This is a genomic window from Nonomuraea sp. NPDC050790, from assembly GCF_044456745.1.
Taxonomy (GTDB): domain Bacteria; phylum Actinomycetota; class Actinomycetes; order Streptosporangiales; family Streptosporangiaceae; genus Nonomuraea.
Map to the genome: position 1 here is coordinate 1 of NZ_JBITGF010000007.1, position 225067 is coordinate 225067.

Below are 225067 nucleotides of genomic sequence, written 5' to 3' on the forward strand. Positions count from 1 at the left end.
CGTCACTGGGCCTCCCGACCGCTGAACGAACGTGATCAGCTCATCCAACCGGCAGGACCGTCCTACGCGCCAACCCGGTGATCGTTTCCGGTCACGGCACTAGCCAGCGGCCCAGGAAGCGCCAGCCCAAGCGGTTTTCAAGCGCCGAGACGGCGGGACGGGGGACGGCGGCGACCGGTGCGCTGGCATGGTGGCCGGCATGGGGCACGGGAAACGGCCAACCGGGCGGCGCAACGGCGAGAACCCGGTCTGCCAGCAGGAGTGGAATGGTGAACCGGGTTTAGTGTCACGTTAGACGAAGCGGCCACCGGCGCTGTCCTGGAGGTCAAGGACGCCCAGGGCACGGTGGTCGAGAGCACTTCGGCCATGGACGCCGACAACAAGGTACTGACGTTCACGCCGAGCGGGCCGCTGACGCCGGGAGCCAGGTACACCGCGCTCGCCGGCGGGGCCCGTGACGGCTCGGACAACAAGATGGACGCCCACCCGTGGTCGTTCACGGTCAGTTCGCTGGCCGCCCACTGGAAGCTCGACGAGGGAACGGGCTCCACCGCGGCCGACTCCTCGGGCAACGGCCACGCGGCCAAGCTGAACGACTCCGCCACCTGGACACCCGGCAAGGTGAACCAGGCGCTGACGAACACGCAGGCCGTGGCGCCGCAACAGCGCGGGCTGCGCGCGGGCGCGATGGCCGGCCCGCCGGTGGTCTCGGGGCTGGAGCTTCAGCCTTCGCGGGTGAACGCGGACACCACGTACTCGCCCTCGCTGACGCCGACGCTGAAGGCGACCGCGACGGTGGACACACCGGCGCCGCCTCCACAGTGTCGTTCGAGGTGGCGCGTTACTCCGACGACGTGGTGGTGTGGTCGGGTTCGGTGGCGGATGTCGCCTCCGGTACGCAGGCGTCGATCGTGGTTCCGGCGGCCAAGCTCGTTGATGGCGTCAAGTACGAGTGGCGGGTCAAGGCGACCACGCCTGGATCCACCCCCGCCTGGACGATCTATCAGTACTTCACAGCGGACGTGCCCGAGGCGGTCGTGGACCAGTTCCAGGTCAGCCCGTCTATGACGGTCGGGGGCGAGACCGTCACCTCGACCAGGACGCCGGAGCTGCGGGCGCGGATCACCGACCCGCTGGGCGGCGCGTCCACAGTGGACGTGCAGGTGGCGGACTGGGCCACCGACACCGTCCGCTGGTCCACCGCGGTGGCCGCCGTTTCCTCCGGCGGGCAGGCGGTCGTGACCGTCCCGCCGGGCATCCTGGCGGACCAGGTGAAGTACGAGTTCCGGGTCAAGGCCACGACGCCGGGCTCGAGCCCGGGGTGGACCTCCTGGCAGGTGTTCCGCGTCGATCTGCCCGACCCGGCGACCGATCCGTCGGTCATCGATTCTCAGGTCGTGCCCTCCCAGGTCGTCTCCGAGGTCACCGAGACCTCGACGCTCACCCCCGAACTACGGGCCTCGATCGGCCATCCCCAGGGCAGCGCCTCGCGGGTGGAGTTCGAGATCGAGCACGACCCGGGCGCACCGGCGGGACAGGGCACCGGCCGCATCTGGTCGGTGGCCGTCGACAACGTCGCATCGGGCAGCGTGGCGACGGCAGGCGTACCCGCCGGGACCCTCGTCAACGGCTGGCGGGTGCGCTGGCGCGTGCAGGCGGTCGCCGGGACGACCACCTCGGGCTGGTCGGCCTGGCAGGTGCTGAAGGTCAACCGGCCGGACTCGGCACCGCAGGTCCGCGAGCCGCAGGTCGTCCCCTCCAGTGCGGTCGGCGGCAGGACCGTCACTTCCACGCTCACACCGGAACTGCGCACCACCGTGACCGATCCCCGAGGCGAGCCGTTGACTGCCGAGTTCGAGGTCGAGCACGATCCCGCCGCTCCGGAAGGGCAGGGTAGCGGGTTGCTCTGGAGCCGGTCCGTCACCGGGGTGGCCGTGGGCGCCCAGGCCGCGGTCGCCGTTCCCGCCGGGACGCTGGCCGACGGCTGGCACGTACGCTGGCGGGTCCGCGCGACCTCGCCCAGCGCCGACTCGGCCTGGTCGGACTGGCAGGCCCTGCTCGTGGACGTTCCCAAGCCGGGTGTCACCGGGCTGCAGGTCACGCCATCCACCGCGGTCGGCGGCGCCGTCGTCACCGACGTCGTCACGCCGTCGCTGCACGCCACGGTGACCTACGCGCCAGGCGGGACCATGAAGGCGGAGTTCGAGCTCGAACACGATCCGGACGCGGGCCAGGGCAGCGGGCCGATCTGGTCCGGCGCCGTGGAAGGACTGGCGGCGGGCAGCGCGGCCAGTGTGAGCGTCCCGGCAGGGAAGCTGGACGACGGTTCGGCGGTGCGCTGGCGGGTCCGCTCGCAGGTCGCCGGACTGACGTCGGCGTGGTCGGGCTGGCAGAAGCTGCGCGTGGACCGGCCGGACTCCCAGCCGTCGATCAGCGAACTGCAGGTGACCCCGGCCGCTGAGGTGGCGGGCAAGCTCGTCACGAGCACCCTCACCCCGACGCTGCGCGCCACGGTAGCCGACCCGCGCGGTGACGCGCTGACGGCCGAGTTCGAGGTCTGGCACGACCCGGACGCGGGACAGGGCGACGGCCAGATCTGGACCGGGTCCGTCACCGGCCTGGACGCCGGCGCCCAGGCCGCGCTCGCCGTACCAGCGGGCAAGCTCGCGGACGAGCAGGCCGTGCGGTGGCGCGCCCGCGCCGTCTCAGCGAACGCGGCTTCCGCGTGGTCGCCCTGGAAGAAGGTGACCGTCGACCTGCCCAAGCCGTCGGTCGGTAGCCTGGCCATCGCCCCGCTCATGTCGGGCACCGGTCAGGTCACCACGCGCTCGCTGACCCCGACGCTCAGCGCCAAGGCGACCCATCCCGAGGGCGCGGCGTCCACGGTGGAGTTCGTCGTGGAACACGATCCGGGCGCGTCGTCCGGTCAGGGCAGTGGGCCGATCTGGACGGGGTCGGCCGCGGACAGTCCGTCCGGCGCCGAGGCTCGGGTGAGCGTACCCGCGAACACGCTCGTCGAAGGGTGGCAGATCCGCTGGCGGGTCCGTGCGACCAGCGGGGGCCTGTCCTCCAAATGGTCGGACTGGCAGCAGGCTGTCGCAGGGTTGATCGAGCCGGGAGAGGAGCCGCTGGCCCGGACCGAGGGGCCGGTCGTGCGTACCGACCAGAGCTTCACCGTGGCCGCCTGGCTGCGCTGGAGCGACAAGGACGGCGCCTACAGCGTCGTCGAGCAGAAGGGCGAGCACCAGGCTCCCTTCCGGCTGGGCAACGACCGGGAGCACGGGCTGGTGTTCACCTTCACCGGCTCCGACGCCGCCGACGCCGCCGTCGAGGGCGTGCGCTCCGGCGTGGAAGCGCCGGCGGACGAGTGGTTCCACCTGGCCGGTGTCTACGACGCCGCCACCAGGACCGCCACGATCCACCTCAACGGCACAGCCGTCGGTACGGCCACGCTCACCTTCCCGGCATGGAACGCCTCCCGGCCCATGACCGTGGGCACCTCCATGGTGGGCAGCATCGACGACGTCCGCGTCCATCTGAAGAACCTGACATCGGCGGAGATCGGCGCACTTCGGGCGCCGCAATCCACGCCTGCTCCTCTCGCCTCGCCGTCGGCGAAGGCGTCCACCCAGGTGGCGAACGACTTCTCGTACGGCCACATGTCCCTGGAGGATTGCGAGCGGGGCCGCGACCAGCGCGTCGGCGACGCCGACCAGTGGAACGGCGGCGAGGGCTGGGACTCCATCTCGCCCTACAACGGCTGCTGGAGCCGCCACCTCAACTTCGCGATCTACGAAAGGAGTACGAAGTACAGCAAGCACTGCAGGTGCATGGTGACGACCACCTCCGTGCAGGACTATCTCAACTTCGACATGACCGTGGTCATGCACAGCTACCTCGGCTCCGAGGACGGACTGAGCGTGATCGGCGGGGCGGGAACCAGCCTGTCACCCCGCGACATCAAGGTATGGACCAGAGTCGACAACTTCTGGACGGTGGACGACGACTTCTGGGCCATGCTGCTCGGCGTGGGCGGCACCGATCCCGACGATCTGTACCAGAGCTTCAAGCTGCAGGTGGACGTCGCCCGAGGCACCAACGACTGCGTCAAGGTGTTCTCCTCCGGAGACGACGGTGGCCTGACACGCACCGGGCCCGTCAGGAAGTGGATGGACGACGGAGACGACGTCTTCATCTTCCATTCGGCCTTCGGCACGGGAAGGGCCAGCCGGTGCTCGATCCGGCCCTGGATGGTCTACAACGACCCGGTGCACGCGGGAGACTGGGACAAGATTGCGGTCTCCGCGTGGGGTAAGCCCGAGAACGACAAGTCTGCGGGGGCACCCACAGTTCGTTGCGACAGTCTCTCCATGGGCGCGAAGACGGCCACCTATAAAGGCGGATGCGTATTCTACGGTTCGAACCGGGTCTACGAGATGTCACGCCTCGACCTCGACAACGGAGCGGTCGCCCGTCATATCGAGATGGCCTATACCCGTCCGCAGGACACCGTGCCCTTCAAGACCGACGGACCCAAGCACTTCCCCGGCAAGTGGCCGAGCGGGGAAGCGTTGTCCAGAATCACTAGCAAGGACCCACGGTACAGGGCCAACCAGGACGCGAAGGACGAGGTCTGCGACGAGTTCTTCGATGATCGGCCGCGTAAGCTCAACGGTGAGAAGGACAAGACGAAATGGGAGCAGTGCGATGAGTTCCCGTTCGCCTCGACCAAGCAGGGCGCCGCGTTCGTCCATGACAGGTACGGGGCGAAGAACTTCTCGGTGAAGAGCATCCTGGGTAGCCAGAACACGAGTGCCGGCAGGCACCTGAATATCTTCTACGCCAGATATCGGGTGCTCGCCAACGACAAGTTCTGGGTGCATCTCAAGTAGAAACGCGGGCCGCCGGCGCGGCGAAAGCCGTACCGGCGGCCTCTGTACCGATTAGCGAGGAGGAAATGTGAGAGATGAGGAGCGGCTGTGGCATCTCTCCCGGTCCTACGGCATGGGCCAGGAATTCCTGGGCCTATGGGTGGAGAACTGGGGAGTGCACGACACGGCGCGGCTCATGGGCGCGGATCTCGGGAGCGAAGTTCAGCTGAGCTGGGCGGAGCTGGGGAAGCGCGACTTCTCTGAAGACGAGGGCGTGGTGTGGGTCGGCCGGTTGAATGATCGATGGACCCAGGTGGTGCAGTACCACGGCGTTCAGGCCATCGACGCTCTCGACGAGCTGTCAACGGGCGGCCGGGCTCTCGGGCTGAGCTGGCATGTGAACGATCCCGGCACCCTCCTGTACGCGGCCGACGGCGGCTACCTGACCGAGATGAGTATCACTCGGCCCAGGGCTCGTCGCGGCGGCGACCCGCACGCGCTCGACGTCTACGCGGAAGGGCTGCGGTTCGACTGGGCGGACACGAGTTGGCGAACCCATCCCGACCTGCTGCCCGGCTGGCTCGCCTACGAAGATTGGTCGGAGACGCATGGGGAGGAGGACGAGGAGGACATACCCGCCGAGTGGGAGGATTTCACTCAGCTGTCCCTTGACGGTTACAGCCCACCCCTCGCGGAGTGCGTCACCTCCGCCTTCGTGCTCATCGGCCGCGTCACCGGCACGGAGTTCGGCCATGACTGGATGCAGGGCGTCCATTCCTGCTACCTGATCGACAACTAGGAGGACTCCGTTAGGTCTTCCCGATCAAGCTTTCCGGTAGCACGTCGGACGTGTGGACATGCGTCAGATCAGGAGTCTGCAGGTTGTAGGCGGCCATGACGTGGCCGAGTTGCTCGGCATGGGCTACCCATCGGCCCGGCAGGTCGATGGGTCCCCGGGCCTAGAAGCCACCGGCGTCCCACCGTTCAAACGCCCCGATGGGTTTGCCGCACGCTCCAGTCCGCGAGCGCCTCCATCCCCAGCATGGCTCTCCACTGCTGGAATCCGGCTTGGATGATGTGTTCGAGCTGCATCTCCTGCTGGGCGCCGTTGGGCAGGGGCATGCGGATGGCACGTCGCGGCTCGAACAGCAGCACCGGAATCGGAGCGGCGGTGCGCCCTCGTCGAGGGCGTCGGGTCCCGAAGGTGCGCCGGCGATGCTGAGCCGGGGATGCGCAGCGGCCGGAAGCTGCCCTCCCGCACCGCCTTGGGCAGCGAGAAGTTGTAGCGGCCCAAGACCAATGTCCACATTTTGTGGAACACGGTCTACACGGCGCGGGCGCTGGAGCAGATCCGTGCCGAGGGCAAGAAGACCGCCACCGCCGACATCGCCCGGTTGTCCCCGCTCGTTTTGAGTGGCTGAACTTCCTATCAACCCCAGCGCCCCGAGTTGATCTTCCCTGGCCTTCCTTATACCTCTGCCTCAGCTCGCCTTTCTGTCAGTGGAAGATCTTGCGGGCCAGGGTGTGACGGGCTTCTTGCCGGTTCAGCTGGGTGTTGACCCGGCGGCGCAGCAGTTCGTCGTTGGAGGAGCAGGCCAGGTCTCCCCAACGGGGGTTCAGGCGCGTTCCGGAGCGGGCGACGACTCGGCCAGCATCCGCCGTACCTGTTCGTGCGACATTCCCACTTGCCGGCCGATCCGGTGCAGCCCCTACCTCTCATCCCGCGCATCGGCCATCGCCTGCGTCGAGGCCGTCGCCACCACGTCCTCCAGCATCACCCGCAGCTCCGCCAGTCTGGCCAGCCTGATTGCCACACCAGCCCGACCAACACCCCGAACCCCCTAGCCAGCGGCCCAGGAACCGGCAGCCCAAGCGGTTTTCAAGCGCCGAGACGGCGGGACGGGGGACGGCGGCGACCGGCGCGCCGGCACGGTGGCCGGCATGGGGCACGGGAACCGGCCAACCGGGCGGCGTAACGGCGAGAACCCCGTCCGACTGCCGGCCGGCCTCGCACGGATGCGCGCCCACGACGGCGGGAGGTGCCCGCTGGGCTTGCCGTAACAGAAAGGGCTTGCTCGCCGAAACGGCGAGGGCCCGCCGAAACGGCGAGGGCTTGCGCGCCGTAGCGGGAAAGGCGCGCAGTGCCGCAACAGCGCACGAAACCAACGCGGAACGACGAAAGGGTCAGGGACGGCGGCGGAGGACGTCGGTGCGGCGGGGGAGGGGGGAGCGGGCGCGGGAGGTGGTGATGAGGGCGAGGAGGGAGACGGCGCTGGTGGCGGCGGCGAGGGTGATCAGCGCCCGGTCCATGGTGAACGTGCCCGTGAGGAAGTACGCCTCGCTGACCAGCATCCCCAGCCCCACACTGATCGCGAACGCCAGCGCCGCGCTCTCCATCGCGTCACCCGTGTGATCCCGCCGCCCCAGCAGCGGCCGCACCAGCCCCAGCACCGCCGCCCCCGGGCACAGCACCAGGAACACGATGGTCACCACCACCCGCACCGCCGACCCGGCGGCCAGGTGCCCGACCAGCACGGCCACCCACCCGGACAGCCCGAGCAGCACCAGCGACACCCGCGAGAACGTCATGATTTCTCCGGAAGCAGTTCGTAGACGTCCCCACCGGGGTTGTGCAGCACCCGCTTGAACCGCTTGGACGCCTCCACCTCCCGCTTGAGCCGGTCGATGGTGCCCTTGGGCAGGATGCCCGGCGTCTCGGTGGCGGGCCGCTGGGTCCGGTTGAGGACGAGGTAGCCCTTGGCGCCGGGCGGGAGCTTGGACATGAGGTTGATCAGCGACGGCGCCGGCTTGTCGACGAACTCGGCGAGCGTCGGCACGTAGGACGGCAGGTTGGGTACGGCCTCGCGCGAGGGCGGCAGTTCGTCGAGCCAGCTCTGGTCGAAGCGCTCGTACTGGTCGTAGGCGCCGGGCAGGAAGAACGTGGGCGCCACGATGAGCGAGTTGACGGGGGCGATCCGGTGGAGCTCCTTGACGAGTTCGACCTCGTCGAGGGTGAAGTAGTTGCCCTGTTCCTTGCCGTAGTTGCCGAAGAAGAAGCCGGCGACCATCAGCAGCAGCACGACGGGCAGGACGAGGAGCCGGACGAACGCGCGCTTGCTGGGCAGGAAGACGGCGGCGGCCAGGAAGGCGGTCAGCGGCAGCGTGAACAGGTAGACGCGGAAGAGGATCTCGCCGCCGTAGCTGCCGGCCGCGAAGAAGGTCAGCGGCGCCAGCCCGATCATGAGCAGCGGCAGGCCCGGACGGCGCAGCCACTGCCGGCGCAGGACGGCGCCGCCGATGGCCAGCAGCCACAGGCCCACGGACAGGGCGCGGTCGGCGTAGGCGACGATCACCTGGCCGGGCGCGACGTCGCCGAGTGCCACGAGCCCGGCGTCGAGGTTGCCCCCGGCGTCGCCGAGCGAGCCGACGATGTAGTTGATCTTGCTTTCGAGCACCTGCCAGGCGATGCCCACGGCCCATCCGCCGGCCAGCGCCGCGCTGACCAGCAGGATGCCGAAGTTGCGGTAGCGGCGCAGGACGAACAGGAACCCGAGCGTCGCCACCAGCATCAGCGGCGTGAGCTGGTGGGAGGAGGCCATCGCGGCGATCGGGATGATCAGCAGCAGCGTCCAGGTGAGCCGGGCGTAGGTCGTGGTCATGGGCGGCGGCTCCGCGGCCAGCCCGTGGGGGTCGTCCCCGGCCCTGATGGGCCCCCGTCTGAACCTGCGTACGACCACGGCCAGCACGATGAGGTAGAGCACCAGCGTGGTGGCCTGCGGCGAGAAGTAGTCCTGCCCGACCCACGAGCAGGAGAAGTACACCCAGATGCCGCCCCAGATGAGCTGCCTGTTGCGGGTCACGGTCCTGAACAGCAGCAGCAGCGGCAGCAGCGTGGCCACGTTGAAGACCAGCGGGCCCCACTTGGCGATGTCGAGCGCGTTCTCCAGCCCCGCCGCCTCGGTCATGAGCGCGAAGAAGGAGAAGAAGCCGGGCCACTGGTGGTAGGCCGACAGCGATCCGGCCGCGGGGTCGGTGGCGCCGTGCCTGATCAGGTAGTCGATGACCGAGACGTGCTTCCACGCCCACGGGTAGCGCAGCGTCGGGTAGAGCAGGCTGGGCGTGGCGTGCAGGACCGCGATGAGGATCAGCGCGTATCCGGCGTGCCACAGCTCCAGCGCGTGCCGGTCGTTGAGCAGCGCCACGAACCCGACGATCATGACCACGATCGCGATCCAGAACGTCGCGGGCAGGACCGTGAGCAGGCCCAGGTCGGTCATGTGGTCGAGGTTGACCCGGCGCAGCGACAGGCCCCACAGGATGGTGGAGACCGGCAGCGCGGTTCGGGCCACGAACCAGGTCAGGTTGCCCGCCGCCGGGATCTGGTCGGCGCGCGTGGAGTCCATGCGGCCGCTCATGTAGCCGATGACGGTGGCGACCATCGCGAGCAGCCGGGTGACCAGCGCCTGACCCGGCCGGACGTTGCCGGGGCCGGTGACGGTGATCGCCTGGAAGGTCGTGCGCGGCAGCGAGGACTTGAGCTGGGCCAGGTGCAGGCTGAGCGCCCGCCGCCCGCGGTCGCGGTGGGGGACCGCGGCCAGCGACTTGCCCTCCGCGACGCAGCGGGAGATCACGTAGCCGCGGGTGGCCCGCCGGGCGGAGATGCCCGCGCGCAGGTGGGCGGAGGGCTCGTAGCGGACCCTGCCGTTGGGGTGGCGGTCCATGAGCTGGTGGAACAGCTCGGCCTTGACGCCGCCCGGCGGCTCGGCGAGCACGTCGCCCGACTGGTGGTCGAGGTCGGCAGGGAAGCCGCCCGCCTCGGTCAGCGCGGTACGGCGGAAGGCCACCCCCGCCCCGTAGAGGTCGTCGACCGGCCCCGCCTCCTCGGGCGAGCCGGTGCAGGAGGCGCCCATGATCCACGCGAGCTCCTCGGGGAACCACCTCGGCCGCCCCGCCACCCACCGCAGCGTCAGGTTGCTCCGCACGGCCAGCACCTGCCGGTCGTCGAAGGCCCGCAGCAGGCACGTGGACCAGTCGGGCTCCGCGGCGGTCTCGTCGTCGTGGAAGGCCACCACGTCGCCGGTCGCCACGGTCAGGCCCAGGTTGCGGGCGGCGGCCACGCCGCGCTGCCCCTCGTTGTGGAGCACCACGACGTCGTCCAGCCCGCCACGGGCCAGCTCGGCCAGCTCGGGGCAGTGGTCGACGACCACGATGATCTGCTCGGGCGGCTCCAGCTGGGCGCGCAGGGAGGCGAGCGTGACGCGGAGCTGGTGCCAGGCGCTCATCTCGCCGGTGACCACGATCACCGTGAGCGTGGGCACCGCCTTTTCCTGGACCGGAGGCGGCGGCGGAGCCGTGATCTTCGGGATGGGCCGGGTGCTGGTGGCGTCGTCCTCGTCGTCGTCCTCGGCCACGGCCGGGGCGGTCAGCTTGCGCGCGTCCCAGACCAGCACGCCCGTGGGCGCGTCGTCGTCCTCCTCGGCACGCGGCCGCGGCAACCGGGCGACCTTCGTCGCCTCGTCGTCCGCGGGTGCGGCCGCGGCGTCGGCGGCGGGCCGTTTCAGCTGACGTGTCGTCTCGTCGTCGAGCGCCTCGTCGGCTTGCCTGCCCTCCACTGTTTGTACCTTTCCCGACCCAGAGCTGAACGACGGCTACCCGTGACTTTACTCGGTCCGGAATGCCTGATCGTCGTCTCGGCCGGAGTGTTCCGAACAGTTCGGAACGCTGTTCGATCTTGGCAGTCGCCCCCGGCTTGGGCGAGCTTCGGGGTGGTCCTTGAAACCCTTCCATCGGAGGTCGCCCGATGCGCATCTCACGCCCGTGTCCGTACCGAGGTGGTCAGGAGGCGCGAAGCCGGAAACAGGGGCATCGGCTTCGGCTCCGGCCCCGGCGGCAGCCGCGCGACAGGGTCCGGCGCGGGGCAGAGATCTGCTGCTGACCCGGCCGTCCCGACGTCCCCCCGCCGGCCAGGCGGGGGGATGACCCGCGTAAAGATCATTTGTTAACATGACCGCCCGAGCCGGGACTGGGCTCCGAGCGGAAGAAGCGGCGTTGGACGAGGACGGTCCCCCCGACCCTGCGCAGGCCACGACGGCCGCCGAGTACGTCGCCGCGCTGGCCCGATTACGCCGCTGGAGCGGCCTCACCTTCCGCCGCCTGGCCGAGGCGTCGGAGGGCGCGCTCCCGGTGAGCACCGTGGCGGGCGTGCTGGGCCGTACCACGCTGCCGCGGGAGGAGTTCGTGGCGGCCTTCACCGCCGCCTGCGGCCTGGACGAGGCCGAGACCGAGCGCTGGATCCGCGCCAGGCGGGCCCTGGCGACGGGCGCCCAGGAGCAGCCCGACACCGGCGAGGAGGACGAGCCCGTCACGGCGCCCCCGCCGCGCGACCGGCCGGGCCTGGCACGCCGCTGGTGGGCGGCCATCGCCATCGCCGCCGGCCTCGCGGTCGCGCTGCTGTTCGCCCCCACGCTCATCAGGGGCATGGGGGACGTCCTGGAGGGCCGTGCCTCGGCGAGCAGAACCGCCACGGCGCAGCCGACCCCCGGCGACGGCTGGTACCGGCTGACCCCCTCCCACGTCGCCGACCGCGGCATGTGCGTGAGCGAGGGCCGCGAGCGCTCGGGCAGGACCAACCGCCCGGTGGCCGTCCAGCGCGCCTGCTCGGCCAACCCGCCCGCCACCTACCTCAAGTCCCTCGGCCCCGGCGTCTACGAGATCCAGTGGCACCACCCGCAGCAGGGCGTGGGCTGCCTGAGCGTCGACGGCGCCTACCTCGAGGACGAGGCGCTCGTCGCCCCGATCGACTGCACCTCCGCCGCCCACCAGCGCTTCCTGCTGGAGCGTGCCCGCACCGGCTTCACGCTGCGCCCCGTCCACAGCGGCAAATGTCTCGGCATCCTGTACGGCGAGGCCGACATCCACCCCGGCGCCGAACTGGCCCAGCTCGCCTGCTCGGGCAAACGCGACCAGATCTTCCGCTTCGAGCCCGTGGACCGGCCCGCCTGGACGGGGTCCGGCTAAGGCGACGGGTCCGGCTAAGGCGACGGGGTCCGGCTAAGGCTGGGTGACGGCGGCGGGCAGGCTCTGCCGTACGTAGGCGGCCTTGCCCGCCTGCCCGAACTCGGCCAGCGTGCCGGGCCCGGTGAGCGTGAAGTCGCAGCCGTCGGCGTCCACCGCGTTCCACTGGACGACCGCCTTGATGTTGGGCAGGTCCTCCAGCACGCCGGGCACGTCGGCGTACCAGCGCCCGCGGGCCCGGTCGTCGCGCGGGTCGTGCTCGCTGCCGTACTCGCTCAGGATGAACGGCTTCTTGCCGAACCCGTTGCTCACGAACCAGTCGTAGGTAGGCTTGATCGTCGTCTTGAAGTCCTGCCACGGGGCGTTGCGGCAGCGGGCGAAGTTGTAGGGGTCGTAGCTGACCCAGTCGACGTAGGCGTCGCCCGGGTAGAACGGCTTCCAGCGGTGGCGGAACGGGTAGTAGCCGGTGACGCCCCACACCCAGGCCACGTTGGTGACGCCGAGCTGACGGAAGCGGTCGACGATGTGCCGGTAGGCGGCCACGTACTCGGCCGGGGTGCCGGCGTTCTTGCGCATCTCCATCTCGCCGTCGAAGCCCAGCAGGACGGGCTTGCCGTACTCCTTGATGCGCCGCGCCTGGGGGTCGATCACGCTGTGGTCGGCCTCGCCGCGGGCGATGCTGGCCCAGGGGATGTTGTCGGAGGTGTTCCAGCGCTCGGACTCCCAGCCGAGCAGCAGGAGCCGGTCGCGGCCGAGCTGGGGCTCGTCGTCGCGCAGCATCTGGCCGTTGGGCGTCTCGGACATGTCGTGGTAGGCGAACACGACGTCGAACTTCCTGCCCACCTGGCGCTCCAGCGTGCTGACCGAGCCGAACAGGCCGCCGCTGGCCGGCGGGGTGTAGATGCCCCACCAGGCGCCGCACGCGGGGCCCTGCTTGAGCGTGGCGGGCGACGAGCACGGACGGCTGCCGTCGGCGCCGGCCTCCGGGTCGGAGTACGACGTGAGGTAGACGACGGTCCCGGTGGCGAGGACGGCGAAGCCGACCACCAGACTCCACAGGACCCGGCGGCTCTTGCGGGGCACGGCGTGTCTTCCCGCCGACTCCTGAGGCATGGGGGCTCCGTACGGACGATGCGTGAATCGGCCTCCAGTGTAGGGAGGCCGCCGTCAGTCGGCTGTACTGACGGCGGGCCGTACCGGCGCGGCGAGGGTGCGCAGCACCGGCAGCGCGCGGGCCGCCTGGAGCGGGTCGACGGGCAGCACGTGGCGGGTCCACCACGTGGCCACCTCGGGGGTGGGTCCCGGCTCGGTCAGCGGGGCGCCGAAGTCCTCGTCCAGCGGCGGCGTGTACAGCGCGGTGGTGATGACGCCGCGCCGCTCCAGCGCCCTGATCGCCGCGTCACGCTCCTCGACCAGCAGCGGGACCCGGAAGAGCGGCTGGTCGGCCAGCGCGGGCACCGCCGGGGCGGCCACCGGCAGCCCGGCCAGCATCCGCACGCCCGCCACGCGCCGGGCCCGCTCGCGCTCGGCGGTGCACTGGCGGGCGGCGGCGAAGCGGCGCTGCACCGGGCCGTGGGCGTTGCGGTAGCCGCCGGAGCCGACCGACATCCAGCGGTCGAAGGCGGGCAAATCCTGATCGCCCACGGCGGCCAGGTCGCGGGCGCGGGAGTCGTCGCTGACGTAGGTGGCCTCGATGCCGAGCGCGCGGGCCAGCCGCCAGGCCGGGGTGCTCAGGCGCAGCGCGTAGACGGCGTCGCGCAGCATCGGGGCGGCGACGGTGCGCAGCTCGGCCGCGGTGGAGGGGGCGAGGAGCAGTTCGTCGCGCGTCGCCGCCACGTGCTTGGCGGCCTCGGCCTCGCGCAGCAGCAGGACGCCGCCGGAGCCCGCCCGCGCGTGCTTGGACAGGCTGAAGGCCGCCGCCGCGCCGAACGTGCCCACGTGCCGCTCGCCGAGCCTGGTCTGGTAGGCGTGGGCGCAGTCCTCGACCAGGACCACGCCTCTGGCCGCGCACTCGGCGGCCAGGCGGTCGATGCTGCCGGGCAGGCCGTACATGTGGGTGGCGACGACCGCGCCGATCCCGCTCCAGTCGACGCGCTCGACGTCGATGGTCGCGTCGTCCGGCGAGACGGGCGCCATGACCGGCCGCAGCCCGGCGGCGACGGCGGCGAACAGCACGGTCTCGCAGTTGACCGGGGACATCAGCACGCGCGTCCCGCGCGCCACGAGCGCGCGGAAGGCGAGGTAGAGCCCGAGCCTGGCGGAGGGCAGGTAGACGCCGTGCAGACCGGTCCGCTGAACCAGCGGACCGGTCAGGACATCGTCCTGTTTTCCCTGGTTCTTCGGCACTCCTGGAACGATACGCTGTATCTTCAGCGATCGCAGGTCTTGTCTCCCGAGGCGGGTCTTTCCATGGAGTCTGGCACGTGGCCCGAAGTGGGCGTCGTGGTGTGTACGCGCGGTGACCGCCCGGAGATGATCAGGGACACCCTCAAGGGCATCACGTCCCAGGACTACCCGGGTCAGGTCACCACCGTCGTGGTCTTCGACGGCGGCGACCCCGATCCCGAGCTGGCCTCAGCCGACCCGGACCGCCCGGTCCTGCTGGTCAGGAACGAGCGCTCGCGCGGCCTGCCCGCCGCGCGCAACAGCGGCATCCTCGCCCACGCCGACACCGTCGAGTGGGTCGCCTTCTGCGACGACGACGACACCTGGCTGCCGACGAAGATCACCGCGCAGATCCGCGCGGTCCAGCGCCACCCCGACGCCGTCTTCGCCACCTGCGGCTCGCTCATCGTCCACGACGACTGGACCCGTCACATCCACCTGGAGAAGGAACGGGTCCCCTTCGCCGACCTGCTCGACGGCCGCCAGCCCGCGATGCACCCCTCCGGCTTCCTCGCCCGCCGCTCCGCCCTGACCGGCGAGGCCGTCGGCCTGTTCTCCGAGACCATCCCGAGCGGCTACGGCGAGGACTACGAGATGCTCCTGCGCGCCGCCAGGTGCGCGCCCATCGTGCACGTGCCCGAGGAGCACCTCCACGTCCGCATGCACGCCCAGTCGCACTTCGCCGGCCGCTGGGACGTCATCGCCGAGGCCCTGCAGTGGCTGCTGGAGCGCTACCCGGAGATCCGCACCTCCCGCAAGGGCTACTCCCGCCTGGCCGGCCAGGTCGCCTTCACCAGGGTCGCGGTCGGCCGCCGCGCCGAGGCGCTGCGCTGGTCGCTGCGGGCCTTCACCACCGACCCGCGCGAGATCAGGTCGTACGGCGTGGCCGCCATCGCCCTGCTACGCCTGAGCCCCACCTGGGTCGTCCGGCGGATGGAGGCGCGTGGGCTGGGCGCGCCCTGAGGCGATCCGCCACAGGCCCGGCAGCACCGCCACCGCGGTGATCGTCTGGCTGGCCAGGATCGCGATGCCCACCCCGGTGATCCCGTGGACGGGCAGCAGCAACTGCGCCCCGCCGATCGCCATCACGGCCATCCCGAACTGGACGAACACGATCATCCCCGCCCGCCGCAACGCCCGCAGCGCGCCCAGGTAGAGCTCGACCACGGCACGGGGCAGCGCCGCCAGCGCGATCAGCCGCATGAGGTCGGCGGCGTGCTGCGCGTACCCCTCGCCGAACAGCAGCAGCGCCACGGGCGCCAGCAGCGTCGCGGCCAGGACCAGCGGCGTCAGGATGACGAACGTGCGCCGCAGCGCCCTGCGGCAGTTGTCGGACAGCGTGTCCTTGTCGAAGGCGCCCTCGACGGTCAGCGAGGAGGCCATCGTGTAGCTGAGCATCTCCAGCATGGCGCCCAGGGTGATGGTCAGCCCGTAGTAGGCGTTCATCTCCTTGGAGACCTGGGCCGCGACCAGCACGGGCACGCCGTAGTTGAACAGCAGCGTGAAGATCGAGCCCGCGTAGTCGCCGGCCAGGAACCGGCCGATCTGGCGGGCGGGCGGCAGCGTCTTGCCCGCGGTGAGGCGGGCGTGCTGGGGGATCAGCTTGCGGAAGACGACGGTGTTGAGGCACAGGGAGACGATGAGGCCGGGAGCGATCCAGGCCAGGAACACCGCCCAGGAGACCGAGGCGCCGGCCGACCTGGCCAGCAGCAGCGCGCACACCGCCAGCACGGCGAAGCGGGCCACCCAGAAGATCAGGTTGGCCACCGGCACCCAGGGCGCCTTGCGCAGGCCGGTCAGCACGACGTCCTGCAGCGTGCAGATGCTCCAGACGATCACCATGACCGTGAAGACCATCCCGGCGGTCCAGCCCGACAGCAGGCTGTAGGTCTCGCCCCAGCTCGTCAGCGTGAGCAGGAAGACCGCGCAGCCGGCGACGGCCAGGCCGGTGGCGGCGCCGTAGACGGTGCCGACGAAGCGGGCGGTGTGACGGCCGGCCTCGGGGACGAAGCGGGCGACCGTACCGACGAAGCCGAAGGACGTGATCGCGGCCAGGAACCTCATCGCGGCCAGGATGGCCATGCCGACGCCGACGTCCTTCTCGTCGAAGACACGCGCGGTCACGGTCCAGTAGGCCAGCCCGATGACGGCGCCCGCGCCGGCGTTGAGCATGAGGGAGTAGGCGCTGCGCAGCAGCGGGTCGTCGAGGTCGGCGGGCAGGAACCTCTTCAGGCCGCGCTCAGTCACCGGGGGACACCTGCCGCATCGCGTAGCGCGCGCGGCGGACGATCGCGTAGCCCTTGGTCAGCGTACGTTCCTTCAGGTAGATGAGCGGCACGCCGCGGCCCTCGACGGCGCGGCGGAACCTGTCCATGCTGGTGCGCCTGGCCACGGTCAGCCGCGGCACGGCCAGCACGTCGTGCCGGTCGGCGGCGATGGCGTTGCTCACCGCGCAGGCGGCGAAGTACCCGGCCCTGCGCACCTCGCGGCGCACCCGGGCGCTGGAGTAGCCGTAGGGGTAGGCCATGGTCACGACCGGCGTGCCCACCTTGTCCTCCAGCAGGCCCTTGTTCCTGCGCAGTTCCTGGCGGAGGTCGGCGTCGGACAACTGGTCGAGCTGCGGGTGGCTGTGGCTGTGGCCGCCGATCTCGACGCCGCTCGCGGCGGCCTCGCGGGCCTGGCCCCAGGTGAGCATGTCGTCCAGGGGGCGGCCCGCCGCGTCCTTGCCGGCGTCGGCCAGCCAGCCGCTGGTGACGAAGATCGTGGCGGGCATCCGGCGCCGCTCCAGGACGGGCAGCGCGTGGGAGTGGAAGTCGGCGTACCCGTCGTCGAAGGTGATCACGACCGCCTTCTCGGGCACGCTGTTGTGGTTGAGCGCCGCGACGAGGTCTGCGAAGGTCATCGGGGTGTACCCGCCGTCGGCCAGGTACGCCACCTGCTCGGCGAAGTCACCCGGGCGTACGGCCAGCGGCCTGGTCGCCTCGTTGGGCCGGTCGGTGACCGAGTGGTACATCAGGATCGGCACCCGGATCATCGCAGCCTCCACGAGCCGACGACATAACCCCACGCGGTCCAGGCCAGCCCGACCACGATCGCCCCCGCCCTGCCGAGCCCGCCCGGATCGCCGCGCAGCGCCTCGCCGAGGCCGCGCAGCGCGCCCTTGGGCAGCGCCTTGAGCGCGTGGGCGCGCTCGCTGGACAGGCCGTCCTGCGCGCCCACCTCGCGGGTGACCAGCGCCTTGGACAACCCTTCCGCGTAGCAGCGGGAACGGAAGTAGGCGAAGGTCTCGCGCTGCTTGGGCACCTTGTGCCCGATCTGGGCCCTCGGCTCGAACAACATGACCGACCCGGGCCTGCGCTGGGTCAGCCGGATGCAGAACTCGGTCTCCTCGCAGCCCAGCGGCCGGCTCTTGCGCCCCTGGACGCTGCGCCCGATGCCGCTGTGGAACCCGCCGACGCCGGTGACGGCCTCGCGCAGGAAGGCCGCGTTGCCGCCCATGACGTTGCGGACGGGCGCGCGGACCGCCGGCATGCCGCGATAGCTGCAGCCGACGGTCCAGTCGAACTCGTGCGGGAACCACCGCGGACGCCGCTGCGACGCCCACAGCGGTTCGGTGCGCCCGCCCACGCCGACCACCCCTGGTTCCTGGAAGCCCTCCTCCAAAGCCTCCAGCCAGCCAGGATCGGCCACCGCGTCGTCGTCCAGGTAGGCGACGACATCACCGCTGGCGACGTCGGCGCCGGTGTTCTTGCCGCCCGAAAGGCCCTGCTCGTGGGAGTTCTCCACGACGACGGCCTTCGGGTAGGCCCGGGTGAGCTTGAGGTGCAGACCGGGGTTGTGGTCGACGACGAGGATCAGCTCGTGTGCCCTGCGGCGCTGGTTCTCGATCGACTCCACTGCCTGCCTGATGTCCTCCCAGCGCTCCTCGGTGTAGACGCAGATGACGACGGATGTAAGCACGGATGGGCCTTTGTGGCTAAGCGACGCCCCGGTCGGCGGCGGGGGTAGCGGTCGGTTCTGGGAGCGGGAGGGCGGTCGGGCGCCGCCATTCGCGCAGGATGGTGCTGAGCACCCGGAAGCCGTCGCGGAAGGTGCGCAGGTTGCTCTGGCCGTGGATGCGGTGCCGTTCGTGGCTGGGCACCTCGTGGATCGTCAGCCCGGCCTTGGCGGCACGCACGTTCATCAGGGTCTCCACCTCGAAGCCGTCGCAGTCCAGGTCGAGCACGTCGAGATGGTGGGCCCAGAAGGCGTTGTAGCCGTAGCACAGGTCGGTGTAGCGGGTGCCGTACATGAGGTTGACCAGCGCGGTGAGGGCCTTGTTGCCGACGCTGCGGCCGAAGGTCAGGTCGTCGCTGCCGCCGCCGGTGGCGTAGCGCGAGCCCTTGACGAAGTCGGCTCCGGTCACCAGCGCGCCCACGAACGAGATGATCTCTCTCCCGTCCATGGAGCCGTCGGCGTCGATCATCACGATGATGTCGCCCGTGCAGGCGGCGAAACCGGCGGCCAGGGCGTCGCCCTTGCCCTTGCCGGTCTGCGTGACGATTCTCAGGCTCGGGCGCAGGCGTCTGGCCACCGCGACGGTGTCGTCAACGGAGTTGCCGTCGACGAGCACGACCTCGTCGATCCACTGGGGCAAGGTGGCGAAGAGATGAGGCAGGTTCTCCGCCTCGTTCATCGCCGGCACGACCACGCTGACCCTGGGCGATATCGCCAGGTGGGGTGTCACAGGGGTGAAACGCTCAAGCGGCGGCATGGACCGCAGTGAGGTGACCTGCGCCTTGCCGTTGTGCCTGATGTTCTCGGGACTCATTCGGGAACAATCCTTCCGGGACCCCGCCGCAGGCCGCGCTCGGCCGTACCCGGGTGCTGTGGGGGTGCCGAAAGCGGTAAACGATGCATTGCCGGTCCAGTGGGAGTAAGGGTGCTGGTGTGTGCTGCCGAGGGGATGGGAGTGCTTAGAGCGCTCCCGTTGGTTCTTTGAGGTCTGACTCTTGGCCGCGAGTACTACGCATACGCCCAAAGCCCTTCAAGACGCGGTCCGCCGCTCTATAGAGAGACGGCGAATCAGTGACAATTGTTCGCGCCTTGTTGATGGGAACTCTGCCGATCCAGTGCGCGGCGGCCGCCGCGGACGGCCGCGAGATGCGGCCTTCGGAGACGTGGAGCGTGCCGCTCTTCAGCCAGTGCTTGTAATCCTTGCCACCCTTGCCCATGTCGACCGTGTGCAGACCCGCGCCGGCGGCCGCCTCCGCCATGCGGAGGTGGTGGACGATGCCGGGCGAGTACTTCCCGAACTCGGAGTCGTAGGCGGGGAACCAGCCCACCAGTGTCGTGGCGGTGCGCAGTCCGAAGTGGCCGGCCACGGGGACGTCGCCGGCGTAGAGCATGGTGAGCACGCCGGCGAAGCCGGGCGAGCGCTCGGCGTGCATCTGCTCGGTCAGCTCGACGATCCACGGTTGCGCGAACCTGTCGACCCGGCCCGTCCTGCGGTACTGGTCGGACTTCCAGGCGAGCAACTGGCGCAGCTCGCCCTGGTCGGTGGAGGCCCAGGACAGGCGGAGCTCGCCGTGTTCCCTGGCGAGCTTGCGTTCCTTGTACCGCCAGGTCTTCAGGTTCTTGGCGGAGTTCTCCTTCACCTGGGCGAGCCAGGCCTCGTAGCCCGCGGTGAAGTCCATGACCGCGGCCGGGCGCACGTCGCTCTCGTACGGCGCGAACGTCGGCTGCCCCGCGACCATGTGGTCGAAGGCGAAGACGTTGAGCCCGCACGCGCGCAGCAGCGCCTTGGCCTCGACCTTGACCCCCCGCACGCCGATGAGGCCGTGGCAGGTGGTGAGGAAGCCGCCGAGCGGCTTGCCGATGCCGAAGTGATGGCGCTCGTAGGGGAAGAATCCGACGATCTCGCCGGCGTCCTCCACGACCGCCGTCCTGACGTAGTCGCGCAGACGGTCCATCGCCAGGGCGAACTCCACCGAGAGGAAGGGGTTGTCCAGGCTCATGTCGGCCGTCTGCAACTCCCGCCAGCGCGACCTCTCGCTCTCGCCCAGGTCTCCCGGGCGAACGACGGTGATGTTCACCTGGCCCCCACTTCGGTCAGCACGTTCTTCCCCCGAGGGTTGCCCTGGCTCCTCCTGATAGAGCGGCGAACACATCACGATCACGCAACAGACCGAAGGGAGCCGCAACGGGATCGGTTCTCAGCCGCGTCCCAGTGGCGTGATCGGGCATCTTGCTCGTCTCTCCTGGCTCTAAAAACGGTGATGGCACGATTGATCGCCCATTCATGGGACCAATCGTGCTGTGGGCGCGTCAATGCCGACGCCTGGCGGCACGTGCCGGTTTACCTGGTCACCAGGTTTCTCGCACGCCTGTTAGCGGGCGAAAAATGTGAGCCTTGATCCCGATACGCTCCCCCAAGCCTCCCAGGATGCCCTATCCGGGAGGGGAAGTTCGACCTTGTGCCGGATATATCCCCAAACATCACCTATGTGTCACTCTGGGGCCTCTCCGGGGGTTTCGGTGGGTTCGCCGGTCGGGGTCGGCTCCTCGGAGTCGGTCGGCTCCTGGGTCGGGGCCTGCCGGCCGCGCCAGGACAGGGCACAGGTGGCGGCGCCGCCGTTCGAGCTGAAGACGACCGTGCCCGAGCCCGCCGCGTCGGGGTCGTCGACCGTCACCCAGATCGACGCCGACGCGCCCGCCTTGATCGTCCCGCTCGCGGGCACGACGCCCAGCCCCTCGGACGGCGCGGACGTCCACGACACGCTCGCGTTGCGCGCCGACAGCCCGACCTTCGCCGCGCCGCTGATCGAGCCGGGGCAGCCCACCGCCAGCCGGGCGCCGGGCGCGGGCCTGCGGGTCCTGGTCGGCTCGCCCGCGGGCCTGGTGGCCGAGGGGCCGGGCCGGTGGGTGGGCGTCACCCGTTGCGCCGGGCTGGAGCGCGTCGGCTCCGGCTCCGGCGTGGTCGGGTCGGGGGCGGGCTCCTCGGTGAGCTCCTCGTCCACCGGCTCGTCGGTCGGCACCGACATCGGCACCCGTGACTCCGAGGGTGAGGACGTCGGCTGGGCCGCGGCGGGAGCGCCGCTCTCGCCGTTCATCAGCACCATCGCGCCCGTGGCCGCCAGCACCGCGACCCCGGCCAGCACCACCGGGGCGAGCCTGCGCGGACGGCGGCGCCGCGAGCCGCGCCCGCCACGGTGCTCGACCGGGAACCCCGTGCGGTCGAAGCTGTCGCCCCGCTCCATGATCAGCGTGCGCGTGTGGCCGAGCTCGGGGTTGACGCAGGTGTCGACCACCCGGCGGCGCAGCGAGATCGGCGGGTAGGCGACCGGGACCATGTCCAGCAGCTTGGCCGCTGCCACCTGCCGGTGGCGTCCCTCGGTGCAGACCTCGCAGCCGCCGATGTGCCCGGACAGCCGGCGGCGCAGCATCAGCGTGAGCGGACCCTCCCACGAGTCCACCATCGCCGACAGGTCGGGGCAGTGCGCGCGGCCCGTCCTGGCCAGCACCACGGCGGCCGCCGCGTTCTCCAGGTGGTCGCGCGCCCGCGCCAGCCGCGTCGCCGACTGCCGCGAGGTCAGCCCCAGCACCGAGCCGACCTCCGCGGGCGTCAGCCCGTGCCGCAACGACAGCTCCAGGACCTCCCGCTCGTTCTTGCTGAGCTCGCCCAGCACCTCGTACACCAGCGCCGCCAGCTCGGGATCCTCCGGCTCCTCCAGCACCGGCGGCGGCGGGCCGGCGGGCGTGCCGTCCTTGCGCGCCATCCTGGCCGCCGCCTGGAAGCGCGTCAGCGCGTAGAGCCAGGCACGCAGCTTGGTGGCCTCCTGCAGCCGCTCGGCGCCGCCCTGGGCGGTGACCAGCGCGTCGTGCACCGAGTCCGCCGCGCTGTCGCGGTCGCCGGTCAGCGAGCAGGCGTAGTCGTGCAGCCGCTCGGCGTAGGCGTCGTACAGCTTCGCGGGAGCGTCGGTGTCGCCACGCCGCAGCGCCTGCGCCAGCTCATGATCGTCGGCGCGGTCGACAGTAGGCCATCCAGCCACAAACCCTCCCCGCGGGTGCTCGTCCCGGGTGAAGGACGCCGCCTCTCAGGCAGGGGTTGCCACCTCATACCCGTTGGGCATGAGGTGGGAAAGCTGTGACGTGGGAGGTCAGCCGTCGCAGCGCGGCGCGCACAGGCGCCTGGCCATCCCCTGGGCGAAGAAGTCGCGCACCTGGAGGATGTTCTTGGCGATGTACGCCTCGCCGCCGGTGGCCTTGGCGAGCGCGTCCATCTCGGCCTTGCCCTTGGGCGCGTCGGGGCCGAAGGCGATCAGCAGGATGCTCACCGGCCGCTTGGGGTCGTAGGTCTTCTTCAGGTAGTTCAGGACCTCGGCGTTGCTGATGCCGCCCTCGGGGTCGTCGTTGCCCGCTCCGTCGGTCAGGATCAGCACCGTGTTGATCTTGTCGTCGGAGTATTCCTCGGTCATCTGGGCGTAGGCGGCCTTCAGGGTGTCGTTCAGGCCGGTGTTGCCCGTCGGCTTGGCCTGGATGCTGCCGAGCTGGGTGGCGAAGGCGTCCTTGCGCAGCACGCCGTTGACCGACTCGCTCAGCGGGCCGACCGAGATCAGCTCGCGCCAGTCCTGCGTGCCCTGCAGGCGCGTGGAGAACGCCCACACGCCGATCTCCGAGTCGGCCTCGAACAGGCCCAGGCCCTCGCTGGCGATCTTGGTGACGGCCTGCATGCGGGTCATACCGGTGCCCGCGACCGGGTAGGCCATCGTGCCGGAGACGTCCAGCAGGGCCAGCATCCGGGTGCCCAGGCTCAGCCTGGACCACGACTGCGCCATCGAGGCGATGGTCTTGGCGTCCGGCTGCTTCAGCGCCTGCGGGGTCTTGGGGTCGAAGCCCTTGTCCTTGGTCAGGACGTCGCCCGCCTTGCCGTCGGGGCTGCGGAAGCCGTACTCGCGCAGGGTCTTCTGGGCCGGCTGCCCGGCCAGCTCGGCTTTGAAGGCGTCGGCGGCCTTGCGGATGTCGGGGCTCTTGGTGGTGATGACGATCGGGTAGTCGAGGCTGAGCGTGCCCTCTTCCGGATAGAGCGGGACGATGAGCGAGTCCGGCTTCTTCTGGTTGTGGGCGTAGATGGCCTGCTCGGGGGCCACGCCGACCGGCACCTTGCTGCCCGACTTCACCGCGAGGCTGGCCAGCAGCGCGTCGGGGCTGGGCACGACCTGGTCCGACAGCTCCTTGAGGGCGCCGACCATGGCCTTGTCGTCGAGCTCGGCCTCCTTGGCGGCGCCCGAGGCGGCCAGCAGCGCGCCGAGTCCCGCGGAGTTCTTCTTCGGGTCCAGGGCCAGCACGCGGACCTTGCGTCCGGGGCCGTCGGGGTTGGCGACGTTCGCGGCCGAGATCATCCCGGCCCAGCTCGGCTGCAGGCTGCCGGAGAGCTTGCCGGCCATCGACTTGGCCGCGGCCAGCACGATCGGGGTCCTCGCCACCGAGCCGGACGGCTCCGGCATGGCCGCGCCCGCCGTGGTGGCCCGTACCTCCGCGACCATCAGGCTGGAGTCGGCGATCCACACGTCGGGGGTCAGCTTGCCCGAGGCCATGTTGTTGGCCGCGCGGAACGGATTCTCCTTGGCGACCTTCACCTCGACGCACTTGCTGTCAATCGAGGGCAGCGACTTGTTGTAGCTGCCGGCGATCTTCTGCAGCGCGGGCTGGATGTCGGGGGCGGCCACGACGTTGAGCGGCAGCTTCCCGCCGGAGCAGTCGTGGTCGCGGTTGAAGATGACGAACGCGGCGACCCCCAGGAGCACCGCCAGCGCCACCGCACCTGCCAGCGGGACCAGCACCTTGCCCCGCCCGCTCGCGCGGCTGCGCCGGCGCGGGCCTGGATCATGGCCTCGATACCCGTCATCGAGTTCGTCTGTGCGATGTCGCCCCACGATGTCCTCTTCGGTGTGTCGAGACCTTTCGGAGATCCTGGCGGTAGATGCTCCTTTAATACTCCGGGAACGATACTCGGTGGGCTTAGTGCAACAAAACAGTTCTTTTGGTGTGGTGATTACCCGGCGTATCCGTCAGTGGCAGCATGCGTGACCGCGCCACGCACGCGCTCCTTCGCGTACGGCGACCGCCGCCAGCACCAGCGCCACGGCCGGATCCACCCACCACCAGCCCAGCGTGTTCAGCCAGAGCCCGAGCAGGACACCCGCGGCCATCGCCGCGCAGATGAGGTTCTGCGCCGCCTCGCCCGCCGTCGCGCCGGAGCCCAGCCGCCGGGCCAGCCGCCGCTTGGCCGCCGCCAGAACCGGCATCGCGACCAGGCTCACCGCCGTCACCGCGATGCCGAGGACGCTGGGGGCGGCCCGGTGCCCGGCGTCGAGGTCGTGGGCCACGTGGATCACGAGGTAGGGGGCCAGCACCCAGAAGCTCACCGCGATCGCCCGGCGCGCGGTGTTCTCCGCCGAGGACGACAAAGTGCGCGAGCCGGTGAAGCGCCACAGCACGATCAGGCTGGCGCCCGCCTCGACCAGGGCCGACAGGCCCCATCCGATCAGCGCCACCGAGTGCGCGGAGAGTCCGGCGGCCAGTCCGAGGGAGCTCTCCGCCGTCAGCCACGCCAGCGTGACCAGGCTCAGGAGGCGGGCCCTGCGCGCGTCGCGGAGCCAGTCGACTGACGCGGCCGGATGCGCATGAACCAGCTGGTCAGGCACCTTAACCCCCGAGATCCCACGTCCGGCCGCCGACAGCGATCCGTAACATACCCACTACTCAAGGTCACCTGTGGGGGTTTGCGCAAAGAAAGGGCAACATTCCCCGGGTAGGGTGGCCCGGTGCCGTTCACCCCCGCGCACGTGGCCGCCGTGCTGCCCATGATCGCGAGCGCCCGGCTGCGCGCCTGGCTGGACCCGTGGGCGCTGGCCATCGGGGCGATGGTGCCCGACCTGCCGATCTTCCTGCCCTTCCTGCCCGCCTACGCCGACTGGCACTCCTGGCAGGGCATCCTCACCATCGACCTGCTCTCCGTGATCGTGCTGCTCCTCCTGTTCCATCGGGTGTTCAGGGAGCCGCTCATCGCGTTGCTGCCTCCGGCGCTGAGCGGGCGGGCCGCGAGCCTGCGGCCCTCCTACCGGCCGCTGCCCATCGTGCTTGGTGCGCTCCTGGGGTCGGCCACGCACGTGTTCTGGGACTCCTTCACCCACTCCTACAGCGTCGACGTGTGGGGATGGACCTTCTTCGACGAGCGGGTGCTCGGCGTGACCACCGTCTTCCGCGTGCTGCAGTACCTGTCCTCGGCGATCGGGCTGGCGATCGTGGCGTGGTGGGCGGTGCGCGGGCTGTCCGGGATGGCGGCGGCCGCCGTACCGGACCGGCTGCACACCCCTCGCCCCGTACGGCGGGCCGTCCTGTGGGCCTGCGCGGCGGGCGTCGTGGCGGGCGCGGCGGGCTGGCCCTTCGTCGACCATCCCGACCACGGCAGCCTGGCCAGCCTGTTCACCAGGATGGGCGCGGGCACCCTGATCGGGCTGGGCCTCGTGCTCACCGTCTACTCGCTCGTCTGGCAGGTCAGGCGGCGTGGGGTGCGTACCATCTGAAGGTGCTTGAGTACGTGAACGACGCGGCCGACCCCCGGCTGGCCGACTACACCGGCCTGCGCGACGTCGGGTTGCGCAAGAGCCTGGAGGCCGAGCGCGGCCTGTTCCTGGCCGAGGGGGAGAAGGTGATCAGGCGGGCGGTCGCCGCCGGATACCCCGTGCGGTCGGTGCTGACCACGGAGCGGTGGCTGGAGCCGCTGGCGGACGTGCTCGGCGACGCGCTGGTCTACGTGGTGAGCGACGCGGTCATGTCGGGCATCGCGGGGTTCCAGGTCCACCGGGGCGCGCTGGCCTCCATGGAACGGCGGGCGCTGCCGGAGGTCGAGGAGGTGCTGGCCGGGGCCGCGCGCGTGGTGGTGCTGGAGGACCTGGTCGACCACTCCAACGTCGGCGCGATCTTCCGGTGCGCGGCGGCGCTCGGGGTGGACGCGGTCGTGCTGTCGCCCCGGTGCGCCGACCCGCTCTACCGGCGCTCGGTCAAGGTCTCGATGGGGTCGGTGTTCTCGATCCCCTACGCGCGGATGGACAACTGGTTCGACGGGCTGGCCAGGCTGCGCGAGCTGGGCTTCCGCACGCTGGCGCTGACGCCCGACCAGTCGGCGGTCGCGCTGGACGAGGTGAAGATGGGCGAGCGGGTGGCGCTGCTGCTCGGCTCCGAGGGCGACGGCCTGTCCTCGCGCTGGCTGCGCGAGGCCGACGAGGCGGTCCGCATCCCGATGAGCGCGCGGGCGATGGCCGCCGGGGTCGACTCGCTGAACGTGGTCGCGGCGGCGGCCATCGCCTGCCATGGGCTGATGCGGCGCGACGCCTAACCCGCGGTGATCTGCTCCTCGGCGTAGTCGAGCAGCTTCTCGGCCTGGGCGAAGCGGCGCTCGTTGGTGTCGCCGAGCAGGACGCCGACCACCTGCCTGCCGTTGCGCTCGGCGGCGAAGACCAGGCAGAACCCGGCCGCGCGGGTGTAGCCGGTCTTGACCCCGAGCACGCCGTCGGTGCGCTCCAGCAGCTTGTTGGTGTTGCGCCAGGTGTGGGCGCGGTGCGAGCGGGACTTGGCGACCTTGTGCACCTTGGCGGAAGCCACCTCGGTGAACACGGGGTTCTTCAGCGCGATCTGGGCCAGCTTGACCTGGTCGGCGGCGGTCGAGTAACCGCCGCGGGCGGGGGTGGGCAGGCCGTCGGCGTTGGTGTAGTGGGTGTCGGCCAGGCCGAGGGCCTTCGCGGTGTCGTTCATCTTGTCGACGAACGCCTTCTTGCCGGGGCCGTAGGCTCTGGCAAGCGCGTTGGAGGCGTCGGCGCCCGAGGGCAGCATGAGGCCGTAGAGCAGGTCACGCACCGTCACCCGCTCGCCCTTGCGCAGCGCGGCGGTGGTGGCGCCGTTGACGACGGCGTGCCGTACGTCGGCGGCGGTGATCGTGACGGTGTCGGTCAGCCTGGCCTCGCGCAGCACCACGTAGGCGGTCATCACCTTGACCAGGCTGGCCACCGGGACCCGCTTGGTCTGGCGCTTGCCGTAGTGGATCGTTCCCGCCGAGTCGACGACGTAGGCCTGCTTGGCGCCGACGTCGGGCTTGGCGGTCGCGTGCGCGGGCCCGCCCACCCCCACGAGTACGGCTACCGCCGCAGAAGCGAAGATTCCCCCAATACGCATGTCAGACATCATGGCAGGTGATCTAAGGTCCGTTTGCCGAACTTGACTCCATGACGGGAAAGCAACCGCTAGATGGGGGTAAATGATCGTTACATCGGGCAATCCGGGGGGTTCATCATGGCTGGGAAATTCATCATCTCCAAGGACAAGCGGGATGAATACCGCTTCAAGCTGGTCGCCGGCAACGGCCAGACCATCGCCGTCAGCGAGGGCTACACGACCAAGGCCGCCTGCGTGAACGGCATTGAGTCCGTGCGCAGGAACGCGGCGTCGGCCGAGATCGACGACCAGTCGCTCGCCGCCGTCTGAGCCACCGGGCCGTCAGGCGGCCAGGGCCGTGTCCTTGTCCGCCTTGCGGCGCCTGCGCCTGACCACCAGGAACACGATCACCGCCACCGCCACGACCGCCACGACCACGGCCGTCACCGGCGAATGGGTGGCGAGCTGGAACCAGCCCCAGATCACCCCGTACAGCGCGAACGACGTCACCGGCACCCAGGTCAGGCAGCCCAGCGCGCTGGCCACGACGTACCACGGGTAGGAGATGCGCAGCACGCCCGCGACCCACGGCAGCGTGTGGCGCAGCACGGGCACCCAGAAGCACCCGTAGACGGCCAGCGCCCCCCACTTCGCCACGACCTTCTCGACCCGGGCGATCTGCGCGCGCGGCAGCCGGCGGCCGATCCGGGACTCGTAGAGCTTCTCGCCGAGCTTGTGCCCGATCCAGTAGTACGCCTGGAAGGCGCCGAAGAGCGCGATCGCCCCCACGAGCACGATGACCCAGTACGGCAGGCCGAAGAACGACGCCTCCATGGGATCGGGGATGCCCGCAAGGTATCGCATGTCAGACACCACCCCACCCAACCGAATATAAGGCCAGGCTTACCTTATTTGATCCCCCGAGCCCCTGTCACCTCGCCCAGTCTTCCCCGATTGCAAGCGCGCGACAAGCAACCCTCAACCCCCCGCGCGTACACCTGAGGGTGAGAACGAAGGAGTGGTGACCATGAGCAAGGCAACCACAGCGGCGCTCACCGCCGGATCGGCCAACGCCGTCAAGCTGTTCGTCGCCGCCTTGGCCGCCACCGGCGCGTACGCGGGCGTCACCGCCTACGACGCGGCCAGGTCCGCCCCGCGCCAGGAGCAGACGATCACGCTGCAGGCCCGCGAGGTGCCCATCACCTCCCAGCCCGCCGCCGTCGTGCCCGGCGCCATCGCCGTCTCGGCCACGACCCGCGGCCAGGGCTGCGACCGCGCCTACCTGGCCAGGACCGTCGTGATCAACCCCGACCCCGCCCAGACCGTGCTCTACCGCTGGCAACTGTCGCGCTGGAGCCCGTACACCAAGAAGTGGAGCGTCTACCTGGTCGACCACGCCGGGTTCGGCGCCGCCCGGCGCACGGTCTCCTGGGAGGCCAGGGTCGCCGACAACCCCGGCTGGTACCGGATCGAGTTCACGATCCAGGGCCAGAAGACGATCAGGAGCGACCGCTTCCAAGTGAGTTGCTGACCGAGCGCCGCGCCGCCTCCACCCAGCGTGCCACGCCGACCCGCTCGGCCACCTCCAGCGCCTTGCGGTAGTGGTCGAGGGCGGCGTCGGGCTGGCCCAGCCGTACCGCTAGATCGCCCAGCGTCAGTGCCACCGGCCACAGCGCCACCACGCCCGTGCCCGCGCCGGCGATGCGGTCGGCGAACGGCTTGAGCTTGTCGTAGCAGTCGACCATCCGCTCGCGGTCGTCGAGCAGCATCCCGGCCAGGGCGCGCCAGGTCATCGCCAGCTCGTACAGGAAGTCGGGCCGCACCGGCGGACGCGTGGCGGCCACCGCCTTGGCGTCGGCGAGGTGCCCGGCCGAGGCCAGCGCCAGCGCGTAGGCGTCGAGCGTCCACTTGGCGCCGCGCTGGTGCTTGTCGCTCAGCAGCTCGACCGTCTCGGCCGCCCGGCCGTCGACCAGGTGCAGGCAGAACGTGGTGATCAGCGGCAGGTCCTGGCGGCCTTCGAGCATGCCGGCCCGCGCGGTCATCCTCGCCGCGTCGCGGTAGGCGCGCTCGGCGCCGGCGTAGTCACCGGCGATCATCAGCCGCTGGCCCGCGTACCAGGCGCAGACGGCGGCCGGGGCCGACAGGTCGTACTGCTTGGACAGCCGCTCCGCCGCCGCCGCGTGCTGGTCGGACACCGCGAACTCGCCGCGCGCCGCCGCGCACTCCAGCAGCACCAGGTGGGCCAGCGCCTGCGTGGCCATCTGGCCGGAACGCTGCGCCACCTCCAGCAGCTCGCGCCCGATGCTCTCGCGCGTGTCGACGGCGGGGATGTCGTAGGACTGGCGCAGCCGCCCGCTCAGCGCCGCCGCGATCAGCGCCGGATCGCCGCTCTGCCTGGCCAGCTCCAGCGCCTCCAGCGACGCCTGGCGGCCGCGCTCGGGCGAGGAGGAGCCCTCCAGCTCCAGCGCCAGCGTGGTGAGCAGGCTCGCGCGCAGCGTCTGCTCACCCTCGGGCAGCTCCATGAGCGCCTTCTCGGTGACGTCGACGATCTCCCACGCGGTGCGGGTGAAGTCGCGCGCCATGCCCTTGTGCGGCACCGCCAGCGACGCCGCCACCCGCGCGGTGATCTCCAGGTCCTGCAGCGGCAGCGCCAGGTCCATCGCCTGGCGGCGCAGCAGCCTGGCCGCGGTCATGTCGCCGCAGACCGCGAGGGCCTTGATCTGGCGCAGCATGAGCTGCAGGCGTTCCTTGGTGTCGCCGCCGGTGCGCTCGAAGGCCGCGATCGCCTGCTCCCACAGCCGCGCCGCCTCGCGGTGCGCGAAGCGCCGCTCGGCCTGCTCGGCCGCGAGCCCGGCGTAGTGGACCGCCTTCTCCGCGGCGTCGGCCAGGAAGTAGTGGTGGGCGAGCGCCGCGACGTCCGCGGGGTTGCGCTCCTCGATCTCCTTCGCGACGGCCGCGTGCAACCGGGTACGGCGCAGCCGCGAGGCGTCGGAGTAGATGGTGTCGCGCACCAGGTCGTGGTCGAAGCGCAGCATGCCGGGCCCCGGCTCGGTGACCAGACCGGCCAGCAGCGCCGCCTCGACCGCCTCGACCACCTGCTCCTCGGCGCCGGCCACGCCGATGAGCACGTCGATGTCCACGTCCCGGCCGATCACGGCGGCCTGCAGCAGGATCTGCTGCGCCTCGGCCGGCAGCCGCGAGATGCGCCGCCGCAGCACGTCCCGCACGCCCGACGGCACCCGCGACAGCACCGCGGTGGTCGTCGTCTCGCCGGCGGCCGCGGCCTCGGAGTCGAGCAGGCGCACGGTCTCGCGCACGAAGAACGGGTTGCCGCCGGTCCGCTCGACGATCGACTCGACCGCGTCCTCGTCGATGTCGCGTACGCAGGTGGCGCGCACCAGCTCCGCCACGGCCTTCGGGTCGAGCCCGGACAGCCCCACCCGGACCGGGCCGAGCCTGGCCAGCGCGGCCAGCACGTCGGACTGCCGGTCGTCCAGCTCGCTCTCCCTGCACGTGACCACGAGCATGACCCGGCTGGTGGCCAGCAGGCTCGGCAGCGCGCGCAGCAGCGCCAGCGTCTGGTCGTCGGCCCAGTGGAGGTCCTCCAGCGTGAGCAGCACGGGCGAGCGCCTGGCCACCCCGGCCAGGTAGCCGCCGACCGCGCGGTGCAGGCGGAAGCCGCCGGACAGCTCGTCGTCGTCGGGATCGGGGTCGGCGTCGTCGAGCAGGGGGGCCAGGAGCTGGGCGTACTCGCCCGCGCCGGTCACGCCGACCAGCGTGCGCAGGATCTCCACCCACGCCCAGCCGGGCGGGGTGGCGGTGGAGTCGGGGCAGGCGCCGGAGGCGGTGATCCAGCCGTCGGTGGTGAGCCTGCTCTCCAACTGGCTCAGCAGCGTGGTCTTGCCCGCGCCCGCGACGCCGGTGACGATCGCCACCTGGAAGCGGCCCGTGCGGGCGGCGGCCTGCGTCAGCCTGGTCAGCTCGGCGTCGCGGCCCACGAACGGCTCGGGCTCCAGCGGCGGCGGCTCCACGGGCGTGGCCGGACGCGGCGGCCAGGTGTCGTTGACCGGCGGCGAGGGCCGGGCGGGACGGGCCGGCGGGGCCAGTTCGAGACCCGGCTCCTGGGCGAGGATGTCGGACTCCAGCTTGCGCAGCGCCGGGCCGGGGTCGATGCCGAGCTCGTCGGCCAGGATGCCGCGGGCCCTGCGCAGCGCGGCCAGCGCGTCACCCTGCCGCCCGCTGCGATACAGGCCCAGCGACAGCAGCCGCCAGCCCTCCTCGCGCAGTGGGTGCTCGGTGGTCATCGCCTCCAGGTCGGGCACGGTCTCGGCGTTGAGCCCGAGGCGCAGCCCGGTGTCGGCGTGGCGCTCGCGCGCCACCAGCCGCAGCTCGGTCAGCCGGTTGACCTCGGCCTCCGCCCACGTCTGGTCGGCGAAGTCGGAGTACGGCGTGCCCCGCCACAGCCCGAGCGCCTTCTCCAGGAAGGTCCTGGCCGCCTGGGGGTCGTCGCCCTCCAGCCGCTCGCCGGCGCTGCGCACCAGTTGCTCGAAGCGCAGGGCGTCGACCTGGTCGGGCGCGACGCGCAGCGCGTACCCGGAGGCGACCGTCACCAGCAGCCGGTTGGGGCCCCCGCGCGGACGGCCGGGCTCCAGCACGCGGCGCAGACGCGAGATGTAGACCTGCAGGCCCGACTGCGCGCCCTTGGCGGCGTCGTCCGCCCACAGGTCGTAGAGCAGGGTGTCGACCGGCACGACCTGACCCCTGGCCACGAGCAATCGGGCGAGGACGGCCCGCTGCCGCAACCCGCCGAGGTCGAGTTCGTCGTTTTCGTACGCCTCGACTGGCCCCAGAACCCGGAACGCCACCATGTCAGCCGCCACGCTATGCGCGCTTCCGAATCACGCACAAGGTCTTTGAGGGGTTTGGAAGGGTCACTGCGGGGCCTTCATGCTCTCGTACGGGGGGTTGGCGGCGCCGTTGCGGCTGTTGCGCCTGCGCAGGAGCGCCCACGCGCCCAGAGCCAGGCCGCCGAACGGAATCTCGATAGTGTAAGTCCAGAAACCGAACAGCAGTGCGGTCGCGGTCGCCGGCGCCGTGGGGATGCCGAAGGAGACGAGCAACAGCACCACGCCGCCCTCCATGATCCCGGCGCCGCTCGGTGTGATCAGCGCCGCGGTGAGCACCCGCGACAGCGCGAAGACCGCGATCGACTGCGCCAGCCCCGGGTACGCCCCCGTGGCCTGCATGCAGACGACCATGATCCCCCACTGGAGCGCCAGGAAGGAGATCATCGCCAGCGACAGCCCCGGCCAGCGGGTCTTCACGATCCCGGCGGTGTCGGCGCGCAGCCGGTGGAACGACGGCGCCAGCTCCTTCTTGAACGGCCTGGCCAGCCCGTCGAGCACCTTGCCCAGCAGCGCCGCGGCCCGGTCCCAGTAGAGCGCCGCCGCCACCACGACCACGAGCACCAGGATCGAGATCGCGCCCGCCCAGCCCGCCCGCTCCACGGTCGTGTTGACCACCTCGCCCGCCATCAGCAGCGCGATGATGCCGACCGCGGGCAGGATGAAGCGGAACAGCGTGTTCCACACGCCGCTGACCAGCGTCATCACCACGATCGAGCGGTAGCCGAACCCCCAGCCCTTGCACATGGCGAACGTCAGCGCCACGCCCGCCGCGCCGCCGAACGGCAGCAGGTTGCTGACCGCGCTGCCCGCCGCGTTGAGCGTGAGCCCCTGCAGATTGCCGAGGCCGGGCAGCGAGTTGGTCAGCACGAACGTGTAGGCCAGCAGGCTCAGCAGCCACAGCCCCGCCATCAGCGCGATCGTGCCCGCGCCGAGCTGGGCGAACTCCGTGCCGATCTCCCGCCACGAGACCGGCTTGCCGGTCAGCGCCTGAACGATCTGCGGCAGATACACCACCAGCAGCACGGCCAGGGCCAGCGAGAGCACGGACAGAGTGACCTGCAGCCACTTGTTCTTCATCACACCTGCTCGAAGGGGTGGGTGAGCCGGGTGCCAGGGGGGACGTCCCTGCGGACGAACCACTCCGTTCCGAACACCAGGCGGTAGAGGGGGCCGGGGATCTTCAGCATCACCGCCAGAGTACGGTCGCTGTCGCCGCCGCTGGCCTGCGAGACGTGCGCCGCCATCGACGCCCGCTTCTGCTTCGTGTACTTCCTGACGTTCACCCGGTGGGTGATCTGGTCGCCCGCAGTGTAGGCGCTCTCGAACGTCCGGGGATCGAACTCCGGCGGAAACCGATACACCTTCCCCGCCAGCTTCAGCGCCTTGAGCAACGGGTCGCGGTTGACCGTCGCCTCCAGGACGATCTCCGTCTGCGCCATCTCCGCCGCGCGCCTGCCCACCCGGTGCACCTGGACGTGGTCGGGATGCCCGTACCCGCCGGCCGGGTCGTAGATCGCCAGCAGGTCGGCCTCCTCCTCCTTCAGGATGTCGGCCAGTTGCCTGGCGGCCTTGTCGGTGTCGGCGTCGATGAAGGCGTTGTCCGGCCGCTCCTCCGCGACGCCGCCCTTGGGGCTCAGCCCCGAGTCGCCGTAGCCCAGGCACTCCACCCGGGCGCAGCCCAGCAGCGCCGCCGAGGTGTAGAGCTCCTGGAGCCGCGTCTCGCCCAGTTCCTCGCCCGGATCCATCTCCGCCAGCCCGCGCTCGCCCGCCGTGGCCACCACCAGCACCACCCGGTGACCTTCGGCCGCGAGCATCGCCATCGTGCCCGCCGTCAGCAGGGCCTCGTCGTCGGGGTGGGCGTGGAAGAACACAGCTGTGCGTGGCTTTGTTGGCACAGGGCCCAGATTAGTCTGGGAGAGGTGCGGATCTTTCACGTGAGTGACTGTTACCTGCCGCGGCTCGGCGGTATCGAGGTCCAGGTTGCCGACCTCGTCAGCCGGCAGCGGGAGGCGGGCCACGAGGTCGAGGTGGCCACGGCCACCCGCGGCGAGCCACTCGACGGGGTGCGCAGGATCGTCGCCAGGATGCCCTTCGACCTGCCCGTCCATCCGCGCGGTGTGGGACATGTCACCCGCCTGCTCACCTCCTCCCGCCCCGACGTGGTGCACGTCCACACGGGGGCGGTCTCGCCGTTCGCCTGGATGGGGGTACGCGCGGCCGTGCGGGCGGGGCTGCCCGTGGTGGTGACCGTCCACAGCATGTGGGATCCGGGCACCCGGGCCGTCTACCGGCTGCTCCGCCTCCTGTACGAGTGGCACCGCTGGGGCCTGGTCGCCACGACGGTGAGCACCGCCGCGGCCGTGCCGATCCGGCGGGTGGCCGGCCGGGGAGTCCCGGTACACGTCGTCTCCAACGGCCTCGACCTGACCACCTGGCGCCCACCTTCTCTGAGCCCGGCTGACGGTTCGCTGTGCGGCGCGGGCGGTTCGGCAGGTCGTGACCTGGCGGAAGGCGCGGCGGAAGGCGGTTCGGCGGGCGGCGTGGGTGGGGTGCACGTGGCGGCCGTCGGGAGGCTGGCGCCGCGCAAGCACCCGGTGCGCCTGCTGAAGGCCCTGAACACGGCCAGGGCCAGGGTGCCCGCCACGATCCCGATGCGGGCCACCATCGTCGGCGACGGCCCGGCGCGCGGTTCCATGGAACGTTACCTCGCCCAGCACGGCATGACCGGCTGGGTCACGCTCCCCGGCAGGCAGAGCCGCGAGCAGATCGCTGGGCTGCTGGCCTCGGCGGACATGTTCGTGGCTCCGGCGCCGCTGGAGTCCTTCGGCATCGCCGCGCTGGAGGCGAGGGCGGCGGGCCTGCCGGTGGTCGCCCGCGAGCGCAGCGGGGTGGCCGACTTCGTCAGGCACGGCGAGGAGGGCCTGCTGGCCCGCAACGAACAGGACCTGGCCCGCTGCATCGCCCGCCTGACCATCGACACGAAGCTGCGCGAGTCGATCGCCGCCCACAACCGCACCACCGAACCGGCGGCCGGCTCCTGGAGATCGGTCCTGGAGGGTTTCGACCGCGCCTACAAACAGGCCATCGGCTGACCCCCACACCCCGGGACCGGCTCAGGCGAAGGCGCCGGGAGTTCCGGGGCGGTTACCACGGAGGGCGGTGAAACGGGGCCGTTGCGGTGGGGACCACGTCCGACGTGAGAAGCGATCCCCCGATCGGCGCGCGCCGACGTCGGCGGGTGGCGTGGGGGCGGCTTGCCGTAACGGAAAGTGCGCCCGCGACGCGGGACCGCCGCGACGGAGGGCGCGGTGCGGGACGGCCGCGACGGAGGGCGCGGTGCGGGACGGCCGCGACGGAAAGGCGTGCGGGCACCAGCACGTGGTAGGTCACGTCGGCGGGGGCAGGTGGGGGAGGGTGTAGGCGGGGGCGGCGAAGGGGCCGCCCTGGGGCGTGGTGGATGTGAAGAAGGCGTCCGCGTCCGGGATGCGGGCGGCGAAGGCTTCGGCGTTGTCCAGCGGGGTGTAGCCGAGGTCGGGCAGTTCCCAGAAGCGGCGGGCGTTGGCCGAGACCGCGTAGCCGGCCACGAACCCGGTGACCGGGGTGGTGAGGGCGGCGGCGAAGTAGCCGGCGCAGTCGCGGGGGCTGAGCCAGGTGGCCAGGTGGCGGGCGTCGACGGGCTCGGGTTCGAGGCTGCCGATGCGCAGGCTGATGACCTTGAGGCCGAACTTGTCGGCGTAGAGGTGCCCGAGCGCCTCCACCGCGGCTTTGGATACCCCGTACAGGCCGTCGGGGCGCGGCGGGAGGTCGGCGCTGAGCGTCCGGGTGGCGGGATAGTGGCCGGTGAGGCGGTTGCTGCCGGCCAGCACGACCCGCGGTACGCCGCCGAGCCGGGCGGCTTCGAGAACGTGGTGGGTGCCGAGCACGTTGGCCTGGAGCAGATCGGGCAGCGGCGCCTCGTCGGGAATGCCGGACAGGTGCACGACCACATCGGCGCCCCGGACCACGTCCAGAACGCCGCCGAGGCCGTCGAGCTCGGTGGTGACGACCTCCTCGTTGGCGGCACGAGCGTCCATGGGCACCCGGTCGACCAGCACCAGCCGCCCAGCCCGTTCGCGCAACGCCTCCCGCACCGCCGACCCGACCATCCCCGCGGCCCCGGTCAGCACAATCCTTCCCAGCTTCATGGCATGACACTGTGCAGCACGCCACCGACAGAACCGGCACACCGCACCGGAAAGCACCGGATCTCCCGGTCGACGGAGGCCGGTGAAACGGGGCCGTTGCGGTGGGGGCCACGTCCGACGTGAGAAGCGATCCCCCCGATCTGCGCGCCGACGTCGGCGGGTGGCGTTGGGGCGGCCTGCCGTAACGGGAAGATCGTCCCCCGACGCCGGCGGAAAGGTCATCGGCGGAGGACGACGACACCGTCGCGGTCGAAGACGCGCGCATAGCCCTGGGAGACGAGGGCGTCGACCTGGGCGCGTTGGTCGTCGGCGGAGCCGAAGGGGAACTCCCAGCGGGACGTGTCCGCGACCACCCAGGGCGCGTTGTGCGGCTTGCCCGTCCACACCAGCACCGTCGTACGCCCCGTCAGCGCCGGCCCGAAGCTGTTGGCGGCCTCGACCACCACCCCGTCCGGGATCATCGCCACCGCCTCCCGGGCCGCCGCGATCTTGACCGGGTCCCCCTTGTAGAAGTCCGGATGGTAGAGCTGGTCGAGCGCGAAGCGGGGCACCAGCGTGACCGCCACCACCAGCACCGCAGCCGACCACACCAGCGCGAGGTCCTTACGCCCCAGCCACCGCTGCAACCGGGCAAGACCATCCACGCCCGCGCAGAACAGGATGATCACCGTGAACGCGCTGTACTGGAAGTCGGCCTGCCACCACAGCTCCCGGTCCGACAGCATCCGTTCCAGCACGTGCGGCAGCGCGACCAGCGACAGCGGCGACAGCAGGCACAGCAGCAATGTCGGCCACACCAGCAGGAACAGCGTGTCCACCTTGGCCTCGGCGCTGAAGGGCAGCAGCAGTGTCCCGAGCGGGTCGCGCAGGATGCCGAGCAGCGCGCCCGGCAGGTCGGGCCCGAGGTGGTTGTAGGCCCAGAAGTCGGAGGTGTCGCCGCCGAGCATGGGGATGATCGCGCCCCTGGTCAGCATGACTGCGGCCGCGCCGATGACCGCGCAGCAGATGCCGCGGAAGCGGTCGCCGGTGACGAGGAGGTAGAGGCCGAACCCGATCACCATCAGCCCCATGTCCTCCTTGACCAGGAGGAGTCCGAACATCGCGAGGAACGCCGGTAGATATCGCTTCGCGTGGTAGCGCTCGATCATGATCGCGGTCAGCACCGGGACGAACATGACCTCGTGGGCGTCGAACGCGATCGCCTGCGCGACGGGCCACGACAGCGCGTACGCGACGGAGACCAGATAGGCGGCCCCGATCCCGAGCACCCGCCGGGTGTAGAGCCACAGGAACGGGATCGCCGCGGCGAACAGCAGCGCCTGCGCCACGATCAGCGAGCCGGGCCCGTCGTGGATCCAGTAGAACGGCGCGAGCAGCGCGTAGATCGGCGAGAAGTGGTCGACGATCTGGAGGTAGTCCATGCCCCGGTCGTGCCAGCCCCCCACGACGGGGATGTACGGCGGGCGGAACCGCGCGTAGTTGCGTACCGCCTGGTCCACGATGACCAGGTCGAACGTGCTGGCCCTGAACGTGGCCAGCTTCACCAGCCCGATGACCGAGTACGCCGCCGCGGCCACCAGGGCGAGCAGCCCGATCCGGTAGCGGTGGCGTGGAAGCCGGCGGCCGGGTTTCGTCACGGTTTCCGCCGTCATGGTCTCCGCCGTCACGGGCAGCAAGAGTAGTGCGTGCGCGGCACGGCCGCCGCGCCGCGCTGCCCCCCACAGGCGGTGCGGCGGCCGTGGGTCCGTTAGCTGCAGGCGTTCATGATCTTGGTCTGCGCGCTCTGGATCTTGCTCATGGAGCCGGCCGCAGCGGCCGGGTCCTTCATGCCCTCGAAGAGAGCGGCCATGTCGTTGAGGCCGCTGGCGAGCTCACCGTCGTACTTGCCGGCCAGTGTCTTGATCTTGCCGGCCGCGTCGGTCCCGGCTGCCTCGAGCTTGCTCAGGTCGCCGCCGGCGCCGGTCATGGCCGTGCTGAACTCCTGGCTGATCTTGTTGAGCTCGGTGCTCATCGTGGCGCAGTCTACGGCCTGGCCCATGCCGCCACAGGCGGCGGTGAGCCCGGCAAGAGCCAGCGTCGCGATCGTCATGGCGATGCGACGGTGGGAGGAAGTCATTGTTGTGCCCTTCGTAGGTGTGGAGACGAAGGGACATTATGGACCATTCCTTGAATCCTGCTTGCACGTTGCCAACATCACCCATGACGGTCCTGGGTAGTCCAAGGTCATGAGCACTGGTCAGGTAGAACAACATTCGCTGAAGCGGGTCATCGGCCGTCGCGTCCTGCTGCTGTTCGTCGTCGGCGACATTCTCGGCGCGGGCATCTACGCCCTGGTCGGAAAGGTCGCCGGGCATGTCGGCGGGGCGCTGTGGCTGCCGTTTCTGGTGGCTTTCGTCCTCGCCGCGCTGACCGCCACGGCATATGCCGAACTGGTCGGTAAATACCCGCAAGCGGCCGGAGCGGCGTTGTATGTGAACAAAGCGTTCGGCATCCCCTTCGTCACCTTCATCGTGGCGTTCACCGTCATGATGAGCGGCATCACCTCCGCGAGCGCCGCGGCCAGGGCGTTCGGCGGTCGCTACCTGGCCGAGTTCGTGACGCTTCCGGTGCTGATCGGGGCGTTCATCTTCCTCGGCATCGTGGCGCTGGTGAACTTCGCCGGAATTTCGGAGTCCGTCAAGGTGAACGTGGCCCTGACCATCATCGAGGCGTTCGGCTTGCTGGTGATCGTGGCCATCGGCATCTTCGCGCTGTTCACCGGCGAGGGCGAGCCAGCCAGGGCGATCGAGTTCCATCCCGCCAACGGCGCCTTCCTCGGCGTGCTCGGCGGCACCGCGCTGGCCTTCTACGCCCTGCTCGGCTTCGAGGACTCGGTCAACCTCGCCGAGGAGGCCAAGAACCCGCAGAAGGACTTCCCCCGCGCCCTGTTCGGCGGCCTGATCGTGGCCGCGGTGATCTACATGGCGGTGGCGTTCACGGCGACCATGCTGGTCGACACCAAGACGCTGATGGCGTCCTCGGGCCCGCTGCTGGAGGTGGTGAAGGTCGCGGGGCTGGCCTTCCCGCCGAAGCTGTTCGCGCTGATCGCGCTGCTCGCCGTCGGCAACACCGCGCTGATCAACATGCTGATGGCCTCCAGGCTCGTGTACGGCATGGCCCGCCAGCGCATCATCCCCCCGTTCTTCGGCACCGTTCACCCGACCAGGTCCACCCCGTGGATCGCCATCGTGTTCACGATCGGCGTCGCCGCGGTCCTGGTCTCGACGGGCGACGTGGCGCCGCTGGCCGACACCACCGTGCTGCTGTTGCTGCTGGTGTTCGCGCTGGTCAACATCTGCGTGCTGGTCCTGCGCAAGGAGGACGTCGGCCACGACCACTACCGGGCGCCGACCTGGGCGCCGGTGCTCGGCGCGGTGGTCTGCCTGTTCCTGGCGCTGCCCTTGACCGGCAGGACCGCCGACATCTACGTGCGCGCGGGGATCCTCGTCGCGCTGGGGGCGCTCCTGTGGTTCGTCAACTGGATCTTCGTGGGCCGGGTCAACCAGGTCGACCCGACCAAGATCACTCCGGAGGACTGAATCCCTGACGCGTGGGCGGGCCGTACAACAGGTGCGGCTGTCCACGCGATGGAGGGATGATGACCGCCATACCGATGTCCACCGGCCTGACCGGGACGCTCAACGGTCCACGTCACCGGACCGCGCTGAACGTGTTCCTGTTCGTCGTGCTGGCGCACTGGGCCGAGCACATCGTGCAGGCGATGCAGATCTGGGTGCTGGGCATGCCGGTCCCGGAGGCCAGGGGAGTGCTGGGACAGTTCTTCCCCTGGCTGGTCACCTCCGAGGCGCTGCACTACGGCTACGCGCTGATCATGCTCGTCGCGCTCTGGGTGCTGCGCAAGGGGTTCACCGGGCGGGCCCGCCTGTGGTGGAACATCGCCCTCGGCATCCAGATCTGGCACCACGTCGAGCACCTGCTGCTGCTCATCCAGGCGCAGTCGGGCTGGTTCCTGGCGGGCCGGCCGGTGCAGACGAGCGTGGCGCAGTTGCTCTTCCCGCGCGTCGAACTGCACCTGTTCTACAACACGGTGGTCTTCGTCCCGATGGTGATCGCGATGATCCTCCACGCCCGGCCGAACAAGGAGGAGCGGGCGCGGATGTCCTGCTCGTGCGCGCGGGCGTGAACAGCCGTTTCACCGTCGTCGTGGCGACGGTGACCGCCGCGCTGCTGCTGGCGCTGGCCGTCCCCAACCTCGGCCCGGTCGTGCGCGCCGCGCGGGCCGAGGGGACCTGGGGCACGTTCACGGCGGGCCGCCTGTCGTGCGTGACGCACCCGGGCGGCCACGAGGCCTGCGCATGGTACGGGCGCTTCGCCACCGCGACCGGCGCGCGCGAGGTCTCCCTGTACGGCAGCGCCCGCGACACCCTCACCCCCGGCCAGGAACTCAGGGCCGTGGACGTGGGCCGCCCCGCGCAGGTCTACACCGAGGGCGGCTCCAACGAGTGGATCCTGACCTTCGCGCTGGTCCTGATCGGCCTCGGCCTGCTCTACCCGCTGCTCTCCCGCCTGCGCCGCCGCCGGGGGTCGCCGGCCGCCTATTGACAGGCTCGCGAACCCGACCCGACGATGTCGCATATAGAGCAACTCGTCGCGTAATACGCAACAAGCGGGTGAACATGTCGAGTCTGGTCTCCACCCTTCCCGGCCGCTCCTACACCGACCCCGAGATCTTCCGCGAGGAACAGGAGAAGATCTTCGAAGACCTCTGGTTCTGCGCGGTCAGGACCGACGAACTCCCGCGCCCCGGGTCCTTCAAGACCGTCGGGATCGGCCGGGAGAGCGTGATCGTGGTGCGCGGCCGCGACGGCCTGTTACGCGCCTTCCTCAACGTCTGCCGCCACCGGGGCGCGCGACTGTGCGCCGAGCCGGAAGGCGAGGTCAAGCGGACCATCCGCTGCGTCTACCACGCCTGGTCCTACGACCTCGACGGCCGCCTCGCCGCCGCGCCCAACCTGGTCAAGATGCCCGACATCGACCGCGTGGAGTACGGCCTCATCCCCGTCCACCTGCGCGAATGGCTCGGCTACGCCTGGCTCTGTCTGGCCGCCGACCCGCCCTCCTTCGAGGAGAACGTCACCGGCGCCGCCACCGAACGCCTCGGCGACCCCGCCGCGATCGAGCACTACCACGTGGACAAGCTGGCACTCGGGCGCCGGATCGTCTACGACGTACGGGCCAACTGGAAGCTCATCGTCGAGAACTTCATGGAGTGCTACCACTGCGCCACCATCCACCCGGAACTGACCGCGGTGCTGCCCGAGTTCGCCGGCGGCTACGCGGCCCAGTACTACGTCGGCCACGGCGCCGAGTTCGCCGAGCGGGTGGAGGGGTTCACCGTCGACGGCAGGGCGGGCTTCGGCAAGCTGCCCGACGTCTCGGCCGAGCAGGACCGGCGCTACTACGCGATCACCGTCAAGCCGCAGGTCTTCATCAACCTGGTGCCGGACCACGTGATCATGCACAGGATGTTCCCGCTGGCCGTGGACCGCACGATCGTGGAGTGCGACTGGCTCTACCACCCCGACGTGGTGGCCTCGGGCGCCGACCTCACGCACTCGGTCGAGTTGTTCCACCGGGTCAACGAGCAGGACTTCGACGCCTGCGAGCGGACCCAGCCCGGCATGTCCTCACGCGCCTACCGCGCCGGCGGCGTGCTGGTGCCCAGCGAGCACCACATCTCCGCCTTCCATCAGTGGGTGAACCAGCGCTTGCGGGGATAGCGCACGCGCAGCGCGCCGTACTTGCTCGCGCCGCTCACCTTGATGTGCGGTACGCCGGGGCGCGGCCTGCTGGGCACGTTGGTGACCGTCGAACCCCACTGGTTGGCGAAGGCGTCGACGTTGGCCGAGGCGCCGGGCGGCAGGATCAGGCCGGCGGAGCCGTATGTGAGGTCGAGCACGACGTCCACCACGGGATGCGAGATGACCGCCTCGGAGAAGTCGAGTTCGACGCTGCCGTACTTGGACGTGACGCGCAGGTGGCGCGGCACGTCCCAGTCGCCGGAGCGCTTCACGTGGCCGTTCTTCGTCTCCAGGTGGACGCTCTCCTCGGCGGCCTGCGTCGCGGGCAGATCGGACACGACCGCGAGCAGGTCGCCGTAGGTCCGCCCGGAGAAGACGAGGCTGAGGCGTTCGTCGAGCTCGGCGGGGGTGAGGCGGCCCTCGGCGAAGGCGTGTTGTAGTTGCTGGGCGGTGCGATCCCGATCCTCGTCGGCGACGCGCAGGTGCAATTCCGACATGGTTCGAGCATAGGTTCGCGGTCCTCAGAACGGGAGCTTCCTTCCCGAGGGCGTGCGCAGATCGAGGGGAAGCGGCCGGCGCGGGAGGTGGGGGCGCCGCACGATCTGAATTCTCTTCACACCCGACAGATACCCATCGGAAGGCCGGGAAGTCATCCGCGCGGAGTAACGTGTGGATTGATGCTCGCGGATCCCTTCTCGCACCCGGCCCTCTTCTATCGGGGTGACCGGGAGTATGTGGCTGCCGTGGGCGGGTTCGTGCGCGAGGGTCTGGAGCTCATGGAGCCGGTCGCGGTGGCCGTCCCCGCGGACCGGCTCGCGCTCCTGACCGCCGCCCTGGCCGCCGACGCCGAGAAGGTCACGCTCGTGGACATGGGCGACGCCGGGCGCAACCCCGGCCGGATCATCCCCGCGGTGCTGACCGACTTCGCCGACCGCCACCAGGGCGAACGGGTGCGGATCGTCGGCGAGCCCATCTGGCCGGGCCGCTCGCCGGTCGAGTACCCGGCCTGCGCCCAGCACGAGGCCCTGATCAACTACGCCTTCGTCGGCCGGCAGGCCACGATCCTGTGCCCGTACGACGCGGAACGGCTCGCGCCCGAGGTGCTGACCGAGGCCGAGCGCACCCATCCGACGCTCAGGGACGCCCTCGGCGAACGGCACAGCGCCGCCTACGCCCCCGAACTGGTGATCACCTGGCACAACCGGCCCTTCACCGAGCCGGTCGGGCCGATCTCGCTCCGCTTCGACAGCACCAACCTCGGGGCCGCCCGCGCGCTGGCCGCCTCCCAGGCCGCGCTGGCCGGGCTCACCGGGACCCGCCTCGACGACGTGCGGCTGGTGATCGCCGAGCTCGGCGCCAACAGCCTCGACCACGGCGGCGGCTCCGGCCTGGTCCGCATCTGGACCGACGACGGCCACCTGGTGTGCGAGGTCAGCGACGCGGGCCACATCACCGACCCGCTCGCCGGGCGGCGGCCGGTCGACCCGCGCATGGCGGGCTCGCGCGGGCTGCTCATCGTCAACCTGCTCAGCGACCTGGTCCGGGTCCACACCTCGCCGGGCGGCACCGTGGTGCGCGTGTACTTCGCCCTTACCTGACCTTGGCCCGGCGCGGGTAGAAACCGTCGCATGAACGGCCTGCGTCCGATGCGCCCGCGCGACACCGGCGAGCCGCACCGCGCGGCGACCCCGCTGGAGCTCTTCTTCGACCTGTTCTTCGTGGTCGCGGTCTCCTTCGCCGGGAGCCAGCTCCACCACGCGCTGGCGGAGGGACATCTCGGGCAGGGGCTGACCGGCTACCTGACGTGCTTCTTCGCCATCTGGTGGGCGTGGATGAACTACACGTGGTTCGCCTCCGCCTACGACGTGGACGACTGGTGGTACCGGGTGACCACGCTCGTGCAGATGTCGGGCGTGCTGGTGCTGGCCGCGGGGGTGCCGCGGGCCTTCCTGGACAACGACCTCGGCCTGTTCGTGCTCGGGTACGTGATCATGCGGCTGGCCATGGCCTCGCAGTGGCTGCGCGCCGCGGCCGGGCATCCGGAGGGGCGGCGCACCGCCCTGCGGTACGCGGCGGGGATCGGCGTGGCGCAGGTGGCGTGGATCGGGCTGCTGTTCGTGCCGCACGAGTGGCGGCCGGCCGGGTTCGTGGTGTGCGCGCTGGCCGAGCTGGCGGTGCCGATCTGGGCGGAGGCGGCCGGCCGTACACCGTGGCACCCGCACCACATCGCCGAGCGGTACGGGCTCTTCACACTGATCATGATGGGCGAGAACGTGCTGGCCGCGACCGTCGCGGTGCAGGAGGCCGGCAGGGAGCACGGGATCGAGGCCGGGCTGGTCGTGCTCGCGGTCTCCTCGCTGGTGATCGTCTTCTCGCTGTGGTGGATCTACTTCGCCCCGCCGACGGCCGACCTGCTCAGCTCCAATCGGCAGGCCATCCCCTGGGGCTACGGCCACTACCTGATCTTCGCCGCCATCGGCGCGCTGAGCGCGGGCGTCGAGGTCAGCGTGGACCATCTCACCGGAAAGGCGCACATCCCCGCCGTCGGCGCGGGCTACGCCGTCGCGGTGCCCGTGGCGCTCTTCCTGTTCATGGTCTGGGTGCTGCACCTGCGCCCGCACCGCTACGGCCGCGCCGACACCGCCGCGTTCCTGGTCGCCACCGCGCTGGTCCTGCTGGCGCCGCTGACCCCGCAGCCGGTGCCGGCGATGGCCGTGGTGTGCGCGGCGCTGGTGATCCTGACCGAGGCGGGCAGGTGGCGCGGGCGCGTCCGACCCTGAGGAGGCAGGCCCTACCAGGGTCTGTCTTCCCACAGGTCAGCGGGGTGCTCAGGGGTTGCCCCCGACCAAGGTAGTAGGGGGCCGATCAGGGCTGCTTAGGGTTGATCTCGGATACTCGCGAAGGCCGCGTTCCACGAACTTTGAGGCATGAAGGGATTGCTCGTAAGCGGATTCGCGGCCATCGGCACCGGTACCGGCGCCATGCTCACCTTGCACGCCGAGGCCGGGCTCGACCCGTTCCACAGTGTGATCAGCGAATACGCCTGGGCGTCCGGCGGTTGGCTGCTTCCGGCCTCGCTGACCCTGTTCGCGCTCGGATCGGCGCTCATCGCCGAGGCGCTGCGCAGGGCCGGCACCGACCGGCGGGTCGTGTGGCTGCTGGTGGCCTGGGGGACCTGCATGTTCCTCATCGGCGCCTTCCCCACCGACCGTCCCGGGGTCCCGCTGTCCCTTTCCGGGGGCATTCACCGGTACGCCGCTCTCGCCGCCTTCCTGGCCATGCCGCTGGCGGGCATGCTGCTGGTCAGGGCGCGCATGCGGTACGCCCCGGCCATGAAGGTCCTGTGCGGCGTCGCGCTCGCCGCGCTGCTCATGGTCGTCGTGCCCTACATCGTGCGCATGTTCGGCATCCCGCTGGAGAACACCGACATCCCCGCCGGGCTCACGCAGCGGGTGGTCGTGGTGTCGGAGCTGGCGGTGCTGGGGCTGATCGGGTTCTCGATCCTGCGTCAGCGCTCCCAGGGCGGGCGCTCGTCCATCTTGGCGTAGTACTTGGCGAGGTGCCCGCGCACCCGGTCGATCTCGTCCTTGGGCAGGTTCACGCCGCCTCTGGCGCCGTCGAGGACCCCTGCCGCGGACATCACCGCACGCGGCACCGCCTTCAGCTCACCGTTGACGACGTCGGCGATCGGCAGCTTGTAAGCGCCGAACTCGTCGGCGTCGTCGCCGTCGTACCAGAGGAAGGCTTGCTTGTAGGAGTCGTTGGGCTTGTCGTCGATCCCCGCCCACGCGCGCACGCGCTTGTCGGCGGCGGCCGAGTCCCACTCCCTGTCGCGGTCGGCCAGGGGCAGGTCCTGGAATCTGGTCACGGTCATACCGGACCGCTACCCGATTCCTGGGCATGAAACGGGGCAGGAGAAGATCAGTGACTCCTACTTTGGGATGGCCTTAATGACAATTCTGATCGCGTACGACGGGTCCGACGATGCCAAGGAGGCGATCTCCTTCGCCGGGCGGCTGCTCAAGAGCGAGAACGCCGTGGTCCTCACCGTCTGGGAACGCCTCGCCATGAGCGCCGCCCGCGCGTCGGTGGGCATGGTGATGGCGCCCGAGTTCTCCGCCGCCGAGGACCAGGCGGTCGGGGACGCGATGCGCAAGCTCGCCGAGCAGGGGGCGGAGCTGGCCAGGCAGGCCGGGTTCCAGGCCACGGCCAGGTGCGAGCTGGACGGGGTGGCGGTGTGGTCCACGATCGTGGACGTGGCCGACGAGCTCGACGCGGCGCTGATCGTCACCGGCACCCGGGGGCTGGGCGGGGTGAAGTCGCTGCTGCTCGGCAGCACCTCCGACCGAGTGTTGCACCACGCGAGCCGGCCCGTGCTGGTGGTGCCGGCGCCGGAGAGCAAGGAGTAGCGCGGCCGGTTCACCGTCCGTTCACCGTTCTGTCGGTGCGATGGTGCAGAGTCTCCTTCGGGCTTCCACGACGGGAGCTTCACCGAGTCGCCGGGTGGATCTTCCGGCACGATGTTCCGCGACGGACCTTCCCGGCACGGACGTCCCGTGACGGTCTTCCCCGGCACGGACGTCATGCGACGGGTCTTCCCGGCGCGGACGTCGTGTGCCGGGTCTTCCCGGCACGGGCGTGTGACGGGTCTGTCCGGTGCGGGTTTCCATGCCGGAGCGAGGGGGACGGGTGGCGGAACGGCTCGCGCGGACGCTGGGCACCACCGACGCGGTGGTGGTCGGGCTGAGCGCGATGATCGGGGCGGGCGTGTTCGTGGCGTTCGCGCCCGCGGTCCAGGCGGCCGGGTCGTGGCTGTTCCTCGCCCTGGCCCTCGCCGCGCTCGTCGCCTACTGCAACGCGACCTCCTCGGCCCGCCTGGCCGCTCTCCACCCCGAGTCAGGCGGCACCTACGTCTACGGCAGGCGCCGGCTGAGCCCCTTCTGGGGGTATCTGGCCGGCTGGGGCTTCACCGTCGGCAAGACCGCCTCCTGCGCCGCGATGGCGCTGACGTTCGGCGCGTACGTTGCCCCCGCCCTGGCCCAGCCGCTGGCGATCGGCGCCGTCGTCGGCGTGACCGCGCTCAACCTGCTCGGCGTGCAGCGCTCGGCGGGGGTGGCCAGGATCCTGGTCGCGTTCGTGCTGGCGGTGCTGGCCATGGTGATCGCCGCCGGGCTGCTGTCGGGTCCCGCGCCGCCGTTCTCACTGGCCGACCCCACCGCGTACGGCATGCCCGACCCGCAGGCCACGCCCGGCTGGTTCGGCGTGCCCGCGCCCGAGCCCGAGACGGGCCTCCACCTGGTCGCGCTGTCGGTCACCGAGGGCGGGTCCTGGAGCTTCCTCGGCGTGCTGCAGGGGGCGGGGCTGCTGTTCTTCGCCTTCGCCGGCTACGCGCGCATCGCCACGCTGGGAGAGGAGGTGCGCGACCCGGCCCGCACGATCCCGCGCGCCATCGGCATCGCCCTGGCCGTCACGCTCGTCGTCTACACGCTGGTGGCGCTGTCGGCCCTGCACGCGCTCGGTCCCGCGCGCCTCGGGCTGTCGGCGGCCCCGCTGGCCGACGTGGCCAGGACCGCGGGCGTCGACTGGCTGGTGCCCGTCGTCTCGGTCGGCGCCGCCGTCGCCGCGCTGGGCGCGCTGCTGGCGCTGGTGCTGGGGGTCTCCCGCACGGTCCTGGCGATGGCCCGCAACCGCGACCTTCCCGCCTTCCTCGACGCGATCCACCCCACCCGGCAGGTGCCCCACCGCGCCGAGCTGGCCGTGGGCGTGACAGTGATCATCCTGTTGCTGCTGGCCGACCTGCGCGGGGCCATCGCGTTCTCCTCCTTCGGCGTCCTGGTCTACTACGCCATCGCCAACGCCGCCGCCCTGACCCTCACCCGGGACGAGGGCGCCCCGCACCGCGCGATCCCGGTCGTGGGCCTCGGCCTGTGCCTCCTGCTGGCGTTCACGCTGCCGTGGATGGCCGTGGTGACCGGTCTGGCGGTGTTCGGATTCGGCGCCGCCCTGTGGTTCCTGCGCCACCGCTCTCCTGCAGGGCGTTGACCGCGTCCGGCGGGCGGCTTACGGTTGCGCGATCAGACCAGCCGGTATGGAGGTTCGGGATGCCCACCGTCAGCACCGTCCGTGGTCCCGTCGACGTCGAGGAACTCGGCCAGACGCTCATGCACGAACACGTCTTCGTCGTCTTCACCGAACACGTGGACAACTACGGCAAGGGCGCCTGGTGGGACGAGGAGTTCCGGGTCGAGGACGCGATCAGGAAGCTCGGCGAGCTGGCCGCCACGGGGGTCAGGACCATCGTCGATCCCACGGTCTGGGGGCTCGGGCGTTACATCCCGCGGATCCAGCGGATCGCGGCAGCCGTACCGGAGCTGAACATCATCGTCGCGACCGGCATCTACAGCTACCACGAGCTGCCCCACCAGTACGAGCACCGGGGGCCGGGGCTGCTGTTCGACATCCCCGACCCGATGATCGACGACTTCGTGCGCGACCTGACCGTGGGCATCGCCGACACCGGGGTCAAGGCGGCGTTCCTCAAGTGCGTGGTCGAGCAGGACGGGCTCACGCCCGGCGTCGAGCGGATCTGTCGGGCGGTCGCGCGGGCGCACGCGGAGACCGGCGCGCCGATCACCGTGCACACGAACTCGTTCACGGGGTCGGGGCCGGTGGCGCTCGGCATGTTCGCCAAGGAAGGCGTGGATCTGACCAAGGTGGTCGTGGGACACGCCGGGGACACCAACGATCTCGACTATTTGATGCGGATGGCCGACACGGGGGCGACGCTCGGCATGGACCGGTTCGGTCTCGAGCTGTACAACCCCACGCCCCAGCGGGTCGAGACGGTCGCGGCGCTGTGCGAGAGGGGCTACTCCGATCGGATGGTGCTGAGCCACGACGCGGCCTGCTTCATGGACTATTTCGGGGGCATGTGGGACGAGACCCTCGCGACGGCGGCTCCCAAGTGGCGCTACGATCACATCCACGACGACGTGCTGCCCGCCCTGCGCGCCTCGGGTGTGACTGAAGAGCAGATTGAGCAGATGCTGGTGTTCAACCCGAGACGCTACTTCTCGTAAAGTGGTGGGACCGGAAGACCGACGCGGGTAGGTGGAACTGGGTGACTTCGGAGCAAGCCCTGTCGATCAGCCTGGGCCTTCAGGGGCCCTGTGTCATCGCAAGGCTCACGGGGGACTTCGACTTCGGCTCCGCGGCCGAGGTGCGTGACCGCGTCACCAAGGCCCTCGACCTCACTCAGCCGCCCATGCTCGTCATCGACATGCAGGCCGTCAGCGTGTGCGACTCGTCGGGCCTGTCCGTCCTGGTCTACCTGCACAAGGCCGTCACGGCCTCCGGCGGGCGCCTCCTGCTGTCCGGGCTCAACGGCCGCTGCAAGCACCTGTTCGCGATCACCGCGCTGGACAAGTTCTTCGACATCCGCACCACGGCCGAACTCGCCATCGCCGAACTCAGCGACGACGGGAATTCGCCGCCGTTTACCGGGTAGTCGCCGGTGCATGTCATCGGAAGAGCCCGACCTGCTGGGTATGTACCTGCGCCAGATCGGCAGGACGCCGCTGCTGTCGGCGGCCGACGAGGTCGACCTGGCCAAACGCATCGAAGCCGGCCTCTACGCCGGCCATCTGCTCGCGGACGGCGCTGACTCCGCTGACCTGCGAGAACTGCGCGCGGACGGCGAGCGCGCGAAGGAGCGGCTGATCCGGGCGAACCTGCGGCTGGTGGTGTCCACGGCCAAGAAGTACGCGCACCGCGGGCTGCCGTTGCTCGACATCATCCAGGAGGGCAGTCTCGGGCTGATCCGGGCGGTGGAGAAGTTCGACTACCGCCGCGGCTTCAAATTCTCCACCTATGGGATGTGGTGGATCCGGCAGGCGATCGAACGCGGTATTCACGACAAGGGGCGTACCGTGCGATTGCCCATCCATGTGGCCGAGGACGTTTCCCGATTTTTCCGCATAGAACGGCGGCTGGCGACGGACCTGGGCCGCCCACCCACCGACGCCGAACTCGCCGAGACCACCGGACGCCCGCCCGAGGAGATCAACGGTCTGCGCCGCCTCGCCCTGGAAACGGTCAGCCTCGACCTGCCCGTGGGGGAGGGCGGCGACACGAGCATGGGCGACCTGATCCTCGACGAGGACGGCCTGAACGCGCCGGAGCTCATGGAGTGGCGGGCGCTGAGCGAGGAGTTGGAGGTCGTGTTCACGACTCTCCCGCCGCGTGAGGCGTTCATCCTGAGATTCCGATACGGCCTGGCCGGAGCCCGAAAGCAGACTTATACCGAAATAGCATCCCGGCTCGGACTGACCAGGGAGCGCATTCGGCAACTCGAGAAGCAGGCCCTGAAACGTCTTCGCTCATGCGAACCGTTACTGGCATGGGCCTCGTAGCGCGCCCGCAATGTACCGGATGCCGGGATTCATTGACGGGCCGGAACGCCTGATGGTTAATCGAGGTAACTGAGGCCGCTTCAAACAGGGGGAAGCGGCCGTCCAGATAGTTCTGGGGGCAGAATGCTCAGACGTCTCGCCGGAGCCTTAGCAGTCGCCACGGCCGCCACGACCTTGGTGACCGCCGCACCCTCCGCCGCGAACGCCTCGTCCACCACCACCATCGCCACCGCCACCGCAGAAGCCAAGAAGCAGCTGATCCGCACCAAGATCTACTGGGGGCGGTGCAAGGACACCTGCCGGATCCGGGTGCGCATCAAGAACATCTCCTCCAAGCGCCTGTACGACGTGAGCCTGCGCGCCAAGCTCCGCGTCAACGGCCGCTACATGGGCCAGTGTCGCGACCACGTGGGCCAGATCCACCCCCGCGGCACCCGCTGGGCGTCCTGCACGGTCCGCGGCGGCAAGCTCAACCGCCTCTGGGACCGGTACCTGGACGGCCAGATCCGCTGGGACACCCGCGTCAACACCGTCGTCCACTACGAGTGGTACGGCTGACCTGGACCGTGCCATTCCGGCCGCCCCTCCGGGCACGCCAAAAGGGGTCGAACCCCGGTCCGACCCCTCGCCGTCTTGTCCGTGGACCTAGGCGGTGATCATCAGAGCGAGCCCGATCAGCACGACGATCGGGACAACCCAGACCACGGCCTCAGCAGCGAACTCCTTGTACATCGTGTAGATCTCCCTCGGGTCGCCCGGATCCGGGCCGTGGAAACGTCAACGTGCAGCATAGCCGTAGGACATGAGAACTCCGTCCACCCACGCCCCGCTTGTGCCCGACCTCACGCCCGGGGGTGTCGATGCGTGCGACGGCACCCCTCGGGCGGTCGCGCGTGACACCCACGCCGCCGCAACCCCGAGCGGGGGGGGCGTGCTGCGATGTCACCCCGTGCGGGCGGTTCCTCTGAGGAGAGGGCGTACGCGACCCTTGGCCCGACACGGGCCTGACGACCAAGGGGCGGCTGCGCACGGCGCCCTCCGAGGCGCGGCCAAGGGGCGGCTACGCACGGCGCCCTCGAGCGTGGGGCGCGCTGCGGCGTCCCAGAGGTCAAGCCGAGGCGTGGTCGGGCGCGGCATCCGGGCCGAGGCGGGGTGTTACGGGTTGGGGTGCTGTTGCTGGGTGAGCTTCTTGCGCAGGCCGGCCAGCGACTCGTCGGCCATCCGGGCCGGTAGGCCGGGGGCGTCGGTGTCGATCTGGTCGTGGATCGCGGGGTCGTCGGCGATCCGGCGCGTCCAGGCGCGTACCACCTCGGGCATCGCGTCGATCCCCTCGCCGCTCAGCACCGCTTCCCTGGGCAGCCACACCGTCAGGAAGGCCGACACCCGAGTCGGGCTCCACCACACGCCCCGATCTCCCACGAACTCCATCAGCACCCGGTACGCCTCCGCCGCCCCCGGCACGTCGGCCAGTTCGGGGAACTCCGACAGGTCGGGCGCCTGCGGGCCATGGGCCGCTTGGGCGTGGGTGGGGATGGAGCGGGCGCGGGTGAGGGTGAACGCGCGTGGCGGGGGGAGGGTGTCGGCCACGGGGGCGCCCAGCAGGATGTCCAGGAGGGAGAAGGCCGCCAGGACGCGTTCGGCCACCAGCGCCGGGTCGGCCGGGTCCAACCCCAGATCGTCCAGGAACTTGGGCTCCTCCACCGCCGCGTCCACCGCGATCCCGCCGTGTACCTGGTCGATGCCCACCACGACCGTGTGGGGTTCCTTGCCGTTCCGGTATCGGAAGGTGAGCGCCGCCAGTGCCTGCTCGCCGTAGCGGTCGGCCTTGCCGTACCAGGCGGACTCGCACGTGACCTCGCCCATCCGGGCCAGCCACTCGGGCCCGGAACCGCCCGCCCGCACCGGCGTCCCCACGGCACTGAGCGCCGCTGCCACCAGAGCCGCCTCCTGCCCGGAATCCTCCTCCAGCAGCCCGCCGAACGCCTCCTCGTCCACCCCGTCCTCATCGAACTCGGCCACGAACCGGCTCGCCCACAACTCGGCACGCAGCGGCGAACGCCACCTCAACAGATCGCCCGCCTGAGCGATGGCCGCCTCATACCGGTCCCGTGTCGTCATCCCTCGACCGTATCGCGTGCCACCCAGGACAGAGCCAGACGGCAGCACGCCATCCAGGCATGACAGGCCCACCCACCCCCGGCGCACGGAGCCGCGGCCCTCGGAGAGCCTGGGCGTGGGGTGCCTGGTCACGCCCGGGTGCGCTGGTCGGGTTGGTGGAAGGGGCTCGTGCCGCCTGGCTTGTGGGACGGGCGGCACGAGGTGGGTGGGTTAGCGGGGGTCGTCTCCGGTGAGGCCCGCCTTGCGGAGGGCTTCGGCCATCGCGCCCGACGGGGCCGGGCGGCGAGCGCCGTCACGACCGCTCCGCTGGTTGCCGCCCCGCTGCCCGTCACGGTTGCCGCCCTGGCCACGCGCGTTGTCCCGGCCGCCACGACCGTCACCACCGCGACCGTCGCCGCCACGGCCGCCGCCGCGACCTTCGCCGCCGCGACCTTCGCCACCGCCACGGCCATCACCGCCACGGCCGCCGCTCTGGCTCGCGCCGCCCTGGGCGTCGCGGGTGCCCTGGCCGTCGGGTCGGCCGGTGCCGCTTCTGCCGCGGGAGTCGCCGGTTCTCGGGTCGCCGCCGCGGCCCCCTGCGCGTCGGTCGCCGCCGGTGCCGCCCCCGGCCCCGGCTCCGCCGCCGCCCTGGCCGCCGCGGGAGCCGCGGGGGCGGGAGTCGGTTTCCGCGTCGTCCTCCAGGCGCAGGGTCAGGGAGATGCGCTTGCGGGGGATGTCCACGTCGAGAACCTTCACCCGGACGATGTCGCCCGGCTTGGCCACGTCGCGCGGGTCCTTGACGAAGGTGCGGGACATGGCCGAGACGTGGACCAGCCCGTCCTGGTGGACGCCGATGTCGACGAACGCGCCGAAGGCGGCCACGTTGGTGACGACGCCCTCCAGGATCATGCCGGGCGTCAGGTCCGAGAGCTTCTCCACGCCCTCCTTGAACGTCGCCGTCTTGAAGGCGGGACGCGGGTCGCGACCCGGCTTCTCCAGTTCGCGCAGGATGTCGGTGACGGTCGGCAGGCCGAAGGTGTCGTCGACGTACTCGTGCGGCTTCAGGGAACGCAGGGTCGCGGTGTTGCCGATCAGCGTCTTCAGGTCGCCGCCCTCGACCGAGCCCAGGATGCGGCGTACCACCGGGTAGGACTCGGGGTGCACGCTGGAGGCGTCGAGCGGGTCGTCGCCGCCGGGGATGCGCAGGAAGCCGGCGCACTGCTCGAACGCCTTGGGGCCGAGCCGGGCCACCTCCTTCAGCGCGGTGCGGGTGCGGAAGGGGCCGTTGGCGTCGCGGTGCTGGACGATGTTGTCGGCGAGCGTGGAGCCGATGCCGGACACGCGGGTCAGCAGGGGAGCGGAGGCGGTGTTGAGGTCGACGCCGACCGCGTTCACGCAGTCCTCGACGACCGCGTCGAGCGAGCGGGAGAGCTTGGTCTCCGACAGGTCGTGCTGGTACTGGCCGACGCCGATGGACTTGGGGTCGATCTTGACCAGCTCGGCCAGCGGGTCCTGCAGCCGGCGGGCGATCGAGACCGCTCCGCGCAGCGACACGTCCAGGCCGGGAAGCTCCTGCGAGGCGTACGGCGAGGCCGAGTAGACCGAGGCCCCCGCCTCCGAGACCACGATCTTGGTCACCCCGGGCATGTGCTTGACCAGCTCCCCGGCGAGCTTGTCGGTCTCGCGGGAGGCGGTGCCGTTGCCGATGGCGATGAGCTCGACGCCGTGGCGCTGGGCCAGCGCGCCGAGGACGGCCAGCGACTGGTCCCACTGGCGCTTGGGCTCGTGGGGGTAGATGGTGGCGGTCTCCACGACCTTGCCGGTGGCGTCGACGACCGCGACCTTCACGCCGGTGCGCAGGCCGGGGTCGAGCCCCATGGTGGCGCGGGTGCCGGCGGGCGCGGCCAGCAGCAGGTCGCGCAGGTTGGCGGCGAAGACGCGCACCGCCTCCTCCTCGGCCTCCTGCCACATGCGCATGCGCAGGTCGAGGCCCAGGTGGACGAGGATGCGGGTGCGCCAGGCCCAGCGCACGGTCTCGCCCAGCCACGGGTCGGCGGGCCGTCCCCGGTCGGCGATGTCGAAGCGGGTGGCGATGCGCTGCTCGTAGTCGGTGCCCTCGTCCGGCTCCAGCGTGAGGGAGAGGATCTCCTCCTTCTCCCCGCGGAACATCGCCAGGATCCGGTGGGAGGGCAGCTTGGTGAACGGCTCGGCGAAGTCGAAGTAGTCGGAGAACTTGGCCCCCGCCTCCTCCTTGCCCTCGCGTACCTTGGCCGAGAGCTGCCCGCGGCTCCAGAGCTGCTCGCGCAGTTCCCCGATGAGGTCGGCGTCCTCGGCGAAGCGCTCGATGAGGATGGCACGCGCGCCTTCGAGCGCGGCGGCGGCGTCGGCCACGCCCTCGGTGAGGAAGCCCTCGGCCACGGCCAGCGGGCTCAGCGAGGGGTCGGCGAGCAACTGGTCGGCCAGCGGCTCGAGCCCCAGCTCGCGGGCGATCTGCGCCTTGGTGCGCCGCTTGGGCTTGTAGGGCAGGTAGATGTCCTCCAGGCGGGCCTTGGTGTCGGCCGCCATGATCTGCGCCCTGAGCTCGTCGTCGAGCTTGCCCTGCGACTCGATCGACTCCAGGATGGCCGCGCGCCGCTCTTCCAGCTCGCGCAGGTAGCGCAGCCGTTCTTCGAGCGTGCGCAGTTGCGCGTCGTCGAGGGTGCCCGTGACCTCCTTGCGGTAGCGGGCGATGAACGGCACGGTGGCGCCGCCGTCGAGCAAGTCGACGGCCGCCTGCACCTGCCCCTCGCGTACCCCGAGTTCTTCCGCGATCCGCTGGTGAATAGAGAGCACTTGCCTGCCTTTCGATGGTCCCCGCCGGTCAATTGTGCAGGACCGCGCCGTCCTTCATGACCAGAGAGCGGGACGGATGCGTCACCACTGCCTCGGCCGCGCCGCCCGCCGGCACCACGACGAGGTCGGCCCGGTCGCCCGCGGACAGGCCGTAGCCGGTGAGGCCGAGGGCCTTGGCGCCGCCGTAGGTCGCGGCCTCCAGCGCGAGCTCGATGTCGGGATCGGAGCGGAACGTGCTGCGGTAGGCCAGGTGCATGGCCCGCTCCAGCATGTCGCCCGAGCCGTAGGGCCCCCACAGGTCGCGGATGCCGTCGTGGCCGCAGGCGATGACCACCCCGGCGGCGCGCATCCTCTTCACCGGAGGCACCGGGAAGCTGTAGACGGCGCCGGTGGCCAGCGCCACGCCCGCGGCGGCGAAGCCCTCGGCCAGGCGGTCCTGGTGGGCCTGGTCGATCTGGCCCAGCGCGTAGGCGTGGCTGACCGTGACCCGGCCGCCCAGCCCCAGCGCTCTGGTGCGCTCGGTGATGAGCTCCAGCTCCCAGGCGCCGAGCGTGCCGCCGTCGTGGAGATGGATGTCGAGGTGGGCGCCGTAGCGCTCGGCCAGTCCGAAGATCAGGTCGAGGTGGCGCACCGGATCGCGGTCGATGCCCGCGGGGTCGAGCCCGCCGACCGCCTCCACGCCGCTCTTCAGCGCCGCTTCGAGCAGCTCGGCGGTGCCGGGGTTGGTGAGCACGCCGTGCTGGGGGAAGGCCACCTGCTGCACGGTGACCGGCACCCGCGCGGCGGCCTCGCGCACCGCCTCGACGCCGCGCAGGCCCACCTCGGGGTCGATGTCGGTGTGGGTGCGCACGTGGGTGGTGCCGGCCGCGCTCATCGTGCGCAGCAGCGCCTCGATCCGCTCGACGCTGGGCACGCCCAGCTCGGCCCGCCTGGCCAGGTCGTTGCCGATCCGGCCGGCGAGGGTGTCGTCGGCGGAGTGGGGCACCCACGGCCCGCCGTAGAGCGTCTTGTCGAGGTGGCAGTGTGACTCGACGAGGCCGGGCAGCACGAGCTGGCCGGAGACGTCGACGACGCGGGCGGCGGGGTCGTCGAGCGCCGGGCCGACCCGCTGGATCAGCCCGTCGGCGACCAGGATGTCGGCCGGCGCCCCGAGCCCCCAGGGGTGGCCGCCGCGCAGGAGTGTCGCGGTCATGGCAGAACCATAGACCCGGGGACCGACGAAACTCAGCCCCCGCCGAGCCGTCCCACAGGCGCGACCATGTGCGGTTTCGCCCCTTTGCAGTGCCATTCTGCGTTGTTGTTCGCGTGCAGTCCGAAACCGTGCTCCGGGCAGAGCGGCCAGCTCGTCCAGAGCGCCTCGACGACGATCCCCTGGGCGGCGTCGGCCACCTCCGCCAGCGGGTCGCCGCTCCTGCCCAGGTCGAAGCCGATCGAGGAGGCCCGCCCGCCGTATTCCACCCGCAGCCAGCCGTCGCTCCACTCCGGCGCGCACACGCGCAGCCGGCCGGGCACCCCGGTCGCGTGGAGGTCGCGCCCCACCGTCCGCACGGCCTGCTCCAGGCGGGCGAAGCCGGTCAGAAGGACACGAAGGTCCAGATCAGCCGGTACGGCCACGCCGAGCCGTTCCAAAGCGACGGCCAGCTCCACGGCCCGATCGCCGTCGAGCTCCCCCGCCCCGATCGCCGCACGGACCCGGTCGGCCACGTCCTCGAACGTCACCCGATCTCCCCGACCCGCGCCACGTTGGCCAGGTCGTCCGCGTCGGTGCTCGGTGTGCCCGCGAACCACGCGTCCAGGATCTCGGTGAGCAACGCCGGCGAGGTCAGCCGGAGGCTCAGGGCCAGCACGTTGGCGTCGTTCCAGGTGCGCGCGCCGCCCGCGGTGTAGGCGTCGCCGCACAGGGCCGCGCGTACGCCGGGGACCTTGTTGGCCGCGATCGAGGCGCCCGTGCCGGTCCAGCAGCAGACGACGGCCTGCTCGGCGCGTCCCTCGGTCACGTCGCGGGCGGCGGCCTCCGAGGCCCACGCCCAGTCGGCGCGCTCGTCCGCGTCGAGCGCGCCGTGGGTGATCACCTCGTGGCCGCGCCCGCGCAGCTCCTCCACCACCGTCCCGGCCACGCCGTCGAGGCTGTCGGCCGCCACTGAAATGCGCATACTCCGATGATCTCGTGCCTTCGGCTGGATTCGAACCAGCGACCTCCTGCTCCGCAAGCAGGCGCGCTCTCCGCTGCGCCACGAAGGCGTGACGGGTGCGGGGATCGAACCCGCCTGGAGCGGCTTATGAAACCGCCGGGCACACCAGCGCCCCCACCCGTCCGGACATGCGAATGCCCCGGGACCCACGTCCCGGGGCACCGTGTGTACGTGCCTAAGCCCAGGACATGCCGCTACGTCGGTCATGCATTCGGAGGGTCTTCATGCCGGGTCCTTTCGGGCGATGGGACGAGGATGCCGTGAGGGGGGTGAGCGGTGCAACGGGATTAATGTCGGTCTCCACCAGGTTCGCAGCCGCGATCGGCCATGTGGGCACGAACGGGAGTTCGCGGTGATAAGTGATGAACGACCACTACGGTGGCTTGTGTGCTGATCAAAGAGGATGACATCCCGGCTCTCGCGAGGGGCTGCGCGGTGCTGGGCACCGGCGGCGGCGGTGACGTGCGCACCGGTTCGCTGGCGGCGCGGCGGGCGATCCAGGCGCACGGCGGGGTCCCGCTCGTGACGCTCGACGACCTGCCGGAGGACGCGCTGATCGTCCCGCTGTCCGGGATCGGCGCGCCGACGGTCAGCCACGAGATGATCCACGGCGAGGACGAGCCGAAGCGGATCGCCGAGGAGGTCGAGCGCATCTTCGGCCGCGCTCCGTTCGCGGTGATGTCGTCGGAGATCGGCGGTGGCAACGGGGTGGCGCCGGTCGCCTGGGCCGCGCAGCTCGGGCTGCCGCTGCTCGACGCGGACGGCATGGGCCGGGCGTTTCCCGAGGTCCAGATGGTGTCGATGTACGTGGCGGGGCTGCCCGCCGACCTGGTCATCATGTCCGATGTAGCGGGAAATATCGTGACGATTCGGCCGGTGGATGGTTTGTGGTCGGAACGGCTGGCGCGCGCCGTCTGCGTGGCCGCGGGATCCAGCGCGCTGATGGCCGACTACGTGCTGGCCGCCGGACAGGCCCGCGGCGCGGTCATCGAGGGTACGGTCACCCGCGCCATGGCCGTCGGCAGGGCCACCGAGCACACCGCGGACCCGCTCGGCGCCCTCCAGCACGAACTCGGCGCCCGCCGCCTGATCACCGGCAAGCTCACCGACGTGGAACGCCGCACCTCGGGCGGCTTCGTCAGGGGCACGGCCACGATCGAGGGCACCGGCGCCGACCGGGGCCGCACGCTCACCCTGGAGCTCCAGAACGAGAACCTGGTCGCGCTGGAGGGCGGCACCGTCCGCGCGATCGTCCCCGACCTGATCACCGTCGTGGACACCGAGACCGCGATCGCCATCCAGACCGAGTCGCTGCGGTACGGCCAGCGCGTCACCGTGCTCGCCTGGCCCTGCGACCCGCTCTGGCGCACGGACCGGGGCCTGGAGATCGCGGGACCCGCCGCGTTCGGCTACGACCTGGACTACGTGCCCGTGGAGGAGCTCGCATGACGCTGCGCATCGGAATCGACGTCGGCGGCACCAACACGGACGCGGTGGTGCTGGACGAGACCGACCGGGTGGTGGCCAAGGCCAAGCACCCGACCACGCCCGACGTCACCGGCGGCCTACGCGCCGCCCTGGACGCCGTCCTGGCCGAACTGTCCCAGACAGCGCGCGAAACCGAACGGACCCATACGACAGCCACGGATGAAGCCGGGCACACCGATACAGCGGACGCGGGCGGCGCCGGGCGAGCAGCTAGGGCGGGCACGGGTGGCGCGGGCGCGGGTGGCGCCGAGCGCGGCGGTGCAGCGGGTGGTGCTGGGTGGGGTGGTGCAGCGGGTGGCGCCGGGTGGGGTGGTGTGGCTGGGGTCGGCAGGGTCATGCTGGGGACCACGCACGCCACGAACGCGATCCTGGAGCGGCGCAACCTGGGCCGGGTCGCGGTGGTGCGGCTGGGTGCGCCCGCGACCACGTCCGTGCCCCCGCTGACCGACTGGCCGGCCGACCTGCGCGCCGCCGTCTCGGCCGGCGAGGCCATCCTGCCCGGCGGCCACTACGTGGACGGCCGTCCGATCAGCCCGCTCGACCTGGATGCCGTGCGCCGCTTCCTGGACGGCGTCCAGGCCGACGCGGTGGCGGTGTCGGGCGTGTTCAGCCCGGCCGACGCCGAGCACGAGCGCCTCGTGGGCGACCTCGTCGAGCGCGAGTACGGCCTGCCGGTCAGCCTCAGCCACGAGATCGGCTCGCTCGGCCTGCTGGAGCGCGAGAACGCGACCGTCCTCAACGCCGCCCTGTACGGGGTGGCCGCCGCCGTCACCAAGGCGCTGGTCGAAGCCCTGGCCGAACGGGGGCTGACGGCGCGGCCGTACCTGGCACAGAACGACGGCACGCTGATGACGGTGGAGTACGCCGCCCGCCTGCCCGTCTCCACCATCGGCTCCGGCCCGGCCAACTCGCTGCGGGGGGCGGCGTTCCTGTCCGGGGTGAAGGACGCGATCGTGGCCGACGTCGGCGGCACCTCCACCGACCTGGGCGTGCTGACGGCCGGGTTCCCGAGGGAGTCGGCCGCGGCGGTCGAGATCGGCGGCGTGCTCACCAACTTCCGCATGCCCGACATCCTGGCCATCGCGATGGGCGGCGGCACCCGGCTGCGCCCCGGCGCGGTCGGCCCGGACTCGGTGGGGTACCGGCTGGCCGAGTCCGCGCTGGTCTTCGGGGGTAGCGTGCCCACTATGACGGACGCGGGAGTGTACGCGGGCCGCATGCGTGAGACCCCACCCGGCTGGCACGCGGCGCTGGACCGGCATGCCGACGCGGCGGGGCTGCTGGCGGCGGGGCTGGCGGTGGCGGACGAGATGGTGGCCGACGCCGTTGACCGTATGTCGCTGGGCCGCTCCGACCGTCCGCTGGTCGCGGTCGGCGGTGGCGCGTTCCTGCTGGCCGAGCGGATCGCCGGCGTCAGCCAGGTGATCAGGCCCGAGCACGCCGAGGTGGCCAACGCCGTCGGCGCGGCGATCGCGCTGGCCAGCGGCCGGGTGGACACGATCGTGCCGGCGGGCGCGGGCCGGGCGCGGGCCATCGAGCGGGCCAAGGAGGAGGCGGCGGCGAAAGCCGTACAGGCGGGGGCGGATCCCGCGCGTGTCGAACTGGTGGACGTGCACGAGGTTCCGCTCAGCTACCTGGCGGAACCGGCGGTGCGTCTTCATGTAAAGGCCGCAGGTCCGCTATCGAATTGACGCCTAACGCCGGGCGTTCGTCGCTACGATCTTGCCGCGGCTGAAGCCGGACAAAACCCATTGAAAGGACCCCATATATGCACTGGCACAAGCGACTGGCCGTCGCCGGGGTCGCCGGCGCCGTCGCGCTGACCGCCTCCGCCTGCGCCGGCGGACAGGTGCGCGGAGCCGGCGGGACGCCGCGGCCCAGCGACTCGGCCGCCGCCACCGGCGAGGCCGCGCCCAAGCAGAACGACGCCACCTTCGTCTACTCGCCCAACCTGGGCGTGGTCACCGACTGGGACCCGGCCACCTCGTACTCCAACGAGATCGTCGCCATGTCCAACGTCTACGAGGGCCTGACCAGGTACAACGCCGAGACGAAGAAGCCGGAGCCGCGCCTCGCGACCGAGTGGACCTCGTCCAAGGACGGCAAGGAGTGGACGTTCAAGCTCCGCCAGGGCGTGAAGTTCCACACCGGCAAGCCCATGGACGCCGAGGCGGCCAAGAAGGCCATCGAGCGCACGATCAAGACGAACGGCGGCCCCGCCTACATCTGGAGCGCCGTCGACACGATCGAGGCCGTCGACCCGGCCACGCTGAAGTTCACGCTCAAGTACGCCACCCCGCTCGACCTCGTCGCCTCCGCCGGATACGCCGCCTACATCTACGACGTGGACGGCGTGGACAAGGACGGCAAGAAGGACGGCGGCACCGGCCCGTACACGATCGACCAGTGGCAGAAGGGCAAGGAGACCGAGCTCACGCTCAAGGCGTATGAGGGCTACTGGGGCGGGTGGAAGCCCGAGCAGTACAAGAAGGTCGCCTTCCGCGTCACCCCGCAGCTCACCACCGCCTGGCAACTGCTGCAGCGCGGCGAGGTCAACTTCGTGCAGCGCCTCAACCCGCAGCTCTTCGAGCAGGCGGGGACGACGCAGGGCGTCCAGGTGAAGCAGACGCCGTCGTTCCAGAACCTGCTGGTGTTGTTCAACACCGAGTCGGGCCCGGCCAAGTCGCCCGAGGTACGGCAGGCGCTCCAACTGGCCATCGACTACGACGGCCTGGCCGCGGCGCTCAAGGGCGCGGGCACCAAGAGCAGCGGCCTGGTTCCGCAGGGCCTGCTCGGCCACACCGCGGGCCTGGAGCCCAAGCAGGACCTGGCCAAGGCGCAGGAGCTGCTGCAGTCGGTCGGCTACGGCCCCGACAACGAGGAGCTGAAGCTCAAGCTGACCTACGCCCAGGGCGACGACGACCAGAAACTCCTGGTCACGCTGCTGAGCTCGGCGCTGAAGAACGTCAACGTCTCCGTCGACGCCAAGCCGATGGCCTGGGAGGCGCAGTGGGACCAGGGCAAGAAGAAGGGCCAGGACGCCTTCGTCATGTACTGGTACCCGGACTACGCCGACGCCTATAGCTGGTTCGTCAACGTCTTCCGGAGCAAGGAGCAGCCCGAGTTCAACCTGTCGTACCTGAAGGACGCCGAGATCGACAAGGCGATCGACGCGCTGCCCGAGCTGACCGCGACCGACCAGCTCAAGGCCGAGCAGGCGTACTCCGACCTGCAGAAGAAGATCATCCAGGAGAAGGCCGCGGTGGCGGTGCCGTACGTGCAGACCTACCAGCGCGCGCTGACCGCCGACGTGAAGGGTTACGTGGACAACCCGGCCTACCCGAACGTGGTGTTCTTCTACGACCTGTCACGCTGATGTGGCGTTACCTGCTCCGCCGGCTCGGCCAGGCGTTCCTGGTCGTGGCCGGCGTGGTCACGCTCACCTTCGTGATCATGAGGCTGGTGCCGGGCGACCCCGCGGTGGCCTACGCCGGGCCCAAGGCCTCGCCCGAGGAGCTGGCGGCGGCGCGGGCGCGCTTCGGCCTGGACGATCCGCTGCCGGTGCAGTTGTGGAACTACGTGCGCGACCTGGTGACCGGCGACTGGGGCACCAGCCTGCACACCCGGCGTCCGGTGCGCGACGACCTGATGACGGCCTTCCCCGCCTCGCTGGAACTGGTGGGGGCGGCGCTGGTGCTGGCCATCGTGGTGGGCATCCCGGTCGGCGTGCTCGCCGCCCGCCACAAGACGAGATTTCCGGACCTGGGGGTACGCGTCGGGTCCATGCTGGCCGTCTCCGTCCCCGTCTTCTGGCTTGCCCTGGCCGTGCAGACCGTCTTCGCCAGCAACCTCGGCTGGTTCCCGGTCGCCGGCGAGTACGACGGGAGCCTGGACACGACCAGCCCCCTCACCCTCTGGACCAACATCACGATCGTGGACGCGCTCATCACCGGCAACTGGCCCATCTTCACCAGCACGCTCCAGCACCTCGTCCTGCCCGCCCTCGTCGTGGCGGCCTACCCGGCCGGCGTGATCGCCCAGCTCACCCGCGCGGCGCTGATCGAGGAGGCGGGCCAGGACCACGCCAGGCTGGAGCGCGCCCTGGGCTTCTCCGAGTCCAAGATCCTCACCAGGTTCGCGCTGCGGGCCGCGCTCAACCCGGTGCTGTCGCTGATCGCGCTGGTCTTCGCCTACGCCATGGTCAACGGCTTCCTGGTCGAGGCGGTCTTCAACTGGCCGGGTCTCGGCCGCTACGCCGTCGACTCGATCCGCTCGCTGGACACCCCGGCCATCGCCGGGATCACCCTGCTGATCGCGATCGTGTACGTGCTGGCCAACCTGGCCGTCGACCTCCTCCAGGGCGTCGTCGACCCGAGGGCGAGGGCCAGGTGAAGGCGCCCGAGCTGCGCAGAACCCTGCCGCGCGTGCCCGACCGCTTCGCCGCGGCCGGGGCCGTGCTCATCGTGCTGGTCGTGCTGGCCTCGCTGTTCGCGCCGTGGCTGGCGCCGTACCCGGTGGACGAGCCCAAGCCCCTGGAGGCCCTGCTCCCGCCGAGCGCCGAGCACTGGTTCGGCACCGACCAGGTGGGCCGCGACGTGCTCACCCGCGTCCTGTACGGCGGGCGCACCTCGCTGGGCATCGCCGTGGCCGTGCTGGCCGCCTCCGCGCTGGTCGGCGTGACCCTGGGCATGATCGCGGGGTACGCGGGCGGATGGGTCCGCGACGTGATCATGCGGATCACCGACATCTTCCTGGCCTTCCCCGCGCTGCTGCTGTCGCTGGCCCTCGCGGTGGTGCTCCAGCCGAGCGTGACCACCGTGATCGTGGCGATCGCGGTCACCTGGTGGCCCTGGTACGCGCGCCTGGCCGCCTCGGTCGCCGCCTCCGTGGCCAACCGCCCGTACGTGGACGCCGCCCGCTGCCTCGGCGTGCCCGCGCCGCTGATCGTGGCCCGCCACGTGCTGCCGAACTCGCTGACCCCGGTGCTCGTCCAGGTCTCGCTCGACGCCGGCGGCGTGATCCTGACCGCCGCCGCCCTGTCGTACCTGGGCCTCGGCGCGCACGAGCCGACCGCGGAGTGGGGCCTGATGGTCGAGCAGGGCCAGACGCTGTTCACCACGAACTGGTGGGTGGTCACCTTCCCGGGCCTGGCGATCGTGCTGACCGCCTTCGCCTTCAACGTGCTGGGCGAGGGGCTGCGCAACGCCCTCGATCCGAGAAGGGTGGTGCGATGATCGAGGTGCGCGACCTGGAGGTCCGCTACGGCCCGCGGACCGTCGCCCGCGTCCCCGAACTCGACGTGGCCGCGGGCGAGTGCGTGGCGATCGTGGGGGAGAGCGGCTCCGGCAAGTCCACGACGCTGATGTCGCTGCTGGGCCTCACCGAGAACGCCGAGGTCTCCGGCAGCGTCAAGGTCTGCGGCCTGGACGTGCGCGCGGCCTCCCCGCGCGAGCTGCGCGCGATCAGGGGCGCCCGCGCCGCCCTGGTCATGCAGTCGCCGCAGGCCGCGCTCAGCCCGACCACCCGCCTCGGCACGCTGATGCGCCGCGCGCTGAAGCTCCACCGCGTCGAGGCCGACCCGGTGGCCGCGGTCGAGGCGGTCATGCTGGACCCGGCGATCCTGCGCCGCTACCCGCACGAGATCTCCGGCGGCCAGGCCCAGCGCTTCGCCATCGCGCTGGCCATCGCCCTGGGCGCGGAGGTCGTCCTGGCCGACGAGCCCACCAGCGCCCTGGACGTCACCGTCCAGGCCGAGGTGATCACGGTCCTGCGCCGCCTGCAGCGCGAGCGGGACCTGGCCATCCTGCTCGTCTCCCACGACCTGGCCCTGGTCAGCACCATCGCCGACCGGGTGCTGGTCATGAAGGACGGCGAGGTCGTGGAGTCCGGCCCGGCCGCGCGGGTGCTGTCCGACCCGTCCCACCCCTACACCCGAGACCTGCTGGAGGCCACGCCGTGACGATCCTGCGCGCGCAAGACCTCACGCTCGGATATACGAGGTCGAGGAGCTCGCGACGATACGGCGGGCAGGCCGTCGTCCACGGCGTCGACCTGGACGTCACCCCGGGCGGCGTCGGCCTGATCGGCGAGAGCGGCTCCGGCAAGACCACGCTCGCCCGCGCCTTCCTCGGCCTGCTCAAACCCCAGAAGGGCACCGTCTGGTACGGCGAGCAGGACCTGAGAAAGGCCGACATGCGGGCCTTCCGGCGCGACGTCCAGCCGGTCTTCCAGGCCGAGTCGCTCAACCCGCGCAGAAGGGTGGGCGCCTCCATCGCGGAAGGGCTGTCCGACCGCGCCCGCGTCGGCGAGCTGATGGAACAGGTCGGCCTCGACCCCGCCCTGGCCTCGCGCCGCCCCCACGAGCTGTCCGGCGGCCAGCGCCAGCGCGTCGTCATCGCCCGCGCCCTGGCCGTCGGCCCGAGGCTGCTCATCCTCGACGAGCCCACCAGCGCCCTGGACGTCACCGTGCAGGCCAGGGTGCTCGACCTGCTGGCGGGGCTGGACACCGAACGCCTGCTGATCACCCACAACCTCGCCGTCGTGGGCAGGCTGTGCAGGACCAGCCACGTGCTGTTCGCCGGGCGGGTGGTCGAGTCGGGTCCCACCGCGGAGCTGCTGGCCGCCCCGGCCCACCCCTACACCAGGGCGCTCAGGGACGCGGTGCCCAAGCTGGGCGGTGCGCCGCCCCAGGCGGGCACCAGCGCGCCTCCTGCCGCGACGGGCTGCCCGTTCCGGGCGCGCTGCCCGCTGGCCGTACCGGAGTGTGAGCGCGCGCCGGAACGGCGCGAGGTGGGAGAGGGGCGCACGGTGGCCTGCCACCGCGCGGAAGAGGTGCTCACAGGGCCTTGAGGCCGCTGATCACCTCCAGCAGAACCCGCTTGTCGGGGGCGGGCGGCGGGTGCTCGACCTGGACGAGCTGCTGGGCGTGCAGGTCGCCGACCAGGACGCGGACGACGCCGATGGGCAGGTTCAGCTCGGCGGCCACGTCCACGAGCCGGGTGGGCTTGGTGCACTTCTGCATGATGATCAGGTGCTCGGGGCCGAGCCCCATCGGCGGGGTGAGACCTCCGGCGGTGATGATCACCGCGATCAGGTCGATCGCCTCGCTCGCGGGGACGGTGCGCCCCCGGGTGAGGAGGTACGCGGGCACGATCGGCCCGGCGTCCTCGTCGAGCCAGCGCTCGTCACTCACCGCGCACCACCTTGACGGGGCGGGCGGTGGGCTCGGCCGGCGGCGTCTCGCTCTGCTGCGTCACATGCTCTGCCGGGATCAGCACGATGGCGGTGGTCCCTCCATATGGTGAACCGCGCAACGTCACGCGGATGTCATGCCTGGCGGCCAGGCGGGCGACGACGAACAGGCCGAGCCTGTCGCTGTCGGCAAGGTCGAATTCGGGCGGGCTGGCCAGGCGCGTGTTCAGGTCGGCCAGCTCCTCCGGGCTCATGCCGAGCCCCCGGTCCTCCACCTCGATGGCGAAGCCCCGGGCGGCGGCCTCGCCGCGGACGATGACCGGGGTGTGCGGAGGGGAGTACACGGTGGCGTTCTCGATGAGCTCGGCGATCAGGTGGATGACGTCGCCGACGAGCGGCCCGGCCAGCGCGTGGCTGGGCATCGGCTCGACCGCCACCCGCTGGTAGTCCTCCACCTCGGCGGCGGCGCCGCGCGCCACGTCGTGCAGCGGCACCGGCTTGCTCCAGCCGCGGCCCGGCGTCGCGCCGGACAGGATGATCAGGCCCTCGGCGTGGCGGCGCATCCGGGTGGTGAGGTGGTCGAGGCGGAACAGGTCGTCCAGCGCGTCCGGCTCGGTGGCCTTGTGCTGCATGCCTTCGAGCTGGATGCGCTGGCGGTGCAGGAGCGTCTGGCTGCGCCTGGCCAGGTTGCGGAAGACGTGGCCGACGCCCTCGCGTAGCTGCGCCTGGCCCACGGCGGCCTCGACCGCGGTGTGCTGCACGGTGGAGAACGCCTGGCCGACGTCGTCGATCTCGGTGGTGGTGGCGCCGACCCGTACCTCGGGCACGTCGATCTGCTCGCCCTTGCGCAGCTTCTCGACGACCTGGGGCAGCCGGTCCTGCGCCACTTCCAGGGCCGCCATGCGGAGCGTGACCAGTTCCTTGGACAGCCGGTTGCCGGCGCGCATCGAGATCACGATGGACACGATCACGAGCGCGAGGCCGGTGCCGCCCAGGATGACCGCGCGCAGCAGCACCGAGTCGGCGACCGGGGCGGCGCGCGCGGTGAGCATCTGCGAGGCGGTCATCTGGAAGTCCTGGAAGGACTTGGCCAGCGACTCCGTGGTGGCGACCCAGCCCTCCGGGGTGCGCCCGGCGATGATCTGGTCCTCCATCACCCGCATGCGCTGGTAGAGGGGTGAGGTGAGCAGGGCCACCTGCGCGTCGCGCATGGCCGGGTCGAGCTCGCTTACGGACTGGTCGACGAGGAAGCGCCGGTTGCCGACGAGCTGGGTGAAGATCTGGCGTTCCTGCTTCGTGGTCCTGCCGGAGGCGACGGCCTGCTCCCGGGTGAGCAGCTCCTTGGCGTAGCCGAGGTCGATCACGATGCGCGACTGCTCGTAGATCGGGATGTCGTCCACGAACGCGACCCGCCGGTGCAGGCCGAACAGCGCGTCGACCATGGCGTTGTAGGTCTCGATGGCGTGGATGCGCGCGGTGAGCCCGGCGTCGATCTCGCCCCTGAGCGCGTCGAGCCGGCCCAGCTGGACGAGGACCTGGTCGACCTGGGTGCTGATGGCGGGGGAGGCGTCCTTCGACTTGGCCGTCTGAACCTTGAACTCCTCGGCCGCCTGGTCGGTGCGGGCGCGCTGGGCGTTGGCCGACGAGCGTTCCATGCTGCCGCCCGAGCGCAGCAGGCGCGTCGAGGCCAGCCGTTCGCGCTGGATCTCACTGATCAGGCGATAGGCGGGATGGCGCAGGTTGGACCACAACGTGGTGTACTCCCTGAGCTCCAGGCTCTCGCCCGCGGTCACCGCGGCGATCACGCCCCACAACACCACCATCGACATCAGCGGGACCAGCAGCAGACCGACGATCTTCGTGCGGATCGTTCTGCTGCGGGTCATGACACCTCACTCCGGCCGGTCCCCAACTGGAAACCCCGGACGGGACAAGCCTTGAGGATAGCAATCCGATCACCAGAATTCCCTATTTTTCAGGACTTTCGGGCATCCGTGGCGTCAACTTGCAGTAGTTTCAGGCGCAACATCGGTCACAGGGGAGATGCATGCGCCGTCGTCTCGCAGCGGCCGCGCTGGCACTCACCATCGCGGCGTGCTCGGCGCCCCCTCCCCAGGTACGGCAGGCGCCCCCGGGCGAAGCCGCCTTCGTCTACGCCCAGAACCTGGACGTCGTCACCGACTGGGACCCGGCGACCTCGTTCTCCAACGAGATCATCGCCCTGCAGAACATCTACGAGACCCTGACGGTCTGGAACCCGGTCACCAAGAAGGCCGGCCCCCGCCTGGCCACCGCGTGGAACGCCAGCTCCGACGGCAGGACCTGGACGTTCACCCTGCGCCCCGGCGTGACGTTCCACAGCGGCAGGCCGCTCGACGCCGCCGCCGTCAAGGCCGCCGTCGAGCGCACGATGAAGTCCGGCGCCGGCGCCTCCTACATCTGGGACGCGGTCGAGTCGATCCAGGCCACGGGCCCGCTGACGGTGACCTTTCAGCTCAAGTACGCCGCCCCGCTCGACCTGACCGCCTCGGCCGCCTACGCCGCCTACATCTACGACACCGCCGTCGTCGACCGGGTCAAGGACGGCAGGACCGACGCCGGCTCCGGCCCCTACACGATCGCGAGCTGGCGCAAGGGCCAGGAGAACGAGCTGACGCTCAAGGCGTTCGACGGCTACTGGGGCGGCTGGGACCGCCCGCACTACCGGACCGTCAAGTACCGCGTCGTGCCCGACCCGGAACGCCGCTGGGAACTGCTCCAGTCCGGCGAGGTCAGCTTCGTCAACCGGCTCAGTCCCCGGCTGTACCAGCGGGCGAGGGGGACGCCCGGCGTGCGCACCGCCTCGATGCCGTCGCTGCAGACCGCGATGCTGCTGTTCAACACCGCGCACGGGCCGCTGCGCGACGTCCGGCTGCGCAAGGCCCTGCAGAAGGCGATCGACTACCGCGGGCTGATCAGGGCGCTGGACGGCGCCGCCGTACCGGCGAGCGGGATCGTGCCGCAGGGGCTGCCAGGACACCAGCGCGAGCGCGTGCCCCGGCAGGACCTCGCGATGAGCGCGCAACTGCTGCAGCGGGCCGGCCACGGGCCGGGCGGCAGGCCGCTGAAGCTCACCCTCACCTACGCGGAGGGCGACGCCGACCAGGCCACGCTCGTGCGGCGGCTGACCACGACGCTGAGCGAGCTCAACGTCACGCTGGACGCCAGGGCGATGCCCTGGATCGAGCAGTGGGACCGCGGCAAGAAGAAGGGCCAGGACATCTTCGTCATGTACTGGTGGCCCGACTACGCCGACGGCTACTCGTGGTTCGGCAACGTCTTCCGCAGCGGCAACCCGCCGGTCTTCAACCTGACCTACCTCAAGGACCCCGCCGCCGACAGCATGATCGACATGCTGCCGGTGCTCAACGTCAGCGACCGCCCGGAGGCCGAGAAGAGCTTCAGCCAGCTCACCAGCAGGCTGCTGGACGTGCGGGCGGTAGCGGCCTTCCCCTGGGTGGTCAACTACCAGCGGGCCTACCTGGGCGCCGTCGCCGGTTACGACGACAACCCGGCCTATCCGGACGTGGTGTTCGTCTACGACCTGCGGCCGTCGGCCTGATCCTCCACCCGCTCGCGCAGGCGCGTCCTGATCTCGTCGGGCGTGTAGGCGCGGCGGCGCCGCTCGCTCCGCGCGATCACCACTCCGGTCGCCGCGACCCCCGCGACTCCGGCAAGTCCGAGCCATTTCCACCAGCGCATGTGCTTAGGCTAACAATGTGCTGACTCTCGATGAGGCCGTGAACGTCACCAGAACGGGAGACCTCTGGATCTTCCGCGGGCGGTCGGTCCCGGACCGGGCCATCCAGACGATGACCAACAGCCCGGTCAACCATGTCGGAATGGCCGTCGTGCTTGAGGACATGCCGCCCATGATGTGGCACGCGGAGCTGGGCAAGTCGTTGCTCGACCTGTGGTCGGGCACCCATCACCGCGGCGTGCAGCTCCACGACCTGCGCGACGCGGTGACGGTCTGGGCCGACCGGTACGGCCAGCGGGCCTGGCTGCGCCAGCTCGAACCGCAGGCGACGCCCGAGATGGAGGACGCCGCGCTGCGCACGGTGGCCAGGCTGGACGGGACCCCGTTCCCGTCCACCGCCCGCCTGGCCGGGCGCTGGGCCCGGGGCCGCGTCCCCCAGCTCCGCGGCCGGGTCAAGGAACGCACGCTGGAGAGCGCCTACTGCGCCGAGGTGGTCGCGGTGACCTACGAGGCGATGGGCCTGCTGCCCGGCGGCAAACGGCCCAACTGGTACGACCCCGGCCGCTTCTGGAGCGGCGACGAGCTCGACCTCATGCTCGGACACAAGCTCGGCAACGAGATCACGGTCGGCGTCGAGCTCACCCGCTGAGCGTCCCCGCGCGCGCTCACCCGCTGAGGGCGCGGCGCAGCCGCCACGTTCCCAGGGCGAACAGGGCGACGGCCAGCGCGCCGAGCACGGCGAGCTGGGGCAGCACGCCGGTGAGGCCGTCGCCGTGCCGGACCAGGCGGGCGAAGGCGTCATAACCCCACGCGTGCGGGGTGAGGTAGGCCAGCGTCCGCATCGGCTCGGAGAACGACTCCAGCGGGATGGTCGCGCCGCCCAGCGTCGGCAGGCCCAGCCCGAGCACCATGGCCAGCGAGAGCGGCGGGCCAGGCGTGCGGAACGCCGCGCCGAGCAGCATGCCCGCCCCGCCGCCGACCAGCGAGAACGCCAGCAGCACCGCCAGCGCGCCCACCGGGTCGCCCCACGAGACCCCGAACAGCGCCATCGACCCCAGCATGATCAGCGCCGCCTGGAACAGCGCGATGACGATCCGCCCCGCCGCCTCTCCGGCGATGATCGTACGCACCGGCGTGGGCCCCGCCGACAGCCGCGAGGTCACCCCGATCGCCCGCGACTCCACCAGCCCCAGCGCCGCCGTCAGCGAGGTCAGGAAGGTGAACATGAGCAGCAGTCCCGGCGCGGACAGGGAGTAGGCGTTCAGCCCCTCCGGGAACGGCGTCGTGCCCGCCGTCGTCACCCGCACCGGCAGCGACGGCTGCCCGCGCGAGCCCTCCTGGCGCAGGATCGAGCGGATCCAGGTGCCGGTGTCGTGGCTCTTGATGTCGCTCTGCCGGATCAGGTGGCGTACCTCCCCGCCGCCGCCCTCGTAGGAGGCGGGGATGACCAGTCCGGCGTGCAGCCGCCCGCGCTCGACCGCCTCGCGCAGCGCGCCCTCGTCGCCCAGCCGCTCGACGCTGACCCGGCCGCCGGAGTCCAGCGCGGCCGCCAGCCGTTCGGAGTTCGGGCCGGTTCCCGACACGACGCCGAGTTTGAGCTGCTGGCCGCCGCCGTAGAGCTGGCCGAGGACCAGGATCAGCAGGAACGGCGCGACGATCACGAAGAAGATGTTGGTGCGGTCCTTGAACATGCGGCGCAGGTTGAGCCGGGCCATCAGCGCGACCTTCACGGCGTCACCAGCCTTCCGACACGGGCCGCCGCCAAGGGGAAGCTGAGCGCGGCGACGGCGAGCAGGACGATCAGCGCGGGCAGGATCGAGGCGCCGCCCCGCAGCTCCGCCAGCCCTTGCAGGAACCAGTGGTGCGGGGTGAACACGCTCAGCTCCGGCGGCACGGGGAAGAACGAGCCGCCGAGCAGTCCCAGCACCGTGGCGGCCGTGGACTGCCAGTTGGCGGCCTGCTCGGCCGTACGGGCGAAGGTGGCGAGGGCGGTCATCAGCCCGGTGGCGGCCAGCACGCCCGCCACGACCAGCGCGGCCACCCCCGCGGGCGGGCCCCAGCGCGCGCCGAGCAGCAACGTGGTCGCCGCCACCAGAAGCGCCATGCCGGCCAGGCCGACCACGACGCCGACCAGCAGCTTGGCGGTGAGGATCGAGGCGCGCGGCACCGGCATGGACAGCAGCCTCGCCAGCGTGCCGGTGCTGCGTTCCTCGAAGATGCCGGTGACGCTGAGCAGCACGGCGAAGAAGGCGAAGAACATCGCCGCGCCCGCCGCGTGGTAGGTGCGCGGGTCGAGCTCGCGGGTGCCGAGCGTCGCGTCCTGCACGACGCGTACGGCCTCGCCGCCCGGACTCGCGTACGACTCGGCCACCTCCCTGGCCACCTGGACGGCCAGCGGCGCGTCCACGCTGCCGACGACCTCGATCCCGGTGGGGGAGACCACGAAGACGGCGTCGAGTTCGTCGGCCTCGGCCAGGGTTCTGGCCTGTGCCGCGTCGGCCACCTGCCGGAGGCCGGGCAGGCCGGTGCGCTGGGCGAACTCGGCGGCCGACGGGCCGGCCACGCCGTACCTGCCGGAGGGCTGGGCGTCGCCGCCGGACAGGGCCAGGCCGAACACGAACGCCATCCCGAGCGGCAGCACGAGCCCGAAGACCAGCAGCATGCCGTCGTGCGCGCGGCGGCGCAGGTCCTTGATCAGGATACGGAGCATGGGTCAGTCCCTCAGCTCTCGCCCGGTCAGGCGCAGGAAGGCCGCTTCCAGATCGGGTTCGCCCAGCTCGGCGGGGGTGCCCTCGGCCAGCAGGCGGCCGTGGTCGATGATGCCGACGCGGTCGCAGAGGCGCTCGGCCTCCTCCATGTAGTGCGTGGTGTAGAGGACCGCGAGGCCCTCGCCGGTCATGCGGTGGACGCTCTCAAGGATGGCGTTGCGGCTCTGCGGGTCGACTCCGGCCGTGGGCTCGTCGAGGACGAGCAGGCTGGGGTGGTTGAGCAGGCCGACGGCTATGTTGAGGCGGCGCTGCATGCCTCCCGAGTACTTGCCGACCGCCTCGTCCGCCCTGTCGGACAGGCCGACCAGGTGCAGGACTTCGGCGGTCCTGGCCTTGGCCTCGGCGCGGCGCAGGCCGTACATGCCGGCGAAGAAGCGCAGGTTCTCCCGCCCGGAGAGGTCCGGATAGACGGCCAGCTCCTGCGGGACGTAGCCGACGCGCGCCTTCGGCGGCGCGCTCACCGAGCCCGCGTCGGGGGCGAGGACCCCGACGATCATGGAGATGGCCGTGCTCTTGCCCGCGCCGTTCGGCCCGAGCAGGCCGTAGGTCTCCCCTTCCTGTACGGCGAAGCCGAGCCCGTCCACGGCGACCAGTTCGTGATAGCTCTTGCGCAGTCCCGCGACCGTTAACACCGCCATGGCCTAACCCCCGTTCCTGAGTGGCGTGTCCCTGATCACCGACCAGGTCAGCAGCAGCCCGAGCGCGAACGTGCCCAGCCCGACCCCCAGGGCCAGCAAGGGTCCGGTCGGCAGCTCGAAGCCGAGCGAGAGGGCGCTGAGCGGCACCCCGAACCTCGTGCCGACGGCGCTGAGCCCGAGCACCACGAGGCCGACGCCGACCGGGATGGTCAGCAGGCCGCCCGCCCGCCAGCGGTAGAAACCGGCGCCCATGAACATGCCCGCGGTGATCCAGGCCATGAAGTCCACCGTGTACTCCAGGAAGACCAGCCACACCTGGGTCGGGTCGGTGTACAGATGCGCGCGCTCCAGCGACTGCGGCCGCGCGATGATCGTGTAGAGCACCCGCTCGACCAGGAATCCCGCGGTCATCAGCAGTGCCACGAACGGCGTGTAGAGCGCCGTGGTGATCGCCGCCTGGAAGCCGAACTGCCGCCGGGTCTGCCCGTTGGCGACGAACAGCGGCAGGAACTGCCGGACCATGGCCACCCCGACGAACAGCACCACCCAGCGCGGCAACTGGCTGGCCTGCTCCCACACGCTCTGCGTGAGGTTGCCGAAGACGTGGATGGCCAGGGTGAGAACGATGATGACGACCAGGTAGGCGGCCCACGCGAAGAAGGCGACCCACAGGTTGGCGGCCAGCAGCCGCGTGGGAAACCTCATCGGGGGCCTCCGGTCAGGTGGATGAACAGCTCCTGCATGGCGATGGGCCCGAGCGCGAGCCCGGCCTCCATGGCCTTGCGGCGGTGGGCGGCGTCGAGCTCGCCGTACACCATCGCGGACTTCGTCGGCCCGAGCACCTTCTCGCCGAGGACCGTCAGGCCCGTGACGAACTCGTCCACGGCCGCCGCCGCCCCGGTGACGGCGTGGCCTCGGGACAGCAGGCGCTCGGTCTCCTCGTGCACGATCAGGCGTCCGGCATCGATGATCAGCACCTCCTCGAACAGCGGGCTGACCTCCTCGATGAGGTGCGTGGACAGGATGATCGTGCGCGGGTGGGCCATGTAGTCGGCCAGCAGCGCGTCGTAGAAGGCCTGCCGGGAGGGTGCGTCCATGCCCAGGTACGACTCGTCGAACATGGTCAGCGGCGCCCGCGAGGCCAGCCCGACCACCACGCCCATCGCCGAGCGCTGGCCCTTCGACATCGCCTTGACGTTCGCCTTCGGCTTGAGCCTGAACAGCTCCATCAGCTCCTGGGCGTAGGCGGCGTCCCAGGTGGGGCGCAGCCACTCGGCGAAGTAGAGGGCGTCGGCGGCGGTGCCGAGGTCGACGCTCTCCCCGGCGTCACGGATCAGGCTGACGGCGCTGGTCACGGCGGAGTTCTCCCACACCGGCTCGCCGTTCAGCAGGACCGTGCCCGCCGACTGCCTGCGGAACGCCGACAGCACCGACATCAGGCTCGTCTTGCCCGAGCCGTTGCGGCCCAGCAGGCCGTAGATCTTGCCGCCCTCCAGCTCGAACGTCAGCCGGTCGAGCGCGGTGACCTCGCCGTAGCGCAGCACCAGGTCACGGGCCTCGATCCTCACATTCCCCCCTTGATCCGTTCGATCACGTCGTCCAGGGGGATGCCGATGGCCTTGGCCTCGTTCACCATCGGGTCGACGACGTCGGTGAAGAAGCCCTCCCTCCGGCTCGCTCTGAGGGCCTCCCGGGCGTCCGGGCTGACGAACATGCCGATACCTCGCTTCTTGTAGAGCACGCCTTCGTCGACGAGCTGCTGGAACGCCTTGGCGGCGGTGGCCGGATTGATCCGGTAGAAGGCGGCGTACTGGTTGGTCGACATCACCTGCTCGTCGCCCTTCAACGCCTCGCTCAGCACATCGGCCTTGATGCGATCCGCGATCTGCCGGTAGATGGGGCTCCGGTCGTCGAACATGGACACCTGCTTCTATGGTTCATTACTCCACTAACGAACCATAGAAGGCTTGCGGTTCCCGGTCAACGGGAGCGTCGCCAGCACCACCACGGCCACCAGCGCGAAGCCCAGCGGGTAGCCGGTCGCGCCCATGACCACGCCCAGGCCGAGGGCGCCGACGCCCATCCCCGCGTCGTAGGCGAGGTTCCACATCGCGCTCACCCGTCCCGCCTGGCCGCGCTCGAACATCAGCGTCAGCGTCAGGTTCTGCGCCACCCCGAACCCGGCGCCGAACAACGCCATCCCCGCCACCACCGCCCACGGCTCCGCCGACCAGAACAGCAGGCCGACGCCCGCCGCCGCGGCCAGCACCGACGGGGCCAGCCAGCGCGGGCCCGCGTGCCTGCCCGCCCACCAGCGGGCCGCCGGGGTCAGCAGGGACTGCGCCAGGAGGGCGGCGGAGGCCAGCTTCGGGGAGGCGGCCAGCGGCAGGAAGGTGATGGCCACGCCCGCGGCCAGCGCGACCGCGCCGAAGACGACGATCGGGGCGGTCAGCCCGTTTCCGCTCTTGCTCTGGTCGCGGTGCTGGGCCGGCTTCAGGTCCGGCAGCTTCGCCGCCGCCACCAGGCCGGCCAGCGGGACCAGGCCGGCCAGGACGAAGACGGGGCCGAAGCCCAGGTGGTCGCCTGCCCACAGGCCCAGCGGCAGGCCGATGATCGAGGGGACGCCCACGGCCACGCCGTACAGGCCCAGGCCCTCGCTGCGGCGTTCCGCCGGGATCAGCTCGGCCACCAGGGCGGTGCCCGCCACGACGACGATGCCCAGGCCCGCGCCGCGCAGCAGGGAGATCGGGAGGACCAGGTCCTTGAGGGGGAGGGCCAGGGAGGGCGGACCCAGCAGGATCAGGCCGGCGGACAGGACGCGGCGGTAGCCGTACCGGCTGAGGAGCCAGGGGACGGCGAGCTCCAGCAGAACGGTGCCCAGCATGAGCGCGGCGGTGGCCATTCCGGCCGACATGCCGTCGCCCAGGTATCGGGGGACGGCGGAGAACAGGAGGTAGAAGCCGAGGAGGCCGGAGGCGGAGGCGAGCATCAGGCGGTTCATGGGTGTGACGGTGCCAGCCTGGCCTTTTTCGCGGATCCGGCACTATGCGTAGATGGGCCTTTAGTCTGCCTATGTGTTCGTAGGTAGGGATGCGGAGCTCGCGGTGCTCGCGGACGCCTGGGCGCACCCGCCCTCGGCCGTCCTTGTCGTCGGTGAGGCCGGGATGGGGAAGACGCGGCTGGCCGCGGAGTTCGCCTCGCGGGTGTCCGATGCCTGTGTTGTTACCGGGGGTGCGGATCCTGGGGGGTTGCCGTACTCGGTGTTCGTGCCGGTGTTGCGGCGGTTGGTGCGTGAGTACGGGGCGCCGTTCGGGCCGGGGGAACTGGCGCGGTTGCTGCCCGAACTGGGGGCGCCTGCCGTGGACCTCGGGCGGGCGCGGTTGTTCGAGGAGGCGCTGCAGGTGGTGGAGAGGGCTGGGCCGCTGGTGCTCGTCCTCGAGGACCTGCACTGGGCTGACCAGGCCAGCCTTGATCTGCTGTCCTTTCTGCTCCGGAACCTTGGCGGGGGTGGGGTTCTGGTGCTCGCTACTTCGCGTACCGCTCTGCGGTTGCCCGGGGCGCGGACCCTGTCGTTGCCGCCGTTGGGGCGGGAGCAGGTGGCTCGGCTGGTCGGGGGGCGGGCCGTCGGCATCGACGCGATCATGGCCAGGAGCGAGGGGAATCCGCTGTTCGCCGATGCCCTTGCCGACTGTGACGGGGCCGTTCCCACTTCGCTGCGTGACGTGTTGCTGGGGGCCTTCGACAAGCTTCCCCTCGTCAGCCGGGAGGTGGTGGGGGTGGCTGCCGTGGTGGGGCGGCGGGTGGATCATTCCGTCCTGCTGGGGGCCTCTGGGGTGGGGGAACTCGTGCTGGACGAGGCGTTGCGGCCTGTGGTGCGGGCCCGGTTGCTGGTGGTGGATGGGGACGGGTATCGGTTCCGGCATGCGTTGATACGGGATGCCGTTTACGAGGAGTTGTTGCCCGGGGAACGCAAGAGACTCCACGCCCGGATCGCCACTGTTCTTTCCGAACTGGCGTCTGCTGGGACGCTTCGTGGGGCTTTTGCCGGGACGTTTCCTGAGGCTCTTGCCGGGACGTTTCCTGAGGCTTTTGCCGGGGCGGTTCCCGGCGGGTTTTCCGGGGCGATTCCAGCGGCGTTGCCCGGGGCGGTTCCAGCGGCGTTTTCCGGGGCGGCTTCTGAGGCGGCGGAGCATTGGCGGGCGGCGGGGGAACCCGCGCGGGCGTTCGCGGCGGCGGTGGCGGGACGGCGCTGGGACCTGGTGCTCGACCTGTGGCCGGCCGGACAGCCCCCACCCGGCCTGGACCACCCCCTGGCCCTGGAACTGGCGGCCCGCGACGCCCTGCACGCCGGAGAGGCCCGTCGCGCCGAGGAACTGACCACCTCCGCCCTGTCCCAGGTATCAGGCCCCCGAAGGGCCCGCCTCCTGGAACTCCGGGTGACGGTCCGCGATCAGCTCGGCGAGGACGGCCTGTCCGACCTCCGCGAGGCGGTACGGCTGGCGCCCCACGACGCCCGCCTCCTGGGCGCACTGGCCACCACGCTGGCCTGGAACGGCCAGGACATCGAGGCGAGAAAGCACGCCGAGGAGGCACTGGCCCTGGGCGACACCCGCTCCCTGACCACCCTCGCCGCCCTGACCGCCCTGGAAGGCGACCTGACCACCGCCACCACCCTCTACACCCAAGCCCGCACTCCCACCTCCACGCCCGCGCCCACCACCGCCTCTCCATCTCCCGCATCCCCCTCCTCCGCTCTGCCTCCTGGGCTGCCAACCGTGTCGCCCTCGTCCGTGTCGGCGGTTTCTGGGCGTGGCACGGGTGGGGGTGTGGTGGCGTCCGGGTATGTGGGGTTGGCGGCCGGGGTTGCGGGGGCGGTGGACGAGGATGCCGTGCTCATGGCCTACGCCAGCGAAGCCGACGTACTGGAGGCCGCAGGAGAACACGCCAGAGCCGAGGCCGTGGCCAGGGCGGGGATCGAGCGGGCCGAGCGGGCCGGGATGGCCAGGTCGCGGGGCGCGCTGCTGGCGGCCAACCTGGCCGAGCCCCTCGCCTCGCTCGGCCGCTGGCAGGAGGCCCGCGAGGTGCTGGGGGTCGCGCTGGCCCTGGACCCGCCGCCCATCTACCGTGCCTGGCTGCTCATGGTCCTCGGCACCGTCTCCGTCTGGGAGGGCACGCTGGACGAGGCCGCCGCCGTCGTGGACGAGGCACGGCCGCTGATGCTGGGGCGTTCGCGTGGTTACGACTCGTGCCTGGAGCCCGATCTGCTCGAATGCCGCCTGGCCGAGGCCACCGGAGACGACCTCCGCGTACGCCGCCTGGTCGGACACGTGCTGGAGGCACACGACCTGACCCTCAGCCGCCGCTACGCCTGGCCCCTGCTCGTCCTGGCCGCCCGCGCCGGCGCGGTGACGGGTCTGCCGGACATCCTGGCCACTCGTGCCGGAGCGGTGACCGGGGCGCTGGACGGGGTGGCCGCTCGTGCCGGGGCGCCGGATGGGCTGGTCACGGTGGGGCGGGTGCAGCGGGCGCATCGGGCGACGTTCGAGGCGGAGCTTGGGGGCTCGTGGGAGGAGGCCGTGGGCGCGTGGCGGTCGGTCGGCCAGCCGTACATGCTGGGGTGTGCTCTGCTGCGCATGGCCCAGGACCTGCAGCGACGTGAGGTGCGTGGGCAGCGGGGCGGGGACGTGCGGGCGGGGGAGGCGTTGCGGGAGGCGGGGGAGATCGCGGGGCGGCTTGGGGCGGGGCCGTTGCGGCGGGAGGTCGAGGCGGTCGCGGCGGCCGGGCGGGTGGATCTCGCGGGTGGCGGGCATGGGCTCACGGCGCGGGAGCTTGAGGTGCTGGGGCTGGTGGCGGAGGGGCTGAGCAATCGGCAGATCGCGGAGCGGCTGTTCATCTCGGTGCGGACGTCGGGGGTGCACGTCTCGAACATCATGGCCAAGCTGGGGGTGGGGTCACGGGTGGAGGCGGCGGCGGTGGCGCGGCGTACCGGATTGATCTGACATGCTCTGCTTTCATGATAAATGTCGGGTTGGTTGGGGTGGGGAACTGCGCGTCCTCGCTGGTGCAGGGTGCGGCCTTCTACGGGTGGCCGGACATTTCGTTCAGTGTGGCTTTTGATGTGAATCCTGCGAAGGTGGGGCTGGATCTCGCCGACGCCATCTGGGTGGCGCCCAACAATGCCCGCGCTTTCGCGGAGGTGCCCAGCTCCGGGGTGGTCGTCGTTGAGGGGCTGATGGGCGGGGAAGAAGTGGTCGGGGTCCCCGACGCGCGGGGCGAGGCCGTTGTGGATGAGGTCGTGGCGGCGCTGCGGGGTACCGACGTGCTGGTCAACTTCCTCCCCGTCGGCGCGCAACGTGCCACCGAGCTGTACGCGCGGGCGGCGCTGCTGGCCGGGTGCGCCTTCGTCAACTGCATGCCCTCCGTGATCGCCCGCGACTCGGCCTGGGCGGCGCGGTTCGCCGCGGCCGGGCTGCCGCTGATCGGCGACGACCTGAAGAGCTCGTTCGGGGCCACGCTGGTGCACCGTGCGCTCGTGGACGCGCTGACCAACGGTGGCGTCGCGCTCCACAACACCTACCAACTGCTCGGTGGGGGCAACGCCGACTTCCTCAACCTCCAGGACCCCGCCCGGCTGTCCGGCAAACGCGCCACCAAGGTGGCCGGTGCCGGGGCGGCCGCGCACGTCTCCGCCGCGTACATCCCGTTCCTGGAGGACCGCAAGGTCGCCTACATCCGGCTCGAAGGGGAGGGCTTCGGCGGGTCGCCGGTGGAGGTGGAGGTGCGGATGAGCGTGGAGGACTCACCGAGCGCCGCGGGCAACGTCCTCGATGCGGTACGGCAGGCCAAGGCAGCCCTCGACACCGGTACCGGCGGCGTCCTCCCCACCACCCTCATGAAGTCCTGACCTCCGGATACCCGGAAGCCAGGCTCGGGGGAAGGCGGGGTCAGGGGACGGGCGGTTCAGAGGGTCGGGAGGCGTCGAGCTCAGTGGGTTGGGCGGAGGCTGGGCTCGGGGGGTCGGAGGAGGCGGGGCCGGGGGCGGGAGGCCGGGGTCAGGGGGTGGGGAGGAGGCGGGTCAGGAGGTTGCGGGTGGCCAGGCCGTAGCGGGTCTTGGGGATGAGGAGGCGGGAGGTCGCCAGGACGTGGCGGTGGCGGGGGTCGGCCAGGGCGCGGTGGCGGCGCTCGTAGCGGGCCAGCGCGGTGGCCAGGGCGCTGGTTGTGTGGGCGTGGGCGGGGGTCGTGGGTGGGTGGGCGGTGGGCTGGGAGTCGCGGAGTGGGGTGGTGATCGCCGGGAGTGGGGTGGTGATCGCCGGGAGGTTGGTGGTGGTCGCCGGGAGGTTGGTGGTGGTTGTGGGGAGGTTGGTGGACAGTTCTTCGGCCAGTGTGTACGCCGCCGCCATCGCCAGCGTCGACCCGTCGCCGAACAACGACACCGACGAGGCGGCATCGCCCACCAGCGTCACGCGCCCCCTCGACCAGGTGTCCAGGCGGACCCGGCTCACCGCGTCGAAGAACAGGTCGTCGGTGGTCGCCACCTGTTCCAGCAGCTCGGGCAGGCGCCAGGCGGGCTCGCGGTAGGCGGTGCGCAGCAGGCGGCGGTGCTGCGCGGTGTTCCGGGGGTCGAAGCCGGGCAAGGCGGGCGCGTGGAAGATGAAGGCCGCCACGGCCTCGCCGTACGAGGGATGGAGGGTGGCGGAACGGCCGGGCGCGTTGTACATGACGACCTCGCTCGGATCGGGCACCTCCCCGTGGAAGGGGAGGGTCGCGACATAGAGCCCCAGATGGCGTACGAAGCGGGATTCGGGGCCGAATGCCAGCCGCCGCACGTTGGAGTGCAGGCCGTCGGCGCCCACCACCAGGTCGAAGCGCCGCCGCGCGCCGCCCTCGAACTCGACGTCCACGCCGCCGCCGTCCTGCGTGAGGCGCGCGATGGAGTCGCCGTAGACGAACTCGGCGTGGTCGCGGGCGGCCTCCGTCAAGATCCGGGCGAGGTCGGTACGGCGCAGCTCCACCTCCCCGCCATCCGCCCGCCCGAGGCGCATGCCGCCCACCCGCCGACCGGCGGCGTCCACGAACGACATCCTGTTCACGCGGGTCGCGGCCGCCCGCAGCCGGGGCAGCACGCCCATGCGCCCGGCCACCTCCATCGCGGGCCCCCGCACGTCCACCGGGCTGCCGCTCGAACGCAGGCCCGCGGCCCGCTCGACCACGGTCGCGCTCATGCCGTGCCGCGCCAGCCAGTACGCCAGCGTGGTGCCCGCGATGCCCGCGCCCGAGATGAGGATGTTCATGGCGATTCCCTCCCTGACCATTGGTCAGTCGCGACGATAGCTCCCTGACCGCTGGTCAGGCAAGCGGTAGGATGCGCGGTGTGATCGACACCAGGGGCAGGATCCTCGCCGCCGCGGGGGAGCTGTTCGCGCGCAAGGGCAGCCAGAACACCTCCGTCAGGGAGATCGCGGAGGCGCTGGGGCTGACCAAGACCGCGGTCCTGTACCACTTCCGCACCAAGGCCGACATTCTCGCCACCCTCGCCCAGCCGCTCATCGACGACACCGACGCGGCCGTGGAACGGGTGGCGCGGGAGGGCGGCGGCGGGTGGGGAACGGTGGAGACGCTGCTGGAGGTCTACCTGCGGCACCGGGAGGTGCTGAGCACCGTCGTGTCCAACATGCCCGGGTTGCCGACGGAGACGTTCGAGCGGTGGTTCGCGGCGATGCACCGGGCGGGCGAGATGGTCGCCGGGCCCGATCCCGACCTGGCCGCGCGGGTGCGGGCCATCCAGGTGGTGGCGCTGCTGAGCGACCCCGTGATCCTGCTGCAGGACGTCCCGACCGACGACCTGCGCCACCACATCCTGAACGGCGCCCGCCGCCTCTTCCCCGACCCCCCACCCCTCCGAACGCCGCCTCGACCGGGAGAGGAGGGGGCCGCCGCCGAGAGTGAAAGGCTCGGCGCGGAGCCCTCGACCGAGAGGGAACTGCAGGCAGCGGTGGGGGAGGAGCAGCCGTTGGCCGGAGCGCGGCGGCGTGAGGCGGAGGAACGGCGGGCTGTGGCGAAAGAGGAAGGGCCGTTGGCCGGGAAGGCGCAGGCCGAGGAGGAGCGGAGCGCTTCGGGTGGTGACGGGGGTGGGCTGGGTCAGGAGCCAAGGGGGTTGAGGGCTGCCGGGGGTGAGGGGAAGGGTGGGCGGCCTCGGGTCATGAGTGGGGAGATGGTCGCCGAAGCGCGCCGCCTGCGAAAGAACGGCGACAGAACCGTGTCGGAGATCGCCGCCGCTCTGGGTGTCTCACGAGCCACCCTCTACCGCCACCTCTAGTTTTGAGACGCCAGCCGAAACCCGTTGCGCCTGGTTCGCGGCACGGGCAACGATGGAGCCCTTATGGTGACCGGTCAAGATCTTGAGATCGCCTGCGACGAGTCCGGGGCGGAGGGTGAGAACCTGACCGCCGCGATCACCGACGTGTTCGCGCATGCCAGCGTGTCGATGGAGGTCGAGGCGGCCGACGACGTCATCCGCGTGCTCCGTGACCGCATCCGCTCACCCGCCACCGAGTACAAGGCCAACCACCTGCTGCGGGGCAAGCATCGTTCGGCGCTGATCTGGCTCCTGGGCCCGTCCGGCCCCATCTACGGCACCGCCCGCGTCTACCTGGTGGAGAAACGCTTCTTCATCGTCAGCCGGATCGTCGACCTCCTGGACGACCCGTACGGCCCGAGCCTCGGCTTCTACCGCAGTTTTGAGACGGAGAGGCTGTACCGCACCGGCCCCGACCTGAACGGCTGGATCCCGTTCCTGGAGTCGTTCAACGACGTCATGCGGGCCCGCGTACCCGCGCGGACCTTCTACGACCGCCTGGCCGACCTGCGCGCCCCCGAGCTGATCGGCCCGCTGGCCGCCACCCGCCCCACCATGGACGCCTTCCTGGAAAGACTCGCCGAGGACCCTCGCACGATCCCCGTCCTGGACCCCCTGATCCCCGCCATCATCCAGGCCGTCGTGGCCTGGAGCTCGTCGGGCCGCCCGGTCTCGGTGATCCACGACCGCCAGACCACGCTGTCGGAGGAGCGGATCGTCGAGCTGAAGGGCGTCTTCAACGACCCGCGCCTGGCCGCCCGGGCGAGGCTGGCCGGGCTGCGCCTGACCGAGTCCCGGCTCGACGCCCGCATCCAGATGGCCGACTTCCTGGCCGGGGTGGCCAGAAAGATCGCCTCGGAGGAGCTGAACGGCCGCGGCGACGCCGAGCTGAACGACCTCCTGCGCCCCTACGTCGACCCCGCCTCCCTCTGGGGCCACGAGGCGAGCTGGTCCCACCTGCATCCCTGACTCGATCCGACCGGGGTTGGTCACACTCGGGTCACGGATCACAGCAAAGGTGGTCGAAACCGGCAAACGCCTGCACAGTGGCGGCGAGCTCTTTCCGTCCCTACGGGAGGTACGCGTGAAACGCGTCATCATGGTCTCCGCCGCAGCGTTACTCGTCGGCGCCGCACTGACGGCACCGGCGCAGGCACAGCGGCAAGGACCAGAAGCCGAGTACGTGGTGCTCTACAAGGAGGGCGCGACCGGCGCCCGCCAGGCGATCGAGGCCGCGGGAGGCGTCGTCGTCAAGGAGAACACCGCGGTCGGCCTGGCCACCGTCACGACCAGCCGCGCCGACTTCGCCGCCGCGCTGGCGTCGGACGGGGCGATCGAGGGCGTCGCCCGCAACCGCACGATCGGGCAGGCGCCGCCCAGCGCCAGGGCCGGCGGTACGGCCCGCCGTACCGACACGGTCGAAAAGGAAGGGCACGAGGCCGGGCGCGGCAAGGCGGGCCCGACGGCCGGAAAGCCGCGGCCGGGCGCGGAGCCCCTCGCGGATCTGCAGTGGGACATGAAGCAGATGAACGCGACCGCCGACGGTTCGCACCGGTACAACCAGGGCGGACGCGACGTGGTCGTGGCGATCCTGGACACCGGCGTGGACGGTACGCACCCGGACATCGCGCCCAACTTCAGCAACGCGCTGAGCCGCAACTTCACCACCGACATCCCGGTCGACGCCAACGGCGCCCCGGTCGACGGGCCGTGCGCGGACGAGGCGGACGGTTCGTGCGAGGACGCGGCCAACGTGGACGAGAACGGCCACGGCACGCACGTCGCCTCCTCGATCGGCTCGCCGATCAACCGGCTGGGCATCGCGGGCGTGGCGCCCAAGGTGACGCTGGTCAACCTGCGGGCCGGCCAGGACTCGGGCTACTTCTTCCTGCAGCCCAGCGTGGACGCGCTGACGTACGCCGGAGACCACGGCGTCGACGTGGTCAACATGAGCTACTACATCGACCCGTGGCTGTTCAACTGCACGGACAACCCCGCCGACTCCCCGGCGGACCGGGCCGAGCAGGCGGTGATCATCAACGCGACGCAGCGGGCGCTCGACTACGCGCACCGGCGCGGCGTCACGCTGGTGGCGGCGGCGGGCAACCAGGCCGCCGACTACACCAAGTCCTACGTGGACACGAGCAGCCCCGACTTCGCCAGCGAGCCCGGCGAGGCGCCGTACTCGCGGACCATCCCGCCGAGCTGCATCTCCATGCCCGGTGAGGGACGCAACGTGATCAGCGTGTCGGCCACGGGCATCAGCAAGCGCAAGTCGTACTTCTCCAGCTTCGGCAACGGCTACGTCGACGTGGCGGCCCCCGGCGGCGACGTCTACGACACCCCGGCCAACACCCGCGACGTCACCAAGGCCACGCTGTCGGCCTACCCCGAGCAGCTCGCCAGGGACAACGGCGAGCTCAACCCCGACGGCTCGCCGAACGTCGACTACGTCGTCCGGGACTGCCAGCGCGGCACCTGCGCCTACTACCAGTACCTGCAGGGCACCTCGATGGCCTCCCCGCGCGCCGCGGGCGTCGCCGCGCTGATCGTCAGCCGGTTCGGCCACCGCGACCACCGGCACGGCGGCAAGACCCTGAACCCGAGCTTCGTCGAAGCCGCGCTCAAGGCCTCCGCCACCAGGACCGCGTGCCCGACGCCGCCGGCCTACACCTACACCCGGCACCTGCCCAACGGCACCACGGTGACCGCCACGCACCTGTGCGAGGGCAGCCGGGCACGCAACGGCTTCTACGGCAGCGGCATCGTCGACGCCCTGGACGCCGTCCGCTGACCGCCCGCCAGGTGCGGCCCAGCCCGCACCTGGCCTCAGCCCGTAATCAGGAGATAGTCGATCTTCCCTGCGTCTTGGCGAGCCGATAGAACTTCTGGATTCGCTGGACGTGGGGGATCTGCCCGTTCGGGCAGAATGCGGAGATGTCCGTGATTGCGGGGCTGGTCAAGGTCACCTCCGAGCCCGTGGTGCAGGTGGCGGCCGACGGCGTCTGGGAGGCGGCGCTCGTCCTGCCCAGGCGGCGTCCGCCTCTGGACGCGGTCCACGAGGTGGCGCGGCGGGCCCGCGAGTCGGTCGCGGTCGAGGTGCTGTGGCCGGGGCAGGTGTTCGTCGGGGTGCGCTGGCCGCCGGCGGAGGCCGGGGAGGCGGCCCGCGCCCTGGAGCGGCTCGGTGACGGGCCCGGGTCCGTGGCCGGCGACCTGGCCGTTCTGCTCGGCGTGGAGCCTCGGGCGGAACCGGAGTTCGTGGAGGTCGGCGCGGTCAACGCCTGGCGGTCCACCGGCTCGCTGGTGATCTGGCGCAAGGAGCGGCCGGTACGCGCGCGGCTGGCCGTACAGCGTCTGGAGGAACGCCCTGACCTGCTCCTCTGCGCGCACCCCGTCGCCGCGGAGATCGCGGCGACCCGCCCGCGCCCGCACTGGGTCGGCGTCACCGTCTCCACCCCCGAGGGCGAGCGCCACCGGGTGGATCGGGCCGCCCTCACCGCGCTGGTCGCCGCGGCCGTCGAAAACTGATGGAAGGCCCCGCCGGGAACGGGCAATCACAGGTGTCCAGCTTTCCCGGCAAGAGAGACCGCCGCATGACCATGTCACTCGACGGCGCGGTCGCCGATCCCGAGCGATTCGCCACCGTCTTCGACGCGCACTATGAGGAGATACGCCGATATATCGGCCGCCGCCTCGACCTCGACATCGCCGAGGACCTCGCCGCGGAGACCTTCCTGATCGCCTTCCGCCGCCGCGCCAGCTTCGACGCCGCCCTCGGCGGCATCAGAGCCTGGCTGTACGGCATAGCCACCAACCTCATCGGCAAACATCGGAGGGCGGAGATCCGGCGCTACCGCGCGCTGGCCAGAGCCGCCCCGTCCACCGGCGACGGCGGCCACGAACAACAGGTCGTGGACCGGATCGCCGCCGGAGTGACCGTGCAGAAGCTGTCGGCCGCGCTGGCCGGGCTCTCGCGCGGGGAACGCGATGTGGTGCTGCTCGTCGCCTACGGCGAGCTGACCTACGACGAGGTGGCCGCGGCGCTCGGCGTCGCCAACGGCACCGTCGCCTCCCGGCTGAGCCGGGCCAGGAACAAGCTGCGTGACGCGTTGGGAGTTGAGGTGTGATGAAGGAGTTCCAGCTCATCGACGAGGTGATGCCGGACGTGCCGCCCGCCGACCCGGCGAGGGCGATGGCGGCCCGCGGGCGGATGCTCGGCGGCCCCCGGCGCCGCGAGCTGCCCGGCTGGTCCAGGATGGCGCTCGCCGCCGCGGCGGTCACCGTGCTGGTGGGCGGCGGATTCGCGGTGGCGCCGATGCTGAGCGAGTCCAGGGTCGGTACGGCCGCGCCCGCGCCGGGCCCGGCCGAGGCGCTCGGCGCGGCGGCCGACCGGCTGGCCGCGCAGCCTCCGGGAGAGGGCGACTGGTGGCGCCGCGACCTGGTGCGCGTCATACGGCTCCCGGGCCGGACGACCCCCGCCTACACCGTCGAGTACCGGATCGAGGAGGTGCTCTGGGTGGACCGGGACGGCCGCAAGCGGCAGGACCGGGGCGAGATCACCGCCAAGCCCCTCACCCCCGCCGACGAGCAGGCGTGGAAGGAGGCGGGCTCGCCCGACCTGTGCCCGGAGGACTGCCAGATCGGCAGGACCTACTTCATCCCCACGGCGATGACGCCCGTGTCGAAGCTGCCGGCCGAAGCGGAGGCGCTCAAGGCCGAGATGCTCAGGCACCTGCCCGCCGACGGGACGAGCACCGAGGAGTCCTGGCTCTGGACCACGGCCAAGTGGATGCTCCTCGACACCGAGAGCTCCCCGGCCACGCGGGCCGCGCTCTACCGGGTGCTCGCCGGGCTGCCGGGCGTCCAGGTCGCCGACGGTCGTACCGGGATCGCGCTGGAGTACGACAACCAGCGGTTCGTCATCGACCGCGACACCGGCGCGCTGCTGGCCGTGGCAGACGGCGAGACGTCGTACCTGGTCAAGCGGATGGGATGGACCGGCGAACAGCCCCGAAGCTGAGCGCGGGTTCACCTGACCCGGTCGTAGACCAGGGCCATCTCGCCCAGCTCGCCGCTCACCTGCTCGGTGAGCTTCCAGTGGGTACGCGGCAGGCCGTCCTCGAACAGGCGCTCCCCGCCACCGACGATCTCGGGGAAGATCATGAGGTAGAGGCGGTCGAGCAGGTCGGCCTTCAGGAGCGCCTTGATGATGGTGGGGCTGGTGTTGGCGAGGATGTCGCCCGCACCGCTCGTCCTGAGCTCGGCGACGACGTCGGCCACGGGGGCGTCGACGATCCGGGTACGCTCCCACGGCGCCTCGGCCAGCGTGGTGGAGAAGACCACCTTCTCGGTGTTCACCAGCCACTTGGCGTAGCCGCGGTCGCGCGGGTCGGCGTTGTCGTCCTCGGCGACCGCGGACCAGTAGCCGATGAAGCCCTCCGCGTTGACCCGGCCGAGGACCGCCGTGGTGGCGTGCTCCCAGATGCGGTTCATGTGGTCGCGGGCCACCTCGCTGACCACGTAGGGGGCGAACGCCCCGAAGTCGGCGGGGCCGCCGGGGCCGTGGTAGCGGCCGTCGAGGGTGAGGGAGATGTTCGCGGTCACCTTGCGGGTCATGTCGTGCTCCTTGTTTCCTGATCGGGGTTCTGCGCGGCGACGGCCGCGGCCAGCCGGTCGAGGCTCTGGCCGAAGCCGATCTCGATGCCGGCGATGAAGTCGGCGGACTCGACGGTGCTGTCGGTGATCCGCCACCGGACGTCGAGTTCCGTGCCCGCGGCCGAGGGGCTGAGCCCGATGTCGACGTGGGCGGTGAAGGCGGCCTCGCCGCCGGGCAGCAGCGGGGAACTGCGGTAGGAGAGGCGCTCGGCGGGGCGTATGTCCTCGACGACTCCCTCCGCGCGGCCGACCACCAGGTCGGAGCCATCGGCGTCCTCGACGTCGCGGTACTCGTGGAAGATCCGCCCGCCCGGCCGCGCCTCGAAGACGAGCGCGGAGACGCGCAGGTCGTCGGGCGTCCACCAGCGGGCGAGCGGCTCGGTCTCGGTCAGGTGCCGCCAGACCAGCTCGGGCGGCGCGGCGAGTGAGCGCCGGAAGCCGAACGTGCGCCCGTCGGCCCACCCCGCCTCCTCGGCCGCGCGCCGCTCGGTGCCGAGGCTGCGCTCGTAGCGCTCGAAGGTCTCCCGCGCGCCGCCGGGCTCCTGCGTGAGGTCGGCCAGCCGGTTGAACGCAGCGGCCAGGTCACGCAGCGGGCCTGGCTGGAGCGCGTAGACGCGGCGCTGGCCGGTGCGGTGGGAGGTGACGAGGCCGGCGCGCTCCAGGGTCTGCAGGTGCTTGGTGGTCTGCGGCTGGCGCGCGCCGGCGAGCTGGGCGAGGACGCCGACCGAGCGGGGCCGCTCGGCCAACAGGGTGACGAGCCGCCAGCGGGCCGGGTCGGCCAGCGCGGTGAGGAGTGCGTCCATGGCCTGAAGTATTCACCATGGAGAATATTCGTGTCAAGGAATAACTTGGAACAGTCTCTGGTAGATCGGCTTCGTCCCCAGCCCCGGCTCGTGGTGGCCGGACAGCAGCGCCCCGGTGCTCACCCCCGCCGCCGTCACCAGGCTCGCGCGCACGTGGTAGTCGGGGTGGACGCCGTCGTCGCTGGTCCGGCGCTCGAACTCCACCGTGAGCCCGTCCCCCCTCCGCACCCGCACGGCGGAGTCGAACACCGGCAGGTACACCGGCATCCAGCTCGTCTTGTCCCGCAGCGAGTCGAGCCGCCGCGCGCCCGCTCCGGCGTCCAGCACGATCCAGCACAGCAACCCGTCCACGTCGCCGTCGCGCTCGATCGTCAGGCTCACCCGCGTGCTCTCCTCCAGCGGCGTGGACCCGTCGAACCGCAGCCTCTCCACCGCCCCGGCCGTGGACAGCAGCACCTCGGGACCCGGTTCGGCCACCGCCAGCCGCACGTCGAACGGCCGCCCGTAAAGATCGAAGATCTTCCTCAGGTACGGCAGCGCCCTGCGGGAAAAGGCCGGACCACCGGGGAACAGCTCCCGCGCGGACACCGCTCCCACCAGCGTGTCGCAGGCCGCCGGCACGACGACGCCGTCCGGCGTGAGCAGCCGGTCCCGCGCGTCGGCCATGGCCGCCAGCATGCCCTCCGAGCTGGCGATCGACCCGATCAGCTCGGCCACGCACACCTCCGCCCGCTCCGCCGGGCGCACGTCGAAGGAGGTGCCGTGCACGACGTCGATCACACCGGCGTACGGCGAGGCCGCCGCCACCTTGGCCGCCATGGCGTGGCTCTCCTCGATGGCCTCGATCGCGTCCACGTGCTTGGCCCCGGACCGGGCGGCTTCGAGCGCCCAGTTGAGATCGCGGCCCGTGCCGATGTCGAGGACCCGGCGGCCGGGGGCGACCGCCCGGAGCGCGTGGCCGAGGGCGGCGTTCCTCAGGTGGTCGTGGGTCATGACGTAGTACAGGATCCGGTCGTAGAAGGGGTACTCGCCGACCGACGGCCAGAGGCCGGGGCCGTCGCCCACCGCGATGCCGACGGATCCGCCCTGCCAGGTGTAGAGGTCACGTGTCATGGTCGTCCGCCTTGTCGTGGGGCTCGGGGGCGCCGCCGTACACGCGCAGGACGCCGGGAGGGATGTCGGTGTCGGAGACGGGGACGGCGACCAGCGCGAGCGTGCCGTTCGCGGCGTGCTTGGCGGCCTCCTCCAGCGCGGGGCCGAGGTCGCCGGCCGTGTGGCAGCGGGCGGTCCAGCCGCCGAGCGCGCGGACCACCGCCTCGTAGGGCGGCTCGCCGCCGGGGAAGCGGGTGAGGCGGGTGTCGGAGCCGGCCAGGGCGCGGACGTGGCGCGGCCAGCCGAACCCGCCGTTGTCGAAGACGACGAACACGATCCCGCGTCCCAGCTCCGTGGCCACCGGCAGCGCGTTCATGCTCATCGTCATCGCGCCGTCGCCGCAGATCACGACGGTGGGCAGCGACGGCTGCGCGAGGGCGGCGCCGAGGGAGGCGGCCACGCCGAAGCCCATCATGGTCTGCTCGCCCGGCGCGACCACCTTGGCCCGCTCCGACAGCGACAGCAGGGGGAAGTGGTAGCTCCACATGTCGTGCAGGCCGTTCTCCTGGACGAGAACGAGGTCGCGGCCGAACCTGGCGGCGACCGCGCGCAGGGTCGAGGCGGCGAGGGAGCCCTCGGGCACGGGTTGCGCCCTGACCGCGGCGATGCGTTCCGACCAGGCCGGTGACGGGTTCGGCCGCAGCGCTGCGGCGAGCAGGCGGGCGGTGAGGGCGGCGTCGCCGGCCAGCGCGATCTCGGGGCGGACGGCCAGGCCGAAGGCGTCGGGGTCGATGTCCACGTGGATCAGGCGCTGCCGGGAAAGGGTCCACCCCGTGCGTACCGTCTCCTCCAGGCGGGTGCCCAGGGCCAGGATCACGTCGGCGTCGTCGAGCAGCGCGGCGGCGGGGGCGCCGGCGTAGAGGCCGGCCAGACCGCAGTAGCGCGGATGGTCCTCGTCGAGCACCGCCCGCCCCGCGGCGGTGGCGAACACGGCCGCGCCCCAGGTCTCGGCCAGCGCCCGCAGCGGCGCGCCCGCGCCGGACGCCTTCGCGCCGCCGCCCGCGATGATCACCGGCGCGGTGGCCTCCGCCATCACCTCCGCCGCCCGGCCGAGATCGTCGGCGGCGGGCGCGGAACGCAGCCGCCGCACGGGCCCCTGCGCCGCGGTCTCCGCGAGCGGCGCGGTCTCCGGAGGCGGCTCGCCCTGGAGCACTTCCTCGGCGATCTCGACCACCACGACCCCCGGCGCGCCGTTGACCGCGCGGTGCACGGCCTGGCGCAGGGCCCAGTCGAGTTGGTCCACCTGCTCGGCCAGTACGTGCCACTTGGCCACGGCGGCGCACAGCGCACGCTGGTCCACCTGCTGGAATCCGCCCCTGCCCAGCCCTGACCTGGGAATGCGCGTGGTCACCACGACGACGGGGGCGTGCAGCGAGGCCGCCTCCAGCAGGCCCGCCATGGCGTTGGGCAGCGAGGGGCCGGAGTTCGTCGCGAGTACGGCGGGGCTGCCCGACACGAGCGCGTGCCCGGCGGCCAGGCACGCGCCCGCCCTCTGGTCGCGCACCGGCACCCCCTTCAGCCCCGGCACGGTCAGGGCGGCGTCGAGCAGCGCGGGCTCGTCGGAGGGCACGCCGGTCACCAGGTGGCAGCCGGCGCCCGCGAGCACGGCGGCGACGTGGCGCCACAGGGGCGTTCCCGGCTCAGCCGACGGCATGCGCGCCGCCGTCCACGTGCAGGATCTCCCCGGTCGTGGCGGGGAACCAGTCGGAGAACAGCGCCACGCAGGCCCGCGCCACCGGCTCGGCTTCGGCCGACCAGCCGAGCGGGGCCTTGGCACGCCAGTCGGCATAGAAGTCGCCGGGCTCCTGGGCGATGTTCGAGGCGGCCATGGTCTTGATCGGGCCCGCCGCGACCAGGTTGACGCGGATGCCCTGGGGACCGAGGTAGTAGGCGAGGTAGCGGGCGCAGGACTCGAGCCCGCTCTTGGCCACGCCCATCCAGTCGTATTCGGGCCAGCTCACCGAGGCGTCGAAGTCGAGCCCGACGATCGAGGCGCCCGGCTTGCGCAGCAGGGGCAGGAGCGCGACCGACAGGCTGTGCAGCGAGTAGGTCGAGGTCCGCAGCGTCGTCGCGACGTCCGGCCAGGTCGTGGTGGTGAAGTTGCCGCCCAGCGCGGCCGGGGGCGCGTAGGCGATCGAGTGGAGCACCCCGTCCAGCTCGCCGAGGTGCTCACCGACGCGGTCGGCGAGGTCGGCGAGCTGCTCGGGGTCGGTGACGTCGAGGCCGACGACCGGCGCGGGACCCGGCAGCCGGCGCACCAGCCGCTCGACGAGACTCACCCGGGGAAAGGCGGTGAGAACGACTTCGGCGCCGTTTTCCTGCGCCAGCCTGGCCACGTGAAAGGCGATGGAGGACGGGGTGAGAACACCGGTGATGAGCAGTCGTTTTCCGGTCAGAATCCCGTTCAATCCTGAGCCGCCATCGCCTGCTCGATGTGGTCGATCAGGTCCTCGACCGTCACTATCTTCGGCATCTCCGCATCGGTGATCTCGACCGCGAACTTGTCCTCGACGGCGACCCCGATCTCGACCATCGACAGCGAGTCGATATCCAGGTCAGCCACGATGGATTTCTTCGGCGATACATCTTCCGCTTGCATTCCGGTTACTTCCTGGATGATGGCGCTGACCTCGTCGTGTATGTCCTGGCGAGTAGTCGTCATTACCCAACCTCTCGATTGAAGGTGCACCGAATGAGGTTATACGTCGGGTCGGTTGCAAGCGTCAAGGATGATTTCGGCCTGATCAATATCAAAGTCCGGGTGCCGAGGAATCCAGGTCCGGCAATTATCGCCGCGTTCATAACAGCAGGTGGAAGCCATGATCGTAGTCTGACGGAATGTAGGTCGCCCGATGCTCCGGGTGAGCATGCATGTGCAATTACCCGCAATGACTAGGAGTTTTCGTGTGGTTGACGGGGAGAGTTCGGACGACAGATGACCGGAAAGACCGACGTTGACCCGTTATCCCGGGTCACGTAGGAAAGTCCTCGGTAGGTGATGCTGATGCTGATCTCCGATGGATCGGCAATATCGAATGAACGGGTGGCGGGCATCGCGGCCGCCGTCTCCGAACGGCTCGCAGGGGACGGCATCGAACCGGGGGAGCGCATTCTCCTGGTCGCGCGTAACTCGCCGGATTTTGTCGTAGGATTCTTCGCCCTCGTCGACCTGAACATTTCCATCGTCATTGTGGACGCGCATCAAACGCGTGGTGAACTCGAACGGATGGCCGCCGTCTCCGGAACGAGCATCGCATTGACGGACGACCCCGCGCTGCCGCCGGCGGGAATGCGGACCATCGAACTCGGCCCGCTGGTCGCGGCGGTGAACGATCCGCCCGCGCGACCCCTCGACCTCTCGGCCTGGACCGGTCGCCGCGACGCGCTGATCGCCTGGTCCTCCGGCTCGACCGGCCATCCCAAGGGCATCGTGCGCTCCGGCCGGTCGATCGTCGCCAACACCGAGCGGACCTGCGCCCGCATGGCGTACACCCAGGAGGACGTGCTCCTGCCGCTCCTGCCCTTCTCCCACCAGTACGGCATCTCGCTGGTCCTGACCTGGCTGATGAGCGACTGCTCCCTGCTCATCACCCCGTACGGCCGGCTCGACCGCGCCCTGCGGGCCGGCGCCGCCGCGGGCGCCACGTCCGTGGACGCGACCCCCTCGACGTACCACACGATCCTGAACCTCGGCGAGCGCCGCCCGGAACTGCTCGCCGACCTCTCCCGCGTCCGCATGTGGTGCGTGGGCGGCGCGCCCCTCGACCCGACGCTCTCCGACAGGTTCCTCACCGAGGTCGGCCAGCCGCTGCTGGACGGCTACGGCAGCACGGAGGCGGGCAACATCGCGCTGGCCACCCCCGACAACCCGAACGGCTGCGGCCGCCCGCTGCCGGGAGTGGGCGTGAGCATCGTCGACGACGACGGCAAGGAGCTCGGCACCGGCCAGACCGGCGAGGTCGTCGTGCGCTCCGCCGACCTGATGGAGGGCTACCTGCCCCTGGAGGAGCCGGCGGCGCCCCTGACCGAGCTGCGCACCAACGACCTCGGCTACTTCGACGCCGAGGGCAACCTCTACGTGGTCGGCCGCAAGTTCGCCGTCCACCGGCTCGGTCACACCATCTATCCGGAGGCCGTGGAGCGCCGGGCGGCGGCGGCACTCGGGCGTCCCGTCGCGGTCGTCCCGGTGGAGGACGAGCGGCTCGGATGCCGGCTCGTCTTCTTCGTCGCCGACGCCGGCGAACCACAGCCCGCGGACTGGCGGGCCAGGCTCACCGCGCAACTGCCCGCGCACGAGGGCCCCAACCAGGTCGTCGTGCTCGACCGGATCCCGGTCACCGCCCGCGGCAAGCCCGACATGGCGGCGTTGCGCCGGCTGGCCAAAGGCGGCGTCCGGACGAACTCCGCGACACCGGCCATGGAGCCGCCGGAGGAACGGGTACGCGGCCTGCGGGCCGTGGAGGAGATGCTGCGCGACGACCCGCAGCCGGTCATCGACATCCTGACCGAGATCTCCCTGCACCGGTCGGTCATGGCCGAGATCGACGCCGCCCGCGCCACCCTGGCGGGCGCGGTCGAGGAGGTCCTGACCCACGGCCCGGCCAGGGTGCGGCGCCTGGCCGCGTTCATGCCGTCGAACGTCCTGCTCTACAGCTACGTCCTCTATCTCCTGGTGCCCGCGCTGTTCACCGAGCGGCTCACCGCCCGGCCGGCCAGCGTGGTCGCCGACCAGCTCCACCGGCTGCACGCCCTGCTGGCGCCCGTGCACAACCTGCCGATCGAGGTGGTCGCGGCCAGCCAGCGGGAGTTCGTCACCGGCCAGGTGGCCTCCGCCGACGTCGTCATCTTCACCGGCGCCTACAGCAACGCCGAGCAGGTACGCGCCACCCTGCGCGACGAGCAGCTCTTCGTCTTCTTCGGGCAGGGCGTCAACCCGTTCATCGTGGGGCCGGACGCGCAGGTGGGCCGGGCCGTACGCGATGCCATGAGGGTGCGGCTGCTCAACTCGGGCCAGGACTGCTACGGCCCCGACGTCCTCTACGTCCACGACTCCGTCAAGGACGCGTTCGTCGACGGCCTCACCCGGGCGGTGGCGGCGGCCAGGTACGGCGGCAACCGCGACCCCGAGGCCGACTACGGCAGCCTCTGGTACGACACCGCGGTGGAAGGCTCGGCCGACTACCTGCGCCGCAACCACGAGCACATCGTCGCGGGCGGCGCGATCGACTTCAGGACCAGACGCGTCGAACCCACCGTCCTGGTACGGGACTGGGCGCCCCGCGTGCCGATCGTGGAGTTCTTCGCCCCGATCTTCAACGTCGTCGGCTACTCCACGGCCCAGCAGGTGAGCCGGCACATCGACTCGCCGTTCTTCGCCGAACGGGCGATGGGCGCCATGGTGTACGACGCCGAGCCCGGCCTGGTCGACACCCTGCGCAAAAGGCACACCGTCGCCGTCAACAGCACGCTGATCGACGTCGACGACGGCAACCAGCCGTTCGGCGGCCACGGCGTCATGGCGGGCTACGTCATGCGGCACGGCAAGCGCTGGACCGGCCCCACCCTCCTGTCCCAGGTGGTCGCCGAGCACCTGACCAAGCCACGACCCGTCTGAACGCGAAAGGCAGCCCGCTCATGCCGATCCGCCATCCCCGTCGCGTGGTCATCACCGGCGCGGGCGTCATCTCCCCCGTCGGCCTGGACGTGGACACGTTCTGGTCCGGCCTGCTCCAGGGCCGCAGCGGCGTGGCGAGGATCGACGCGTTCGACCCCGCCGGGCACGGCACCACGATCGCCGCCCAGGTCCGGGGGTTCGACCCGCTGGCGTACATGCCGCACAAGGTGAGCCGCAGGCTCGACAGTTTCGCCCGGTACGGCCTGGCGGCGGCCGTACAGGCGGCGGAGGACGCCAAGCTGCCGCAGGGACAGGAGCTCAAGCCCCGGCTGGGCGTCCTGGTCAGCTCCGGGTACGGCAGTAGCTGGCTGCAGCAGTCCCTGTACGGCCGGTTCAACGAGCGCGGACCCAGGGGCGTGCCGCCGTACGCGGCGGCGGCGCTGTCGGCCGACAGCCCGTCGGCGGAGATCGCCCTGCGCTTCGGCGCCGCGGGCCCCTCGGGCTCGATGAGCACGGCCTGCGCCACCGGCACCATGAGCGTCGGCGAGGCGGCCATGTGGATCAGGACCGGCCGGGCCGACATGGTGATAGCCGGTGGCTGCGACGACTCGATCACCCCCTTCGACATGGCCACCACCGGCATCACCGGGGCGCTGTCGCGGCGCAACGACGAGCCGGAGCGGGCCTGCCGCCCCTTCGACAGGGACCGCGACGGCTTCGTCATGGGCTCGGGCGCGGCGGTGGTCGTCCTGGAGGAGGCCGGGCACGCCCTGGAGAGGGGCGCGACGATCCAGGCGGAGGTCGCCGGGTACGCGGCCACCACCGACGCCTTCCATCCCACCGCGCCGCACCCCGACGGGCTGGGCGCCGCCACGGTGATGCGGCTGGCGCTGGAGGACGCCGGGCTCGAACCGGACGCCGTCGACTACATCAACGCGCACGGCACCGGGACCGTGCTCAACGACAGGATCGAGAGCCTGGCGATCCGCACGGTCTTCGGCGCCCGCGTGCCGCCGATCAGCTCCATCAAGGCGCTGACCGGGCACATGATCGGCGCGGCGGGCACCGCCGAGCTCATCGCCACCGCCAGGGCGATCACGACCGGCCTCGTGCCGCCCACGTTCAACTGCGACGCGCCCGAGGACGAGGACCTCGACTACGTGCCGCACCGCGTGCGCCCCATGGACGTGGGCACCGCGCTGAGCAACTCCTTCGGATTCGGCGGACACAACGCGGCCCTGGTGGTCCGCGCGTGGACGCCGTGAGATCTCACCTGGAAAGGGCAACGATGTCTGGACCCGTAAGTTCGCACAACGAGTGGGACCCGCTGGAAGAGGTCGTCGTCGGCGTGGTGGACGGCGCGATGCTGCCCGACTGGAACGTGATCAACAAGGTCACCGTGCCGCCGGGGGAGTGGGACACGATCGAGGAGGTGAGCGGCGAGGGCGGCACCCCCTACCCGCCCGAGATGATCGAGCCGGCCAAGGCCGACCTGGAGCAGTTCGTCGACATCCTCCAGACGGCCGGGGTGCGGGTGCGCAGGCCCGAGCCCATGGACTTCGCCGCCGGTTTCTCCACCCCGTCCTGGCAGGTCGGGACCGGGTTCTGCGCGGCCAACCCCCGTGACGTCTTCCTCGTCGTCGGCGACGAGATCATCGAGGCGCCGATGGCCGACCGAGGACGGCACTACGAGACCTGGCCCTACCGGCGGCTTCTGAAGGAGTACTCCGCGGCCGGCGCCCGGTGGACCGCCGCGCCCCGCCCCCAGCTTCTCGACGACCTCTACGACGACGACTACCGCGTGCCGGAGCCCGGCGAGCCCATCGGGTTCGTCACCACCGAGTTCGAGCCGGCCTTCGACGCGGCCGACTTCGTCCGCTGCGGCCGCGACCTGTTCTGCCAGCGCAGCCACGTCACCAACCAGGCCGGCATCGACTGGCTGCGCCGCCACCTCGGCGACGACTACCGCATCCACGTGCTGGAGTCGCGCTGCCCGCAGGCCATGCACATCGACACCACCTTCATGCCGCTGGCTCCCGGCAAGGTGCTGGTCAACCCCGAGTTCCTCGACCTGTCCAGCCTCCCGCCGATCCTGCGGGACTGGGACGTGCTCGTCGCCCCCGACCCCGTCCACACCGACTCCAACCCGATCGGCGTGGTCAGCGGCTGGGTCAACATGAACGTCCTCATGCTCGACGAGCGCCGCGTGGTGGTGGAACGCAACCAGGAGCCCATGATCCATGCGTTCAAGGAGTGGGGTTTCACGCCCGTGCCCTGCTCGTTCGAGTCCTACTACGCCTTCGCGGGCTCCTTCCACTGCGCGACCCTCGACGTGCGGCGCGACGGCCCGCTGCGGTCGTACTTCCCCGCATGACCGACGGCCGCGCCGTCCTGGTCACCGGCGCCGCGGGCGGGATCGGCTCGGTCACCGCACGGGCGCTGGCGGCCGAGGGGTTCCACGTCTTCGCCGGGGTACGCGACCCCGAGCGGGCCGTCACCGAGACCTTCGCCGACCACCCGGAGGGCATCGAGCCGATCCACCTCGACGTCACCTCGCCCGACTCGGTCGAGGAGGCGGTGGCGAAGGTGCCCGGCCCGGGGCGCCGCCTGTCCGGCGTGGTCAACGCGGCGACCGCCGAGTACCACGGCCCGCTGGAGATCCTGCCCATGGAGTTCGTCCGGCACGAACTGGAGGTCAACTACCTGGGCCCGCTCACCGTGACCAGGGCGGTCACCCCGCACCTGCGCGCCTGCGGCGGCCGGGTGGTCAACATCAGCAGCATCAACGGGCTGTGCGTCTTCCCCAGCATCGGCGCGAGCTGCGCGGCCAAGTACGCGCTGGAGGCGGCCTCCGACGCGCTGCGCATGGAGCTGCGCCGGTGGGGCATCCGCGTGGTGCTCGTCAACCCCGGCGCGGTGCGGACGCAGCTCTGGCCACGCTCGCTGCGGGCGTTCGAGTCGCTGCCGGACCGGGTGCACCCCGACCGGTTGCGCCTGTACTACCCGGCCTGGGACCAGGCGGTCGAGCGGGCGAGGGCCGACCAGGACCGCATGCTGAAGCTGGCCGCCCAGCCCGCCCGGGTGAGCGCGGCCATCGTCCACGCCCTGACCTCGGCGCGGCCACGCGGCCGCTACCTGGTCGGCTGGGACGCGCGCATGCTCGCCGCGGCCCGCTGGATCCTGCCCGCCCGCGCCTTCGACGCCCTTGCCCTGCACACCTTCCGGGAATAGGACCACATGAGGGGACAGCGGAACCCGTGGGTCGTGCTGACGATCCTGTGCGCCAGCCTGTTCATCGTCGTCATCGACATCACGGTGCTCTACACCGCGCTGCCCATGCTCTCGGCCGACCTGGGCCCGGACTCGGCGCAGGTGCTGTGGATCGCCGACGTCTACTCCCTCGTCTGCGCGCCCCTGCTGCTGCCCTTCGCCGTCCTCGGCGACCGGTACGGCCGGCGGGCGATGCTGCTGTCCGGGTACGCGGTCTTCGGCCTGGCCTCGCTCGCGGCGGCGTTCGCCCCGAACGTGGCCGTCCTGATCGCCGCCCGCGCGGTGCTCGGCCTGGGCGGTGCGATGATCATGCCGTCCACGCTCTCGATGATCAGGCAGGTGTTCACCGACCCGAAGCCGCGGGCCACGGCCCTCGGCGTGTGGAGCGCCGTCGCCGCGGGCGGCGCCGTCGTCGGCCCGCTGGTCGGCGGCGCGCTCGTCGAGTGGACCTGGTGGGGCGCGGTGTTCCTGATCAACGTCCCGGTCATGCTGGCCGCGATCCCGCTCACCCTGCTCCTGGTGCCGGAGTCGCCGCGGTCCGGCACCGGACGCCTGGACGCGCTGGGCGCGCTGCTGGCCACGGGCGGGGTGCTCAGCTTCGCCTACGGCATCAAGGCGGCGGGGCACGACTCGTTGCTCGCGCCGCCTGCCCTGGCGAGCTGGGCGGGCGCGGCCGTACTGCTGATCTGGTTCGTGCGCAGGCAACTGCGCGCCGAGCGGCCGCTGCTCGAAGTGCGGCTGTTCAGCGGAGCCGCCTTCTCCACGGCGGCCGTGTCCATCCTGGTCACGTTCCTCGTGCTGGTGGGGCTGGAGCTGATCTTCACCCAGTACCTGCAACTGGTCCTGGGCCTGAGCCCGCTCTCGGCCGCGCTGCGCATCCTGCCGATGAGCGTGACCAGCGTCCTCGGCAGCCTCGCGGGCGGACCGCTCGTCACCCGCTTCGGCGCGCCGCCGCTGGTCGCGGCCGGGCTGGTGGGCACCGCGGCGGCGCTGGCCCCGCTCGTGGCGCTGTCCACCACCGACCGGCCGTGGCTGCTCGGCCTGTGCTTCTCCGCCATGGGGTTCGCGCTGGCCGTGGCGCTGACCGCGGCGTCCAACGTGCTCATGAACGCGGTCGCCACCGAGCACGCGGGGCAGGCCGCCGCCGTCGAGGAGACCTCCTACGAGCTCGGCGGCGGGCTCGGCGTCGCCGCCCTGGGCAGCGTCATGTCGGCCGCCTTCGCCGCCTGGTTCCCCCACGCGGGCGTGGTGCGGGACCCGGCTCGCGCGCTGCGCAGCGCGTACCCGCACGTGGCCGCCTCCGCCCGGGAGACCTTCGTCGCGAGCCTGCACCTGACCGTCGTCGTGTCCGCGGCACTCCTGATGATCACCGGGCTGGTCATCGTGGTCGTGCTCCGCGGACGTCACCGGATCGCCCCGAACCTAGGAGAGAAGGCATGACCAGCTCCGGCGCCGTGGACAAGTGGGGCTTCGAGACGTTCGCCCAGACCCTAGAGGAGGGATCGGGCCTGATCGGAGAGCCCGCGGTCGTGGACGGCATCACCGGCCCCAGCATCACGCAGAACGGCCGCACGCTGACCAACCTGGCCAGCATCAACCTCCTCAACCTGCACCAGCGCGCCGACCTGCGCCAGTGCTTCGCCGAAGGCGCCCACCGGTACGGTCTCACCACCGGCGGCTCCCGGATGACGCAGGGCATCTGCCGTGCCCACCTCGAACTCGAACACGAGGTCAGCCAGGTAACCGGCAAGGAACGCGCCATCAGCTTCGCCACCGGCCTGCTCGCCAACCTGGGCTTCGTCCACGCCATGAGCCAGGACATCGACCTCGGCGCGGGCGTGCGCATGAACAACTCGGACTCGGTGTTCGTCCTGGACCGCGAGTCCCACTGGAGCCTGTGGAAGGCCGTCGAGGGACTGGGCTACGGCAAGCGCGTCTTCTTCTTCCGCCACAACGACCCCGACCACCTCGACCGCGTGCTCACCAGGGTCCGCGGCAACAAGGTGGTCGTGGTCATGGAGAGCGTCTACTCGGCCGACGGCACCATGGGCCCCATCCCCGCCCTCCTGGACCTGTGCGAGAAGCACAACGCCATCAGCTTCGTGGACGACGCCAACGGCTTCATGATCTACGGCCCCGCCCACCGCCCCTTCGCCACCGAGTACCAGCACATCCGGGACCGGGCCGACTTCGTCATGATGTCGTTCTCCAAGGCGGTGGGCCTGGAGGGCGGCGCGATCTCGGGCCCGTCGGCGGCGGTGCGCTCCTTCGAGCTCCTGTCAGGGACCTCGATGTTCACCGCCGCCATGCAACCTCCCACGGCGGTCACCGCCCGCGAGATCATCCGCCGCCTGCGCGACGAGCCGGGGATCGTCGACTCCTACCTGGCCAAGGTGACCGCCTTCCGCCAGCGGCTGGCCGACATCGGCTGCGAGACCGGCGACACGAACACCTACATCGTCTCGGTCCCGGTCAACGACGACGACGTCGCCGTGGGCCTGCGCCAGTCCTTCCTGGACCACGGCTACCTCGTCCCCGTCTTCGTCTACCCGGCCGTCAAGCGCAACAGGGCCCTGCTCCGCCTGATCATCAGCGACGGCCACACCGAGGAACAGCTGAACGGCTTCCTCTCGACCCTGTCCGCCCTCAAGGACCGCTTCGCCTTCTGAACCGAACAGATCCGGCGCCGCCTCCCGGTCCTGCGGGTGGGCGGCGAGGGTCCGGGCGAGCTCCGCGACCTGTCGCCCGCTTCACACGGAGATGTAACGCGTGTTACTTTCTCCCGGTGAACGAGTGGGTGATGTTGATCGTGCGGCTGCCCGCGCAGCCGTCCCGGCATCGGGTCGCGGTCTGGCGGGAGCTGCGGAAGATGGGCGGGCTGTCCCTCGGCCAAGGGGTTTGGGCGGTGCCGGACGTGCCGGTGTTCGCCGAGGGCGTCGAGCGGGCCGTACAGCTCACCGAGCGCGCGGACGGCGAGGCCGTGGTGCTGCGCGCCAGCGGCCGCGCGCCCGCCGACGCGGCCCGCTTCCAGGCGATGTTCACCGCCGCCCGCGAGGAGGACTGGGCGGAGTTCACCGCCGACTGCGGCAAGTACGAGGCGGAGCTGGACAAGGAGATCCGCACCGCCAAGTTCACCCTGGCCGAGCTCGAAGAGGAGGAGCAGAGCCTGGAACGGCTGCGCCGCTGGCACCGTGACCTCAAGGCCAAGGACGTGTTCGGCGCACCCGGGGCGGCTCTCGCCGACCGGCGCCTGGCCGAGTGCGCCCGCCGCTTCGAGGACTACAGCGACAAGGTCTTCGCCCACCTGCACGCCTTCGGGTCATGACGCTCTCCGCCCCCGTCTCCGTCCGGCGGACCTGGCCCCTGTACGCGGCCGGGTTCACCACCGCCTTCGGCGCCCACGGCATCGCCGCCAACCTGGGCCAGGGCGTCGAGTCGCTGCTGTACCTGGGCTTGCTGCTGGCCCTGTACGACGGCGCGGAAGTGGTGCTCAAGCCCCTGTTCGGCACGCTGGCCGACCGGATCGGCGCCCGGCCCGTCCTGCTCGGCGGGCTGATCGGCTTCGCCGCCGCCTCCGCCCTCTTCGTGCTGGTACGCGACCCGGGCTGGCTGTGGGCGGCCCGCCTGGGCCAGGGCGCCGCCGCCTCGGCGTTCTCCCCGGCCGCCTCCGCGATGCTGGCCCGCCTCAACCCGCAGGCCAGGCACGGCCGCGCGTTCGGCTCCTACGGCTTCTTCAAGAGCATCGGCTACACGGCGGGGCCGCTGATCGGCGGCGCGCTGATGTGGGCCGGCGGGCTGACCTTGCTGTTCGTGGTGCTGGCCGTCCTGGCCGCGGTGGTGGCCGGGTGGGCCTGGCTCGCGGTGCCCGCCGTGCCGCCCCTGCCGAAGGCCCGCCAGAGCGTGGTCGACCTGTTCAGGCGGCTGACCGACGGCGCCTTCCTGCGCCCGGTGGCCGCGCTGGCCGCCGCCACGGCCGCGCTGTCGGCGGGCGTCGGGTTCCTGCCGGTGTCCGGGGCGCTGGCCGGGCTGTCGCCGCCGGCCACCGGCGCGGCCGTCTCGGTGCTGGCTCTGTGCGCGGCGCTCGTACAGCCTTGGGCGGGACGCGCGCTCGACTCCGGCCGGCTGGCCACGGGCCCCGGGGTGGCGGCGGGACTGCTGCTCACCGCCGGCGGCCTGGTCGCCGCCATGCTGCCCGGCCTGCCCGGCGTGCTGACGGCCGCGGCGCTGGTCGGAGTCGGCACCGGGCTCATCACCCCGCTCGCCTTCGCCGCCCTCGCCGCCGCCACCCCGCCCGAGCGTCTGGGCCAGACCATGGGCACCGCGGAACTCGGCAGGGAGATGGGCGACGCGGGCGGCCCGCTGCTGGTCGCGGCGGTGGCCGGCGCGCTGGCGCTGCCGTGGGGCTTCGCCGTCCTCGCCGCCGCGACCGCGGTCCTGGCGCTCATCCTGATCGCTAGGCGGGCTGCCTGATGCTCTCGAAGATCCTGGCGAAGCCCTCCGCCCCGTGGCCCGCGTCGATCTGGCGGCGGATGAGCGTCTGGACCATGCCGATCACCTCGGTGCTGATGCCCTGGTCCGCGCTGGCGGCCACGAGGTCGTTCAGGTTGGAGAACTCCAGGCTCTGCTGCCCGGCGACCGTGTAGTCCCCGCCGTCGATGACCTCGGCGAACCCGTCGAAGCCGCCGGTCATCGCGCTCAGCCACGGCTTGGCCATGGCGGCGAACTCCCGCGCGCTCACCCCGGCCGGCGCGACCATCGCGGCGCCGTGGACGAAGCCGGCGAACATCACGTACATGCCGGCCAGCAGCGCGAGGTCGTACAGCGAGGCCAGCCCCGCGTCCTCCCCGAAGTACGTGCTGGCGCCCCAGCGGTCGAGCACCGGCTTGTACGTCTCGAACACCTCGGCCGAGCCGCTGTACAGGATCGACGAGCCCTCCTGGCCGATCATGTGCGGCACCGCCATGATCCCGCCGTCCAGGTACGCGATCCCCGCCTTCGCCGCCCACTCGGCCAGCTCCCGCGACTGGGCCGGCGACGTCGTCGTCACATTGACCAAGGTACGGCCGGCCAGCTCACCGGCCAGCGGGTCGAAAACCTCGTGCACCGACGCGTGGTCCAGCAGGCAGGCGACCACCAGGCCGCCCGCCCGTACCGCCTCGCCGGCGGTGCCCGCCTCCCTGGCGCCCCGGGCGACCAGGTCGCCGGCCTTGCCGGGTGTGCGGTTCCAGACGGTGGTCTCGTATCCGGCCTTCAGCAGGGCGTCGGCGAGTGCGCTGCCCATCGCGCCCAGCCCGAGCACGCTCACGTGGTCCGTCATCTTGGTTCCCCCTCAGGTCAGTTCGTTCGCGACCATCCTTTCCATCACCGGTAGAGTTGACCAGTACCGACTATTAAGTGGGGTACCCACCCGAAGGTAAGTACCCCTGAGGAGGGCTGATGGCACGACAGGGCCCGTACTTCTGCGGCATCGACGCCGCGATGGACGTGATCGCGGGCAAGTGGAAGTCGCTGATCCTCTGGGAGCTGGACAACTACGGGACCCGCCGCTTCGCCGAGCTCCGGCGCGGGCTGCCCGGGGTCAGCGAGAAAATGCTGATCCAGCACCTGCGCGAGATGGAGGAGGACGGGCTGGTGCACCGCGAGGTCTATCGCGAGGTGCCGCCGAAGGTCGAGTACTCCCTGACCGAGCACGGCGTCTCGCTCAACGTCGCCCTGCGCCCCCTGGGCCTGTGGGGCGGCGAGCGCATCCAGCGCATCGGCGCGGAGCGGGTGCACCTGTCGGCATAGCGCCTGGCTTTCTACGCCTTTTCCAGGCGTTCCTCCAGGATCGCCGACATCTCCGTGGAGAGCTTGCCGAGCAGGCGGGTGAGGTCGGCGCGATCCTGGGGGCTCCAGGTCGACATGGCGGTCTCGAAGATCTCGGTGTGGACCCGCATGCAGACCTGGGCCACGTCCGTGCCCTTCGGCGTCAGCCCGATCCGCCAGGCTCTGCCGTCCTCGGGGTCGCGCACGCGTTCCAGCATGCCCTGCCCTTCGAGCTTGTTGACGGTCCTGGTGACGTGCGGGCTCTCCACATGCAGGGCCTGCGCGATCACCCCGACCCGCCGCGGCTCGCCCGCGTCGAGCAGGTGGATCAGGACCTGCGCGTCGGGCTGGTCGATGCGCATGCCGGCGACGGTGGCCATCATGTCGTGGGTCTTGGCGCGCTTGAGCGTCAGCATGACGGCGCGGAAGGCCGCGACGGTGGAGGCGAGATCCTGGTCCATCTATTTGCTTACCTAACTTACGTATGTATTATCTGCAGCGCAGTTACTTACCTAAGTTACCTAAGGAGTCGTCTTGGCGACAGTCGCCGCGACCGCCGACCGCATGACACCCACCAGGAACCCATGGCCAGGAGTGATAGTCCTCGCCTTCGCCGCCTCCGTCGCCGCCGTCCAGAACACGGCGGTCGTCCCCTTGCTCCCCATCCTGCAGCGCGAACTGAACGCCTCGCTGGCCGCCGTGAGCTGGACGCTCACGATCAGCCTGCTGGTCAGCGCGGTCGCGACACCACTCCTGTCGCGCTTCGGCGACATGTACGGCAAGCGCCCCGTGATCCTCGGCGCCCTGGCCATGCTCGTGGCCGGCTCGGTCATCGCCGCCCTGGCCACCACGTTGCCCTGGTTGATCGTGGGCCGCGTGCTCCAGGGCTTCGTCGCCGCTCTGGTCCCGTTGTCGATCGGCGTGGTCCGTGACGTGCTTCCCCGCAACCAGCTCGCCACCGGCATCGGCGTGCTCAGCGCGACGATGGGCTTCGGCGCGGGCGGCGGCATGCTCCTGGCCGGGCTGGTCGCCGGTGACTACCACATGCTCTTCTGGGTGACGACCGCGCTGTCCGTGGTCGCGTCGGCCTTCGTCTTCGTCCTGGTACGCGACACCAAGCCCGCCGGAGGTGGCCGCCCCGACCTGGCCGGAGCCGCACTGATGATCGTCTGGCTGGTGGCGCTCCTGCTGGCGATCAGCCAGGGCGGCACCTGGGGCTGGACCTCCGGGGCGACGCTGGGCGTGTTCGCGCTGGCCGCCGTGGTCGCCGTCGTCTGGGTGGCGGTGGAGCGCCGGGTGGCCGAGCCGCTGGTCCAGATGGCGATGCTCGTCCACCGCGGCACCGTCGGGGCGACCGTGGCCTCGATGCTGCTCGGGTTCGGCTTCTTCATGAGCATGACCGGCATCTCCGGCTTCGTCCAAGGACCCGCGCTGCGCGCCACCGTCCTCCAGGTCGGCCTCTACCTGCTGCCCAGCACGGTGTTCATGCTGGTGATCTCGCTGTTCGCCGGCCACCTGATGCGCCGCTTCGCCGCCGCCACCCTGGTCGGGACCGGCTCCGCGATCGCCGGCGCCGCGGGTCTCTGGCTCGTCTTCGCCCACACCGGCCCCGCCGACATCCTCGTCGCCACCTCCCTCATGGGCATCGGCCTGGGCGTCAGCTACGCCGCGCTGGGCACGATGGCCGTCGAACACGTCCGCCCCGAGCAGACCGCGGTGGCCGCCGGCATCAACGCGCTGGTCCGCATCGCGGGCGGCAGCACGGCCGGCGCCGTCATCGCCGCCATCCTGGCTTCGCTGCCGGGGGAGCGGGGCTACCAGTGGATCTTCGCCGTGGCCGCGGTCGCCGGCGCCGTGGCCGCCGCCTTCGCCTTCACCTACGGCCGCCTCAACCGCACCCTCACCCCAGCCTGACACGCTTGATCCGTAGGTTCCGGCTTCGAGCCCCGGGCGCCCCTGCCACTCCACCCCCCTTTCTCGATTTCCGATCTCGTTCGGACAGGCGAGGATGGTCGGTGCTCGGGCAGCGCCCTTCGGCATGCGGGTGGCGTCGGGCTCTCCCAGCCTCTCGTCAGGCGCAAGCAGTGGCACTGCGGCGATACCGGCAGCTCCAGCGGGAACCCCGGCTGAATGATCACAGCGGGCACTCGGGCATCAGGTCCCGTATGCGCGGCCGGTACCTGGTCTTGAACTCAGTGACGGCCCGGAAGATGACCGTGCTGACCGCGTCATCGCGATGCCCGAGGGCGGCTACGGGCGCCGACCCGACGGGCACGGGCAAGCCCGGCCGCCTCTGACCCGCACGATGGGAACCCGCCTGCCTGGCGGCGTAGGCGAGCGGACCGTGGGCGAGGTTGGCGGGAGAGCGACCTCGCCCACAGATGCTTGGCCGCACGCCAGGACCGCTCTGCGAAAAGCGCGGTGAAGGCTACGCGGTCTTGGCGGCCTCGGCCGCGAGCAGGGCAGCGCCGAGCTGGACGGCGACCAGGGTGCGGAGCGGGATCGGGGTGGCGGTGAACCCGGTCTGCGCCTCGGTGAACCAGGCGTCGAAGACCTCCCCCATGCGGGCCCGCTCCGCCCTGATGGCCGGGGTCGGGTTGCCCGCGGCCAGCTCGGCGTCCAGCAGGCGCAGGTACGTCCCGCCGTACCGGAGCCGCATGCTGTGCTTGAGCTGCTCGTTGCCGACCACTTCTGCTACCGTGGCGGGCCGGTCGGCGCCGGGGAAGTCCTCCCATTCCGCGACGAAGTCGTCGTGGGTGCGCAGGAAGTCCTCCAGGGACCGGCGGAACGGCGAGGCCACGGTCAGGTCGGCCTGGACCGTCGCCATCGACCGCCCCAGCTCGGTGATCAGCGCGCGCTGCCCGGCCAGGAAGGCGCCGATGACCTCGGCGTACACCTGCTCGGTGGGGGTCTCGTCGGAGACGGCGGGGTCGGCCCAGTAGGGGAGCTCGGTGACCAGGTGCAAGGCGCCGAAGCGGTCGGCGTAGTCGACGCTGCCGCCGCCGATGCCGTAGACCGGGCCCAGCTCGCTGCCGCGCGGAGTGAGATACGCGGCCGGGCCGATCCTGACCGCGCTCGGTACCTCCGGCGGGCCCATGTGTAGCGGCAGCCCCTGGCCGGCGGCGAGGGCGGCCAGCTCGGCGGCGAGTCCCGGCACGTCGCGGCTGAGGTAGGAGAACGCGCCCTGGAGCTCGCCGTTGTGCAGGGAGTAGACGAAGGCCGGCTTGACCTCGTCCATGAGCCGCATCAGCGCCTCGGTCTCCGGCATCGTGCGGTCGTAGGTGTAGCCGTCGCCGGTCAGCGGGAACGTCCATTCGACCTGGTCGGCCTCGCGGGGGCGGTAGAAGTGCTCGGCGTACGCGCGCCGGTCGCCGGGCCGGGCGTACCAGCCTTCGTTGAGCCGGGCGCCGTCGGGGTCGACGCAGGGGATGAGATGCCAGCGGTAACCGAACTCCTCGCGCAGCCACCTGTCCTCGACCAGGCGGCGCAGCAGGGCGCTGACGGTGAGGGCGCCGATCGGCTCGTTGGGATGGGGGCCGCCGATGATCACCGCGTCGTGGGGGCCGACGCCGATCGTGGCCACGCGTAGCGGTTCGCCCAGGCGCGAGGTGCCGATCGGGCGCAGCCGTACCAGGTCGGGGTGGGTGGCGGCGAGGTGGTCGAGCTCGGCGTGCATCTGGTCCACGGTCGGAAACGCGGCGTAGTCCGGCACCTGGTTCACGTACAGGTCGATGTCCATGCGGCAAAAGATAATCTGGATAATTCTAATAATCTAGATTATCGTTCGTCAGACCTCGACCAGGGAGGCCCACCCCATGCGACTGACCAGGGCGCAAAGCAAGGCCGCCAACAGGCGCGCGCTGATCGACGCCGCCCGCGAGATCGTGGGAAGGGAGGGCGCGCGGGCCACGCTGGAGGACATCACCGAGCTGGCGGGGCTGACGACGGGGGCCGTCTACTCGCTGTTCGGCGGCAAGAACGGGCTGATGGTCGCGATGGTCGACGACTACGCCGGCCCGCTCGACCTGCGGCCGGTCGAGGAGATCGAGCCGGGGCGGCCGCTGGAGGACGTGGTGGCCGCCATCGCCAGGCAGTACTGGCGGATGTCGGCCGACCCGCAGGCCGCCGGCCTGATGTTGTTCGAGACCCGCCTGATGGAGCTCGTGCTGAACGACCCGGAGCTGCTGGCCAAGCTCAACACGGCGATCAACGCCGCCGAGGCCCACCTCGTCGGGCACCTCGTCGGCCGCGAGCATGCCGGCGCGCCCGTCACGCGCGAGCAGGCCGTGCGCCTGGCCCGCGCGCTCAAGGCGCTGCTGTCCGGGCTCGGGCAGGCGGTCGTCATCGGCGTCCACGGCAGCTCAGAGGAGTACTTCGCCGACGCCGCGTGCTCCCTGGCCACGGCCAGGGTCCTCGGCCCGGCATAGCCAGGTCACCCCCGAAAGGCAGGACCATGCCCAGATCCGGCTTCGGCATCATCGGCGCGCCGGTGTTGTTCATCGGCGTCTTCCAGCTCCTGGAGACGATGTTCACGCCCGCGATCCCGCTCGTCCAGCAGGAACTGGACGCCTCGCCCGGCGCGATCGCCTGGATCTTCACCGGCGGGCTGATCAGCTCGGCGATCAGCACCCCGATCGCCGGACGCCTGGCCGACCTCTACGACAAGCGCACCGTCCTGCTCGTCCTGATGGCCATCACCAGCGCCGGCGCGCTCATCTCCGGACTGGCGCCCAACGTGCTGGTGCTGATCGCCGGGCAGGCGGTGCAGGGCGTATGGCTAGGTCTGCTGCCGCTGACCGTCGGGCTGTTCCGCGACACCCTCGAACCCGGGCAGGGCGCCACCGGCAACGGCCTGGTCATCGGCGTCGCCGCCCTGGCCAGCGCGCTCGGCCTCATCCTGTCCGGACCGCTCACCTCCGCGTTCGGCTTCCGGGGGCTGTTCTTCGTGGGGCTGGCCGGAGCACTCGCGGCCGCGCTCTGGGCCTGGTTCGCCGTCCCCTCAACGTCCCGCGCCGCCGGCCGCGTCGACTGGCGGGGCGGACTCCTGCTCGGCGGCGGGCTCGCGCTGCTCATGCTCGGCGTGACCGCCGCGTCGAGCTGGGGCTGGACCGCGCCCGGCACCCTCGCCGTGTTCGCCGCCACCGCGCTGACGCTGGGCCTTTGGGCGTACGCCGCGCTGCGCACCGCCGAGCCGCTGGTGGACCTGCGGCTGCTGGCCGGGCGCTCCCCGGCCGGGGTGACCGCGCTGTGCTTCGTGTCCGGCTTCGCCTCGTTCGGGCTGCTGGTCGCGCTGCCACTGATGTTGTCCCTGCCCGTCGAGACCGGGTACGGCCTGGGCGCCGACACCCTGTGGATCGGGATCTACCTGTTCCCGCTGGGCGTCGCGGGCACATTGGTCGCGCCGCTGGTCGGACCCATGACCCGGGCGTTCGGGCGGCGCAGCGTGCTCGTTCTCGGCGCCGTGCTGGTCCCGGCCGGCACCGCCATGCTCGCCTTCTGGCACGGCTCTCCGTGGGAGATCGTCACCGGGGTGACGGTCACCGGCCTGGGCGGCGCCATCGTGCTCACCTGCGGGCTCAACGTGGTGGCGGCCGACGTGCCCGCCGGCCGGGCGGCTGGGGTCAGCGGCGTGGTCTTTGTCGCCAAGAGCGTCGGCGGCGCGTTCGGGGCGCAGCTCGGCGCCATGGTGCTGGCCGCCGGCAGCGTGAACGGGACGCCGGTCGAGAGTGGATTCGTCACCACCTATCTGCTGTCCGCGCTGCTCGGGTTGCTCGCCGTGGGCGCGGCGCTGGTCATCCCTCGCGCTGTGCCGTACGCGCAAGGGGGCCACTCGGCTTCGACCTCCGGCACCAAGCGGCGATCCGCGACCCCATAGCCCCCACGAGCCGGACCAGGCCACCCGGTGACCGAACCCGATTCGGTAGTCCGCACTCCTCGCCCCGTATCCGACCAGATCTGAGCGCCCAGCCAGCCGCAGGCCCTCCTCTCCAAGTGCCTGCGACCCCAGGGAGTCCGGGTGATATCGCGCTACCCGCCCGACTTCGACAACGCCGACCCGCTCGACGAGGAGTGGGAAACCACCCCGCGCGGCTCCAGGGACGCCCTCACCGCGCACTCGCTCGTAGGAGTGCATCCTTTTCGCGATCACCCAGCCCGCGGCTTCACCAAGGCCTTCCACTTGCACGTGGCTGACCACCGTGTCCCGGGATGACCTGATCGAGCGGGCAGGCGTCCCTGTGCGTGTCCCGGCTGCGTAAAAGCCTCAGCGACTTCAGCGGCACCGGCCAGGGCGGCCAGCTCAACGGCGCGCGGGCGCTCGTCGGCGGCCGCCAGCCGCAGCATCCCGTCGTTCGTGCCGGCGACCGGGCCGGTTCCTCGCCACGGCGGTGCCGTACCAGTGGTCTGACGTGCGGCGTCAGCGCCGGCCGTCAGGTTTCGGCGGCGCGCTCGCGTTCGTACGCGGCGTTGATCCGCAGTGCCTCGGCGAGTTGATCTTCCAGGATGATGATCCGGCAGGCGGCTTCCACGGGAGTGCCCTGATCGACGAGCTCCCGGGCCCGGGCGGCCAGGCGCAGTTGGTAGCGGGAGTAGCGGCGGTGACCGCCGCCGGAGCGTCTCGGTTCGATCAGATGGGCGGCGCCCAGGGCGCGCAGGAACGTGGGGGTGACGCCGAGCATCTCGGCGGCCGCGCCCATGCTGTAGGCGGGGTAGTCCTCGTCGTCGAACCGGTCTTCGGCCGTGGGTTCCGACGTCGTTTCCGTAATCCTGCCGTGAACGAGCGTGTCATCATCGGCAGCCGAGCGGCGTTGATCCATGCATTCCCTTCTCTTCACGCGCACGGGGCCCCGGCGCCTGTGCGCCGGGGCCCGAAGAGTTCAACACCATCTGCCGGCCATCCGGCCGGCTCTTGTTGTCCGCATCTACCGCAGCGAGCGGCGGTAGATGCGCGGATCGCGGATGCGTGACCGTAGACCACCTTCTTTCTGTGGAACTGCGGTACCCGAGCGGCGCGTAACTTCAGCCGGCAACGGGCGATCCCGATGGCGTCACCACTCCCTTCATCTTTCTCTTCCGGAACACTTGCCAACTTCACCTTCGGCAGCGCGTCCACGGTCAGGGCCCCTATCCACTGCGCTGGCCCGTCCCGTCCGACCTTCTGCCGTCAACCTCTGACTTCATCGTGCTGCGGGCAGTTCGTCGTGATGCCAGGAACTACTTTCGCTGCCCGTGGATCCGTTCTTGCGATGTCAGAAACTATACTGCCCGCACGCGCGAATGTCTACCATCGCCAATACAGATTTTCGGCTCCGGGCGCGGCAGCCTCGACTGCGGCGGATGACCTCCCAACTCCACCGCACGAGCAGCTCGTCGCCTTTCGCCGCTCGCATGGCCCTGCCCGCGCTGCTCGGCCGGTTCCCCGGCCCGCGCCTGGCCGTGCCGCCGGAACAGGTGCCGATGCGCACCGTGCGGCCGCCTTGATCACGCATGGGATTCGGCCCCACTGCCCTGTGACAGCGAAGTTTTTGCGACTCTACGGCTTGGCCGACGAGGTGATCGGCGATCCGGCCGAGGCTACGGAGTCCGGCACCCCCGCGTAGTCGGGCAGCTCGACGCCGTTGATCGCGCGCCCGACCAGTTCGGCGAACCATTCGCCGGCGGAATCGGGGAACGGCTCGGCGTCCGGCCCGGGGACCTCGCGGCTGCGGGCGTTCAACCGGCCGATCTCCTGGTTGGCCTCGACGAACGAGCGCATCCGCGCTTCGTAGCGGGCGAACCCGGCGTCGGGGGCCCATCCCGCGGCGGCCAGCTCTCCGGCCAGCACGTACGCGCCGACCAGCGCCAGCCCGGTGCCCTGCCCCGACATCGGCGAGGAACTGAACGCCGCGTCCCCGAGCAGTCCCACCCGTCCACTCGACCAGCGGTCCATCACCACCTGGGCGACCTGGTCGAGGTAGAAGTCCGGGGTGTCGTCCAGGTGCGCGAGGATGTCCTGGGTCAACCAGCCCAGGCCCGCCGTCCGCTCGCGCAGCAGGACCTTCTGGGCCGCGACGTCACGGTAGTCGACGTCGAAGTCGGCCGCGGGGAAGTAGAACACGGCCATCGCCCGGGTGGCGTCCTGGATGGGCCGCAGGAGGGCCGAGCGCCCGGTCTCCTGGTCCTGGTACTCGAGCAGCCAGCGGTCCAGCCCGAACTCGTTGGGCACACTGTAGAAGGCCAGCACCTGCCCGAGGTGGCGGAGGAACCGCTCCCGGGGCCCGAAAACCATCGCTCGCAACTCCGAGTGCAACCCGTCGGCCCCGATCACCAGGTCGAAGCGCCGCCGGTCGCCGCCCGCGAAGACCACGTCGACCCCGTCCGCGTCCTGGGCGAGCTCCGCGATCCGGTCGCCGAAGAGGTACTCGACGCCGTCGCGGGTGTCGTCGTAGAGCACCTGGGACAGGTCCCCTCGCAGGATCTCGATGTCCGCGATGAACCCGTCGCCACCGTCGTCCTCGACACGGAAGGTCTCCAGCACTTTCCCGTCCGCGTCCACGGTGTGCGCGCCGGCGGTGTCGGTGCACGCCGCGCGCACCGCCGCGTCCAGCCCCATGCGCCCGATGACCTCCTTGGCGACCCCGCGCGCGTCCACCGCCTGCCCGCCGGGGCGTAGCCCAGGAGCCCGCTCCACCACGGTCACCTCGGCCCCCCACCGGCGCAGCCAGTGGGCCAGCGCGGGTCCCGCGATGCTCGCCCCCGCCACCAGCACCCTGGGCCCACGCTCGCCAGTCCGGACGGTGTGCTCCCGCTTGACGTCGTCGACGCTCATCGCTGCCTCCATATGTGTCCTCCCACGCTGGACGTTCCCAGCACAGGTCCACCGCGGTCGGGGTGTCCAGCCGTATCGACCCCGGATCCGCACAAAACTCATCGGTACGACCGAAATCTCGTCCATGCTCCGCAAACTGGTGCGAACCAGGCCGTCAGCTAGGCCATCGCCTGAGAATTCGCCAGGTCTGCGCGCGACACGGTGAGACGTTGAAAGGGCCAGCCTTCGCTGTCAGACGACCTACCGGCGTCAGACCTCAACCCGGGACGCGAACTCGGGGACTGCCGTCGCCGCACCCCCGCATGGCGTGAGCACCGCCTGCCCAGCGGATGCGCGGGCTGATGCCGTGCAGGGCAGGTCGTGCTCACGCTCGTGGAGCCGGGGGATCGGTGGCCACGCATTGCCAGATCGGCCGCCGCGGCGGGGTCGCCTTCCTCGGCGGCGCCCGCCACGTCGGCCGCGCGATCGTGGAGACCGCGCTGGAGCGCGGCGATGAGGTGAGCACGCTGAATCGCGGCCTCAGCCGTGCCGCCGCGACGGGGGTGCGGGCGCTGACCGCCGACGGCACCGGCCCCGATGCCGTACGGCCTGGCTGGTCATCAGGGTCACGACGAGGGTCTGGAGAAGGCGTCAGTTCTCGCGATCATGCTTGTGTGCTGAGGGCCCTCGCCACGGTCAGACTGTCTTCATAGACGTGATAGCGGGTGATCTGCCCGTCTTCGACGGTCAGGTGCAGCGCGAAGGGTGAGGTGTAGGCGGCGCCATGAGCCCGGACCGTCTGCGCGATCTCTCCGAGCACTACGGCGTGCGTCCCATCCACCAGGATCCGGGTCACCGAGGAGCCGTTCAGTTCGGGCACATGGTGAGTTTCCAGCGATCGGAAATGATCTGCCACATCGGCCCGGCTGGATCGAGTGCGGATCCACGGCACCGCCGGGTGTCCTTCAGCGGGCCAGCTGAGCTGCCAGTCGGCCGGTTCGGCGAACAGTTCCGCCGTACGGTCATGATCGCCCTTGGCCATCCGACGCATCAGTTCTTCCACGACGTCACGAGTGTCACCCTTCATGTCGCAACCCTCTGGCGCCGGACGCAGTCTGTCGATTACCTGATAGGTAAAGGCGGCCCTCCCGCCGAAAGGCGCCTGTGGGTGAGAACCCGAAGATCGGGACTTCAATGACAAGCTCAATCGGCAGGCTCCAGGATGGCCGCCCGGGCGGGCCTGGTGATGGTCGCGCAGCATCCGCAGGACGGAGGAACCGCAGTCGGGGGTACCGCCAGCCGCTGTCCGCAGGTCCCCAACCCCGTGGGCCCCGCCTCGGATGCGTAGTGCGGGCCGTCCTGTCGTATTCCGTTGGCCTCCGGTATGGACCAAGCGTCAGGTCCGCCGGAGCGGTCTAAGCACGTCGTGCTGGATGGGCGAGAGCGCCGCGGGGTCGTCGACCTTGGCCACGACGGATCATCACGTTCCGTCACCACCGGAACCGGGGCCAGAGCCGAAGATCCGTGTAGTCCCGAGGAAGGCGGACGGTGGGAGCCCGCAGCTTCCTCGGCCCAGGCCCGCCTTAGACCCGGCGGGTCAGTCAGCCTGTGCTGCGTACCCGCTCTATGCCGGGCTGGCGTGGGCGGCCAGGATGCGCCACCCGTGCTCGTTCGTATGAACCCACGTCCGCGTGTAGCTCATCCGTCCGGCGAACGGCGTTCCGGCGACGCTGCCTTCCAGCGTGCCGAGGAAGCAGGTGACGCCGGTGTTCCCCACAACGAGCACGGTGAGGTCCTCCTGGAGGAGTTTCGTCAGGACCAGTGTTCGTGAGCGATGGTTGTGGAGATCGAGCTGCTTGGCATCCGGGTGGCACCGGTTGTCCGGCGGTCCGGTGAAGACGAGCCGCTCGTCGAGCAGCCGGTCCAGCTCTTCGACGTCTCCGGCGAGCTGTGCAGCCTGCAGGCGCTGTTCGGCCTTGGCCAGCTCGTCCATGAGGGTGGTGTGGTCGGCCATGAGGAACCTCTCCAGTGATCAATCCCGTGCGAAGCGAACAGAGTACAACAGGCTGAAATCGTAGAGCCGGCCGCGTGATCCCCCTGGTCCGAGGGGCGAGCCTGTCTGTTCAGGCATCCGACCAGCCGTGCCGGCCCCGGCCTCGAACCGCTCGGGAGCTTGAGCCCTGACCGCTCCCGCCGTTGTTGCTCCTCGGGTGTGTATCTGCCTCGTCCGCCGGAGGACCCCACAGCTCGATCTCGGCCAGGTAGGCGCGGGACGCCGCGGTGAACAGCCTGAGGCGGGCGACATCGACCACCCGTCCGCCGGGCTGTCTGGCCGGCCGGAACAAGTCGCGGCAGTCGAGGACGCCGGTGGTGAGCGCGGCGGGCCCGGACGGGGCGATGTGGACGGCACTGGAGAACGGCGCCCTCGCCCGGATCGCTTGCTGACATCCGATGCCGGACGTCACCGACGCGTACCTGGGTGAGTCGCTGAGCGAGCTTCGCTCGCTCGAAGACGATCTCACCTGGTCGGGGATGGCTCCCAAGACTGCGTTCGAGCCGGTTCAGGTGGAGGCGAGGGCGTTGGTGAGGGCCACGCGGTTGGTGACGCCGAGTCGGCGGTAGGTGTGGCTGATGTGGTACTCGACGGTCTTGACGCTGAGCGTCAGCTCCCTGGCTATCTGGCGGTTGGTCTTGCCGAGGGCCAGGAGCCGGGCGACCGCCAGTTGCTGCGGGGTCAGGTTCCCCGCGCCGGCGGGCCGCTGACGGCCGCAGGCGGCCAGCTCGATGGCGCACCGCCGCTGGAACGGCGCCGCCCGCAGGTCGTCCAAGGTGTTCCACGCGGCCTGAAGGTGTTCGGCGGCACGTGTCCTGCGGCCCATCCGGCGCAGGAACGACCCGTAGGCGAGCCGGCCGCGGGCCCGCTCGAAGGGGTCCGCGGCCTGCGCGATCGCCTGCTCGAACAGGACGCTCGCCCGGCCCGGGTCGTTCAGGGCGGCGGCCAGCAGGGCACTGACCCGAAGACCCGGGTCGCCCGCGCGGTGAACGGACGCCGCTCCATCCAGGTCGCCCACCGCGATCAGGGCCTCGGCCAGCAGCTCGGGACCGAAGGGCGGAGCGGGAAGGTCCGCGAGCGCCCGGATCACGTCGTCGTGCCGCTGCTGGGCCGCGGCCAGGTTGGCCTCGGCGCAGGCGGCGGCGCCGTACGGCCCGGCCGAACGGGCCAGGCGCACCAGCCGCTCGGCCGCCTGCCAGTTGCCGCGCGCGGCGGGCACGAGCGACGCCACCGCGTACGCGTATGCGGCAGGCCAGCACCCGTCGACCTGGCCGGCCAGGCACACGGCTACGCCGGCGAGGTCCTCGGCCTCGTCCCAATCGCCGCTGCGATACCTGCCCAGGCTGCGGACGGACGCGTCCAGCATGCGGGCGAGGTGGGAGTTCCCATGGCGCATCAGGTCCAGATAGGACGCCGGATCCCCGTCGCAGCCCAGCGTGAGGTGCTCCGCGATGCGCTGCCGGCGTGACGGGGAGCGCTCGTCGTTCCGGGCCCGGGTCAACAGGCGGCGGGCCTCGTCGAACCGGCCGGCGGCGCAGGCGAGGACGCCCTGCGCGAAGAGGTCGTGATCGTCGGCCGTGGCCCGCGCGTCCGAGATCCGCCCGTCGAAGACGAGAGCCTCGACGGCGTCGGCCGAGGCGACGGCTCCGATCGTGCGGGCCCGCAGGAGGAGACCGGCCGCCTCCGCCCACGCGCCATCGGCGGCGGCGCGCCTGCCGGCGTCGGCGATGTCCCCGGCCACCCGGCCGTCGAACCGGGTGAGGCCGCGCCACCGGTGCTCAAGCCTGTCCAGATCGCCGGTGACCAGCTCCGCCGCGCGCGCGTGCGCCGCCAGCCGGTCGGCGAGGGCCGTTCTGAGATAGACCGCCCGGCCGACGAGGGGATCCTCGAACGTCACGCACAGACCACGGGCCGCCGGATACACCTTGAGCAGCCCGGACTCCTCCAGCACGGCCGTCGGCTCGTCGACCTCCGCGAGGCGGGCCGCCCAGTCGACCGGCACGCCCCGGCTGATCGAGGTCAGGACGGACGCGGCTCGAAGGAGCCGCCGGGCAGGAGGCGAGCAACGTTCGAGTGCCGCCGCCGCCAGCCGATCGTGGCGGTACGGCGCGGGCAGCACGGTGAACGGGCCGGCGAGATCGAGCCCGGCGGACCCTTCGACCACTTCCCCGGCATGCCGCGGATTGCCCGCGGTGTGCTCCCAGAGCCGCCTCGTGGCGGTCACCGGAAGAACACCGGAGAAGAGCGAGACGAAGGCGTCGATCGGGAGACCGTCCAGCGAGACGGACGTCGCCCCGGCGCGGTCCAGGAGACGCCGCAAGGACTCCGGATGGGCGAAGGCGCGGCCGGAGAGGACGGCGAGCACCGACTCGTCACGCAAGCGGCGCAGCGCGAAGACGATCGCGACGAGCGAGTCCCGATCGACCCACTGCAGGTTGTCGACCACCAGCACGACGTCCCGCGCCGCCCGCAACCGGTCCAGGAGCTCGGCGCCCGCCGCGCAGGGATCGTCGCGCGCCGGAGGCCGGTCGAGGAGTTGCGTGAGGGTTCCGAAGGCGAAGCCGGCCTCGCACTCCTCACCCTCGGCGCGCAGGACACGGATCGAGTCACCGGCGTCGTCGAGGAAGCGGTGCAGCAGCGCGGTCTTCCCGATGCCCTCCGGGCCCTGAACCATCACCAACCGGCGCGCCGCCCTCATCGCCGACAGCTCGCGGTCCCTGCCGAAGATCATGGTGCTCTCCCACTCAGCGGGCTCCTGACACCCGAGCCTTCCATCCGGGCGTGACGGAAGCCTTGCGCGCCGGCGCAAGCGGGCTGCAAGACCTGAACATCGTGGCTATAACCCGCCCGGAGCCGCCCGGTTAAAGTCACCACGAGGTGTTCCGGGAAGGGGAGTGCGGCCATGAGCGGGAACATCGAGATCAACATGCTCGGCAGCTTCGAGGTGCTCGCCGACGGGCGGCCGATCACGATCGGCCGGGGTCAGCGGGCCGCGCTCATGGCGATCCTGGCGCTCAACGCCGGCCAGGTCGTCTCCACCGGCCGCCTCGTCGAGGACCTCTGGACCGGCGCCCCTCCACCCAGCGCGCAGAACGCCCTGCACGCCCAGCTCTCCCGGCTGCGGCGGCTCCTTCACCAGGCGGGGGCCGACCCGGGAGTCGTGCGCTCGCGCTCCTCCGGCTACCAGCTCGAGGTGGACCTCCAGCGGATCGACGCCTGCCGGTTCGAGCAACTGGTGAACCAGAGCCGGGGGGCGGTGGACCAGGGGGAGTGGGAACGCGCGGTCACGCTGCTGGACCAGGCCCTCGGCCTGTGGCGAGGCGCCGCGCTCGGCGAGTTCGCCGGCGAGTCGTGGGCCCAGTGCGACATCATCCGCCTGGAGGAGCTGCGTCACGCCGCCGAGGAGAGCAAGGCCGACGCGGAGCTGAAGATGGGGCGCTTCGCCGAGATCGTCCCCAGGCTGGAACATCGCGTGGCGCTGCACCCCTTCCGGGAACGGGCGGCGGCCCAGCTCATGACGGCCCTGTACCGATCGGGTCAGCGGGCGGAGTCGCTCGCGGTCTACGAGCGGGTGCGCACGATCCTGGCCGACGAGCTGGGGGTGGATCCGGCTCCCGGTCTCCAGCGCTTGCACCTGGTGATCCTGAACCAGGAGGTCGAGACGTACACCGGCAGGATCGACAACCTGCCCGCCCGCAACCCGGTGTTCCGCGGGCGTGAGGACGTCCTGGCCGAGGTGCGGGCCGTACTGACGGGACCGCCGGCGCGGCCTGTCGCGGTGTACGGGCTCAGCGGCGTCGGCAAGACCCAGATCGCGCTGGAGTACGCGCATCGATGGGCCCACGCCTACCAGGTCAGGTGGAGGGCCTCGGCGGCGGATCCCGTGGTGCTCGACGGGAGCCTGGCCGAGCTCGCCGTACGGCTCGGCGTCCCGCGCCGGGCGGACAGGAAGGAGATCATGCGGGCGCTGGCCCAGCGGCTGGCCGACGTCGAGGCCTGGCTGATGATCCTTGAGGACGCCGACGAGGGCGACGGCCTCGCCGACGCCCTCTTCGACCGGGCCGGCAACGGTCATGTCATCGTGACCTCGCGTAGTCCCGCCTGGGCCCGATGGGCGGTGCCGCTCTACGTCGCGCCGTTCTCCCGCGAGGAGTCGACGGACTTCCTGGCCCGCCGGCTGGCGCACAAGGTCGAGGCGGACGAGGCCGCCGCCCTCGCCGAGCAGCTCGGCGATCTGCCCGCGGCCCTGGAGCAGGCGGCGGCGTACGTCGAGCAGGCGGGGATGACGCTCGGCGAGTACGGCGTGTTGTTCGGCCGCCGGGCCAGGACGCTGCTGGCGCGCAGAGCCGGCGCGGATCGTTACGCCCCCGCCTGGGACCTCGCCTTCGAGCGGATCACCAGGGAGTCGGCGGCGGCCGGCGAGTTGCTCCACCTGTGTGCGATCCTCAGCGCGGAGGGGACGTCGCTGTCGCTGTTACGGCGGAGCCCGGAGGCCCTGCCGCCGGCCCTGGGGGCGGCCGTGGTCGACGAGATCGGGCTGGAGGACGCGATCGCGCACCTGCTCCACCACTCCCTGATCAGCCGGGATAGGGGCCGCCTGCGCATGCACCGGCTGGTTCAGGTGGCCGCTCGCGGCACCCTGGACGACGAGAGCCGCAGGGCGTGGCTCGCCCACGGCATCCGGCTCATCGGGTCGGCCACGCCCCAGGACTCTGACAACCCGGCCGCCTGGCAGGACTGGGACGAGGCCATCCCGCACCTCGTCGGCCTGGTCGACCAGATGGGAAAGGCCGACCCGGTTCCGGAGGGGATGCCCCGGTTGTTGTCGATGGCGGGCCGGTATCTCGCGACGCGTGCCGTGTTCGCCGCCGCCAAGGAGGCGCAGGAGGAGGCGCTCGCCCTGGCCAGGCGGGCCGACGGGCTGGAGCAGGAGGACCTCATCGCGATCCTCGTCGAGTACGGCAGGTTCATGGAGCTCGTGGGTGACCTGCCAAGGGCCCGCGCGATTCAGGAAGAGGCACTCGCGCGGGCCGAGGAGAGCCTGGGCCGCGACCATCCACGCACGGCCCTGGCCCTGATCAGCCTGGCGGACGTGCTCATGTGCGAGCGCGAGCTGCCCGACGCCCGGCGGCTGCTGGAGCGGGCGCTCACGATCCTCAGGAGCCGGTCGGACCGCTACCAGCGGGAGATCTCCAAGGCGGTGCGCGACCTCGGATTCGTCGCGTGGGCGGCGGGCGACCTGGCCACGGCGGCGACCTGGATATCCCAGGCACTGACCGAGGCCAGGCGCCTTCTCGGCCCCGCCCATCCCGACGTCGCGCACGCGCTGTCGCTGCTGGGACTGGTCAGGCAGGACGAGGGCGACGCGGCGCGGGCCGTACTCCTCCAGGAACAGGCGGCGGCCATCCTCACCGCCGTCCACGGAGACACGCACCCGGACGTCGCGCACGCCTACGACAAGCGCGGATACGCGCTGCGGCTGCTCGCCCGGCTGGACGAGGCGGAGGCGTCGCACACCCGGGCGCTGAACATCCTCGAGTCCGTGTACGGCCCCGCCCACGGCGAGGTGGGCATGCCGTTGAGCAACCTCGGCCTGGTGTTCCACGACCGAGGCGACGCGCCGGCGGCCGCGCGGTCGCAGGAGCGCGCCCGGGAGGTGTTCACGGGGGCGTTCGGCGCGGACAGCCCCCATGCCCACCTCGCGCTGCGCCGCCTGGGCATGGCCCGCTGCCTGGCCGGGGCGACCGGCGAGGGGATCCGCCTGCTCACGGCGGCGCGAACCGGGATCGAACGCCGCCTCGGCCCCACCCATCCCGATGTCGGCCGTACCCTGCTCGAACTGGCCAAGGCGCATGAGATCCTCCTCGACCACGCCGCGGCGGACGCGTGCCGTACCCGCGCACGGGAAATCTTGCGGGCGTCGTACGGCGAGCCCGCCGCGGACCTGATCGAGCGCCAGACATAGGGATTTCCCCGGGTTGCCTCCGCCCGGTGCCCGGCGGAGATTGCTCGTATGGCGAACATCCAGGAGATCGTCGGCAGTCCGGCGCCCCGGAGCATATGGCGGACGCCATGGCCGGTGCGCGAGGACTACCACCCGTCGCCCGTGGACTGGCGACGGGAGGTCATCTACTTCCTTCTCCCCGACCGTTTCAGCGACGACCGCGACGACCGGCCCCCGCTGGAGCGCGCCGACCTCTGGGCGGCACGGCCGAACTGGCGGTGGGACAAGTGGTCGGAATCGGGCAGGGCACGCTTCCAGGGCGGCACGATCCCGGGGATCACCTCGCGGCTGGACTACTTGTCCGACCTCGGGGTGACGGCCTTGTGGATCGCGCCGGTCTGGAAGCAGCGCGCCGTCACCGGGATCGAGGGCGGCCCGCCCGAGGCGGACGACTACCACGGCTACGCGATCCAGGACTTCCTCGACGTGGACCCCAGGTTCGGCACGCGGGAGAACCTGGTGGAGCTGGTACGGCAGGCGCACGCTCGGGGCATCCGGGTGATCCTGGACATCGTCGTCAACCACACGGCGGAGTGCTGGGACTACGCGTCCGACGTGATCCGGCCCCCGTACCAGAAGGATCGTTACTCCTTCGGCGCGTGGCGGGACGGGACCGGGGGCAGGCTGGCGCCGGGGCAGCACCCGCAGACGCCCGAGCAGGGCGTCTGGCCCAGCGAACTGCACGACTCCGAGGGATACACCCGCGCCGGCGGGGACGGTTCCGGCTGGGGAGGGGGCAACATCGACGACCCCGGCGCGGACTTCCGGCGGGCGGACTGGTTCAACCGCGACCTCGATCTGTCGCGCGGGCTGGAGACGATCATCCGCATCTGGACCTACTGGGTCGCCCTCCTCGACGTCGACGGTGTGCGCGTCGACACGCTGAAGCACATCACCATCGAGCAGGCACGGCTGTTCTGCGGAGCCATGAGGGAGTTCGCCGACGGCCTCGGCAAGGCGAACTTCCTGATCCTGGGCGAGGTCGCGGGTGGCGACTGGCTCCAGGAGAGGTATCTCGACCTCGTCGGGCGCGACCTCTCCGCGGTCCTGGAGACCGGGGAGACACGCGGCATCCTCCGTGCCGTGGCGGCCGGCGCGCGCGATCCGGACGACTTCTTCAGCAGGTTCCACCGGATCAAGGGGATGCCGCACCGGGCGATCGGCTCGGTGTACGGCACGTCGCTGGACGACCACGACAACGTGGACATCGCTCCCCAGGTCCGGTTCGGCGCCGATCCTCCCCATCCTGAGCAGGTCATCCTCGGCGTGGCGATGGTCCTGTTCACCCTCGGCATCCCGACGCTGTACTACGGGACCGAGCAGGCGCTGACGGGGCCGGAGCCGTCCGAACGCGAATGGCTGCACCCCTCGTGGGGTACGCGCGACAAGTCCGGTGACCGGCATCTCAGGGAGGCGATGTTCGGCGCCGAGCACGCGCGCAAGGCCGGAGCGGCGGGCGTACCCGGTGCGGGCGTCGATCCGGGCGATCCCGGCCTGTTCGACGCGGACGTTCCGGGGTTCGGGCCGTTCGGCACGAGTGGGCACCACGTCTTCGACCGGGACGGCCGGGTCTTCCAGCAGGTCCGGATGATGCTGAAGGCGCGGTCGGAGCACCCGGCGCTGAGCGTGGGACGGCAGTACCTGCGCCGCGTCGCGACGACCGGCGCCTACGCCCTGCCGCTGGCCGGCGACGTCGTCGCCTGGTCGCGCATCCTGGCGAACACCGAGGCCGTCTGCGTGATCAACCCCAGTCTCACGGAGTCACGGACGGTGCGGGTCGAGATCGACGGCCCCCTGCACGCGGGCACCACGGCACTGACGGTCATCGCGAACTCGGCCGAGGTCGACGGCCCGGCCAAGCACCCCGTCGGGTCGGCGGTCGAGGTACGGCCGGGGCCGGACTTCTCCCATCACGTCGAGTTGCCGGACCTGCCTCCGGCGAGCGTGCTGGTGCTGACCGGCTGAGCCGTCAGGCGGTCAGGTGGTCGGCCAGGCGCAGCGCGAGCGCCGCCAGGGTGAGGGAGGGATTCGCGGCCGGGGACGTCGGGAACACGGAGAGGTCGCAGACGTAGAGGTTGTCGGTGCCGAAGACCTTGAGGTCGGGGTTCACGACTCCACGGCTCTCGTCGGCGCCCATGCGCAGCGTGCCCACCTCGTGGCCGACGGCGCCCAGCGTGGTGCGGGCCAGGGCTCCGGTCGCCCGGCCGCCCAGCGCCGCGATGATGCGGTTGCCAAGGTCTTCGGCCCTTGCCTCGAGGCCGGCGACGGAGGCGTGCGCCATCTCGATCACCGTCCCGTTCGCCTCCAGCCTCACCCGGTTGCCGTCCACGAGGGGGACGGCGGGGAAGAAGACGAGCATCCCCGTCATGGCCGAGTCGGCGGTCAGGACCGTGCTGAGCTCCTCGTCGACCCTGAGCTGGTTGAAGTCGGCCCCCATCTCCAGGACCACGTTGAGCGGAACCTCGGACGTCTGATCGTCGACGAATCCCCGCAGCACGAGCTTGGTGGCCTCGGCCGTCTCGAAGAAGGGCGAGTCACGGGGAACGCTGAACGGCCGGTAGTAGGTGGGGTGATCGGTGAGGCCCCGTCCGGCCAGCGGATGGCCGAGCCCGCTCGCGAGGGCGATCACCGCGCTGTCCACGGTGCCGGCCGCGAGGATGACGCTCCCCCCGTCCTTGAGGTAGTAGGTACGCTCACGGTTCGCCAGCAGGTCCACGGCGTGCACGGAGTGGACGTGGCCCGGCCGAGCCGGGTCGAACCCCACCGAGGTGACCCGGTGGTTGAGATTGATGTGCAGGTTGTTCTGCCAGGGCCGGCGCAGCCGGTCCTCGAACAGCAGCGCGGCCGTGGAGAAGATGCTGGAGGGGATCTCCAGCCTGCGCGCCAGCACGTGCTCGACCGCCAGCGGGACGTTGAACTGGGTGAGCTCCGGAACGGCCGTGGCCAGTTGCTGCTTGACCTTCTTGCGGTGGGTCGTGGCCGGCGGCGTCGTACCGTTGAGCAGATCACGCGCCAGCGAGTACCAGCGACGGCGCAGGGCGCCGGACAGGCGAGGTGGCCAGCCGTCGAACTCCTCCGGCTGCATCTCGGGAATCAGCGCCCCCCAGAAGACGGACCTGCCGCCCAGGCAGTACGCCTGGCCCACGTCGAGATCCTTTGGCCCCGCATAACGCTTGGCCCGATAGCTGTACCACAGGTCCCATAAGATCTTGTTCGTGTCCCCGTCGTCCCCGTGAACCCGGGGAAGGTTGCCGACATGGGTGGGGAAGAGATACCCGCCCGCCTCGAGCACCAGGACCTCGGGCAGGGGCCGGCCCTGGTTCTCGGCGGACTTGAGGAGCTGGTGCGCGAGGACGCCTCCGCCCATGCCGCTGCCGATCACGATGAAGTCGACGAGCCTGCGCTGGTCGAGCATGGGCGGGAAGTGGATGCGGGCGGGGAGGGGATTCTCGCGGGCCATGTCGCTGGGCTCTTCGAAGAAGTCGTACAGATGGCGGGTCTCGTCCATCTCGACCACGTACTCGCCGGCCTGGATGTCGGCGGCCGACAGCTCCCTGGACGTCCTCTCCCACCGTCCGTCGCAGAAGAACTTGAAGGAGAAGGGCGCGGCGGGCGTGGGGATCTCGATGCGCCACTCCCCGAGCTCCGGGTGGAACGTGCAGAGGCGAATGGGGTCCCAGTCCGGATCGGACCGCACGCCGAGGCTTGACGTCGGCCGGACCGCGCCTCCTCTGAGAACGATGGAGAACATCGAGTGGCTCCTTGTCCGCACTCTGGTCAGGGTCTGAGGGGCAGGATGAGAGCGGCGGTGCGGTCGGCGGCCATGGCCCATGCCGTGGAGACGGTCGGGACCAGGGCGTCGAGCCCGCCGGGCACGCGCAGGGGGAGCAGGCGGGGCGCGGTGTCGGTCGCCGGGTCGAGGACGACGAAGCCGTCCCGTTCGTGCGCGCCGACCAGGACGCCGCCCGCGCACACGAGGAACGACAGCGGCGCCAGCGGGAGGCCGATCGGTGGGCCGGGCCGCGCCGACCAGGTGCCCACGCGCTCCAGGCCGTGGGCCGTGCTGATCCACACCGATCCCGCGCAGACGCACATCCCCCCACCCCCCTCGGCGCCGACCTCGACCAGACGATCTCCCTCGTGGAGGCGCCGGTCAAGACGCGAGGTCCACCAGAACCCGTCCTCGGCCACGGCCCACCGCTCCAGCCCGGGCAAGCTCACCCGCTCCGGCCGGTCGCCCGCCGGGCCCAGCCGCCACGCCTGCTCGCCGGACGGGTCGACCGCCCAGGCCGTGCCGCCCGCGGCGGCGAGTGTCACGGGTCTTCCGATCGACGTCCGGGCCAACCGGGCGCCCGTGCGCGCCTCCAGCCAGAGCAGATCGTGGCCGGCGGCCGCGACGAGCGTCTCGCCCATCACGGCCAGGGAGCGCGGTCCCGCCGGAGCGGGGAGGTCGCCGATGGCCCGCCCGCGCGCGTCATACGTCAGCAGCCGGCCGGCCACCGCGCACCAGACGGTCGTCCCGTCCGACGCGGCGGCCTGGACCGCACCGGCGAACCTGATGGTGACGGGGTCCATGGCTGACGACGCTACCCGCCGAGCCCCATCTCCCTGACGGCCACGTTCGCCGGATGATCGGCGTCGACCTCCTGGGCCTGCGCGATGCGGGCGGGCGCCGCGCCGTACGGCAGGCCCAGCGCGACCGCCCTGCCGACGGAAGGGTCCAGCAGGAGCCGGGCGACGTCGTTGTCGGCGGCGCCGGTCGGGTAGGCGATGAAGACGTCCGTCGTACCGGACACGGCGGTCATCTCCTCGGTGCGCCAGATGACGATGACCTCCACCGTGTGGTGTCCGGGCATCCTGAACACGAAGCCGTCCGTTCCCCAGAAGACCGTCGCCGATCCCGACCGCTCGTCCCCGGGCCGCAGGAGCTCGAAGCGGGTGGAGGGACAGGCGACGATGTCGGCGGGACGCAGGAAGGTGATCCGGTCGAGGGGGTCGGTGACGCTCACCCGCGCGATCATGGACTGGGTGTCCAGGCTCGTCGGCGCGAGCACCGGCGCCTGGCCACGGTTGGTCAGCGTCCAGGTCAGGGTCACGGGCTCGCCCAGGGCGAGCCGGTCCTTCGCCGGGGTGACCGTCAGTTCCAGCTCCTCGGGCCAGGTCGTGTCGGCCGGCTCGGGGGCCGAGATGGCGCTGCCGAAGAAGTCCATCGCGCCGGGCCGTACCGCCGGATCGGGAAGGTGCCTGAGGTGCTTGGTCGCCGTCGGGCTGAACTCGAGCCTGATCTCGTCGGGGAACTTGCCCGCGAGGCCGATGACGGTGGCCACGCTGGGCGTGGGGGACATGATCGAGTTGTCGACGGGCGCCTCGAAGAACGTGTGGATCTGGTTGAAGGCGTGGCCGATCTCGTGGGTCGCCGAGCGATGGAAGGCCAGCGGCACCGCCCGTTGCTGCCGGCCGGCGGCCAGGTCGTAGTGCGAGCCGCCCTGGCCGTCGGGGCAGTCACCGGGGGGATAGCCGTCCTCGCTGAACGTCGCCGAGCCCTCGCGCGAGATGCCGTTCGGGTCCGCCCCGATGGACGAGTCGAACATGACACCCCGGCCGCAGCCCAGCCGCGCGGGAATGCTGAGCAGGTGCACGCGCCATTCGCGGTCCAGTTCCGCCGGGTCGTAGGTGGGCGCCGACTTCATGAGCTCGTGCAGGTCGGCGTACGACCAGGCGTCGCGGATGTCGATCCCGGCCAGTGCGGGAGGCAGCGGGATGTCGCCCTCGTCGCTGACCCTCAGCTCCCAGCCCAGCTTGGCGAAGGTGTCGCCGAAGGTCTCGCCGTTCACGTCGAGCGGCGGCGGGTTGGTCCCCTGGAGCGTGTTGACGTACACCTGGGCCCGGCGGTACGAGGCCGAGATCCACCGGATGCGGACCGAGCCGATCGGGGTGGAGCCGTCGAAGGCGGTCCCGGTGAAGAGGTCGCCGGTCGTCGTCGTGTGGAGGTCGAAGCGGAGCGTCCGGCTCGGCGTGGCGGTGAAGCTGCCGTTGAACCCGGTGGCCGGCTGGTTGTAGTCGTACTGCTCGAAGACCAGCGAGAACCGGCACGGCGCCTTGGCCGGGACGATGTACAGCAGGTTCGCCTGGATGCCGCGCAGGTAGGCGCGGTAGTCGGCGCGCGGGTAGACCGGGATCGTCGCCGGGTCCGTCAGGTCGGCGTCGGTGGCCTGCCTGAAGGCGTACAGGTCGCCGGAGAACCGGATGTCGTTGTCGATGCGCTCGATCCGGACCGTTCCCCGGTACTTGGTCCCGCTCGCGTCGTCGGGCGCGAAGACGAGGGTGTAGCAGCCCTGCCTGAGGTTGGTGTAGCAGAACCGCCAGTTCGGGAACGGCCCCGCCGGGTCGATGAACTGGTGCGGGTCGACTCCCTGCGGCATTCCCGGGGACGGCCGCACCTGCTCGGCTTGCGGAAGGAAGACCGTGCCAAGCCGCTTCTGGAGTCGTTCGGTCGAAGGCATGGTGATGCCCCTCCGTTCAGGGGGTCGCGGCGATGGCCGAGAGGATCGCGTGCGCGACCTCGCGGCCGGTGATGTCGCTGTGATCGCGGATGTGGGCGTCCGCGAGGAGGTTGTGGACGGAGCGTGGCCGGAACTCGTACCGCTCGTGGGCGGCGGCGAGAGAACCCCGCACCGCCTCCGGGGTGGACTGGGCGCCGTTGGCGCCGAGCCCGCCGAAGCGGCTGTCCGGTCCGAACGGGCCGTCGCTGATCTGGTTCGCGAGCTGCGATGCGACGCCGTACGCCAGGCTGACCAGGGTGTCGTTCCTGGTGTGCGTGACCAGGAGCGGCCCCGTCACCACGCCTGAGGTGATCGCGGAACGGAACGGCCCGTCGCGTCCCGGCTCGAAGGCGCGCGCGTAGCCGTAGTGCGACAGCGCCCCCTGGAGCACCGTCATCGAGCACGGACGGCCGCCCAGCCCGCCGGGGGCCGAGCACGCCGCGGAGATCATCCGTCCGCCGAAGCTGTGGCCCACCAGGTGGACGCGCACACCGGCCGGGACCTGGTTCCGCAGGAAGGCGGCGAGGCCGCGTTCGCCGATCGTCCCCGCCCGCGCCTTCATCTCGTAGTAGGCGACGAAGTCGACCAGTCGTTTGGCGCCCTCCAGGAACCCGCCGATGAGATTGCGCTGGGCGCCGTCGGCCGACAGCACCCGTGCCGACAGGCGGGACACCAGTTCCGGCGCCTGGATCGTGAAGAGGTCGTCGGGGCAGTCCTCGTCGGGCGTCGTGCCGAGCACGTCGCGCAGCAGGTCGGCGAACTCGTGCTGAGCCTGGACGGACCGGTCGAGCTGCGGCACGAGCGCCCGTGCCTTGGCCAGGGTCACCCGGGTCCCCTCGCTCGTCGCCGTGCCGTGGAGCGTGTCGAGGCGAAGAGCGAGTTCGGCGCCGGCCGGGGCGTCGAGGAGGCCGATCGAGCCGGGCAGCCTCTCGAACCACTCCCACTTGTTCGACGGCCAGAAGACCCCGGCGAGCATGATCCGGCGGCCCGTGACCAGATGGCCGTCGCCGTGCGCGAGCATGTGGGCCAGCGACTGCGCGATCTCCGTGTACGTGGCCTGCGCCGCCAGGCGGGTGTTGTTCCAGCCGTGGACCAGGACCACCAGATCCGTCGCGGCCGGAGGAGAAGGGGGCCGCAGCAGGCGCCCGCCTTCGTCGAAGGCGACCTCGATGTAGTCGAACGGGCCGAGCTGACGTGTCATGCGCTCACGGTAGGGATCCGCCGCCCGCGCCCGCCTCCGTGCCCGAGCCAGGGATCTCCCCAGTCCCGCGGTCTCAGCCGGAGCGCGCCCACATGCGGAACAGCACCCGGTCGACGTAGCGCAGGTAGTCGGGGACGTGCGCGTACGCGCTGTGCGCGCGGTGCAACCGGTGCAGCAGCTTGAGATGCCGCTTGCCGGGGATGTTGGGCAGCGTCCACAACCAGAGGCGGTTCCACGGAATCGCGTTGATCAGGTAGACGCTGATCGTGCCGACCGGGTCGCCGCCGCCGAACTGCTCCACGTCCGGCCTGGGCGGACCGTAGGGCTCGCCGGCCACACGCAGGCGCTCGGCGAGCCGGCGCAGGTCATCGCTGACGTTCGCGGCGACCGCCGCGCCCGCCCGCCAGTCGGCGACCAGCCGGCTCCGCCAGTTCCTGGTCTCCTCGGCCATGGCGGTGTTGCGCAGGGCGGCGGCGGCCTGGATCAACTCCAGCGGCGAGCCGGCGGACCTGATCAGCAGGGGCAGCACGGAAGGCAGCGACGGTATGTCGAACTTCTCCCCGCGTTCTTCGGCGAAGTCGGCGTCGATGGCCGCGAACAGGTCCGGTTCCGTGGCGTAGTGGCCTTGGACGGTCCCGGCGCCGAGCATCCGGGCCCGTTTCCCCTGCAGCAGATGGGCGGTGGAGGCGAGCTTGGCGTAGACGCCGAAGAGCGCTCCGCCGTAGAGGAAGGTGTCGACGGCCCGGCCCGGGACGTCGTCCGTCCCGGCATAGGCCGGGTCGATTTCCGGCAGCGGCGGACGCCACTGGTGGTCGAAGGCCGTGAGCTCGCCCTCGATGTCGCGGTCGGCGAGCGAGTCCCGTTCTCCGCGTGGAGAGGCTCCGCGTGGAGAGGCTCCGCGTGGAGAGGCTCCGCGTGGAGAGGCTTCGCGTGGAGAGGCTTCGCGTGGGGCGGCGAGCATGGCTTCGATCGCGTAGTCCCGGGCTTCGCGGTAGGGCTGCTCGGCGACCCTGATCGTGGACAACACCCTGCTCCCGCACGCCTCGTTGCAGACCTGCTGGAGCCGGTGACCGGGGAACTGCTCAAGAGGGAAGGTGTACTGATAGTCGATCATCGGCAGGTGGTCGACGTAGACCAGCAGGTCGAGGAACGACACCAACTCCTGCACGTTCTGGCTGATGGGGCGCCAGGCCAGGGCGAGCCGGTCTCGCCAGGCCAGTTCCGGCTCGTCCGCCTGACGAGCGGGCGGCCCTGCCAGGAAGACCTCCGCCGTGCGATAGATCATCGGGTCGACGATCAGGTCGAGCCGCGTGGCGGCGAGGGTCTCCCAGTCCGAGGAGGTCCTGATCAGGGCGTCGGGCTCGTCGTGCGTCCGGATGAACATGGCGCGTCCCTCGTCAGTGCTGGGGCCTTCAGGCATATCCCACGCGGCAGGGATATGCCAGCGGGTCCTAGATGCGGTTGGTCTTGCCGTGGCAGCGGGGGTCGCCGAGACGGCGGTCGAAGACGAACCTGTAGTCCACGTACACCGTGTCGCCACGCTTCACCCGGACGTTGACGCTGCGCCCGCCGCCGCCCGGCCGGACGTTGTCACCCGACCTCCATTCCCAGAGCGTCTTGTCGTAGAAGCCCGGCCGGTGCTTCCTGATCCTGAGGTGGACGTTGCTCTTGTTCCGCAGGCCCTTGCCGCCGAGGAAGTAGTTGATCCGGTTGAAGTAGTCGTAGTTACCCGAGGTGTAGTAGTACGCCTTGACGCTTCCCGAGTTGCCGTAGCTCGAACAGTTGCCGGCGATGTGGGCGGCGGAGGTGGCCGTCGCCGGTCCGGACAGTGTGCCCAGGGCGAAGGCGGTGGCCAGCGCCGCGGTGATGATCCCGGTCCTTCTCGACATGCTCGTCTCCTTTCAGCTGAATTCGGACGAGGCGAAGGTAGGCGGGCCGGTGTTGAGCTTGCGTTGAGGCTGTGTGGATTCGTCGGGGACGACGATGCGCGCGGGGCAAATACGTGGGATGGGCCGGTGTCCGGTTCGGGCGGGGGCTGGACAGTGTGGGCATGATCTCGAAGACGCTTACCCGTGCCCGCCTCGCCGGTGGGGAACTGGTGGACATCGTGCTGCGTGGCGGCCTGGTGGCCGACGTCCGTCCGAGCGGAGCCGTACCGCATGAGGGTGTGGCCCTGGACCTGGACGGGCGGGTGGTGATGCCCGGGCTGTGGGACCACCACGTGCACTTCGACATGTGGGCGCTGAAGGAGAGCCGGCTGGACGTCTCCGCGGCCCGGTCGGCGGCCGAGTGCGCGGCGCTGGTGGAACGGCGGTTGCGCGAGCGGCCCCCCGAGCCCGGGGCCACGCTGGTCGGCACCGGCTTTCAGGACGGCACCTGGCCGGACTCGCCCACCGCCGAGTCGCTCGACGCCCGGAGCGGAGCCGTTCCGGTCGTGCTGATCAGCCACGACATCCACTGCGCGTGGCTCAACACCGCGGCCCTGCGGCGGTGGGAGGTGCGTTCTGACGGGCTGGTCCGGGAGGAGGACTGCTACGCGCTGGTGGCCAGGGTCAACGACCTTCCTGACGAGCATCTCGACGCGCTCGCCGCCGAGTCGGTACGGCGGGCGCACGCGCGCGGGGTGGTGGGGATCGTCGAGTTCGAGCGCCGGCCGAACCTGGACGCCTGGGAGCGCCGGGTCCGGTCGGGGGTGACGATGCGGGTGGCGTGCGGCGTGTACACCGACCGGCTGGACGACGCCATCGAGCGCGGGCTGGCCACCGGGGACGTGCTGCCCGGCACGCGGGGGCTGGTCGAGATGGGGTCGTTCAAGATCGTAGTGGACGGCTCGCTGAACACCCGGACGGCGTGGTGTCACGACGCGTTTCCCGGTCTCGGCGGGGAGGGCGCGTTCGGGGTGCGGGCGGTGGGGGACGACGAGCTGCGCGAGCTGGTCGCGCGGGCGCATGCCGCCGGGATCGCCTCGGCCATCCACGCGATCGGGGATCGGGCCAACACGCTCGCGCTCGACACCTTCGAGCGGACCGGCGCCCGGGGGACGGTCGAGCACGCGCAGCTTCTGACCGGCTCCGATCTCGGCCGGTTCGCGCGGCTCGGGGTGGCCGCGAGCGTCCAGCCACGGCACGTGATCGACGATCGGGACGTGGCGGACCGGCACTGGGCGGGCCGTACCGAACGGGCCTTCCCGCTGGCTTCGCTGCTCTCGGCGGGCGCACGGGTGCTGCTCGGGTCGGACGCGCCGGTGGCGCCGCTGGATCCGTGGGTCTCGATCGCCTCGGCCGTGTCCAGGGCGGGACTCGGCCAGTCGCCGTGGCACCCGGAGCAGCGGATCTCCGTCGGGCAGGCCCTGCGCGCCTCCACCCGGCACCCGCGCCTGGCCCCCGGCGTGCCCGCCGACCTCGTCGTCCTCGCCGCCGACCCGCACGCCCTCGGCGCGCAGGAACTGGCCGCCATGCCCGTCGAGGGCACGCTGATCGCCGGCGAGCCGGTGTACGGCGCGGCCGGACGTCTGCCGGACGCACGGATCGGCGGCGCAGAGTTCGTCGGGATCACTGACGAACAGCGGTGACCTGCCGACCTATGGTGTGCGGCACCCCAGTCCAGAGCGTGGAGGAGTGGTCCGGCATGAACGAGCCGACGGCGGGCGGCGCGCTGCGCGCCACCTCAGAGAAGAGTTTCGGACGACGCGGTTTCCTGTACGGGCTCGGCGCCCTCGGCGTCGCCCTCACGGTCCCCGGCTGCGCGAAGGAGAACCCCAAGCCTGCGCCGAACAGCGCGGGCACGGCCGTCCAGCACGCCTACGGCACGACAACCGTGCCCAAGGACCCGAAGCGGATCGTGGCCCTGGGCCAGACCGACATCGACGTGCTCGTGGCGCTCGGCGTGCCGCCCGTCGCGGTCGGGGTGTTCAGCGGCGACTGGTACTCGCCCCTGCACCCGTGGAACAAGGCCGCCTTCTCCAAGAACCCGGAGTTCCTGGACTTCGAGGAGTACTCCGTCGAGAAGATCCTCGCCCTGAAGCCGGACCTGATCACCGGCGTGATGGGCGGCATGACCAAGAAGGAGTACGACAAGCTCAGCTCGATCTGCCCGGTGGTGGCGCAGCCCAAGGGCTTCACCGACTGGAACACGCCGCTCGACCAGCAGACCGGGATGCTCGCCCAGGCCCTGGGCATGGTGGACAAGGGCAAGCAGCTCGTGGACGGCATCGCGGGCGCGCTCAAGGCGGCCGCGGCGGCCAACCCGGGCTTCGCCGGCCGTACCGTGGCGATCGCCGAGTGCTGGGGGGACACGTTCAAGGTGATCGGCCCGTCCACGCCCCGCGCCAAGTTCTTCACCAACCTGGGGTTCAAGAGCCTGCCCGAGCTGGACGCCCTGGTCGGCAACGCCTACAGCGCCGACATCTCCTCCGAGAAGCTCTCGCTCATCGGAGCCGCCGACCTCGTGCTGTGGACGACCGACGGCGGCCAGGTGGAGGCGCTGAAGAAGAACCCGGTCGTCTCCCGGCTGAAGTCCACCAAGGAAGGGCGCTCGCTGTGGTCGACCGGGATGAAGCACGACTCGGCGTTCTGGTCGATGGACTGGGGGACCGTGCTGAGCCTGCCGTACGCGATCGAGCACGTGATCCCGCAGATCAGGGCGGCCATCGACGGGGACACCGGCACCAAGGTCGCGAACTTCTCCTCCTGACAAGATTTCATCCGGACAACCTGGAGCTGACCACGATGACCGACCTACCGAGCCTCGACCAGGTCGCCGACCGGATCGAGGACCTGATGACCCGGCACCGGCTGCCGTCGGTCGCGCTCGCGATCGCCCGGGGCGACCGGGTGGAGGCCCGCGGCTTCGGGCTGGCCGACCTGCGGGGGCGCGCGGCGACCGGAGCCACGCCGTACCTGCTGGCCTCGGTCACCAAGCCGATCGTGGCGACCCTGTGCGTCGTGCTCGCCGAGCGCGGGCTGGCCGACCTCGACGAGCCGCTGGCCGACCGGCTGCCCTGGCTCGACGCGGAACGGCCGGGCCGCCGCGGCCGGCCGACCGCGCGCCAGGCGCTCACCCACACCGCCGGGTTCGGACGGTACTGGGACTTCGCCTACGACGAGGCGCCGCCGGGCATCGAAAGGGCCGTCCAGCGGTACGGCGTGCTGATCCACGAGCCGGGCACCCGCTTCGAGTACGCCAACCTGGGCTACGGCCTGCTGGAACCCTGGCTGGAGGCGGCGACCGGCCACCCGCTGGCCGAGCTGCTGGACCGCTACCTGTTCCGTCCGCTGGGGCTGGAATCGGGCGCGTTCGGTCCCGGCGCGGGAGGGGCGGAGGCGGCGGTGCCGTACACGCGAGAACGGCATGTCCCCTATCCCACGATCCACACCAGCCACCCGGCCGCGAGCATGGCCTGGATGTCGGCCGCGGACCTGGCCAGGTTCGGGACGGCGCACACGGACCGGTCGGAGGTGCTGGCGCCGGGCTCGGCCGCGGCGGTGCGCACGCCGGGCCTGGAGGAGGCCCCCGAGCGCTACGGCCTGGGCTGGAACGTCCGCCACCCCGGCGGCGTCGAGGTGCTGGCCCACGGCGGTGACATGTGCGGCGTGGGCGCCTCGCTGGCCGTGCTGCCCCAGCTCGGGGTGAGCGTCGCCGCCGTCGTCAACCGCACGGGCTCCTTCGAGCACGCCCGTACGGCCTGCGAGATCCTCCTCGAGGGACTGGTCGGCCGCATCGGGTCGGAGTCGGACCCGGTGGCCGTGGCCCTGCCGGAGGGCGAGTGGTCAGGCCGCGCGGAGACCCCCTTCGGCCCGGTGCCCCTGCTCGTGGGCGCCTCCGGCGACGGGGAGCTGTGGGTCGAGGTGGCCGGCGAACGCACTCGTGCACGGGCGGAGGCGGAGGAGTCGTACGACGTCATGATCGCGGCCGAGGCGCAACTGCCCACCCCCGACGCGCTCCGGGCCGGCCCGTGGCTCGAACTCGCCCTCGACGTCGGCGGCGACCGCCTGACGGGCTCGGCCAGGGCGGTCAAGCACGGCGAGAGCGGCGACCGGGTGGGCAACTGCCTGACCCACTGGTGCGAGCTGGAGCGGGTCCGTTGAGCACCGGGACGCTGCCCGCGGCACAGGCGCCCGCGGTCCAGCGGCGGCTGGGGCTCGGGCTGGGCGTCGCGGCGGCGATCCTGCTCGTGCTGTCGGCGGCGAGCCTGGCGCTGGGCGCGGAGAACGTGCCGTTCGCCGACGTCTGGCGGTCGCTGACCGAGGGCGGCACCGACGCCGACGTCATCGTGCGCGGCGTCCGGGTGCCGCGCACGATCCTGGCGGTGCTGGTCGGCGCCGCGCTGGCGGTCGCCGGCGCGCTGATGCAGGCGCTGAGCCGCAACCCGCTCGCCGAGCCCGGCCTGCTCGGCGTGAACGCGGGCGCCGCGCTGGGCGTGGTGATCGCGATGGCGCACCTCGGGGTCGCCTCGCTCGCCGGCTACGTCTGGTTCGCCCTGGCCGGGGCCAGCGTCGCGACGGTGGCGGTCTACGCGCTCGGCTCGGCGGGCGCGGCGGGAGCCAGCCCCGCGCGGCTGGCCCTCGCGGGCGCGGCCATCACCGCGGCGCTCACCGGGGTGATCTCCGCGATCGTCCTGCTGTCGTCCACGGTGTTCAACGGCTTCCGCGCCTGGAGCGTCGGAACGCTGTCCGGCCGCACGGCCCCGGTGGTGATCCAGGTGGCGCCGTTCGTGGTCGCCGGGATCCTGCTGACGTTGTTCCTGGTGTCCTCGCTCAACGCGCTGGCCCTGGGTGAGGACGCGGCGAAGGGGCTCGGCGCCAACGTGGCGCGTACGCGGCTGCTGGGCGTGGTCGCGACGACGCTGCTGTGCGGCGCCGCCACCGCCGCGGCCGGACCGATCTCGTTCGTCGGCCTGGTCGTGCCGCACATGGTCCGTACCTTCACCGGTCCCGACCATCGCTGGCTGCTGCCGTACTGCCTGCTCGCGGGGCCGATCCTCATGGTCGCCGCCGACCTGGCCGGACGCCTGGTCGCGCGGCCGGGCGAACTGCCCACGGCGCTGGTCACCGCCGCCGTCGGCGCGCCCGTGTTCGTCTACCTGATCCGCCGGCGCAGGATGGCCGGGCTATGACCACGGTGAAGCACACCACGCCGAAGCACACCACGACCCGCCTGGAGTGGCGCGGCCGGTCGGTCCTGTGGCGCCCGCGCGCCGCGCTCGCGAGCGTCGCGGTGCTGGTGGCCGGACTCGGGTTCGCGCTGCTGCAACTCGGCGTCGGCGACTACCCGATGAGCCCCGGCGAGGTGCTGGCGACGCTGGCCGGACAGCGGGGCGCGGCGCAGGAGTTCGTCGTCTTCGGCCTGCGGCTGCCCAGGCTGCTCACCGCCGCCCTGGTCGGCCTCGCGCTCGGGGCCAGCGGCGCGATCTTCCAGTCGGTGACGCGCAACCCGCTGGGCAGCCCGGAGATCATGGGCTTCACGATGGGCGCCTCCGCGGGCGCCGTCGCCACCGTCCTCGTCGTCGGAGGCCAGGAGGGCGCCGGCATGGTGGGCGCGCTGCTCGGCGGCTTCGTCACCGCCGCCGCCGTCTACGGCCTCGCCCATCGCCGCGGCATCCAGGGCTTCCGCCTGATCCTGGTCGGCGTCGCCGCCACCGCGCTGCTCGACAGCCTCATCTCCTACCTGCTGCTTCGTGCCCGGTTGCAGGACGCGGAGAGCGCGTACACCTGGCTGGTGGGCAGCCTCAACGGCGCCGACTGGCAGCAGGTCCAGATCATCGGGCTGACCGTCTGCGCGATGACCGTGCCGGCGCTCGCGATCGGCGGCCGGATGCGGCTGCTGGAGATGGGCGACGACCTCGCGCAGGGACTCGGCGTGCGCGCCGGGCCGACCCGCGGATGGCTGCTGCTGATCGGGACGGTCCTGTGCGCGGGCGCCGTCGCGACCGCCGGGCCGATCGCGTTCGTCGCGCTGGCCGCGCCGCAGATCATGCGCCGCCTGACCGGCGGCTCGGTGTCCATCGTGCCCTCGGCCCTCATGGGGGCCCTGATCCTGATCGTGAGCGACCTCGCCGCCCAGCGCGTCTGGCCGGACTCCCAGATGCCGGTCGGCATCCCGACCCTGTGCATCGGCGGCACGTACCTGGCCTGGCTGCTGTACCAGCAGAGCCGCGCCTCCCGACTCTGACCTGGAGAGCACCCCCATGACGACCGTCCACGGCAACCGCCTCCGCGCGCACGACCTGTCCCTGAGGTACGGCGAGCGGGTCGTCGCCGAGAACCTGTCGATCGACATCCCCGACGGATCGCTCACGATGATCGTCGGGCCGAACGCCTGCGGCAAGTCCACCCTGCTGCGCGCCCTCGCGCGGCTCCTGCGGCCGGAGCACGGCAGCGTCGTCCTCGACGGCGAGGACATCGCGCGCTACCCGTCGAAGGAGGTCGCGCGCCGGCTCGGGCTCCTCCCGCAGACCTCGATCGCCCCCGACGGCATCACCGTGGCCGACCTCGTGGCCCGCGGGCGCTTCCCGCACCAGCGGTTCCTGCGGCAGTGGTCGGCCGACGACGACGTGGCCGTGGCCGCCGCCCTCGAACGGACGAACACCAGCGAACTCGCCGGCCGCTACGTGGACGAGCTGTCCGGCGGGCAGCGGCAGCGCGTCTGGCTGGCCATGGCCCTGGCCCAGGAGACGCCGCTGCTGCTCCTCGACGAGCCGACGACCTACCTCGACATCACCCACCAGGTCGAGGTGCTCGACCTCTGCGCCGAGCTGCAGGAGAGCGGCGAGCGCACGATCGTGGTCGTGCTCCACGAGCTCAACCTCGCCGCCCGGTACGCCACCCACCTGATCGCCATGCGCGACGGCAAGATCGTGGCCCACGGCAGCCCCAGGGACATCGTCACCCCGGAGCTGATCGAGACCGTGTACCGGCTGCCCTGCTCGATCATCGACGACCCGGAGACCGGGACGCCGCTGGTCATCCCGGCGGCCCGTACCCGCGTGGGCCAGCGCAGCGGCTGAGCCCCGCCTGGTCACCGCCGACGAAGCCGGCCCGCCGTTCTCGTCGGATACACCGAGATCCGCCCAGGTACGGCCCGCCTACCATGGGCGGACCACGGCGCCAGGGATCGACAGGCAGGTGAGACAGTGGAAAGCACACCGACGCTCGGCAGGGTCCTGCAACATCTGGGACCGATGCTGCTCGCCACGCTCGCGGGCACGCCCCGCTACCTGGCCCCGGTGGGGGGAGTCGTCGTCCACGACGCCGACGACCCTCCGCCGATCCCGCCGGGCGCGATCGTGCTCGGCGTCGGCGTCACCGCGCCCGCCGACATCGACTCCCTCGTACGGCTGGCCGGCCGCAACGACGCCGCGGCGGTGCTCATCCGGCAGCCGAGGGAACCCGGGCCCCTGCCTGACGAGGGCATCGCCGTACTCGGCCTGCCGGCCGGGGTGTCCTGGCAACAGGTGATCGCGGTGCTCGGGACGGCCCTGCAGTCGCCCCCGTACCCGAAGGTCAGGGACCTGGGCGGACGCGAGGTCGGCGACCTGTTCGGGATGGCCGGCGCCATCAGCGACCTCATCGGCGCCCACGTCACGATCGAGGACCGCAACTCCGTGGTCCTGGCCTACTCCGACCACCAGGGGGAGACCGACCCGATCCGCGTCGAGGTCATCCTGGGCCGCCGCACCCCCGAGCCCTACTGGGCCTTCGACGAGGAGCGCGGCGCGCTGCGCGCGATCAGGGAGTCCGTGCGCCCGGTGTTCCTGCCGCCGCTGGACCTGCCCGACGGCCGGGTCACCCGGGGCAGGGTCGCGGTCGCGGTCCGCGCGGGCGACGAGATCCTGGGCTCGATCTGGGGCGTCGTCGACAAGCCGCTGACCACGGAGAAGGACGACCTGCTGCTCGACGCCTCCCGCCTCGTGGCCCTGCACATGCTGCAGTTGCGGGCCGGCGCCGACGGCGCCCGGCGGCTGCGCACCGACCTGGTCGCCACCGCGCTCACCGGCGGCCCCGAGGCCCTCGCCGCGCTGGAACGGCTGCGCCTGGCCGGACACTCGCTGATCGTGGCCGCGCTGACGCTGAACGAGCCGGTCGGCGGCGCCTACACCGCGGCCGCCGCGCACGTCACCAAGCTGCAGCGGCTCGCCGTCTCGTTCCAGGTCCACCTGGCGGGAACCTGGGCCGACACCGCCGTCGCGCTCCTCGACGACACCGTCTACGCGCTCGTGCCGTCGCGCCGTGAGGACACCGAGGTCAGCCTCGAACTCACCTGCCGCGCCTTCATCGGGCGCGGCGCCGAGAGCGCCGTCGTGGGCATCGGCAGGGTCGTCCACCAGGCCGGGGAGCTGGAGCTGTCCCGTGCGGACGCCGACCGCGCGCTGCGGGTGCTCGGACGGCGTCCGCCCGACCCGTCCGCGCCCCTGGCCGGCCGGGTCGCCCGCGCCTCCGACGTCGAGGCGGAGGCGCTCATCATGGACCTGCGCGACCTGGCCGCGAGCGCGAAGCGCGGCCCGTTCGGCGCCTACGCCCGGCTGCTCGCCTATGACGACAACCGGGACTCGACGTTCATGATGGAGACGTTGCGCGCCTGGCTGGACGCCCACGGCGACGTGATGGCCGCCTCCACGGCCACCCACGTGCACCAGAACACCTTCCGCTACCGGCTCAAGAGAATGACGGAGATCGGCGAGTTCTCACTGGACGACCCGGCGGCCAGGTTCGCGCTGCAGCTCCAGTTGCGGCTCTATCCGCCGGAGCCGGCCGCCGGCCGTTCGAGCAGGTAGCAGCCGTCGCGGCGGACGTCCACGACCACCCAACCCTCGGCGAGCGCCCACGTCATCGCCGCGCGCAGATCGGCGCGCCAGGCGCTGGCGGCGGCCGGGTTCGTGCGGCGCAGCGTCTCGATGTCGGCGGGGATCTGCAGGGCCAGCAGGCCCGCCTCGGGCTCCGCCGGGCCCGGCTCGTCCAGGAGCGGCCGATCGCCGTCGCGGCGCAGCAGGTAGCGGGGCTCCCGGCCGGCGAGGTGGCGAACTTCGTCGTCGGCGAGCTGGCGACGAAGCTTCTCGTCGGCGAGCTGGAGTGGCTTCTCGTCGGCGAGGTGGTGTGGCTTCTCGTCGGCGAGTGGGGGAGGCGGGCAGGCGCGCAGCAGGTCCCAGTTGGCCAGCGCGCGGTCCGAGGCGTCGTGCCCGTTGAGCACGTCGCCCATCTCACCGTAGAAGTTCTCGAAGTAGCGCTCCACGCGCGCGCCCAGCCGGTGCACGTTCAGGTAGGCGTTGCGGGCCACGAGGGGGTCGAACGTCCACGTGATGTTCGTGGCGCCCGCGCTCAGCGCCCAGTGGCGCTGGTGCAGCTTCAGGGCGTTCCCCGCCCCGCGCCCGCGCAGCTCGGGCAGGACTCCGGCGAGATGGCTGTGCAGCGTACGCGCCGGCGGCGGCCCGAAGAAGCCGGCCGCGGCGCCCACGATCCGGTCGCCGGCCCGTGCCACGGCGACGTAGTTGCCGCTGTGGGCCAGGGCGATCAGCGCGCCGGGGGCGAGCAGGCTGCTCTCCCGCTGGTTCCACACCCGGTCGAAGAGCCGGCTCGCGGCCGCGCAGTCGGCCTGGGAGAAGGCCGGCTCGATCGTCACCCCGGCCCGCTTCGCCGCGGCATCGGCCAGCGACTCGGCGACAAGCACCGCGTCCCGGGCATCGTTCGTCATCACGCTTCTGCTCCACCCCACGCCTTGTCACGGACGGGGGCCATCCTGTCCCGTGAGGATGGGCATCGGCACAGACCGGATCACGAATTCCGCCGGGTTCCTTGGGTGATCCAGACGAACCTCCGGCGGCCTGCCGGACGTCAGTCGTCGCGGGCCGCGGCCCGTTCGATGGTGGCCTTCACCACGCCGAAGATCGCACCCTGCAACGCGGCGGCCACGAGCACCTCGCCCCAGCCGTAGCGGGTGGAGTCCGCCTCCGGTGGTTCGTCCTTGCCCGAGGCGAGCTTCCACGCGTACTTGAACAAGGTGCCGGCGACCATGCCGCCAAGCACTCCGCCGGCCATTCTCGCCGGCTTTGCGATGACCTGTTTCATGCCGATCTCGCGTACCCAGCCAGCACGGAGGTAGTCGTCCGCCTATGTCGTCGCGTGCCGGGTAGCTGGCGTCAGGTCACCTTCAGGAGGATGTATGTCACAGACGGTTATCGATCTCATCAAGGCCGACCACCGCGACGTGGAGATGATCTTCGAGAAGCTCAGGCGGGAGAAGGAGAACCGGCCGGCGCTCGTGGCCGAGCTGGCCGCCAAGTTCGTCGCGCACGCGCGGGCGGAGGAGACGAAGGTCTACACGGAGCTGGCCAAGGCCAAGCCATCGGAGCGCGGCGAGATCCACCACGGCGTGGAGGAACACCACCAGGCCGAGGAACTGCTGGCCAAGCTCATGGACGCCGACCCGGACAAGCCGGAGTTCCTCAGCGCGCTGGAGGCGCTCATCAAGGCGGTGAGCCACCACGTCGAGGAGGAGGAGAGCGAGATCCTCCCGGCCATGTCCAAGGCCATCCCCGCCGCCAAGCTCGTCAAGCTGGGCCGCGTCTTTAGCCAGGCCAAGGCCGACGAACTGGCCACGCCGCCCCGCCCGGTCGGGCGTACCAAACAGGAGCTGCTGGACCGGGCGAAGCGGAAGGGCGTGACGGGCTACAGCTCGATGACCAAGGACGAGCTGATCGACGCGCTCGGCGACTAGCCACTCACGATCTGCCCAGGTCATCCCATTCCTGGAGCAGGTGGGCCGTGGCCGCCGCCGGGGCGGTGAACGACCAGCGGCCCGGAGGCAGGTTGAGGGCGCAGGAGCCGTCGGCCAGCCTCGTGGTCGGCAACTGCTCGCTCAAGCCCATGAGGAAGGTGCCGTTGACGGTCATCCCGTCCCACGCGCCGCGCACCGGCAGCACCGCGCGGGCGCTGACGCCCTCCGGCACGGCGAACGTGAACTGGACCCCGTCGGGCCCGGCCCGCCAGCCGGACTCCACGGTCCCCGACGCGCTGTCGTAGCGGGCGTGCGCGTGGCGCAGCAGCGGGACGGGGCCGGGACGCAGCAGCAGCTCGCCGAAGCCGCCGCCCGTCCCGCGCGGGTCGTCGCCCAGCCCCGCCACGTGGCGGAACAGCCAGTCGCCCACGCAGCCGTAGGCGTAGTGGTTGAAGGAGTTCATGGACGGCGTCTGCAGGCCGTGCCGATGGTGCCAGGAGTCCCAGCGCTCCCACATGCTCGTCGCCCCGGCCCTGAGCTGGTAGCGCCAGGACGGGTAGCCCTCCTGGTTGAAGATCCGGCAGGCCACGTCGTGGTGCCCGGTCTCCGACAGGACGGGCAGCAGCAGGGGCGTGCCGACGAAGCCCGTCATGAGCCGGTGCCCGTCGGCTCGTACCAGCTCGGCCAGGGCCTGCGCGGCGGCGGAGCGGTCCTCGGGCGGCACCAGGTCCCAGGCGAGGGCGACGGCGTAGCCGGTCTGCGTCTCGGTGCGCAGCCTCGGGCCGTTGAGGAAGGCCCGCTGGAAGGCGCCGGACACGTGGGTGAACGCCGCGCCGTACTCCGGAGCGTGGGGTTCGCCGAGCACGTCGGCCACGTGCGCGAGCAGGCGCAGGGTGCGGGCGAGCGCGGCGGTGGCGATGAGGCTCTTGGGCGTCTCGACCGTGCCGGGGGCCAGCCAGTCGCCCAGCGCCCTGCCCGGTCGGATGCCGTCCTCCGTCTGGGCCAGGCAGTAGTCGGCCCACCGCCGCATCGGGTCGTACGCGCGGCGCAGCGTGCGGTCGTCGCCGTAGCGCCGCCACAGCAGCCACGGCACCTCGGCCAGCGCGTCGGACCACACGGGGGAGTCGTATCCGTACTCGGGCAGGACCGGCGCGACGTGCGGGACCGCGCCGTCGGCCCGCTGGCCGTCGATCAGCGTCGTCACCCACCCGGACAGGAACGCCTGCGTGTGCCGCAGGAAGCTGAGCGTCGAGCCGAACACCGAGATGTCGGCGGTCCATCCGGCCCGCTCGTCGCGCTGCGGGCAGTCGGTCGGGACGCTCACCAGGTTGCCGTCCGCCGACGCGCCGATGTTGGCGACGAGCTGACGGACCGCGGGGTCGCTCACGGTCAGCGAGCCCGTGACGGCGAGCGCGGAGGACAGCGGCACCGCCTCCAGGTCGCCGGTCGTCAGCGTGCCCGGCCAGCCGGTGACCTCGGCGTAGCGGAAGCCGTGCAGCGTGAACGCGGGCTCCGCGACGTGCGTGCCGGGACCGAGCACGAACTCGTCGCGCTGGTCGGCGGTGCGCAGGTTGTCGGTGTAGAGGCGGCCGGTCGCGGTCAGCTCCTCGCCGTGCCGCACCACGATCCGCACGGGGCCGGGGGCCTCGACGCGCAGCCGTACCCGGCCGACGACGTTACGCCCGAAGTCGGCCACCTGGACGCCCGGCACGGGCTCGGTCACCGACACCGCGGGCACCGTGCCGATCACCCGGACCGGCGGAGCGGGGTCGGCCTCCACGCGGATCTCCGGGGCGGGCGCCGTTTCGACGGGCCCGGCCTGCGGTGAAGGCGTCTGGACGGTCTCGCCCATGATGAGGTCGGCGCGCGGGCGGCCGAGGTCGCGCAGCGTCCAGGTCCCGTCCGTGGCGAGCACGCGGTGCACGCCGTCGTCGTCGCGCACGAGCACCTGGGCGCTGGCGGCGGGCCGGTCGCCGTAGCGGAACGGGCCGCCGCCCGCCACGTGACCGGCGTACCAGCCGGGCGCGAGCCACAGTTCCAGCTCGTTCTCGCCCTGTACGAGCAGGTCCGTGAGCTCTACCAGCCGATAGCGCGTACGGTGCCCGTAGTCGGTCCAGCCGGGGGCCAGTTCCTCCTCGCCCAGCCGTACCCCGTTGAGCAGCGCCCGGTAGACGCCCAGCGCGGTGGCGGCCAGCCAGGCGCGGCCGGGCCGCCGGGTGAACGAGCCGCGCAGGCTCACCGCCGCCCGCGGATCCCCGGCCAGCCACGGCGCGTCCCACTCGCCGCGCAGGCCCGTGGTGAACGCGCCGGACGCGTGCCCTTCCACCTTCCACGTGTACGGCGTGAGCGGCGCCAGCCGTTCGCCGGGCACGTCCACGAGATGGGACCCGGCGGGCACGACCGAGCGCCAGACCTCACGCCCATCCGCGGCGACCGTGACGGCGGCGGCCTCGGGCAGCCGGGCGTTCCATGACAGCCGGGGCTCGTCCACGCCCACCGGATCCACCAGGCCGCAGGTCAGACCGGCCAGGGGACCGGGCGGAGCCGTACGGACACAGGGCGTCTGCGCGCCCGAGACCTGCACCCCCGAGTCGTGGTTCACGCATCCAGCCCGGTAGTGAAGGCGTTGTGCAGGCCGTCGACGTCGACGCCGGACAGGCTCGGCGCCATCACGTTGATCAGGAGGACGAAGCACGCGTCCTGCTCCGGGTACATCCACCACTGGCAGCCCGAGGCGCCGCCGTGCCCGTACAGGCGCCGTTCGAGCAGGCCGGGGGCCGAGTGGCGCAGGTTCCAGGTGAGGCCCCAGTCCTGCCCGGCGTTGACCGGGTCGGGCTGCAGCTTGACCAGGCCCGTCGTCTGCGGGGTCGTCATCGCGGCCAGGGTGGTCGGGTGGACCAGGCCGCGGTCGCCGCGCAGCAGGGCCGAGCCCAGGGCCAGGAGGTCCTCGGCGCGGGAGAACAACGCGCCAGCCGGGTGGCGGAGCCGTACGAAAGCCTCGAAGTCGAAGCCGGGCCCGAGCAGGTCCATGTGATGGACCTCGGCCGCATCGCACGCGGGGTCGAAGGTGATCTGGCCGCCGCCCGGCACCAGCGTGTTCAGGTCGGAGTCGATCACGTCGGCCAGGTCGCGGCCGGTGACGTCGCGGACCATCTCCGCGATCCCGGCGAAGGCCAGGTTGGAGTACTGGCTGAGCGTGCCCGCCTCGAACATCGACGGCGCGGTGACCAGGTGCTGAACCAGGTCGGCGGGCGTGAGCGTCTGCTCGGCGATGCCGCTGGTGTGGGTGAGCAGGTGCCAGAGGGTCACGTCGGGCCGCGCGAAGCCCGGCAGCACGTCGCGCAGCGGGCGGCGCAGCGACAGCAGCCCGCGCTCGACCTGGCGCAGCGCGACCAGCCCGGTCAGCGGCTTGGTGACCGAGAACAGCGCGAAGTGGTCGCCGGTCCTGGTCTCGCGGCCGTCGTGCGTGCCGAACGCCTCCAGCACCTCGATCCCGGCGGAGGTGGCGGCGCCGAACACCGCGCACGGCAGCCGCCCCTCCTTGATCTCGCGCCTGACCCAGTCGAGCGCGATGTCGTGCGTGGTCATCCCTTGAGAGCACCTTCCGTGAGACCGGCCAGGACGCGCTTCTGCGCGACGACGTACACCGCCACCAGCGGCAGCGTGGTGAGCAGGACGTGGGCGAAGACGAGGTTCCAGTTCAGGCTCTGCAACGTGCCGGAGGCGAACTGGAACAGGCTCAGCGGCAGCGTGGCGTTCGCGCTGCCCTGGAGCAGGAACAGGGCGAAGAAGAAGTCGTTCCAGACGTTGATGATCAGGATCACCCCGCCGACGAACAGCACCGGGCGCAGCAGCGGCAGCAGCACCCGGACGAAGACCTGCGGGCGCGAGGCGCCGTCGATGGCGGCGGCGTCCTCCAGGTCGCGGGGGAACGCCCGCACGAACCCGGTCGCCAGGAAGATCACGATGCCCAGGCGGCAGCCGGTCATCGTCAGCACGTAGCCGAGCGAACCGCCGTCCAGCGACAGCGCGCGCAGCAGGTAGACGGTCGGGATGATCGAGGGCGGCAGCAGAATCGACAGCCCCATCACGAAGTAGGCCGCCTGCAGCCACCGCGACCGGCTGCGCCCGAACGCCCACGCCGCCGCCGCGCCGAGCAGCACCACGGCCGCCACGATGGGCACGGTCACCTTGAGGCTGTTGAGCAGCCCGGTCAGGTAGCCGCCCCGGTCGAGCACGATGCCGTAGTTCTCGGCGATCGCCCACGTCCTGGGCAGGCCCAGGCCCAGCTCCGCGGCCTCGCCTGCGGGTTTGAACGAGTTGACGACCACGAGCCAGACGGGCACCACCACCCACGGGATCGCGAAGAGCGCCAGCGCCGCGTACTTGATCGCCGCTCTCATCCGGCCACCTCCCTGCGCCGCAGCCACCACACGAGCGGCACGGCGGTCGCGATCACCAGCAGCGTCACGGTGAAGCCCAGCGCGCTGGCCGAGCCGAAGAAGCCCTGCCCCCACTGCTGGCGCATCACGACGTTCAGCGCCCGCGTGTGGTCGCCCGGCCCGCCGCCGGTCGTGGCGGCGATCACGTCGTACGCGCTGAGCGCGCCCACCAGCGTGACCGCCACGTTGAACGTCAGAGCCGGGGCGAGCATCGGGAACACGACCCGGCGGAAGCGGGTCCACGCCCCGGCCCCGTCGACCGTCGCCGACTCCAGCAGCGACTTCGGGATGGAGTTGAGCCCCGCGATGTAGACGAGCGTGATCAGCCCGCTCCACTTCCACGCGTCGATGAAGGCGACCACGACCAGCGCGGTGGCCGGTTCGCCCAGCCACGCCCACTCGATCCCGAGGAAGCCGTTGACCGCTCCGTCGGGGGCCAGCAGGCCGCGCCAGATGTACCCGGCGGCCAGCGGCGAGATGAGCGTCGGCAGGAAGAACGCCGAGCGGAAGACCGTGTTGATCCGGCTGGTCCGCTGCAGGGCCAGGGCCAGCGAGAGGCTGACCGTGTTCTGGATCGCCATGCACAGGATCGCGTACAGCACGGTCACGGTGACCGCGTTGGCCAGCAGGTCCTGGTCGATCAGCGTGCTGAGGTTCTCCAGCCCGTTCCAGGTGATCTCGGCTCGGAAGCTCGTCCAGGAGGAGAACGCGAACCTGACGTTGAGCAGGAACGGGGCGACGAAGAAGACCGTGACCAGCACGATCGCGGGCAGAGCCCACGGCAGCCAGGCCGCCCTGTTCCGCATCACCATCCGGGCAGCTCCGCCGCCTTGGCCGCCTGCTCGACCTGGCCCTGGAGCTGGGCCGCCGCCTTCTGCGGATCCTTCTGCCCGGCGATCAGCTCGGACATGAGCTGGGCCAGCCCGCCCATGCCGGGGATGTCGGAGTTGAAGGCGATGACGGCGCCGGTGTCGTACGCCTTCTTGACGTCCCGCAGCACCGACGAGACGCCCTGCGGGTCGGGCACGTCCTTGAGCACGGGGAAGGTCTTGGACGCGGTGATGTACTCGGCGTAGGCGGGGCCGGTCATGAACCGGACGAAGTCGAGCGCCGCCTTCTCCCGTGCCGCGTCGCCGGTCTTGGGCAGGTAGAACGTTCCGATCGGGCCCGGGGCGTAGGTCACCAGGGGCTTGTCGCTCGACAGGCCGACGAAGCCGACGGACTCGTCCACCGCCTTCTGGTCGCCGCCGGCGGCCGCGAGGAGGGCGGGGAGCATGTCGGAGTGCTGGGCGACCATGGCGGCCTTGCCGGTTACGAGGGCCTTCATGGAGTCCTCGAACTTGGCGGTGACGATGTCCTTGTTGAAGCAGCCGTCGGCCTGGAGCTTGGCGTAGGCGGTCAGGCCGGAGACGAAGGGCGAGCCGGAGTCGGCCAGCGTGCTGGTGTGGCCGGCGATGGCCTTGCCGTACGCGTTGGACTGGTTGGCCCCGGCGAGGTAGAGGATGGGCAGGATCTGCACCGGCCAGATCGACCCGCCCGACTCGAAGACCGGCGTGACCCCGGCGGCCTTGAGCTTGGGGCAGGCCGCGGACAGCTCGGCGAAGTTCGCGGGCGGGGTCAGCCCGGCCTCGGCGAAGACCTTCTTGTTGTAGTAGAGGCCGAAGACCTGGGGGAATCCGGTGATGGCGGCGTAGACCTTGCCGTTCACGGAACCCGCGGCCTGGTAGAGGTCGCCGGACCTGCCGATGTACGCCTCGCCGGTCAGCTCGCGCAGGTTCTCGGCCGGGTTGAGGGCGAGCAGACCGCTCACCGTCGCGTGGTACTCCAGGATGTCCGGGCGCTCGCCGGTGGCCCACTTGGTCTGGGTGGTGTCCTCGAAGCCGTCGGACGGGATCGACACGAGCTCGATCCTGTGGCCGGACTGCTTCTCGAACTTCTTGTACATCTCCAGCAGCGGCGCCGGGTCCGCGCTGTTGTGCCAGAGGGTCAGCTTCACCTGACCGGTCCCCTCCGGGGCGGACGATCCGCAGCCGGAGACGGACAGGGCGAGGACGGCGCCGAGCGCCGCGCCGAGCAGACGGGATGGTGCTCTCACGCCCGTCCTCCTGTTCACGTTGAAGTCGTGTAGAACGTTCTCCATTGTTAGGGCACAAGAGAATCGCGCGTCAAGAGGTAGACCGGAGGATGAACAACGGGCTAGCCTCACCTTTCAGCAAAGTGTGTAGTTCGTTCTACGAAACGCTCTACCCAATCGAGACGAAGGACGGCGTGTGACGAGCGGACGGGTGACGATCGCCGACGTGGCCAGGCGGGCCGGGGTCTCCACGGCCGCCGTGTCCAAGGTGGTGCGCGGGGCCTACGGCGTGAGCGCGGAGATGCGGACCAAGGTGACGCGGGCCATCGACGAGCTGGGCTACCGCCCGCACGCCGCCGCCCGGGCCCTGCGCGGACGCACCTACACGCTCGGCGTCATGCTCTCCGACACCCGCAACCCGTTCTTCCCCGACATCATCGAAGGCGTCACCGGCCAGCTCGGCGACACCGAGTACCAGGTGCTGCTCGGACCCGGCGGCATCGAACCCAAGACCCAGGCCAGGATGATCGACGCCATGATCGACCGGAGCATGGACGGGCTCATCCTGATCTCGCCGGTCATGACCGACGCGGAACTCGCGGCCATCGCGGCGGCCACCCCGGTCGTCGTGGTGGGCAGGCACGGCGGCGCCGCGGCGTACGACGCGGTCGTGGACGACGACGTGATGGGGGCGGGGCTCGTGGTCGACCACCTGGTCGGGCTCGGGCACACCCGGATCGCGCACATCACCCACCTGGAGCGGGCCCGCGCCCAGGGGCTGCCGCACACGGTGCGCGCCGAAGGCTACCGCCAGGCGATGCGCGCCCATGGACTCGCCGACGACGTGCTGGCCACCTCCTTCACCGAGGAGGGGGGCTTCGAGGGGGCGCGGGAACTGCTGGCGCGCGCCGACCGTCCGACCGCGATCTTCGCCGGGGCGGACATCGCGGCGCTCGGCGTGCTGCGGGCGGCCGACGAGGCCGGCCTGTCGGTGCCCGAGGACCTGTCCGTGGTCGGGTACGACAACATCGGCATCGCCTCGCTCAAGCGCATCTCCCTGACCAGCGTGGACCAGGACGGACACGTGATCGGCGCCAGCGCGGCCCGCCTGCTGGTGGAACGCATAGAGGGCCGAACCCGCTCAGTGACGTCCTCGGTCTCCCCCACCTTGATCGTCCGCCAAACCACCGGCCCACCCCACCCCTAACCCCAGGGACCAACCTCACCCACCCACACCCACCCACACCCACACCCACACCCACACGCACGACCGCCACGCGTTGCGCGACCACACGCGCGACGCGTCGCACGACCGCGCACGTCGGACCGCTGACCACACACCCTCGGGCCGCACCGTCGCACACCGGAGGCGGCGGGCCGCACGCGCGACCGCGCCACCACCGCACGACGACCGCCCCCTGGACCGCCGCACAACTGCTCCCCCCGCGACCACTGCACAACCGCCCCGCGCGACGCCGCACGACCGCTCCCTCCGCGACCGATGCACAAGTCCCCGCGGCCGCATGACGACCGCCCCCGCCCGGCCGCATGACGACCGCTCCGCGTGAGCGCTGTAGGACCGGCCGCGCGTCCGCGAGCCACAGCCCATCAAGACCATCACCTTTCGCAGCGTCCTGGCCCGTCGGGGCTGGTGTGGTTGAAACGTTCTGGCCGTTGCGAGCCCTGAGTTAAAACGATTCAAGAGGAAGGACCCCCCACGTGAGACGACTCGCTCTCCTCGCCCTTCTCCTCCCGCTGGTCGCCCCAGCGCAACCGGCCGTCGCCCAGACAGCGGCCCTGTCCTGTCCGGTCAGGGTCGATCCGGCGGCGTTCGCCTCCGAGGCCCGGCTGAGCACGCTGGCCGAGCAGCAGGAGGCGTTCGGTCCCCGGCCGACCGGGTCCGCCGCGCATGCCGAGTACGTGGACTGGCTGGAGGAGGAGATGGGGGCCATTCCCGGGCTCCAGTTCTCCTCGCTGCCCTATGCCATCGACCGCTGGGACAGCCTCGGCACCGGTCTGACTGTCGGCGGCGCCTCGGTGCAGGTCGCGGCGCCGGTGCCGTTCTCCTTCTCCACCGGCGCGGGCGGGGTCACGGCGCCGCTCGTCCATCTGGCGGCGGGGACCAACATCACCGCGGCCAACGCCGCTGGGAAGATCGTGGTCAGGGACCTGCCGTGGACCAACGTGCCCAACCTGCTGTTCTATCCGCCGACGCTCGGCTACTCCATGTACGACCCCGGCCTCACGATCAACCTGCTCGGCTCCGAGTCGATGGAGGCCCCGGCCGCGGCCGACGCCGACCTCAAGGCGGCCGCCGCCGCGGGAGCCGTAGGCGTGATCGAGGTCAGCCAGCTCCCGCACGCCCAGATCCAGGGCATGTACGCGCCCTACGAGGGCCTGCCGTACGCCTTGCCCGGCGCTTATGTCGGCGCCGACCAGGGCAAGCAGATCAAGGACGCGCTGGCCGCCGGGCAGCAGGTCCAGGCCACGCTGACCGTGAACGCCGCCTGGACGCCGACCACCACCCGCACCCTGCTCGCGACGCTGCCCGGCGGCAGTGCCCAGAAGATCGTCGTGGAGAGCCACACCGACGGCATGAGCCCGGTGTGGGACAACGGCCCGCTCACCATGATCGAGATGGCCCGCTACCTGGCCTCGTTGCCGGTGGAGTGCCGTCCGCGCACCGTGCAGTTCGCCTTCGTGACGGGTCACCTCTACCAGCACCTGACCGGGCCGGACGTCCGCGAGGGCGGCGCGGGTCAGCTCGCGGCCCAGCTCGACGCCGAGTACGACCAGGGCGGGGTCTCCTCCGTCGTCGTCATCGAGCACCTCGGCGCCAAGCGCTACGACGCGGTCGCCCGCCCGAACGGCCTGCCCGGCAAGCAGCTCGTCGCCAGCCCCACCCTCACCGAACTGCTGCTGGTCCCGGTCAGCGAGAGCACGCCGCTGCGCGAGCTGGTCAAGGGCCACATCCAGTACTGGGACGTGCGGCGCACCGCCATCCTCAAGGGCCTGTCGGCGGCCGACCTCGCCACGGTTCCGCGTCACTGCAGCTTCGGTGGCGAGGGCACGCCGTACAACCAGCATCTGCTGCCCGTCATCTCGCCCATCGCCGCGCCGAAGACGCTGTTCTCGCCGCAGTTCGGCGCCGAGGCGATCGACCTGGGGATGATGCGCAAGGCGTCGCTCGCCTTCACCGACGTCGTGCTCGACCTCGGCCCGATGGCCCAGTCCGCCGTCGCGGGCGACGTCACCACCATGCGCCAGCAGCGTGCCTCCGGTACGCCCGGCTGCGCGTGAGCAAGAAGGGCGCGCATGAGCACACGAGGGGTGCCGCCCGGCCGTGAAGGAGCGGCGCGGGTGAGCATCGACAGGGAGGCGCTCGTGCGGCGGCACACCATTGCCGACGCCGGGTGCCCGCTCACCGTGGGCAACGGCGAGTTCGCCTTCACCGCCGACGCCACCGGCCTGCAGACGTTCGCGCCGCTCGGGACGCAGGCGCAGTGGGGCTGGCACACCATGCCCAATCCCAAGGGCCACGTGCTGGAGGACGCGTTCACCGACTACGACGGCGTCGGCTACCCGGACCTGTACCCGGCCACCGAGGCGGGCGGCTGGCTGCACGTCAACCCGCACCGCCTGCACCTCGGCCGGATCGGACTCGACGACACCGCCCCGCTCGGCCGTTCCCAGCAGACCCTCGACCTGTGGACCGGCCTGCTCTCCAGCTCCTTCGAGCTGGGCGGCCGGCCGTACGAGGTGGAGACGGTCTGTCATCCCGAGCGGGACCTGCTGGCCGTCCGCGTCGCGGGCAATTCAGGCATCAGGATCACCTTCCCGTACGCCAGCGACGGCTGGCACACCACCGCGGACTGGGACAGCCCCGACAAGCACACCACCACGCACCACCTGGACGGCTCCCGGTGCGACTTCACCCGCGTCCTGGACGACGACCGCCACCACGTGGCCGCCGCCTGGACGGGTAAGGCACGCTTCACCACCCCCGCCCCGCACGTCTACCTGATCCAGGGCGACGAGCTGGAGCTCGTCGTGGGGTTCGGCCGCGCCCCGCTCGGTGCTCTCCCTTCCTTCCACCAGGTCCGTACGGCTGCCGCCACCTACTGGAAACGCTTCTGGACCAGCGGCGGAGCGGTGAGCTTCGAAGGCAGCACCGACAGCAGGGCACCCGAGCTGGAACGCAGGGTGGTCCTGTCGCAATACCTGACGGCGGTCAACTGCGCAGGCTCCACCCCACCCCAGGAGACCGGCCTGGTGGTCAACTCCTGGAGCGGCAAGTTCCACCTGGAGATGCACTGGTGGCACGCGGCCCACTTCGCCCTGTGGGGCAGGCCGGAACTGCTGGAGCGCAGCCTGCCGTGGTACCGCTCGATCCTGCCGAGGGCGAGGGAGACGGCCGGGCGGCAGGGGTTGCGCGGCGCCCGCTGGCCCAAGCAGGTGGGGCCGGAGGGCAGGGAGAGCCCGAGCGAGATCGGCGCGTTCGTCGTCTGGCAGCAGCCGCACCTGATCTACCTCGCCGAGCTGCTCAGACGGGTCCGCCCGGGGGCGCTGGAGGAGTACCGGGACCTGGTGTTCGAGACGGCCGAGTTCATGGCCTCCTTCGCGGGCGGCGGGCACCTGGGGCCGCCGCTGGTCCCGGCGCAGGAGTCCTACTACGCGTCCAGGCGGTCGGTGCGCGATCCCACGTTCGAGCTGGCCTACTGGTGGTGGGGGCTGGAGACGGCCCAGCGGTGGCGCGGCCTGCTGGGCCTCGATCCCGACCCGGAGTGGGCGCGGGTGCGGGACGGTCTGCCCCGGCCGCCGGTGCGTGACGGGGTGTACGCGGCGATCGCGGCGGAGCCGTACACGATCAGGACGGATCATCCGTCGATGACCGGCGCGCTAGGGTTCGTGCCGCCCACGCCGCTCATCGACCCCGAGATCATGCGGGCCACCCTGCACGACGTGCTCGCCGACTGGGACCTGGAGAGCACCTGGGGCTGGGACTATCCGATGCTGGCCATGTGCGCGGCCAGGCTGGGCGAGCCGGGCACCGCCGTGGACGCGCTGATGATGGACGCCGGGAAGAACACCTACCTGGCGAGCGGCCACAACCCCCAGTGGCCGGACCTGCTGCCCGTCTACCTGCCGGGCAACGGCGGCCTGCTGGCCGCGGTCGCGCACATGGCGGCGACGGGGTGCTTCCCCGACGGCTGGCGGGTGCGGGCGGAGGGGGTGGTCACGATGCCGTGAGCAGGGTGACCGCGTAGTGGTGGAGGTCGCCGGCCGAGGAGGTCAGGGTGGCGGCGCGGCCCGCGCGCACCTCCGCGGCGATGAACTCGGTGGCCCCGTAGACGATCAGGCGGGGCACCGCGGCACGCGGCGGCGGCAGCGCGGGATCCTCCTGCCTGGCCCGCGCGGCCAGCGCCTCCAGCATGTCGAGGAAGGGCCGGTAGGCGGCGTCCCGCTGCCGGACGGCCCGCTCGCCCGCCCTCGGCAACTCCACGAAGTACGCCTGCGCGTACTCCGGGCGTTCCTGCCACCAGCCCAGATAGGCGGACATCCCCAGCCGGAGCGCCTCCCTCCAGTCGTCGCCCGCCTCGGCCGCGGCGGCGTGGATCGAGCCGATCATCTCGGGCAGGTCGCGCTCGCACCCGGCGAGGAAGCACGCCTCCTTGTCGGCGAACTGGGCGTAGAAGGCGTTGCGCGAGACCCGCGCGGCGGCGATCACGTCCGGCACGCTCGTGGCGGTGTATCCGCGCTGCGCCACGAGCCTCACCATGGCCTCGACCAGGCGTTCTCGCTGAGAGCTGCGCACCGTGTCGGGGGAGAGGCCGTGCCGTCCCCTGGGGAGCGGCTGCGGCTGTTCATGTCTTGACATCGCTCACCGATCGTACTTCCCTCTCCTTTGGAGACGTTCACGTCTTCAAATAACCAGCGGAGTGACCATGGAGAACTTCACCCGTCGGCAGGCGTTACTGGCAGGGGCACTCGGCCTCGTGCCGACCGGATTCCTGGCGGCGACGACCATCGAGACGACCTACAAGGCGACGGGCCCGTGGCCGGTCGCCACCGGTACCTCTGGCGGTCACCGGCTCTACCACCCCCAGAACCTCGGTTCCGGCGGCGCGACCCACCCGATCGTCACGTGGGGCAACGGATCCTGGGCCACCCCCGACAACTACCCGGGACTCCTCAACCACCTCGCCTCGTGGGGCTTCGCGGTGGTCGCGTCCACCGACACGACCACGGGCACCGGCGCCGAGATCCTCGCCGCCGCCCAGCACCTCGTCGGACTCAACACCGACCCGGCCAGCGTCTTCCACGGCAAGCTGGACACCACCCAGGTGGCCGCCGTCGGCCACTCCCAGGGCGCGGGCGGATCCATCAACGCGGCCAACGACTCCGCCGGGCTGATCAAGACCGTCGTGCCGATCGCCGTGCCCGCGCAGTGGATGGCCAGTCCGGGAGACGAGTTCTCCGTCGCCGACCTGACCTGCCCCGTGCTCTTCCTCAGCGGCGCGAACGACTGGCTGATCTCCTCGGCCGCCACCGTCCAGGGCTACTACGACCAGGCCACCGCGGGCGCGGGCAGGGCGCTGCTCAAGAACGCCGGACACAACGACATCCAGAACGGCGGCGGCGGCTTCCTCGGCTACGTGACCGCCTGGCTCAGGTACCGCCTCCAGGCCGATCCCCAGGCCCGCGGGGCGTTCGCCGGCGGCGCCCCCGAGCTCCCGACCAACTCCGCCTGGCAGAACCAGGCGCTCAAGAACCTCACCTAGGAGAACCACGATGGCGGATCTCACGCGGCGTGGGCTGCTCGCCGCCGGCGCGCTCACTCTGCTCGCCGGCTGCGGCGAGGACCGGCCCGCCCAGCAGGCCGCGAACGGCAGGCCGCAGGGCACGGTCAACGTCTGGCTGCACGGCTCGCAGGACACCGGCCGCCAGTTCCAGGAGCTGGTGCACCGCTACATGGCCGACTTCCAGGTCGACGTGAGGCTGCTCTACCTGCCCGTGGGCCAGCTCGACGCCAAGCTGCTGACCGCCTTCAGCGGCGGCGCCCCGCCCGACGTCTTCAAGATCGGCCACTGGAGCTTCCCCGCGCACGCCAAGAAGAACCGGCTCGCCCCCGTCGACACCAAGGCGCTCTCCCCGCAGAACTACGAACCGGGCACGACCGCCCCGCTCACCTACCAGGGCGTGACCTACGGCGTGCCCATCGACTTCAACCCCTGCCTGCTCTACTACCGCAAGGACCGCTTCGAGCAGGCCGGACTCGACCCGGACAAACCCCCGTCGACCTGGGAGGAGATCGCCGAGCACAGCGGAAAGCTCACCTCGGCCGACGGCCGGCGGGTCGGCCTGCAGTGGCTCTACGGCGACGCCCAGTGGGCCCTGATGATGCTGACCGCGCTCATCAAGGGCCAGGGCGCCGAGTTCCCGTCGCTCGCCACCGAACAGGGCATCAAGGCCCTGACGTACATGAAGGGCATCGGCAACCCCAAGCTCTCCAACCCGCTGGGCGCGCTCGGCCTGTTCTACTCCGGCGAGGCCGCCATGGTCGTCAGCGGCGCCTTCCTCGGCCCCGCGCTGGAGAAGCTGGGCAAGGACAAACTCACCTTCGGCAAGCAGTACGGCGTCGCCCCCATGCCCACCTGGTCCGGCGGCCAGTCCGTGGTCCCGGCCTACACCTGGGGCTGGGGCGTGGCCAAGGACTCGCCCAACCAGTTCACCGCCTGGCACCTCGTCAACTACCTCCAGGGCGCCCCGGCCGTGACCGCCAACCTCGACAACGGCATCATCATCCCCGCCAAGGGCTGGCGCGAGGCGGGGCCGCGCGGCAAGTCCGAGATCATGAAGATCGTCGCCGACAGCCTCCCGCGCGTCGACTTCGGCCCGATCATCCCCGGCACGCTCGAACTGGCCAAGGCCGCGGCCGGAGCCGTCGACTCCGTCGCCCACGGCAAGGCCACGCCCGCCCAGGCCGCGGCGACCTTCGACGCCACCGTGCGAACGATTCAGTGAGCGCTCGCCCCCAGGCCACGGCGGGTGTGACGCTCACGCTCCCGGTGGCCGTCTTCTTCGTCGTGTTCTGGCTCGTCCCGTTCCTGGCCGCCATCTACCTCAGCTTCACCGACTACGAGATGGCGGGCACGCCCAACTGGATCGGCCTCGCCAACTACGAGCGCATGTTCGCCGACCCCGGCTTCCTCAACTCGGCGTGGATCACCGTCGTCTACACGGTCTGCACGGTCGTCCCGACGATCGTGCTGGCCCTGCTGGTGGCCGTGCCGCTGAGCAGGCCGGGACGGCTGAACCGGTGGCTCAGGGCGCTGGTCATGATCCCGGCCGTGATGCCGCTGGCCGCCACGTCCATGGTCTGGGTGATCATCTACTCCGACCGGGGCCTGGCCAACACCCTCCTCGGCGTGGCCGGGATCGGCCCGCAGTCCTGGCTGACCAGCTCCGACCTGGCCATCTGGGCTCTGGTCGTGATGGTGGTCTGGAAGAGCACGGGACTGTTCGTGATCATCCTGACCGCCGGGCTGCAGGCGCTGCCCGGCGAGGTGTACGAGGCGGCCGCCATCGACGGCTCGGGCGCGGTGACCACGTTCACCAGGATCACGATCCCGCTCCTGCGCAGGACCCTGCTGTTCGTGCTGGTCATCTCGGTGGCCGGGTCGATGCAGGCGTTCGTGCCCGCGTTCCTGCTGACCGGCGGCGGACCGGCCGACGCCACCCAGGTCCTGCCGTACTACATCTGGGCCAACGCCTTCCCCTACGAGCACATGGGCTACGCCGCCGCGATGGGCATGGTGCTGCTCGTCGCCATGGTGGTCGTCTCGGCGCTGCAGTTCAGGTTCCTGAAGGGCGGCGACGCATGAGCGTTCTCGAAGGGCGGCGACGCATGAGCGTTCTCGAAGGGCGGCGACGCATGAGCGTTCTTGAGGGGAGACGACGCATGAGCGCTCCCGACGGCAGGCGACGCGTCAACGGGCCGCTTCCCCTTCGCAGGCGGGGCGCGAGCGTGCTGCGCGCCGTCTGGCTGGTCGGAGCGGTCGGGTTCATGCTGCTGCCGGTCTACGCCATGCTCGTCGTCGCCTCGGCGCCCGACGACACCGACCTGCGCGGGCTGGTCTTCAACGGCTTCCACCTGCCGGAGAACCTCGGGACGCTGTTCGGAGAGGGCAACCTGCCCACCTACCTGCGCAACAGCCTCATCCTGTGCGTCGGCACCGGCGTCCTGGACGTGATCTTCTCGGCCGCCGCCGGGTACGCCATGGCGCAGTTGTCCTTCCCCGGCCGCCGCGCACTGTTCGCGCTGGTCGTCGGCACGCTCGCGCTCACCCCGATGGTCCTGGTCATCCCCGTCTTCCTCATCGTGAAGGAGCTGGGCTGGGTCAACACCTTCCAGGGCATGATCGTGCCCGGCATGATCAGCGCGTTCGGCGTCTTCCTGGTGCGGCAGTTCGCCCTCGGCATCCCGAAGGAGCTGCTGCTGGCCGCGCGGGTCGACGGCGCGGGGGAGTTCCGCATCTTCGCCCGCATCGCGGTGCCGCTGCTCAAGCCCGCGCTGATCACCCTGTTCCTCGTGCACTTCCTGGCGCAGTGGGACAACCTGCTGTGGCCGCTCATCGTGGCCAACGAGCAGGACCTGTGGCCGCTGCCGGTGGGGCTGGCCAACTTCCAGAGCGAGGTCGGCTTCAACTACCACCTGACCACCACCGCGGCACTGGTCACCGCGGTCCCGCCGTTCATCCTGATGGTGACGCTGCAGCGTTACTACGTGGCGGGGCTCACCTTCGGAGGACTGAAACGATGATCCCGGACACCCGGCGGATGATGGAGTGGATCGAGACGGTCACCTCGCGGGGCATCAGGCGCCCCGGTTACCCGGCCGACGACTGGACCGCCGCGTGGGCGTGCGAACGTTTCAACGAGTTCGGTCTCCATGACGTACGGCTGGCGCCGGTCGAGCTGCCCGTCTGGCGGCCGGTGACGGCCTCCCTGGAGGTGCGCCTGGACGCCGATCCGGCCAGGGTCGTGCGGGTGGCGGCGTCGGCTCTGCCGTACACCAGAGCGAAGGCGAGCGTGCGCGCGCCGGTGAGCCGCGAGGTCGTGCCGGGCGCGATCGTGGTGCCCGAGTACACCTTCACCGAGCTGCCGCAGTCCTACGTCAGGGACGTGGCGACGGCCGTGCACGACCCCGAGGACGTCTTCGGCGAGCTGGTCCAGACGCTGCCGTTCCAGCTCGACTACCTCGACGTCATCCAGGGCGTCATGGACGGCGGCGCCGCCGCCTTCGCCGGGGCGCTGACCGGGGTGCCGTGGGAGACCCGCGACTACTACGTCCCCTACGACGCCGTGCACCGCGACCTGCCCGCCGTCTGGCTGTCCGGCGGCGACGCGCGGCGGGTGCTCGCCCTGGTCGACGAGGGTCCCTGCACGGGCACGCTCACCGTCGAGGCGGAGACGGGCCCGGCCGTCTCGCACAACGTGATCGGCACGCTCCCCGGCCGCTCCGGCCGGTGGGTGATCATCGGCTCGCACCACGACGCGCCCTGGGCCTCGGCGGTCGAGGACGCCTCGGGGATCGCGCTGGTGCTGGCCGCCGCCCAGTACTGGGCGGGCGTGCCCGAGCGGGACCGGCCGCACAACCTGATCTTCCTGCTCACCGCCGGCCACATGGCGCACGCGGCGGGCACCCGGGCCTTCATCGAGACCCACCGCCACCTGCTGGCCGACGTCGTGCTCCAGCTCCACCTGGAGCACGCCGCCCGCCGGTGCGTGGTCGTGGACGGCGAGCTGGTGCCTACCGGCGACCCGGAGCCCGGCTGGTGGTTCACCACCAGGAAGCCGGAGCTGGAGAAACTGGTGGCGGAGGCCCTCGTCGCGGAGGACCTGAGGCGCTCGTTCGTGCTGCCGCCCGACGTCTTCTCCCCGATGCCGCCCACCGACGGGGCCTTCTTCCACCCGGAGGGGGTGCCGCTCGTGCACTTCCTGTCGGCGCCCATGTACCTGTTCGACTCGGCCGACACCCTCGACAAGGTGCACGAGCCGAGCCTGGAGCCGCTCACCCGGGCGGCGATCCGCATCGTCGAGGGGACGGCCGGATGGTGACCGTGCGCACGACCGCCGGGACGGTCCGGGGCAGGACCGAGGAGAGGGTGCTCGCCTTCCTCGGCGTGCCGTACGCCGCCCCGCCCTTCGGCGAGCACCGCTTCCGCGCGCCCGTCCCGCCGCCCGCGTGGCACGGCGTGCGGCCCGCACTCGCCCACGGCCCCGCCGCCCCGCAGGCGGCGGGAGAGGACATCGGCCTGTACGCGCCCGACGTCTTCGAGACCGGCGAGGACTGCCTCAACCTCGACGTGCGCACCCCGTCGATCGGCCGGGCGGGGCTGCCGGTGATCGTCTGGTTCCACGGCGGCGCGTTCTCCATCGGCGGCAACGGGGCGGCCTGGCACCAGGGCCACCGCTTCGCCCGCGACGGCGTGGTCTGCGTGGCGGTCAACTACCGGCTCGGCTTCGAGGGCTTTCTCGCGCTGGAGGACGCCCCGCTCAACCGGGGTGTCCTCGACTGGCTGGCCGCGCTGGAATGGGTACGCGACAACATCGCGGCCTTCGGCGGCGACCCGGACCAGGTGACGATCGCCGGACAGTCGGCGGGCGGCGCCGCGGTCGCCACGCTGATGACGATGCCCCGCGCGGAGGGGCTGTTCCGGCGCGCGATCGTGATGAGCGGCTCGGCCACCCTGGTCGCCACCGAGCAGGAGGCACGCGACCACGCCAAGACGCTCGCCACCCGGCTGGGCGTCGCCCCGACCAGGTCCGCCTTCGCCCGGCTCACCCCTTCCCAGCTCGTCGCCGAGCAGCCGGCGCCGCTGACCGGCGACTCCGGCGGGCTGAACGCGTCGGTGCCGGTCAAGCCGGTGGTCGACGGCGACCTGGTCCCGGCCGTCCCGCTGACCGCGCTGCCCCGTGACGTTCCGTTGCTCGTGGGCTGCACCTCGCAGGAGGCCGACGTGTTCGTCCGGAGCATGGCCGCCGGAGTGGACTCGGACTCCGCGCGGGCCCTGCTCGACCACCTCGGCCTCCAGCCCGGCGAACCCGGCGGCACGCCCGCCGAACAGGTCGGACGTGCCTTCACCGAGCACCTGTTCACCCGCGAGACACGCTGGATCCGCGAGGCCAGGCCCGCCTACGGCTACGAGTTCCGCTGGGAGTCGCCGGTCGAGAGCCCGGCCGGAGGCGGACGCGTGGGCGCGGTCCACAACCTCGACCTGCCCTTCGTCTTCGACGTGCTCGACGCGCCGGGCGTCGAGCGCACCGCCGGCCCCGGCGCGCCGCAGGCGCTGGCCGACGCGATGCACGCCGCCTGGGTCCGTTTCATCCGCACCGGCGATCCCGGCTGGCCGCTCGGGCACACCATGATCTTCGATGGTCAGAGGGTGTAGGTGCGGGTGATCGCGATGAGGTCGCCGTCCTCGCGGGTGGCGGCGACCAGGTCCGGCGGGCGCGGGGTGAAGCCGGGCACCGCGGCCAGGCCGTCGGTCTCGCCGATCGCGGTGAGGCGGATCTGTCCCTTGGCGCGGGTCTTGATCGTGATCTGGGCGCCGTCGGCGGGGATGCCGCGGAAGCGGATCTCGCCCGGCCAGGTGTTGACCCGGGTGCCCGCGACCTGCACCATCGCCTTCCCCGTCCCGGCCACCGACGCCGTCACCTCCGCGATCGGCTGGTCGAGGCGCAGCGTCACCGAGCGGGCGCCCCGCCCGGCGCTCACGCGCAGCCTGACCGTGTCCTCCTGCCGGGCGAGCACGGTGACCCTCGGGCCGTCGGCCCTGACCGGGGGAGCGGCGCCGGTCCACAGCTCGCCCCGCGCGTACCCCTGGGGCAGGGTCGTGACGTCGCGGCCGGACACGTACCGCCTGGTCCACTCGCCCGGCTCGGCGTCGGCGCTGACCCACCGGGCCTGGCGGGTCTCGGCGTCCATGACGTACGCCAGGTGGGTGCGCCGAGGATGACCGGCGTCGAACCCGTCCGACGCCAGCCCCACGCCGGTCATCACCACCGCCAGCGCCGCGGCGGTGAGCGGCACGGCCACCAGCATGCGGCGCGGCCCTCGGCCCGGCTCGGGCAGGAACAACTCCACGACCGGCAGCGCCGTCAGCCCGAACAACGCCAGCACGAGCCCCGCGGCGCCGCCGAGCGCGAGCCCCATCCCGTCGAAGGCGTTCCTGGCCAGGGCGGGCAGCAGCATCGCGGACACCGCCGTGCCCAGCGTGATCACGGCCACCCGCCCCCACGCGGCCACCCTCCTCTCCGCGGCCACCCGCCCCTCCGCGGGCACCTGTCCCTCCGCGGCCACGCGTCCCTCCGCGGCCACCCGTCCCCGCGCGGGCAGCAGGAGCGCGGCCAGGCCGCCGAGTGCGCAGAACAGCGCGGGCAGCGCGAACACGTACGACGCACCGGGCGCGACCTGGGCGCACAAAACGCCGAGCCCGGCCGGCCACACCAGCGCCCCGATGGCCAGCGCCGCCGGGCCGAGCCTGCGCCGCAGCGGCAGGTACCAGCTCAGCAGCGCCAGGCCGGAAAGAGCCACGACGGCCGCCTGGAACCCCTGCGGGCGGTGCAGCAGCCCGCCCATCCCGTCGTACTCGGGCCGCAGGGCCACCAGCAGTTCCCACAGCCCCTGCGCCAGCACCACCGACACCACCAGCGGCACCACAGCCGACGCGGCCCCCGCGAGCAGCCGGGGAACCGTGGCCAGCCCCCTGCGGCGGGCGAGCACCGCCAGCCCCGCCACCAGCACGACGGCCAGCACCGCCAGCGGCCAGACCAGGCCGCCCGGGTAGGTGACCATGGTCCCGAGGAGCCTGAAGTAGGTGACGTCGTGGTCGGAGGCCAGCGCGGGCAGGTCGGCGTCGCCGAGGGCGCGGGTGAGCGCCAGCATGTTCTCGCCGTGGTGCTGCAGGCTGCCGCGGTCGAGGTTCGCGATGGAGTCCGAGGCGGTGTGGTAGAGCGAGGAACGCTCGATGTAGGCGAAGTTCAGGCCGGTGAACCCGGCCGCGGTCAGTGGTGTGAAGTCGGTGTTGTTCGGCAGCAGCCGGTACAGCTCGCCCATGGAGGAGTCGCCGCGCGGACGCGGCACGCCGTTCACGAACGCCTCGATCAACCCCGCGTTGTCGCGCGAGGTCTGGAACATCAGCGAGGGCCCGGCGACCCCGCGGGCCTCCCAGTTGAGCAGCACGCCGCCCGCGCGCCCCCGCGGATGCTCGCGGACGAACGCCTCGGCGCCCAGCACACCGTCCTCCTCGCCGTCCGACATCAGCAGGACCACGTCGTTACGCGGCCCGCCGCCGCCACCGGCCCGCAGCGCCCGTACGGTCTCCACCATCGCCGCGACCGCCGCTCCGTCGTCGGAGGCGCCGGGACCCATGGCGGCCGAGTCGTAGTGCGCGGCGATCAGCACAGTGCCGGTGGGGTCGGTGCCGGGCAGGGTGGCCACGATGTTGTCCACCTGGCCGAACGTCGCCAGCCCCGTCGACGACCACGCCCCCACGGAACGCTGGACCTCGACCTCGAGCCCCGCCGCCCGCAGTTGCCCCGCGAGGTAGTCCTTGGCCCGCTCACCGGCGGCGCTGCCGATGGGACGCGGCTCGGTGGCGAACCTCTCCAGATGGGCCAGCGCCCGTGCGGCGCTGAACTCCCCGCCCGGGGCGGAGGCGGGACGTGGCTGCGCCGTGCTGTCCGTCATCGCGGTCAACATGATCAGCGCGGCCAGCGCGAGCAGCGCCGCCGTCGCGGCGAGCAGGCGGTGGGGGAGGTTTCTCGTCATGACCAGGCACGCTAGGCTCCGCCACCCGGCCGCCGTAATGATGCGCATACCCGGATACACCTGCGGCTTTCCACAGTGCGTACGGGATGTGCGCCAGCGAGGCGACTCAGGGGATTGCCTGGCGCGCGGGCACCTCCCCGCCCGTGGATCAGCCTGGTGAGGCGTGAAAAACGTTTCAACGGTCCTGGGTCTGCCGCATCAAGATCACCGTCTGCCGGAACTTCCCCGGCAGGCAGCGATGCGGGAAGCCGGAGCGGGTCATGAGCGATCGTTCATGACCCGTGAGCGGTTCCGCATTGGCGCTCAGGGCTGGATCGTCGCACAGTGAAGGTCATGGACCGAACACTGCGGGTCGCGGTCATCGGTGACCGCGACCCGGCCTTCGCGCCGCACCTGGCCACCGACGACGCCCTGGGCCACGCGGCCGCGTACCTGGGCGTCGGGGTGGACGTCCGCTGGCTGGCCACGGAACCGCTCGAAACGGACCTCGCCGAGGTCAAGGCCGCCGACGTGCTGTGGTGCGCGCCGGGCAGCCCGTACAAGAGCCTGCGCGGCGCCCTCGAAGCCCTCCGGTACGGCCGGCAGCACCACATCCCCACCCTCGGCACCTGCGGCGGCTGCCAGCACATGATCATCGAATACGCCCGCCACGTGCTCGGCTTCCAGGACGCCCAGCACGCCGAGTACGACCCCTACGCCTCCACCCTGTTCGTCTCCGAACTGGCCTGCGCGCTGGCGGGCAAGACCATGCCCGTCACCCTGACGGAAGGCTCCCGGGTGGCCGCCTGGTACGGGCGCACGGAGATCGAGGAGCGGTACTACTGCGACTTCGGCCTCGACCCCGCCCGCCAGGCAACCCTGCACGACGGCGGCTTCGAGGTCACCGGCGTGGACGGCGACGGCGAGGCCCGCGTCCTGGAGCTCCCCGGCCACCCCTTCTACGTGGCCACCCTGTTCGTGCCGCAGGCCCGCTCGCGCCCCGAGGCCCCGCATCCGCTCGTCGTCCACCTGCTGCGGGCGGCGCTTTGACCTTCACCCAGCTCAGGATCCTCCAGGCGGTCGCGCGCACCGGCAACATGACCAGGGCCGCCGACGAACTCGGCATCACCCAGTCCGCCGTCAGCCACGCCCTGCGCACCCTGGAGAGCGAACTCGGGGTCGCCCTCCTGGTACGCGGCAACCTCGGCGTGAGCCTCACCGCCACCGGCCGGGCCGTGTGCCGCCGCGCCACGCTCATCCTCACCCAGGTCGAGGCCCTGGAACAGGAGGTCGCCGGGGTACGCGAGCGCGGCAGCCTGCGCGTCGGCGTCATCCCCAGCGCCAACGTCCGCCTGCTGCCGCCGATCCTGCGCCGCTTCGGCGAGACCTGCCCGCGGGTACGGCTCACCGTGATGGAGGGCTCGGACGACGAGGTGCTGGGATGGCTCGAAACCGGCGCGGCGGACATCGTGACCGTCTCGGCCGGGATCCCGCTGCCCGCCGGGACGACCACGCGGACGCTCGCCACCGACCGCATGCTGGCCATCCTCCCCAGCGGCCACGACCTCGCCGTCCGCGCGGCCGTGCCGATGGCGGAACTGGCGCGGCGCCCGTTCGTCATGTCCACCGGCGGCTGCGAGCCCCTGATCACGAAGCTCGCCCAGACGGCGGAGGTCAGCCTGCGCTGCCACTACCGGGTGCGCGACGTCAACAGCATCCTGGCCATGGTCGCCGAGGGGCTCGGCGTGAGCGTCATCCCCGAGTTGTCGCTGCCCGCCCATGCGCCGGGCGTGCACGCCGTACCGCTGGATCCGCCCGCCGAGCGCCGCGTCCTTCTCGCGCTGCCCGCCGACCCCCTCCCCACCGCCGGAGCCTTCGCCGACCTCGCGGTCGCGTCCCGCTCGGCATCCCTCGCACGATGATCCCGCCGGCCGGCTCGATGCGGCGCTGGGCAGCCGGTTCACGACCGGGCAGGGGCTGGGCGCCTGTTCCGCCGGTTCCTGACCTCGCTGCGCACCCTCTACACGCGATCGTCGCACGCCGGGGCTTCGCGGCCCCGTCCGCGTTCGCGGCACCACGCCCCGCTCTTTTCGCCAGACACTTGCTAAGTGAAACTTACTAAGTTCTACTGAATACATGGCACGGAGAAAGCCGGAGCTCGGCCGCTTCACGGATGTGGCGCTGCTGGTGCTCATCAGCCTCGCCGAGGGGCAGAAGCATGGGTACCGCATGATCGGCGACATCGAGGAATTCTCGGGCACGTCACTGGAGCCGGGAACGCTCTACGGGGCGCTCATGCGGCTGGAGGAACGCGGCTGGATCGAGGCGGTGGAGTCGGCGGAGCGGCGCAAGCCGTACCGGATCACCGACAGCGGGCGTGACGCGCTGCGCGAGCAGCTCGCCACCCTGCGCAGGGTCGAGCGGGCGGGGTTCAGCCGAGTGGCGTGGGGGCAGGCGTGAGCGTGATGCGGATCGTGGCCAAGGCCGTCCTGAGCCTGTATCCGAGGTCGTGGCGGGAGCGGTACGGCGAGGAGGTCGCCGACCTGATCGCGGCACGGCCGGTGCGGCTCCGCACCGTGACCGACCTGGCCGGAGGGGCGGCCGACGCGTGGCTGCACCATCGACCCGGTTCCCGGCGTCAGCGTGTGTCCGTCGCCGTGCTCCTGGTGGTCGGCGCCTGTGCCCTGGTGTACCTGTGGAATCCGGGCGTACGCGATGCGGCCAGCCTGAACGGCGTGTGGGCGGAGGCGGCGGGCTCGCTCGCGGAGGAGCTGCACACGACCGCCACGACGGTCTTCGCCGCGGCCGGGCTGACGGCCCTGCTGACGTTCTGGCAGGTCATCGCGAGGGTACGCGTCGTCCGCCGGCAGGCTGGGGCGATCGAGGCGCGGGTGATCGCGGTGGCGGCCTTTGTCGTCGTCCCGGCAGGCTTCGTCGTCGCCGCCCACGTCGGCCTCGGATTCCTCGACGTCGGTTACCCGGTCGGGCCGCTCGGGACCGCCATGCTGGGCGGCTTCCTCGCGCCGATCGTCATGGCCCTCATGCTGCCGCTGCCTCTCGCCGCGACGGCGTCCCCGCTGCTGGCGGACGCGGTCCGGGCGATCAGGAGGTCGCTTGGCATGGCGGCCATCCTGAACGCGATCGGCTGGATGGTCGTGGCCGTTCTCCTGGTGATGGGGCTGGCGGAGGCGGCGCCGTGGTTCGTGGCGGCGGTGACGGCCAGCGCGCTGGTCAGCACCGGGATGGCCGCCCTGGTGGCGCGGACCGCGCCGGAGCCGGTTCAGCGTTGGCGGAGCACGTAACCGACATATCCGTATTCGGTGGCGTATCGGCGGCGCAGCTCGATCTCCTCGCGCGTGGCGGCGACCACCTCGGACATGCCCGGCACCGACAGGTCCGCCGTGGCGATCCTCGACTCCAGCGGGTCGTAGTACTCGGCGAACCAGTCGCTGTCCGGCAGCAGGTACGTGCCGGACACGTCGTATCCGGCCTCGGCCGCGGCGGCGGTGTTCTGCGCCGAGGTGCGCAGGGGGTAGTTCCGTTCCCAGTAGGCCAGCAGGTCCGGGCTCGGGTCGGGGGTGGTCCATTCGCACTCGGTCACGACCAGCACCCCGCCAGGGGCCAGCAGCCGGCGCCACGAGCGCAGGGCCTGGTCGAAGCCGACGTTGTACACCGACCCCTCCGCCCACAGCAGGTCGAAGCTGTGGTCGGGGTAGGGCAGCTCCGCCATCGACAGGTTCACCGGGTGGATGAGCGCGTCCAGCCCCCGCCGGCCGGCGGCCTCGCTGAGCTGGTCGAGGAACGGCTGGTGCAGGTCGATCGCGATCACCTCCGCCCCCGCCGCCTCGGCCAGCACCAACGCGGAACGGCCGGGGCCGCACCCCAGATCCAGCGCCTTGGGCCGGTCAGGGACCGGACCGGCCAGGGCCAGCAGCCGCCTGGTGGTCTCGTCCGATCCCGGACCCTGGCGGGGGAGATCGTGATGGAGGGTGAAGAGCGCGTTGAGCATCGCGTCGGACACGGGAATCCTTCCGGCAGGCTGACCACTCATCGATACCCCCCCACGCGCCCATGCACGAACTCCCCGAAAGTCCGCGCGGACCGGCCGGCGTCAGCGCCGTTGCCGGAGCCGGTTGACCGTCGCGATCACGGGCGTCGCCGCGGTGGTGACGGCGGCGCCCAGGGTGGTGTCGGTGGCCAGGATCCAGCGGACCGTCCGCATGGCCAGCGTGAGAATCTCCGCGCCGCGGACCCGCATGTCCGCCTCGAACCGGCTCACGGCCACCGTCAACGCGATGCTCTCCGCGGCGACCTCGCGCAACTCCGTGAACAGCTTGGCGGCGTCCCGGATCGCCGCCCCCGCCCCCATGCCCGCGGTCGGCGGCGTGGCGTGGACGGCGTCGCCCAAGGCGGTGATGCGCCCGGCGGGCCAGGGAGCAAGATCCTGAGCCCGCGTCGAGGCGGCATTGAACCGGAACGCGGCGATGCTCCCGGCATCCGCCCTGGCGATGACCTCAAGCGGCCGCTCACCCCACCCATAGCGGCGGAACCGGGCCAGCAACCCGTCCCGCAACTCATCGCCCCCCAACCCACGCAAAGCGCCGGACTCCGGAAACATCGCTCCCCAGATGTAGGTAGGACCATTCGTGACCGAAGCCCGCAGATGAGGAGCATCGAGTACGGCATTGCCCACGGGGTCCAGGAACCCGACGTAAAGGGCGGCACCCCGAGGCGCGATCACCATCCCCGACCGCGGCCCGAGCCGTTGCCGCTCCAGCGGGCTCAGGTCCTCGGCCGCCGTCCTGCCCGAGAAGCCGATGATCCCGACAGGCTCGTTCGTGGGGCCACCGGCCAGGTGCTTCGCGACCAGCGAGTGCGCCCCGTCCGCGCCCACCAGCAGGTCACACCGATGCGTGGATCCGTCCGCGAGCACGACCTGAGGCATGCCGTCCTCGCCGTGCCCGACACTCGTGACGGTCCGCCCCAGTTGCAGGTCGTCCCCGACCGCGTCGGCCAGCAGGGTCCGCAACGTGATGCGGTCGATGTCCACGCTCGGGCTGTCGGCCAGCCGCGGCCCGTGGCCCAGGAGGCGGCCGTGCCAGTCCCAGAACGCGTCCGGGTCGCGCAGCCGGAGGGCGGACGAGGAGGCCAGCAGGCGTTCGACGACCTCCGGTGGTACGAGCTGCCGCAGCGCCGCCTGGGCCCGTCCGTCGAGGGTGATGTGGTAGCCCCCGGTCGCCGTGACGTCGGTGTCACGCTCGAAGACCACCACGTCGAACCCGTTCCCGCGCAGCCCGGCGGCCAGCGCCAGGCCGCCGATGCCGCCCCCGATGACGATGATGCGCATCCTTCTCCGCTTCCCCTTGTTCTCGTGTGACAGGTGTTCCCGGAGACGGTGCCACCGGTGGTGGACACCGAGTGGCCACCACTGCCGCATGATGGACCTCGTGGCCGATACCTCACGTCGCGCACTGCGCCTGCTGTCGCTGCTGGCGACAGCCCGATGCTGGTCCCTGGAAGAGCTGGCGGCACGCCTGGAGGTCAGCAAGCGTACGGTCCGCCGCGACATCGAGACCCTGCGCTCACTCGACTACCCCGTCACCACCGTCCACGGCCCGGCGCGCGGATACCGCCTGGGCTCCGGACACACCATGCCCCCGCTCCAGCTCGACGACGAGCAGGCGCTGGCGATCACCGTCGCCCTGCAGACCGCGCCCAGCAGCGTCTTCGGCCTGGGGGAAGACGCCGAACGCGCCCTGGACACCATCAAGCGCGTCATGCCCGCCAGACTCCGAGCCGCCATGGAGTCACTGAACCTGACCAGCCTGCAGAACTACTGGGAGTTCCCCGCCACGCCCATAGATTCGGACCAGCTAAAATCCGCCGGAACCGCCGTCCGCCACCGCCACGTCCTGCGAGTCGACACCACACGACCGGACGGCACCCGCCCAGCTCCCGGCGACGACGACTTCACCCCCACCCGGCGAATCGAACCCCACCACCTGGTCATCTGGGCCGGTCGCTGGTACCTGGTCGCCTACGACCTGACCGACGCCGACTGGCGAGTCCGCCGCCTGGACCGCCTCCACCTGCACCCACCCACCGGCATCTGGTTCCCTCCGAGAGATCTGCCAGGCGGCGACGTGGCACGCTTCGTCATGACCAGCCACGACCGCGGCGACACCCCCGCGACCTGGCCGTGCACCGGAACCGCCCGCCTCAACCTGCCCGCGGAGACCGTCGCACGCTGGGCCCCCGGCGGCTCGGTCGTAGAACCCCTGACCCCCGGCCACTGCCGCCTGACCATCGGGGCGTGGTCCTGGGCAGGCGTAGCCGGAATTCTCGCCACCTTCGACACCGACCTCGACCAGGTGACACCGCCCGCCCTGAAGGAAGCCTGCCGCCGACTGGTGGACAGATGGCAGGCGGTGTCAAAGGACCAGTGACCCGCCACCCGGGGGGAATTGTCCGGAAGGCAGCCCCCTTGATACATAATTAGGGGCTCAGTGGACGCGGCGGCGGTGGTGGTGGATGTCGAGCGGTGCTTCTCGACCCGCGCTGCGTGGCAGGCGGGATGAGTGCGCGGCCCTGGATCGGTTGCTCGCCAGCGCCATGGCAGGTCAGAGCCAGGTCCTGGTGGTACGCGGCGAGGCGGGGGTCGGCAAGTCCGCGCTGATGGACTACCTGGCGGTCAACGCGGCGAAGTGCGAGACCCTGCGGGCCGTCGGGGTCGAGTCCGAGATGGAGCTGGCCTTCGCCGGGCTGCACCAGTTGTGCCTGCCGCTGATGGGGCTGATGGACCGTCTGCCGGATCCGCAGCGTGACGCCCTGTCCGTGACGTTCGGCCTCAGCGCGGGCAGCGTGCCGGACCGTTTCCTGGTGGGGCTGGCGGTGCTCAGCCTGCTGGCGGAGGCAGCGGAGGAGCAGCCGCTCGTCTGCATGGTGGACGACGCCCAGTGGCTCGACCAGGCCTCCGCCCAGACGCTGGCCTTCGTCGCCCGCCGGTTGCTCGCGGAGCGGGTGGCGCTGGTGTTCGCGGTGCGTACCTCGGCGGCGGGTCCCGGCGAGGACCGGCTGCGAGAGCTGCCGGAGCTCGTGATCCGCGGCCTGCGCGACGACGACGCGCGGGCGCTCCTGAACTCGGTGGTCCCCGGGCGGCTGGACGAACGCGTCAGGGACCGCATCATCGCCGAGACCCGCGGCAACCCGCTGGCCCTGCTGGAGCTGCCGCGGGGGCTGACGGTGGCGGAGCTGGCGGGCGGGTTCGGGCGGCCGGACGCGCGACCGCTGGCGAGCCAGATCGAGCAGAGTTTCCTGCGGCGCATCGAGACGCTCCCGTCCGCCGCGCAATGCCTGCTGCTGGCGGCGGCGGCCGAGCCGGTGGGAGACGTCGCGCTGTTGTGGCGGGCCGCCGAGCGGCTCGGCTTCGGGACGGAGGCCGCGGAGGCGGTGGAGGCGGCCGGGCTGATCGAGTTCGGTACGCGGGCCCGGTTCCGCCACCCGCTGGTGCGCTCCGCGGCCTATCGGACGGCAGATGCGGGGGAACGGCAGGCGGTGCACCGCGCGCTGGCCGAGGCGACCGACCCGGACTCCGACCCCGATCGCCGCGCCTGGCACCGTGCGCACGCGGCGATGGAACCCGACGAGGCCGTGGCCGCCGAGCTGGAGCACCTGGCCGGCCGGGCCCAGGCGCGTGGCGGCATCGCGGCGGCAGCGGCGTTCCTGAGACGCGCGACCGAGCTGACGCCCGATCCGGCCACGCGCGGAGCCAGGGCACTGGCCGCCGCCCACGCCACCTTCGAGGCCGGCGCCCCCGATTCGGCGCTCGAACTGCTCGTCTCGGCGGAGATCTGCCCGTTGGACGAGCTCCAGAGCGCGCGGCTGGCGCGGTTGCGCGGCCAGATCGCCTTCGCGCGCAGGCGCGGCGGTGACGCCTTGGCGCCGCTGCTCGACGCGGCCACCCGGCTGGAACACGTCGACGCCGGGCAGGCGCGGGAGACCTACCTCGACGCCATGGGATCGGCGGTCTTCGCCGGCAGGCTGGGCGAACCCGGCGCGCTGCGAAAGGTGGCCGAGGCCGCCGGCGCCGCCCCGCCGGGACCAAACCCGTCCCGCCCGGTCGACACGCTTTTCGACGGCCTGGTGGCCCGGTTCGCCGAGGGTTACGTGGCCGGTGCGCCGAAGCTGCTGCGGGCTCTGCGGGCGTACCGGGAGGAAGCCGGGCGCAACGCCGACGACAACATGCGCTGGCTCTGGCTCACCTATCTGGTCTCCGCCGACATGTGGGACGACGAGTCGTCGTACGCGCTGACCACGCACGCGGTCCGCACGGCTCGTGAGAGCGGCGCGCTCAACTTCCTGCCCCTGGCCCTCACCTACCGCGCCGTCGTGCACGTGTACGCGGGGGAGCTCGACGCGGCCGCCACGCTGGTCGACGAGTCCGGCGCGATCTTGAACGTGACCGGCAACTCCTCCCTCGGCTTCGGCGTGGGACTGGTCCGCGCCTGGCGTGGCGAGGAGCCCGCAGCGGCGCTGTTCGACGCCGTCACGCGCGTGGGGGAGGGGCGGGCGCTCGGCGGGCGCCACTACGTGCACGCCGTGCAGTACAACGGCGTCGGCCGCTACCAGGACGCCCTGGCCATCGCGGAACTCGCCTGCGAACACGACGATCTGGGGCACACCGGGTTCTCCCTCGTCGAACTGGTCGAGGCGGCCGCCCACAGCAACGCCCCCGAGGCGGCCACGTCCGCGATAGGACGGCTGGAGGAACGCGCCACCGCCAGCGGCACGAACTGGGCCCTCGGCCTGCTGGCCAGGTCGAAGGCGTTGCTGGCCGACGGCCAGGCCGCTGACCTGCTGTACCGCGAGGCCATCGACCACCTCCAGCGCAGCCGGGTGGCCGTGCACCTCGCGCGCACCCACCTCGTCTACGGCGAGTGGCTGCGCCGCGAGCGGCGCCGCGTGGACGCCCGCGAGCACCTGCGCATCGCCTACGAGATGCTGCAGGGCTTCGGCGCCAGGGCCTTCGCCGAGCGTGCCCGCCGCGAACTCCAGGCCACCGGCGAGACCGTCCGCAAACGCGCCGCAGGTACGCCCGACCAGCTCACCCCCCAGGAACGCCAGATCGCCGGCCTGGCCAGGACCGGCCTGTCGAACCCGGAGATCGCCGCCCGCCTGTTCCTCAGCCCGCGCACCGTCGAGTACCACCTGGGCAAGGTCTTCAACAAGCTCGCCATCACCTCCCGCCACCAGCTCGCGCAGGCACTGCCGGACCAGGGCCACGACCGCCAGTAGCCCCTGGCTACGATGACGGCGCACCGCCGTACGCCGCGAAAAGCCCGAGCAGGACCCCGAACGGAGAACCACCCATGAGCGAACAGCAGCCCTGGCAGTGGGACGAGCAGACCTGGCGCGGTCACGTGGCGCGGGTCCGCGCGGGCCGCTCCCTGCGCCCCGCCACCTGGCCGGGCGGCGCCCGCGTGGCGGTCGCGCTCTCCTTCGACGCCGACCACGAGACGATCCCGCTGCGTGACGGCGAGACCCGCCCCGGCAAGCTCGCCCAGGGCGAGTACGGCTCCCGCGTCGGCTCACCCCGCGTGCTGCGCCTGCTGGAGCGCTTCGGCATCCCGGCCTCGTTCTTCATGCCCGCCGTCTCGGCCCTGCTGCACCCTGAGGAGGTACGCGCCTACGCCGCCGCCGGCCACGAGGTCGCCATGCACGGCTGGATCCACGAGAGCAACCTGTCGCTCGACCCCGCCGACGAACGCGAACTGGCCTTCCGCGCAGCCGACACGCTGGAAAAGCTGACGGGCACCCGCCCGGTAGGCATCCGCACCCCGGCCTGGGAGTTCTCCGACCACACCCTGGCCATCACCCGCGAACTGGGCCTGCGCTACGACTCCTCCCTCATGGCCGACGACGAGCCGTACGAGCTGCTGGCCGACGGCGAACCCACCGGCATCGTGGAGATCCCGGTCGAGTGGATCAGGGACGACGTCCCGTACCTGCTGATGGAGTACGGCGGCACGCTGAGGACGTGCCCCTCGCCCCGAGACGTGGGGGTCATCTGGCGCGACGAGTTCGACGCCGCGTTGGAGGATGGCGGCCTGTTCCAGCTCACCATGCACCCGCACGTCATCGGCCACCGCTCCCGCATGATCGTGCTGCGCGAACTCCTGGAGCACATCGACGCCCAGGACGGCGTCTGGTACGCCACCCACGCTCAGATCGCCGACTACGTCCTGAACCACCCCTCCACCTAACCCGCCTTCACCCGCCCAGAACGGCAACAGCGCGCCGCGCGCGAGCGTCAGGCTGCCGCCCCTCTCCAGCGCGGGATCGCCGTACGTCTCCACCCCGACGAACAGCGTGATCACAGCACCGAGGAACGCTTCCGGGTTTAAAAGGCCACGGACGCCGGGCGACCTCCGGGCCAGGGCCCGACAGGCTCCCTCTGCGGCGGGGTCAGGGTCGGCTCGTGCCCAGTCGCCGGGTGAGGAACTCCTCGAACGTCAGCAGGTCCGGATGCCGTAGGCGCAGGGCCGCGAGGTCGGCCTGGTAGCCGTCCTCGGCGAACCACTCGAACATGCGCTCCTCGATCGGCAGCGCCTCGAACCTGGTCGGAGTGCCGGTGACGCGCTCGTAGATCTCCGCTATCTCGGGGAAGGTGAGCTCGTCACCGGCCAGTTCGAGCTGCCGGCCGATGAACTGCTCCGGGTTGTCGAAGGCGTCGGCCACGAAGATGCCGATGTCGTCCGAGGCGATGAGCTGCATGGGCTTGTCCGGCTTGACGGGCAATGCCAGGAGCCGCTCGCCGGCGACGTCCGCGTAATGCAGCAGGTTGTTCATGAAGAACACCGGGCGCAGGATGGTGGCGGGCAGGCCGAGGGTCAGGATGTGCCGCTCGATCTCGGCTTTGCTCTCGAAGTGGTCGATGCCGGTCTCGCGTTCGGCGCCGCCCACGGAGCTGTAGACCAGATGGGCGACGCCGCTGTCGTGGGCGATGTCGGCCACGGACTTGCCCTGGCGTACCTCCGCGGCGAGGGTCGCGGGCTCGTAGGCGAGCGCCTGGACGCTGAACACGCCGTACGCGCCGCGCATCGCCGTCCGCAGGGAAGCTGGGTCGTCAAGATCACCTCGGATCAGCTCGGCACCCTGGTCGCGTAGTGCCTGAGCTGCGGGTTTGTCGGGGTCGCGGACGAGCGCACGTACGGCCCAGCCGCGCGCCAGCAGGTGGCGGGCCGCGGCGCCGCCCTGGTTGCCGGTCGCGCCGGTGACGAGAACAAGTCGGGACATGATCAGATACCGCCTCTAACTCGGAGCGTTTTGCTCCGAGTAATGTAACTCGGAGCGGAACACTCCGCAATTGCTATCCTGGATCCATGTCCGACCCCGCGCCGCCGCGCAAGCGAGGCCCCCACGCCCTGGCCGCCCGCAACGACCAGGCGCTCATCGAGGCTGCCCGGCACGTGTTCACCACCCAGGGGTTCGACGCGCCCGTGTCGGCCGTGGCCGAGCATGCGGGTGTGGGCATGGGCAGCCTGTATCGGCGGTATCGCACCAAGGAGGAACTTCTTCAGCGCCTGTGCGTCGACTCGATGGAGCGCGTGGCGAACGCCGCGCAGGACGGTCTGGCCCACGAGGACCCCTGGCAGGGCCTGACCTCATATATCCGGAAATGTGCGTCCTTCGGCTTTGGCATTCTGGCCCCGCTGGCCGGTGCCATCGCCGTAACGCCGGAAATGACGCAGGCCAGCGAGCGTGCTCAGCGCCTGGCCGACGACCTCGTCGCCCGCGCCCACCGCGCCGAGCTGCTCCGCGCGGACGTGTCCACGATGGACATCTCCCTGCTCATCGGACAGTTCGGCCGCCCCATCCCGGCGCCGCCGGGGCAGAGCGAGGAGGAGATCCGCTCCCGCCTGCTGACCATCGCCCTGGACGGCCTGAAGGCCCACAACACCGGCTCACTACCCGGCGAACCACCCAGCGCGCGGCAGTACGAGGCCCTGTGGAACACCTGACGAGCTGATCACTGATGCGGATGTGCTCAGCAGTAACGCCCTGAGCACCTTGGCCCGGACCGCGCACTCCCCGCCGCCGACGCAACAAGTGCCGCTGATCTCGTTGGAGACCCGAGCATAGACACCGCCTCTGAGGAAACGCTCTGGTGGGACGTGCGTCCGGCGCGGGTAACTCTCAGGGACGGGATACGAAATGCGTAACCAGCGAGGCGGGGGAGAGGTCGTCACCGAGACGCTCGCCTATGACGGTGGTCGCCAGGTCACGGTGTACATTCCACCGGATCCGCCCGAGGCGGTCGTGTTCGCCGGTGACGGTCAGTTGATCTCGCAGTGGGGCGGCGACCTTGAGTTGGCCGGCGTGCCGTCCACGATGATCGTCGGTGTGCATCGCCTGGACAATGAGACGCTGCGGCTCCACGAGTACTCACCGGCCTTTGACCGCGAACGGTTCGCCGCCCACGAACGGTTCTTCGTCGACGACGTCCGCGGATGGGTGCGGTCGCGATTCGGAGTCGCGCTCCCTGCCGGACGCACGGCGGTGTTCGGCGTCTCGGCCAGTGGCGAGCTGGCGCTCGCGATGGGGCTCGGGCATCCGGACGTCTACGGCGCCATCTTCTGCGCCTCACCGGGCGCGGGATTCCGGCCGCCTGACGTGATGCCTGGTTCGGTGCCGCGTGCGTACCTGGTCGCCGGGACGCAGGAGCCGTTCTTCCTTGAGAGCGCGACCCGGTGGGCGGCGGCGCTACGCGACGCGGGTGCGGACGTGGTCATGACGGAGCGGGCCGGGTCGCACGGCGGTGCGTTCTGGCGTGAGGAGTTCCCGCTGATGGTGACGTGGGCATTCGGCCCGTGATCGTACGTACGAGGATCGCGCCCATGGTGGCGAGGTCGGAGGCGGCCGGAAAGTGGACCTGGGCACGCTTCTGGCTTGCTTGGGTGGTTGGCCCAAGAACCAGTGCCCTCGGTCATATCCCTTTTCAGGGGCAATCCGCTGGCCGCCGGCCTGTCCATCGTTTTGTTCGGCACCGCAGTGGCGACGTTGGGACTGTTGTTGTTTCGTCTCCTGGTCTACTGACTGACCGTCTGCCCTCGGAGGCCAAGTGCCAAATCACGGCCGGTCGACATTTCCGCGGCCGCGTGGATAAATCAGTACTATTCCGCTGGTGGCTCAGCCTACCGGCCGGCGTATGGCCTGGCTCGACGCTCTCCGCGGCATCGCCGCCATGATGGTTGTCGTCGAGCACGCCTTCAAGTTCTTGTTACCCGAGGCACGGCTTCCGGTGAAGGCGGTGTTCGAGCCTGGTTGGTATGGAGTGATGGTGTTCTTTCTGGTGAGCGGCTTCATCGTGCCGGCATCACTGGAACGGCGAGGCAGCGTTCGGACCTTCTGGATTTCTCGCTTCCTGCGCCTGTATCCGCTGTTCGGCGTATGCGTGGTGGGCGTCGGGTTGCTGATGATGGCCGGTTGGGATGGCCTCCACATTTGGTGGGGCCAACGGCCGGTCGCCCTGACCGTGAGCCATCTCATGATGCTGCAGAACCTGCTGGCCGTGCCGAACCTGGTCAATGTGATGTGGACGCTGTCGTACGAGATGGCCTTCTATTTGCTCGTGACCGCGCTGTTCACCCTCGGCATACACCGGCAGAGCGTGGCGGGGGCGCTCGGCTTGGCCGTTGGGGCTGTGGTGGGCGCGGGTACCTTGCCGGCCGCGCTGCTCTCGACCGGAGGGTCGGGGCGGATGCTGGTGGTGGTGCTGGCCGTGGCCACGGTGCTGATCGCGGGTCTGGTGGCGGTCCTCACGCTTTCGCGCGCGGTACGGCAGGCGGGTGCGATCGTCCTGGCGGCCACGGTGCTGGGACTGCTGACGGTCAACCAGAGCTACCCCAGCCCAGGACAGGGCCTGCTGATCCTGGCCACCATGTTCGCCGGCACCGCGCTGTATCGGGCCGACCGAGGCGAGATTTCCTGGAACCAGGCGGGATGGGTGGCGCTGGTGCCCCTGGCCGGGATCTGGCTGACGCGTGATGAGTTCGGCCTTCAGACGGCGACGGTGGCTGCTTGGATGACGTTCGCCGTCGGGATGTTGCTGCGGCACCGCAACATCCCACGGTCCCTGGCATGGTTGGGGCTGATCAGCTACTCGATCTACCTTCTGCACCCGCTGCTCCTGGAAGCCGTCGAGCGATTCTGGCCGGAGCCCCTGACCGTTCCACTGGCGCTCCGGCTCCCGGCGCTGATGGGCGTGCTGGCTCTGATACTCGGCCTCAGTACCCTGACCTGGCGCTTCGTGGAAGCCCCCGCGCAACGGTTGAGCAGGCGCCTCACCTCGTGAAGAGGGCGATCCATGCTTCAAGTTCGCAGAAGTGGTAGTCATCGTGTGACACCTGCTGAAGCTGGTCATGCGACTCCGGCCGGCGGCGATCACCGACGCCCGCCAGGGCGGTTCGGCGACCATGGCGTCGAGCGGCTCCGTCTTGTCCCGGCACGTAGGTGCACAGCGTTCGGACCCCGCCGCTGCCCGCTGTGGCCGTCGACGACGACCACAGCGGGCGACTGGAGCTCAGTTCACGGGGATGCCGTTGAGTACTCGCGTGGGGATGGTCCAGGCCTCATGTGCCGAGTCCGCCGCCGTCCGGCGTCCGGCGTTGATCAGCCACACCGACGTCGCGTCGGGGGCCTTGACGTATGTGCCGTCGGCGATCTGGGTCGGCAAGGCGTCCCAGACGCGGGCGGGAATCCAGTGCAGGGGTTTGATGTGGTAGCCGACGCTTTCCAGTTCTGCTTGGTTGATGAAGGGGATTTTGGCGCCGCCGACCACGCCGCCTTGTGAGGTGGTGCCGGCTTTGCCGATGCGGGTGCCGTCTGTGATCTGGGTGGGTAGGGCGTCCCAGACGCGAGCGGGAATCCACTGCAGGGGCTTTCTGGCGTAGCCCGATTCTTCGAGTTCGGTTTGGTTGGCGAAGGGGATTTTGGCGCCGCCGATTATGCCGCCTTGTGAGGTGGTGCCGGCTTTGCCGATGCGGGTGCCGTCGGTGATCTGGGTGGGTAGGGCATCCCAGATGCGGGCGGGAATCCAGTGCAGGGGTTTGATGTGGTAGCCGACGCTTTCCAGCTCTGCTTGGTTGATGAAGGGGATTTTGGCGCCGCCGACCACGCCACCCTGCGAGGTGGTACCCGCCTTGCCGATGCGGGTGCCGTCGGCGATGTCGGTCGGCAAGGCATCCCAGACGCGGGCGGGGATCATCTGAAGGGGCCGCTGGCCGTACCCAGACTGCTCTAGTTCGGTTTGGTTGGTGAAGGGGATTTTGGCGCCGCCGACTATGGCGCCTTGTGAGGTGGTTCCGGCTTTGCCGATGCGGGTGCCGTCGGTGATCTGGGTGGGTAGGGAGTCCCAGACGCGGGCGGGGATCCAGTGCAGGGGTCTGGTGTCGTAGCCGACGCTTTCCAGCTCTGCTTGGTTGATGAAGGGGATTTTTGCGCCGCCGATTATGCCGCCTTGTGAGGTGGTTCCGGCTTTGCCGATGCGGGTTCCGTCCATGATGCGGGTGGCGATCGCGTTGAACTCACGAGCCGGCACGCTGTGCACCTTGGTGCGCCAATCCGCGCCGTGCCCGGAGTCGACGACCTCCTGCGGGCTGGCGAAGTCCACCCTGCCCGCGCCCACGATGGCGGCCACCGGAGTCGAGCCGTTCGAGCCCTGAATCAGGGTGCCGTCCTTGGGGACCGTCGGCAGCAGACGGAAGTGACGCGTCGGGATGGCGCGTACCTTCGACGGCCAATCAGCGCCGTAGCCGGCGTCGATCACCTCCTGCGGCGAGCCGAAGGGGATGGCCGCCCCGCCCACGAACGCCGCGACGGCAGTGGAGGAGCCGCCTCCCGTCCCCTGCACGAGGGTGCCGTCGGCCGGCAGGAATCCGATGCGGTTGTAGCTGCCGCCGCTGATGGCGACTACCCGGCTCGCCCAGTCGCCGCCCTGGCCGACGTCGATGACCTCCTGCGGGCTGGCGAACGGCACCAGGGCTCCGCCGAGCGTCATCGCCACCGGCAGGTCGGTGGCACCCTCCTTGGCCTGGACCAACTGACCGTCGGAGGGACGCGAGTTCATGTGATCGCGGGCGTCGACGGACCAATCGGAGACCTTCACCGGGCTGCCGCACGAGACGGGAGCCGCGCAGGTGTCCTGCCAGATGGGAGCGCCGCCGACGAACAGGTAGACCTTGCCGCGCTGGTCCACGGCCGAGGAGCCGTTGCGCGGGGCCGCGGGGCCGGCGTCGATGACCGCCTGGGTGGTCGGGCGTGGAGTTGTGGCGCAGATGCCGTCGTCACACGTGGCCTGCCACACCGGCGCGCCACCGACCATCTTGTAGATCCTGCGGGTGTCGCCGGTGTGCAGCAGGGTGCCGTCGGCCAGGCCGCGTACGTCGGTCACGGGTTGCGGGCCTGTCGGCGGAGCCGTGCCGCCGACGGGCGGCTGCCCGGAGCCGCCGCGTCCGCCGTTCATGAGAGTCGAGGTGTCGCATTCGGTTTGCGGGCTCACCCAGAAGCAGATCGCCGACATGGTGGGGATCTTGGCGGTCCGATGCTCCGCCCACACCCCGTCCTGACACCACCAGCCGAAGATCGGGAGATGCATCCGGCGGACGCGATCGATGTTCTGGTAGGTCAGCCACGTGAACCGCACCATCGCCTGGGCGTATCCGGTCCGGTGGGGCGGAACGGTGGCCGTGCCGGCGAGAGTCGTCGCGGTCTTGGCGATGACGGTCCTGGTCAGGCCGGCGTCCAGGGCCAGCTTGATCGCCTTGCCGGTCTCTATCGAGCCGCCGACGCTCGTTTCCAGCGAAACCTGGCGCTCCTCCAATTCAACCCGCTGCATGGTCAACGGATCTTGCGAGTTGTTGATGTACGCCTGCGGGGCACCCTCGCCTCTGATGTGCGTGGAGTGCGCGACCACCTTCTGAGCGGAGTCGTCCACGGATGGCGGACCACACGGGTAGGCGTTGCCGATCGGCGTCTGGGCGGCATCGGCCGCCGGTGGGACAAGAGCCATGCCGAGGAAAAACGCCGGGGCGAGCCCGGCCACGGATAACAGGGATATCAGTCGTCGCATCGTCTTCCTTAAAGGCGTGCCGTACTGGATTCGCGGTCATGACCGGGGCTGCTTCCAGCGGAAATCGCGAGCGGAAACGCTCGTGAGGCTGGGCTGAATTCGGATCCAGAGCGATCGTAGGCACCCTGTCCGGCGCGGCTGAAGCGATGTTTCAGCCAACCGTGCGGGAAAAGGCGCCACCGGCGCCGGGCCGGGGAAACGGTAGAACGGTTGACATGAGAAACGGATCTGATGGGCGCCGGCACGTCATCGCGGTCGCGGTGACCGACGCCATGCCGACATTCGAGCTGGCGGTGCCGTGTGAAGTCTTCGGCGTGGATCGTAGAGACATCGCCGACCCCTGGTACGAGCTGCGCTTATGCGCCGCCCAGCCGGGCCCGCTGCGTACGTCGGCCGGGATGCTGATCGACACCGTCCACGGTCTGGACGCGCTCGCCGAGGCCGACACCGTCATCGTGCCGGCGAGCGCGAGAGCCGTGCAGCTCAATCCGCCGCCGCTTCTGGTGGAAGCTGTTCGCTCCGCCCATGAGCGCGGCTGCCGCATCGTCGCGTTGTGCACCGGCGCCTACATCCTCGCCGCCGCCGGTCTGCTCGACGGCCGCCGGGCCACGACCCATTGGATGAACTCCGGCGACTTCGCGCACCGCTTCCCGTCGGTCCGAGTGGACCCGGACGTGATCTACACCGACGACGGCGACGTACTCACCTCGGCGGGTACGGCGGCGGCCATCGATCTGTGTCTTCACCTGGTCCGGTTGGACCACGGCGCGGCGGCGGCGGGAGAGGTCGCCCGGCGCATGGTCGTGCCTCCTCCGCGCGAGGCGGCACAGGTGCAGATCGATCGGCTGCTGGTCCGGTCCACCACCGGCGACGAGCTCACCCCGTTGCTGCAATGGGCGCGCGACAATCTGCACCGGCCACTCACGATTTCCGAGTTCGCCAAGGTGGCGCGGGTGAGCGAGCGGACCCTGAACCGCCGCTTCCGCGACTCCCTGGGCATGACCCCCAAACAGTGGCTGATGCGCCAGCGGGTCCGCCTGGCCCAGGAGTGGCTGGAGGCCTCGGAGGAGTCGATCGACACCATCGCGCGGCGCACCGGGTTCGGCGCCGCCGCCAATTTCCGCCACCACTTCAGCCGCATCACCGGCCAGTCTCCGCGGACCTACCGTCACGTCTTCCGCGGCGGCGAACGGAACATCCTCGACTAGCCGTTCTGACCACTGAGGGTTAGGCGCGGAGACCTACTCCCGATGCCACCTGCCGACCCAGGCACCTGCCCGTGCCCACGTCACACAGCCGGACACTCGTCACGCCGCGACGGCCCGGGTGTGATCGACGGAAGGGCGGACACGGCGGATATCGCCCCGCTTTGCGGGTAGTTGTCATGCCTTGACGATTCTGGGAGGAATCTGATGGGTCTGAGTTACCGGAAGTCGATCAAGCTTGGCCCGTTCCGCATCAATCTGTCCCACCGCGGTGTCGGTCACAGTTACGGCAATCGCCTGTTCCGCGTCACGCGCGGACCAGACGGGCGCCGGACGGTATCGGTCAACCTGCCGGGCGGCTTCACCTGGCGCAAAAGCACCAAACGCCGCTAGCGGCACCCGTGCCCCCTCGGCCGCGATGTGACCGAGGGGGCACGAACGTTTTTGGAGAAGGCCCAACAAATACGACAGGCTTGGGGTGGGCAGCGCTCTGCCGTACTCCCTGGACCGCGAGATCGAAGGCCGGTGGCGACGCCGGCTGCGACACCGCCCGTACTGCCTGGAACGCCATGATCGTCAATTCACGGCGACTTGGTCATCTACCTCGAAGGCGTGCAATCAGGGGTGTCTTCTGGGAACGGGCGGTCAGTCGATGGAGTCGGCGGGGAGTGGTTCGCGGTGGTCGGCGCGCAGGCCGTCGAGGGAGATGCGCAACAACCTGTTCCACATCTGTGGCCGGCACTCGTCGGTGACCTGGACGGCGTGGCCCAGCGAGACCAGCAGAAGCAGCAGGTCATCAGTGGTCACGCCGGTGCGCAGCAGGCCCGTGGCGACGGCGCGGGCGCACAGTTGCTCGATGACCAGGCGAAGCTGATGGATGCCCTCAAGGTCGGGGACCGACCAGGTCAGCGCGAAATTCTCCATGATCGCGCGGTGGCGGGCATAGCCGGTCAGTGCCTGCTGGTAGAAGTCGGTCAGTGCCGCCCAGGGGTCCTCGGCATCGATCGCCGCCTGGCGTGCTGATTCCGCCCATTTCAGGAAGTCTCTTCGCAGGACGGTGTGCACGAGATCTTCCTTCTTCGGGAAATGCCGGTAGAGGGTGCCCATGCCCACCCCGCTGCGGCGGGCGATCTCGCGTACGTCCACCGCGGCCCCCTGCTCGGCCAGCACCTCTGCGGCGGCCTCGACGATCGCCTCCCGGTTGCGGACCGCGTCCACGCGTTGCGTGCGGCGCCGGGTGGTGTTCTCCGGTTCAGCAAGTGCCATGCGGCCGATCGTACCCTCTTATGCGGAGCGCTTGCTCCGTTCCGTGCTACGTTGAGGAGCAAGTGCTCCGTATAGCGAAGGAGATGTCATGTCCGAGGCCCCCGCCGTCGAGAGCTGGAACGATCGGATCATCGCCGAGTTCCGGGCGAACGCCGGGTATGTGTCCTGGAGCAGCGAAGAGGATTTCGCCGCAGGCCGCCCCATTCCGCCCCGGTTTCCCGGGTTCGACGAGCAAGGCATGCCGCTCATCCTGGTGCACCACACCGGGGCCAAGACCGGGCGCGAACGGATCAGCCCGTTGTTCTACCAGCCGGTCGGCGATGGCTGGGCCATCTTCGGAACCCACGGTGGCAGTCCGCGCCATCCGGTCTGGTACCACAACCTGATGGCGAATCCGGAGGCCGTGGTCGAGGTGGGCACGCGGAGAGTGCCGGTCGTGGCTCGGCTCGCGGAGGGTGCTGAGCGCGAGCGGCTCTGGGCGAAAGAGGTGGCACTCGTCCCGAAGTTCGCCGAGTTCGAGGCAGCCGCCGGCAGGCAGATCCCCGTCGTCGTGCTGGAGCGTGTCCCCGAAAAGTGACGTGATGAACCAACTGTGCGCCGGTGGACGACGCCATCCGGCCAAGCCGATGTCGCCCGCCCCTTAGGCTCGTGTCGGGCTTGCCCGCGGGTGAGATCCGGCTGAAGCGCGTCCGGCTGGCGATGGAGACATGACCGGTCTTCTCATCCAGCCGATCGGCTCCGCCCACCTGCCCCGCAGGCACATGCCCTCAGCTCCCCACGCCAAGATCACCTGTGGCCGCCCTTCGTGGTGGCTGGAGGAGTCGTCCGAAGTCACTGATTCCGGAGGTCAGCAGGTCGGGCGGTAGGGGTGACGGGGGAGGTAGGTGGTCCCACTCCTGTGGCGATAGCCCGGAAGACACCCGACGGCAGATGGCGGCGGCGGAGGCGGTCGGGGAGATGTCGTATTTCTGCAGCGGCACGTTTACACCGGAGGTATACAGGACTGTTCCGTCGGAGCTGAAGGCCAGCGCTCGGACGCGGTCGCCGGCGGTGGGCAGGGGTGGTCCGACGGGGCGGCGGGAGATGACGTCCCATAGTTGCAGGCTTGTTTCGTTGCCGGAAGCCAGCAGCCGTGAATCGGGCGCGAACGCGACCGCCAGCACCGATCCGGGGTTGGCCGCCACTTCCGGGCGCAGGTCACCGAGATGGTGGGAGAGCGTGCCGTCCCAGAGGTCGATGCGCCCAGAGTCATTGCCCGCGGCGAAACGACGTCCATCCGGGCTGAAGGCCAGCGAGACTGACATGCCTGGGCTACGCGCATCGGACGGCTTCGCCTTGACTCGCAGATCGAGGACATCGCCCGACGACGACACCGCGAGCGAACCGCCGGGGCGCACCGCAAGCTCTACCCCGTGAAATCCCTCCACGGTCGAGACCGCGCGGCGACCGTCTAAGTCCCACAGGCGCAGCACCCTGTCCTGCATTCCCATGATCAGCAAGGTGGTCCGGTCGGCTCCGAAGCCAATGCCGCCCACAGTCTCGGCGTCCTCAGTGACCTCGAAGGTGTCCAGACCGGACCTGTTCCGATCCCACACCGACAATTCAACGGGAGACCTGGCCGCCTTCTGATCGGCTCTGGACGTCTTGTAGAACAGAGTGCCGTAAGCGGCCTTTTCGCCGTCTGAACGCAACGCGAGTAATGGCCGGCAGAAGCCCGGCACCCCGCGAGTGCGCCTGCAGGTCGACGCCGGAAGTGTGAGAGGAGCATCGCTGCGGCTCGGGTGGCGAACTTCAGCGTGGAAGATGTCCCTCATGGCGGGTGCATGGGATACGCGCACGAGTACCTTTGCCCCCTGGGCGAAGGCAGCGATTGCGTCAAGGTTGTCGTGCCACTCGCCCTTCGTGATCCGCCCCAGCCCCAGCGTCCTCACCGTCGATGGCCAGCTCTCGGAGCCGCCTCGATAACGGATCCAGTTCTCCCTTAGGTCGATGCGGAGATCCTGAACCTGCTCCCCGTTGAGCGGATGCCTCATGATCTCCGATGATGGCGCAGCGGTCCGCCACAGTTTGATGTCCTGCCTGTCGGCGGTGACCGCTAAGGCGGAGTCGTCGCTGAAAGCGATCTCTCCCACGCCGGCGTGGGGAATGAAACTCAACTCGGTCCCCGAACCGATGTCCCACAAGCGCACTCGTCCGGGTGCGAGAACCGCCAGGCGGCGGCCGTCTGGCGTGAAGCGCACGCGTTCCGAGGAGCACTCCCACGTGCTGAGGAGAGGTGCCCACGTCGCATCGAGCCGGCGCCCGGTCGTGACGTCCCACAACTGGAGGCGGCGGCCGGGGACGCACAGCGCCACCAGGCGATCATCAGGGCTGATGGTCGCGTCCGGGATCAGCCGGTCGGTGCGGTATCGGCCGTTGACCACGTCGCGGACGGCACTCGCAGCCGGCTCATGCCGGATCACCGAGAGTTCCCGGACCCCTGCCTCGGCGTCACGAGGCATCCAGATCTGCCACAGGAGCCGCCGCTGGTTCACCTCCCACAGTTGGATGCGATAGCGGGCTCCGATCGCGCTGTATCCGAGCACCGTCTTGCCGCTGGCCCCCATCTCCACGCCGTCGGTGGCGGAGGCCAGTTCGCGGGCGTCATGGCGTCCGGTGCTCAGGTCCCAGAGCGTCACGCCCTGGCGCTCATCTAGTACGGGCAGGTGCCGTCCCTGTTCGGTACGCATACCGAGCTTGGGGAAGAGCGCAGGGTCACCAGGGATGTGAAACGCTTGGTGGGTGTCGACATCCCAGCTGATGAAGCGACCGGCGTTGAGGCTGAGCAGCGTCCTGCCGTCCGCGCTGAGGCTGCGCATCGTGCCGGGCTCGGTGTCGGGATCGATGAAGACGTCCTGCTGCCGCTGATAGGCAGCCGCCAGCAGGCCCGACCGTGTCTCCGGCAGGTCGGAGACCTTCCAGGCGGCCAGTGCCAGCCGCATGGCAAGCTGCGGATCGGATTCCCGCAGGCTCTCGGCGACGCCCACCGCCTGCCAGGCGTCCGTCTCCCGCTGACGCTGACGGCCGGCGCGGTCCTCCTGCCAGGCCAGCAGCCCGGCGGTGAGCCCGACGACCAGCAATGCGGCCATCCCGGTCCTGCGTCGCACGCGGCGCCGGGCGGACCGCACGCCTGACTGGATGCTGGCAGTGAGGAATTCCCGTTCGAGTGGGGTGAGAACCGGTTGGGCCTCAGGGACTGAGCAGCGCTCACGGACCATCGACAGGCGGGCCCCTCGATACAGAGCACCCGCCTCCCGCGCAAGCTCGTGCCAGGTGGCCGCGGCCTCGGTGAACTGGCGCTGGGCACGCAACCACTCCCGGTCGTCGTCGATCCACGCCCGGAGTCGCGGCCACGCCGTCAGCAGCGCCTCATGCGCCACCTCCACCCGATCCTGCTCGACCGTGACGAGGCGAGCCTGGGCCAGCCTTTCAAGCAGTGTCTCATCGTCGTCGGCGAGCAGGAGTTCCGAGCGCTGGGTAGGCCGGCGGCTGTCAGGGGCGTTCTGGCCGGGGGTGACCAGGCGTAGAAGCAGGTGCCGCAGCCGAGTCTGCTGGGCAGGGATCAGCGAACCGTACACCTGCTCGGAGGTGCGGGCGATGGCGCCGTGAATGCCGCCGGCGCTCTCATAGGCGGCCAATGTCAGCGCTCTGCCGTAGCGGCGGCGCCAGGTCTCCAGCAGCGCGTGCGACATCAGCGGGAGGCCGCCAGGCTCGCCGTCCACCTCGTTGAGGATCCGCGCGGTCAGCTCGCGTTCCACGATCAGGCCCGCCGCTGCGGCGGGCCTGACGATCGCGGCGCGCAGCTCGTCGCGGTCCATGGCTCCCACCAGCAGGGTGGCCTGCTGGGTGGCCGCCACCAGCGCGCGGTACGCGGCGCAGTGCCCCAGGAAGTCCGCGCGTACGGCCAGCACCACGCGTACCCCGCCTTCGGCGGCCTCCAGCAGCTCGCCGATGAACGCAGCACGCACGGGCGCCTCGTCCCACAGGGTAAAAACCTCTTCGAACTGGTCGACGACGATGACCCCGCCAGGCGTGGTCGCGAGAGGTCCGTCAGGGCGCGTTCCCGGCGTCACCACTACGGCTGCGCCGCGCAGGCGAGGCAGCAGCCCGGCACGCAGGAGCGAGGATTTGCCACTGCCGGAGGGACCCACGACAAGCACGACCGATCGTTCCTCCAGCAAGGCGGCCAGCCTGTCCGCCAGAGCGTCACGACCGAAGAACAGATGGTGGTCGGCCTCTCCGAACGCGGCCAGACCCCGATAGGCGGTATGCACGTCCTCGTGCTCGGCCAGGCGGTCGGTGTGCTCCCGGGCTGCTTGGCGCCAGCGTTCCTCCCAGTGCTGAACATCGCCGCCGCAGGCTCGGACGTAGGCGAGCGCGACCGGCAGGGTCGGCATCCGGTGCCCGGCCGCGGCCTGAGCCAGCGCGGCGGCGGAGTAGTGCACGCGTGCCGCCATGACGCGATAGGTCAGCTGGGGCTGGTCCTGTCGTAACTTGCGCAACTCGTAGGCGAATCGCGCGATCGGTCCTTCGGTTGGATCCAACGGTTGCTCACGCCGCCCCACACTTCCCCTTTCGTCTCCCCAATTCCGCCGGGCTCTCGGCCCCTGGGGCTCCTGGGCACAAAGTAGGCATCCTGCGCGAGGTTCACAACCCCGACGCTGGTGTTGCGGGCATTGTCTATGCCAGTGAACTGGGGTGATACACAATTCGCCGGGCCACCACAGTGATGAATCACCGGCGGGCTGCCGCAATCCCCGCTCCTCCGACGAAAGGATTCACAGGTGGCGCTCACCTCACCTGGTGAGCGGAGGCAAGAGAAACGCAAGGCGCGTGAGCCGGCCTGAATCAATCCCTCGCGGATTTCAACGGCCGAGACCGGACCCCAAGCGAGAAAGCCCGCCACTTACGATCTGTACGAAAGGAATGACATGCCCTCCATTCGAACCTCGATGCTCGTAGGAGCTGTAGCGCTCGGCGCGATGCTGACCTTTCTACCTGCCGGAGCCCAGGCCGCTTCGGCGGCGATGGCCGCCCCGGACAGCTGCGGCAGTATCTGGGTCGGCTGGGTGTGCTTCTACAGCGACAAGGACTACAAGGGCAGCGTGTGCCGCTGGGAGCTCGCCGACCGGAACACCCTAAGCGACAGCGACGGCGCCTCATGCAGCTGGATGGCAAGGGGGAACTCGCCGGACTCGATCTACAACAACGGCACGTCCGATGACGGGTCGACGGGCGTCGCCTACTACCGCCGCACCGATTTCTCGGGACGGATCGGATGCACCAAGAACGGCAAGGGGGGCAATATCGACATCAGCGTGCCACACTCACTTCAGTGGGTCTGGGGTTCGTGCGGCAGCTAGATCGTTGATGTGACCTTCGCAGTTCGTCTGCGGGCACAGCGAAGGGCGTCCACGATCGGTTGTGAAGACTGAGCTGGACGCCCTTCTGCCTACCCTCCACGTCTACCTGGACGAACATGTGATGCCTTCTACCCGACGACTCACGTGGTCCGCAGCGATCCGGCGATGGCCGTCGCGCGGAACAGAGGTCGTTGATCGAGCAGGGGAGGCCACCGGGTCCACAATGACGATCTTGAGCTCCAGATGCAGGTCAAAGAACGAGCGGATGACCGTCTCGCGGTGGCGAATCGCGATGGCCTTGTAGTTCGCGCTCGTCGTCGACTTGCGGTGACCGGATTCGGTGAGCCGGGCACGATCGGCCGACGCCCGGACGCAATGGCGCGGACCTGCGGCGGCTGCGGCTTGGCGGTCATCTGGATCCAGCGGGAGCAGGCTCGCGCCTCGATGCTGGTTGCCCGGTCCGACGACACCTGAACCGCCCAGAGGACGAAACCGCCGCAGCAGGTCCATGCCATAGGAGCGCAACGTCGTGGTGAAGCGGCCAGCCACCTGCGGGTCACGAAGGAACGCCGTCACCGCGTCGATGAGGCACCTGCACGCAACTCATCATATGTAACCGTTGGCGGCTCTTCCGCGATCAAAAGATGTGACTTGTGATGCGGGCGCTAGCCGGCCATAGCATTCGGTTCAGGCTGTATGTCGGCACACCAAGGGGGTGCGCCTAAGTGAGCGATCTCCCGACTGTGGGCGGAGCGGTATTCGAGGAGTCGTTCGGGGATCGCGTGCGAGCGCTCCTGCGGGCCAGGCCAGTGGCCGACGCGGCGGACAACGCCGCACGACAGATGTGGGGCGGATGCGAGTACGACGTGGTGACGCTTGCCTTGGCCGCCATTGATGCTGTGATCGCCAAGCAGGGATTCGATCACGAGGTCACCTACGACGAAGCGGTTGCGGGACTGGCCGTGCTGGCCGCCGGCGCCCATCCGGAACGTTCCATCGATGAACACGGTGCGGTTGCGCGGTATGTGGTGGACGCGCTGCTCAACCGCAAGGAACGCGAGGCGCCGTTCAGCTACCAGGTCTCGATCTTCGGACGTGACGACGACGGATCGGTCCGCCATCGGGTCGCGATGGCAGAGTTCCGGCTGCTGACCGAGCATGAGGATCACCGCAGAGGCGTCAACGTCCTGCGGGCTTCGACGGACGCCATCAACGCCCTGGTGGGCGGGCTGGAGTTCGACGTCGAGGACGAGCAGGCTGCGATCGAGCTGATGCTCGCGCGGCAGCTCGAACGCGGAGCGTTCGGGCAGGCGGAGAAGGCAGCCGAACGATCGCTGCTCCTGTCCATCCGCTATGCCGACGAGTTGCGGACGCTGCTGGCGGACACGGTGCGGGACATTCGGACCGTGCTCCCCCAATGGGTCAGGGAGGTGCCGGAACAGTTGGAGCGCAACCGCACGCATCTGGAAGAACGGCTCGCGACAGAGTCCAGGTTGCTCAGCCACCTCCGAGGCGCGCTGGACGCGCCCGACACTGAACCGGAGGTCGCCAAGGCCTCGGTGCGCATCGCGGCGCTGCTGGAGAAGTGTCGTCAACGGCACACCGAGCTGCACGGGAAGCTGGTCAACGCACGGACGATCTTTCTTGAGGAGCAGGCCCGCCAATCGTTCCGGCCGGTCGGCGGGCTGCGGAACCCCGACATCTTGGACGGAGTCCTTCTCCCGCTGCTCGTCCTGCGTGCCGACATGGCGGTGGAGCCTGCCGAGGCCTTCGCCGTCCTGGTGTCAGGCAGCCAGGCCCCGAGGGTCGTGCGCGTCGCCGACCTGGTTGATGACCTTCTCGCGCCACGACGTGTGCCTTCGCCGGAAGATCCGCCGATTCCCGACGAGGAGCTCGGTGATCCCGATCCACCCGCCATACCTCCGGAGGTGCTGGAGGCTGCCGCGTGCCTGGTGGACGAGGCCGAGCTGCCCGCTCGCCTGTCAGATCTCCTGCTCTCGGCCAGAGCGGCGTACCTGCCCGAGGAGGTCGAGCGAGTCATCGTTCTCGCCGCTCTGTGGAAGTACGCGCCCGAGACGGCACAGGACGTGTCCACGGCGGTGGACACGGCCGCCCGTGTCCTCGGCGCCGCGGCGGCGGTTGACGCCGATGGCACGCGGATCACCCTGCCCGGCTGGTCGGGCGATGATCTGATCGTCGCGCAGGACGAGGAGGCGCTCAGCCGGTGGGCGGCGAGGGCGGACCGGGAGGCCTCATGACCCTCAGCCAGCGCGATCTCGCCGATGTGGGTGTGCTCATCGGCTGCGCCCTGCGTCCGAAGATGCGGCCCGCCGCGGACTCCGACTACCGCACGCTGCTGGGTCGCTACCGCGCCGACGTGGAGTTCCGCAACGCCGTGGACAGCGTCCTCGACGGACTCGACGCTCAGGTGCTGTCCGATTCGGATCTGGGACTGGTGCTCGGTGTGCGCCGCGAGTCTGTCTTCGCCTATCGCATCTCGGACCTGCCGAACGTCGGTGGTGTGACCGAACGGTTGCTGGTGGGACTCGTCAGCGTCGCAATCGCCGCTTACGCGTTCCCGGCACCGGCCGATTTCGACGACGACCGCGTTCGGTGGGTGTCGGTCGACGAGCTCGAACGCTTTCTCCGCGAGACGTGCGAACGGTTCAAGCGCACGCCCGAGCATTCGCAGGGATCGCTTGACGAGGCGTGGCGTACCTATGACCGTCTGTCGCCCGGCTATAGGGCGGACAGAGGGAAGGGTAAGGCCCGCAGGTCCCCCGCGTCCTCCACCTACTGGATAGCGCACGTGCTCACCTGGATGGTCGACCAGGCGCTCGCCCGTCCGGCGCCTGCCCGCGGTTCTGAGGTCTTCCAACTGCTCGAACGCTTCCGGATCCAGGCCGCTGAAGTCGCCGGCAACGCCGCATATGACGTATTGGCCGCCATCAGACGTGGCGACCACGATCGGAGGTTGGCACCGTGACCTATCAGCTGTCTCGCTTGCGGCTGACGAACGTCGGCGACAGGGCTGCCCGGTTCACGGATCTCACGCTGGACGTGTCGTCAGGCGCGGACGGTACGAGCGAGCCCGTCGACTCGATCCTCTGGCTCCGTAACGGAGGCGGCAAGTCGAGTCTGCTGTCGCTCTTCTTCGCCCTGCTCCTGCCTTTGCGGAAAGACTTCATGGGCAGGTCCGTCAAGCGGTATCTGGAGGACTACATCGCGTCCGGCGACACGAGCCACACGGTCGCTGAATGGGTCGCGCAGTCCGACGACAGCTTGTTGCCCCCGCCGCGACTCATCACCGGAGCCGTATACGAATGGATCGACCGTCGCAGACCTGTCGACCCCGATCGTGATCGAGAAAAGCTAAGAGGATGGTACTACTCGTTCTTCGAAGTGCCTGGCGTGCTCGATCTCGATCGACTTCCCGTTCACGATGAAGCGGGCCGCACCCGGCCGATGTCCGAGTTTGTTCGCCTGTTGCGGGAGGCCGCGGCGTCCCGGCCGCAGCAGTTCTCGTTCGCGATCACCGATCAGCGCGGCGTGTGGACGGAAACACTCATCTCGCGAAATCTCGATCCGACCCTGTTCGGCTATCAGAAGGAGATGAACCACGCGGAGGGCGGGGTCGCCGAGCTGTTCAATTTCCCGTCCACGGACAAGTTCATCGACTTCCTGATCGATTTGACCGTGGACAGCGCTCAGCCTGAGCTCGTCGCGGCCAATCTGCGGAAGGTCATCGACGTCCTCGGCCGGAAACCAGATCTGCTTGTGGATCGTGACTTCTGCGCTGAGATGTCCGGCAAACTCGACACACTGGCCGAAATGCACGCTCTCACCAAAGAAGCGGACCGAGAAGCAGGCGAGGCGAGACAGGCGGCCGCGCTTCTGGCAGCCGCGTTCCAGAGCGCGGCCTCGACGCAGAAAGCCGACGGGGAATGGTTCGCCGAAGAGGCGAAGCGGCTTCGCGGCGAGGCTCACAGGCTGGACAGCGACCGCGGCCGAGTCAACGACATTGCGAATGAACTGCTCAGGATCGCGGCCACATATCGGCTCGCCTCCGTGACCAAGGCAGCCGGTGAGGCGGAGTTGGCAGCCACCACCACAAAGAATGACGACCTGGCCTGGGAAGCGGTCGGCCCCCTGGCAGAGCGGGCAGAGGCAGAGGACAAAGCGCGGTTGGTGCGCCAGCAGATGACCGCAGCGGAGCGAGAGACCGCTCCGCTGCGCAAGGCACGGGATGATGCCGCGGCCGTTCTTAAGGCCCGCTACGCCGCTCTCGCGGCTGACGAACGTACCGCCGAGGAACAGAAAACCTCAGCGGCAGATACCGCGGACTCCAATGCCGCGACCGACGAGGAGAGCGTACGCGCCAACCGGGAACTCTCCGCCAAAGCGGAGGAACGCGCGGACAACCTCCGCCGGCAGTTGGCAGACGTCGACGAAGCCATCGAAACCGCAACCAACCAGGGCGACCTTCCCGATCGAGAAGCCGTTCCCGCTGAGGTCCTCGCCGACTCACGGGCAGCCAGGAACGAGGCGGGCCAGCTGCTGGAAGAAGTACGCGAGCGGCGCGCGAACCGGCCCGCGCTGCGCAGAACACTGAGTGAGCGGCGGAGGGCCTTGGCGACCGAGCGGGCCGCCAGGAGCGCCGAACGGGATCAACTCGTCGCCGACCACGAGAAGCTCTTCGCTCGCGCCGATCTGCTCGCGACCGACGCCAGGTTCGCCGAACTCATGGAGCTCGGCGAAGATGGACGGCTCGATCTGTGGGCCGAGGCGGCCAACCTTCGAGCGGCGCTGACGCATGCGGTCTCGACGGCCGAATCGGTCATCGTGGCAACCCGTGTCGATGCGGCCGACGACGATCGTGCGCTAGACGGGTTGCGCACCGACGCGTTCCTCCCGACCACACGTGACGCCCAGCGCGTTGCCGAGGCGATCGCTGGCGATGTGGCGGCGCGGCCGGGGTGGGAGCTGCTGCGTGACCTGGTGGCCGAACCCGGACGCGCGGGCGCGTTGCAGAACTCCATCGTTGCTGAACTAGCCGCAGGCGTGGTTGTCGCGGACGCCGACCTCGGCAACGCCCGCCGCGCCCTGGAAAAACACAACTGCCGGTCGATCGCCCACGTCACCGTGTGCACCGCGACCCAGATGCAGCAGGCGTTAGATGCGGCCGCCCCTGAATGGTCAGCAGTTCCCAGCGACCCGGCGTTGTACGATCCGGCCGCGGCGGAGCACGCGCGGGCAGAACGTGAACGGCGGCGCCATGAGCAGACAGGGCGGATCGCCGAGCTCCACCGGCAGACGCAGGCGGACCGAACGCTGCTGGAGGCGCTGGAATCCCTGCTGCGCGACTGCCCAACCGGTTACCTGCACACCTTGGAGATCAAGGCCGAGGAATGCCGGCAGGCCATCGACCTGATTGACGCCACCGATGCGACACTTGGTTCGCAGATCGACGAACTCGAAGCTCATGACCTCAGAGACGCGGCCATGGAGCAACAATTGTCCAACAGGCTCAACCTTCTCGCGGGCAGGATCGAGCGCCTTGCAGCCCTCGTCACCAAGGTCTCAACGCTGCCGCAGCTAAAGCTAGACATCGAACAACGAGACCGGGACGTCCGGGCGTACACGCTAGTCGCCGACGAAGCCGCCGCTCGCGCGAACGAGTGGCGCAAGACCGAGCGCGCGGCCGAACGAGAAGCCGCTGAGCACAGATCCAACAAGGAACGGTACGAACGCGAAGGCCGCGCGATCTCCATGCTCGACGTGGACCGCGAGGACGCCACCACTCAGGTGGACGACCCTCTGTCCATCTTGACGAGCCGTTTCCACGATCTCGACACGCAATGGCATACGGTGGCGGCGCAATCCGTGCTCGCAGAACGGCTCGCGGGGCTCGTCGAGCGTGGCAGACGCGCCGAACAGGCGCTCGCGGTGTATCCGGCGGCAGTCCGCGAACGTGCGGCATCGTTGCTCGAAACGGGCGATGGGCAGGACCCTGAACGACGTGCCGTCGCGCGACGCCGATCCCGGGCGCAGGCCGACCAGGCCCAGCAGGGGCTGAGCAGTGCCAAACTCCAGCTCGAACAGGCGCGTAAAGAGGTCAATGACCGGACGCCGCGCGACAGGCTGCGGCACGCCCAGCTCGACGTCGAACCCGCGGGAGAAGCCGAGGCGCGCGAGCTCTCCGCGATACAGGCCGCGACTGCGACCGAAATGAGTGGACGGGTGACCACCCTGAGCAGGGAGGCCGACGACGCAGCCTCAGCCGCGAGCGAGGCGGACACCACGGCGCGGGTGCTCGCACAGCGTGCACACCGCCTCGCCGACGCTGCCGCGCCGGCCGACGTGGCGGACGGAGTGGCGGCCTTCGACGGCCACGATGCGCAGGCCGAGTTGGAGACACGAGCGGTACTCGATCGCCTGGCCTCGACCATGGACACTCTCACCGCAGCGAAAAACAGGACGAACGGAGCCATCGACGCTGTGCGCAGGCTGGTCTCGGAGGGCAGGTTCTCCGGAATCCCTGATGCGATCAGAGATCGATTCACCAGTGACGATCCCGCCGTGCTCGGCGAGCGCGCCGGCGCCCGCGCCGAAGAGATGCGGGTGCGTCGCACTACGATAGACGGCCAGCTCGCCGACATCGGACGCGACCAGCGGCTCGTCGTGGTGGAGATCGCCGCACTGGTTCAGGATGTGCTCGCGAACCTGGAGTCCGCACATCGGCACTCGAAACTGCCCGGAACCCTGGGCGGATGGGCCGATCAGCACTTCCTCCGCATCCGGTTCGCCCGCCCCAGCAGCGAGGAGGACCTGCACGCGCGAATTGACACGGTCGTCGACCGGATCGTGGTCGAGAAGTCGAAACCCGAGGGCTTCTCCCTCCTCAAGCGATGCGTCCACGAAGCTGTGGCACCGCGCGGCTTCACCGTCAAGGTACTCAAACCCAACAGCGATCTGGCGGTTGAACCGGTGGACGTGACCCGCCTCGGCAAGTTCTCCGGCGGCGAGAAGCTGACCGTGTGCGTCGCGCTCTACTGCACACTCGCCCGGCTGCGCGCCGTCAACCGGGGCAGGGGCAGGGCAGCGCTCGGCGGCACCCTTGTGCTGGACAATCCGCTGGGCACCGCGAGCCATGTGGCTCTCCTGCGGTTGCAGCGCGAGGTGGCGACCGCTCACGGCGTGCAACTCGTCTACACCACCGGGGTGGAAGACCTCGGCGCCGTCGGCCAGTTCCCGAACGTGCTGCGAATGCGCAACGCGCCAGGAGCGCTCCGTACGCGGAGGTACGTCGTCCTGGAGGAACGCTTCGGCTCCACGGTGGAGGGCATCACCGGCGCCCGCCTGACACGTGATGAGACGAGGGACGGCGCTGGGTCGTGAAGCTGAGCTCCCTAGCCCGACATCTCGCAGAACAGGTCGCGGCATCGCCGCGACAGAAGATCGAGATCGAGACGCTGTACAACGCGGCGGTCACGTTCGATCGACGCCTGGCGACGGCGCCGACCGCGCGTGCCGAGATCCGCGACGCGCTGAACGAACTGGCCGTCGCCGAGTCGGTGATATTCCCGAGCACCTCCCGGCATTTCGACACGCGAGACACGCCACCCATGCCGCTCTGGGTACGCCGCCCTCCTCGCGAACGGGTCGTGCGCGAGGCGAGGATCGTAAAGGTGTGGCCGCCCGCGCTTGAATCCGCCGGACGGATCGCGACCAGGGACGATGAGCTCAGCGTGCTCGAGACGGTGGCCGCCTTTCTTCGCGACAGAGGAGCGACACGGCCGAGCGTGCCGATGAGAGAACGCTCCTTGGAGCTGTTCGGCGATGAGAAACGGCTTGACGGCCTCGTGACGAACCGGCTGTTCGTCTCAGGGGCGCTGACGCTCGAACTGTTGCGTTGTCACCCGGTGCCCATTCCGTTCGTCTCGCAATGGGTTCCGGGGCGCCCCGACACTCGTGGTACGGCACTGCTGATCGCGGAAAACCACCACACCTACACCTCGCTTCTCGAAGCCACGCGGCGCCACGCTGCCGCAGGTGCGGGACGGCATGTGGGCTACGGGACCGGTAACCAGTTCCCGTCGGCGGTGTTGTCGGTACCGCTGCTGTCCCCGAGACCTGACCGGATCGTCTACTTCGGCGACGTTGATCTGCAAGGACTGCAGATCCCCGCAGCGGCAAGCGCCAGCGCCATCCTCGCCGGCCTCCCCGCGGTTGTGCCGGCGCTTCCGCTCTACGAACTGCTCTTCGAGGCAGGCCACGAACGGCCTGCCGTACCCGTACCAGCGGATTCCGCTGCGCGCGTGTCGGCGTGGCTCGGCCCGCTCGCCGGACGCGCCGGCAATGTGCTGGTCAGTGGCATCCGGCTTCCGCAGGAAGCGGTTGGGTACGAGCTGCTGTCGACCCGCCCTGACGTGCTCGACAGGGTTTAGGAGTGTCCTGAAGATCTGATGGGTGGGTCGGTGTGAGGTGGCTCGTCCGTCGTCTTGACCTACCTCAAGGCGACGACACCTTCTCGTCCCTGAAACTGCTCCCCAAACCGATTCTGACAAGGAGATCGAGATCCTGGCGTTACGGCACCAGTTGACCGTACTGCAACGGCAGGTGACCAAGCCCGCGTTCACGCCGACTGATCGGTTCCTTTTCGGCTTGAGTTTCCCGGTTCTCCGGACACTTGACCTGAGGTCATCTCTGACCGGGTGCGAGCCCTGGCCGGTGCGTCTGTCGTCGCACACCGTGAAGGGTGGAGGTGGGATCAGTGGTAGAGACTCGTGTGCAGGTCAGCAGGCGATGCGGCTGTGTGGATCGGGCGACGGGACGTCAGCGAGGGATGACGTGTCCGCGTCTGTCGGTGGATGACGATCGCGACAGCTGGCTTTTCGCGGTGCAGGTACGCGGCCTGGACGGGCAGCGGCAGCGCGTCCGCCAGGGTGGCTACGCCGACCCCTAGAAAGCGCAGGCGGCAGGCCGAGCCTTGGTCGCTGCCGACCACGACAGCGCCGGGGCCGGATGCACGCTCGGGCAGTGGCTGGCATGCTGGCTAGCCACCAAAGCGCCCCGCGTCCGTCGACCCGGCAAAGCTATGCCGTACACATCCACCTCTACCTCATCCCGCAGCTGGGACGGATCCTGCTCCGCCAACTCACCCCTCGCGATGTCAACGGACTGCTCACGACGCCGGCATCCCACCCTCACCGGCCGGCTACCGGTTGTCGCCCGCCACCGTGACGCGGATCCACGCCACCTTGCGGACCGCGCTGAACGCAGCGGTCTGTGCCAAGTCGATCCCGGTCAACCCGGCCAACGGAGCGGCGCGGCCCCGGGCCGCGACGACAGCATTCCGTCGTCTGGACCGCCGGGCGGACCGCCCGCCGGCAGCAAAACAGGAGAACGTCCAGCAGTAGCGATCTGGACCGAACAATAGCTGGCGACCTTCCTCACCGGCATCGCGCAGGATCGTCTGAATGCCGCGTGGTGGCTGGCCGCGCTACGCGGACCTGCGCTGCGTGAGCTGGCCGTACTGCGCTAGACGGACATCGACCTGCAGGCCACGGAGCTGACGGTGGCGCAGCAGCCCGTGCACACCGACGGCCAGGTCGTGGTCGGGCCACCCCGGCTATCGGGGTAGTGTCCCTGGACGCGGAGACCGTACGGGTGCGGAGACAGCACCGCGAACGGCAAGAGGAGCTGGGCGCGGCAGCAGGCACCCGTTGGCAGGACTCGGGATACGTGTTCACCACCGCCGACGGCGAGCCGCTGCGACCGGACTACCTCACCGGCCGATTCCGCTGACTGGTGGCCGCCTCCGGACATCCGCCGATCCGGCTGCATGACCTGCGACGCGGCGCTGCCACTCTCGCGCTGGCCGCGTACACCGATCTAAAGGTGGTGCAGGCCATGCTCGGGCACGTCAGCAACGTGCTCACCGCCGACACTTACGTCTCGGTGCTGCAGGAGGTGGACCACCAAGCCCCCAGGAGAGCGCGGGACTGGTGCTGAGAGCAGCGTCCAAGCTCAGGCGGGAGCTCAGCGTGTGACTCAGCTTCGCCTCACATCTGCCCCAAGCCGTCACCAATCGTGACCGCGGCGCGGGTCTCCGCTGATGGAGAAGCGCGCCCTGCAGGATTCGAACCTGCGACCGCCGGATTAGAAGCAAGATCGTCTCGTGTCTGGCTGTGTCCGGTGGCGTTTCTTCGTCCCGGCTCATGGTCAGGTTGTGCCCGGTCCTGGCGCGGAGTGCCGGGACGGACGAGCACGGGCCGAGCACGGCGGCCTACCCGGTAGGCGTTGCAGGGAAGGTGATCCGGCATCGGGGACGAGGGCGACATCTGCGAACCAGCGCGTGTGCTGGATCAGCCCCACGAGCGTCGGGACGAGGGATTCGTCTACGGCGTCCGAAGCAAGGGCACCGGATCATCTCCCTCCCCGCCTGGGGGTGAACCGCGGTTGCGGGCGCGCGCGGGCCGGAAGCAGGGGCGTGCCGGTCGGCCAGGAACACCGGTCCGGTGGTGCGGCCGGTTAGCAGGCGGGGCAACAGCCGGGCGGTGAGGGTGGTCCAGTGCACGTACTCGATGGCACCGCCCTTGGAAACGACGCGGGCGCGCCGGTATTCCAGGTCGAGGTCCTCGATGTCGAGGGTGAGGATTTCCTCGGCGCGGGCGGCCGTGTCGTACAGGAGCCGCCACAGCAGTCGTTCGCGCAGGGCGTACGAGGGATCGGTGAAGAGCGTCTCCAGCCGAGTGCGCGGGATGGCGCGGTCGCCGCGGCGGGTGGGTTTGCGGCGCTCCAGCCGCCGGGCCGGGTTTGTGGTCAGCAGGTCCTGGCGCTGGGCCCAGGTGGTGAAGGAGCACAGGGCGGACAGGTGCCGATTCCAAGTGGCGGCAGCGGCGCTCTTCCAACGGTCCATCACCACGGCGTAGTGCTCGGGGGTCAGGGTGGCGATGGGATGTGCCGGGCCGGTTACAGAGGTCAGCCGGGCGAGGGTTTCCGCGTAGCTGACACGGGTGGTGGACGCAGTGATGGAGTCGAGGAAGCGCTCGACCGCCGGTCCGGTCACAGCCGGGGTCGTCGCGCCGATGGCCGGGTCGGGCTGGGCGGGGAGGGCCACGACGGACACAGCTACCCCTCCTGGTGGGCGATGTGACACATATGTGGCCGAGTCGCCGTCGCGGCGACGAACGCCGAGCTGGGCGGACCCGCCCCAATGGCAGCCAGTGTGACACATAATTCAAATTCTGTGTCGTATTCGGAGGGCGTGCTACTGGCGACGCGCTCCGGCTTTCCGCATGTCAGGCCACAGCTCGCGCCGATCGGTTTGGTTGTTCCTGCCTGGCCCGAAATTCTGCCGTCGTCCGCGAACACGTAGGAAGTGAAAGCCCGCAGCGTTCGGAAGGTCTGACGAGGATGACGAGTGAGTGAACAGAACGACCGGTCCCGGTTCGAGGCGATGTACCGGCGAACCTACGAGCAGATCCTCGGCTACGCCGTACGGCGGTGTTCCTCGCCCGAGGACGCCGCCGACGTTGTGGCCGAGACGTATGTGATCGCCTGGCGGCGAATAGCCGTGCTCCCCGACGGCGAGGCCGGCAAGCTCTGGCTGTACGGCGTGGCCCGCCGGGTCCTGGCCAACCACCGCCGGAGCGAGCAGCGCAGGCTCACCCGGCACACCAAACTCACCGACGAGATCGAACACCTCTACACCGCCCCCTCCCACCACAGTGGGCAGCACGGCCTGGACGAGGCCATGGACATGCTCGCCGACAGCGATCGTGAACTGCTGGCCCTGGCTCTCTGGGAGGGACTCGACCCCGGCGAGATCGCCACAGTTCTGGACTGCTCCCGCAACGCCGCCCGTATCCGCCTGCACCGGGCCCGCAAGCGCTTTGCCAAGGCCCTGGAGAAGACCCGCCCATCGGCCACAGGTTTCGCGGCACGGCCGCTCATCGAGAAGGAGTCAAGGTGAACAACGACCAGATCTTCAAGGACCGGGCGAGAGTGCTGGATGAGGACCTGGCCGGCCGGGCGTCCACCGCGGGGGCGGACGCGCTGCTGGCGGAGATCGTCGTGCTGGAGCGTGTTCCGGCCCGACGGAGGCGCCTCATGCCCACTCCTCGCCGCGCCCTGCTCGGCGTGGCTGCTGCCGCCGTCCTGGCGGGAGCCATTGTCGTCGGGCCATCCCTCTTCGGGGCCTCCGAGCAGGTGTACGCCAGCCAGGCGGTGACAATTGACCGCGACGGCGACGAGTATGTCTTCTACATCACTGACGGCGATCCCGATCCCGGCGAGTTGGAGAAGGCATTCAGGAAGGTCGGACTGGACGACGTCACGGTCAAGCTGATCCCCGTCTCGCCCCAGCAGCGCGAGCCCGTCGTCGGGTTCGACAAGACTGATTCCGACGCACGCATGTCGTCCACGTTGTCGGATTGCGGCAAGCGTGTCGAAGGGTGCCTCACGGCCTTTAGCGTGACCGCTGACATGAAGGGGCCTGCGCAGTTCAGTCTCGGCCGCCCGGCCAAGCCCGGCGAGAAGTACGCCTATCCTGCCGACGCGAGTTGGCCAGGCGAGGTGCTGGCCGGAGTGAAGCTTTCGGGACGTTCGGTGGCCGAGGCGGTACAAGTCGTGCGCAAGCACGACCTGAAGGTGGCCTACGAACTCGACTGGCCACTGCGGAACGGCGACAAGGGCGTTCGCTTCGAGCAGGACGTTCCCGCTTCCCGTATCGACCCCGGCTGGTCGGTGGCGACGGCGGAGACCTACAACGACGGTGTGATCGTCCTGCACGTCGTGCCAGGCCCGGACGCGACCCCGCCGCCCGCATTCTGACCACCCCGGTGTGATCGATACGAACGCGCGGACCTGGCCACCCTCCTGCTCGGATAACCGGAACCGGGCCCGCCAGTCGTGACGGGGGATGCCGGACACCTCGTGGTCGGCGTGGAAGAGCGCCTCATGGATCAGGGGCCCGCCCATGCGCAGGGGGGTGACGGCGTCCAGGGCGACGATTTCCCAGCGGGCGTACAGGCCGCGGATGCGGGGTTCCAGGAACACCAGGCGGACCAGGTTGCGGTGGCTGGCCGGGAGTTGGGTGAAGTCCAGAAACAGGGCGAGGGCCAGGGGATTCAGGCCAGGATGTCCATGCGGCGGCGGCCCAGGACCAGGGCGGGGGCGGCGGTCAGGCTGTCCCGCCACGCGGCGCAGCCGGTCGCCGGCGAACAGCCCGACGTCCTGGGGGTAAGGGCGGCACGTTTGGCCTTGAGGAAGTCTCCCAATTCGCTCATGACTCACAGTCTCGACATACGGGGCGTGTTCTGCCTGGGTGTGGTTGTCCCTGGACCGTCTGACCTGGGCAAAAGCGGTCCTGTTGGGATGAGTGAGGGCGGGTCATCAAGGAGCATGTGCTGACGCTGACCGACGCCGCTCGCCGCGCCGAGGCCGGGATGGCGCGGGCCGCCGAGCTGGGAGTGGAGACGAACATCGCGGTCGTGGACGCCGGCGAGCTGCCGATCACCGACGAGCACGGCCGCACCATCGGCGCGAACGGAGTGTCGGGTGGTGAGGTCCAGCAGGACACCCAGGTCGCCGAGGCGTGCCTGGCTGCTGCGTGATCCTGGCTTTTGGTACGGGCGTCCGCCGGAGGTGTTCCAGCTTGGGCTCGATCACCCCAGAACCGGCCAGGTGATCACCCACCGCCCGGGCTCGGCGTTGTCGTAGATTGACGAGGAGATCATGGAGTTCTGGCCGCCTATGACCTGACCGGAAGCTTCCGCAAGGCCGCCGGACTGGCCGGCTGTGACCGTCACGTCGCACTGCGCCAAGCCGAAAGCGATGCCGCCAGCAAACCGCGCCGTGCCAAGGCGCTCGATGAGTTCATGCCCAAGATCGAAGAACTCGTCGAGCCTCGGCCGGGACGATCGGCGCCGACCAGGCCCGCAAACGCCTGGCGGCGTCCGGGTTCACCGGCACCGACCGCACCACCCGCCAGGCGGTGCCCGCCCCACATACGCACGGATCCGAACATCGGCTGCGGTCGACCAGGCACCGGCGGCGTTGCGGAACCTGCCAGTCTCGTGCCCCGCTACGGGCGGCCTTCGGGCTCCTCCGGCTTCTCGAAGATCGGGCAAGATCCGGAGTCATCGGCGCGAGGGAGCGGCTGTTCGGGATCGGTGTCCAGATCACCGTTCTCCGCGCGGGTCATCGCGGCGATCGCCTGATCCCGGCTGTAGGTGCCGGGCCGCCACGACAGCACCCATCGGCCGCGAGGTTCGGCTTTGGCCACCTGCGTGCAGCGATCGCTGATGATCCACTCCCCATCGAACCGCAGTGTCATCGCCTAAGGGTAAACAACCCCGATACCGTAACGATCAGGGCGCGGGCTGGCTGCGGATCGAGCGGCCACACACGTTACGACCGCCCCCCTTGCCAGGCCGGGGTGAGGGTTCGGCACGGCACCCTTGAAATGAACCCGGGCGCTCTGACGGCTGATGCCTGTGGCCCCTCCGAGTTCGGCGTACCCGACCGGTGTGAAGGCGTGCTGGCTGGGGCCGGCCGCGAGCACGCCGAGGTGTCCATCCTCACCTTCCGTACCAGTCCGCATTAATGTTCATCAACAGCTCCTTCAGGCCGTTCTGCGAGATCCGCTGTGGGCCGACCAACTGACGGAGGAAGACCGGCCCGCTGTTCTGGGCTCGTGTAAATCCCTACGGCCGGGTTCCGGCTGGACATGGATACCCGGCTCGACCTCACTGCGGCCTGAGCGGGTCTCCCGCGTTCGCTGGAACCGATCGCGGCATGTCCGCGGGGGAAGCGGTCTTCGCATCGGCTGTAAGACTGATCCGCCTTTGACCATTACCCGATGTAAGGGCCAAAGGAGCCTGTGTGCTGAATGGTGATGACGCTGCCGCTTTGTTCGATGCGTACCGCCCCCGGGTGTACGCGTACGCGGTGAGCAGATGCGGCCGTCGGCTGACCGAGGACGTGATCAGCGAGACGTTCGTGGTCGTGTGGCGACGGCGAGACGTCACCCCGGCCAAGCCACCCCTGCCCTGGCTGCTTGGTGTGGCGCACAACGTGATCCGCGAGCTTCGGCAGGCGGCGCTGGATGAGAGATCACCGGTGCACCAGGTAACCGATACTGGATCAAGACCGGGGCCCAGACCGGCCGGTGGGCCCCGGCGACGCTCACCCTGCTCACCCAACGCGGCCTGCCCACCGTCCCGGCGTCCCGGCGTCCCGGCGTCCCGCCAAGAGGAGTAGGCATAGCGGCGAGCCGGGAAGCCCAAGCTGTGCGGCAACGACACCGACTGCAAGAACGACACGGTTCCGCTCGGACGTACCAGGTTCATGTTCATGCCCGGCACCTGGCCCGACGGAAATCAGGGGGTCACGCTTCCCGCCGCTGAGCTGCTCGACCTGCCCCAAGGAGCCGGACGCGCTGCGCGAACACCTGCTGGCGTTCTGGCCCGCCTACAACAAGTCCATGAAGGACTGGCCGACACCGCTCGCGGGCGGTTCACTGCCCACGAAGGGCCCTCGGCCGGATCCGCGACGCCGAGGGACGTCTGGGGATCGGCATCGGATGGACCCAGGCTGTAGAGGATGGACAGAGCAAGAAGCAACTCATCGTGGAGGAATCCAGCGGCCGGCTGCTTGCGCTGCAGGACGTCGTCGTGAAGCCCTGGTCTCAGGAGCCAGTGGGCAGCGAAGGGGCCGCAGGTCTGCCTGCGGGAACCGTCTACCACGCACTCGTCTACCAGCGAGCTGCCTGGACCGACACCCCCGCCCGGCTTCCCAAGGGGTGCTCCGCCCCCACTCAGACCGACCGGAAGGACTGCGTCGGCTGAAGCCCGACATCCACTGGACCTAAAGGAAGTCGTACATGAGCGATCATGGCGGCCCGGCGAACAGGAGAACCCATCGCCGGGCCGGTGCACCGCCCCGGCACGTTATCCGGTACATCACGCCAGACGCCGCACGGCGGCGGGCATGAGTGCCGCGCCGAAGGTCACCGCCCTGAGGTGTTGGGGTTGGCCGTGCACGGGTTGGCCAGGAAGGCGTCGGCGGCCGCGGCGAGGGTGACGTGGCCGCCGCGTGGCTCCCCTGGTGCCAGACCAAGAAGCACTGGGCCACGCCGTCGGTCCCGGCCGATGCCGAACGCCGAAGGGAAACCGCCGACGAAACCCGCGCCACGACCACGATCCACCGCCTGCTGTCGCGCCGCGACATCCCGCTGCGGGAGCAAACGCTGTGGCGGATGCTCTACGAGATCGCCGCCCGGGCCGCCGAGATCCTGGCGCTGAACGTGGAGGACCCACCTCGGCGACGCCCGAAGTCCCGCTGCAGCTCATCATGGGCAAGACCCGCCACAAGAACCCCCGCACCGCCATCGCTACGTCAAACCCGGCGCTGAAGCCATCGCCCAGGTCACCGAGGTGCTGGCACCCCGCCGCCGTACCCACTGATCAGCGATCTCTCAGGCAGGACACTGCCCCCTCTCGTACTTGGTCACCGGCCCCGTCGCGGATGGTTCGGCGCAATGATGGGCGCCTGCGCCCTTCCCGACGTCAGGCCAGATTTGGCGGCTCATCACACGTTGGTTGCTCACCGGCATCGGCCAGATCCTGCACACCTATCCCACCCCGGATCAGGCCGTAGCGACAGCCGACCTGATCGACCCCGAGACGCTGACTCCCCGCAGCCGACCCAGCCTGCGCCCAGGCGCGACCGCACACCACACCGGTCGGACCGTGCCTGGCCGGCGCACGCCTGGCCGCCGTGCTCGCCGCCGAGCGCCCCACGCCGCGCGATCTGCACGGCGAGGACTCCGACGGCTTCTTCGGAGGACCGTCCGACAAGCCGTCCGTGTCCATCGTGGAGGAACGGTCCCGACCCCTTACCACCCGTGACCGAGCCGTCCGCGTGAGGTCCTCGCCGTCAGCCGCGCTTCGCCACCCACGAGTAGGTGACGTAACCGCTGATATAGGCGACGGACTGGCCACCCACCGGCGCCCAGTTCCCCGTCGCCGACTGCGGGTGGCCGCCGGAGTTGGTGTAGACGGCAGAGACGCGGTGTTCTCCGGTGCCGGTGGTGCACGTACTCGTGACCATCCAGACGCCATACGTGGTCACGGTGCAGTTGTCGGGGACGGCGTGAGCCGGTGTGGTGGTGCTCAGCACCAGGCCGGCGCTGAGGATCGCGGCGGAGATGGCCGCGACTCGCTCCCTGAGCCTCATGTGCGCTTCCTCCGGTTTCGTTCGAAGGCCGACTTGCGCGAGTTACTCTTAGGAAACTTTCCTAAACAGGAAATATCCCGCCCACAGGTAGGCGTCAAGAGGCATCTCCCCATCGCGCGTGGGCCGATCCGATCACTCGCGCCCCGTGCGGCCCTGCTGGATGAGCTGCGTCCCCTCTGCCACGTCGCCTGACGCTGCCCCTCCCGCCCGCCGTGCACCGCCAGACCCGCCAACCCTTCTGGAGCGACACGTGGACCCCGGCAACAACCAGCTCTCCTCCTGGACCGAAGCCGACCACTACAACGACGCACCGCCTGCCACCCCACGACGACTCCGCCGCCACCTGCCAGCGCCACGGCCAGAACGAGCGGATCATTCAGGGCAGTCACCCGCACACCGGCACCTGGCACATGACCGTGACCGGCGAACACGGCCTCGACCAGCGCATCAAGATCAGTGCCGCGACGGGTCACTTCGCCGCCTGGATGGACTCGCCCGACCTGTTGGCCGCACTGGCCAGCAACCAGCCCACCAGCCTCGACGAGACGATCACGCTGCTGAACGAGCTGGGCGACACCGACATCACCGCCGAGACGGCCCGGCGCCGCGCGGAAGCCGACGCGGCCTGGCTCGCGACTTCGACGCCCTCGCCTCAGGCGGATGGGACGACTCGCGATGACGACAGCCCGGCCTTCCGAGCCCAGGTCGTCATAACCGCTACTCAAAAAATAGGTAACGGCGCAAATTAGCGCATGAAGTGAAGCATCATCCCAACCGTCATAACCCATAGCCGCGCCGAGAAAGCACTGGCATGATCCATCACATGGATCACGCCCCCGAACCGCTCAACATGGACACGTGGCCGCGGCGACAGCACTTCCACCACTTCCGGCGCGTACCCTGCACATACTCGATGACCTTCGAAATCGACGTCACCGCGTTCGTCGCCGCGCTGCGCCAATCACCGCGCAAGTCGTACATCGCGCAGGTCTGGGCGCTCGCCACGATCGTCAACCGGCACGATGAGTTCAAGATGTGCCTCACCGAGGAGGGCGCCCCGGCAGTATGGCCCGTCGTGCACCCGGCCTTCACGGTCTTCAACCCCGAACTCGAGACTTTCGCGGGCGTGTTCGCTGAATACGACCCCGATTTCGGCGCGTTCCACGATGTCGCCGCCCCACTGCTCGCCAAGCACAGTCAGGCCACCGAATTCGTTCCGCAAGGGTTCCGGCCCCCCAACGCCTTCGACATCTCCAGCGTCCCGTGGGCGTCCTTCACCGCGTTCAACCTCAACATCGACGACGACTGGGACCACCTGTCGCCGATCTTCACGCTCGGTCGCTACATCGAGCGAGAGGGCCGTGTGCGACTTCCCGTCGCGGCGCAGGTACATCATGCCGTGGCAGACGGATTCCACGTGGCGCGCCTCATCAACGAGCTAGAGACCCTGGTTCAGGACACCAACTGGCTCTGAGCCAGTTCTCAACGGGGATCGCTTTTGGTCGGGGAGCTTCGACGGCCGTGATGCGGGCGGCGTACACCCGGTAGACCCTGCGCTCAGCCGGGCCGGCACTGTCGGCGGCGGCCGAGCTTCGCTCCAGCAGGGCGCGGACCGGGTGAAGGAGCTGGAGGCGGTGCTGGTTGAACCGTCGCGGCAGCGCGAGCTCGGCGAGGGCCTGCACGCGCGCGCCGTGGGGGAGTTGCCGTCGCAGGTCGGGGGCAGGTGACCGAGGTCGGCAAGGTGCCGGTGTCGTCGGGCTGCCACGCCGCGTCGGCCAACATTTCGTCGTAGGCGGGCTCGCGCCGGTCGACGACGGTGGTGTAGGTGGCGATGGTGCGTACGGGCTCGGCGGAGACGTTGACCGGCGCGATCTTGAAGCGCCGGCGTCCTCCCGACAGGGCGCCCGTGGGGGAGGTGCCGCTCAGGGACGGCGGTAGCACAAGGAGACGGCGCCGGTGGCGGGGATGGTGATGGCGTGGGACAGCTGCCAGGTCGACGTGAGGGCGTCGGGCAGCAGGCGTACTCCGCCGCCGAGGGTTGCCGGGACCATGGTCATGTGGAGTTCGTCGATCAGGTCGGCCTGGAGCAGTGCCTTGATGATGCTGGCGCTGTTGATGACGAGAATGTCGCGGCCCGGCGCGCTCTTGAGCGAACGTACCTCTTCTTCGAGGTCACGTGAGACGCGGGCGTTGGTCCATTGGGTCTTGTCCAGGTCGGCTTGCTGCAGGGTGGTGGAGATGACCACCTTCTCGACTGTGGCGAGCCAGTTGCCCAGGTCACGGGTGCGGGCCGAGCTGTTCGGGTCGCTGGTCAGGCCGGGCCAGACGGAGGTGAAGCCCTCCCAGTTGACGCGGCCGACGACGGCTGTGCTCACCCCGCGCCAGATCCCCTCGTACAACAGCTCGCTCTGCTCGCTGGAGATGTGCGCCATGGCCCAGCTCATGTCGTCCTCGGGGCCGATGCTGGTGTAGCCGTCCATCGAGACGACGGCGTCGGCGATGACCTTGCGCTGCTGTCCGGTGTTCTCAGGCATGGGGTTCCTTCTCATCCTTCAGGGGTGTCTGGCGAGTCTGTCGACGCTCTGGCTGAGGCCGATGTCGATCTCGTCGGCTTCCAGCAGTTGCCGGATGACGCTGCTGCCGGTCAGGACGATGATGTCGCCGCCTTCCTCGTTCCTGAGCTGTTTGACGACGGTGCCGGGTCAGTGGTGGCCAGGCGCGTGTTGTCCCAGTCCGGCTGCTTGCGGGTGCCGGTGAAGACGATCTTGTCCACGTCGGTGAGCCAGCGTGCGAAGGTGCGGTCATCGGGGTCGGCGTTGTCGTCGTCGGCGGGCCAATACCCGGCGTACCCCTCGTAGCTTTTGCGGCCGAGCAGGGCGGTGGTCGCCGGGCTGGTGACGGCGGCCGTGTGCGAGCGGGCGCCGCGGGTGAGGGCGTGCGGGACGGCCCAGCTTGCGTCGTATTCGCCGCCCGGGCCCGTGACGCGTCCGTCGAGGGACAGGGCGATGTCGGCGATGACGGTACGCGGCCGCCGGCTCTGTCCGGTGGTCATCATGGGCTCCTTCCGTGTCCGGCGGGTGGTGTCCCGGTCGTTCGTTGCTGGTGTGACCAGGTTGTCGTGCCGGGTGGCATGCTGTCGTCGTCAGACTTGGTGAGATCGAGTCCGGGCTTGGGGGGAGATGGGGATGGTCGGGTCGGCTGCCGGCCTGGTTCTGGTCGGTCGCCACAGGCACAGTGCCGCGATCTTGGCGGCGTATGAGCGGACTCGCGCGCACCGTCTGCGGTGAGGCGGGGATCGGCAAGTCCCGGCTGGTGGCCGCCGTAACGCAGGATCTGCCCGGCGAGCCGCTCCGATCCGCATGTGACAACCGCCACTTCGAGTTGACTCCCACGCCGGTGTGAGAGTCCGGCCTATTGGCATGACAGAAGCAGGGCACCAGCAGGTCTAGCCGCCGGACCTGATTCACCAGCCCCGCCACGCTCACGGCCACCGAACTCATCGACGCCGGCGTCTCCATCGAAGCCGTCCGCCGCTGTCTAGACCACGCCTCCAGCCAACCAGCAGGAGATAGTTGCGAGGATTTTCGATCTGACGGATGAGACGGTCCCAGCGGTAGCCGGCAGCCTGCGCGACAGCTTGGTGACCACAGGGCGAAAGCCTTTTTGAACTCGGCCTCCCGGTCGAGGGCGCTCCTTCAGCGGAAGGTCTCGCGGTGGCCGCGTGCCCACTGCTGGAAGCTGCGCGGTGGTGTCCCGGTGAGATCCGTGACGGTCGAGGTGACCAGGGTCGAGGACAAGCGGTTCTCGGCCGCCGACAGCAGCGCGTCCACGAGGGCGGGCGAACGGCCGTCGGCCAGCATTTGCGCCCGCGCGTCCTGGACGGGGACTTCTTGGAAGCGGAGCTCGCCGCACCGATCGCCTGGATCTGTTCGGGGCGGCTGATCGTCTGGGGCCCGGTCAGCCGGTAGGTCGCGCTCAGGTGACTGTCGTCGGTGAGCGTGCGGACGGCGACGGCCGCGATGTCACGCGAATCGATGACCGCCGTCGCCGCGGGTCAGCGGGCCATGCACCACTCCGGTGGTCCGGATCTGCTCGGCCCAGCCCAGGATGTTGCTGGCGATGGTGTCCACCCGCGAGATGGTCCCCAGCACAGCGGGCGCGGCTTTGGTGGTGAGGAACGGCCACACCAGGAAGACCGTCTTGATCCCGGTCAGTGTCTCGGCCAGTCCTTCTGGGGCGTCGAGGCTTCCGGTCGCGACGCTGATGCCGTGGGGCACTCGGGTGGCCGCGGCCTCGCTCGGACGCACCAGGGCGCGGACATCGGCCGTGCCCGTCGCGTGGAGTTGGGAGAGACACTGAATAGTCTGTGACGGTGGAAACCGGCATGGCGGACGAGCTTGACCGACGGCTGATCCACGCGCTCCAGCTCGACGCGCGCGCTCCGTTCAGCCGCATCGCTGAGGTTCTGGGCGCCTCTGACCAGACGGTCGCGCGTCGCTACCGGCGGTTGCGTTCGGCCGATCTGCTGCGGGTCGTGGCGGTGCCGCCCGCCAACCTCTACGGGCACGGACGCTGGATGCTGCGGCTGCGCTGCGTCCCCGGAGCGGCCAACGCGATCGCCTCCGCGCCGGCCCGCCGTCCCGACACGGCGTGGGTGCAATTCTTTTGGAACGTCTGCCCCGCCATGGACGTGTGGTGGACATCACCGCCTACTCGCTGCTGCACACCTTGTATGGCTCACCCGGACGCGTTCGGCTGCTCAACGCCCTCACTCCGGAGGAGGCAGGCCGACTCGGCCCGGGACCCGACGCGGTGACGGGCTCCGACCTGCCGCACTGCGACGCCGGGGACCTACGCCTGTTCAACGCCCTCGCCCGCGACGGCCGTACGGGACTGGCCCGATCTTGCGGCCGCCACCGGCTGGTCGCAGTCGACGGTGCGGCGGATGGACGAGCTTCGGAGCAGCGGCGCGCTCCACTTCTACGCCGAGTTCGATCTCTGTTACCTCGGCTACCGCGCGGGCACGCGGCTGTGGGCCTCGGCCCCGCCCGCCGAGCTGGCCGCCGCCGGGCGGTGCACTGGCACTGGTTCTGTACGGTCTCCGGGATCGCATCACTAATGGTGAGCGCCTTGGAGTCGAGTTCTACCCCGGGTTCGGGCCACGATCTACCGCTTCGGCCCCGGGCCGATACCCCCTCAGGCAGGGGTCGGTGATCGTCTTCGCGTGGCGGCCCTTGCCGCTCGCTGTCCCTGCCTGCCTTGGCAATCGCCGTCGCGGGGTCAGAGGTACCCGTTGAATTTCCGCCATTGCCACCGCGACGCGGAGCACCTGTCTCTGGGCCGCAGCGGCCAGGAGCAGGTCGATCGTGGCAAGCTCGGCGTCACGACGGTGGAGTAGACGGCCGTCACCCTCCTTCTCCGCTCGGTGCACGCGCGTTTACGGCTCGGCCGCTCAGGGGGTCGTTGGCGGGTAGTCCCGTATCGGGAAGGAGTCGAACAGTCGTACTCCCTGGGAACCGAGACCGGCCAGCCATCGGGTGAGGCCGCTGGGCAGGCTGGTGGCCAGTTGCGTGCCGTTCACCAGCAGCGTCAGACCCAGCCGGTGCGAGGGCAGCAGTGTTTTGGCCATGCCGCTCGCGAATGCGCGGCTGCGCCGTACGAATTCCTCCAGCTCTGCCTGGTAGGCGGCGAACGCCCGGGTGTGATCGCCGCCGGCTGCGGCCAGTTGCCCGGCGAGGACGTACGCCGACACCACGGCAAGGCTCGTGCTGGCGCCGATCGCCGGGCCGGGTGACAGCCCGGCGTCGCCGACCAGCGCCACCCGGCCGCGTGACCACTTCTCCAGCCGGATCTGAGTGATGGAGTCGAAGTAGAAGGACGGGGTCCGGTCCAGTTCGGCGAGCCAGCGCGGAACGTGGCCGTCGAGGCCCGCGAAGTGTTCGCGGAGCAGGGTCTTCTGCCGGGCGAAGTCGCGATGGTGGTAGTCCAGGGGGCGCTCGGTGCGGAACAGGAACAGCACACGGGCGTCGTCCAGATGGGCGGCGGTGTAGGCCATGGCGGTACGGCCGACGTCGAAGTGGGCGATCATGTCGCCGTCGCGGGCCAGGTCGCGGGGCACCGAGATGACCGCCAGGTAGGCGCCGACCCAGTGAGTGAACTCGGACTCGGGCCCGAAGGCCAGGCGGCGGACGTTGGAGTGCAGCCCGTCGGCGCCGATCACCAGGTCGAACCGGCGGGGCTCGCCTTGCTCGAAGGTGACCTCGCCGTCCTCGGAGATCGAGGTGATGGAGTCGGCGAAGACGTACTCCGTCGTGTCGCGGGTGGCGTCGTAGAAGATCTCGCTGAGGTCGTCACGCATGATCTCGACGTGCCGGTCGGAGACGGCCGTGAAGATCTTCGTATTGTCGATCAAAGCGGGCCGCCTGACGCGGGGGCGGTAGGCGAGCGTGCGCTCAGTAGCGGTGGAACGCTTCTGAATCGCCGGGAGCACACCCATGCGTTCGGCGATGTCCAGGGCTGGACGCCAGAGATCGACTGAGTGTCCTCCGGTCTTTCGCGGTTGCGGCGCACGTTCCACCACGGTCACCTCGTAGCCGTACCGGGTCAGCCAGTAAGCCAGCGCGGGACCGGCGATGCTCGCGCCGGAGATCAGGACTCGCATGGTTCCTCCTTGATAAGTGACAGTAAACCCTCCGTTTCACGCATCTTATACGGAAGCTCTACTTACACATATACTGGACCTGTGAACCCTGACCGCAAGCTCCGCGCCGACGCCCAACTGAACCGCGAGCAGATCATCGCGGTGGCCCACGCCCTCATCGCCGAACATGGCGCCGATGTGCCGATGGAGGAGGTGGCCCGTCGCGCCGGGGTGAGCACCGGCACCCTGTACCGCCGCTTCCCCAATCGGCACGAACTGATCCGCGGGGTCGCGCTGAACAGCTTCCACCAAGTGATCGCCATCGCCAGAACGGCCGAGGACGAGGAACCCGACGCCTGGACGGCGCTGACGCGATTCGTCCGTGAAGCCGGCGGTGACCTGCGCCTGGCGGCGGGCCTGGCCATGCGCTTCGCCGGCACCTGGGCCACCCTCCGCGACGACCCGGAGAACCTCCGGCTACGCGCCCTCCTACTGAAGATCCTCGACCGGCTGATCCGCCGCGCCCAGACCGACGGCACGGTGCGCAACGACGTCAGCGCCGCCGACCTGTCGATGATGATGGCCCTGCTCCTGCGGCCGATGCCCGGCCCGCAACCCGACCTCACCCCAACCGGTGCCGGCCGATACCTCGCCCTCATGCTCGAAGGCCTGCGCGCCCACCCCGCAACCGGCCCCCTGCCCGCCCCGGAGATCACCCTCGCCGATCTCAGGTGAACCTCCCCGGCCCATGCCTCCGGTCGGTCCTGGGGCCGCCTGGGCTCATCAGTGCCTGTTTCTTCAAGGTGGTAGGCCGTGGCAGCGCGTAAGAATCGCGTTGTGGGTCGGCGAGCCGATGTCCGTGTGTGCGAGGGTTGTGGGACCCGAGTCGGCGGTGACAACGCGGTCGGAGCGCGAGTACATTCGCGACCGCACCGGGGCAGGCCACGAATCGGCGCGGGCCCGGGGCAAGGCCAGCAGCGCAGAGTGGATGGCTCAGCGCACCGTCGAGCGGATCGGCAAGAAGGTGCGGGCGATCTCCCGCGGCGATGACTTCACCGGAATCATCACCAGCGGTTCGCTGGCGACCGGCCGATGGATCGTCGCCGTCGCCGATGGCACCAGCCGTAAGTGTCCCGGCTCCGTCCCCCAACAGATCGCACCCGGTGGTTCTACACGCGAGCTTTGGTATCGGTAGCGTGTGATTCTTGGCACCGGTCTGTAGCCGGGCGGTGACGGTTCAGCGAGTTTTGGTACCGATCTCATCGACTGGGAGCTCGTTGAAGCGCACCACCGAGTGGACAGGACCTACCTCGCGTGCCTGCCCCTCATCGAGTTGATCAACGATGACACTGCATCCGGCCCAGGAGCTCCCGCATTCCAGAACCATGTCCCTGACCGCACTGGCCTGGTTGCCGGTCTCGATCCAGTCGTCGACCAGCACCAGCCGGTCGGTCGGCCCCAGCGAGGACCGCTGAACACGGAGCAGGTGCTCCAGGCGCCGGTAATCCGGCGCGGTGTGGCGTTCGACCTTGACACCGGGGAACAAACCGCTGCCCTTGCGGATCGGCACGAATCCGACTCCCAGCTCAACCGCAACCGCGCCGCCCAGGAGGAACCCTCGCGATTCGATGCCACACACCGCCGTGACCTGCGCCCCTCTAAACGGCTCCGCCAACTTGGCGATGACGGCCGCGAAAGCTCTGGAATCACGGAAGATCGACCATACGTCGGCATGGCCGTCAATCCACGTGAAGTGCTCAAGGACCAGGTCACGCGCAGCGCTCGTCATAGGCGAGAGTCTGCCGATCCACACCAAGCGTGATCAAGTGAGTATCTGCGGGCCTGCAACAGGAACACACTGCCCATAAACGTCATCCTCAGTGGCGAAGGCTCTGGCGGCTGGAGAACTGGTACCAAAACTCGCTGGCCAAACGACACCTCAAGATCGAGAACTGGTCCCAAAACTCACGCGAAACCCGGTACCAAGATTTGTTCGTCAAACCACACTCGGCCTGGCCCGCCGTCCCGACAACGCCTTCACGCGCTACGGCGTCGATCACCGCGGCGCTCATCGACGCCAGGCAGGTCGGCGGAACCAGTGAGGCGGAGATCGGCGAGGCGGTGCGGGGCGTCAAGGTGGACGCGGCCATGCCAGACGAGGGCCCCTGGGACCTGAGCGGCGAGCTTCTCCCCGGGTGGGCCTGCATGGGTAGGCGTGGCCGGCTGGGATCCCAGCGCCAGGCACCCCGACTCCGGGTAACCCGGCACGGGACAGTGCATTGGTTTTGTACGGTTCCCGTGAGAGCGCGTCGCCGAAGCGTTCCCTGTCGGCCCGCGGCAACTCGAGGAGCAGCTCGCGGCCGGGGGAGATGTGGAAGGGGATCGGTTTCGTGTTCACCCAGGCCGATGGGGGCGGCTGCACTCGCAGCATGTGTCCGACCAGTTCTTGTGGCTGGCCTACCTGGCGGGATTGCCTCCGATCCGGCTGCATGAACTGCGGCATGGCGCGGCGTCGTTGATGCTGGCCGCTGGTGTGGAGATGAAGGTGGTCCAGGAGACGCTGGGGCATACCTCCAGCGCGTTCACCGCTGACTACACCTCGGTCTTCCCTCAGGTGGTGATGGCGGCGGCGGAGAAGACCGCTGGGCGACGCGGAAACCGCTGAGTGGTGTGCCGGACGGTATGATGATCATGATGTGTACGGGGTTGGTACGGGCGAGCACCGATCGCCTGAAACTATGTTCCCTATGCATGTGGCGAGACGTGTTTCCGCAGGTCAATGCCATGACCGAAGCGCGCCCTGCAGGATTCGAACCTGCGACCGTCGGATTAGAAGCAAGATCGTCTAGTGTTTGCCCGTGTCCGTCGTGATTCTTTGTCCCGGTCCATGGTGATTGCGGTGTCAGGTCGTGATGGGTCCTTCCGCTGGGCGCCGGCACGGACGAGCACGGCGACCTATCCGTAGGGGTCGCGGGGGTCGGACGATGTCGGCAGGCTGATCCGGGTGGTCGTCCAGATGGCAAGAACTCGCTGGCGGCATTGTCAGCGGATTGTGAGAATGCTTTGTTGATGTGGTGCTCCGCTGTGAAGCCCTGGAGCCTGTCTCAAAGATCACAGCCAGAGCAGGGGTGAGGCAATCGTGACGGTGGCGGTGTAGGAGGTGGCGGTCTTGCCGTAGCGGGTGGCCAGGCCGCGGGACTGCTTGAGTTGGTTGAAGCAGCGTTCGACGACGTTGCGCGGCTTGTAGAGCACGGGGTCGAAGCTGGGTAGTCGTCCGCCGTTGCGGCCTCGGCGTGTGCGGCCGGCGATCTGGTCGGCTCGCTCGGGGATGGTGTGGGTGATGCCGCCGGCGTAGATGGGTGCGGATTTCGCGAGAGCTGTAGCCATTATCGGCGATCACGTGATCAGGCCGGGTGCGGACGCGTCCCGGCCCTATGCGCGGCACCTGGATGGCGGCCAGGAGGTGCTGCAGACGGGTGCAGTCGTGGACGTTGCCGCCGGTGAGCAGGAAGGCGAGCGGGCGTTCGCGGCCGTCGCAGGCCAGATGGATCTTGCTGGTAAGTCCGCCGCGGGATCGTCCGAGGGCGTGATCCGCCCTCTCGCCGCCCGGCCGGTGCCCCCTTGTCGAAGCGCGGCCGCGTGCTGATGGGCGCGCACGACGGTGGAATCCACCGCCACCAGCCAGTCGATGTCCCCGGCTGCATCCGCCCGCGCCTGGGCGGCGCGCAGCATGGCGGCGAAGGTGCCATCGGATCGCCCACCCTCGGAACCGGGTGAAGAGCGAGTGCCGCGCCCCATACCGTTCGGGGATGTCCCGCCAGGCCAGCCCGGTGCGGACGACCCATCCGGCCCGGCGGCAGTGACTCCTTGGCCGCGTCCCATTCCAGGTCGGTCAGCTCATGACGACGAATCACCCGATCATGATCCCCCGACACGACCTAGATCACATTGAAGACAGGCTTTCGCTTCACGGCGGATCGGCACGCGTACGAGCAGCCATCGAGCAGTCCCCGGCCGACGGCGTTCGTGCCGTGAAAGGGACAGCGGTGGGGCGGCTGGTTTGCCAGCGTCTCCGCAGCGACGTCTCGGGTGGGATGCCCGCCGCACCTGGAAGTGCAACTCTTCTGGGCTGCTGTTAGTGGCCATCGCCCGGCAGTCCTTGGGAGTCGCCCACTGCGCAGCCCGATGATCCTCCTCGGCAGGTCCAACGCCGTGCGCCAGAACTGCAGGAGGTAGCCCGTCGACCCATGCCATTTCCTCTGATCAAGCGGCAGAGGAACCACCAGATCCGCTCCACTCAACTCGGGGCCGGCGAGTCTCACGAAACAAAAATCGTCAAACAGTACTCCGTGTCATCTGTGGTTGTCTCCGTTTCTCGCTATCTAACCTGACGGATATTGACGGCATCCTCATAGTGCAGGAGCCTCAATGGACCGGGCAGTGGCAGCCCGACAGGCGAGGGACGGCTGCTCACCGGTCATGAGGTTCGCCAACCGCACGGAGAACCGGCCATGACGGTGTACGTGGCAATTCTGAAAGGGCGCCAACCCTATTTCCAGGCACTGGCTGAAGCGAGCGATCACGTTAAACGCACCATGCGGCCCCTCATTGAAGTGTTCCCTCATCGGGGGGACACAGAAGTCAAGCCTCTCATCACGCGCCTGGCCGGGCAGATTAAAGCGCACACGTTGGATGACGTCGACATGTGCTTCGACACCCGGCCGCTGGCATCGCACTTCGGCCCATCAGGGAGGAGCGAAGCCCTGAGGCGCCTCACAGACGAGCTGGGCGTACACGCTTTTCGTCCGGTCGTCCACCTTGGTGACACGGGGGACGACCTCGAAGAACTACGCGAAGTCATCGCCGACCAGCAGATGGGGCTCTGCCTGCGAATTCCTCTCTCGTCTGCCCACAACCTCGACTATCCTCGCGATTTGTTCGACCTGCTCGGGTTGGTCGGTGAATCATTCGAACGGACCGACGTGATTCTCGACTGCGGCTATTGCGAGGCGCCGGCAGAGACCTATCGTCAACTTACGCAGCCAATGCGGTTCCTGCTCGACTATGACTGGCATTCCCTCACGATTGCTGCTGGATCGTTCCCGTCTCCGAAAGGCTTCAAGCCCCCGCCGGAACCGCGCATTACTCGGCTGCCAAGGGCGGAGCCGGAACTCTGGTGCAAGGTGAGCGCCGCATGGGACACCGTCGGCTATGGCGACTACGGCATCGAACATGCGTCAGCTCCGCCCGCAGATGGAGAGCAGCCTGCTCCTAATCTGCGCTATGCCGATGGCCGACAGTGGTGCCTGTACTACTGGCCGAAGGATTCCCACGGCAGGCACAGCAGTTTCTATCCGCTCTGCCGGGCCTTGATGAGGTCCCCCGAGTGGCCGCCTGCCGGCCCTGCGTTCTCGTGGGGTGACGAACAAATCGCCGCAGCCGCTCAGGAGGAACGCGGCCCGGGTGGCGGCGCTCAGTGGAAGGCGTTCGCTTTGTCCCACTATCTGGCGCTCGTGGTGAGCACCTTGCAACAGGATGCCAGGGAAGAGGATGGCTACGCGTCGATGCCGTAGCGGGCATGGATCGCTTCCATCCAGCTCACAGCTTGGGCAGCCAGTTGAGTTACCTCAGCGTAGATACGCCGCTCCTGGGCGGCGCGCTCGGGCGCCGGCGCCGTCTCATATGCTTCCGCAGCAAGCTTGCCGAGCTGCGCCATCATGGCCACGACACGCCCCCGGCCCAACTCATAGAGGTCCGCTCCGGCTGGGTGGGCGCGAAGCCGCTCGCGCTCGTGCAGGACGTCGTCGAAGGCAGTGCTCAGCCTCAGCTGGGTGGCGTGGGCCTGCACCGCTTCGACGATGAACTCGGCGACCTGCCGCGGATACGCAGCATCAGCGATCTCGAAGTACAGGTCGTACTGTTCCTGGCGGCCTGCGGTCACGGCCCAAGCACCGCGATCATCCTTGTCGGGGTTCGACTGGCTGGGGACAACAGTCCACGAGGCCAGGTCGACGGTGCCGATCTGCTCCGGTGTGGGCATAGGTGCCTGCATCGCTGTCTTCCTCTGAGTTTGGATGTTGGAAGTTGGCGCGGTTGGGCGTCGAGGGTGGTGACCCATCGTGGAGGTACACACTGTCTGATCGCCATGGAAAGCCGGCGGTTGTGACGCACACGTAAGGCGGCCCGTGGTTGATCGCCATTCCGGCTGATCGACACTGGACAGTGTAGAGATCTTGTGTGGCCGGATCAGAGAACTTCCGTACCCTGCGGCTCGCTGCAGCGAGGATAAGGAGTCTCTCCACGACTGCCACGATTGACTCCAACGCGCAGCCGACGTGATGGGCGCAGGAGTATGTCGAGACGCAATTGAGGTTGTCCGGTGACGGTGGATATGATCCGCAATTGCCGGGGTCGGCTCGCGCAGTCAGTCGTAAAGGCGTGCCGGTACGCGGCCGAGGACCAGGCCCTTCTCGCCGCGCTCTTGGCGCTGCTGATTCGTGAAGCTCTGCGCCAACGGCGGCTCCTTGTCCGCCCACCAAGGTGCCTCCGGTGCCGGCGGTCGCAAGGGTCTGGTCGGGCCCGCGCCAACGACGGCCTGCCGCTCGTCCCCTACGAATGTCACATGACCGGCAAGAGAACACTCTCATCGGCCCAGATCGCTGTGGCATGGGACCGTCTCCAGATTCCTAGGGCATTGTTATTGCGGGCCTTCCAGCGGATGCGTAGGCGGCGGGCGCGAATTATCCTGCGCACGGTTACCGAAGAAGCTCGGCCCGTTCTACGTCATGGGCCCCAACGGCAAGCCCGAAGTGGACGCCAAGGGCGAGAAGATCCTCCGCGACCCACTCCGGCGGAACGAATCGCAGCCGCCGAGGGTGGCAGGGACATCTACATCGAGACCCGTCTGCACGAGCTCGCCACCCGCAAAGCCAAGGACGACTGGTGGGAGAACGTCTACGTGCTGCCACGGATCTACTCGCCGGGCAACGGCGTCCCCTCCGGGGCATGTCTGGCCCCTGCCGGGGAATCGGCGCCCGGTACCCCGTCGCCGAATGGAACCGCAAGTCGGTGTGGCGTTTCACCTTCGTCTCCAACCCGGCGGTATCCGGCGACGCCGACCGTATCGGCGGTTGCACGTTCCTGCCGGAGATCCAACTCGGCCATGGCGACGATGGATACCGCTACCCGCTCGTCGCAAATAGCGAACGCCAGCTGTAGCCGACCGTACGTGCGACAGCTCTGACCTGATCAAGGACAACTACACCGGATGTACGTTTCCTGGGCGGCATCCCGACCTGGGGCATGCCCCGAGCCCAGAAGATCCCTTACCAGGGCAGGAACATCACCAATCGGATGAAGGAACATTCAGATCACGTCTGAGAGGCATTGCACACCCCCCAGGTCACCAGACCGCAGCTAGGAGTCAAGAACATCCCTGGTCTGCCCTCGCGCAACCGGTGGCTGACTCGCACGACGATCGATTCCACCTACAACGAGAACGTGGCCGTCAAGAACCGCTACTGCTACGGCGCTCTATCGGTGTTCACCGCCGCCGAGCGGGCCCTACGGCCGAGTGGCGAAAGGTGCGATGCGATGAGTTCCCGTTCGCCAAGACGGTGGAAGGCGCCGGCTACAACGGGCGGGACTTCTCGCTCAGTTCATCGGTGCCAACGCCAACCAAGCAGGCGGAGCCGCCCAGAGCATCTTCTGGTCGCGATATCGCATACTGCACGGTGACCGCTTCTACGTTGAACCGTAGTAGCCGCAGGCCGCCCGATACAGCAGGCTGACCGACAACCAGGGCGCCTGCCAGCTCATCGGCTGGCAGGCGCCCGGCCCATCGAAAGAACGAGGCACGCTCCGTGGACGACCTGGAAGAGCACTACCAGGACCTCGACGGCTACTTCATGGAAACCTTGTGCATCACCTGGTGCGAGGGCCGGACCCTCGACGAGGTGGCCGTCATCTTCGGCAACGGCCTGGACACCGGCCATCGCTACACCTTCGCCGAGGCGGAAAGCGAAGGCTTCGAGGCGCGGGAGGAAGCAGGCGGCATTACCTGCAGCGCGATCGCCGGGCAACTCGGCTCATGGGTGGTGGTCGTGGAGCCCGAACTCGGGTACACCGGCACCGACCACGAGATCCTCCGCGACCTGTCAGCAAAGGGCAAGGCGATCAACGTTTTCTCCGGGCCGAACAGCCACAGCCTGGACTACTACGCGGCGACCCGGCCGCTCACCACCCTGACATTCCTGGAATGGGCAGCCGAACCCTTCGACCGGCAGGGCGACCAGCCGCACCTGCTAAACGACCTCATCGAGGACTTCTCCGGTAAGCAGGCCGCCGACTTCCGGCCGTTCGCGCTGGCGCTGACCGAACGGCTGACAGGCGTCCGCCTCACCGCCGACTGGCTCTTCGAAGAGCACCGCTGGCTGCGGTGGGAAACCTACGACTAGCAGCTCACCGGCACCTGCATCTTCAACGGCGTCTAGGACGCCGACCGCGAGGTGGAGCGGCTGATGCTGGAGCTGCGTCTGGTCACCGGCTACCCGCTGGCCGCAGTTGCTCCGGATGCGCGGCTCGCTGTGGCCAGGGCCGTGGGGGACATGCTGCTGGAGCAGGAGGCGTTCAAGGCGGACCGCATGGTGCTGACCCTGCGCGGCCGCCTGCTCGCCGACGCCCTGATCCGCGACCTCACCCTGTGACCCGCGGCCCAAAGGCCGACAAGACCGCGACAGCGCAGGGACAAATGGGCGGCTCAGACCGGCTCGAGCCCGACGGGATCGGGAAGATGTTGAACGTGCATCGCGCCGAGGTCGTCCGGCTGGGCGCGTTGCAGCGGGCGGTGGAGCAGGTGGGCACAGCGATGAGTGTTCTGTTGTCGCCGCTTGGGCGGGCTCGCTGACTGCTCGGGAGAAGTGGTTGTGCGCGTCGCCGTTCACATTTGACCTCAAGTCTGGTTGAGGTTTTTGGATGGCAGGCAGGGCACCGCATGTGGTGGCCGGCTCAGCCGTTCGAGGGGCTGGACCACGCCCTTGGTCACTGCGGCGGGATGTCCTCGTGAGCGGATCGTCACCGGCCTGATCCGCCCACCCATCGTGAGAGAAGAGCGCATCATGTCCGTCGGCTATCGCCAGCTTGGCAACTCCGGCTTGACCGTGTCCACGGCCGGGCTGGGCTGCAGCAATCTCGGCAGGCCCAACACCGTCAGCTTCACCCGGAAGGGCGCCACCGCCGTTGTGCGTGCCGCCCTCGAGTCCGGCATCACCTTGTTCGACGTCGCAGACACCTATGGCGTACCGGCCGGGCTGAGTGAACGACTTCTTGGCCAGGCCCTGCGGGGGCGTCGCGATGACGTGGTGATCGCCACCAAGTTCGGCCTGGACACCGAGGGCCTTAACGGCCGTGACTTCGGAGTGCGCGGCTCCCGCCGCTACATTGTCCGCGCGGTCGAACACTCGCTGCGCCGGCTGCACACCGACCGGATTGACCTGTATCAATTCCACACGCCCGATCCGCTCACGCCGATCGAGGAAACCCTGGCCGCGCTCGACGGCCTGGTCCGTCAGGGCAAGGTGCTTTACCTCGGGCACTCCAACTTCGCCGGATGGCAGATCGCCCAGGCCGACCACCTCGCCCGCCAGCTCGGGATCACCCGTTTCATCGCCGCGCAGAACCACTACAACCTGCTGGACCGTCGTGCGGAACTCGAAGTGCTGCCCGCGGCCCAGGCGTTCGGTCTGGGCGTTCTGCCCTACTATCCGCTGGCCAGCGGGCTGCTCACCGGCAAGTACTCTTCAGGCCGTGCCCCTGAAGGCGCACGGCTGACGCATTTCCGCCAGCACGACCTCGAGAACGCCGATCTGCGCCAACTTGCCGCCTTCGGCGACTTCGCCGCCAAGCGCGGCCTCGACGAGGTCCGCATCGCCTTCTCCTGGCTCGCCTCCCGGCCCGCTGTCGCTTCGGTCATCGCCGGTGCCACCCGGCCCGAGCAGGTCATCCAGAACGCGGCCGCAGTAGGGCACGAGCTCAGCGCGGACGACCTCGCCGACCTGGATACGATCTTCCCGCCACCGCCCCCATCGCGCTGTTCTGACCGCGGAACACGATACAAGCGAAGATCAGAACGCAAACGACAAGCTAACCCCGCGGCACCAAAGACCTGCTGCCCGTCCGCGAACGCGTTCTTGGCCTCGGCCATCCAGACACGCTGAGCGCCCGCGCTGGCCTCGCCCGCTGGAGTGATCAGGCTGGTGCTTAACCTTCTTGCCGATCTGCCGGTCAGGTGAAGATGCGTTCGACGATCTCGGCTTGTTCGGTGGTGCCGGCGCGGAAGTAGCGGGCGGAGGTGTCGAGAGAGGCATGACCGAGGAGGGCTTGGATCTGGGCGAGGTCGGCGCCGCCTTCGCGTAGCCGGGTGGCGTAGGTGTGGCGCAGCCCGGTCAGGCCGGCGGCCTCGCCGACGGCCAGGACGACCTGGGTGATGCCGGACAGGGTGAGCGGGCCGCGCTGGCCTTCCCACAGCGGCCCGCCGTGGGTGCCGCGCTCGTCCAGCCACGCGGCAAGCTGCCGGCGGGCGGCCGGTGGCAGCGCGATGGTGCGGACCTCGTCGCCTTTGCCGTGCAGGCGCAGCTGCCCGGTCCGCGCGGTCAGCTGCACGTCGGCCACCTGCAGGCGAGCGCATTCCTCGACGCGGGCGCCGCCGTACAGCATCGTCGCCACGATCGCCCGGTCGCGGGCGCCGCGGCGGGCGGCGGCGCGCTCGACGCGGCCCTGCTGCGCGGCGGTGAGGGCGTCGGGCTCGTCCGGTCTGGGCAGCCGGGCGGGTTGACCTCGATGTGCAGCCCGGACTGGGCATACAGCAGCTTGACCGTGGCCGTCCCGGTCAGCCAGGCGGTGTAGGCGGCGCTCTGCCGCTTGTAGGCCTTGACCGTGTTGGCTGCCAGCTTGCACCGATCGAGATGCCGGTGCGCGGCGGCGAGCGCCTGTTCGGCGGCCGTGGCGAGGCCGCGGCGGGCCGGATCGGGGTGACGGACGCGTCCATGCTCACGCCCCCTCGTCGTCGGCCCGGTCGGCCGGGTCATCCGGCCGCGGGGGATCGACCTCGGATCGGCGGCCGGCCAGGGCGTCACGGGCCTGCGCCTCGGCTGCCCAGGCGGTGCCGACCTGACCGAGCACGGCCCCGGTGTGCTCGAGTCGCGCCTGCAGCAGCCGCTGGGCTTCGGCGATCAGGGCGGGGGAGCGGCGCCGGAAGTCGGCCCACGTACCGTCCTGGGCCTCGGCCGCCGCGGCGATCCGGTCCGCCGCACCCGCTCGCACAGGGCCTGATGCTCGGCGTCGGCGGCGTCCAGCAGGGCCTCGATCTCCGGCCGGCCGGTGCGGTTGGCCGGCGTTTCCTCCCTCACCCGGCGCCCCTCCTTAACTGTCGGAGGCGGCTTCTAGGGTTCCACTCTTCGAGAGTGGAGGGCCGTGACGGGAGCCGGCGTCGGTGGTGGCGAGCAGGGTCAGGCTGGCGACGAGGCTGGCGACCTCGGGGGAGGCGAGCCGGTAGCGGACGACGCGTCCAAAACGGTGGGAGGTCACCAGTCCGGCCGAACGCAGCACCGCCAGATGGTTCGACATGTTCGGCTGGGTGACGCTCATGCGGCCGGTCAGCTCGCCCACGGACGCGTCTGCCTCGGCGAGCGCCTGCAACACGGAGAGTCGGACCGTGCAGCTCAACGCGCGCCCGATCGCGGAGAGCCGGTCGTTGCTATCCATCAGTGTCCGATGATACCTTCCGCCACATATCAGTATCTACTGATATGTCGGCTACGGGGAAGGCAGATCATGGTCAGGAACGCCGTCGTCACCGGCGCCAGCAAGGGGATCGGGCTGGCCATCGTCACCGCGCTACGCGACGAGGGCTACCGGGTCGTGGCGGGAGCACGGACGATCAGCTCCGAACTCAGACAGGTCACCCCCTTAGCCGTCCCTGTGGACCTCCGCGCTCCCGACGGCCCCGCTCACCTCATCGACACGGCCATGGCCGAACTCGGCGGCATCGACCTGCTGGTCAACAACGTCGCCGGCACCACCGGCCCGCACCCGAACGGGTTTCTGTCCATCTCCGACGACGACTGGCGGCACGCCCTCGACCTGACCCTGTTCAGTGCCATCCGGGCCAGCAGGGCCGCGCTCCCCAGCATCGTCGAG

Annotated in this window: 201 protein-coding genes, 2 tRNA genes and 3 pseudogenes (1 of these 206 cut by a window edge); 110 read left to right on the forward strand and 96 right to left on the reverse strand. The window is 70.5% G+C overall.

Features of this window, described 5'->3' with window-relative positions; genetic code table 11:
- Positions 1-294 precede the first annotated feature (294 nt).
- The 3 genes and pseudogenes from ACIBEJ_RS32715 to ACIBEJ_RS32725 all read left to right on the forward strand — a co-directional run.
- Positions 295-489: pseudogene (locus ACIBEJ_RS32715) on the forward strand (Ig-like domain-containing protein); the annotation flags it as partial.
- Between the two features lie 344 nt (positions 490-833).
- Entirely contained in the window at positions 834-4892 is a 4059-nt protein-coding gene (locus ACIBEJ_RS32720) for a LamG-like jellyroll fold domain-containing protein (protein WP_397186741.1), read from the forward strand.
- 67 nt (positions 4893-4959) lie between these two features.
- On the forward strand, positions 4960-5670 hold the full coding sequence (locus ACIBEJ_RS32725) for a hypothetical protein (RefSeq protein ID WP_397186742.1): 711 nt from the start codon (positions 4960-4962) through the stop codon (positions 5668-5670).
- A gap of 185 nt (positions 5671-5855) precedes the next feature.
- On the opposite strand, the gene ACIBEJ_RS32730 is transcribed toward ACIBEJ_RS32725, so the two are convergent.
- Entirely contained in the window at positions 5856-6026 is a 171-nt protein-coding gene (locus ACIBEJ_RS32730; RefSeq protein WP_397186743.1) for a hypothetical protein, read from the reverse strand.
- A gap of 152 nt (positions 6027-6178) precedes the next feature.
- On the opposite strand from ACIBEJ_RS32730, the gene ACIBEJ_RS32735 reads away from it, so the two are divergent.
- Positions 6179-6292 carry a Tn3 family transposase gene (locus tag ACIBEJ_RS32735; RefSeq protein WP_397187430.1) on the forward strand — a complete coding sequence of 38 codons (114 nt, stop codon included), beginning with the start codon at positions 6179-6181 and terminating at the stop codon, positions 6290-6292.
- Between the two features lie 6 nt (positions 6293-6298).
- Here ACIBEJ_RS32735 and ACIBEJ_RS32740 read toward each other — a convergent pair.
- From ACIBEJ_RS32740 to ACIBEJ_RS32750, 3 genes and pseudogenes are all read right to left on the reverse strand, one after another.
- Positions 6299-6455, reverse strand: a pseudogene (locus ACIBEJ_RS32740) (Tn3 family transposase); the annotation flags it as partial.
- A 600-nt stretch (positions 6456-7055) separates the two neighbouring features.
- Positions 7056-7460, reverse strand: coding sequence for a hypothetical protein (locus ACIBEJ_RS32745; protein WP_397186744.1), 405 nt, complete (start codon positions 7458-7460; stop codon positions 7056-7058).
- Positions 7457-10483 carry a glycosyltransferase family 2 protein gene (locus tag ACIBEJ_RS32750; RefSeq protein WP_397186745.1) on the reverse strand — a complete coding sequence of 1009 codons (3027 nt, stop codon included), beginning with the start codon at positions 10481-10483 and terminating at the stop codon, positions 7457-7459. Before ACIBEJ_RS32750 ends, ACIBEJ_RS32745 begins: the two co-directional genes overlap by 4 nt.
- Before the next feature lie 436 nt (positions 10484-10919).
- On the opposite strand from ACIBEJ_RS32750, the gene ACIBEJ_RS32755 reads away from it, so the two are divergent.
- Positions 10920-11888 carry a helix-turn-helix domain-containing protein gene (locus ACIBEJ_RS32755; RefSeq protein ID WP_397186746.1) on the forward strand — a complete coding sequence of 323 codons (969 nt, stop codon included), beginning with the start codon at positions 10920-10922 and terminating at the stop codon, positions 11886-11888.
- Between the two features lie 33 nt (positions 11889-11921).
- Here the strand turns inward: ACIBEJ_RS32755 and ACIBEJ_RS32760 are convergent, their stop codons facing one another.
- Positions 11922-12998 (reverse strand): glycoside hydrolase family 26 protein, encoded by a 1077-nt coding sequence (locus ACIBEJ_RS32760; RefSeq protein WP_397186747.1) that lies wholly within the window; start codon positions 12996-12998, stop codon positions 11922-11924.
- Positions 12999-13052: 54 nt separating this feature from the next.
- Positions 13053-14231, reverse strand: a complete 1179-nt coding sequence (locus ACIBEJ_RS32765) for a DegT/DnrJ/EryC1/StrS family aminotransferase (RefSeq protein WP_397186748.1) — start codon at positions 14229-14231, stop codon at positions 13053-13055.
- Positions 14232-14294: 63 nt separating this feature from the next.
- Between ACIBEJ_RS32765 and ACIBEJ_RS32770 the strand changes: the two genes are divergently transcribed.
- Complete coding sequence (locus ACIBEJ_RS32770; RefSeq protein ID WP_397186749.1) at positions 14295-15233, forward strand: glycosyltransferase family 2 protein; 939 nt, start codon at positions 14295-14297, stop codon at positions 15231-15233.
- Here the strand turns inward: ACIBEJ_RS32770 and ACIBEJ_RS32775 are convergent.
- The 8 genes from ACIBEJ_RS32775 to ACIBEJ_RS32810 form a co-directional block, all read right to left on the reverse strand.
- Positions 15171-16517, reverse strand: a complete 1347-nt coding sequence (locus ACIBEJ_RS32775) for a lipopolysaccharide biosynthesis protein (RefSeq protein ID WP_397186750.1) — start codon at positions 16515-16517, stop codon at positions 15171-15173. The two genes, ACIBEJ_RS32770 and ACIBEJ_RS32775, sit on opposite strands and share 63 nt — an antisense overlap.
- A complete protein-coding gene (locus tag ACIBEJ_RS32780) occupies positions 16510-17304 on the reverse strand; it encodes a polysaccharide deacetylase family protein (protein ID WP_397186751.1) in 795 nt (264 codons plus the stop codon). Before ACIBEJ_RS32780 ends, ACIBEJ_RS32775 begins: the two co-directional genes overlap by 8 nt.
- The gene (locus ACIBEJ_RS32785) at positions 17301-18230 is read right to left on the reverse strand and encodes a glycosyltransferase family 2 protein (RefSeq protein ID WP_397186752.1); all 930 of its coding nucleotides are present in this window, start codon (positions 18228-18230) and stop codon (positions 17301-17303) included. The genes ACIBEJ_RS32780 and ACIBEJ_RS32785 overlap by 4 nt, the downstream gene beginning before the upstream one ends.
- 16 nt (positions 18231-18246) lie before the next feature.
- A complete protein-coding gene (locus tag ACIBEJ_RS32790) occupies positions 18247-19080 on the reverse strand; it encodes a glycosyltransferase family 2 protein (RefSeq protein ID WP_397186753.1) in 834 nt (277 codons plus the stop codon).
- Between the two features lie 145 nt (positions 19081-19225).
- A complete protein-coding gene (locus ACIBEJ_RS32795; protein ID WP_397186754.1) occupies positions 19226-20344 on the reverse strand; it encodes a GNAT family N-acetyltransferase in 1119 nt (372 codons plus the stop codon).
- Between the two features lie 414 nt (positions 20345-20758).
- Positions 20759-22300, reverse strand: a complete 1542-nt coding sequence (locus ACIBEJ_RS32800) for an RNA polymerase sigma factor (protein WP_397186755.1) — start codon at positions 22298-22300, stop codon at positions 20759-20761.
- A gap of 108 nt (positions 22301-22408) precedes the next feature.
- Positions 22409-24184: a substrate-binding and VWA domain-containing protein gene (locus ACIBEJ_RS32805; RefSeq protein WP_397186756.1), complete on the reverse strand. Its 1776-nt coding sequence runs from the start codon at positions 24182-24184 to the stop codon at positions 22409-22411.
- 135 nt (positions 24185-24319) lie between these two features.
- Positions 24320-24955 carry a cation transporter gene (locus ACIBEJ_RS32810; RefSeq protein WP_397186757.1) on the reverse strand — a complete coding sequence of 212 codons (636 nt, stop codon included), beginning with the start codon at positions 24953-24955 and terminating at the stop codon, positions 24320-24322.
- A gap of 120 nt (positions 24956-25075) precedes the next feature.
- Between ACIBEJ_RS32810 and ACIBEJ_RS32815 the strand changes: the two genes are divergently transcribed.
- A complete protein-coding gene (locus ACIBEJ_RS32815) occupies positions 25076-25837 on the forward strand; it encodes a DUF4184 family protein (protein WP_397186758.1) in 762 nt (253 codons plus the stop codon).
- Positions 25834-26649, forward strand: a complete 816-nt coding sequence (locus ACIBEJ_RS32820) for a TrmH family RNA methyltransferase (protein WP_397187431.1) — start codon at positions 25834-25836, stop codon at positions 26647-26649. The genes ACIBEJ_RS32815 and ACIBEJ_RS32820 overlap by 4 nt, the downstream gene beginning before the upstream one ends.
- Here ACIBEJ_RS32820 and ACIBEJ_RS32825 read toward each other — a convergent pair.
- On the reverse strand, positions 26646-27482 hold the full coding sequence (locus ACIBEJ_RS32825) for a D-alanyl-D-alanine carboxypeptidase family protein (protein ID WP_397186759.1): 837 nt from the start codon (positions 27480-27482) through the stop codon (positions 26646-26648). The genes ACIBEJ_RS32820 and ACIBEJ_RS32825 overlap by 4 nt on opposite strands.
- A 117-nt stretch (positions 27483-27599) precedes the next feature.
- On the opposite strand from ACIBEJ_RS32825, the gene ACIBEJ_RS32830 reads away from it, so the two are divergent.
- Positions 27600-27791 (forward strand): YegP family protein, encoded by a 192-nt coding sequence (locus tag ACIBEJ_RS32830; protein WP_397186760.1) that lies wholly within the window; start codon positions 27600-27602, stop codon positions 27789-27791.
- A gap of 12 nt (positions 27792-27803) precedes the next feature.
- Here ACIBEJ_RS32830 and ACIBEJ_RS32835 read toward each other — a convergent pair whose 3' ends face one another.
- A complete protein-coding gene (locus tag ACIBEJ_RS32835) occupies positions 27804-28325 on the reverse strand; it encodes a DedA family protein (protein ID WP_397186761.1) in 522 nt (173 codons plus the stop codon).
- Between the two features lie 163 nt (positions 28326-28488).
- On the opposite strand from ACIBEJ_RS32835, the gene ACIBEJ_RS32840 reads away from it, so the two are divergent.
- Positions 28489-28992, forward strand: a complete 504-nt coding sequence (locus ACIBEJ_RS32840) for a hypothetical protein (RefSeq protein ID WP_397186762.1) — start codon at positions 28489-28491, stop codon at positions 28990-28992.
- Here ACIBEJ_RS32840 and ACIBEJ_RS32845 read toward each other — a convergent pair.
- The 3 genes from ACIBEJ_RS32845 to ACIBEJ_RS32855 all read right to left on the reverse strand — a co-directional run bounded on the left by ACIBEJ_RS32845 (position 28961) and on the right by ACIBEJ_RS32855 (position 34263).
- Entirely contained in the window at positions 28961-32329 is a 3369-nt protein-coding gene (locus ACIBEJ_RS32845; protein WP_397186763.1) for a BTAD domain-containing putative transcriptional regulator, read from the reverse strand. The two genes, ACIBEJ_RS32840 and ACIBEJ_RS32845, sit on opposite strands and share 32 nt — an antisense overlap.
- Positions 32330-32392: 63 nt before the next feature.
- On the reverse strand, positions 32393-33445 hold the full coding sequence (locus tag ACIBEJ_RS32850) for a YbhN family protein (protein WP_397186764.1): 1053 nt from the start codon (positions 33443-33445) through the stop codon (positions 32393-32395).
- Positions 33445-34263, reverse strand: a complete 819-nt coding sequence (locus ACIBEJ_RS32855; protein WP_397186765.1) for a PIG-L deacetylase family protein — start codon at positions 34261-34263, stop codon at positions 33445-33447. Before ACIBEJ_RS32855 ends, ACIBEJ_RS32850 begins: the two co-directional genes overlap by 1 nt.
- Before the next feature lie 39 nt (positions 34264-34302).
- Here ACIBEJ_RS32855 and ACIBEJ_RS32860 point away from each other — a divergent pair, with 39 nt between their 5' ends.
- Entirely contained in the window at positions 34303-35460 is a 1158-nt protein-coding gene (locus ACIBEJ_RS32860; protein WP_397186766.1) for a glycosyltransferase family 4 protein, read from the forward strand.
- Between the two features lie 294 nt (positions 35461-35754).
- On the opposite strand, the gene ACIBEJ_RS32865 is transcribed toward ACIBEJ_RS32860, so the two are convergent.
- The 3 genes from ACIBEJ_RS32865 to ACIBEJ_RS32875 form a co-directional block, all read right to left on the reverse strand.
- A complete protein-coding gene (locus ACIBEJ_RS32865) occupies positions 35755-36552 on the reverse strand; it encodes an NAD-dependent epimerase/dehydratase family protein (protein ID WP_397186767.1) in 798 nt (265 codons plus the stop codon).
- Between the two features lie 218 nt (positions 36553-36770).
- On the reverse strand, positions 36771-38219 hold the full coding sequence (locus ACIBEJ_RS32870) for a DUF2079 domain-containing protein (protein ID WP_397186768.1): 1449 nt from the start codon (positions 38217-38219) through the stop codon (positions 36771-36773).
- An 80-nt stretch (positions 38220-38299) separates the two neighbouring features.
- Positions 38300-38641, reverse strand: coding sequence for a hypothetical protein (locus ACIBEJ_RS32875; RefSeq protein ID WP_397186769.1), 342 nt, complete (start codon positions 38639-38641; stop codon positions 38300-38302).
- A gap of 136 nt (positions 38642-38777) precedes the next feature.
- On the opposite strand from ACIBEJ_RS32875, the gene ACIBEJ_RS32880 reads away from it, so the two are divergent.
- The 4 genes from ACIBEJ_RS32880 to ACIBEJ_RS32895 all read left to right on the forward strand — a co-directional run bounded on the left by ACIBEJ_RS32880 (position 38778) and on the right by ACIBEJ_RS32895 (position 42332).
- Positions 38778-40130 (forward strand): APC family permease, encoded by a 1353-nt coding sequence (locus tag ACIBEJ_RS32880; protein WP_397186770.1) that lies wholly within the window; start codon positions 38778-38780, stop codon positions 40128-40130.
- A 56-nt stretch (positions 40131-40186) separates the two neighbouring features.
- On the forward strand, positions 40187-40735 hold the full coding sequence (locus ACIBEJ_RS32885; protein WP_397186771.1) for a hypothetical protein: 549 nt from the start codon (positions 40187-40189) through the stop codon (positions 40733-40735).
- On the forward strand, positions 40720-41154 hold the full coding sequence (locus ACIBEJ_RS32890) for a hypothetical protein (RefSeq protein WP_397186772.1): 435 nt from the start codon (positions 40720-40722) through the stop codon (positions 41152-41154). Before ACIBEJ_RS32885 ends, ACIBEJ_RS32890 begins: the two co-directional genes overlap by 16 nt.
- Before the next feature lie 74 nt (positions 41155-41228).
- Positions 41229-42332 (forward strand): aromatic ring-hydroxylating dioxygenase subunit alpha, encoded by a 1104-nt coding sequence (locus tag ACIBEJ_RS32895; protein ID WP_397186773.1) that lies wholly within the window; start codon positions 41229-41231, stop codon positions 42330-42332.
- Here ACIBEJ_RS32895 and ACIBEJ_RS32900 read toward each other — a convergent pair.
- On the reverse strand, positions 42302-42850 hold the full coding sequence (locus tag ACIBEJ_RS32900) for a DUF1707 domain-containing protein (protein WP_397186774.1): 549 nt from the start codon (positions 42848-42850) through the stop codon (positions 42302-42304). The two genes, ACIBEJ_RS32895 and ACIBEJ_RS32900, sit on opposite strands and share 31 nt — an antisense overlap.
- Before the next feature lie 180 nt (positions 42851-43030).
- Here ACIBEJ_RS32900 and ACIBEJ_RS32905 point away from each other — a divergent pair, with 180 nt between their 5' ends.
- The 3 genes from ACIBEJ_RS32905 (at position 43031) to ACIBEJ_RS32915 (ending at position 45901) form a co-directional block, all read left to right on the forward strand.
- On the forward strand, positions 43031-43951 hold the full coding sequence (locus ACIBEJ_RS32905; RefSeq protein WP_397186775.1) for an anti-sigma factor RsbA family regulatory protein: 921 nt from the start codon (positions 43031-43033) through the stop codon (positions 43949-43951).
- Between the two features lie 30 nt (positions 43952-43981).
- Positions 43982-45133, forward strand: a complete 1152-nt coding sequence (locus ACIBEJ_RS32910; protein WP_397186776.1) for a low temperature requirement protein A — start codon at positions 43982-43984, stop codon at positions 45131-45133.
- A gap of 147 nt (positions 45134-45280) precedes the next feature.
- Positions 45281-45901 (forward strand): DUF998 domain-containing protein, encoded by a 621-nt coding sequence (locus ACIBEJ_RS32915; RefSeq protein WP_397186777.1) that lies wholly within the window; start codon positions 45281-45283, stop codon positions 45899-45901.
- Here the strand turns inward: ACIBEJ_RS32915 and ACIBEJ_RS32920 are convergent.
- Positions 45862-46227, reverse strand: a complete 366-nt coding sequence (locus ACIBEJ_RS32920; RefSeq protein WP_397186778.1) for a hypothetical protein — start codon at positions 46225-46227, stop codon at positions 45862-45864. The two genes, ACIBEJ_RS32915 and ACIBEJ_RS32920, sit on opposite strands and share 40 nt — an antisense overlap.
- Before the next feature lie 76 nt (positions 46228-46303).
- Here ACIBEJ_RS32920 and ACIBEJ_RS32925 point away from each other — a divergent pair, with 76 nt between their 5' ends.
- The 6 genes from ACIBEJ_RS32925 (at position 46304) to ACIBEJ_RS32950 (ending at position 51322) form a co-directional block, all read left to right on the forward strand.
- Positions 46304-46762: a universal stress protein gene (locus ACIBEJ_RS32925; protein ID WP_397186779.1), complete on the forward strand. Its 459-nt coding sequence runs from the start codon at positions 46304-46306 to the stop codon at positions 46760-46762.
- A gap of 280 nt (positions 46763-47042) precedes the next feature.
- Complete coding sequence (locus tag ACIBEJ_RS32930; protein ID WP_397186780.1) at positions 47043-48395, forward strand: APC family permease; 1353 nt, start codon at positions 47043-47045, stop codon at positions 48393-48395.
- 59 nt (positions 48396-48454) lie between these two features.
- Positions 48455-49432, forward strand: a complete 978-nt coding sequence (locus ACIBEJ_RS32935; protein WP_397186781.1) for a phosphotriesterase — start codon at positions 48455-48457, stop codon at positions 49430-49432.
- Between the two features lie 41 nt (positions 49433-49473).
- Positions 49474-49860: an STAS domain-containing protein gene (locus ACIBEJ_RS32940; RefSeq protein ID WP_397186782.1), complete on the forward strand. Its 387-nt coding sequence runs from the start codon at positions 49474-49476 to the stop codon at positions 49858-49860.
- Positions 49861-49900: 40 nt separating this feature from the next.
- Positions 49901-50764, forward strand: coding sequence for an RNA polymerase sigma factor RpoD/SigA (locus tag ACIBEJ_RS32945; protein ID WP_397186783.1), 864 nt, complete (start codon positions 49901-49903; stop codon positions 50762-50764).
- Between the two features lie 123 nt (positions 50765-50887).
- Positions 50888-51322 (forward strand): hypothetical protein, encoded by a 435-nt coding sequence (locus tag ACIBEJ_RS32950; RefSeq protein WP_397186784.1) that lies wholly within the window; start codon positions 50888-50890, stop codon positions 51320-51322.
- A 597-nt stretch (positions 51323-51919) separates the two neighbouring features.
- Here ACIBEJ_RS32950 and ACIBEJ_RS32955 read toward each other — a convergent pair.
- The 7 genes from ACIBEJ_RS32955 to ACIBEJ_RS32985 form a co-directional block, all read right to left on the reverse strand.
- Positions 51920-52882, reverse strand: a complete 963-nt coding sequence (locus ACIBEJ_RS32955) for a hypothetical protein (protein WP_397186785.1) — start codon at positions 52880-52882, stop codon at positions 51920-51922.
- A gap of 210 nt (positions 52883-53092) precedes the next feature.
- Positions 53093-55693 carry a Tex family protein gene (locus ACIBEJ_RS32960; protein ID WP_397186786.1) on the reverse strand — a complete coding sequence of 867 codons (2601 nt, stop codon included), beginning with the start codon at positions 55691-55693 and terminating at the stop codon, positions 53093-53095.
- Between the two features lie 28 nt (positions 55694-55721).
- Positions 55722-56885 (reverse strand): amidohydrolase, encoded by a 1164-nt coding sequence (locus ACIBEJ_RS32965; RefSeq protein ID WP_397186787.1) that lies wholly within the window; start codon positions 56883-56885, stop codon positions 55722-55724.
- A 32-nt stretch (positions 56886-56917) separates the two neighbouring features.
- Complete coding sequence (locus ACIBEJ_RS32970; protein WP_397186788.1) at positions 56918-57412, reverse strand: hypothetical protein; 495 nt, start codon at positions 57410-57412, stop codon at positions 56918-56920.
- Positions 57409-57846, reverse strand: a complete 438-nt coding sequence (locus tag ACIBEJ_RS32975) for an RpiB/LacA/LacB family sugar-phosphate isomerase (RefSeq protein ID WP_397186789.1) — start codon at positions 57844-57846, stop codon at positions 57409-57411. The genes ACIBEJ_RS32970 and ACIBEJ_RS32975 overlap by 4 nt, the downstream gene beginning before the upstream one ends.
- A gap of 15 nt (positions 57847-57861) precedes the next feature.
- Positions 57862-57934, reverse strand: a tRNA-Arg gene (locus ACIBEJ_RS32980).
- 1 nt (position 57935) lies between these two features.
- Positions 57936-58008 (reverse strand) — tRNA-Met (locus tag ACIBEJ_RS32985).
- A 264-nt stretch (positions 58009-58272) separates the two neighbouring features.
- On the opposite strand from ACIBEJ_RS32985, the gene ACIBEJ_RS32990 reads away from it, so the two are divergent.
- From ACIBEJ_RS32990 to ACIBEJ_RS33020, 7 genes are all read left to right on the forward strand, one after another.
- Complete coding sequence (locus ACIBEJ_RS32990; protein ID WP_397186790.1) at positions 58273-59334, forward strand: DUF917 domain-containing protein; 1062 nt, start codon at positions 58273-58275, stop codon at positions 59332-59334.
- The gene (locus ACIBEJ_RS32995; RefSeq protein ID WP_397186791.1) at positions 59331-61064 is read left to right on the forward strand and encodes a hydantoinase/oxoprolinase N-terminal domain-containing protein; all 1734 of its coding nucleotides are present in this window, start codon (positions 59331-59333) and stop codon (positions 61062-61064) included. The genes ACIBEJ_RS32990 and ACIBEJ_RS32995 overlap by 4 nt, the downstream gene beginning before the upstream one ends.
- Positions 61065-61141: 77 nt before the next feature.
- On the forward strand, positions 61142-62749 hold the full coding sequence (locus ACIBEJ_RS33000) for an ABC transporter substrate-binding protein (RefSeq protein WP_397186792.1): 1608 nt from the start codon (positions 61142-61144) through the stop codon (positions 62747-62749).
- A complete protein-coding gene (locus tag ACIBEJ_RS33005; RefSeq protein ID WP_397186793.1) occupies positions 62749-63765 on the forward strand; it encodes an ABC transporter permease in 1017 nt (338 codons plus the stop codon). The genes ACIBEJ_RS33000 and ACIBEJ_RS33005 overlap by 1 nt, the downstream gene beginning before the upstream one ends.
- Positions 63762-64607 carry an ABC transporter permease gene (locus tag ACIBEJ_RS33010; protein WP_397186794.1) on the forward strand — a complete coding sequence of 282 codons (846 nt, stop codon included), beginning with the start codon at positions 63762-63764 and terminating at the stop codon, positions 64605-64607. The genes ACIBEJ_RS33005 and ACIBEJ_RS33010 overlap by 4 nt, the downstream gene beginning before the upstream one ends.
- Positions 64604-65332 carry an ATP-binding cassette domain-containing protein gene (locus ACIBEJ_RS33015; protein WP_397186795.1) on the forward strand — a complete coding sequence of 243 codons (729 nt, stop codon included), beginning with the start codon at positions 64604-64606 and terminating at the stop codon, positions 65330-65332. The genes ACIBEJ_RS33010 and ACIBEJ_RS33015 overlap by 4 nt, the downstream gene beginning before the upstream one ends.
- The gene (locus ACIBEJ_RS33020) at positions 65329-66222 is read left to right on the forward strand and encodes an ABC transporter ATP-binding protein (protein WP_397186796.1); all 894 of its coding nucleotides are present in this window, start codon (positions 65329-65331) and stop codon (positions 66220-66222) included. The genes ACIBEJ_RS33015 and ACIBEJ_RS33020 overlap by 4 nt, the downstream gene beginning before the upstream one ends.
- Here ACIBEJ_RS33020 and ACIBEJ_RS33025 read toward each other — a convergent pair.
- Together ACIBEJ_RS33025 and ACIBEJ_RS33030 are read right to left on the reverse strand one after the other, a co-directional pair.
- Positions 66209-66565 carry a DUF742 domain-containing protein gene (locus ACIBEJ_RS33025; RefSeq protein ID WP_184959987.1) on the reverse strand — a complete coding sequence of 119 codons (357 nt, stop codon included), beginning with the start codon at positions 66563-66565 and terminating at the stop codon, positions 66209-66211. The genes ACIBEJ_RS33020 and ACIBEJ_RS33025 overlap by 14 nt on opposite strands.
- Entirely contained in the window at positions 66558-68450 is a 1893-nt protein-coding gene (locus ACIBEJ_RS33030; RefSeq protein WP_397186797.1) for a nitrate- and nitrite sensing domain-containing protein, read from the reverse strand. The genes ACIBEJ_RS33025 and ACIBEJ_RS33030 overlap by 8 nt, the downstream gene beginning before the upstream one ends.
- Before the next feature lie 161 nt (positions 68451-68611).
- On the opposite strand from ACIBEJ_RS33030, the gene ACIBEJ_RS33035 reads away from it, so the two are divergent.
- Positions 68612-70165, forward strand: a complete 1554-nt coding sequence (locus ACIBEJ_RS33035; protein ID WP_397186798.1) for an ABC transporter substrate-binding protein — start codon at positions 68612-68614, stop codon at positions 70163-70165.
- On the opposite strand, the gene ACIBEJ_RS33040 is transcribed toward ACIBEJ_RS33035, so the two are convergent.
- Entirely contained in the window at positions 70141-70305 is a 165-nt protein-coding gene (locus ACIBEJ_RS33040) for a hypothetical protein (protein WP_397186799.1), read from the reverse strand. The two genes, ACIBEJ_RS33035 and ACIBEJ_RS33040, sit on opposite strands and share 25 nt — an antisense overlap.
- Positions 70306-70325: 20 nt before the next feature.
- On the opposite strand from ACIBEJ_RS33040, the gene ACIBEJ_RS33045 reads away from it, so the two are divergent.
- Positions 70326-70952 (forward strand): hypothetical protein, encoded by a 627-nt coding sequence (locus ACIBEJ_RS33045; protein ID WP_397187432.1) that lies wholly within the window; start codon positions 70326-70328, stop codon positions 70950-70952.
- Between the two features lie 16 nt (positions 70953-70968).
- On the opposite strand, the gene ACIBEJ_RS33050 is transcribed toward ACIBEJ_RS33045, so the two are convergent.
- Genes ACIBEJ_RS33050 through ACIBEJ_RS33080 form a run of 7 tightly spaced genes read right to left on the reverse strand, consistent with a single transcriptional unit; the run spans position 70969 to position 76710 of the window.
- Positions 70969-72033, reverse strand: a complete 1065-nt coding sequence (locus tag ACIBEJ_RS33050; protein WP_397186800.1) for an ABC transporter permease — start codon at positions 72031-72033, stop codon at positions 70969-70971.
- Positions 72030-73013 (reverse strand): ABC transporter permease, encoded by a 984-nt coding sequence (locus ACIBEJ_RS33055; protein WP_397186801.1) that lies wholly within the window; start codon positions 73011-73013, stop codon positions 72030-72032. The genes ACIBEJ_RS33050 and ACIBEJ_RS33055 overlap by 4 nt, the downstream gene beginning before the upstream one ends.
- Before the next feature lie 3 nt (positions 73014-73016).
- On the reverse strand, positions 73017-73709 hold the full coding sequence (locus ACIBEJ_RS33060) for an ABC transporter ATP-binding protein (protein ID WP_397186802.1): 693 nt from the start codon (positions 73707-73709) through the stop codon (positions 73017-73019).
- Between the two features lie 3 nt (positions 73710-73712).
- Positions 73713-74414 (reverse strand): hypothetical protein, encoded by a 702-nt coding sequence (locus ACIBEJ_RS33065; protein WP_397186803.1) that lies wholly within the window; start codon positions 74412-74414, stop codon positions 73713-73715.
- Positions 74411-75277, reverse strand: coding sequence for an ATP-binding cassette domain-containing protein (locus ACIBEJ_RS33070; RefSeq protein ID WP_397186804.1), 867 nt, complete (start codon positions 75275-75277; stop codon positions 74411-74413). The genes ACIBEJ_RS33065 and ACIBEJ_RS33070 overlap by 4 nt, the downstream gene beginning before the upstream one ends.
- Positions 75274-75627, reverse strand: a complete 354-nt coding sequence (locus ACIBEJ_RS33075; RefSeq protein WP_397186805.1) for a GntR family transcriptional regulator — start codon at positions 75625-75627, stop codon at positions 75274-75276. Before ACIBEJ_RS33075 ends, ACIBEJ_RS33070 begins: the two co-directional genes overlap by 4 nt.
- Positions 75628-75657: 30 nt before the next feature.
- A complete protein-coding gene (locus ACIBEJ_RS33080) occupies positions 75658-76710 on the reverse strand; it encodes an MFS transporter (RefSeq protein ID WP_397186806.1) in 1053 nt (350 codons plus the stop codon).
- Positions 76711-76783: 73 nt separating this feature from the next.
- Here ACIBEJ_RS33080 and ACIBEJ_RS33085 point away from each other — a divergent pair, with 73 nt between their 5' ends.
- Together ACIBEJ_RS33085 and ACIBEJ_RS33090 are read left to right on the forward strand one after the other, a co-directional pair.
- The gene (locus ACIBEJ_RS33085) at positions 76784-79708 is read left to right on the forward strand and encodes an AAA family ATPase (protein ID WP_397186807.1); all 2925 of its coding nucleotides are present in this window, start codon (positions 76784-76786) and stop codon (positions 79706-79708) included.
- 134 nt (positions 79709-79842) lie between these two features.
- On the forward strand, positions 79843-80613 hold the full coding sequence (locus tag ACIBEJ_RS33090) for an inositol-3-phosphate synthase (RefSeq protein ID WP_397186808.1): 771 nt from the start codon (positions 79843-79845) through the stop codon (positions 80611-80613).
- Positions 80614-80761: 148 nt separating this feature from the next.
- On the opposite strand, the gene ACIBEJ_RS33095 is transcribed toward ACIBEJ_RS33090, so the two are convergent.
- Positions 80762-82000, reverse strand: coding sequence for an FAD-dependent monooxygenase (locus tag ACIBEJ_RS33095; RefSeq protein WP_397186809.1), 1239 nt, complete (start codon positions 81998-82000; stop codon positions 80762-80764).
- Positions 82001-82080: 80 nt separating this feature from the next.
- On the opposite strand from ACIBEJ_RS33095, the gene ACIBEJ_RS33100 reads away from it, so the two are divergent.
- From ACIBEJ_RS33100 to ACIBEJ_RS33125, 6 genes are all read left to right on the forward strand, one after another.
- The gene (locus ACIBEJ_RS33100; RefSeq protein ID WP_397186810.1) at positions 82081-83025 is read left to right on the forward strand and encodes a TetR family transcriptional regulator; all 945 of its coding nucleotides are present in this window, start codon (positions 82081-82083) and stop codon (positions 83023-83025) included.
- Positions 83026-83088: 63 nt separating this feature from the next.
- Entirely contained in the window at positions 83089-84033 is a 945-nt protein-coding gene (locus ACIBEJ_RS33105) for a hypothetical protein (RefSeq protein ID WP_397186811.1), read from the forward strand.
- 115 nt (positions 84034-84148) lie between these two features.
- The gene (locus ACIBEJ_RS33110; RefSeq protein WP_397186812.1) at positions 84149-85858 is read left to right on the forward strand and encodes a S8 family peptidase; all 1710 of its coding nucleotides are present in this window, start codon (positions 84149-84151) and stop codon (positions 85856-85858) included.
- 143 nt (positions 85859-86001) lie between these two features.
- A complete protein-coding gene (locus ACIBEJ_RS33115; protein WP_397186813.1) occupies positions 86002-86592 on the forward strand; it encodes a hypothetical protein in 591 nt (196 codons plus the stop codon).
- A gap of 65 nt (positions 86593-86657) precedes the next feature.
- The gene (locus tag ACIBEJ_RS33120) at positions 86658-87191 is read left to right on the forward strand and encodes an RNA polymerase sigma factor (RefSeq protein WP_397186814.1); all 534 of its coding nucleotides are present in this window, start codon (positions 86658-86660) and stop codon (positions 87189-87191) included.
- On the forward strand, positions 87191-88084 hold the full coding sequence (locus tag ACIBEJ_RS33125; RefSeq protein WP_397186815.1) for a hypothetical protein: 894 nt from the start codon (positions 87191-87193) through the stop codon (positions 88082-88084). The genes ACIBEJ_RS33120 and ACIBEJ_RS33125 overlap by 1 nt, the downstream gene beginning before the upstream one ends.
- Positions 88085-88092: 8 nt before the next feature.
- Here the strand turns inward: ACIBEJ_RS33125 and ACIBEJ_RS33130 are convergent, their stop codons facing one another.
- From ACIBEJ_RS33130 to ACIBEJ_RS33155, 6 genes are read right to left on the reverse strand one after another with little or no spacing between them, the layout of a single operon-like run.
- Complete coding sequence (locus tag ACIBEJ_RS33130) at positions 88093-88680, reverse strand: dihydrofolate reductase family protein (RefSeq protein ID WP_397186816.1); 588 nt, start codon at positions 88678-88680, stop codon at positions 88093-88095.
- Positions 88677-89522, reverse strand: a complete 846-nt coding sequence (locus ACIBEJ_RS33135) for a metalloregulator ArsR/SmtB family transcription factor (protein WP_397186817.1) — start codon at positions 89520-89522, stop codon at positions 88677-88679. The genes ACIBEJ_RS33130 and ACIBEJ_RS33135 overlap by 4 nt, the downstream gene beginning before the upstream one ends.
- Positions 89523-89555: 33 nt before the next feature.
- Positions 89556-90635, reverse strand: a complete 1080-nt coding sequence (locus ACIBEJ_RS33140; RefSeq protein ID WP_397186818.1) for a hypothetical protein — start codon at positions 90633-90635, stop codon at positions 89556-89558.
- Positions 90625-92328, reverse strand: coding sequence for a thiamine pyrophosphate-binding protein (locus tag ACIBEJ_RS33145; RefSeq protein ID WP_397186819.1), 1704 nt, complete (start codon positions 92326-92328; stop codon positions 90625-90627). Before ACIBEJ_RS33145 ends, ACIBEJ_RS33140 begins: the two co-directional genes overlap by 11 nt.
- On the reverse strand, positions 92315-93082 hold the full coding sequence (gene fabI, locus ACIBEJ_RS33150) for an enoyl-ACP reductase FabI (RefSeq protein WP_397186820.1): 768 nt from the start codon (positions 93080-93082) through the stop codon (positions 92315-92317). Before fabI ends, ACIBEJ_RS33145 begins: the two co-directional genes overlap by 14 nt.
- Positions 93079-93336: an acyl carrier protein gene (locus tag ACIBEJ_RS33155; RefSeq protein WP_397186821.1), complete on the reverse strand. Its 258-nt coding sequence runs from the start codon at positions 93334-93336 to the stop codon at positions 93079-93081. The genes fabI and ACIBEJ_RS33155 overlap by 4 nt, the downstream gene beginning before the upstream one ends.
- 342 nt (positions 93337-93678) lie before the next feature.
- Here ACIBEJ_RS33155 and ACIBEJ_RS33160 point away from each other — a divergent pair, with 342 nt between their 5' ends.
- From ACIBEJ_RS33160 to ACIBEJ_RS33195, 8 genes are all read left to right on the forward strand, one after another.
- Positions 93679-96288, forward strand: a complete 2610-nt coding sequence (locus ACIBEJ_RS33160) for an aldehyde dehydrogenase family protein (RefSeq protein WP_397186822.1) — start codon at positions 93679-93681, stop codon at positions 96286-96288.
- A gap of 20 nt (positions 96289-96308) precedes the next feature.
- Complete coding sequence (locus ACIBEJ_RS33165; RefSeq protein WP_397186823.1) at positions 96309-97553, forward strand: beta-ketoacyl-[acyl-carrier-protein] synthase family protein; 1245 nt, start codon at positions 96309-96311, stop codon at positions 97551-97553.
- Positions 97554-97576: 23 nt separating this feature from the next.
- Positions 97577-98662, forward strand: coding sequence for a hypothetical protein (locus ACIBEJ_RS33170; RefSeq protein WP_397186824.1), 1086 nt, complete (start codon positions 97577-97579; stop codon positions 98660-98662).
- Entirely contained in the window at positions 98659-99519 is an 861-nt protein-coding gene (locus ACIBEJ_RS33175; protein WP_397186825.1) for an SDR family NAD(P)-dependent oxidoreductase, read from the forward strand. Before ACIBEJ_RS33170 ends, ACIBEJ_RS33175 begins: the two co-directional genes overlap by 4 nt.
- A gap of 6 nt (positions 99520-99525) precedes the next feature.
- Positions 99526-100998: an MFS transporter gene (locus tag ACIBEJ_RS33180; protein WP_397186826.1), complete on the forward strand. Its 1473-nt coding sequence runs from the start codon at positions 99526-99528 to the stop codon at positions 100996-100998.
- A complete protein-coding gene (locus ACIBEJ_RS33185; RefSeq protein ID WP_397186827.1) occupies positions 100995-102227 on the forward strand; it encodes an aminotransferase class I/II-fold pyridoxal phosphate-dependent enzyme in 1233 nt (410 codons plus the stop codon). The genes ACIBEJ_RS33180 and ACIBEJ_RS33185 overlap by 4 nt, the downstream gene beginning before the upstream one ends.
- Before the next feature lie 116 nt (positions 102228-102343).
- On the forward strand, positions 102344-102883 hold the full coding sequence (locus tag ACIBEJ_RS33190) for a Chromate resistance protein ChrB (protein ID WP_397186828.1): 540 nt from the start codon (positions 102344-102346) through the stop codon (positions 102881-102883).
- Positions 102880-104028 (forward strand): MFS transporter, encoded by a 1149-nt coding sequence (locus ACIBEJ_RS33195; RefSeq protein ID WP_397186829.1) that lies wholly within the window; start codon positions 102880-102882, stop codon positions 104026-104028. The genes ACIBEJ_RS33190 and ACIBEJ_RS33195 overlap by 4 nt, the downstream gene beginning before the upstream one ends.
- On the opposite strand, the gene ACIBEJ_RS33200 is transcribed toward ACIBEJ_RS33195, so the two are convergent.
- Positions 104012-104875, reverse strand: a complete 864-nt coding sequence (locus tag ACIBEJ_RS33200; RefSeq protein WP_397186830.1) for an NAD(P)-dependent oxidoreductase — start codon at positions 104873-104875, stop codon at positions 104012-104014. The two genes, ACIBEJ_RS33195 and ACIBEJ_RS33200, sit on opposite strands and share 17 nt — an antisense overlap.
- A gap of 119 nt (positions 104876-104994) precedes the next feature.
- On the opposite strand from ACIBEJ_RS33200, the gene ACIBEJ_RS33205 reads away from it, so the two are divergent.
- Positions 104995-105345, forward strand: coding sequence for a winged helix-turn-helix transcriptional regulator (locus ACIBEJ_RS33205; protein ID WP_397186831.1), 351 nt, complete (start codon positions 104995-104997; stop codon positions 105343-105345).
- Positions 105346-105356: 11 nt separating this feature from the next.
- On the opposite strand, the gene ACIBEJ_RS33210 is transcribed toward ACIBEJ_RS33205, so the two are convergent.
- On the reverse strand, positions 105357-105824 hold the full coding sequence (locus tag ACIBEJ_RS33210) for a MarR family winged helix-turn-helix transcriptional regulator (protein ID WP_397186832.1): 468 nt from the start codon (positions 105822-105824) through the stop codon (positions 105357-105359).
- A 73-nt stretch (positions 105825-105897) separates the two neighbouring features.
- On the opposite strand from ACIBEJ_RS33210, the gene ACIBEJ_RS33215 reads away from it, so the two are divergent.
- A complete protein-coding gene (locus ACIBEJ_RS33215) occupies positions 105898-107277 on the forward strand; it encodes an MFS transporter (protein ID WP_397186833.1) in 1380 nt (459 codons plus the stop codon).
- 514 nt (positions 107278-107791) lie between these two features.
- Here ACIBEJ_RS33215 and ACIBEJ_RS33220 read toward each other — a convergent pair.
- The gene (locus ACIBEJ_RS33220) at positions 107792-109102 is read right to left on the reverse strand and encodes a M14 family zinc carboxypeptidase (RefSeq protein WP_397186834.1); all 1311 of its coding nucleotides are present in this window, start codon (positions 109100-109102) and stop codon (positions 107792-107794) included.
- Between the two features lie 76 nt (positions 109103-109178).
- Here ACIBEJ_RS33220 and ACIBEJ_RS33225 point away from each other — a divergent pair, with 76 nt between their 5' ends.
- Complete coding sequence (locus ACIBEJ_RS33225; RefSeq protein ID WP_397186835.1) at positions 109179-109790, forward strand: TetR/AcrR family transcriptional regulator; 612 nt, start codon at positions 109179-109181, stop codon at positions 109788-109790.
- A gap of 26 nt (positions 109791-109816) precedes the next feature.
- Positions 109817-111238 carry an MFS transporter gene (locus ACIBEJ_RS33230; RefSeq protein WP_397186836.1) on the forward strand — a complete coding sequence of 474 codons (1422 nt, stop codon included), beginning with the start codon at positions 109817-109819 and terminating at the stop codon, positions 111236-111238.
- 553 nt (positions 111239-111791) lie between these two features.
- On the opposite strand, the gene ACIBEJ_RS33235 is transcribed toward ACIBEJ_RS33230, so the two are convergent.
- Positions 111792-112058, reverse strand: coding sequence for a MerR family transcriptional regulator (locus tag ACIBEJ_RS33235; protein WP_397187433.1), 267 nt, complete (start codon positions 112056-112058; stop codon positions 111792-111794).
- Between the two features lie 640 nt (positions 112059-112698).
- Between ACIBEJ_RS33235 and ACIBEJ_RS33240 the strand changes: the two genes are divergently transcribed.
- Positions 112699-112842 (forward strand): hypothetical protein, encoded by a 144-nt coding sequence (locus ACIBEJ_RS33240; protein ID WP_397186837.1) that lies wholly within the window; start codon positions 112699-112701, stop codon positions 112840-112842.
- Positions 112843-112894: 52 nt separating this feature from the next.
- Here the strand turns inward: ACIBEJ_RS33240 and ACIBEJ_RS33245 are convergent, their stop codons facing one another.
- The 5 genes from ACIBEJ_RS33245 to ACIBEJ_RS33265 all read right to left on the reverse strand — a co-directional run bounded on the left by ACIBEJ_RS33245 (position 112895) and on the right by ACIBEJ_RS33265 (position 118932).
- Positions 112895-114169 (reverse strand): FAD-dependent monooxygenase, encoded by a 1275-nt coding sequence (locus ACIBEJ_RS33245; RefSeq protein WP_397186838.1) that lies wholly within the window; start codon positions 114167-114169, stop codon positions 112895-112897.
- Between the two features lie 643 nt (positions 114170-114812).
- On the reverse strand, positions 114813-115235 hold the full coding sequence (locus ACIBEJ_RS33250) for a nuclear transport factor 2 family protein (RefSeq protein WP_397186839.1): 423 nt from the start codon (positions 115233-115235) through the stop codon (positions 114813-114815).
- A gap of 537 nt (positions 115236-115772) precedes the next feature.
- A complete protein-coding gene (locus ACIBEJ_RS33255) occupies positions 115773-116162 on the reverse strand; it encodes a nuclear transport factor 2 family protein (RefSeq protein ID WP_397186840.1) in 390 nt (129 codons plus the stop codon).
- Positions 116163-116271: 109 nt separating this feature from the next.
- Complete coding sequence (locus ACIBEJ_RS33260; protein WP_397186841.1) at positions 116272-116613, reverse strand: hypothetical protein; 342 nt, start codon at positions 116611-116613, stop codon at positions 116272-116274.
- A 96-nt stretch (positions 116614-116709) separates the two neighbouring features.
- The gene (locus ACIBEJ_RS33265) at positions 116710-118932 is read right to left on the reverse strand and encodes a LuxR C-terminal-related transcriptional regulator (protein WP_397186842.1); all 2223 of its coding nucleotides are present in this window, start codon (positions 118930-118932) and stop codon (positions 116710-116712) included.
- Positions 118933-119103: 171 nt separating this feature from the next.
- Between ACIBEJ_RS33265 and fxsT the strand changes: the two genes are divergently transcribed.
- The gene (gene fxsT / locus ACIBEJ_RS33270) at positions 119104-122166 is read left to right on the forward strand and encodes an FxSxx-COOH system tetratricopeptide repeat protein (RefSeq protein WP_397186843.1); all 3063 of its coding nucleotides are present in this window, start codon (positions 119104-119106) and stop codon (positions 122164-122166) included.
- A 48-nt stretch (positions 122167-122214) separates the two neighbouring features.
- Complete coding sequence (locus ACIBEJ_RS33275; protein ID WP_397186844.1) at positions 122215-124170, forward strand: alpha-amylase family glycosyl hydrolase; 1956 nt, start codon at positions 122215-122217, stop codon at positions 124168-124170.
- Between the two features lie 4 nt (positions 124171-124174).
- Here the strand turns inward: ACIBEJ_RS33275 and ACIBEJ_RS33280 are convergent, their stop codons facing one another.
- The 6 genes from ACIBEJ_RS33280 to ACIBEJ_RS33305 form a co-directional block, all read right to left on the reverse strand.
- The gene (locus tag ACIBEJ_RS33280) at positions 124175-125956 is read right to left on the reverse strand and encodes a GMC oxidoreductase (protein ID WP_397186845.1); all 1782 of its coding nucleotides are present in this window, start codon (positions 125954-125956) and stop codon (positions 124175-124177) included.
- 26 nt (positions 125957-125982) lie between these two features.
- The gene (locus ACIBEJ_RS33285; RefSeq protein ID WP_397186846.1) at positions 125983-126780 is read right to left on the reverse strand and encodes a hypothetical protein; all 798 of its coding nucleotides are present in this window, start codon (positions 126778-126780) and stop codon (positions 125983-125985) included.
- An 11-nt stretch (positions 126781-126791) separates the two neighbouring features.
- Positions 126792-128708, reverse strand: coding sequence for a hypothetical protein (locus ACIBEJ_RS33290; protein ID WP_397186847.1), 1917 nt, complete (start codon positions 128706-128708; stop codon positions 126792-126794).
- Positions 128709-128724: 16 nt separating this feature from the next.
- The gene (locus ACIBEJ_RS33295) at positions 128725-129948 is read right to left on the reverse strand and encodes a hypothetical protein (RefSeq protein ID WP_397186848.1); all 1224 of its coding nucleotides are present in this window, start codon (positions 129946-129948) and stop codon (positions 128725-128727) included.
- A 73-nt stretch (positions 129949-130021) separates the two neighbouring features.
- Positions 130022-131332, reverse strand: coding sequence for a hypothetical protein (locus ACIBEJ_RS33300; protein WP_397186849.1), 1311 nt, complete (start codon positions 131330-131332; stop codon positions 130022-130024).
- A 67-nt stretch (positions 131333-131399) separates the two neighbouring features.
- On the reverse strand, positions 131400-131837 hold the full coding sequence (locus tag ACIBEJ_RS33305; protein WP_397186850.1) for a hypothetical protein: 438 nt from the start codon (positions 131835-131837) through the stop codon (positions 131400-131402).
- Positions 131838-131998: 161 nt separating this feature from the next.
- Between ACIBEJ_RS33305 and ACIBEJ_RS33310 the strand changes: the two genes are divergently transcribed.
- The 7 genes from ACIBEJ_RS33310 (at position 131999) to ACIBEJ_RS33340 (ending at position 140719) form a co-directional block, all read left to right on the forward strand.
- Positions 131999-133519, forward strand: a complete 1521-nt coding sequence (locus ACIBEJ_RS33310; RefSeq protein WP_397186851.1) for an amidohydrolase family protein — start codon at positions 131999-132001, stop codon at positions 133517-133519.
- Between the two features lie 56 nt (positions 133520-133575).
- On the forward strand, positions 133576-134640 hold the full coding sequence (locus tag ACIBEJ_RS33315; RefSeq protein ID WP_397186852.1) for an ABC transporter substrate-binding protein: 1065 nt from the start codon (positions 133576-133578) through the stop codon (positions 134638-134640).
- A 35-nt stretch (positions 134641-134675) separates the two neighbouring features.
- Entirely contained in the window at positions 134676-136034 is a 1359-nt protein-coding gene (locus ACIBEJ_RS33320) for a serine hydrolase domain-containing protein (protein ID WP_397186853.1), read from the forward strand.
- Positions 136031-137062 carry a FecCD family ABC transporter permease gene (locus ACIBEJ_RS33325; RefSeq protein ID WP_397186854.1) on the forward strand — a complete coding sequence of 344 codons (1032 nt, stop codon included), beginning with the start codon at positions 136031-136033 and terminating at the stop codon, positions 137060-137062. The genes ACIBEJ_RS33320 and ACIBEJ_RS33325 overlap by 4 nt, the downstream gene beginning before the upstream one ends.
- Positions 137059-138117 carry a FecCD family ABC transporter permease gene (locus tag ACIBEJ_RS33330; RefSeq protein WP_397186855.1) on the forward strand — a complete coding sequence of 353 codons (1059 nt, stop codon included), beginning with the start codon at positions 137059-137061 and terminating at the stop codon, positions 138115-138117. The genes ACIBEJ_RS33325 and ACIBEJ_RS33330 overlap by 4 nt, the downstream gene beginning before the upstream one ends.
- Before the next feature lie 16 nt (positions 138118-138133).
- Entirely contained in the window at positions 138134-138952 is an 819-nt protein-coding gene (locus ACIBEJ_RS33335) for an ABC transporter ATP-binding protein (RefSeq protein ID WP_397186856.1), read from the forward strand.
- A 126-nt stretch (positions 138953-139078) separates the two neighbouring features.
- The gene (locus ACIBEJ_RS33340) at positions 139079-140719 is read left to right on the forward strand and encodes a PucR family transcriptional regulator (RefSeq protein WP_397186857.1); all 1641 of its coding nucleotides are present in this window, start codon (positions 139079-139081) and stop codon (positions 140717-140719) included.
- On the opposite strand, the gene ACIBEJ_RS33345 is transcribed toward ACIBEJ_RS33340, so the two are convergent.
- Entirely contained in the window at positions 140680-141633 is a 954-nt protein-coding gene (locus ACIBEJ_RS33345) for a GNAT family N-acetyltransferase (protein ID WP_397187434.1), read from the reverse strand. The two genes, ACIBEJ_RS33340 and ACIBEJ_RS33345, sit on opposite strands and share 40 nt — an antisense overlap.
- Positions 141634-141773: 140 nt before the next feature.
- Positions 141774-142007, reverse strand: a complete 234-nt coding sequence (locus ACIBEJ_RS33350; RefSeq protein WP_397186858.1) for a DUF4235 domain-containing protein — start codon at positions 142005-142007, stop codon at positions 141774-141776.
- A 94-nt stretch (positions 142008-142101) separates the two neighbouring features.
- Here ACIBEJ_RS33350 and ACIBEJ_RS33355 point away from each other — a divergent pair, with 94 nt between their 5' ends.
- Positions 142102-142656 (forward strand): hemerythrin domain-containing protein, encoded by a 555-nt coding sequence (locus tag ACIBEJ_RS33355; RefSeq protein WP_397186859.1) that lies wholly within the window; start codon positions 142102-142104, stop codon positions 142654-142656.
- A gap of 4 nt (positions 142657-142660) precedes the next feature.
- On the opposite strand, the gene ACIBEJ_RS33360 is transcribed toward ACIBEJ_RS33355, so the two are convergent.
- The 5 genes from ACIBEJ_RS33360 to ACIBEJ_RS33380 are packed head-to-tail and all read right to left on the reverse strand — an operon-like array spanning position 142661 to position 149193.
- Complete coding sequence (locus ACIBEJ_RS33360; protein WP_397186860.1) at positions 142661-145258, reverse strand: family 78 glycoside hydrolase catalytic domain; 2598 nt, start codon at positions 145256-145258, stop codon at positions 142661-142663.
- Complete coding sequence (locus ACIBEJ_RS33365) at positions 145255-146244, reverse strand: serine hydrolase domain-containing protein (RefSeq protein ID WP_397186861.1); 990 nt, start codon at positions 146242-146244, stop codon at positions 145255-145257. The genes ACIBEJ_RS33360 and ACIBEJ_RS33365 overlap by 4 nt, the downstream gene beginning before the upstream one ends.
- Positions 146241-147059 carry a carbohydrate ABC transporter permease gene (locus tag ACIBEJ_RS33370; RefSeq protein ID WP_397186862.1) on the reverse strand — a complete coding sequence of 273 codons (819 nt, stop codon included), beginning with the start codon at positions 147057-147059 and terminating at the stop codon, positions 146241-146243. Before ACIBEJ_RS33370 ends, ACIBEJ_RS33365 begins: the two co-directional genes overlap by 4 nt.
- On the reverse strand, positions 147056-147910 hold the full coding sequence (locus ACIBEJ_RS33375; RefSeq protein WP_397186863.1) for a carbohydrate ABC transporter permease: 855 nt from the start codon (positions 147908-147910) through the stop codon (positions 147056-147058). The genes ACIBEJ_RS33370 and ACIBEJ_RS33375 overlap by 4 nt, the downstream gene beginning before the upstream one ends.
- Positions 147904-149193, reverse strand: a complete 1290-nt coding sequence (locus ACIBEJ_RS33380) for an ABC transporter substrate-binding protein (RefSeq protein WP_397186864.1) — start codon at positions 149191-149193, stop codon at positions 147904-147906. The genes ACIBEJ_RS33375 and ACIBEJ_RS33380 overlap by 7 nt, the downstream gene beginning before the upstream one ends.
- A gap of 175 nt (positions 149194-149368) precedes the next feature.
- Between ACIBEJ_RS33380 and ACIBEJ_RS33385 the strand changes: the two genes are divergently transcribed.
- From ACIBEJ_RS33385 to ACIBEJ_RS33395, 3 genes are all read left to right on the forward strand, one after another.
- Positions 149369-150379 (forward strand): LacI family DNA-binding transcriptional regulator, encoded by a 1011-nt coding sequence (locus ACIBEJ_RS33385; RefSeq protein ID WP_397186865.1) that lies wholly within the window; start codon positions 149369-149371, stop codon positions 150377-150379.
- 512 nt (positions 150380-150891) lie between these two features.
- A complete protein-coding gene (locus ACIBEJ_RS33390) occupies positions 150892-152472 on the forward strand; it encodes a hypothetical protein (protein WP_397186866.1) in 1581 nt (526 codons plus the stop codon).
- Positions 152473-152532: 60 nt separating this feature from the next.
- Positions 152533-154422 (forward strand): hypothetical protein, encoded by a 1890-nt coding sequence (locus tag ACIBEJ_RS33395; RefSeq protein ID WP_397186867.1) that lies wholly within the window; start codon positions 152533-152535, stop codon positions 154420-154422.
- On the opposite strand, the gene ACIBEJ_RS33400 is transcribed toward ACIBEJ_RS33395, so the two are convergent.
- Positions 154409-155050, reverse strand: coding sequence for a TetR/AcrR family transcriptional regulator (locus tag ACIBEJ_RS33400; protein ID WP_397186868.1), 642 nt, complete (start codon positions 155048-155050; stop codon positions 154409-154411). The genes ACIBEJ_RS33395 and ACIBEJ_RS33400 overlap by 14 nt on opposite strands.
- Positions 155051-155117: 67 nt before the next feature.
- Here ACIBEJ_RS33400 and ACIBEJ_RS33405 point away from each other — a divergent pair, with 67 nt between their 5' ends.
- The 6 genes from ACIBEJ_RS33405 to ACIBEJ_RS33430 all read left to right on the forward strand — a co-directional run bounded on the left by ACIBEJ_RS33405 (position 155118) and on the right by ACIBEJ_RS33430 (position 161627).
- Positions 155118-155954, forward strand: a complete 837-nt coding sequence (locus ACIBEJ_RS33405; RefSeq protein WP_397186869.1) for an alpha/beta hydrolase — start codon at positions 155118-155120, stop codon at positions 155952-155954.
- 10 nt (positions 155955-155964) lie between these two features.
- Positions 155965-157197: an extracellular solute-binding protein gene (locus ACIBEJ_RS33410; protein WP_397186870.1), complete on the forward strand. Its 1233-nt coding sequence runs from the start codon at positions 155965-155967 to the stop codon at positions 157195-157197.
- On the forward strand, positions 157194-158057 hold the full coding sequence (locus tag ACIBEJ_RS33415) for a carbohydrate ABC transporter permease (protein ID WP_397186871.1): 864 nt from the start codon (positions 157194-157196) through the stop codon (positions 158055-158057). Before ACIBEJ_RS33410 ends, ACIBEJ_RS33415 begins: the two co-directional genes overlap by 4 nt.
- A gap of 77 nt (positions 158058-158134) precedes the next feature.
- Positions 158135-158995, forward strand: coding sequence for a carbohydrate ABC transporter permease (locus ACIBEJ_RS33420; RefSeq protein ID WP_397186872.1), 861 nt, complete (start codon positions 158135-158137; stop codon positions 158993-158995).
- Positions 158992-160293: a M28 family metallopeptidase gene (locus tag ACIBEJ_RS33425; protein WP_397186873.1), complete on the forward strand. Its 1302-nt coding sequence runs from the start codon at positions 158992-158994 to the stop codon at positions 160291-160293. Before ACIBEJ_RS33420 ends, ACIBEJ_RS33425 begins: the two co-directional genes overlap by 4 nt.
- Positions 160287-161627 carry a carboxylesterase/lipase family protein gene (locus tag ACIBEJ_RS33430; RefSeq protein WP_397186874.1) on the forward strand — a complete coding sequence of 447 codons (1341 nt, stop codon included), beginning with the start codon at positions 160287-160289 and terminating at the stop codon, positions 161625-161627. Before ACIBEJ_RS33425 ends, ACIBEJ_RS33430 begins: the two co-directional genes overlap by 7 nt.
- Here the strand turns inward: ACIBEJ_RS33430 and ACIBEJ_RS33435 are convergent.
- Complete coding sequence (locus ACIBEJ_RS33435; protein WP_397186875.1) at positions 161615-164008, reverse strand: M28 family peptidase; 2394 nt, start codon at positions 164006-164008, stop codon at positions 161615-161617. The genes ACIBEJ_RS33430 and ACIBEJ_RS33435 overlap by 13 nt on opposite strands.
- 333 nt (positions 164009-164341) lie before the next feature.
- Between ACIBEJ_RS33435 and ACIBEJ_RS33440 the strand changes: the two genes are divergently transcribed.
- From ACIBEJ_RS33440 to ACIBEJ_RS33455, 4 genes are all read left to right on the forward strand, one after another.
- Positions 164342-165037 (forward strand): hypothetical protein, encoded by a 696-nt coding sequence (locus ACIBEJ_RS33440; RefSeq protein WP_397186876.1) that lies wholly within the window; start codon positions 164342-164344, stop codon positions 165035-165037.
- The gene (locus ACIBEJ_RS33445; protein ID WP_397186877.1) at positions 165034-165909 is read left to right on the forward strand and encodes a LysR family transcriptional regulator; all 876 of its coding nucleotides are present in this window, start codon (positions 165034-165036) and stop codon (positions 165907-165909) included. The genes ACIBEJ_RS33440 and ACIBEJ_RS33445 overlap by 4 nt, the downstream gene beginning before the upstream one ends.
- 214 nt (positions 165910-166123) lie before the next feature.
- Complete coding sequence (locus ACIBEJ_RS33450) at positions 166124-166447, forward strand: PadR family transcriptional regulator (RefSeq protein ID WP_397186878.1); 324 nt, start codon at positions 166124-166126, stop codon at positions 166445-166447.
- On the forward strand, positions 166444-167289 hold the full coding sequence (locus ACIBEJ_RS33455) for a hypothetical protein (protein WP_397186879.1): 846 nt from the start codon (positions 166444-166446) through the stop codon (positions 167287-167289). The genes ACIBEJ_RS33450 and ACIBEJ_RS33455 overlap by 4 nt, the downstream gene beginning before the upstream one ends.
- Here the strand turns inward: ACIBEJ_RS33455 and ACIBEJ_RS33460 are convergent.
- Both ACIBEJ_RS33460 and ACIBEJ_RS33465 read right to left on the reverse strand, forming a co-directional pair.
- Entirely contained in the window at positions 167268-168008 is a 741-nt protein-coding gene (locus ACIBEJ_RS33460) for a class I SAM-dependent methyltransferase (protein ID WP_397186880.1), read from the reverse strand. The genes ACIBEJ_RS33455 and ACIBEJ_RS33460 overlap by 22 nt on opposite strands.
- A gap of 90 nt (positions 168009-168098) precedes the next feature.
- Positions 168099-169334, reverse strand: coding sequence for an FAD-dependent oxidoreductase (locus ACIBEJ_RS33465; RefSeq protein ID WP_397186881.1), 1236 nt, complete (start codon positions 169332-169334; stop codon positions 168099-168101).
- 88 nt (positions 169335-169422) lie between these two features.
- Here ACIBEJ_RS33465 and ACIBEJ_RS33470 point away from each other — a divergent pair, with 88 nt between their 5' ends.
- The 3 genes from ACIBEJ_RS33470 (at position 169423) to ACIBEJ_RS33480 (ending at position 174249) form a co-directional block, all read left to right on the forward strand.
- Positions 169423-170433, forward strand: coding sequence for a helix-turn-helix transcriptional regulator (locus ACIBEJ_RS33470; RefSeq protein WP_397186882.1), 1011 nt, complete (start codon positions 169423-169425; stop codon positions 170431-170433).
- A gap of 85 nt (positions 170434-170518) precedes the next feature.
- Positions 170519-173281, forward strand: coding sequence for an ATP-binding protein (locus ACIBEJ_RS33475; protein WP_397186883.1), 2763 nt, complete (start codon positions 170519-170521; stop codon positions 173279-173281).
- Between the two features lie 74 nt (positions 173282-173355).
- Positions 173356-174249 (forward strand): polysaccharide deacetylase, encoded by an 894-nt coding sequence (locus ACIBEJ_RS33480; protein ID WP_397186884.1) that lies wholly within the window; start codon positions 173356-173358, stop codon positions 174247-174249.
- A 202-nt stretch (positions 174250-174451) separates the two neighbouring features.
- Here the strand turns inward: ACIBEJ_RS33480 and ACIBEJ_RS33485 are convergent, their stop codons facing one another.
- Positions 174452-175282: an NmrA/HSCARG family protein gene (locus ACIBEJ_RS33485; RefSeq protein WP_397186885.1), complete on the reverse strand. Its 831-nt coding sequence runs from the start codon at positions 175280-175282 to the stop codon at positions 174452-174454.
- A gap of 86 nt (positions 175283-175368) precedes the next feature.
- On the opposite strand from ACIBEJ_RS33485, the gene ACIBEJ_RS33490 reads away from it, so the two are divergent.
- The 3 genes from ACIBEJ_RS33490 to ACIBEJ_RS33500 all read left to right on the forward strand — a co-directional run bounded on the left by ACIBEJ_RS33490 (position 175369) and on the right by ACIBEJ_RS33500 (position 178340).
- The gene (locus ACIBEJ_RS33490; RefSeq protein ID WP_397186886.1) at positions 175369-176007 is read left to right on the forward strand and encodes a TetR/AcrR family transcriptional regulator; all 639 of its coding nucleotides are present in this window, start codon (positions 175369-175371) and stop codon (positions 176005-176007) included.
- A 193-nt stretch (positions 176008-176200) separates the two neighbouring features.
- Positions 176201-176860 carry an alpha/beta hydrolase gene (locus ACIBEJ_RS33495; protein ID WP_397186887.1) on the forward strand — a complete coding sequence of 220 codons (660 nt, stop codon included), beginning with the start codon at positions 176201-176203 and terminating at the stop codon, positions 176858-176860.
- A gap of 334 nt (positions 176861-177194) precedes the next feature.
- A complete protein-coding gene (locus ACIBEJ_RS33500) occupies positions 177195-178340 on the forward strand; it encodes an acyltransferase family protein (RefSeq protein ID WP_397186888.1) in 1146 nt (381 codons plus the stop codon).
- A gap of 228 nt (positions 178341-178568) precedes the next feature.
- On the opposite strand, the gene ACIBEJ_RS33505 is transcribed toward ACIBEJ_RS33500, so the two are convergent.
- On the reverse strand, positions 178569-181115 hold the full coding sequence (locus ACIBEJ_RS33505; RefSeq protein WP_397186889.1) for a hypothetical protein: 2547 nt from the start codon (positions 181113-181115) through the stop codon (positions 178569-178571).
- Positions 181116-181330: 215 nt separating this feature from the next.
- On the opposite strand from ACIBEJ_RS33505, the gene ACIBEJ_RS33510 reads away from it, so the two are divergent.
- Positions 181331-182323 (forward strand): GlxA family transcriptional regulator, encoded by a 993-nt coding sequence (locus ACIBEJ_RS33510; RefSeq protein WP_397186890.1) that lies wholly within the window; start codon positions 181331-181333, stop codon positions 182321-182323.
- Positions 182324-182527: 204 nt separating this feature from the next.
- Positions 182528-182713, forward strand: a complete 186-nt coding sequence (locus ACIBEJ_RS33515; protein ID WP_397186891.1) for a DUF4236 domain-containing protein — start codon at positions 182528-182530, stop codon at positions 182711-182713.
- A gap of 252 nt (positions 182714-182965) precedes the next feature.
- Here ACIBEJ_RS33515 and ACIBEJ_RS33520 read toward each other — a convergent pair whose 3' ends face one another.
- On the reverse strand, positions 182966-183586 hold the full coding sequence (locus ACIBEJ_RS33520; protein WP_397186892.1) for a TetR/AcrR family transcriptional regulator: 621 nt from the start codon (positions 183584-183586) through the stop codon (positions 182966-182968).
- 88 nt (positions 183587-183674) lie between these two features.
- On the opposite strand from ACIBEJ_RS33520, the gene ACIBEJ_RS33525 reads away from it, so the two are divergent.
- Positions 183675-184163, forward strand: coding sequence for a nitroreductase family deazaflavin-dependent oxidoreductase (locus tag ACIBEJ_RS33525; RefSeq protein WP_397186893.1), 489 nt, complete (start codon positions 183675-183677; stop codon positions 184161-184163).
- Positions 184164-184353: 190 nt separating this feature from the next.
- Here the strand turns inward: ACIBEJ_RS33525 and ACIBEJ_RS33530 are convergent, their stop codons facing one another.
- Positions 184354-188169 carry a hypothetical protein gene (locus tag ACIBEJ_RS33530; RefSeq protein ID WP_397186894.1) on the reverse strand — a complete coding sequence of 1272 codons (3816 nt, stop codon included), beginning with the start codon at positions 188167-188169 and terminating at the stop codon, positions 184354-184356.
- A gap of 387 nt (positions 188170-188556) precedes the next feature.
- Here ACIBEJ_RS33530 and ACIBEJ_RS33535 point away from each other — a divergent pair, with 387 nt between their 5' ends.
- Positions 188557-188988 carry a peptidase inhibitor family I36 protein gene (locus tag ACIBEJ_RS33535; protein ID WP_397186895.1) on the forward strand — a complete coding sequence of 144 codons (432 nt, stop codon included), beginning with the start codon at positions 188557-188559 and terminating at the stop codon, positions 188986-188988.
- A 102-nt stretch (positions 188989-189090) separates the two neighbouring features.
- Here the strand turns inward: ACIBEJ_RS33535 and ACIBEJ_RS33540 are convergent, their stop codons facing one another.
- Complete coding sequence (locus ACIBEJ_RS33540) at positions 189091-189564, reverse strand: hypothetical protein (RefSeq protein WP_397186896.1); 474 nt, start codon at positions 189562-189564, stop codon at positions 189091-189093.
- Between the two features lie 149 nt (positions 189565-189713).
- On the opposite strand from ACIBEJ_RS33540, the gene ACIBEJ_RS33545 reads away from it, so the two are divergent.
- From ACIBEJ_RS33545 to ACIBEJ_RS33565, 5 genes are all read left to right on the forward strand, one after another.
- Complete coding sequence (locus ACIBEJ_RS33545; protein WP_397186897.1) at positions 189714-191246, forward strand: hypothetical protein; 1533 nt, start codon at positions 189714-189716, stop codon at positions 191244-191246.
- Entirely contained in the window at positions 191243-191974 is a 732-nt protein-coding gene (locus ACIBEJ_RS33550) for a hypothetical protein (RefSeq protein WP_397186898.1), read from the forward strand. Before ACIBEJ_RS33545 ends, ACIBEJ_RS33550 begins: the two co-directional genes overlap by 4 nt.
- Positions 191971-196386 carry a hypothetical protein gene (locus tag ACIBEJ_RS33555; protein WP_397186899.1) on the forward strand — a complete coding sequence of 1472 codons (4416 nt, stop codon included), beginning with the start codon at positions 191971-191973 and terminating at the stop codon, positions 196384-196386. Before ACIBEJ_RS33550 ends, ACIBEJ_RS33555 begins: the two co-directional genes overlap by 4 nt.
- Positions 196383-197435, forward strand: a complete 1053-nt coding sequence (locus ACIBEJ_RS33560; protein ID WP_397186900.1) for a Wadjet anti-phage system protein JetD domain-containing protein — start codon at positions 196383-196385, stop codon at positions 197433-197435. The genes ACIBEJ_RS33555 and ACIBEJ_RS33560 overlap by 4 nt, the downstream gene beginning before the upstream one ends.
- Positions 197436-198657: 1222 nt before the next feature.
- Complete coding sequence (locus ACIBEJ_RS33565) at positions 198658-198795, forward strand: hypothetical protein (RefSeq protein WP_397186901.1); 138 nt, start codon at positions 198658-198660, stop codon at positions 198793-198795.
- 481 nt (positions 198796-199276) lie between these two features.
- Here the strand turns inward: ACIBEJ_RS33565 and ACIBEJ_RS33570 are convergent, their stop codons facing one another.
- Positions 199277-200119, reverse strand: a complete 843-nt coding sequence (locus ACIBEJ_RS33570) for a tyrosine-type recombinase/integrase (protein WP_397186902.1) — start codon at positions 200117-200119, stop codon at positions 199277-199279.
- A 294-nt stretch (positions 200120-200413) separates the two neighbouring features.
- Here ACIBEJ_RS33570 and ACIBEJ_RS33575 point away from each other — a divergent pair, with 294 nt between their 5' ends.
- Positions 200414-200965, forward strand: coding sequence for an RNA polymerase sigma factor (locus tag ACIBEJ_RS33575; protein ID WP_397186903.1), 552 nt, complete (start codon positions 200414-200416; stop codon positions 200963-200965).
- A complete protein-coding gene (locus ACIBEJ_RS33580) occupies positions 200962-201825 on the forward strand; it encodes a hypothetical protein (RefSeq protein ID WP_397186904.1) in 864 nt (287 codons plus the stop codon). Before ACIBEJ_RS33575 ends, ACIBEJ_RS33580 begins: the two co-directional genes overlap by 4 nt.
- 156 nt (positions 201826-201981) lie before the next feature.
- On the opposite strand, the pseudogene ACIBEJ_RS33585 reads toward ACIBEJ_RS33580, so the two are convergent.
- Both ACIBEJ_RS33585 and ACIBEJ_RS33590 read right to left on the reverse strand, forming a co-directional pair.
- A pseudogene (locus ACIBEJ_RS33585) lies at positions 201982-202191 on the reverse strand (hypothetical protein); the annotation flags it as partial.
- A complete protein-coding gene (locus ACIBEJ_RS33590) occupies positions 202122-202280 on the reverse strand; it encodes a hypothetical protein (protein ID WP_397186905.1) in 159 nt (52 codons plus the stop codon). The pseudogene ACIBEJ_RS33585 and the gene ACIBEJ_RS33590, both read right to left, overlap by 70 nt.
- Before the next feature lie 117 nt (positions 202281-202397).
- Between ACIBEJ_RS33590 and ACIBEJ_RS33595 the strand changes: the two genes are divergently transcribed.
- Positions 202398-202607: a hypothetical protein gene (locus ACIBEJ_RS33595; protein WP_397186906.1), complete on the forward strand. Its 210-nt coding sequence runs from the start codon at positions 202398-202400 to the stop codon at positions 202605-202607.
- A gap of 470 nt (positions 202608-203077) precedes the next feature.
- Here the strand turns inward: ACIBEJ_RS33595 and ACIBEJ_RS33600 are convergent, their stop codons facing one another.
- Positions 203078-203329 (reverse strand): hypothetical protein, encoded by a 252-nt coding sequence (locus tag ACIBEJ_RS33600; protein WP_397186907.1) that lies wholly within the window; start codon positions 203327-203329, stop codon positions 203078-203080.
- Positions 203330-203877: 548 nt separating this feature from the next.
- On the opposite strand from ACIBEJ_RS33600, the gene ACIBEJ_RS33605 reads away from it, so the two are divergent.
- Both ACIBEJ_RS33605 and ACIBEJ_RS33610 read left to right on the forward strand, forming a co-directional pair.
- Complete coding sequence (locus ACIBEJ_RS33605; protein WP_397186908.1) at positions 203878-204255, forward strand: RNA polymerase sigma factor; 378 nt, start codon at positions 203878-203880, stop codon at positions 204253-204255.
- Between the two features lie 823 nt (positions 204256-205078).
- Positions 205079-205408 carry a hypothetical protein gene (locus ACIBEJ_RS33610; RefSeq protein WP_397186909.1) on the forward strand — a complete coding sequence of 110 codons (330 nt, stop codon included), beginning with the start codon at positions 205079-205081 and terminating at the stop codon, positions 205406-205408.
- Between the two features lie 524 nt (positions 205409-205932).
- Here ACIBEJ_RS33610 and ACIBEJ_RS33615 read toward each other — a convergent pair.
- Positions 205933-206232: a hypothetical protein gene (locus tag ACIBEJ_RS33615; RefSeq protein WP_397186910.1), complete on the reverse strand. Its 300-nt coding sequence runs from the start codon at positions 206230-206232 to the stop codon at positions 205933-205935.
- A gap of 212 nt (positions 206233-206444) precedes the next feature.
- Between ACIBEJ_RS33615 and ACIBEJ_RS33620 the strand changes: the two genes are divergently transcribed.
- Together ACIBEJ_RS33620 and ACIBEJ_RS33625 are read left to right on the forward strand one after the other, a co-directional pair.
- A complete protein-coding gene (locus tag ACIBEJ_RS33620) occupies positions 206445-206981 on the forward strand; it encodes a hypothetical protein (RefSeq protein WP_397186911.1) in 537 nt (178 codons plus the stop codon).
- A gap of 101 nt (positions 206982-207082) precedes the next feature.
- Entirely contained in the window at positions 207083-207706 is a 624-nt protein-coding gene (locus ACIBEJ_RS33625) for a CatA-like O-acetyltransferase (protein ID WP_397187435.1), read from the forward strand.
- Between the two features lie 448 nt (positions 207707-208154).
- Here ACIBEJ_RS33625 and ACIBEJ_RS33630 read toward each other — a convergent pair whose 3' ends face one another.
- Both ACIBEJ_RS33630 and ACIBEJ_RS33635 read right to left on the reverse strand, forming a co-directional pair.
- Positions 208155-208766 carry a dihydrofolate reductase family protein gene (locus ACIBEJ_RS33630; protein WP_397186912.1) on the reverse strand — a complete coding sequence of 204 codons (612 nt, stop codon included), beginning with the start codon at positions 208764-208766 and terminating at the stop codon, positions 208155-208157.
- 110 nt (positions 208767-208876) lie between these two features.
- Entirely contained in the window at positions 208877-209287 is a 411-nt protein-coding gene (locus ACIBEJ_RS33635) for a dihydrofolate reductase family protein (RefSeq protein WP_397186913.1), read from the reverse strand.
- 200 nt (positions 209288-209487) lie between these two features.
- Between ACIBEJ_RS33635 and ACIBEJ_RS33640 the strand changes: the two genes are divergently transcribed.
- Positions 209488-209634, forward strand: a complete 147-nt coding sequence (locus tag ACIBEJ_RS33640) for a hypothetical protein (protein ID WP_397186914.1) — start codon at positions 209488-209490, stop codon at positions 209632-209634.
- 293 nt (positions 209635-209927) lie between these two features.
- Here the strand turns inward: ACIBEJ_RS33640 and ACIBEJ_RS33645 are convergent, their stop codons facing one another.
- Both ACIBEJ_RS33645 and ACIBEJ_RS33650 read right to left on the reverse strand, forming a co-directional pair.
- Positions 209928-210092, reverse strand: a complete 165-nt coding sequence (locus tag ACIBEJ_RS33645) for a hypothetical protein (RefSeq protein ID WP_397186915.1) — start codon at positions 210090-210092, stop codon at positions 209928-209930.
- A gap of 162 nt (positions 210093-210254) precedes the next feature.
- Positions 210255-210539, reverse strand: a complete 285-nt coding sequence (locus ACIBEJ_RS33650) for a hypothetical protein (protein WP_397186916.1) — start codon at positions 210537-210539, stop codon at positions 210255-210257.
- Between the two features lie 65 nt (positions 210540-210604).
- Here ACIBEJ_RS33650 and ACIBEJ_RS33655 point away from each other — a divergent pair, with 65 nt between their 5' ends.
- Positions 210605-211048, forward strand: coding sequence for an AsnC family protein (locus ACIBEJ_RS33655; RefSeq protein WP_397186917.1), 444 nt, complete (start codon positions 210605-210607; stop codon positions 211046-211048).
- Between the two features lie 636 nt (positions 211049-211684).
- Here the strand turns inward: ACIBEJ_RS33655 and ACIBEJ_RS33660 are convergent.
- Positions 211685-212893 carry an FAD-dependent monooxygenase gene (locus tag ACIBEJ_RS33660; RefSeq protein WP_397186918.1) on the reverse strand — a complete coding sequence of 403 codons (1209 nt, stop codon included), beginning with the start codon at positions 212891-212893 and terminating at the stop codon, positions 211685-211687.
- An 81-nt stretch (positions 212894-212974) separates the two neighbouring features.
- Here ACIBEJ_RS33660 and ACIBEJ_RS33665 point away from each other — a divergent pair, with 81 nt between their 5' ends.
- Both ACIBEJ_RS33665 and ACIBEJ_RS33670 read left to right on the forward strand, forming a co-directional pair.
- Positions 212975-213607 (forward strand): TetR/AcrR family transcriptional regulator, encoded by a 633-nt coding sequence (locus tag ACIBEJ_RS33665; RefSeq protein WP_397186919.1) that lies wholly within the window; start codon positions 212975-212977, stop codon positions 213605-213607.
- Between the two features lie 253 nt (positions 213608-213860).
- Positions 213861-214067, forward strand: a complete 207-nt coding sequence (locus ACIBEJ_RS33670) for a hypothetical protein (RefSeq protein ID WP_397186920.1) — start codon at positions 213861-213863, stop codon at positions 214065-214067.
- Between the two features lie 42 nt (positions 214068-214109).
- Here the strand turns inward: ACIBEJ_RS33670 and ACIBEJ_RS33675 are convergent, their stop codons facing one another.
- Entirely contained in the window at positions 214110-214661 is a 552-nt protein-coding gene (locus ACIBEJ_RS33675) for a phosphoribosyltransferase family protein (protein WP_397186921.1), read from the reverse strand.
- A gap of 642 nt (positions 214662-215303) precedes the next feature.
- Here ACIBEJ_RS33675 and ACIBEJ_RS33680 point away from each other — a divergent pair.
- Entirely contained in the window at positions 215304-215537 is a 234-nt protein-coding gene (locus ACIBEJ_RS33680; RefSeq protein ID WP_397186922.1) for a tyrosine-type recombinase/integrase, read from the forward strand.
- 237 nt (positions 215538-215774) lie between these two features.
- Here ACIBEJ_RS33680 and ACIBEJ_RS33685 read toward each other — a convergent pair whose 3' ends face one another.
- The gene (locus ACIBEJ_RS33685; RefSeq protein WP_397187436.1) at positions 215775-216698 is read right to left on the reverse strand and encodes a transposase; all 924 of its coding nucleotides are present in this window, start codon (positions 216696-216698) and stop codon (positions 215775-215777) included.
- A 685-nt stretch (positions 216699-217383) separates the two neighbouring features.
- Between ACIBEJ_RS33685 and ACIBEJ_RS33690 the strand changes: the two genes are divergently transcribed.
- A complete protein-coding gene (locus ACIBEJ_RS33690) occupies positions 217384-218445 on the forward strand; it encodes a hypothetical protein (protein ID WP_397186923.1) in 1062 nt (353 codons plus the stop codon).
- Here the strand turns inward: ACIBEJ_RS33690 and ACIBEJ_RS33695 are convergent.
- Positions 218427-218912 carry a hypothetical protein gene (locus ACIBEJ_RS33695; protein WP_397186924.1) on the reverse strand — a complete coding sequence of 162 codons (486 nt, stop codon included), beginning with the start codon at positions 218910-218912 and terminating at the stop codon, positions 218427-218429. The two genes, ACIBEJ_RS33690 and ACIBEJ_RS33695, sit on opposite strands and share 19 nt — an antisense overlap.
- 965 nt (positions 218913-219877) lie before the next feature.
- Here ACIBEJ_RS33695 and ACIBEJ_RS33700 point away from each other — a divergent pair.
- The 4 genes from ACIBEJ_RS33700 (at position 219878) to ACIBEJ_RS33715 (ending at position 223086) form a co-directional block, all read left to right on the forward strand.
- Positions 219878-220090: a hypothetical protein gene (locus tag ACIBEJ_RS33700; RefSeq protein WP_397186925.1), complete on the forward strand. Its 213-nt coding sequence runs from the start codon at positions 219878-219880 to the stop codon at positions 220088-220090.
- A 644-nt stretch (positions 220091-220734) separates the two neighbouring features.
- Positions 220735-221328: a DUF6461 domain-containing protein gene (locus ACIBEJ_RS33705; RefSeq protein ID WP_397186926.1), complete on the forward strand. Its 594-nt coding sequence runs from the start codon at positions 220735-220737 to the stop codon at positions 221326-221328.
- 63 nt (positions 221329-221391) lie between these two features.
- The gene (locus tag ACIBEJ_RS33710; protein ID WP_397186927.1) at positions 221392-221577 is read left to right on the forward strand and encodes a hypothetical protein; all 186 of its coding nucleotides are present in this window, start codon (positions 221392-221394) and stop codon (positions 221575-221577) included.
- Positions 221578-221988: 411 nt separating this feature from the next.
- On the forward strand, positions 221989-223086 hold the full coding sequence (locus tag ACIBEJ_RS33715) for an aldo/keto reductase (RefSeq protein WP_397186928.1): 1098 nt from the start codon (positions 221989-221991) through the stop codon (positions 223084-223086).
- Positions 223087-223153: 67 nt separating this feature from the next.
- Here the strand turns inward: ACIBEJ_RS33715 and ACIBEJ_RS33720 are convergent, their stop codons facing one another.
- The 4 genes from ACIBEJ_RS33720 to ACIBEJ_RS33735 all read right to left on the reverse strand — a co-directional run bounded on the left by ACIBEJ_RS33720 (position 223154) and on the right by ACIBEJ_RS33735 (position 224632).
- On the reverse strand, positions 223154-223585 hold the full coding sequence (locus ACIBEJ_RS33720) for a tyrosine-type recombinase/integrase (RefSeq protein WP_397186929.1): 432 nt from the start codon (positions 223583-223585) through the stop codon (positions 223154-223156).
- Positions 223522-223956: a hypothetical protein gene (locus ACIBEJ_RS33725; RefSeq protein ID WP_397186930.1), complete on the reverse strand. Its 435-nt coding sequence runs from the start codon at positions 223954-223956 to the stop codon at positions 223522-223524. Before ACIBEJ_RS33725 ends, ACIBEJ_RS33720 begins: the two co-directional genes overlap by 64 nt.
- Positions 223919-224191, reverse strand: coding sequence for a hypothetical protein (locus tag ACIBEJ_RS33730; RefSeq protein WP_397186931.1), 273 nt, complete (start codon positions 224189-224191; stop codon positions 223919-223921). The genes ACIBEJ_RS33725 and ACIBEJ_RS33730 overlap by 38 nt, the downstream gene beginning before the upstream one ends.
- A 99-nt stretch (positions 224192-224290) precedes the next feature.
- Complete coding sequence (locus ACIBEJ_RS33735; RefSeq protein WP_397186932.1) at positions 224291-224632, reverse strand: ArsR/SmtB family transcription factor; 342 nt, start codon at positions 224630-224632, stop codon at positions 224291-224293.
- A 69-nt stretch (positions 224633-224701) separates the two neighbouring features.
- Between ACIBEJ_RS33735 and ACIBEJ_RS33740 the strand changes: the two genes are divergently transcribed.
- Positions 224702-225067 carry the start of an SDR family NAD(P)-dependent oxidoreductase gene (locus ACIBEJ_RS33740; RefSeq protein WP_397186933.1) on the forward strand. Its footprint extends 402 nt past the window's final position, so only the first 366 of its 768 coding nucleotides appear in the window; its start codon is at positions 224702-224704; its stop codon lies beyond the right edge, outside the window.

What these genes read in the sequence shown, in the direction of transcription:
- ACIBEJ_RS32745 (WP_397186744.1), bottom strand. Translation starts at nt 7,460, where the DNA reads ATGACGTTCTCGCGGGTGTCGCTGGTGCTGCTCGGGCTGTCCGGGTGG.
- ACIBEJ_RS32760 (WP_397186747.1), bottom strand. Translation starts at nt 12,998, where the DNA reads ATGCCTCAGGAGTCGGCGGGAAGACACGCCGTGCCCCGCAAGAGCCGC.
- ACIBEJ_RS32770 (WP_397186749.1), top strand. Translation starts at nt 14,295, where the DNA reads ATGGAGTCTGGCACGTGGCCCGAAGTGGGCGTCGTGGTGTGTACGCGC.
- ACIBEJ_RS32780 (WP_397186751.1), bottom strand. Translation starts at nt 17,304, where the DNA reads ATGATCCGGGTGCCGATCCTGATGTACCACTCGGTCACCGACCGGCCC.
- ACIBEJ_RS32790 (WP_397186753.1), bottom strand. Translation starts at nt 19,080, where the DNA reads ATGAGTCCCGAGAACATCAGGCACAACGGCAAGGCGCAGGTCACCTCA.
- ACIBEJ_RS32825 (WP_397186759.1), bottom strand. Translation starts at nt 27,482, where the DNA reads ATGCGTATTGGGGGAATCTTCGCTTCTGCGGCGGTAGCCGTACTCGTG.
- ACIBEJ_RS32830 (WP_397186760.1), top strand. Translation starts at nt 27,600, where the DNA reads ATGGCTGGGAAATTCATCATCTCCAAGGACAAGCGGGATGAATACCGC.
- ACIBEJ_RS32835 (WP_397186761.1), bottom strand. Translation starts at nt 28,325, where the DNA reads ATGCGATACCTTGCGGGCATCCCCGATCCCATGGAGGCGTCGTTCTTC.
- ACIBEJ_RS32840 (WP_397186762.1), top strand. Translation starts at nt 28,489, where the DNA reads ATGAGCAAGGCAACCACAGCGGCGCTCACCGCCGGATCGGCCAACGCC.
- ACIBEJ_RS32845 (WP_397186763.1), bottom strand. Translation starts at nt 32,329, where the DNA reads ATGGTGGCGTTCCGGGTTCTGGGGCCAGTCGAGGCGTACGAAAACGAC.
- ACIBEJ_RS32850 (WP_397186764.1), bottom strand. Translation starts at nt 33,445, where the DNA reads ATGAAGAACAAGTGGCTGCAGGTCACTCTGTCCGTGCTCTCGCTGGCC.
- ACIBEJ_RS32865 (WP_397186767.1), bottom strand. Translation starts at nt 36,552, where the DNA reads ATGAAGCTGGGAAGGATTGTGCTGACCGGGGCCGCGGGGATGGTCGGG.
- ACIBEJ_RS32875 (WP_397186769.1), bottom strand. Translation starts at nt 38,641, where the DNA reads ATGACGATCGCGACGCTGGCTCTTGCCGGGCTCACCGCCGCCTGTGGC.
- ACIBEJ_RS32880 (WP_397186770.1), top strand. Translation starts at nt 38,778, where the DNA reads ATGAGCACTGGTCAGGTAGAACAACATTCGCTGAAGCGGGTCATCGGC.
- ACIBEJ_RS32885 (WP_397186771.1), top strand. Translation starts at nt 40,187, where the DNA reads ATGATGACCGCCATACCGATGTCCACCGGCCTGACCGGGACGCTCAAC.
- ACIBEJ_RS32895 (WP_397186773.1), top strand. Translation starts at nt 41,229, where the DNA reads ATGTCGAGTCTGGTCTCCACCCTTCCCGGCCGCTCCTACACCGACCCC.
- ACIBEJ_RS32900 (WP_397186774.1), bottom strand. Translation starts at nt 42,850, where the DNA reads ATGTCGGAATTGCACCTGCGCGTCGCCGACGAGGATCGGGATCGCACC.
- ACIBEJ_RS32905 (WP_397186775.1), top strand. Translation starts at nt 43,031, where the DNA reads ATGCTCGCGGATCCCTTCTCGCACCCGGCCCTCTTCTATCGGGGTGAC.
- ACIBEJ_RS32910 (WP_397186776.1), top strand. Translation starts at nt 43,982, where the DNA reads ATGAACGGCCTGCGTCCGATGCGCCCGCGCGACACCGGCGAGCCGCAC.
- ACIBEJ_RS32915 (WP_397186777.1), top strand. Translation starts at nt 45,281, where the DNA reads ATGAAGGGATTGCTCGTAAGCGGATTCGCGGCCATCGGCACCGGTACC.
- ACIBEJ_RS32920 (WP_397186778.1), bottom strand. Translation starts at nt 46,227, where the DNA reads ATGACCGTGACCAGATTCCAGGACCTGCCCCTGGCCGACCGCGACAGG.
- ACIBEJ_RS32925 (WP_397186779.1), top strand. Translation starts at nt 46,304, where the DNA reads ATGACAATTCTGATCGCGTACGACGGGTCCGACGATGCCAAGGAGGCG.
- ACIBEJ_RS32935 (WP_397186781.1), top strand. Translation starts at nt 48,455, where the DNA reads ATGCCCACCGTCAGCACCGTCCGTGGTCCCGTCGACGTCGAGGAACTC.
- ACIBEJ_RS32945 (WP_397186783.1), top strand. Translation starts at nt 49,901, where the DNA reads ATGTACCTGCGCCAGATCGGCAGGACGCCGCTGCTGTCGGCGGCCGAC.
- ACIBEJ_RS32950 (WP_397186784.1), top strand. Translation starts at nt 50,888, where the DNA reads ATGCTCAGACGTCTCGCCGGAGCCTTAGCAGTCGCCACGGCCGCCACG.
- ACIBEJ_RS32955 (WP_397186785.1), bottom strand. Translation starts at nt 52,882, where the DNA reads ATGACGACACGGGACCGGTATGAGGCGGCCATCGCTCAGGCGGGCGAT.
- ACIBEJ_RS32965 (WP_397186787.1), bottom strand. Translation starts at nt 56,885, where the DNA reads ATGACCGCGACACTCCTGCGCGGCGGCCACCCCTGGGGGCTCGGGGCG.
- ACIBEJ_RS32975 (WP_397186789.1), bottom strand. Translation starts at nt 57,846, where the DNA reads ATGCGCATTTCAGTGGCGGCCGACAGCCTCGACGGCGTGGCCGGGACG.
- ACIBEJ_RS32995 (WP_397186791.1), top strand. Translation starts at nt 59,331, where the DNA reads ATGACGCTGCGCATCGGAATCGACGTCGGCGGCACCAACACGGACGCG.
- ACIBEJ_RS33000 (WP_397186792.1), top strand. Translation starts at nt 61,142, where the DNA reads ATGCACTGGCACAAGCGACTGGCCGTCGCCGGGGTCGCCGGCGCCGTC.
- ACIBEJ_RS33005 (WP_397186793.1), top strand. Translation starts at nt 62,749, where the DNA reads ATGTGGCGTTACCTGCTCCGCCGGCTCGGCCAGGCGTTCCTGGTCGTG.
- ACIBEJ_RS33015 (WP_397186795.1), top strand. Translation starts at nt 64,604, where the DNA reads ATGATCGAGGTGCGCGACCTGGAGGTCCGCTACGGCCCGCGGACCGTC.
- ACIBEJ_RS33030 (WP_397186797.1), bottom strand. Translation starts at nt 68,450, where the DNA reads ATGACCCGCAGCAGAACGATCCGCACGAAGATCGTCGGTCTGCTGCTG.
- ACIBEJ_RS33035 (WP_397186798.1), top strand. Translation starts at nt 68,612, where the DNA reads ATGCGCCGTCGTCTCGCAGCGGCCGCGCTGGCACTCACCATCGCGGCG.
- ACIBEJ_RS33040 (WP_397186799.1), bottom strand. Translation starts at nt 70,305, where the DNA reads ATGCGCTGGTGGAAATGGCTCGGACTTGCCGGAGTCGCGGGGGTCGCG.
- ACIBEJ_RS33055 (WP_397186801.1), bottom strand. Translation starts at nt 73,013, where the DNA reads ATGCTCCGTATCCTGATCAAGGACCTGCGCCGCCGCGCGCACGACGGC.
- ACIBEJ_RS33060 (WP_397186802.1), bottom strand. Translation starts at nt 73,709, where the DNA reads ATGGCGGTGTTAACGGTCGCGGGACTGCGCAAGAGCTATCACGAACTG.
- ACIBEJ_RS33065 (WP_397186803.1), bottom strand. Translation starts at nt 74,414, where the DNA reads ATGAGGTTTCCCACGCGGCTGCTGGCCGCCAACCTGTGGGTCGCCTTC.
- ACIBEJ_RS33075 (WP_397186805.1), bottom strand. Translation starts at nt 75,627, where the DNA reads ATGTTCGACGACCGGAGCCCCATCTACCGGCAGATCGCGGATCGCATC.
- ACIBEJ_RS33080 (WP_397186806.1), bottom strand. Translation starts at nt 76,710, where the DNA reads ATGAACCGCCTGATGCTCGCCTCCGCCTCCGGCCTCCTCGGCTTCTAC.
- ACIBEJ_RS33095 (WP_397186809.1), bottom strand. Translation starts at nt 82,000, where the DNA reads ATGAACATCCTCATCTCGGGCGCGGGCATCGCGGGCACCACGCTGGCG.
- ACIBEJ_RS33105 (WP_397186811.1), top strand. Translation starts at nt 83,089, where the DNA reads ATGGTGACCGGTCAAGATCTTGAGATCGCCTGCGACGAGTCCGGGGCG.
- ACIBEJ_RS33115 (WP_397186813.1), top strand. Translation starts at nt 86,002, where the DNA reads ATGTCCGTGATTGCGGGGCTGGTCAAGGTCACCTCCGAGCCCGTGGTG.
- ACIBEJ_RS33120 (WP_397186814.1), top strand. Translation starts at nt 86,658, where the DNA reads ATGACCATGTCACTCGACGGCGCGGTCGCCGATCCCGAGCGATTCGCC.
- ACIBEJ_RS33125 (WP_397186815.1), top strand. Translation starts at nt 87,191, where the DNA reads ATGAAGGAGTTCCAGCTCATCGACGAGGTGATGCCGGACGTGCCGCCC.
- ACIBEJ_RS33130 (WP_397186816.1), bottom strand. Translation starts at nt 88,680, where the DNA reads ATGACCCGCAAGGTGACCGCGAACATCTCCCTCACCCTCGACGGCCGC.
- ACIBEJ_RS33135 (WP_397186817.1), bottom strand. Translation starts at nt 89,522, where the DNA reads ATGGACGCACTCCTCACCGCGCTGGCCGACCCGGCCCGCTGGCGGCTC.
- ACIBEJ_RS33140 (WP_397186818.1), bottom strand. Translation starts at nt 90,635, where the DNA reads ATGACACGTGACCTCTACACCTGGCAGGGCGGATCCGTCGGCATCGCG.
- ACIBEJ_RS33145 (WP_397186819.1), bottom strand. Translation starts at nt 92,328, where the DNA reads ATGCCGTCGGCTGAGCCGGGAACGCCCCTGTGGCGCCACGTCGCCGCC.
- ACIBEJ_RS33155 (WP_397186821.1), bottom strand. Translation starts at nt 93,336, where the DNA reads ATGACGACTACTCGCCAGGACATACACGACGAGGTCAGCGCCATCATC.
- ACIBEJ_RS33160 (WP_397186822.1), top strand. Translation starts at nt 93,679, where the DNA reads ATGCTGATCTCCGATGGATCGGCAATATCGAATGAACGGGTGGCGGGC.
- ACIBEJ_RS33165 (WP_397186823.1), top strand. Translation starts at nt 96,309, where the DNA reads ATGCCGATCCGCCATCCCCGTCGCGTGGTCATCACCGGCGCGGGCGTC.
- ACIBEJ_RS33170 (WP_397186824.1), top strand. Translation starts at nt 97,577, where the DNA reads ATGTCTGGACCCGTAAGTTCGCACAACGAGTGGGACCCGCTGGAAGAG.
- ACIBEJ_RS33175 (WP_397186825.1), top strand. Translation starts at nt 98,659, where the DNA reads ATGACCGACGGCCGCGCCGTCCTGGTCACCGGCGCCGCGGGCGGGATC.
- ACIBEJ_RS33180 (WP_397186826.1), top strand. Translation starts at nt 99,526, where the DNA reads ATGAGGGGACAGCGGAACCCGTGGGTCGTGCTGACGATCCTGTGCGCC.
- ACIBEJ_RS33185 (WP_397186827.1), top strand. Translation starts at nt 100,995, where the DNA reads ATGACCAGCTCCGGCGCCGTGGACAAGTGGGGCTTCGAGACGTTCGCC.
- ACIBEJ_RS33195 (WP_397186829.1), top strand. Translation starts at nt 102,880, where the DNA reads ATGACGCTCTCCGCCCCCGTCTCCGTCCGGCGGACCTGGCCCCTGTAC.
- ACIBEJ_RS33200 (WP_397186830.1), bottom strand. Translation starts at nt 104,875, where the DNA reads ATGACGGACCACGTGAGCGTGCTCGGGCTGGGCGCGATGGGCAGCGCA.
- ACIBEJ_RS33205 (WP_397186831.1), top strand. Translation starts at nt 104,995, where the DNA reads ATGGCACGACAGGGCCCGTACTTCTGCGGCATCGACGCCGCGATGGAC.
- ACIBEJ_RS33210 (WP_397186832.1), bottom strand. Translation starts at nt 105,824, where the DNA reads ATGGACCAGGATCTCGCCTCCACCGTCGCGGCCTTCCGCGCCGTCATG.
- ACIBEJ_RS33220 (WP_397186834.1), bottom strand. Translation starts at nt 109,102, where the DNA reads ATGGACATCGACCTGTACGTGAACCAGGTGCCGGACTACGCCGCGTTT.
- ACIBEJ_RS33225 (WP_397186835.1), top strand. Translation starts at nt 109,179, where the DNA reads ATGCGACTGACCAGGGCGCAAAGCAAGGCCGCCAACAGGCGCGCGCTG.
- ACIBEJ_RS33230 (WP_397186836.1), top strand. Translation starts at nt 109,817, where the DNA reads ATGCCCAGATCCGGCTTCGGCATCATCGGCGCGCCGGTGTTGTTCATC.
- ACIBEJ_RS33235 (WP_397187433.1), bottom strand. Translation starts at nt 112,058, where the DNA reads ATGGGCGCGGCCGCCGAGATGCTCGGCGTCACCCCCACGTTCCTGCGC.
- ACIBEJ_RS33240 (WP_397186837.1), top strand. Translation starts at nt 112,699, where the DNA reads ATGACCTCCCAACTCCACCGCACGAGCAGCTCGTCGCCTTTCGCCGCT.
- ACIBEJ_RS33245 (WP_397186838.1), bottom strand. Translation starts at nt 114,169, where the DNA reads ATGAGCGTCGACGACGTCAAGCGGGAGCACACCGTCCGGACTGGCGAG.
- ACIBEJ_RS33250 (WP_397186839.1), bottom strand. Translation starts at nt 115,235, where the DNA reads ATGAAGGGTGACACTCGTGACGTCGTGGAAGAACTGATGCGTCGGATG.
- ACIBEJ_RS33255 (WP_397186840.1), bottom strand. Translation starts at nt 116,162, where the DNA reads ATGGCCGACCACACCACCCTCATGGACGAGCTGGCCAAGGCCGAACAG.
- ACIBEJ_RS33265 (WP_397186842.1), bottom strand. Translation starts at nt 118,932, where the DNA reads ATGATCTTCGGCAGGGACCGCGAGCTGTCGGCGATGAGGGCGGCGCGC.
- fxsT (WP_397186843.1), top strand. Translation starts at nt 119,104, where the DNA reads ATGAGCGGGAACATCGAGATCAACATGCTCGGCAGCTTCGAGGTGCTC.
- ACIBEJ_RS33275 (WP_397186844.1), top strand. Translation starts at nt 122,215, where the DNA reads ATGGCGAACATCCAGGAGATCGTCGGCAGTCCGGCGCCCCGGAGCATA.
- ACIBEJ_RS33280 (WP_397186845.1), bottom strand. Translation starts at nt 125,956, where the DNA reads ATGTTCTCCATCGTTCTCAGAGGAGGCGCGGTCCGGCCGACGTCAAGC.
- ACIBEJ_RS33285 (WP_397186846.1), bottom strand. Translation starts at nt 126,780, where the DNA reads ATGGACCCCGTCACCATCAGGTTCGCCGGTGCGGTCCAGGCCGCCGCG.
- ACIBEJ_RS33290 (WP_397186847.1), bottom strand. Translation starts at nt 128,708, where the DNA reads ATGCCTTCGACCGAACGACTCCAGAAGCGGCTTGGCACGGTCTTCCTT.
- ACIBEJ_RS33295 (WP_397186848.1), bottom strand. Translation starts at nt 129,948, where the DNA reads ATGACACGTCAGCTCGGCCCGTTCGACTACATCGAGGTCGCCTTCGAC.
- ACIBEJ_RS33300 (WP_397186849.1), bottom strand. Translation starts at nt 131,332, where the DNA reads ATGTTCATCCGGACGCACGACGAGCCCGACGCCCTGATCAGGACCTCC.
- ACIBEJ_RS33305 (WP_397186850.1), bottom strand. Translation starts at nt 131,837, where the DNA reads ATGTCGAGAAGGACCGGGATCATCACCGCGGCGCTGGCCACCGCCTTC.
- ACIBEJ_RS33310 (WP_397186851.1), top strand. Translation starts at nt 131,999, where the DNA reads ATGATCTCGAAGACGCTTACCCGTGCCCGCCTCGCCGGTGGGGAACTG.
- ACIBEJ_RS33315 (WP_397186852.1), top strand. Translation starts at nt 133,576, where the DNA reads ATGAACGAGCCGACGGCGGGCGGCGCGCTGCGCGCCACCTCAGAGAAG.
- ACIBEJ_RS33320 (WP_397186853.1), top strand. Translation starts at nt 134,676, where the DNA reads ATGACCGACCTACCGAGCCTCGACCAGGTCGCCGACCGGATCGAGGAC.
- ACIBEJ_RS33330 (WP_397186855.1), top strand. Translation starts at nt 137,059, where the DNA reads ATGACCACGGTGAAGCACACCACGCCGAAGCACACCACGACCCGCCTG.
- ACIBEJ_RS33335 (WP_397186856.1), top strand. Translation starts at nt 138,134, where the DNA reads ATGACGACCGTCCACGGCAACCGCCTCCGCGCGCACGACCTGTCCCTG.
- ACIBEJ_RS33345 (WP_397187434.1), bottom strand. Translation starts at nt 141,633, where the DNA reads ATGACGAACGATGCCCGGGACGCGGTGCTTGTCGCCGAGTCGCTGGCC.
- ACIBEJ_RS33350 (WP_397186858.1), bottom strand. Translation starts at nt 142,007, where the DNA reads ATGAAACAGGTCATCGCAAAGCCGGCGAGAATGGCCGGCGGAGTGCTT.
- ACIBEJ_RS33355 (WP_397186859.1), top strand. Translation starts at nt 142,102, where the DNA reads ATGTCACAGACGGTTATCGATCTCATCAAGGCCGACCACCGCGACGTG.
- ACIBEJ_RS33365 (WP_397186861.1), bottom strand. Translation starts at nt 146,244, where the DNA reads ATGACCACGCACGACATCGCGCTCGACTGGGTCAGGCGCGAGATCAAG.
- ACIBEJ_RS33370 (WP_397186862.1), bottom strand. Translation starts at nt 147,059, where the DNA reads ATGAGAGCGGCGATCAAGTACGCGGCGCTGGCGCTCTTCGCGATCCCG.
- ACIBEJ_RS33375 (WP_397186863.1), bottom strand. Translation starts at nt 147,910, where the DNA reads ATGGTGATGCGGAACAGGGCGGCCTGGCTGCCGTGGGCTCTGCCCGCG.
- ACIBEJ_RS33400 (WP_397186868.1), bottom strand. Translation starts at nt 155,050, where the DNA reads ATGTCAAGACATGAACAGCCGCAGCCGCTCCCCAGGGGACGGCACGGC.
- ACIBEJ_RS33405 (WP_397186869.1), top strand. Translation starts at nt 155,118, where the DNA reads ATGGAGAACTTCACCCGTCGGCAGGCGTTACTGGCAGGGGCACTCGGC.
- ACIBEJ_RS33410 (WP_397186870.1), top strand. Translation starts at nt 155,965, where the DNA reads ATGGCGGATCTCACGCGGCGTGGGCTGCTCGCCGCCGGCGCGCTCACT.
- ACIBEJ_RS33420 (WP_397186872.1), top strand. Translation starts at nt 158,135, where the DNA reads ATGAGCGCTCCCGACGGCAGGCGACGCGTCAACGGGCCGCTTCCCCTT.
- ACIBEJ_RS33425 (WP_397186873.1), top strand. Translation starts at nt 158,992, where the DNA reads ATGATCCCGGACACCCGGCGGATGATGGAGTGGATCGAGACGGTCACC.
- ACIBEJ_RS33430 (WP_397186874.1), top strand. Translation starts at nt 160,287, where the DNA reads ATGGTGACCGTGCGCACGACCGCCGGGACGGTCCGGGGCAGGACCGAG.
- ACIBEJ_RS33435 (WP_397186875.1), bottom strand. Translation starts at nt 164,008, where the DNA reads ATGACGAGAAACCTCCCCCACCGCCTGCTCGCCGCGACGGCGGCGCTG.
- ACIBEJ_RS33440 (WP_397186876.1), top strand. Translation starts at nt 164,342, where the DNA reads ATGGACCGAACACTGCGGGTCGCGGTCATCGGTGACCGCGACCCGGCC.
- ACIBEJ_RS33450 (WP_397186878.1), top strand. Translation starts at nt 166,124, where the DNA reads ATGGCACGGAGAAAGCCGGAGCTCGGCCGCTTCACGGATGTGGCGCTG.
- ACIBEJ_RS33465 (WP_397186881.1), bottom strand. Translation starts at nt 169,334, where the DNA reads ATGCGCATCATCGTCATCGGGGGCGGCATCGGCGGCCTGGCGCTGGCC.
- ACIBEJ_RS33470 (WP_397186882.1), top strand. Translation starts at nt 169,423, where the DNA reads ATGATGGACCTCGTGGCCGATACCTCACGTCGCGCACTGCGCCTGCTG.
- ACIBEJ_RS33475 (WP_397186883.1), top strand. Translation starts at nt 170,519, where the DNA reads ATGTCGAGCGGTGCTTCTCGACCCGCGCTGCGTGGCAGGCGGGATGAG.
- ACIBEJ_RS33480 (WP_397186884.1), top strand. Translation starts at nt 173,356, where the DNA reads ATGAGCGAACAGCAGCCCTGGCAGTGGGACGAGCAGACCTGGCGCGGT.
- ACIBEJ_RS33485 (WP_397186885.1), bottom strand. Translation starts at nt 175,282, where the DNA reads ATGTCCCGACTTGTTCTCGTCACCGGCGCGACCGGCAACCAGGGCGGC.
- ACIBEJ_RS33490 (WP_397186886.1), top strand. Translation starts at nt 175,369, where the DNA reads ATGTCCGACCCCGCGCCGCCGCGCAAGCGAGGCCCCCACGCCCTGGCC.
- ACIBEJ_RS33495 (WP_397186887.1), top strand. Translation starts at nt 176,201, where the DNA reads ATGCGTAACCAGCGAGGCGGGGGAGAGGTCGTCACCGAGACGCTCGCC.
- ACIBEJ_RS33500 (WP_397186888.1), top strand. Translation starts at nt 177,195, where the DNA reads ATGGCCTGGCTCGACGCTCTCCGCGGCATCGCCGCCATGATGGTTGTC.
- ACIBEJ_RS33505 (WP_397186889.1), bottom strand. Translation starts at nt 181,115, where the DNA reads ATGCGACGACTGATATCCCTGTTATCCGTGGCCGGGCTCGCCCCGGCG.
- ACIBEJ_RS33510 (WP_397186890.1), top strand. Translation starts at nt 181,331, where the DNA reads ATGAGAAACGGATCTGATGGGCGCCGGCACGTCATCGCGGTCGCGGTG.
- ACIBEJ_RS33515 (WP_397186891.1), top strand. Translation starts at nt 182,528, where the DNA reads ATGGGTCTGAGTTACCGGAAGTCGATCAAGCTTGGCCCGTTCCGCATC.
- ACIBEJ_RS33520 (WP_397186892.1), bottom strand. Translation starts at nt 183,586, where the DNA reads ATGGCACTTGCTGAACCGGAGAACACCACCCGGCGCCGCACGCAACGC.
- ACIBEJ_RS33525 (WP_397186893.1), top strand. Translation starts at nt 183,675, where the DNA reads ATGTCCGAGGCCCCCGCCGTCGAGAGCTGGAACGATCGGATCATCGCC.
- ACIBEJ_RS33535 (WP_397186895.1), top strand. Translation starts at nt 188,557, where the DNA reads ATGCCCTCCATTCGAACCTCGATGCTCGTAGGAGCTGTAGCGCTCGGC.
- ACIBEJ_RS33550 (WP_397186898.1), top strand. Translation starts at nt 191,243, where the DNA reads ATGACCCTCAGCCAGCGCGATCTCGCCGATGTGGGTGTGCTCATCGGC.
- ACIBEJ_RS33590 (WP_397186905.1), bottom strand. Translation starts at nt 202,280, where the DNA reads ATGAGCGAATTGGGAGACTTCCTCAAGGCCAAACGTGCCGCCCTTACC.
- ACIBEJ_RS33600 (WP_397186907.1), bottom strand. Translation starts at nt 203,329, where the DNA reads ATGACACTGCGGTTCGATGGGGAGTGGATCATCAGCGATCGCTGCACG.
- ACIBEJ_RS33615 (WP_397186910.1), bottom strand. Translation starts at nt 206,232, where the DNA reads ATGAGGCTCAGGGAGCGAGTCGCGGCCATCTCCGCCGCGATCCTCAGC.
- ACIBEJ_RS33625 (WP_397187435.1), top strand. Translation starts at nt 207,083, where the DNA reads ATGGACACGTGGCCGCGGCGACAGCACTTCCACCACTTCCGGCGCGTA.
- ACIBEJ_RS33630 (WP_397186912.1), bottom strand. Translation starts at nt 208,766, where the DNA reads ATGCCTGAGAACACCGGACAGCAGCGCAAGGTCATCGCCGACGCCGTC.
- ACIBEJ_RS33635 (WP_397186913.1), bottom strand. Translation starts at nt 209,287, where the DNA reads ATGATGACCACCGGACAGAGCCGGCGGCCGCGTACCGTCATCGCCGAC.
- ACIBEJ_RS33640 (WP_397186914.1), top strand. Translation starts at nt 209,488, where the DNA reads ATGAGCGGACTCGCGCGCACCGTCTGCGGTGAGGCGGGGATCGGCAAG.
- ACIBEJ_RS33645 (WP_397186915.1), bottom strand. Translation starts at nt 210,092, where the DNA reads ATGCTGGCCGACGGCCGTTCGCCCGCCCTCGTGGACGCGCTGCTGTCG.
- ACIBEJ_RS33660 (WP_397186918.1), bottom strand. Translation starts at nt 212,893, where the DNA reads ATGCGAGTCCTGATCTCCGGCGCGAGCATCGCCGGTCCCGCGCTGGCT.
- ACIBEJ_RS33670 (WP_397186920.1), top strand. Translation starts at nt 213,861, where the DNA reads ATGGCTCAGCGCACCGTCGAGCGGATCGGCAAGAAGGTGCGGGCGATC.
- ACIBEJ_RS33675 (WP_397186921.1), bottom strand. Translation starts at nt 214,661, where the DNA reads ATGACGAGCGCTGCGCGTGACCTGGTCCTTGAGCACTTCACGTGGATT.
- ACIBEJ_RS33690 (WP_397186923.1), top strand. Translation starts at nt 217,384, where the DNA reads ATGACGGTGTACGTGGCAATTCTGAAAGGGCGCCAACCCTATTTCCAG.
- ACIBEJ_RS33695 (WP_397186924.1), bottom strand. Translation starts at nt 218,912, where the DNA reads ATGCCCACACCGGAGCAGATCGGCACCGTCGACCTGGCCTCGTGGACT.
- ACIBEJ_RS33700 (WP_397186925.1), top strand. Translation starts at nt 219,878, where the DNA reads ATGTCTGGCCCCTGCCGGGGAATCGGCGCCCGGTACCCCGTCGCCGAA.
- ACIBEJ_RS33710 (WP_397186927.1), top strand. Translation starts at nt 221,392, where the DNA reads ATGCTGGAGCTGCGTCTGGTCACCGGCTACCCGCTGGCCGCAGTTGCT.
- ACIBEJ_RS33715 (WP_397186928.1), top strand. Translation starts at nt 221,989, where the DNA reads ATGTCCGTCGGCTATCGCCAGCTTGGCAACTCCGGCTTGACCGTGTCC.
- ACIBEJ_RS33720 (WP_397186929.1), bottom strand. Translation starts at nt 223,585, where the DNA reads ATGCTGTACGGCGGCGCCCGCGTCGAGGAATGCGCTCGCCTGCAGGTG.
- ACIBEJ_RS33725 (WP_397186930.1), bottom strand. Translation starts at nt 223,956, where the DNA reads ATGACCCGGCCGACCGGGCCGACGACGAGGGGGCGTGAGCATGGACGC.
- ACIBEJ_RS33735 (WP_397186932.1), bottom strand. Translation starts at nt 224,632, where the DNA reads ATGGATAGCAACGACCGGCTCTCCGCGATCGGGCGCGCGTTGAGCTGC.